Origin of the sequence: Pseudoalteromonas sp. M8 (assembly GCF_018141365.1) — a bacterium.
Taxonomy (GTDB): Bacteria; Pseudomonadota; Gammaproteobacteria; order Enterobacterales; family Alteromonadaceae; genus Pseudoalteromonas.
This window is the reverse complement of the sequence record NZ_CP047240.1, coordinates 4,167,844-4,390,426: the sequence shown is the minus strand read 5'-3', so window position 1 is coordinate 4,390,426 and position 222,583 is coordinate 4,167,844. Positions and strand designations below refer to the sequence as shown.

186 protein-coding genes and 4 pseudogenes (1 of these 190 cut by a window edge) are annotated in these 222,583 nt (G+C 43.1%); 139 read left to right on the top strand and 51 right to left on the bottom strand.

Translation table 11 applies throughout. The annotated features are described in order from the left end of the window. Positions 1 to 607 precede the first annotated feature (607 nt). The 4 genes from rpmH (at position 608) to yidC (ending at position 3,302) form a co-directional block, all read left to right on the top strand. A complete protein-coding gene (gene rpmH / locus GSF13_RS24500) occupies positions 608 to 742 on the top strand; it encodes a 50S ribosomal protein L34 (protein ID WP_010604159.1) in 135 nt (44 codons plus the stop codon). Positions 743 to 748: 6 nt separating this feature from the next. After that, a complete protein-coding gene (gene rnpA / locus GSF13_RS24495) occupies positions 749 to 1,183 on the top strand; it encodes a ribonuclease P protein component (protein ID WP_010376847.1) in 435 nt (144 codons plus the stop codon). A gap of 173 nt (positions 1,184 to 1,356) precedes the next feature. Continuing rightward, positions 1,357 to 1,659, top strand: coding sequence for a membrane protein insertion efficiency factor YidD (gene yidD, locus GSF13_RS24490; RefSeq protein WP_010604158.1), 303 nt, complete (start codon positions 1,357 to 1,359; stop codon positions 1,657 to 1,659). A gap of 8 nt (positions 1,660 to 1,667) precedes the next feature. Then, positions 1,668 to 3,302, top strand: a complete 1,635-nt coding sequence (gene yidC, locus GSF13_RS24485; RefSeq protein WP_010604157.1) for a membrane protein insertase YidC — start codon at positions 1,668 to 1,670, stop codon at positions 3,300 to 3,302. Between the two features lie 75 nt (positions 3,303 to 3,377). Here yidC and GSF13_RS24480 read toward each other — a convergent pair whose 3' ends face one another. Then, positions 3,378 to 3,593 (bottom strand): DUF1496 domain-containing protein, encoded by a 216-nt coding sequence (locus GSF13_RS24480; protein WP_010604156.1) that lies wholly within the window; start codon positions 3,591 to 3,593, stop codon positions 3,378 to 3,380. 228 nt (positions 3,594 to 3,821) lie between these two features. Between GSF13_RS24480 and GSF13_RS24475 the strand changes: the two genes are divergently transcribed. Genes GSF13_RS24475 through GSF13_RS24465 form a run of 3 tightly spaced genes read left to right on the top strand, consistent with a single transcriptional unit; the run spans position 3,822 to position 5,706 of the window. Next, positions 3,822 to 4,493, top strand: a complete 672-nt coding sequence (locus GSF13_RS24475; RefSeq protein ID WP_206473595.1) for a cytochrome c biogenesis protein CcdA — start codon at positions 3,822 to 3,824, stop codon at positions 4,491 to 4,493. Between the two features lie 17 nt (positions 4,494 to 4,510). Continuing rightward, positions 4,511 to 4,969, top strand: coding sequence for a TlpA disulfide reductase family protein (locus GSF13_RS24470; RefSeq protein WP_010604153.1), 459 nt, complete (start codon positions 4,511 to 4,513; stop codon positions 4,967 to 4,969). Next, complete coding sequence (locus tag GSF13_RS24465; protein WP_010604152.1) at positions 4,969 to 5,706, top strand: hypothetical protein; 738 nt, start codon at positions 4,969 to 4,971, stop codon at positions 5,704 to 5,706. The genes GSF13_RS24470 and GSF13_RS24465 overlap by 1 nt, the downstream gene beginning before the upstream one ends. 3 nt (positions 5,707 to 5,709) lie before the next feature. On the opposite strand, the gene GSF13_RS24460 is transcribed toward GSF13_RS24465, so the two are convergent. After that, positions 5,710 to 7,890, bottom strand: coding sequence for a winged helix-turn-helix domain-containing protein (locus tag GSF13_RS24460; protein ID WP_249122738.1), 2,181 nt, complete (start codon positions 7,888 to 7,890; stop codon positions 5,710 to 5,712). 211 nt (positions 7,891 to 8,101) lie between these two features. On the opposite strand from GSF13_RS24460, the gene mnmE reads away from it, so the two are divergent. The 27 genes from mnmE (at position 8,102) to GSF13_RS24325 (ending at position 34,477) form a co-directional block, all read left to right on the top strand. Continuing rightward, a complete protein-coding gene (mnmE, locus tag GSF13_RS24455; RefSeq protein ID WP_206473591.1) occupies positions 8,102 to 9,466 on the top strand; it encodes a tRNA uridine-5-carboxymethylaminomethyl(34) synthesis GTPase MnmE in 1,365 nt (454 codons plus the stop codon). A gap of 1,530 nt (positions 9,467 to 10,996) precedes the next feature. Beyond that, a complete protein-coding gene (locus GSF13_RS24450) occupies positions 10,997 to 11,248 on the top strand; it encodes an isocitrate lyase/phosphoenolpyruvate mutase family protein (protein WP_249122737.1) in 252 nt (83 codons plus the stop codon). Positions 11,249 to 11,639: 391 nt separating this feature from the next. Beyond that, entirely contained in the window at positions 11,640 to 12,077 is a 438-nt protein-coding gene (gene mioC / locus GSF13_RS24445) for an FMN-binding protein MioC (protein WP_211867382.1), read from the top strand. 423 nt (positions 12,078 to 12,500) lie between these two features. Beyond that, positions 12,501 to 14,390 (top strand): tRNA uridine-5-carboxymethylaminomethyl(34) synthesis enzyme MnmG, encoded by a 1,890-nt coding sequence (gene mnmG, locus GSF13_RS24440; protein WP_206473587.1) that lies wholly within the window; start codon positions 12,501 to 12,503, stop codon positions 14,388 to 14,390. A 15-nt stretch (positions 14,391 to 14,405) separates the two neighbouring features. Further along, entirely contained in the window at positions 14,406 to 15,026 is a 621-nt protein-coding gene (rsmG, locus tag GSF13_RS24435) for a 16S rRNA (guanine(527)-N(7))-methyltransferase RsmG (RefSeq protein ID WP_010376874.1), read from the top strand. 14 nt (positions 15,027 to 15,040) lie between these two features. Next, positions 15,041 to 15,826, top strand: a complete 786-nt coding sequence (locus tag GSF13_RS24430; protein WP_010376876.1) for a ParA family protein — start codon at positions 15,041 to 15,043, stop codon at positions 15,824 to 15,826. 15 nt (positions 15,827 to 15,841) lie between these two features. Further along, positions 15,842 to 16,780, top strand: a complete 939-nt coding sequence (locus tag GSF13_RS24425) for a ParB/RepB/Spo0J family partition protein (RefSeq protein WP_174170132.1) — start codon at positions 15,842 to 15,844, stop codon at positions 16,778 to 16,780. 289 nt (positions 16,781 to 17,069) lie between these two features. After that, positions 17,070 to 17,450 (top strand): ATP synthase subunit I, encoded by a 381-nt coding sequence (locus GSF13_RS24420; protein WP_010604145.1) that lies wholly within the window; start codon positions 17,070 to 17,072, stop codon positions 17,448 to 17,450. A gap of 15 nt (positions 17,451 to 17,465) precedes the next feature. After that, positions 17,466 to 18,323: a F0F1 ATP synthase subunit A gene (atpB, locus tag GSF13_RS24415; RefSeq protein ID WP_010604144.1), complete on the top strand. Its 858-nt coding sequence runs from the start codon at positions 17,466 to 17,468 to the stop codon at positions 18,321 to 18,323. Positions 18,324 to 18,382: 59 nt separating this feature from the next. After that, positions 18,383 to 18,616: a F0F1 ATP synthase subunit C gene (gene atpE, locus GSF13_RS24410; RefSeq protein WP_010604143.1), complete on the top strand. Its 234-nt coding sequence runs from the start codon at positions 18,383 to 18,385 to the stop codon at positions 18,614 to 18,616. 42 nt (positions 18,617 to 18,658) lie between these two features. Continuing rightward, a complete protein-coding gene (gene atpF, locus GSF13_RS24405; protein WP_010604142.1) occupies positions 18,659 to 19,129 on the top strand; it encodes a F0F1 ATP synthase subunit B in 471 nt (156 codons plus the stop codon). 16 nt (positions 19,130 to 19,145) lie between these two features. Beyond that, positions 19,146 to 19,679 carry a F0F1 ATP synthase subunit delta gene (gene atpH / locus GSF13_RS24400; protein WP_010604141.1) on the top strand — a complete coding sequence of 178 codons (534 nt, stop codon included), beginning with the start codon at positions 19,146 to 19,148 and terminating at the stop codon, positions 19,677 to 19,679. Positions 19,680 to 19,693: 14 nt separating this feature from the next. Next, the gene (atpA, locus tag GSF13_RS24395) at positions 19,694 to 21,235 is read left to right on the top strand and encodes a F0F1 ATP synthase subunit alpha (RefSeq protein ID WP_010376884.1); all 1,542 of its coding nucleotides are present in this window, start codon (positions 19,694 to 19,696) and stop codon (positions 21,233 to 21,235) included. A 52-nt stretch (positions 21,236 to 21,287) separates the two neighbouring features. After that, positions 21,288 to 22,148, top strand: coding sequence for a F0F1 ATP synthase subunit gamma (atpG, locus tag GSF13_RS24390; RefSeq protein WP_017218545.1), 861 nt, complete (start codon positions 21,288 to 21,290; stop codon positions 22,146 to 22,148). 32 nt (positions 22,149 to 22,180) lie between these two features. Next, positions 22,181 to 23,566: a F0F1 ATP synthase subunit beta gene (gene atpD / locus GSF13_RS24385; RefSeq protein WP_010604139.1), complete on the top strand. Its 1,386-nt coding sequence runs from the start codon at positions 22,181 to 22,183 to the stop codon at positions 23,564 to 23,566. A 13-nt stretch (positions 23,567 to 23,579) separates the two neighbouring features. Beyond that, positions 23,580 to 23,996 carry a F0F1 ATP synthase subunit epsilon gene (locus GSF13_RS24380; protein WP_010604138.1) on the top strand — a complete coding sequence of 139 codons (417 nt, stop codon included), beginning with the start codon at positions 23,580 to 23,582 and terminating at the stop codon, positions 23,994 to 23,996. A 700-nt stretch (positions 23,997 to 24,696) separates the two neighbouring features. Continuing rightward, a complete protein-coding gene (locus tag GSF13_RS24375; protein WP_211867380.1) occupies positions 24,697 to 26,784 on the top strand; it encodes a winged helix-turn-helix domain-containing protein in 2,088 nt (695 codons plus the stop codon). A gap of 218 nt (positions 26,785 to 27,002) precedes the next feature. Next, positions 27,003 to 27,179 (top strand): hypothetical protein, encoded by a 177-nt coding sequence (locus GSF13_RS24370; RefSeq protein ID WP_157782774.1) that lies wholly within the window; start codon positions 27,003 to 27,005, stop codon positions 27,177 to 27,179. Between the two features lie 18 nt (positions 27,180 to 27,197). After that, on the top strand, positions 27,198 to 27,710 hold the full coding sequence (locus GSF13_RS24365; RefSeq protein WP_211867378.1) for a hypothetical protein: 513 nt from the start codon (positions 27,198 to 27,200) through the stop codon (positions 27,708 to 27,710). A gap of 166 nt (positions 27,711 to 27,876) precedes the next feature. Then, positions 27,877 to 28,221, top strand: coding sequence for a hypothetical protein (locus GSF13_RS24360; RefSeq protein ID WP_211867376.1), 345 nt, complete (start codon positions 27,877 to 27,879; stop codon positions 28,219 to 28,221). Next, on the top strand, positions 28,221 to 29,465 hold the full coding sequence (locus tag GSF13_RS24355; protein ID WP_010604134.1) for an HlyD family efflux transporter periplasmic adaptor subunit: 1,245 nt from the start codon (positions 28,221 to 28,223) through the stop codon (positions 29,463 to 29,465). The genes GSF13_RS24360 and GSF13_RS24355 overlap by 1 nt, the downstream gene beginning before the upstream one ends. Next, positions 29,465 to 31,693, top strand: a complete 2,229-nt coding sequence (locus tag GSF13_RS24350; RefSeq protein WP_010604133.1) for a peptidase domain-containing ABC transporter — start codon at positions 29,465 to 29,467, stop codon at positions 31,691 to 31,693. The genes GSF13_RS24355 and GSF13_RS24350 overlap by 1 nt, the downstream gene beginning before the upstream one ends. Before the next feature lie 87 nt (positions 31,694 to 31,780). Beyond that, the gene (locus GSF13_RS24345) at positions 31,781 to 31,918 is read left to right on the top strand and encodes a hypothetical protein (RefSeq protein WP_157782772.1); all 138 of its coding nucleotides are present in this window, start codon (positions 31,781 to 31,783) and stop codon (positions 31,916 to 31,918) included. Between the two features lie 608 nt (positions 31,919 to 32,526). Next, positions 32,527 to 32,691, top strand: coding sequence for a hypothetical protein (locus GSF13_RS24340; RefSeq protein ID WP_206473578.1), 165 nt, complete (start codon positions 32,527 to 32,529; stop codon positions 32,689 to 32,691). Between the two features lie 898 nt (positions 32,692 to 33,589). After that, a complete protein-coding gene (locus GSF13_RS24335; protein ID WP_088532202.1) occupies positions 33,590 to 33,793 on the top strand; it encodes a bacteriocin-like peptide in 204 nt (67 codons plus the stop codon). Between the two features lie 14 nt (positions 33,794 to 33,807). Continuing rightward, positions 33,808 to 34,020: a hypothetical protein gene (locus GSF13_RS24330; RefSeq protein WP_088532201.1), complete on the top strand. Its 213-nt coding sequence runs from the start codon at positions 33,808 to 33,810 to the stop codon at positions 34,018 to 34,020. Positions 34,021 to 34,240: 220 nt separating this feature from the next. Beyond that, on the top strand, positions 34,241 to 34,477 hold the full coding sequence (locus GSF13_RS24325) for a hypothetical protein (RefSeq protein ID WP_211867374.1): 237 nt from the start codon (positions 34,241 to 34,243) through the stop codon (positions 34,475 to 34,477). 129 nt (positions 34,478 to 34,606) lie between these two features. Here the strand turns inward: GSF13_RS24325 and GSF13_RS24320 are convergent, their stop codons facing one another. From GSF13_RS24320 to GSF13_RS24305, 3 genes are all read right to left on the bottom strand, one after another. Then, positions 34,607 to 34,999, bottom strand: coding sequence for a hypothetical protein (locus tag GSF13_RS24320; protein ID WP_206473574.1), 393 nt, complete (start codon positions 34,997 to 34,999; stop codon positions 34,607 to 34,609). Positions 35,000 to 36,053: 1,054 nt separating this feature from the next. Further along, positions 36,054 to 36,260 carry a hypothetical protein gene (locus GSF13_RS24310; RefSeq protein ID WP_211867372.1) on the bottom strand — a complete coding sequence of 69 codons (207 nt, stop codon included), beginning with the start codon at positions 36,258 to 36,260 and terminating at the stop codon, positions 36,054 to 36,056. A 14-nt stretch (positions 36,261 to 36,274) separates the two neighbouring features. Beyond that, positions 36,275 to 36,445, bottom strand: coding sequence for a hypothetical protein (locus tag GSF13_RS24305; RefSeq protein ID WP_206473570.1), 171 nt, complete (start codon positions 36,443 to 36,445; stop codon positions 36,275 to 36,277). 1,073 nt (positions 36,446 to 37,518) lie between these two features. Between GSF13_RS24305 and GSF13_RS24300 the strand changes: the two genes are divergently transcribed. The 10 genes from GSF13_RS24300 to glmU all read left to right on the top strand — a co-directional run bounded on the left by GSF13_RS24300 (position 37,519) and on the right by glmU (position 51,952). Continuing rightward, entirely contained in the window at positions 37,519 to 38,874 is a 1,356-nt protein-coding gene (locus GSF13_RS24300; protein WP_010607032.1) for a radical SAM protein, read from the top strand. A gap of 127 nt (positions 38,875 to 39,001) precedes the next feature. Then, on the top strand, positions 39,002 to 39,220 hold the full coding sequence (locus GSF13_RS24295; RefSeq protein WP_010607031.1) for a hypothetical protein: 219 nt from the start codon (positions 39,002 to 39,004) through the stop codon (positions 39,218 to 39,220). Positions 39,221 to 39,501: 281 nt separating this feature from the next. Next, positions 39,502 to 42,438 (top strand): S8 family serine peptidase, encoded by a 2,937-nt coding sequence (locus GSF13_RS24290; RefSeq protein ID WP_211867370.1) that lies wholly within the window; start codon positions 39,502 to 39,504, stop codon positions 42,436 to 42,438. A gap of 100 nt (positions 42,439 to 42,538) precedes the next feature. Next, positions 42,539 to 43,102: a hypothetical protein gene (locus GSF13_RS24285; RefSeq protein WP_211867368.1), complete on the top strand. Its 564-nt coding sequence runs from the start codon at positions 42,539 to 42,541 to the stop codon at positions 43,100 to 43,102. A 619-nt stretch (positions 43,103 to 43,721) separates the two neighbouring features. Further along, on the top strand, positions 43,722 to 43,904 hold the full coding sequence (locus GSF13_RS24280) for a hypothetical protein (RefSeq protein WP_010607028.1): 183 nt from the start codon (positions 43,722 to 43,724) through the stop codon (positions 43,902 to 43,904). 81 nt (positions 43,905 to 43,985) lie between these two features. Then, a complete protein-coding gene (locus GSF13_RS24275) occupies positions 43,986 to 45,401 on the top strand; it encodes a radical SAM protein (RefSeq protein ID WP_100215558.1) in 1,416 nt (471 codons plus the stop codon). A gap of 39 nt (positions 45,402 to 45,440) precedes the next feature. Further along, on the top strand, positions 45,441 to 48,290 hold the full coding sequence (locus GSF13_RS24270) for an insulinase family protein (RefSeq protein WP_211867365.1): 2,850 nt from the start codon (positions 45,441 to 45,443) through the stop codon (positions 48,288 to 48,290). 44 nt (positions 48,291 to 48,334) lie between these two features. Beyond that, on the top strand, positions 48,335 to 49,261 hold the full coding sequence (locus GSF13_RS24265) for an MvdC/MvdD family ATP grasp protein (protein ID WP_206473567.1): 927 nt from the start codon (positions 48,335 to 48,337) through the stop codon (positions 49,259 to 49,261). A 78-nt stretch (positions 49,262 to 49,339) separates the two neighbouring features. Next, a complete protein-coding gene (locus GSF13_RS24260; protein ID WP_157757260.1) occupies positions 49,340 to 49,483 on the top strand; it encodes a hypothetical protein in 144 nt (47 codons plus the stop codon). 1,110 nt (positions 49,484 to 50,593) lie between these two features. Then, on the top strand, positions 50,594 to 51,952 hold the full coding sequence (glmU, locus tag GSF13_RS24255) for a bifunctional UDP-N-acetylglucosamine diphosphorylase/glucosamine-1-phosphate N-acetyltransferase GlmU (RefSeq protein ID WP_010607024.1): 1,359 nt from the start codon (positions 50,594 to 50,596) through the stop codon (positions 51,950 to 51,952). A gap of 60 nt (positions 51,953 to 52,012) precedes the next feature. On the opposite strand, the gene GSF13_RS24250 is transcribed toward glmU, so the two are convergent. Further along, positions 52,013 to 52,201, bottom strand: a complete 189-nt coding sequence (locus GSF13_RS24250) for a hypothetical protein (RefSeq protein WP_010607023.1) — start codon at positions 52,199 to 52,201, stop codon at positions 52,013 to 52,015. Between the two features lie 196 nt (positions 52,202 to 52,397). Between GSF13_RS24250 and GSF13_RS24245 the strand changes: the two genes are divergently transcribed. The 25 genes from GSF13_RS24245 to GSF13_RS24125 all read left to right on the top strand — a co-directional run bounded on the left by GSF13_RS24245 (position 52,398) and on the right by GSF13_RS24125 (position 76,045). Further along, on the top strand, positions 52,398 to 53,642 hold the full coding sequence (locus GSF13_RS24245) for an HlyD family efflux transporter periplasmic adaptor subunit (protein ID WP_010607022.1): 1,245 nt from the start codon (positions 52,398 to 52,400) through the stop codon (positions 53,640 to 53,642). Between the two features lie 18 nt (positions 53,643 to 53,660). Next, entirely contained in the window at positions 53,661 to 55,799 is a 2,139-nt protein-coding gene (locus GSF13_RS24240) for a peptidase domain-containing ABC transporter (protein ID WP_211867363.1), read from the top strand. 165 nt (positions 55,800 to 55,964) lie between these two features. Next, a complete protein-coding gene (locus GSF13_RS24235; RefSeq protein ID WP_174170145.1) occupies positions 55,965 to 57,152 on the top strand; it encodes a hypothetical protein in 1,188 nt (395 codons plus the stop codon). 181 nt (positions 57,153 to 57,333) lie between these two features. Further along, complete coding sequence (locus GSF13_RS24230; protein ID WP_248298751.1) at positions 57,334 to 58,221, top strand: histidine kinase; 888 nt, start codon at positions 57,334 to 57,336, stop codon at positions 58,219 to 58,221. Continuing rightward, a complete protein-coding gene (locus GSF13_RS24225; protein WP_010607018.1) occupies positions 58,190 to 58,978 on the top strand; it encodes a LytTR family DNA-binding domain-containing protein in 789 nt (262 codons plus the stop codon). The genes GSF13_RS24230 and GSF13_RS24225 overlap by 32 nt, the downstream gene beginning before the upstream one ends. A gap of 261 nt (positions 58,979 to 59,239) precedes the next feature. Next, positions 59,240 to 59,824, top strand: a complete 585-nt coding sequence (locus GSF13_RS24220) for a hypothetical protein (protein ID WP_211867361.1) — start codon at positions 59,240 to 59,242, stop codon at positions 59,822 to 59,824. 16 nt (positions 59,825 to 59,840) lie between these two features. Beyond that, positions 59,841 to 60,536, top strand: coding sequence for an ABC transporter ATP-binding protein (locus GSF13_RS24215; RefSeq protein ID WP_010607016.1), 696 nt, complete (start codon positions 59,841 to 59,843; stop codon positions 60,534 to 60,536). Next, positions 60,536 to 61,750: an FtsX-like permease family protein gene (locus tag GSF13_RS24210; protein ID WP_010607015.1), complete on the top strand. Its 1,215-nt coding sequence runs from the start codon at positions 60,536 to 60,538 to the stop codon at positions 61,748 to 61,750. The genes GSF13_RS24215 and GSF13_RS24210 overlap by 1 nt, the downstream gene beginning before the upstream one ends. Further along, the gene (locus GSF13_RS24205; protein WP_010607014.1) at positions 61,743 to 62,504 is read left to right on the top strand and encodes an outer membrane lipoprotein-sorting protein; all 762 of its coding nucleotides are present in this window, start codon (positions 61,743 to 61,745) and stop codon (positions 62,502 to 62,504) included. The genes GSF13_RS24210 and GSF13_RS24205 overlap by 8 nt, the downstream gene beginning before the upstream one ends. A 9-nt stretch (positions 62,505 to 62,513) precedes the next feature. Beyond that, positions 62,514 to 63,269, top strand: a complete 756-nt coding sequence (locus tag GSF13_RS24200) for a 4'-phosphopantetheinyl transferase superfamily protein (RefSeq protein ID WP_010607013.1) — start codon at positions 62,514 to 62,516, stop codon at positions 63,267 to 63,269. Between the two features lie 108 nt (positions 63,270 to 63,377). Beyond that, complete coding sequence (locus GSF13_RS24195) at positions 63,378 to 64,172, top strand: class II aldolase/adducin family protein (protein WP_010607012.1); 795 nt, start codon at positions 63,378 to 63,380, stop codon at positions 64,170 to 64,172. 1,100 nt (positions 64,173 to 65,272) lie between these two features. Next, on the top strand, positions 65,273 to 65,578 hold the full coding sequence (locus GSF13_RS24190) for a hypothetical protein (protein ID WP_174170149.1): 306 nt from the start codon (positions 65,273 to 65,275) through the stop codon (positions 65,576 to 65,578). A 33-nt stretch (positions 65,579 to 65,611) separates the two neighbouring features. Further along, the gene (locus GSF13_RS24185; protein ID WP_010607010.1) at positions 65,612 to 66,328 is read left to right on the top strand and encodes an SDR family oxidoreductase; all 717 of its coding nucleotides are present in this window, start codon (positions 65,612 to 65,614) and stop codon (positions 66,326 to 66,328) included. A 47-nt stretch (positions 66,329 to 66,375) separates the two neighbouring features. Further along, on the top strand, positions 66,376 to 66,741 hold the full coding sequence (locus GSF13_RS24180) for a phosphopantetheine-binding protein (protein ID WP_010607009.1): 366 nt from the start codon (positions 66,376 to 66,378) through the stop codon (positions 66,739 to 66,741). A gap of 12 nt (positions 66,742 to 66,753) precedes the next feature. Beyond that, positions 66,754 to 67,851 (top strand): beta-ketoacyl synthase, encoded by a 1,098-nt coding sequence (locus GSF13_RS24175; RefSeq protein ID WP_174170150.1) that lies wholly within the window; start codon positions 66,754 to 66,756, stop codon positions 67,849 to 67,851. Positions 67,852 to 67,860: 9 nt separating this feature from the next. Beyond that, positions 67,861 to 69,150: a beta-ketoacyl-[acyl-carrier-protein] synthase family protein gene (locus tag GSF13_RS24170; protein WP_039841423.1), complete on the top strand. Its 1,290-nt coding sequence runs from the start codon at positions 67,861 to 67,863 to the stop codon at positions 69,148 to 69,150. A 20-nt stretch (positions 69,151 to 69,170) separates the two neighbouring features. After that, positions 69,171 to 70,604: a class I adenylate-forming enzyme family protein gene (locus GSF13_RS24165; RefSeq protein WP_010607006.1), complete on the top strand. Its 1,434-nt coding sequence runs from the start codon at positions 69,171 to 69,173 to the stop codon at positions 70,602 to 70,604. Between the two features lie 9 nt (positions 70,605 to 70,613). After that, entirely contained in the window at positions 70,614 to 71,852 is a 1,239-nt protein-coding gene (locus GSF13_RS24160; protein ID WP_010607005.1) for an AMP-binding protein, read from the top strand. Between the two features lie 3 nt (positions 71,853 to 71,855). Beyond that, complete coding sequence (locus GSF13_RS24155) at positions 71,856 to 72,227, top strand: hypothetical protein (protein WP_010607004.1); 372 nt, start codon at positions 71,856 to 71,858, stop codon at positions 72,225 to 72,227. Positions 72,228 to 72,240: 13 nt separating this feature from the next. Next, complete coding sequence (locus GSF13_RS24150) at positions 72,241 to 72,609, top strand: hypothetical protein (RefSeq protein ID WP_174170153.1); 369 nt, start codon at positions 72,241 to 72,243, stop codon at positions 72,607 to 72,609. Beyond that, positions 72,599 to 73,210, top strand: coding sequence for an amine oxidase (locus GSF13_RS24145; protein WP_174170154.1), 612 nt, complete (start codon positions 72,599 to 72,601; stop codon positions 73,208 to 73,210). The genes GSF13_RS24150 and GSF13_RS24145 overlap by 11 nt, the downstream gene beginning before the upstream one ends. A 17-nt stretch (positions 73,211 to 73,227) precedes the next feature. Further along, positions 73,228 to 74,463, top strand: coding sequence for an ATP-grasp domain-containing protein (locus tag GSF13_RS24140; RefSeq protein ID WP_227386661.1), 1,236 nt, complete (start codon positions 73,228 to 73,230; stop codon positions 74,461 to 74,463). 26 nt (positions 74,464 to 74,489) lie between these two features. Continuing rightward, entirely contained in the window at positions 74,490 to 74,834 is a 345-nt protein-coding gene (locus GSF13_RS24135; RefSeq protein ID WP_010607000.1) for a pentapeptide repeat-containing protein, read from the top strand. 6 nt (positions 74,835 to 74,840) lie between these two features. Further along, positions 74,841 to 75,764, top strand: coding sequence for a 2-dehydropantoate 2-reductase (locus GSF13_RS24130; RefSeq protein ID WP_211867359.1), 924 nt, complete (start codon positions 74,841 to 74,843; stop codon positions 75,762 to 75,764). Between the two features lie 2 nt (positions 75,765 to 75,766). Next, entirely contained in the window at positions 75,767 to 76,045 is a 279-nt protein-coding gene (locus tag GSF13_RS24125) for a 2TM domain-containing protein (RefSeq protein WP_010606998.1), read from the top strand. 26 nt (positions 76,046 to 76,071) lie between these two features. On the opposite strand, the gene GSF13_RS24120 is transcribed toward GSF13_RS24125, so the two are convergent. Then, the gene (locus tag GSF13_RS24120; RefSeq protein ID WP_029215891.1) at positions 76,072 to 78,159 is read right to left on the bottom strand and encodes a winged helix-turn-helix domain-containing protein; all 2,088 of its coding nucleotides are present in this window, start codon (positions 78,157 to 78,159) and stop codon (positions 76,072 to 76,074) included. A gap of 425 nt (positions 78,160 to 78,584) precedes the next feature. Here GSF13_RS24120 and GSF13_RS24115 point away from each other — a divergent pair. Beyond that, positions 78,585 to 79,031, top strand: a pseudogene (locus tag GSF13_RS24115) (ATP-binding cassette domain-containing protein); the annotation flags it as partial. Positions 79,032 to 79,066: 35 nt separating this feature from the next. On the opposite strand, the gene GSF13_RS24110 reads toward GSF13_RS24115, so the two are convergent. After that, positions 79,067 to 79,255 (bottom strand): hypothetical protein, encoded by a 189-nt coding sequence (locus GSF13_RS24110; RefSeq protein WP_010606994.1) that lies wholly within the window; start codon positions 79,253 to 79,255, stop codon positions 79,067 to 79,069. Between the two features lie 233 nt (positions 79,256 to 79,488). On the opposite strand from GSF13_RS24110, the gene GSF13_RS24105 reads away from it, so the two are divergent. Further along, positions 79,489 to 80,694, top strand: coding sequence for a lanthionine synthetase C family protein (locus GSF13_RS24105; protein ID WP_174170157.1), 1,206 nt, complete (start codon positions 79,489 to 79,491; stop codon positions 80,692 to 80,694). Positions 80,695 to 80,703: 9 nt separating this feature from the next. Next, the gene (locus GSF13_RS24100) at positions 80,704 to 83,832 is read left to right on the top strand and encodes a lantibiotic dehydratase (RefSeq protein ID WP_211867357.1); all 3,129 of its coding nucleotides are present in this window, start codon (positions 80,704 to 80,706) and stop codon (positions 83,830 to 83,832) included. A 45-nt stretch (positions 83,833 to 83,877) separates the two neighbouring features. Here the strand turns inward: GSF13_RS24100 and GSF13_RS24095 are convergent, their stop codons facing one another. After that, complete coding sequence (locus tag GSF13_RS24095) at positions 83,878 to 85,443, bottom strand: NAD(P)-binding domain-containing protein (protein WP_206473556.1); 1,566 nt, start codon at positions 85,441 to 85,443, stop codon at positions 83,878 to 83,880. Positions 85,444 to 85,680: 237 nt separating this feature from the next. Here GSF13_RS24095 and GSF13_RS24090 point away from each other — a divergent pair, with 237 nt between their 5' ends. Then, positions 85,681 to 86,199, top strand: a complete 519-nt coding sequence (locus GSF13_RS24090; RefSeq protein ID WP_206473555.1) for a hypothetical protein — start codon at positions 85,681 to 85,683, stop codon at positions 86,197 to 86,199. A gap of 49 nt (positions 86,200 to 86,248) precedes the next feature. On the opposite strand, the gene GSF13_RS24085 is transcribed toward GSF13_RS24090, so the two are convergent. The 6 genes from GSF13_RS24085 to GSF13_RS24060 form a co-directional block, all read right to left on the bottom strand. Then, positions 86,249 to 86,422 (bottom strand): hypothetical protein, encoded by a 174-nt coding sequence (locus GSF13_RS24085; protein WP_017218574.1) that lies wholly within the window; start codon positions 86,420 to 86,422, stop codon positions 86,249 to 86,251. A gap of 228 nt (positions 86,423 to 86,650) precedes the next feature. After that, positions 86,651 to 89,197 carry a family 20 glycosylhydrolase gene (locus GSF13_RS24080; RefSeq protein ID WP_206473554.1) on the bottom strand — a complete coding sequence of 849 codons (2,547 nt, stop codon included), beginning with the start codon at positions 89,195 to 89,197 and terminating at the stop codon, positions 86,651 to 86,653. Then, a complete protein-coding gene (locus tag GSF13_RS24075) occupies positions 89,187 to 90,062 on the bottom strand; it encodes an ROK family protein (protein ID WP_211867355.1) in 876 nt (291 codons plus the stop codon). Before GSF13_RS24075 ends, GSF13_RS24080 begins: the two co-directional genes overlap by 11 nt. A gap of 6 nt (positions 90,063 to 90,068) precedes the next feature. After that, positions 90,069 to 91,334, bottom strand: a complete 1,266-nt coding sequence (locus GSF13_RS24070) for an MFS transporter (RefSeq protein ID WP_211867353.1) — start codon at positions 91,332 to 91,334, stop codon at positions 90,069 to 90,071. 105 nt (positions 91,335 to 91,439) lie between these two features. Continuing rightward, the gene (locus GSF13_RS24065) at positions 91,440 to 92,927 is read right to left on the bottom strand and encodes a tryptophan halogenase family protein (protein ID WP_249122736.1); all 1,488 of its coding nucleotides are present in this window, start codon (positions 92,925 to 92,927) and stop codon (positions 91,440 to 91,442) included. 58 nt (positions 92,928 to 92,985) lie between these two features. Further along, positions 92,986 to 95,640: a TonB-dependent receptor gene (locus GSF13_RS24060; RefSeq protein ID WP_211867349.1), complete on the bottom strand. Its 2,655-nt coding sequence runs from the start codon at positions 95,638 to 95,640 to the stop codon at positions 92,986 to 92,988. Positions 95,641 to 95,924: 284 nt separating this feature from the next. Between GSF13_RS24060 and GSF13_RS24055 the strand changes: the two genes are divergently transcribed. The 3 genes from GSF13_RS24055 to thpR all read left to right on the top strand — a co-directional run bounded on the left by GSF13_RS24055 (position 95,925) and on the right by thpR (position 98,224). Then, positions 95,925 to 96,791: an AraC family transcriptional regulator gene (locus GSF13_RS24055; RefSeq protein WP_010606984.1), complete on the top strand. Its 867-nt coding sequence runs from the start codon at positions 95,925 to 95,927 to the stop codon at positions 96,789 to 96,791. Positions 96,792 to 96,962: 171 nt separating this feature from the next. Continuing rightward, positions 96,963 to 97,685 carry a helix-turn-helix domain-containing protein gene (locus tag GSF13_RS24050; RefSeq protein ID WP_211867347.1) on the top strand — a complete coding sequence of 241 codons (723 nt, stop codon included), beginning with the start codon at positions 96,963 to 96,965 and terminating at the stop codon, positions 97,683 to 97,685. 20 nt (positions 97,686 to 97,705) lie between these two features. Next, positions 97,706 to 98,224, top strand: coding sequence for an RNA 2',3'-cyclic phosphodiesterase (gene thpR / locus GSF13_RS24045; protein WP_193521934.1), 519 nt, complete (start codon positions 97,706 to 97,708; stop codon positions 98,222 to 98,224). A 235-nt stretch (positions 98,225 to 98,459) separates the two neighbouring features. On the opposite strand, the gene GSF13_RS24040 is transcribed toward thpR, so the two are convergent. The 6 genes from GSF13_RS24040 to GSF13_RS24015 form a co-directional block, all read right to left on the bottom strand. Beyond that, a complete protein-coding gene (locus GSF13_RS24040; protein WP_193521935.1) occupies positions 98,460 to 98,747 on the bottom strand; it encodes a hypothetical protein in 288 nt (95 codons plus the stop codon). Between the two features lie 193 nt (positions 98,748 to 98,940). Beyond that, positions 98,941 to 99,090 carry a hypothetical protein gene (locus tag GSF13_RS24035; protein WP_206473545.1) on the bottom strand — a complete coding sequence of 50 codons (150 nt, stop codon included), beginning with the start codon at positions 99,088 to 99,090 and terminating at the stop codon, positions 98,941 to 98,943. A gap of 258 nt (positions 99,091 to 99,348) precedes the next feature. Further along, positions 99,349 to 99,957, bottom strand: a complete 609-nt coding sequence (locus GSF13_RS24030; RefSeq protein WP_249122735.1) for a hypothetical protein — start codon at positions 99,955 to 99,957, stop codon at positions 99,349 to 99,351. A gap of 11 nt (positions 99,958 to 99,968) precedes the next feature. Further along, positions 99,969 to 100,715 (bottom strand): hypothetical protein, encoded by a 747-nt coding sequence (locus GSF13_RS24025; RefSeq protein WP_211867342.1) that lies wholly within the window; start codon positions 100,713 to 100,715, stop codon positions 99,969 to 99,971. Between the two features lie 23 nt (positions 100,716 to 100,738). Beyond that, positions 100,739 to 102,025, bottom strand: a complete 1,287-nt coding sequence (locus tag GSF13_RS24020; protein ID WP_211867340.1) for a LysM peptidoglycan-binding domain-containing protein — start codon at positions 102,023 to 102,025, stop codon at positions 100,739 to 100,741. Positions 102,026 to 102,255: 230 nt separating this feature from the next. Further along, positions 102,256 to 103,119 (bottom strand): LytTR family DNA-binding domain-containing protein, encoded by an 864-nt coding sequence (locus GSF13_RS24015; protein ID WP_010606977.1) that lies wholly within the window; start codon positions 103,117 to 103,119, stop codon positions 102,256 to 102,258. Between the two features lie 167 nt (positions 103,120 to 103,286). On the opposite strand from GSF13_RS24015, the gene GSF13_RS24010 reads away from it, so the two are divergent. Both GSF13_RS24010 and GSF13_RS24005 read left to right on the top strand, forming a co-directional pair. Then, on the top strand, positions 103,287 to 104,471 hold the full coding sequence (locus GSF13_RS24010; RefSeq protein WP_249122734.1) for an acyltransferase: 1,185 nt from the start codon (positions 103,287 to 103,289) through the stop codon (positions 104,469 to 104,471). Positions 104,472 to 104,625: 154 nt separating this feature from the next. Continuing rightward, the gene (locus GSF13_RS24005; RefSeq protein WP_211867338.1) at positions 104,626 to 108,051 is read left to right on the top strand and encodes a GMC oxidoreductase; all 3,426 of its coding nucleotides are present in this window, start codon (positions 104,626 to 104,628) and stop codon (positions 108,049 to 108,051) included. A gap of 173 nt (positions 108,052 to 108,224) precedes the next feature. Here the strand turns inward: GSF13_RS24005 and GSF13_RS24000 are convergent, their stop codons facing one another. Both GSF13_RS24000 and GSF13_RS23995 read right to left on the bottom strand, forming a co-directional pair. Beyond that, entirely contained in the window at positions 108,225 to 109,550 is a 1,326-nt protein-coding gene (locus GSF13_RS24000) for an ATP-binding protein (protein ID WP_211867336.1), read from the bottom strand. Positions 109,551 to 109,561: 11 nt separating this feature from the next. After that, positions 109,562 to 110,974: a sigma-54 dependent transcriptional regulator gene (locus GSF13_RS23995; RefSeq protein WP_211867334.1), complete on the bottom strand. Its 1,413-nt coding sequence runs from the start codon at positions 110,972 to 110,974 to the stop codon at positions 109,562 to 109,564. A gap of 249 nt (positions 110,975 to 111,223) precedes the next feature. Between GSF13_RS23995 and GSF13_RS23990 the strand changes: the two genes are divergently transcribed. The 7 genes from GSF13_RS23990 (at position 111,224) to GSF13_RS23960 (ending at position 121,858) form a co-directional block, all read left to right on the top strand. After that, positions 111,224 to 112,477 carry an efflux RND transporter periplasmic adaptor subunit gene (locus GSF13_RS23990; protein ID WP_174170176.1) on the top strand — a complete coding sequence of 418 codons (1,254 nt, stop codon included), beginning with the start codon at positions 111,224 to 111,226 and terminating at the stop codon, positions 112,475 to 112,477. 10 nt (positions 112,478 to 112,487) lie between these two features. Further along, a complete protein-coding gene (locus tag GSF13_RS23985) occupies positions 112,488 to 113,195 on the top strand; it encodes an ABC transporter ATP-binding protein (protein ID WP_102057788.1) in 708 nt (235 codons plus the stop codon). 2 nt (positions 113,196 to 113,197) lie between these two features. Continuing rightward, positions 113,198 to 115,594, top strand: coding sequence for an ABC transporter permease (locus GSF13_RS23980; protein ID WP_102057787.1), 2,397 nt, complete (start codon positions 113,198 to 113,200; stop codon positions 115,592 to 115,594). A gap of 228 nt (positions 115,595 to 115,822) precedes the next feature. Then, the gene (locus tag GSF13_RS23975; RefSeq protein WP_211867332.1) at positions 115,823 to 118,237 is read left to right on the top strand and encodes an FtsX-like permease family protein; all 2,415 of its coding nucleotides are present in this window, start codon (positions 115,823 to 115,825) and stop codon (positions 118,235 to 118,237) included. A gap of 131 nt (positions 118,238 to 118,368) precedes the next feature. Next, positions 118,369 to 119,715, top strand: coding sequence for a 3-deoxy-D-manno-octulosonic acid transferase (locus GSF13_RS23970; protein ID WP_174170178.1), 1,347 nt, complete (start codon positions 118,369 to 118,371; stop codon positions 119,713 to 119,715). A gap of 2 nt (positions 119,716 to 119,717) precedes the next feature. Further along, complete coding sequence (locus GSF13_RS23965) at positions 119,718 to 120,746, top strand: glycosyltransferase family 9 protein (RefSeq protein WP_211867330.1); 1,029 nt, start codon at positions 119,718 to 119,720, stop codon at positions 120,744 to 120,746. After that, positions 120,743 to 121,858, top strand: coding sequence for a glycosyltransferase (locus GSF13_RS23960; protein WP_211867328.1), 1,116 nt, complete (start codon positions 120,743 to 120,745; stop codon positions 121,856 to 121,858). Before GSF13_RS23965 ends, GSF13_RS23960 begins: the two co-directional genes overlap by 4 nt. A 53-nt stretch (positions 121,859 to 121,911) precedes the next feature. On the opposite strand, the gene GSF13_RS23955 is transcribed toward GSF13_RS23960, so the two are convergent. After that, entirely contained in the window at positions 121,912 to 122,115 is a 204-nt protein-coding gene (locus GSF13_RS23955; RefSeq protein ID WP_249122733.1) for a transposase, read from the bottom strand. Positions 122,116 to 122,661: 546 nt separating this feature from the next. On the opposite strand from GSF13_RS23955, the gene GSF13_RS23950 reads away from it, so the two are divergent. Continuing rightward, positions 122,662 to 122,982, top strand: coding sequence for a DUF6482 family protein (locus tag GSF13_RS23950; protein ID WP_010377676.1), 321 nt, complete (start codon positions 122,662 to 122,664; stop codon positions 122,980 to 122,982). Positions 122,983 to 123,046: 64 nt separating this feature from the next. On the opposite strand, the gene GSF13_RS23945 is transcribed toward GSF13_RS23950, so the two are convergent. Then, positions 123,047 to 125,011: a PKD domain-containing protein gene (locus GSF13_RS23945; protein WP_211867326.1), complete on the bottom strand. Its 1,965-nt coding sequence runs from the start codon at positions 125,009 to 125,011 to the stop codon at positions 123,047 to 123,049. Positions 125,012 to 125,160: 149 nt separating this feature from the next. Between GSF13_RS23945 and GSF13_RS23940 the strand changes: the two genes are divergently transcribed. Together GSF13_RS23940 and glmS are read left to right on the top strand one after the other, a co-directional pair. Beyond that, complete coding sequence (locus GSF13_RS23940; RefSeq protein ID WP_010377680.1) at positions 125,161 to 125,943, top strand: DeoR family transcriptional regulator; 783 nt, start codon at positions 125,161 to 125,163, stop codon at positions 125,941 to 125,943. A gap of 10 nt (positions 125,944 to 125,953) precedes the next feature. After that, complete coding sequence (glmS, locus tag GSF13_RS23935) at positions 125,954 to 127,774, top strand: glutamine--fructose-6-phosphate transaminase (isomerizing) (protein WP_010606960.1); 1,821 nt, start codon at positions 125,954 to 125,956, stop codon at positions 127,772 to 127,774. A gap of 167 nt (positions 127,775 to 127,941) precedes the next feature. Here glmS and murF read toward each other — a convergent pair whose 3' ends face one another. From murF to GSF13_RS23920, 3 genes are all read right to left on the bottom strand, one after another. Then, positions 127,942 to 129,315 carry a UDP-N-acetylmuramoyl-tripeptide--D-alanyl-D-alanine ligase gene (gene murF / locus GSF13_RS23930; RefSeq protein WP_206473515.1) on the bottom strand — a complete coding sequence of 458 codons (1,374 nt, stop codon included), beginning with the start codon at positions 129,313 to 129,315 and terminating at the stop codon, positions 127,942 to 127,944. A gap of 17 nt (positions 129,316 to 129,332) precedes the next feature. Further along, complete coding sequence (locus GSF13_RS23925; RefSeq protein WP_206473512.1) at positions 129,333 to 129,698, bottom strand: hypothetical protein; 366 nt, start codon at positions 129,696 to 129,698, stop codon at positions 129,333 to 129,335. 847 nt (positions 129,699 to 130,545) lie between these two features. Next, on the bottom strand, positions 130,546 to 131,517 hold the full coding sequence (locus tag GSF13_RS23920) for a transposase (RefSeq protein ID WP_211867324.1): 972 nt from the start codon (positions 131,515 to 131,517) through the stop codon (positions 130,546 to 130,548). A 436-nt stretch (positions 131,518 to 131,953) separates the two neighbouring features. Between GSF13_RS23920 and GSF13_RS23915 the strand changes: the two genes are divergently transcribed. Further along, the gene (locus tag GSF13_RS23915; protein ID WP_010606956.1) at positions 131,954 to 132,850 is read left to right on the top strand and encodes a PD40 domain-containing protein; all 897 of its coding nucleotides are present in this window, start codon (positions 131,954 to 131,956) and stop codon (positions 132,848 to 132,850) included. 261 nt (positions 132,851 to 133,111) lie between these two features. On the opposite strand, the pseudogene GSF13_RS23910 reads toward GSF13_RS23915, so the two are convergent. Together GSF13_RS23910 and GSF13_RS23905 are read right to left on the bottom strand one after the other, a co-directional pair. Then, positions 133,112 to 133,291: pseudogene (locus GSF13_RS23910) on the bottom strand (ISAs1 family transposase); the annotation flags it as partial. Between the two features lie 330 nt (positions 133,292 to 133,621). After that, positions 133,622 to 134,212 (bottom strand): annotated as a pseudogene (locus GSF13_RS23905) (transposase); the annotation flags it as partial. A 408-nt stretch (positions 134,213 to 134,620) separates the two neighbouring features. Between GSF13_RS23905 and GSF13_RS23900 the strand changes: the two are divergent. Beyond that, complete coding sequence (locus tag GSF13_RS23900; RefSeq protein WP_010606954.1) at positions 134,621 to 135,007, top strand: hypothetical protein; 387 nt, start codon at positions 134,621 to 134,623, stop codon at positions 135,005 to 135,007. Between the two features lie 71 nt (positions 135,008 to 135,078). Here GSF13_RS23900 and GSF13_RS23895 read toward each other — a convergent pair whose 3' ends face one another. Beyond that, complete coding sequence (locus GSF13_RS23895) at positions 135,079 to 135,969, bottom strand: hypothetical protein (RefSeq protein WP_206473508.1); 891 nt, start codon at positions 135,967 to 135,969, stop codon at positions 135,079 to 135,081. A 411-nt stretch (positions 135,970 to 136,380) separates the two neighbouring features. Between GSF13_RS23895 and GSF13_RS23890 the strand changes: the two genes are divergently transcribed. The 5 genes from GSF13_RS23890 to GSF13_RS23870 all read left to right on the top strand — a co-directional run bounded on the left by GSF13_RS23890 (position 136,381) and on the right by GSF13_RS23870 (position 140,581). Next, entirely contained in the window at positions 136,381 to 137,553 is a 1,173-nt protein-coding gene (locus tag GSF13_RS23890; protein ID WP_206473507.1) for an RNA ligase RtcB family protein, read from the top strand. After that, entirely contained in the window at positions 137,550 to 138,194 is a 645-nt protein-coding gene (gene prfH, locus GSF13_RS23885; protein ID WP_174170191.1) for a peptide chain release factor H, read from the top strand. The genes GSF13_RS23890 and prfH overlap by 4 nt, the downstream gene beginning before the upstream one ends. Beyond that, positions 138,184 to 138,513 (top strand): phosphotyrosine protein phosphatase, encoded by a 330-nt coding sequence (locus GSF13_RS23880; RefSeq protein WP_174170192.1) that lies wholly within the window; start codon positions 138,184 to 138,186, stop codon positions 138,511 to 138,513. Before prfH ends, GSF13_RS23880 begins: the two co-directional genes overlap by 11 nt. A gap of 169 nt (positions 138,514 to 138,682) precedes the next feature. Further along, the gene (locus GSF13_RS23875) at positions 138,683 to 139,306 is read left to right on the top strand and encodes an RNA ligase family protein (protein WP_174170193.1); all 624 of its coding nucleotides are present in this window, start codon (positions 138,683 to 138,685) and stop codon (positions 139,304 to 139,306) included. 6 nt (positions 139,307 to 139,312) lie between these two features. Further along, complete coding sequence (locus GSF13_RS23870) at positions 139,313 to 140,581, top strand: AAA family ATPase (RefSeq protein WP_174170194.1); 1,269 nt, start codon at positions 139,313 to 139,315, stop codon at positions 140,579 to 140,581. Positions 140,582 to 140,610: 29 nt separating this feature from the next. Here GSF13_RS23870 and GSF13_RS23865 read toward each other — a convergent pair whose 3' ends face one another. From GSF13_RS23865 to GSF13_RS23850, 4 genes are all read right to left on the bottom strand, one after another. After that, the gene (locus tag GSF13_RS23865; RefSeq protein ID WP_130165172.1) at positions 140,611 to 140,859 is read right to left on the bottom strand and encodes a hypothetical protein; all 249 of its coding nucleotides are present in this window, start codon (positions 140,857 to 140,859) and stop codon (positions 140,611 to 140,613) included. A gap of 156 nt (positions 140,860 to 141,015) precedes the next feature. Then, positions 141,016 to 141,411 (bottom strand): hypothetical protein, encoded by a 396-nt coding sequence (locus GSF13_RS23860; protein ID WP_130165171.1) that lies wholly within the window; start codon positions 141,409 to 141,411, stop codon positions 141,016 to 141,018. Between the two features lie 180 nt (positions 141,412 to 141,591). Next, positions 141,592 to 141,891: an antibiotic biosynthesis monooxygenase gene (locus GSF13_RS23855; RefSeq protein WP_206473505.1), complete on the bottom strand. Its 300-nt coding sequence runs from the start codon at positions 141,889 to 141,891 to the stop codon at positions 141,592 to 141,594. Next, positions 141,872 to 142,102: a DUF2798 domain-containing protein gene (locus GSF13_RS23850; RefSeq protein ID WP_010606951.1), complete on the bottom strand. Its 231-nt coding sequence runs from the start codon at positions 142,100 to 142,102 to the stop codon at positions 141,872 to 141,874. Before GSF13_RS23850 ends, GSF13_RS23855 begins: the two co-directional genes overlap by 20 nt. Before the next feature lie 89 nt (positions 142,103 to 142,191). Here GSF13_RS23850 and GSF13_RS23845 point away from each other — a divergent pair, with 89 nt between their 5' ends. Continuing rightward, on the top strand, positions 142,192 to 143,049 hold the full coding sequence (locus GSF13_RS23845; protein WP_206473504.1) for a LysR family transcriptional regulator: 858 nt from the start codon (positions 142,192 to 142,194) through the stop codon (positions 143,047 to 143,049). Positions 143,050 to 143,070: 21 nt separating this feature from the next. On the opposite strand, the gene GSF13_RS23840 is transcribed toward GSF13_RS23845, so the two are convergent. Next, positions 143,071 to 143,772: an NUDIX domain-containing protein gene (locus GSF13_RS23840; RefSeq protein ID WP_010606949.1), complete on the bottom strand. Its 702-nt coding sequence runs from the start codon at positions 143,770 to 143,772 to the stop codon at positions 143,071 to 143,073. 475 nt (positions 143,773 to 144,247) lie between these two features. Between GSF13_RS23840 and GSF13_RS23835 the strand changes: the two genes are divergently transcribed. From GSF13_RS23835 to GSF13_RS23820, 4 genes are all read left to right on the top strand, one after another. Further along, a complete protein-coding gene (locus GSF13_RS23835) occupies positions 144,248 to 144,943 on the top strand; it encodes a response regulator transcription factor (RefSeq protein ID WP_174170196.1) in 696 nt (231 codons plus the stop codon). Continuing rightward, a complete protein-coding gene (locus tag GSF13_RS23830) occupies positions 144,940 to 146,319 on the top strand; it encodes a HAMP domain-containing sensor histidine kinase (RefSeq protein WP_206473503.1) in 1,380 nt (459 codons plus the stop codon). The genes GSF13_RS23835 and GSF13_RS23830 overlap by 4 nt, the downstream gene beginning before the upstream one ends. A gap of 66 nt (positions 146,320 to 146,385) precedes the next feature. Then, a complete protein-coding gene (locus GSF13_RS23825; protein ID WP_206473502.1) occupies positions 146,386 to 147,261 on the top strand; it encodes a retropepsin-like aspartic protease in 876 nt (291 codons plus the stop codon). Positions 147,262 to 147,465: 204 nt separating this feature from the next. After that, on the top strand, positions 147,466 to 148,005 hold the full coding sequence (locus GSF13_RS23820) for a carboxymuconolactone decarboxylase family protein (RefSeq protein ID WP_088532102.1): 540 nt from the start codon (positions 147,466 to 147,468) through the stop codon (positions 148,003 to 148,005). 34 nt (positions 148,006 to 148,039) lie between these two features. Here GSF13_RS23820 and GSF13_RS23815 read toward each other — a convergent pair whose 3' ends face one another. The 3 genes from GSF13_RS23815 to GSF13_RS23805 all read right to left on the bottom strand — a co-directional run bounded on the left by GSF13_RS23815 (position 148,040) and on the right by GSF13_RS23805 (position 150,792). After that, complete coding sequence (locus GSF13_RS23815; protein ID WP_174170200.1) at positions 148,040 to 148,462, bottom strand: hypothetical protein; 423 nt, start codon at positions 148,460 to 148,462, stop codon at positions 148,040 to 148,042. 11 nt (positions 148,463 to 148,473) lie between these two features. After that, a complete protein-coding gene (locus GSF13_RS23810; protein WP_174170201.1) occupies positions 148,474 to 150,270 on the bottom strand; it encodes a S8 family serine peptidase in 1,797 nt (598 codons plus the stop codon). Between the two features lie 123 nt (positions 150,271 to 150,393). Then, on the bottom strand, positions 150,394 to 150,792 hold the full coding sequence (locus GSF13_RS23805; RefSeq protein ID WP_010606936.1) for a YbaN family protein: 399 nt from the start codon (positions 150,790 to 150,792) through the stop codon (positions 150,394 to 150,396). Positions 150,793 to 151,025: 233 nt separating this feature from the next. On the opposite strand from GSF13_RS23805, the gene GSF13_RS23800 reads away from it, so the two are divergent. The 6 genes and pseudogenes from GSF13_RS23800 to asnB all read left to right on the top strand — a co-directional run bounded on the left by GSF13_RS23800 (position 151,026) and on the right by asnB (position 157,468). Further along, complete coding sequence (locus tag GSF13_RS23800; RefSeq protein ID WP_010606935.1) at positions 151,026 to 152,273, top strand: Zn-dependent hydrolase; 1,248 nt, start codon at positions 151,026 to 151,028, stop codon at positions 152,271 to 152,273. 142 nt (positions 152,274 to 152,415) lie between these two features. Beyond that, positions 152,416 to 152,847, top strand: a complete 432-nt coding sequence (locus tag GSF13_RS23795; RefSeq protein ID WP_206473500.1) for a hypothetical protein — start codon at positions 152,416 to 152,418, stop codon at positions 152,845 to 152,847. Then, the gene (locus GSF13_RS23790) at positions 152,844 to 154,265 is read left to right on the top strand and encodes a sodium:solute symporter family protein (protein ID WP_206473499.1); all 1,422 of its coding nucleotides are present in this window, start codon (positions 152,844 to 152,846) and stop codon (positions 154,263 to 154,265) included. The genes GSF13_RS23795 and GSF13_RS23790 overlap by 4 nt, the downstream gene beginning before the upstream one ends. A gap of 267 nt (positions 154,266 to 154,532) precedes the next feature. Next, positions 154,533 to 154,631 (top strand): annotated as a pseudogene (locus tag GSF13_RS24870) (hypothetical protein); the annotation flags it as partial. Between the two features lie 62 nt (positions 154,632 to 154,693). Beyond that, entirely contained in the window at positions 154,694 to 155,443 is a 750-nt protein-coding gene (locus GSF13_RS23785) for an aspartate carbamoyltransferase (protein ID WP_249122732.1), read from the top strand. Positions 155,444 to 155,452: 9 nt separating this feature from the next. Further along, positions 155,453 to 157,468: an asparagine synthase (glutamine-hydrolyzing) gene (gene asnB / locus GSF13_RS23780; RefSeq protein ID WP_211867322.1), complete on the top strand. Its 2,016-nt coding sequence runs from the start codon at positions 155,453 to 155,455 to the stop codon at positions 157,466 to 157,468. Positions 157,469 to 157,570: 102 nt separating this feature from the next. Here the strand turns inward: asnB and GSF13_RS23775 are convergent, their stop codons facing one another. Then, the gene (locus GSF13_RS23775; RefSeq protein WP_174170206.1) at positions 157,571 to 158,866 is read right to left on the bottom strand and encodes a porin; all 1,296 of its coding nucleotides are present in this window, start codon (positions 158,864 to 158,866) and stop codon (positions 157,571 to 157,573) included. 267 nt (positions 158,867 to 159,133) lie between these two features. Here GSF13_RS23775 and GSF13_RS23770 point away from each other — a divergent pair, with 267 nt between their 5' ends. The 6 genes from GSF13_RS23770 (at position 159,134) to GSF13_RS23745 (ending at position 168,026) form a co-directional block, all read left to right on the top strand. Next, the gene (locus GSF13_RS23770; RefSeq protein WP_174170207.1) at positions 159,134 to 161,092 is read left to right on the top strand and encodes a methyl-accepting chemotaxis protein; all 1,959 of its coding nucleotides are present in this window, start codon (positions 159,134 to 159,136) and stop codon (positions 161,090 to 161,092) included. A 161-nt stretch (positions 161,093 to 161,253) separates the two neighbouring features. Next, positions 161,254 to 162,105 carry a D-hexose-6-phosphate mutarotase gene (locus GSF13_RS23765; RefSeq protein WP_174170208.1) on the top strand — a complete coding sequence of 284 codons (852 nt, stop codon included), beginning with the start codon at positions 161,254 to 161,256 and terminating at the stop codon, positions 162,103 to 162,105. Positions 162,106 to 162,166: 61 nt separating this feature from the next. Continuing rightward, on the top strand, positions 162,167 to 163,516 hold the full coding sequence (locus tag GSF13_RS23760) for a sigma-54 dependent transcriptional regulator (protein WP_211867320.1): 1,350 nt from the start codon (positions 162,167 to 162,169) through the stop codon (positions 163,514 to 163,516). Continuing rightward, a complete protein-coding gene (locus GSF13_RS23755) occupies positions 163,494 to 164,765 on the top strand; it encodes an ATP-binding protein (protein WP_211867318.1) in 1,272 nt (423 codons plus the stop codon). Before GSF13_RS23760 ends, GSF13_RS23755 begins: the two co-directional genes overlap by 23 nt. Positions 164,766 to 164,823: 58 nt before the next feature. Beyond that, the gene (locus GSF13_RS23750; RefSeq protein WP_174170211.1) at positions 164,824 to 165,060 is read left to right on the top strand and encodes a hypothetical protein; all 237 of its coding nucleotides are present in this window, start codon (positions 164,824 to 164,826) and stop codon (positions 165,058 to 165,060) included. 152 nt (positions 165,061 to 165,212) lie between these two features. After that, on the top strand, positions 165,213 to 168,026 hold the full coding sequence (locus tag GSF13_RS23745) for a hypothetical protein (RefSeq protein ID WP_211867316.1): 2,814 nt from the start codon (positions 165,213 to 165,215) through the stop codon (positions 168,024 to 168,026). A 77-nt stretch (positions 168,027 to 168,103) separates the two neighbouring features. On the opposite strand, the gene GSF13_RS23740 is transcribed toward GSF13_RS23745, so the two are convergent. Continuing rightward, entirely contained in the window at positions 168,104 to 169,906 is a 1,803-nt protein-coding gene (locus GSF13_RS23740; RefSeq protein WP_174170213.1) for a PKD domain-containing protein, read from the bottom strand. Between the two features lie 463 nt (positions 169,907 to 170,369). Here GSF13_RS23740 and GSF13_RS23735 point away from each other — a divergent pair, with 463 nt between their 5' ends. Further along, positions 170,370 to 170,984: a PQ-loop repeat-containing protein gene (locus tag GSF13_RS23735; protein ID WP_102057758.1), complete on the top strand. Its 615-nt coding sequence runs from the start codon at positions 170,370 to 170,372 to the stop codon at positions 170,982 to 170,984. Positions 170,985 to 171,072: 88 nt separating this feature from the next. Here the strand turns inward: GSF13_RS23735 and GSF13_RS23730 are convergent, their stop codons facing one another. Continuing rightward, a complete protein-coding gene (locus GSF13_RS23730; protein ID WP_211867314.1) occupies positions 171,073 to 173,577 on the bottom strand; it encodes a zinc-dependent metalloprotease in 2,505 nt (834 codons plus the stop codon). Between the two features lie 263 nt (positions 173,578 to 173,840). On the opposite strand from GSF13_RS23730, the gene GSF13_RS23725 reads away from it, so the two are divergent. The 7 genes from GSF13_RS23725 (at position 173,841) to GSF13_RS23695 (ending at position 187,336) form a co-directional block, all read left to right on the top strand. Next, a complete protein-coding gene (locus GSF13_RS23725) occupies positions 173,841 to 175,082 on the top strand; it encodes an HlyD family efflux transporter periplasmic adaptor subunit (protein WP_211867312.1) in 1,242 nt (413 codons plus the stop codon). 10 nt (positions 175,083 to 175,092) lie between these two features. Continuing rightward, a complete protein-coding gene (locus GSF13_RS23720; protein ID WP_010606919.1) occupies positions 175,093 to 175,797 on the top strand; it encodes an ABC transporter ATP-binding protein in 705 nt (234 codons plus the stop codon). Between the two features lie 10 nt (positions 175,798 to 175,807). Then, positions 175,808 to 178,192, top strand: a complete 2,385-nt coding sequence (locus GSF13_RS23715; protein ID WP_211867310.1) for an ABC transporter permease — start codon at positions 175,808 to 175,810, stop codon at positions 178,190 to 178,192. Positions 178,193 to 178,194: 2 nt separating this feature from the next. Next, positions 178,195 to 180,570: an ABC transporter permease gene (locus GSF13_RS23710; RefSeq protein ID WP_211867308.1), complete on the top strand. Its 2,376-nt coding sequence runs from the start codon at positions 178,195 to 178,197 to the stop codon at positions 180,568 to 180,570. Between the two features lie 243 nt (positions 180,571 to 180,813). Then, entirely contained in the window at positions 180,814 to 181,980 is a 1,167-nt protein-coding gene (locus GSF13_RS23705) for an efflux RND transporter periplasmic adaptor subunit (RefSeq protein WP_010606916.1), read from the top strand. Positions 181,981 to 181,995: 15 nt separating this feature from the next. Further along, complete coding sequence (locus tag GSF13_RS23700) at positions 181,996 to 185,148, top strand: efflux RND transporter permease subunit (RefSeq protein WP_174170218.1); 3,153 nt, start codon at positions 181,996 to 181,998, stop codon at positions 185,146 to 185,148. 130 nt (positions 185,149 to 185,278) lie between these two features. Next, entirely contained in the window at positions 185,279 to 187,336 is a 2,058-nt protein-coding gene (locus tag GSF13_RS23695) for a S9 family peptidase (protein ID WP_174170219.1), read from the top strand. 252 nt (positions 187,337 to 187,588) lie between these two features. On the opposite strand, the gene GSF13_RS23690 is transcribed toward GSF13_RS23695, so the two are convergent. Further along, entirely contained in the window at positions 187,589 to 188,062 is a 474-nt protein-coding gene (locus GSF13_RS23690; RefSeq protein WP_010376518.1) for a Dps family protein, read from the bottom strand. Between the two features lie 403 nt (positions 188,063 to 188,465). On the opposite strand from GSF13_RS23690, the gene GSF13_RS23685 reads away from it, so the two are divergent. Then, positions 188,466 to 188,675 carry a hypothetical protein gene (locus GSF13_RS23685; protein ID WP_010376516.1) on the top strand — a complete coding sequence of 70 codons (210 nt, stop codon included), beginning with the start codon at positions 188,466 to 188,468 and terminating at the stop codon, positions 188,673 to 188,675. Here GSF13_RS23685 and GSF13_RS23680 read toward each other — a convergent pair. Both GSF13_RS23680 and GSF13_RS23675 read right to left on the bottom strand, forming a co-directional pair. Further along, on the bottom strand, positions 188,672 to 189,313 hold the full coding sequence (locus tag GSF13_RS23680) for an alpha/beta fold hydrolase (protein ID WP_174170220.1): 642 nt from the start codon (positions 189,311 to 189,313) through the stop codon (positions 188,672 to 188,674). The two genes, GSF13_RS23685 and GSF13_RS23680, sit on opposite strands and share 4 nt — an antisense overlap. A gap of 104 nt (positions 189,314 to 189,417) precedes the next feature. Next, the gene (locus tag GSF13_RS23675) at positions 189,418 to 190,578 is read right to left on the bottom strand and encodes a porin (RefSeq protein ID WP_211867306.1); all 1,161 of its coding nucleotides are present in this window, start codon (positions 190,576 to 190,578) and stop codon (positions 189,418 to 189,420) included. Positions 190,579 to 190,662: 84 nt separating this feature from the next. On the opposite strand from GSF13_RS23675, the gene GSF13_RS23670 reads away from it, so the two are divergent. From GSF13_RS23670 to ylqF, 5 genes are all read left to right on the top strand, one after another. Next, positions 190,663 to 192,546: a methyl-accepting chemotaxis protein gene (locus GSF13_RS23670; RefSeq protein WP_102057745.1), complete on the top strand. Its 1,884-nt coding sequence runs from the start codon at positions 190,663 to 190,665 to the stop codon at positions 192,544 to 192,546. 454 nt (positions 192,547 to 193,000) lie between these two features. Beyond that, positions 193,001 to 193,780: a Fic family protein gene (locus tag GSF13_RS23665; RefSeq protein WP_211867304.1), complete on the top strand. Its 780-nt coding sequence runs from the start codon at positions 193,001 to 193,003 to the stop codon at positions 193,778 to 193,780. A 207-nt stretch (positions 193,781 to 193,987) separates the two neighbouring features. Next, positions 193,988 to 194,506 (top strand): hypothetical protein, encoded by a 519-nt coding sequence (locus GSF13_RS23660; protein WP_211867302.1) that lies wholly within the window; start codon positions 193,988 to 193,990, stop codon positions 194,504 to 194,506. A 39-nt stretch (positions 194,507 to 194,545) separates the two neighbouring features. After that, entirely contained in the window at positions 194,546 to 195,946 is a 1,401-nt protein-coding gene (locus GSF13_RS23655) for a hypothetical protein (protein WP_174170227.1), read from the top strand. 685 nt (positions 195,947 to 196,631) lie between these two features. Further along, positions 196,632 to 197,576, top strand: a complete 945-nt coding sequence (gene ylqF, locus GSF13_RS23650; protein ID WP_039493363.1) for a ribosome biogenesis GTPase YlqF — start codon at positions 196,632 to 196,634, stop codon at positions 197,574 to 197,576. Here ylqF and GSF13_RS23645 read toward each other — a convergent pair. Beyond that, entirely contained in the window at positions 197,573 to 198,982 is a 1,410-nt protein-coding gene (locus GSF13_RS23645; RefSeq protein WP_174170228.1) for a sensor domain-containing diguanylate cyclase, read from the bottom strand. The genes ylqF and GSF13_RS23645 overlap by 4 nt on opposite strands. Positions 198,983 to 200,633: 1,651 nt before the next feature. Here GSF13_RS23645 and GSF13_RS23640 point away from each other — a divergent pair. The 6 genes from GSF13_RS23640 to GSF13_RS23615 are packed head-to-tail and all read left to right on the top strand — an operon-like array spanning position 200,634 to position 207,244. Beyond that, complete coding sequence (locus GSF13_RS23640; protein ID WP_174170292.1) at positions 200,634 to 201,863, top strand: porin; 1,230 nt, start codon at positions 200,634 to 200,636, stop codon at positions 201,861 to 201,863. Positions 201,864 to 201,875: 12 nt separating this feature from the next. Beyond that, a complete protein-coding gene (locus tag GSF13_RS23635; RefSeq protein WP_211867300.1) occupies positions 201,876 to 202,838 on the top strand; it encodes a tripartite tricarboxylate transporter substrate-binding protein in 963 nt (320 codons plus the stop codon). A 60-nt stretch (positions 202,839 to 202,898) separates the two neighbouring features. After that, the gene (locus GSF13_RS23630; RefSeq protein WP_211867298.1) at positions 202,899 to 203,375 is read left to right on the top strand and encodes a tripartite tricarboxylate transporter TctB family protein; all 477 of its coding nucleotides are present in this window, start codon (positions 202,899 to 202,901) and stop codon (positions 203,373 to 203,375) included. Between the two features lie 3 nt (positions 203,376 to 203,378). Beyond that, positions 203,379 to 204,887, top strand: coding sequence for a tripartite tricarboxylate transporter permease (locus GSF13_RS23625; protein ID WP_211867296.1), 1,509 nt, complete (start codon positions 203,379 to 203,381; stop codon positions 204,885 to 204,887). A 21-nt stretch (positions 204,888 to 204,908) separates the two neighbouring features. After that, positions 204,909 to 206,537 carry a sensor histidine kinase gene (locus GSF13_RS23620; protein WP_174170231.1) on the top strand — a complete coding sequence of 543 codons (1,629 nt, stop codon included), beginning with the start codon at positions 204,909 to 204,911 and terminating at the stop codon, positions 206,535 to 206,537. A gap of 2 nt (positions 206,538 to 206,539) precedes the next feature. Next, positions 206,540 to 207,244, top strand: coding sequence for a response regulator (locus GSF13_RS23615; RefSeq protein WP_069021687.1), 705 nt, complete (start codon positions 206,540 to 206,542; stop codon positions 207,242 to 207,244). On the opposite strand, the gene GSF13_RS23610 is transcribed toward GSF13_RS23615, so the two are convergent. From GSF13_RS23610 to GSF13_RS23600, 3 genes are all read right to left on the bottom strand, one after another. Then, positions 207,241 to 208,530 carry a DUF3472 domain-containing protein gene (locus GSF13_RS23610; RefSeq protein ID WP_206473470.1) on the bottom strand — a complete coding sequence of 430 codons (1,290 nt, stop codon included), beginning with the start codon at positions 208,528 to 208,530 and terminating at the stop codon, positions 207,241 to 207,243. The genes GSF13_RS23615 and GSF13_RS23610 overlap by 4 nt on opposite strands. Before the next feature lie 38 nt (positions 208,531 to 208,568). Continuing rightward, the gene (locus tag GSF13_RS23605) at positions 208,569 to 211,418 is read right to left on the bottom strand and encodes a TonB-dependent receptor (RefSeq protein WP_211867294.1); all 2,850 of its coding nucleotides are present in this window, start codon (positions 211,416 to 211,418) and stop codon (positions 208,569 to 208,571) included. 103 nt (positions 211,419 to 211,521) lie between these two features. Then, positions 211,522 to 212,892 (bottom strand): Gfo/Idh/MocA family oxidoreductase, encoded by a 1,371-nt coding sequence (locus tag GSF13_RS23600; protein WP_010606892.1) that lies wholly within the window; start codon positions 212,890 to 212,892, stop codon positions 211,522 to 211,524. A gap of 255 nt (positions 212,893 to 213,147) precedes the next feature. On the opposite strand from GSF13_RS23600, the gene agaR reads away from it, so the two are divergent. The 7 genes from agaR to GSF13_RS23565 all read left to right on the top strand — a co-directional run bounded on the left by agaR (position 213,148) and on the right by GSF13_RS23565 (position 221,328). After that, positions 213,148 to 213,918, top strand: coding sequence for a transcriptional repressor AgaR (gene agaR, locus GSF13_RS23595; protein WP_102057735.1), 771 nt, complete (start codon positions 213,148 to 213,150; stop codon positions 213,916 to 213,918). A gap of 11 nt (positions 213,919 to 213,929) precedes the next feature. Further along, complete coding sequence (locus GSF13_RS23590; RefSeq protein WP_211867292.1) at positions 213,930 to 215,219, top strand: D-tagatose-bisphosphate aldolase, class II, non-catalytic subunit; 1,290 nt, start codon at positions 213,930 to 213,932, stop codon at positions 215,217 to 215,219. After that, entirely contained in the window at positions 215,216 to 216,283 is a 1,068-nt protein-coding gene (locus tag GSF13_RS23585; protein ID WP_249122731.1) for an SIS domain-containing protein, read from the top strand. The genes GSF13_RS23590 and GSF13_RS23585 overlap by 4 nt, the downstream gene beginning before the upstream one ends. A gap of 46 nt (positions 216,284 to 216,329) precedes the next feature. Then, positions 216,330 to 217,238: an ROK family protein gene (locus tag GSF13_RS23580; RefSeq protein ID WP_174170236.1), complete on the top strand. Its 909-nt coding sequence runs from the start codon at positions 216,330 to 216,332 to the stop codon at positions 217,236 to 217,238. Further along, positions 217,231 to 218,382 (top strand): N-acetylglucosamine-6-phosphate deacetylase, encoded by a 1,152-nt coding sequence (gene nagA, locus GSF13_RS23575; RefSeq protein ID WP_174170237.1) that lies wholly within the window; start codon positions 217,231 to 217,233, stop codon positions 218,380 to 218,382. The genes GSF13_RS23580 and nagA overlap by 8 nt, the downstream gene beginning before the upstream one ends. A gap of 224 nt (positions 218,383 to 218,606) precedes the next feature. Further along, a complete protein-coding gene (fusA, locus tag GSF13_RS23570) occupies positions 218,607 to 220,694 on the top strand; it encodes an elongation factor G (RefSeq protein WP_174170238.1) in 2,088 nt (695 codons plus the stop codon). A 244-nt stretch (positions 220,695 to 220,938) separates the two neighbouring features. Further along, positions 220,939 to 221,328 (top strand): hypothetical protein, encoded by a 390-nt coding sequence (locus tag GSF13_RS23565; protein WP_174170239.1) that lies wholly within the window; start codon positions 220,939 to 220,941, stop codon positions 221,326 to 221,328. Between the two features lie 47 nt (positions 221,329 to 221,375). On the opposite strand, the gene hemB is transcribed toward GSF13_RS23565, so the two are convergent. Together hemB and GSF13_RS23555 are read right to left on the bottom strand one after the other, a co-directional pair. Then, on the bottom strand, positions 221,376 to 222,386 hold the full coding sequence (gene hemB, locus GSF13_RS23560) for a porphobilinogen synthase (protein ID WP_174170240.1): 1,011 nt from the start codon (positions 222,384 to 222,386) through the stop codon (positions 221,376 to 221,378). A 1-nt stretch (position 222,387) separates the two neighbouring features. Continuing rightward, positions 222,388 to 222,583 carry the 3' portion of a diguanylate cyclase gene (locus GSF13_RS23555; protein ID WP_211867290.1) on the bottom strand. The gene runs 1,643 nt beyond the window's last position, so only the last 196 of its 1,839 coding nucleotides appear in the window; the start codon falls outside the window, past its right edge; it ends in the stop codon at positions 222,388 to 222,390.

The window sequence follows — 222,583 nt, the reverse complement described above, 5'->3', positions numbered from 1 at the left end:
TCTGAACTCCAATAGGTTTTGATTCCCGGGAATAAGAAATAGAGCATTCAGATCTAAAAAATCAGATCTAAATGAAAGGATCGCCGGAAATACTTAGTTTTTATTACAAAATCACTGGTGGAAGCGGGGTATTATGAAGTGATCTTATCCACAAGTTCAATATTGACATTTAGAAAAAGCAAGATCTCACCCTAGCAAAAAAATAAACACATGAAATTTAAAGGTTTTTATTTTTTACCCACAAGTAAGATCATAGCAAAAAACTCACCCGATCTCACCCCAAAATTAAGATCAAATTTAGTTTTCCAGAGCTTTTCCTATTCTTACTAAATGCTATAATGCCGCCCATCGGATCAGATCTATGCAGATCGATTTCGTATTGATCCTACTTTATGTAGATCGTCTATGTTTGCTCGATAGCTTTGCCAAGTTTTGTCTATATATAAGGATAAAGAAATTCTACTGTGGATTATTTAGCCACAGAGAACAGATTTTGATTGACTTTAGACGCGCCCAGCTTTAATATCTCGCGCTCGCAATGGCACCTGTGCCAGGATCGCGACCTGCATAGGATGTTTTAACTTTTAACCGATCGGATGGAATTGTTATGAAAAGAACTTTTCAACCTAGCGTACTTAAGCGCAAGCGCTCTCACGGTTTCCGTGCTCGCATGGCGACTAAGAACGGTCGTAAAGTATTAGCACGTCGTCGTGCTAAAGGCCGTAAAGTACTTTCTGCTTAATATTTAGTGGAAGACTTTAGCTTTAGCAGGGAGTTACGTCTGTTAACTCCCTCGCATTACTCCCGCATATTTCAAGAGCCAGCTCGCGCAGCTACGCCTTATTTTACTCTACTTGCAAAACCAAATGATGTTGGTCATCCAAGACTCGGCTTAACTGTAGCTAAAAAACGCTGCAAAAAAGCATGTCAACGAAACCGTATCAAACGACTTGCTAGAGAAAGCTTTCGATTAAATCGTCATAAACTTGATAACATCGATATTGTGTTGATGGTCAAAACCGGTGTTGACGAGCAATCTAATGAAGAGCTAACTAAACAGCTCACTAAGATGTGGCGCAAAATAAATGAACGTTGTAAGCCAGGTGCACCCAAACCACCTTTTAAGCCAAAACCTCAACACAAGCGTTCAAAAAATCCTCAAGCTAACGCGAAAAAGCAATAATCTGCTTTAGCCTTTCCTTTTTACGGCGCATTTACCCTTGCTAGCATAGTAATTTTACGCCAATTAAGGTAAGGTTAGCTCACCTTTTAATCAGCTATATCAATGGAAAAATAGTCTGTTTTTGCCTACTTAGGTTGAAGCAGTAAATTGAGGAAATTGATATCTACAAAGCCATGAATTCAACTTCAGGGCGTAGCAAGATCAGAAATCAGTTCAAAGCAGTTTGTTCGCTTCCCAAGCACCTGCTTATATTGCTGATCCGCGGTTATCAACAATGGATTAGCCCCCTACTCGGGCCTCATTGTCGTTTTAACCCGACCTGTTCTAGTTATGCAATTCAAGCAATTAATTTACATGGAATTGCAAAAGGGAGTTGGTTAGCGGTTAAACGCATATTAAAATGTCACCCTTTGAGCGCAGGTGGAGATGATCCTGTACCTGTGAAGTCGACTAAAGTTAAACAACACGAGAAATAAGAGCTGTTATGGAATCGCAACGCACGTTTTTATTTATCGGTTTGTTGCTGGTTTCGTTCCTACTGTTCCAAGAGTGGACACAAGAACAAAACCCGCCACAAGCTGATACCAGTGCCGTCACACAACAAGTGGCGAACTCAACCCCAACAGAAGAGCAAGCTGATGTACCAGCATCAAGCCAATCCGATGTCCCAGTTGTAGCAACTCAGGCAACACGTTCTGTCATTAGTATCACTACCGATGTACTTTCGGTAAAAATTGATACTAAAGGCGGTGACATCGTTGAAGCCAGCTTACTACAACACGCAGAAACCCATGGCAGCGACACGCCTTTCATGTTACTTGGTGAGTTTGAAGGCAAACAGTATGTTTCACAGAGTGGTTTAATTGGTTTAAACGGCCCTGACGCGAACAAAGCTGGTCGCCCAGTCTATGAGTCGGCACAACAGCAATATGAGCTCAATGGCGATACATTACGTGTACCACTGACTTTTACTGATGAGAAAGGTGTACAGTACACAAAAACTTATGTATTTAAAGCAGGTAAGTATGACGTTGACTTAGAATACCAAGTTAACAACACCACCTCATCACCTGTTCAAGTACAACTATACACACAAATCAAACGTACACGCCAAGATAAAGGCAGCATGGTTGATCAGACCTACTTAGGCGCAGCCTATGGTACCGCTGAAGAACCTTATGAGAAATACAGCTTCTCTGATATGGCGGATGCGAACCTGAATAAAAATACCCAAGGCGGCTACGTTGCTTTCCTACAGCACTACTTCGTCAGTGCATGGGTGCCAGATCAGCAAACCAATAATACGATTTATACCGCGCTTAGAAATGGTAATGGTATTGTTGGTATGAAGAGCGAGCCAACCAATGTTCAAGCAAATAGCACGGCAACTATCCATGCGGTGTACTACATGGGTCCTAAAGACACAGAAGCGCTTGAAGCAATTCAAGAAGACCTAGATCTCACTGTAGACTACGGCTGGTTATGGTTTATTTCACAACCTTTACTGACTCTGCTTAAGTTCCTTTACGGTATTTTAGGTAACTGGGGTCTGGCGATTATTGCTATCACTTTGATTGTGAAAACGGCGTTATACCCACTAACTAAAGCGCAATATACCTCAATGGCTAAAATGCGCATGCTACAGCCTAAGATGCAGGCACTAAAAGAGCGTTATGGCGATGACCGCCAGAAGTTCGGCCAAGCGATGATGGAAATGTACCGTAAGGAAAAAGTGAACCCAATGGGTGGCTGTTTCCCACTACTACTACAAATGCCAATCTTCCTAGCCTTGTTCTACGTATTCCTTGAATCAACGGAACTACGTCATGCTGAGTTTATGTTGTGGCTAACGGATCTATCATCAATGGACCCGTACTACGTACTACCAGTGCTATTTGGCGCAAGTATGTTCCTAACCCAAAAACTACAGCCAATGACAGTTACAGACCCAATGCAACAAAAGATGATGACTTACATGCCAGTCGTGTTCTCAATCTTCTTTATTTGGTTCCCATCAGGTCTGGTACTTTACTGGTTGGTTTCAAACCTTATCTCTATCGCTCAGATGCTTATCATCTACCGTGGCATGGAGAAAAAAGGCATGAAAGTACGCGGTTAACGCTCGTACACCTTGAATAAAAAACGCCAGCTTCACAGCTGGCGTTTTTTATTTGCGTATCATATGAAGTTGTCGTTATTGATCAATCCACTGGAGCTCACCATTTGGACCGCCGTCAACACAGACTTTCCATTTGTTATTTTGCTTTTCTACCGATCCCTTAGAATATGCCTGATCGGCAAAATAACAATATTTTGTAGGGTCGTAGTCTGGTTTTACATTCTCACCACTTAGTGCAGAACCAGATACCGCAAATGCTGCAGATACAACCGCTAGTGTTAGTCTATTCATAATATCTCCCTTTACGCATAATTTTAAGTTACCTAAACTAGGTAACTTACCTTATCTTATAAACACAACGAGCAACAAGCACTTTTTCTTTTAAACTCATAACAATTAAAATATCAAATAAAAGCAAACGCTTGATAAAATTTGATAGCGATTTTATGACGATTTGATAGGTCAAATCTGGGCTATCCGTCATGCTCTTTTGCAGTTAAAAAATGCAAAGAGAAGACGATGCTTGAATCTACGTTACTACAGGCACTCTCCAGTGCCGAAACTGATTGGTGGTTAGTGCCTATTGCACTCTTAGTAGGTGTACTCACCAGCTTCACGCCCTGCGTATATCCCATACTTCCCATAACTGTTGCGACTCTTAGCCAACAACGCCATATTCGCCTTGCCCCTATTTTGTATGCGCTAGGCTTTGCAGCTGTGTACGCCGCGCTTGGATTTATTGCAGCACTAACGGGTAGCTTTTTTGGCCAAGTAGCAACAAACCCTTGGGTGCTGCTTATTTTTGCTAATCTATTACTCTACTTTGCTGCGGTATCAAAAGGCTTAATCTCGCTGCCACGCTTGCCAAATACGATTGCAACAGGCTCACCAGCACCTCTTCTAATGGGCATGGCCAGCGCTCTTGTTGCGGCTCCTTGTACGTCTCCAATTCTAGGCGGCTTATTGCTCTTCGTTGCTAATGCCCAGCAACCTCTATTAGGAGGCGCGCTGCTGTTTAGTTTTGCGCTCGGTATGAGCACCCTATTACTGCTAGCAGGGCTAAGCACGCGCTTTTTGCATACATTACCAAGATCTGGAGCTTGGCTAAATCACATCACTACAGCAACCGCACTTATCTTAGTCGCGATGGCGCAATATTTTCTTATTCAAGCTGGCAAAAGTTGGCTATAAAACGCAAAGGAACCACCATGAAAAAAATCATTTTTTCTTCACTCTTTATGTTACTCAGCACAATGTCTGCAGCAAAGGACTATCCCGTACTGACCGCCAATACGCTTGCAAACAATACCGTAACCAGTCAAGGCAAAGTCACTTACTTGAAGTTTTGGGCAACGTGGTGCTCCTACTGTGTGGAAGAAATGCCACTGCTTGAGCAAAGCTTTCAGCAAGCCAATAACCACTATCAGGTTATCGCCGTCAATATTGGCTTCAATCAGTCGAAAAAACGCGTGCAAACTTACCTTGATAAACATGATTACCAGTTTCCAACGGTATTTGATGGTAGTGGCAAGATAACTCAGCAGTTTCAAGTGTTAGGCACGCCACAACACATCCTCATTGATGAAAACGGCAAAGAAATCTATCGCAGCGCATTGTTTACAGATGAGCTGCAACAACATCTGAGCACACTCCAAGGAGCAAACTAATGTCATCAATTAAAGCCTTACTTATGTTCGCCGCTGTGTGTTTCAGCGTGTTTGCGCACGCCAACACGCAAGAGTATGTGTTTATTAATATTTGGGATGAGTATGTACAACCCACGACTCTACCAACGCCACTAGCACCAAGGAGATTGCTACAGCCCGATATCAATATTGATGAGGCAAGCTTAGCGCAATTTAAAACGGCCTATCCAAGCTATGCTGAGTTAGCTATTGATAAGCAAAACCAGTTGATGCAACGGTTTGCAGTAAGGCAAACACCTGCTCGTGTTGTCGTTAAAGACGACAAAGTTATCAAACGAGAGTTGTTGACGACTAACAGTGCACCAAGCACAGAGAAAGAAACACAGATCCCATTGCAAACACTCACCGGTGCGCCATTTTCGATAGCGACGATAAACAGCCAATACAGAGTGTTATTTTTCAGCGATAGCTTGTGTCCGTTTCAGCATATTCCTGCCTGTGAAATGAGAATAAAGCAAAACAATCAACTCGCTGACTCGAGTGCGTATCCGGTCGTTACTGTGATTAAGCCCTTTTATGTGGAAGAACAAAGTGCTCGAGACTACCAACAACGCTTTGAGGTCAAACACGATATTGTGTTCGATCACCACAACGAAGTATTTAGCCAGTTTGAGATTAGAGAGCTACCTTACTGGGTGGTACAAGACAAACACGGTGAAGTCGTTTATCGCGGTAATCAGCCACCCAACATAGACTAGAGCCTAATTTATCGTCCATTTACTCTGACAATAGACGCTGTAAGGGGCATCGATAAGCTCAGCAATAAAGCGCTTATCGATGCTGCTTTGCTGGCGTATTTGCAGCAACTGTTGCTGTAATAATTGGCTGTTTTCGAGTCCGGCCAATTTATCTGAAAAGCGCTTTTGCAGCGCTTCTTCATTTAACATATCAGCCGCAACAACACCGTAAAGCAACAAAAGATGTGAATTGGTATGTTGATGTGCAGTAATGATCTCAAGCGCTTGTTGAGGCTCGTTTCTCAAAAGGTGGATATACATTTGCGTATAGAGCGCATAGGTCTCAACTTCTTGTAGCTGTAACGTTTGATAGTCTTGCATTGCTTCAATCGTCAACGGCTCTGCTAATTCGAGCTTGCCCGCTTTGATCCAGGTCCAACCCAGTAACAATTTAACGTTGGCACGCGTCACCGAAGAAATATAATCGCTTTCTAACAGCATTTGATATTGCGTAATTGCACTTTGCATTGCATCCGTATCACCCGTTTGCAATGCGATATCCATATGCGCCATGCCAATCAGTAATTGCTGTTGCTCATAGCTTGGAATAAAACGCGGCTCGCCGTTAATGTCTTTTAAATACCGTAGCGCCTTTTCTCCCTGATGTAGCTGAATATAGTAGAATCCTAGGTAAGTGAGTATTTGCTTTTCTAAATAGTGATATCCATTTTTCTGAGCTAAAGCGAGGGCTTTTAATAAACTAGGTTCACTTTCAACCACTGGCACTAAGTAATTTTGACCATAAGCAAACAAAGCTTTTATTAGATTCATGGTCTGCTCTGTTTGCTCATAATAGGCAATGGCTTGCGCGAGTACAGGTTTACTCTTCTCTAAGTTCAGTAACGTTTTTTCAGCGGGACCAGCCGCTGGTGGATTGGCAAGATAGAAACTCCGCTGTGCTTCGCTATAGGCAAACGATCGACTGCCTATCAAAACATGCGCTGAACTCATCGCTTGCTGGTATTCATCCCAACGTTGTAACACCCAAAAAGCATCTGCTTTGAGTTGATATGCCATCGCAATCAACTCAACTTGCTGGCTTTGCTCAGCAGCATCGAGGGCAAGCTGAGCTTGCTGCAACGCTTGCTGATGTAAGCCTTGTGCCTTGAAAAACTCTCCGTAATAGAGGTGGTAGCGAGCACGAGTCGCGATTGAAGCTGTACTTAGTGAAATCTGTTCGAATCGACGGGTGGCAGAATCAATATCACCGAGCTGCCAACAAATTTGCGCAAGCTCCAACTGACTTTCTAGATGTTCTGGCATTTGTGCCACAGCCGCCTCAAAATATGCCTTTGCTAGTTGAGGTCCCTGTTCATTTAATGCTTGTACACCGCGGTAATAGTCATTCATTGCTAGATTTAAGGATGATTTTTTGGCGGTTTTAGTGTCAACACCTAGCGCTAACTGCGCAATAACCTCTGTTGCAATCGCTTCAAAGCTCTCATCTAACTGTTCAACAATTATCTCGCTTTGCTTATCTCCATAAGTAACACTGAGTAAAAAACGCTGTTGTATCGGCTTTAGTGAAAGCGTGAGCTGATTAATCGCACTATCCTCTGCAAGCTCAGGATATTGGCTTCGTGGTACTAATTGATAATGAGACTGTAAATGTTGTCTCAATGCTGCTTCAAGCGCATAACCCCACCACGCATTGGCTTGCACACCCGTCTCATTCACCATAGGCACAATGATTAACGAGTCTTGCTCAGCTTGTACACGAGTGACAACGGGTGCTGAGCTAGAAACGAGGTAAACACTCGCTGCGACTCCACTTAACGCAATAGCGCCAACGACAAGCATCGCTTTCATTGTTGTAGTGAGTTTGAATGTGGTAAATGTGCGGCTCTCAACAGGACAAATCCACTGATAACCTTGCTGTGGTATGGTTTTAATAAAAGTGGGGTGCTGGGCGTTATCTTTGAGGGCTTGTCTTAGCTCAGTGATACTTTGTGTTAGTGCAGCTTCTCTAAACTCACCGTGTTGCCACAACGTGCTGAGCAATGTTTCACGTGTAACAATCTGATTTGGATGGGCTAAAAAATAAGCCAACAACTGCGCGACTCTCGGCCTCAGTGGCACTTGCTCAGCATCACGATATAAACACGAGACATTTGGATCGAAGCGGAATTGAAGAAAATGCAGCACAGCGTTAGTTTCCCTTATACAACCTTTGCTAGTAAGAACAGTAAAAACTGTGACCATAATTATACCTGACAAAAGCGCATAACCGTATCATTAAGGTCATCAACCACCCAAAACACAATGAGCATACTCAGATATTACCCACCAGCTATACCTGAGATATATCAATTGCTGTACAATTATGTCTATTAACCAGACAGTCTAAAGAGTCATCATGATCGCACAAGACACCATAGCAGCACAGGCTACCGCACCGGGTCGCGGTGGCGTTGGTATTATTCGAGTTTCAGGGTGTAAAGCCCGAGCAGTTGCCGAGCAAATCTTAGGTAAATGCCCAAAAACTCGCTATGCCGAATACCTGCCATTCAATACCCTAGCAGGTGAACAACTAGACCAAGGTATTGCATTGTTCTTCCAAGGGCCGAACTCATTCACCGGTGAAGATGTCCTTGAGTTACAAGGCCACGGTGGCCCCGTGGTACTTGATATGCTGTTAAAGGAAATCAGCCAAATTGAGCAAGTGCGCTTGGCAAAGCCTGGTGAGTTCTCAGAACGTGCTTTTATGAACGACAAGCTAGACTTAACGCAAGCAGAAGCTATCGCAGACTTGATCAACGCCACCAGCGAGCAAGCTGCAAAGAGTGCGCTACATTCACTACAAGGTGACTTTTCTAAACATATCAATACGTTGGTTGAGAAAGTAATTCATCTGCGCATGTACGTAGAAGCCGCAATAGACTTCCCTGACGAAGAAATCGATTTTCTTTCCGATGGTAAAGTCTCGGGTGACCTAGAAGCCATTATTCAGCAACTCGCGGAAGTGCGTAAGCAAGCCAAGCAAGGCAGCATCATGCGTGAAGGCATGCGCGTGGTGATTGCAGGCCGCCCTAACGCCGGAAAATCTTCACTACTCAATGCCTTAGCAGGCCGTGAAGCCGCGATTGTTACAGACATCGCAGGTACCACAAGAGACGTACTACGTGAACATATTCATATTGATGGCATGCCGCTTCATATTATCGACACGGCAGGACTTCGTGATAGTCCAGACAAAGTAGAACAAATAGGTATTGAGCGTGCTTGGGAAGAGATCCGCGGTGCCGATCACGTACTATTTATGGTGGATGGCACCGAAACCCACGAAACCGATCCTGCGAAGATCTGGCCTGATTTTATCGAGCAATTACCACAAGGCATGGAAATTACCGTGATCCGCAATAAAGTCGATTTAAGCGGTGAAGCGGTTGGCGCAACAACGAGTGATGGCCATACTCTTATTCGCCTAAGTGCCAAAGATATTCAAGGCATTGATTTATTGAGGGAACACCTAAAAGCCTGTATTGGATTTACTGGTGCAACTGAAGGTGGCTTTATGGCTCGCCGTCGTCACTTAGACGCCCTAGAGCACGCTGCTGAGCATCTAGAAATAGGTCAGACTCAGCTAGAAATGCATATTGCCGGTGAAATTTTGGCAGAAGAGCTGCGCCTTACCCAGCAATACCTCAATGAGATCACCGGTGAATTCACCTCCGACGACTTGCTTGGCAAGATCTTTAGCTCATTTTGTATTGGGAAGTAATAAGTCAAACAAGCTATAACCAACAAGTAGTTGATCTCTTACCACTATTAAACCTTGATTGGTGCACTTATTATCTGAATTCAGGGCCATTTCGTACTATATGATTGAAGCATTTCGCTTCAATCATATAATTTAAATTATATAAAATGTGAATATCATGAAAATATTTGTCCGAAGTTGTTCAAACTGCAAAACTGAAATTTCAATGGTAATAAGGATGAAGTTAATTTCTGAGAAGTTCATTTATTGTCCCAGCTGCGGTTTTACACTTCAACCAAGTATATTATGGACTGTAGTCATCTGTTTTTTGCTTTCTTTCTTGTTTAAAACCACATTTCACTCTGTTATCGCTGACAAATTTGGTTCAACAGCCGCAATCTTAATTATCCTTATGTTAGTATATATTTTTAATCGATTACTCGAACCTTTTTCTGATTTAAAGGCCATAGATAAAAACGAACTTCTATGATTTTCATTTCTTTAATCCTAGAGCCTATTAACCTTTGACCATAAATCACCCAAGAAAATGGTGATATTTGGATATACATCAATCTATACCCTCATTGCCCACCTTGCTGCTTCCTTTTCTTGGCAGCTTAACTTTTCAAGTTGGTTTCTAAAATCATTACTGTCATACCCCTTATCAACTGTTATAACTTCAGCTAGAGTGACTGTGAAATCAAGCTATTAGCATGAGTTACTTCGTCGCTCCTGAATATTGACGTTTTAATGCTTAGACTAGCCGAATTCAATCAATCCAGACTGGGCATTAATTTTATCGACAATTCTGTTATTACGTAGCGCTTTTCGCTGCTAATAACTAATATTAAATCTAGGCATAAAAAAGCCGCAGTTGGGCTAGAATTTTACGGCAGCTTTGGCCTACCTGCGCTTTTGCCCTGCAATATACACATCATAACGCGTTGCTAAGTGTCCTCGATAACCCCTATCTACAAAACAGCTGTATCGCCTTTTATCTGTGACGTTTTCTACTATTCTTAACGTTTCTCATAACGTGTCGCCGTCATAGGGGCTGCCATGCATTGCATGAAAGCAAACTACAAACTGCTCTTTCAATATTGTCGCGATACTCAACTCATATGGCTTTGCGCTTTTTCCCTTGGCGATACATTGAACACCTGGCTCATGCAGGTTATAGAGTTTGTTTTTACTCGTTTTTCTGCTTTAACAGCCGCTTGTGTTGTTGTAGGGCATGGATAAACTCCCAACTTGGCTGCTCGGTGCTTTTCCTCAAGATACCTTTCATCACCCGTCTGAGATAGTTTCCCAGTGTTTTCATCATGCGTTTAAATTGTTTAGCATGGGCACAGCGCTACTTTTTGCGCGGTCTTAGGCCAATTCGTTCATAACTTTGCCTAAGCCGAATACTGGCTTGCTTAGCGAAACCAACCAGTTTGCCACGGCATTTTTCTAGTAGTTTACTGTCCGTTGGATGGGCAATATTTTTCTCCATGACAATCTGTCTATGACTACTTCTCGTAAATTATTCCCGGTTTAACCAACACCACGATGATAAAACGCCTAACAGCCCTGCTTTCAATTCCAGTCAATGTGATGCTGTTGCCCGGATTTAGTGATCAACAGGCGTTAGCAGAGTTAGGAGTCAAACGTATCTCATCGGGTAACGCTCTCAGCGATCATCTGATAGCACTACAAGAATCAGCCACCAGAAGGCTGCTCGAAGAACATACTGTAGACTTCTTATTTGAGCAATCAGTCCGCACAACTTGGCTGTCAAACCAAATAAATCACAAGATCTGATCGCTTTTTTAGATTCTTTTATTATATGGATCTAACTATATAGATCTAAAAGACTGGATCGACTTCCAGCTTTTAGATCGTTATCCACAACACCTCATCCACAACCTCAAAATTTGTTCAAAAACAGCGGAGATCTTACCGTTTCAAGCATGCGCCTTAGCTTATAAAAGTATTTTTAGGCTCAGCTATCCCATAGATTATCCACAAATAAATCACCGAGTTAAACTTAGGAATATTTTATTTTATGCCTTTATTTCATATAGATAAGTAAAAACACTAAAAATTACACACTATTTGTGCAAATATTTTTATCCAATAACCTCAAAGCCCTCTTTACATATTCACGTTAAACGCTAAGATGGCGCGCAATACGACTTAGGTAAGGGTAACAATGCAAACTTTAGATCTTATTGTAGGCAGCCAAATGGGATCAGCAGAATACGTTGCTGAACAGCTAATGGAATCGCTTGAATCTCAAGGTTATACCGTGAATTTGCATGAAAAACCCGAGCTTGAAGCTTGTCAGCAAGCACTTTGGCTGGTGGTGACATCAACTTATGGGGCCGGTGACTATCCAGAAAACTTATTACCTTTTATATCAGCATTAAAAGCGAGCTCGGATCTAAGCCAGTTACGCTTTGCGGTAGTGGGAATTGGTGATTCAAGTTATGACACCTTTAATCATGCAGCTATTAATCTTGCTGATCTACTTAAAGAAAAAGGTGCAACACAGCTGTTAGACATAGAAAAGATCGATGTTTTACACCCAGATCTACCAGAAGATACCGCTATTGCTTGGTTACCTAAGTTTGTTGAATGTGCCGCTTAACGGCGCGACACTGAAATACACAGAAGTTATTCACAAATTCAGTCTATTTTAGATCGTATTGTGGATAACCTATGATCTAACTGCTGATCTACGCTTACTTATCCATTGGATAAAATAATTCAGATCTAGCCCTGTGAATAAAGTGGCAAGTTGATCAAAGGTTTTAAGCCCATTGATCCGATCTAATTCACACCAATTGATCTTAGTTAAGCAGTTGGATCTAAACAGGAATACAAAACTATTCACAGATCAAAGGATCAGTAGTAGTAAGATCAATAAAGATCTTTAAAAAGATCCTTATATATTTTAAGTGATCTCTTTTTTTGCGTTGTGCAAAGTTTAACCATTTCACTTCTGGTTAATTCTAGGTAGAATACGCATCCTTTCTAAATTTGCTCGGTTGTTTTAAGTAGGATCCCGTAAATGATTTATCATGAACATTTTGATGTCATCGTTGTTGGTGGTGGACACGCAGGCACTGAAGCTGCACTTGCAGCTGCACGTATGGGTATGAATACCTTATTGTTAACACACAATATGGATACCTTAGGCCAAATGTCGTGTAACCCAGCTATTGGTGGGATTGGTAAAGGTCATTTGGTTAAAGAGATCGATGCGCTTGGTGGTGCAATGGCCAAAGCAATCGATAAAGGTGGGATCCAATTTCGAACGCTTAATTCATCGAAAGGCCCTGCGGTACGAGCGACTCGTGCTCAGGCAGATCGCGCATTGTATAAAGCGGCGATCCAAGACATTTTGCAACATCAAGAAAACTTAAAGATCTTCCAACAATCTTGTGATGATCTGATTGTTGAAAGTGATCAGGTCAAAGGTGTCGTAACTCAAATGGGTTTACGCTTTAGCGCTTCTTCAGTGGTGCTAACGGTTGGTACTTTCTTGGGTGGCCAGATCCATATTGGTTTAGAAAACTTCAAAGGCGGCCGTGCTGGCGATCCTCCTTCTATCGCTTTGGCTGAGCGTTTACGTGAAATGCCTTTTAGAGTTGATCGACTAAAAACGGGTACACCACCACGTATCGATGCAAGAACGGTTGATTTTTCAGTGATGCAAGAGCAACCAGGCGATACCCCTACTCCGGTTTTCTCGTTTATGGGCAAAGTGTCTGATCATCCAAAACAGATCCCTTGTTATATCACCTATACCAATGAAAAAACCCATGATGTGATCCGTAATAACTTACATCGCTCGCCGATGTATGCTGGCGTGATTGAGGGGATTGGTCCGCGTTACTGTCCTTCCATCGAAGATAAAATTGTGCGTTTTGCTGATAAAGAAAAGCATCAGATCTTCGTAGAACCTGAAGGCTTAACGTCATACGAGCTGTATCCAAATGGTATTTCCACCAGCTTACCATTTGATATCCAACTGGAGATCGTGCGTTCTATTAAAGGCTTTGAGAATGCGCATATTTGTCGTCCTGGTTATGCAATTGAGTACGACTTCTTCGATCCTAGAGACCTAAAGCAATCATTAGAAACTAAGTTTATCAATGGCTTATTCTTTGCAGGTCAAATAAACGGTACAACCGGTTATGAAGAAGCTGGGGCCCAAGGTTTGATTGCGGGTATGAACGCAGCTCTTCAAGTTCAAGGCCGTGAAGCATGGACACCGCGCCGTGATGAAGCTTATGCCGGTGTGTTGATTGACGACTTAGCAACGCTTGGTACAAAAGAACCTTATCGTATGTTTACCTCTCGTGCTGAATACCGTTTGTTACTACGTGAAGACAATGCGGATTTACGTCTAACGGAAAAAGGTCGCGAATTAGGTTTAGTTGACGATGAACGCTGGGCTGCATACAACGACAAGCTTGAAGTTATGGAACAAGAAGCACAGCGTCTGCGCAATACTTGGATCCATAAAGATCACCCTGCACTTGAAGCGGTAAATGGATTATTGAAAAAACCACTGGTACGCGAAGCCAGTCTTGAAGATCTGATCCGCCGTCCAGAGGTTAATTATCACGACCTGATGGCAATCGAAGGATTAGGATCTGAGTTTGATAATATTCCAGCCCTTGAACAGGTTGAGATCCAAACTAAGTACGCCGGTTACATTGCGCGTCAACAAGATGAGATTAATAAACAGCTTCGTCATGAAGAGGCATTACTGCCTGCCGAGTTTGATTATAGCCTGGTAAGCGGCCTGTCAAATGAGGTTGTGGCAAAGCTGAGTGATGCTCGTCCACAAACGATTGGCCAAGCTTCACGTATTTCTGGTATCACCCCTGCTGCTATTTCGCTATTATTAGTGTATCTGAAAAAGCAAGGGCTATTACGTAAGTCGGCGTAATAGCAGTGGAACACTGTGTTACTAGAACAATTGAATGAATTACTCGCTGATACCTCTATCGAGCTCAGCGAACAACAAAAGCAGCAGTTGGTCGAATATGTCCAGCTGCTGGATAAATGGAACAAAGCCTACAACCTCACTTCCGTTCGTGACCCAAAAGAAATGATGGTAAAACACATCATGGATTCTTTGGTTGTTGCGCCACACTTAACGGGCAGTAACTATATTGATGTTGGCACCGGACCGGGTTTACCGGGTATGGTTTTAGCGATAGCTAGACCGGACATCAATTTTGTTCTTCTTGATAGCCTTGGTAAAAGAGTTCGATTTTTAATGCAGGTAAAACATGGGCTTGGCATTGAGAATGTTACCCCAGTGCAGTCTCGAGTTGAAGAATATCAGCCAAGTGTTAAATTAGACGGTGTACTCAGCCGTGCTTTTGCATCACTACAAGATATGATCCAGTGGTGTTCACATTTAATCGATAACCAAGGTGTATTCTTAGCACTAAAGGGTCAATACCCTGCGGATGAGCTAGAACAACTACCAAACGGCGTGAGTTTATCGCAAGATATTAGTTTAGTGGTGCCCAAGCTTGAAGGTGAGCGCCATTTAATCATTCTTTCTAAAGATTAATTGTCGAGGACAATGTGGCAAGAGTCATTGCAATAGCAAACCAAAAAGGTGGTGTTGGTAAAACAACCACTGCGGTGAATTTAGCCGCGTCCATGGCGGCGACTAAACGTAAAGTTCTGTTGATCGATCTCGATCCTCAAGGCAATGCAACCATGGGCAGTGGTGTTGATAAATACGCCGATGTCGCAACGGTTTATGATCTATTGATCGAAGAAGCGCCAATGGATCAAGTGATCACCACAGAAACCAGTGGTGAGTATCATTTGATCGCAGCCAATGGGGATGTAACCGCGGCAGAAGTCAAACTGATGGAGTTGTTTGCGCGCGAAGTGAGACTACGCAACGCCCTTGAGACGATAAAAGATAAATATGAGTATATATTCATCGACTGTCCACCTTCATTAAATATGCTAACGGTAAATGCCATGGCTGCCGCCGATGCGGTTTTAGTTCCGATGCAGTGTGAATATTATGCACTGGAGGGATTAACAGCTTTAATGGACACCATTACCCAACTCGGTAAGTTGGTGAATCCAGGATTGCAAATTGAAGGCATTTTGCGCACTATGTACGACCCGCGTAATCGTCTAGCTAACGACGTATCTGAGCAGTTAAAACAACACTTTGGCGATAAAGTGTACCGGACTGTGATCCCTCGTAATGTGCGATTAGCGGAGGCGCCAAGTTTTGGAGCGCCTGCGATGTATTATGATAGAGCATCAAGCGGTGCGAAAGCTTATCTAGCGCTAGCGGGTGAAATGCTAAGACGCAAAGAAAAGCAAGCAGCTGCGGTTGCCTAAGAGGATAAAAAGAACATGTCGGTTAAAAAACGTGGTTTAGGCCGAGGGTTGGATGCCCTACTCAGCTCAGCTAAACCTAATCCAAGTGCTGCGGCACCTGTGCCTAATCAACAAGAAGCGGTTGCAACAGTCAGTGAAGCACCTGCCGAATCGGTGGTTGAACAAGAGTTACAACGATTACCTATTGAGTGGCTAAAGCCGGGTAAATATCAGCCGCGTAAAGATATGTCTGAACAGGCACTTGAGGAACTGGCGAGTTCGATCCGTTCACAGGGGATTTTACAGCCTATTGTGGTGCGTAAAGTTACCACGCAAAGCTTTGAAATTATTGCCGGTGAGAGACGTTGGCGTGCGGCACAACTGGCAAAGCAAGATACCGTTCCTTGTTTAATCAAAGATGTGCCGGATGAAGCGGCTGTTGCTATTGCCCTTATTGAAAACATTCAGCGTGAAGACCTCAATGCGATGGAAGAAGCAATTGCTCTAGATCGATTGCTTAATGAATTTGAACTCACGCATCAGCAGGTTGCTGATGCGGTGGGTAAATCGCGTACAACGGTCACCAATTTACTTCGTCTCAACAATCTCAACGATGATGTAAAAATCTTGTTGGAACATGGCGACATAGAAATGGGTCATGCTCGTTGTTTACTTGCCCTAACTGGTGAAGCGCAATCTGAAGCAGCAAGAACTGCTGTGGCCAAAGGATTAACCGTAAGAGAAACCGAAAAACTGGTTCGCACCATTTTAGAGCCTGTTGAGAAAAAAGAAGCGAAGCAAAAAGATCCTGATGTGAAGCTGCTTGAACAGCAATTGCAGGAAAACTTAGGCGCAAAAGTTGAGATCAACTATAACCAAAAAGGCAAAGGTAAACTGGTTATTTCCTATGCTAGTTTGGATGAGCTTGATGGTATTTTGGGGCGTATTAACTCTGAAATGAGTGAAGCTGAATAACGGTAAACTTAACTAATTGACTAATACGTGAATGCGGTGCTTTATTTTGCGCCGCTATTTCCTCACCGATATGCTGCGAAATAGCGAGAATACTAAGAACTTTGATGGAAAAATAGCCACTCTTGTACAGGCTTTAATTTAAGCCTTCCTCCCTAACAAATTTTGACCTATTTGGCGTCCAAAAAACGTCACATTTCGCCTCGTCAAGTTGCAAATTAAGCAGAAACAAGTATAATTTCGCCAGTTTTCATACCCTGATAAAATTTAACGTCATTAAGGTTAATATAAAGTGACTCATTCGTTAGCCCGTCCATACAGGCGAGCCGCATTACAAGGTGTTTTGATTCAGGGTATCGTAGCATTAGTCGCTGCAGTAATCGTTTTTATAGGTTGGGGAGTACAAGCCGGAGTTTCAGCATTAGCTGGCGGCGCTGTGTTGGTACTCCCTAATTTTGTATTTGCTGCTTACGCCTTTCGATTTATGGGTGCAAGCAAAGCAAATCAAGTATATTCCTCGATAAAACGAGGAAATGGATTAAAATTTTTGCTAACTGTTGTGCTCTTTGCACTGATTTTTAAGCATTTTTCAGTAATGATGCTGCCTTTCTTTGGCGCGTATATGCTCGTGATGCTGACACAATGGTTGGTCCTGATTTTTTTTAATCATTAACTTTTGGGATAAAACATGGCTGCAGAAGAAGTTACTATATCGAGCCATATTCAGCACCACTTGACCAATGCCAAGATGTGCTCGACCGATGCCGGTCTTGCCTTCAATAAAGCATGTGCGGACAGTGGTTTCTGGGCATGGAATATAGATACCCTCGCATGGTCAATCGGTTTAGGTCTTATTTTCTTATGGATCTTCCGAAGTGCCGCTAAAAAATCCACTATAGGCGTTCCTGGTAAGTTCCAGTGCTTTATCGAGATGATCGTTGAATTCGTTGGTAACAACGTACGTGATACGTATCATGGCAAAAGCGCACTGATCGCTCCTTTAGCCCTAACTATCTTTGTTTGGGTGTTCTTAATGAACTTAATGGACTTAATTCCTGTTGATTTCTTACCTGCTTTTGCCGGCTTTGTTGGTGAGCAAGCGTTTGGTATGGATTCACACGATGTGTACATGAAAATTGTACCAACCACTGACGTGAACATGACCGCAGCACTAGCTATCGGTGTGTTTATTTTGATGATCGGTTATTCAATCAAAATCAAAGGTATCGGTGGCTTTATTGCTGAGCTAACACTTCATCCGTTTAGTACTAAGAACAAGATTGGTATGTTGTTCTTGATTCCGTGTAACTTGTTACTTGAAACCATTGCTCTTGTTGCAAAGCCATTCTCATTGGCACTGCGTTTGTTCGGTAACTTATACGCGGGTGAATTGATTTTCATCTTGATCGGTACGATTGGTTTAATGCAGTTACCACTGCACTTTATTTGGGCGGTATTCCATATTTTGGTCATCGTATTGCAAGCGTTCGTATTTATGATGCTGACAATCGTATACCTAAGCATGGCAAGCTCAGACAACCACTAACAGATTTTTTAAAAAATTAACTTTAACTTTAATTTACAATTGAAACTTTGGAGAAAAAAATGGAACTAGTATTAGGCCTTAAGTTTATCGCTGTTGCTCTACTAATCGGCTTTGGTGCAATCGGTACAGCTATCGGTTTCGGTAACATGGGTGGTAAATTCCTTGAAGCTTGTGCTCGTCAACCTGAGCTTGCGCCTTCACTACAGGTTAAAATGTTCATCCTTGCTGGTCTAATCGATGCTGTAGCAATGATCGGTGTTGGTATCGCAATGGTAATCCTGTTCGTACTTTAATTCTAATTTTTGAACAGTTTACTATTTTAAGGAGGAGTGGTTGTGGATATTAACCTCACTCTAATCGGTGAATTAATTGCGTTTACGGTATTCGTACTTTTCTGTATGAAATATGTATGGCCACCGCTAAATGATGCAATTGAAGCTCGCCAGAAGAAAATTGAAGATGGTTTAGCGGCATCTGATGAAGCTGAGAAAGAACTTGGGCGCGTACGTGCACAAGGTGCTGAACAGTTGAAAGAAGCGAAAGCACAAGCGGCTGAAATCATCGAACAAGCTAAGAAGCGTGCTGCGCTAATTGTTGACGAAGAGACTACTCGTGGTCAGCAAGAGCGTGAAAAAATCATTGCTCAGGGACACTCTGAAATTGAGTCTGAGCGCAACCGTGTGAAAGAAGAGCTGCGTTCACAAGTCGCTGCACTTTCTATCGCAGGTGCTGAGAAGATTTTAGAGCGTGAAATCAATCAAGCCACACACAGTGACATCGTTGAAAAACTTGTCGCTGAGCTTTAAGTAGGAGGGTATGAGCATGTCTGAATTGACTACTATCGCTCGCCCATACGCTAAAGCAGCTTTTGAACTTGCCGTTGAAAAAGGCACAGTTGAAGCTTGGAATGAAATGCTGTTCTTCGCTGGTCAAGTTACCAGCGACGAACAGGTTCAGGCGCTACTTGGTAGCATCGCTACTGAATCACAGCAGTCTGAAATCATTATCAAGTTATGTGCTGAGCAACTCAACGAACAAGGTCAAAATCTTATCAAGCTGATGGCCGAAAATGAGCGTTTAGCCGCCATCCCAGCTGTTGCAGAATTGTTTGCAGAATTAAAAGCAGACTATGACAAAGAAATCGAAGTAGATGTGGTTTCAGCAACAGTGCTTGCAGATGATACGCAAGCAAAATTGGTCGCGGCACTTGAGAAACGTTTCGCACGCAAAGTTAAGCTGAATTGTAGCATCGACGAAGCCATTGTAAGTGGCCTAGTGATTAAAGCCGGTGACACCGTAATCGACGGTTCTGTTCGCGGCAAGTTAGATCGTCTTGCGACGTCGCTACAATCGTAATTGGGAAAAAGAGCATGCAACTTAATTCCACAGAAATTTCTGCACTGATCAAGCAACGCATTGAGCAGTTTGAAGTTGTAAGTGAAGCGCGTAACGAAGGTACTATCGTATCTGTTACCGACGGTATCATCCGTATCCACGGTCTTGCTGACTGTATGCAGGGTGAGATGATCGAGCTTCCTGGCAACCGTTATGCTATCGCACTAAACCTTGAGCGTGACTCAGTAGGTGCTGTAGTAATGGGTCCATACGCTGACCTTAAAGAAGGCGTAAAAGTTAAATCAACTGGTCGTATCCTTGAAGTACCAGTAGGCCGTGGTCTACTAGGTCGTGTTGTTAACACGCTAGGTGAGCCAATCGACGGTAAAGGCGCTGTTGATAACGATGGTTTTGAACCAGTTGAAAAAATCGCACCTGGCGTAATCGAGCGTCAATCAGTAGATGAGCCAGTACAAACTGGTTATAAGTCTATCGATGCGATGATCCCAGTTGGTCGTGGTCAGCGTGAGCTTGTGATCGGTGACCGTCAGACTGGTAAAACAGCACTAGCAATCGATGCTATCATCAACCAAAAAGACACAGGCGTTAAGTGTGTGTACGTAGCGGTTGGTCAAAAAGCGTCAACAATTGCTAACGTAGTACGTAAACTAGAAGAGCACGGTGCGCTTGCAAACACTATCGTAGTAGTTGCTTCTGCATCAGAATCTGCAGCGCTACAATTCCTAGCGCCGTTCTCTGGTTGTACTATGGGTGAATACTTCCGTGACCGCGGTGAAGATGCACTAATCGTATATGATGATTTGTCTAAGCAAGCTGTTGCTTACCGTCAAATCTCACTACTACTTAAGCGTCCACCAGGCCGTGAAGCATACCCTGGTGACGTTTTCTATCTTCACTCACGTCTTCTAGAGCGTGCGTCTCGTGTAAACGCTGACTACGTTGAGAAGTTCACAAATGGTGAAGTGAAAGGTAAAACAGGTTCATTGACGGCATTGCCAATCATTGAAACTCAAGGTGGTGACGTTTCTGCATTCGTACCTACCAACGTTATCTCAATCACTGACGGTCAGATCTTCTTAGAAACTGACTTGTTCAACGCAGGTATCCGTCCAGCGGTTAACGCTGGTATCTCGGTATCTCGTGTAGGTGGTGCAGCTCAAACTAAGATTGTTAAGAAACTAGGTGGTGGTATCCGTCTAGCGCTAGCTCAGTACCGTGAACTAGCGGCGTTCTCTCAGTTCGCTTCTGACCTTGATGATGCAACACGTGCACAGCTTGAACACGGTGAGCGTGTAACAGAGCTAATGAAGCAGAAACAGTACGCACCGATGTCTGTTGCTGATATGTCATTATCGCTATTTGCAGTAGAGAAAGGCTTCCTAAAAGATATCGAAATCAACAAGATCCTTGATTTCGAAGCAAGCCTAATCGCGTTTGCTAAGAGCGAGTACGCAGAGCTAATGGCTCAAATCAATGAAACTGGTAACTACAACGCCGAGATCGAAGCGCAGCTTAAAGAGCTTCTTGAGAAGTTCAAGTCTACGCAAACTTGGTAATGTGTTATTAAGGTGAGTAGGTAACTACTCACCGAGATTCGGAGAGAGAGTCATGGCCAGCGGAAAAGAGATAAAAAGCAAGATCGGGAGTATCAAGAATACTCAAAAGATCACCAGCGCAATGGAGATGGTTGCCGCTTCTAAAATGAAGAAGGCACAAGAACGCGTAGCGTCTAGTCGTCCATACGCTGAAAACTTACGCAAAGTGATCGGTCGTGTTGCTCAGGCTAATCTTGATTTCCATCACCCGTTCCTAGAAGAACGTGATGTGAAACGAGTTGGTTATATCGTTATCTCTACAGACCGTGGTCTTTGTGGTGGCTTAAACTCAAACGAGTTTAAGCGTGTAGCGAAAGACGTGAAAGCGTGGAAAGAAAAGGGTGTTGAGGCGTCGTTCGCAACACTAGGTAGCAAAGCTGCTGGTTTCTTTAAACGTTTTGGTGGTTCGCTTGAAGCCAAAAAGGCAGGGCTGGGAGATACACCTTCAATACAGGACGTAATTGGTCCTGTAAAAGTAATGCTAGATGCATACGAAGAAGGCAAAATTGACCGCTTATTCGTTGTGTACAACAAGTTTGTCAACACAATGAAACAAGAGCCTGTTATCGATCAGTTATTACCTTTGCCAAAAGCTGAAGAAGAAGTATCAGCTCACGCTTGGGATTACTTATATGAGCCAAGCCCAGAGGCGATTTTAGAGACACTTATTGTGCGCTTTATTGAGTCTCAGGTTTACCAAGGCGTAGTTGAGAATGCTGCCTCTGAGCAAGCTGCCCGTATGGTTGCGATGAAAGCCGCAACTGATAACGCAGGTGGCCTGATTGATGAGCTACAGCTGGTATACAACAAGGCACGTCAAGCCGCAATCACACAAGAAATCAGTGAGATTGTGAGCGGTTCGGCTGCCGTGTAACGCTTCGGCAAAGTTTAATAAGAGGAATAGACATGAGTTTAGGTAAGGTCGTCCAAATTATCGGCGCCGTTGTGGACATCGAGTTTCCACAAGACAACGTGCCAGCCGTATATGACGCACTAAAAGTTACAGAAGGCGACTTAGCTGGTTTGACACTAGAAGTGCAACAGCAGCTAGGTGGCGGTGTGGTACGTGGTATCGCACTAGGTAGTACTGACGGTCTACGTCGTGGTACTCCAGTACAAGGTACAGCTGAGCCAATTAAGGTTCCAGTTGGTACAGCAACACTTGGTCGTATCATGAACGTACTTGGTGACGCGATTGATGAAGCGGGTCCTATCGGTGAAGAAGAGCGTTGGTCTATTCACCGTGCAGCACCATCATACGAAGATCAGAGCAACTCTGTTGAACTTCTAGAGACTGGTATCAAGGTTATCGACCTTGTATGTCCATTCGCTAAAGGTGGTAAAGTTGGTCTATTCGGTGGTGCGGGTGTAGGTAAAACCGTAAACATGATGGAACTTATCCGTAACATCGCAATCGAGCACAGCGGTTACTCAGTATTCGCAGGTGTTGGTGAGCGTACTCGTGAGGGTAATGACTTCTACCATGAGATGAATGACTCAAACGTACTAGACAAAGTATCACTAGTATATGGTCAGATGAACGAGCCACCGGGTAACCGTCTACGTGTTGCACTAACTGGTCTAACAATGGCTGAGAAGTTCCGTGACGAAGGTCGTGACGTACTATTCTTCGTAGATAACATCTACCGTTATACACTAGCAGGTACTGAAGTATCAGCACTTCTAGGTCGTATGCCTTCAGCAGTAGGTTACCAGCCTACACTAGCTGAAGAAATGGGTGTTCTACAGGAGCGTATCGCATCAACTAAGACAGGTTCAATCACTTCAATCCAAGCGGTATACGTACCTGCGGATGACTTGACTGACCCATCTCCAGCAACCACGTTTGCTCACTTAGATGCGACAGTAGTACTTTCTCGTGATATCGCGTCTCTAGGTATCTACCCTGCGGTAGACCCTCTAGATTCAACTTCACGTCAGCTTGACCCACAAGTTATCGGTCAAGAGCACTACGACACTGCACGTGGCGTTCAAACAGTTTTACAGCGTTATAAAGAGCTGAAAGACATCATCGCAATTCTAGGTATGGACGAGCTATCTGACGAAGATAAGCAAGTTGTATCTCGTGCACGTAAGATCCAGCGTTTCCTATCTCAGCCGTTCTTCGTTGCTGAGGTATTTACAGGTGCACCTGGTAAATACGTATCTCTTAAAGACACAATCTCTGGCTTTAAGGGCATCCTAAACGGTGATTTCGATGATATGCCTGAGCAGGCATTCTACATGGTTGGCTCAATCGACGAAGCAGTTGATAAAGCTAAAAACATGTAATTAGGAGGTTGTTATGGCAATGACAGTACACCTTGATGTAGTAAGTGCAGAGCAGAGCTTGTTCTCTGGCGCTGTGACTACTATCCAAGTGACAGGTAGTGAAGGCGAGCTTGGTATTCATCCAGGCCACGCGCCACTACTGACTGGCCTAAAACCTGGTATGGTACGTTTGGTTAAAGCGGATAGCTCAGAAGAAGTTATCTACGTTGCAGGCGGTACGCTTGAAGTTCAACCACAAACAGTAACTGTTCTAGCGGACGTTGCTATTCGTGCGGAAGAGCTTGACGAGCAAGCTGCTGAAGAAGCTAAACGTGAAGCGCAAGCGCAAATGGCTTCTGGTACTAGCGGTGAGTTGGATTACCAACAAGCTGCAGTACAACTAGAAGAAGCCCTTGCTCAACTACGCGTTATTCGCCAGCTGCGCAAATAAGCAACCACCTATCTGGTTATTGGAAACCCACGCATCGCGTGGGTTTTTTTATGCGTACAGGTAAAGAGCTAAGGGCTTGCTATCTAGCTATTAGAGCCATTGCATTAAATTTTAGGGCGGATATACCATGCCATTTAAATCAATTAAATGGCTTAATTTTGCCTTGCGGTACGTAGATACTGAGGTAGTAGTCGGGTGTGAGAGCGGATCTGCTAAGTTATTTCTTCACACTATTTCTAGCTGACAACGTGTAAAGCTTTATAGACATTCCCATACTAGGAAGATTTGTTATGCATGCATCGATGCAAATAGGTATCGAGAGTTGTTCAAGCATTGAACAGCATCACTTGCTTCTTTTTATATAGAATGGGCTGTAACTTTCTGTTTTTATATTCTATTTTTTATTGGTACTCTGAACTTTGAAATATCCAGGAAAAATAACATTTTTTACATGATAAAAAAGAAATAATGGTTCGATATTGTCTTTTGTATTTGTAATGGGTATAAGTGAGCGTATTTCCTTGAACTTATTGTTTTTAACGTTAAGTTTTAGGTTAAATGTGGTTGGTAAAGTTATATTTTATGCTACTTTAATTGTTCGTATTTATTGAAAAATAACTTTGTTATCTTAGAATAGGTATTGTCTTCTCGATAATGGAAACTCGCAGGCTTCATGGATGAGGTAAAGCACGGAAAAGTGATGAAAGAAGTAAATTTCACTAGAACAGTCCAATTTGTTAAGTTTGCTCAATGGACTTTAGATCCCAAAAAGCAAACAATCACTGATGGTGACGAAAGTAGAGAATTAGAGCCACTGCTTTATAAGATTCTTTGCTATTTGTTACTTAACATCGATCAAATTATAACTAGACAAGACTTAATTGATGACGTTTGGTGTCAGCATTATGTTGATGATAACGCAATAAATAGAGCGATCTCTGAACTCAGAAAACTGCTAAAGTCAGAAAAGTTCAAAGGCGTTATTATTAAGACTCACTACCGTAAAGGTTATAGCTTAGCGGTAGATAGAGAAATTGTTCTTTTTGAAGATGGCGGCCAATCTAGTAATCCAGAAGTAACCCCACCACCCACTAAAAAATCTAAAAAAAATTACTCCACAATACTAATTGGCTTAATGCTTCTTGTTGTAGCAATCACGCTATCAATGCTTTATTTCCTCCCCGCTAAAAAAAATGAGAATCAAGCGCTCAGCGCTTTTAAAGAGCATTCATTTGATAGTTTTGAGGAGCGAGCTATCACTTGGCAAGAGGCATATTACAGTTATTTAATATTGCACCCTGACAGCAATTATTATGCTTATTTGTCGGAATCTGACACGAGTAAATCTATTGTTGTTCGTTCGATGAAACACGATGATGCAAAGAAATTTACTTTTCCTGACAGCAGTGTAGAGCCTTTAGGTTTTTCTACTTCTCTTTCGCACCTATTCTACAGAGAGAACACTGCAGATGGTGCTTGTGCCATATGGCGTATTGATTATTTGAAGGAAACTGATGCGCAAAAAGTAATGGGATGTGATAAGCAAATTCGCAACCTATTAGAAGTTGATAATCGTTATCTACTCTACGACAAGCTAGGCTTTCGTGAAAAGAGCCATACTGCTGCACTTTATATTTTCGATAGAAAAAGAGAGCTTGAGTTTAGAATATCTTCTCCAAACGCAAGTTCATTTGGCGATCAATTACTGCATTATGACTCCAGTAACGGACGAGTGTATTTCAAACGGATGCAAAGTGAGTTTACAGAAGTTTTTTATACCGATGTTGAAGGCAGTAACCTAGTCCAGGTAGCAACCATTACAGGAGTCGTAAACAACTTTACGATTGTTGATAACCAGTTATATTGGTTTGATTTACTGTCCCAAAGTGTCAAAGCATTTGACATCGATCAGGGAGTTGAAGTTGAGAACATCAAAAATAACTCATCAGTCGAGTATAGGAATATTTGGCGTGTAGCAAAAGATAAATATTTGGCGCAACAAAAAGACTTTGAAGTGGTAACTACACTGTATTCAAAAGATCTTGTCAAGCAGCTGGATATTACAGGGGCCAGAGATGCCGCTGCATTGGAAAATATGGATCAATTTGTTGTTATTTCCAATGTTGATCATCTTAATGAGCATTTACTTAGTTTTTTAGACAAGCAAGGCCGTGTTATTCGCCAAGTACAGTTAGATGAGTTTGCTTATCGGGTTAAGGTGAATAAGAGTAAATCATTGATTTATATAAGGTTAGATAAAGATATCAAGGTGTTTGACCTCACTGGTAAGTTAGTCAATGAATTCTCATTTGATGAGAAAGTGGTTGAGATTGAAGCGTCTAATGATTCTCAGATAGCTGTAGTGGTACAAAAGGGCAAGATAAATAGAGCGCTTCTTATAGACAGTATGACTGGAAAGCAACGTCTACTGCCGATAAGAGATGTTCTTTGGTTTACCTGCTTTACAGAGTCAAAGTGTATTACGCAGAATTTTTTCAGAGAGGTACGGCTATACGATCTCGAAGAGGGAGCATTTACTGGACAAAGCACCTACGTTGAACCATTTTTCCCCAATTTTACATTATTTGGAGCAGAGTTAATTTACTTTGACGGTAAAAAGCTAATGGAGTTTGACCCCGAAGCTTTATCGCAAAATGAACTAAAGTCCTACGATCCTAGTGAACAAGGAAATCTGTTAAATATGAGGCTAATCGATAATGATGGCAGTTATCTAACTTTTGCTATCACACGTAAGCAAAATGCAATCACGGTCTTTGAGACCAAATAAAAAAGCCCGAGAGCATGGCGGTGCCTCGGGCTGGTACATATGCGAGAAATGCAGATGTAATAAGGAAAACTTAGTCTAGGGGATCTAATTTATCCAGTCAAACTTATTGAGATACTTATCCTAATATTCAAATTAGCTTTCCTAAGGTTTTGCTAATAGCAAGTTTTTGATTTATCGCTATGCTAGACCTTGCTCTACAATAAAACGGAATAAAAAAAATGAAACTTTCAATTAAAAAAAAGCAACTAAAGCAACTAACTAAGTCACAAGCATCTAGCGTTAATGGTGCTGGTACTAATGAAATAGTAAAGGAGCTATTGACCTACAGCGTGATGTGTAATCAGGACAGCATGGCCTGTGGTATGGACGATAAAACCACAAAGCATTTTATGTAAGCTAAAAGGGTCGCTCGATTGATGCGTGCTGTTTGGCTTTTAACCAATGTTATACTTATTAAAGAGTTAACTTTTATCCCTCAGCCAGTGGAATACATTTTGGCCGGAGGGGGAGTGAAGTCAATACGCAATCAAATTGAACAAGGACCCGTTCATAAGGAAGAGGTACTATTTGAGTACCTCTCGACTGATAGCCATTTTAAGCCTTTCTTTTCACACTCCAGCGGAATCATACAGTACGCGCTTAAAGATACGCCTCAACTCACTACTGGCAAGAGAATACTCAAGATCACACCCAATGCAAGTTACGGGTACATGATATTTGAACAGTCCAATACGTACCCTGACATCTCTGTAGATTATTTTATTTGTACAGATGATGAAAGTACTGGTTTTGCGGTTCAGTTTTATCACACTCGATCGAATATATTTTTTTGGAAATCAAGTGAAGATGAAATAAACATGCACTCAAGCTTAAGTGGAAAACCGGTTTATTTAGCGCTTACACCATGTAATACGTCTGCCGACTAGCCTTCAAAACAACCCTAATATTATCAAATAATATCCATATCCTTTCATAATGCTTTGATTCAACTTGTTGTTAGTTATGGTTATTTTTATTTTTTTTGCTTGTTTGAAATGTAAGTGAACTATAGGCATTATCAAACCACTTTATTAGTTTGAATAGGCACTAAAAATGACGTTAGAAGAATACTTTAATAATTACTACGAACTAATATGTAATGGTGAGTTAGATAACTTAGCGCAATTTTATTGTAGTAACTCTCCACTTATTGAAGCAAATTATCAGCAGTTTTCTGGTATGAGACAGCAATTTAAGTTCAAACTTTCATTACAAGGTGTAGAGCTTATCTCAAAGCAACCTGACCTATTAATTGTGCGAGATAGCTTAAGGTTTGAAGCGACAATTGAAGGTAATGAAGTTGTTCAGGTATCAAGCAACGTTCACATGATGACGCGTGATAACGACGAATGGAGAATTTTTAACTCTGCAGCGTTGCCTGACAATAAGGTGGAATAATGTCTGACTTATTCAGAAAAGAAGCGTTATTACATCAAGGGCATAAACTAGATGGTGAAGTTACCCTCGCGACTCATATGTCATTCAACTGGATACTAGGTGTAATTGTACTTATCGTAGTTATAGGTTGCGCTTATTTATTCCTAGGAGAGTACCACAGAAAAGAAGTGGTTTCTGGTTACCTGAGACCAACTCAGGGGGTTAGCAAAATTTATCCGCTCGGCACAGGGGTAGTTGATAGGGTTCTGGTAGAAGAAGGTCAGTCTGTTAAGAAAGGTGAAGTGCTCGCAACGATTCGTATGGAGCGGGTACTGACTTCTGGTGCAGACATGAATGCCGCGATTGTCACTGAGTTGGAAAAGCAAAAGCAGCTATTGCAAGAAAATCTTGCGAATCAAATAAAATTGAGAGATATGAATCAGGATAAACTTGAGTCTCAGATCGCAAGTTTATCAATTCAGCTAGAAAAGGCTAAAAACCAGTTACGACTGCTATCCGAGCGAGTAGCGCTTAGCGATGAACGAGTCAAAAATACAGAAGCACTTATCACAAAGGGGTTTGCCTCAGGTAATGACTTAAAGACTCAAAAAGACAACTTATTAGCAATTACTCAGCAGCAAGAAGAGCTGTTGTCGCGGCTATCCAGTCAAAGAGAACAGATGAGTCAACTTCAATATGAGCTAGCGCAGTTACCTATAGATCATCGAGAAAAACAAGTAAGCCTTCAGTCACAACTCGCAAGTATCAACCAACAAATCAGACAAGCACAAGGCCAGCAGAGCTACAATATACTGAGCCAAATGGATGGCAAAGTTAGCAATCTACTTGTTAAACCGGGGATGGTTGCAAATGGACAAACTCCCATAATGACTGTCTTGCCGCATAATGCGGAGTTGGAGGCTATTTTGTTTGTGCCAACGAGAGCTTATGGCTTTGTAAAACCCGAGCAGCTTACTCGGATCCGTTACCAAGCATTTCCATATCAGCGCTTTGGCATATATGAAGGGCATATTAATACAGTTTCTAAATCAATTTTATTACCTAATGAAGCAAATGCCCCTGTATCTTTGCGAGAACCGGTATATCAAGTAGTTGTAAGTCTTAAATCTCAGTCTGCTAATGCCTATGGCGCGACAGTTCCGCTCCAAGCTGGAATGTTACTAGAAGCCGACATTATGGTTGATAGTCGCTCATTATTTGAGTGGTTATTTGAACCAATTTACAGCATCAAAGGAGCGTTGTAATGGAAAATCCTATGCATTTATTGAGATTTAGTGGCAATAAGCGTCTACCTGTGATCTTGCAAACTGAAGCCGCTGAATGTGGTTTAGCTAGCTTAGCTATGGTAGCGGCATACCATGGTCATAAAACCGATCTTACTTCGCTTAGACGTGAACACGAAATATCGCTCAAAGGAGCAAATTTAGAAGAGTTGATGCAGATTGCTGATAAGTTAAAGTTTAGCACAAGAGCACTACGGCTAGACTTAGAGCATCTACCTAAGCTCAAGACCCCCTGCATTTTACATTGGGATATGAACCACTTTGTGGTATTAAAAAAAGTTTCAAGTCGCGGAGTCGAAATACATGACCCTGGAGTTGGTTTACGAAAATATACATTAAGCGAGTTTTCTAAGCATTTTACTGGTGTTGCTTTAGAGCTAAATCCAACAGAGGAGTTTCGCTCTGAGGATACGAGAGTAAACTTGAAGTTATCTGACTTTTGGAGCAAGGTGACTGGGATGAAATCAACACTTGGTAAAGTGTTTATTTTATCGGTATTACTCCAGGCGTTCGCGATTGCAAGTCCTTACTATATGCAGTTAGTTGTCGACGAAGTTGTGCTCAGCTACGACAAGAACTTACTCGCGATATTGGCGATAGGCTTTGGCCTTCTTATGCTAATTGAAATGATAACTGGTGCCGTTCGGAGTGTTTTGCTATTACACTTTGGAAACTTGATGAGTATACAGCTTGGCTCCAACCTGTTTTATCATTTAATACGCTTACCTTTAAAGTACTTTGAAAAGCGCCATATTGGTGATGTGGTTTCGCGTTTTGGCTCATTACAACAAGTGAAAGACCTACTAACTCAGGGAGTAATTGAAGTTATCATCGATGGTATTATGGCAATTGCCACACTAGTGATGATTTTTATTTACAGCCCCAAATTGAGCTTCGTAGTGCTAGTTGCCATTGTGTTATATGCCATTTTCAGAATTGCAATGTACCGACCATTGAGGCAAATGTCGGAAGAAGTCATTGTGAATTCTGCAAAAGAGCAATCTAACTTCATGGAAACCATTCGCGGAATACAAACGATAAAGCTATTTGGTCGTGAAGTACAAAGACAAAGTGTTTGGCATAATAAATATGCGGATAGTCTGAACGCAGGTATACGCGTTGGACATTTAAATATCGGGTATGAAGCAGTAAATAAAGTTATTTTTGGCGTTGAAAACGTACTGGTTATCTATTTTGCTGCTTTATTAGTGATGGATGGCGACCTAACGGTAGGGATGTTATTTGCCTTTATGGCATATAAAAGACAGTTCGTAGAAAAAATGGCAGGTCTTGTTGAGAAAGCCATTGAATTTAAAATGCTGAACCTGCACTTCAATCGCTTAGGTGATATTACACTCACAGATAAAGAACAAGATATTGAGCGAAAAATATCAGGCTCTCCATTAACGGGAAAGATTGAGCTACAAAATATTGCCTATAAATATAATCAAAAAGACGCACCTATTTTTAAATCACTTAATTTGCAAATTGAAGCTGGTGAATCTGTTGCAATAATAGGCCCTTCTGGTTGTGGTAAAACAACGCTCGCAAAAATTATGCTTGGACTTTTTGAGCCTGATGATGGAAAGGTATTGGTTGATAATCAAGATATTCGTCAATTAGGTTTAGGTAGCTATCGCTCTCAAATAGCCGGAGTTATGCAAGATGATCAGCTACTATCTGGATCAATAGCCGATAACATCTCATTTTTTGATCCGCAGTTAGATATGAAGCAAGTAGAGTGGGCTGCTCAGGTTGCAGCTATAGATAAAGATATTGCTAATATGACTATGGGTTATAACACGCTGGTTGGTGACATGGGAGCTGCACTATCTGGTGGTCAAATTCAGCGCCTACTATTAGCTCGTGCGTTATATCGCAAACCTAAAATTTTATTTATGGATGAGGCTACGAGTAATCTTGATACCAAGCTTGAATATGCAGTTAATACTGCAGTTAAGTCTTTAGATATAACTCGTATCATTATCGCTCACCGCCCTGAAACCATAGCCAGTGCTGATCGTGTGATCGAGCTTCGATATGGTGAAGCTGTTGAGGTGGATAAGGATATTTATGAGGCTAGGAAAATGCCTATGGGTGAATCAACACAAGCACCTGTGTGTAAGTTAAATATTGAAAATGAGCCTTATACAGATACTTCTGCTGGTGGAGAATTTGTTCTGAGCTAGTAAACGATTTCGAGTAATCACTCTCACTCGGGAGCTTGAGGTAATAAGGAAAATAAAATGAACAAAACTAATCAAAAGGTACGAGAAATGATTGAATTAACATATCAATTAGAAAAAATTTATGGCGGCAGTACTTCCCTGCCTACAACAGCGCCAAGGTATCAAGGGCCGTTTTATCCTTCAGACCCATGCTTAGGGCCTATCGATATCACGACTTATTTTTAAGATGAAACTAAAAACCCCTTTTATGGGGTTTTATTTACTATTGATGAACTTTTGGAGTTTGAAATGTTGATAGTGGTATCAGCGATTATGTATGTTTTAGTTGTGTCATATTTTAATTGGGAGGTTTCTTTTTTTAGTGATGATTTTAATTTCTGGTTGTTGTTTTTAGATGTTTCTCTTTATTCGTTTTGTTATGCTGTTTCTTTTTTTGTTTTGAAGTTTTTGTTTAATGAAAAAAAATTGGGTTGACTGTTTTATAAGTTGTTAAGCTTTTAATGGTTGTGATTTTATTTTGCTATTAGATTTCCAATGTCTTTGTTGTCTTTTTATTTTTTCTTAATGTTTACAATAATAAAATTACGGTTCTTATGCTTTTTTGTGTTTTTTAATGGTTTTATTTGTTAAGTAGAGGTGTTAAAGGTTATGTATTTATTATATTTCTACTTCTTGTTGTTTTATAAGGTTTTATTTTTCAACCCTATGTTTGACTGTCGTTTTATTTTAAATTAAATTTTGTTGCAGGGTAATTTTTTGATTTGCTCTTATATCGAAATGCTACTTAGGTTTCATGGTGGCGAAATAATTTAAAATTTAAAAGTGAGATGAAAATGAAAGAAATTAATAAAAAACAAATTCAGGAAGTTAATGGTGGTTACTGGAATTTTGTAGTTGGATACTTAGGTGGGAAAGCGATCGATGCTTTCATCGACTATTCAAAAAATCCGACTCCTGTTCTAGTTCGTGAAAACGATGGTTCAGATCCATTGCTATAAAAATATCTTTTTATTTGTCATGTCCATGTTTTATGGACGTGACAATTTTTTAATTTTTCTAGCCGTGGCTTTAAAAAATTTATTGATTATTTAGCTATTTATGTTCTTAGCTTTCTTATTCAGTGTTGAAGTTGTATTGGTTAATAATTGGCTTTTCTGTTGGACCGTAAATTTTCACTCATACAATGAAAAAATAAATAGCACCTGAGCAAGCGTTCTATACATTGAATGCCATCGTAGATCGTTGGGAAATTTTAGAACTCCCAGTCATAACTAAGCGCTCACCTATTTACTTTTACCTTAATATTTCCCCACGAGTTTTCAGTAACTGATATTAAATATCTTATTATTCCTACAATTCCTTAGCTGTTTCGGAGGTTCCTCGATCCTGTTTGCAACTCAGGTTTTACTTTAAAATGACTTAAACCTCATTGGCTGCCCGATGTATGACTCTATCTTAAATTTTAATAGATATAAGATACAACTCACCATATTTATGTCACCTTATTTTCGTTTACCTCAAATTTCTATATCAGACACTTTGTCTATGAATTTTTAATATTCCGACAGTGTGTCACTGTAATAAAGGTCATCGTGAAAAATTCCAAAAGTTGAATATCTAGAGTTTCAAAGAGTTCTTAGGAGATTTTTCTAACCCTTTATAGTACGGCTGGTATCTTATTACTGATTTTTTATTATTTAAATGTTACCAATTTACAGTTTTAACCTATGTTTATGTTTTTAAAGGTTAAATTATATTTTTATAATTTGACTTGTTTATTTTTTATGTCTAAAGTTCGATTTGAGTTGAATATTTAATTCTCTCCTTTTTAAGGGCTACCTGCTTTGGCGGAATTGGTAGCTGGAAATTTAAGTTTTAATTAATGCGAGAAGAAAGATGAAAGAAATTAATAAAAATCAGATCATTGAAGTTAAAGGTGCTGGGTTTGCTGAGGCTGCATGTGTTACTGGCTTTGGTGCCTTAGGTACTCTTGGTGGCTTTATTGGCGGTGGTATCTCAGGCCCAGTTGGTATGGCCGGCGGAGCTATGTGGGGATTCAATATCGGTGTAACTTTTGGCACTGCTGTTTGTCTTAAATAATAGGGAAAATGATAATGTTAGAAATTAAACTTAACGAGTGTAAAGAAGTTTCAGGCGGCGACTGCATGGGTAGATTTGCTACTGGTGGCGCGCTTCTTGGTGGTGCTGTTGGTGGTGCTGCTGGATTCTTTGGCGGTTTTGGTTTTGGAGCTGGTCCAGGTGTTGTTGGTGGTAGCACGCTAGGCGGTTCATTTGGCATGATCGTCGGTGCTTATGCTTGCTACTAAAAAGCTGAGTGTTGGGGCTTAATAAGCCCCAACGTTTATAAATTTATGTAGGGGTAGAAATTTGAGCTTTTTCTTGTGTAATTTATTAATAACATTAACAATTTTCTTAATACCAATTTTGAGGCTTTCAGTTTCGGATAGTAGTATCATCAATTACTCTGTTCAATTGTTTCTTTTCATTTTTATATTCTTGTTTGTATTTTATAGGGGGAGAGTCCCTATGAAAGTAAAAAATAAGGAGCTATATTGTTATACATTTCCTTTTGTTAGGAAGTTTAAGTGTAGAGAAATAAAATCTTTAGATGTTTCTGATAGAAAAGTTAATATAGAATTTAAAGGTGCGGTTGCAGATATTTATGTTGATTACTTTTTTGGTATTAAAAGTGAAGTTAAAAATAGTGAGTTGGATAATGCCTTAGTTGAAAAAGGGTTTTTTGTGACTATTAGTTTTAGTTGAACTTTTTATATTGGTTGTGGGTGGAGGTTTTTTTATTCAATAATTGTAAAAAATAACGATTACCTCTTTGGAACTATGATATCGCTCTAGCTGGCTATTTATCTTAGCAGGCATAATATTTTCATACATCTACTTAGATCGCTTCAACTCCTCATTAATTTTTCTTGGCGACACATTCAACACCCGGCCCATGTAGGCTATAGAGTTTGTTTTTACTCGTTTTTCTTGCTTTAACAGCCGATCGGCCTGTTGTAGAGTATGGATAAACTCCTGACTTGGCTGCCCGGTGATTTTCCTCAAGATGTCTTTCATCACCCGTATGAGATAGTTTTTCTGTTTTTTCATCATGCGTTTAAATTGCTTAGCATGGGCATAGCCCGCTACTTTTTGCGCGGTCCTAGGGCCAATTCGTTCATAACTTTGCCTAAGCCGAATACCGGCTTGCTTAGCGAAACCAACCAGTTTATCACGGCATTTTTCTAGTAGTTTACTGTCCGTTGGGTGGGCTATATTTTTCTCCATGACGGTGCTGTCTACAACCACCTTTCGTAAGCTTACAGGCTTGATGGTATTACTTTTAAGACCAGTATCAACAGTTAACGAAAGCTCAATTCAACCCCATCTTCGCCAATTCGCTTGCGAAAGTGTGTCATTGAACTTGGGCAGCAAGGCGCTCATGAGTGAAAAATTGCATGCCACAAAAATATTGCCAATACGGGTTTTCGCACCACATGACCACCGTGTTTTCGTCAGACAATTTGTGAATTTGTTTCAGGTATTCGAGGCCCGCTAGAAGGGGGACAGGCTTGGCGTCAGCGCCTTTATCGCCATAGCGCTGTTTAAATCCGCTCTCTAAGCGCTGCTAATCAATGAGTTTTGCCAGCTCATGATGCGATGAAACGATATCAAGAAGCTTGAATTAAAACGGGTGTTTTTGTGGTGTGTGCCTAGTTGATTCTGGTGTCATTTTTACACTTAAATTGCGATGTTTTGGTTGTGTGATTCAAAAAATCTGCAATTTGAGGGTAGTAAGATCGTTTAGATCTTCAAGTAATTCAATTGGTTTAAGGATGAACATAATAAAACTTTCATAATCTCGCTGTGAGGTCGTATGGGTACATTATCAGTCCAACAAGTTTGAAAATTATAAATGGAAAGTGCGTAGTTGGAATTGATCATTATAAAGTTAGAGGTTCACCCTTCTTCGTCATTTATTTTTGATATAGCTACTTTTAGGATATAGATAGAAACAACCATGCAAAAAATAAAAAATGCAGGAAACTTATCCATCATAGGCAAATAAAATAACGAGACCATGATGTAAATTATCCATTCTGCGATCTTAAAATGCACAATGCGGTTCATAAATATTGAATTTATAATGAGAAAGCTTGATATGAAGCTAAGTAATGCTAGGATGCTGGCAGCATCTAATTTAAGATGAAATAAAAAAGGGATTAATATAAGTAATAATATAGATAATGAAAATTTATATGGCTTTTCTAGGATGTTATTCATTCTATTCTCTCTACTACGTTATCTAGAAAAATGAGGCTGAATTCAGCCTCATCAAAGGTTATTCCATATGATACAGATCATATGCAATCATACCAAGGCCCAAAACAAGACCAACATGACCACCAATCAGTATACCTCTGGCTAGATTTCTACCTGCGATTCTTCCGAACGCTCTTGCATAACGGTAGCTCGAGCCACCATTCACTTCTTGAATACTTTGAATACTTTGAATACTTTGAATGCTTTGAATGCTTAATTCTTGCATTTTTAATTCCTTAATTAATAGAAAATTGTACGATATGCAGAGTAAACCGCAAGAGAGCCGCCGATAGTACCCAGACTAATTCCAGTTACTTTAAAAGCAAAACCAACCATTGGAGGAATTATAAACGCTACCCCACCATTTACCTCTGCCATTTCTGCTGCATTTAGCTCAATCATGTTTTCCATTTCATTACCTTTTATTGATATTATAATTAGTCATCACTTCCGCCAAAGAAGATGACTTGTTCTAGAGGGAGTTCAGCTCGCCTCTGAAAATTATAAAAACAATAAAAAATCAAATTTTAAGAAATTAAATGAAAGTAATAAATTCATTGGTTTAGAGGAAAAAATATCAAAAAGTAATATTCTATAAGCATCTAGTAAGATGTTGTTTAGCAATCTGTGTCGTTTCATTAGAATAAACAAAAAAGAGGAATGGCGCATAAGCAAAGAGTTTTATTTAGACACTGGACAAGATTAAGAACCTGTCTTCATGTAAGGTTTTGATTTTTAGGATGTTCTTGAGGTAGACAGACTATTTATGCAAGTTGATACATTGTTAGAACGCTTCTCTAGCATTGATTACTTGAGGTGAGAGCATATTTTTTAACAAAACTAACTCTAGAAGAGTTTCTCTCTGAATTCGTCGTCAAGCCTAGCACCTAATGTTGCTGACTTTCTATGTACCAATGGTGGAGAATTTCTTCTTGTTGCATTATTTGCGCATCTTCAGGGACGGGGATAGATAAAAGTGTGTATCAATTCTTGTTGTTTGCCCATCAATTGCAACTAAGTCAGCAAGCTCTGGCCATTTCTGTTTGGTTTCTTTAGTAATTTATCAGCGCTTAATGCATAAGTAATATGCACTTATTCACGGCTGCACCCATTATTTTGTTGCTTGCTTTCTGACAAATCGCTTTTACTCAATGCATTGTTGAAAGATGATGTGATCCCACCGTGGGATTACCTGTAAGCAGTTTGCTTTTTAACCGCTTCATCAGAGGTCGTATACCATCATCTGAATTCGAGTGCTTAATCTCTCAAGCGTTAACCTGCTTCATTATTACTTAATGAAAACAGAGCTAAAAATCCCGCTAATTTTTATCAAACTCTTATTTTTTGAGAAGCTATTTTTATCTTTTTGTTTTTAAACAATAAATTTATTTATTGTAATTTGCCTTACAAATTTTTGACTGACATGATTGGACCTAAGTTTGAGACGCTATGACATTTGGCGTGTTTGAAATGGGGCATAAGGCATGACAAATACATTAGAAAACGCTGGTGTGAAGGTTCGAGAGTATGATCGGAGCACCTATGCTGTGTGGGAAATTACCTTAAAGTGTAACTTAGCCTGTAGTCATTGTGGTTCTCGTGCGGGTGATAAACGAGCTGATGAGCTGTCGACTACGGAAGCGTTTGATTTAATCAAACAGATGGCTGATCTAGGCGTAAAGGAAGTGACCTTAATAGGTGGCGAAGCTTATCTACGTCCTGATTGGTTGATGATTGCGTCAGAAATAAAAAATAAAGGTATGAGAGTCACCATGACGACTGGAGGTTACGGCATTTCCAGAGGAACCGCAAAGCGCATGGCTCAAGCGGGCATTGAAGCAGTCTCAGTTTCTATTGATGGTCTTGAAGATGAGCATAACAGTATTCGTGGCAAGTCTGATTCGTGGAGCCAATGCTTCACCACATTATCTCAATTTAAAGATTTGGGAGTACATACTGGAGTAAATACTACAGTAACAAGAAAAAGCGCAAAGGACCTTCCTTTATTGTACGAAAAATTAATTGATGTCGGCGTCAAAAACTGGCGAATCCAATTGGCCGTGCCAATGGGGAATGCGGCTGATAATAATGAGATGTTGATGCAGCCTTATGAATTACTCGATCTGTATCCATTATTGGGGTTGCTGTCAGTTCGTGGCAGAAAAGACGATCTCATAATTCAACCTGGTAATAATGTTGGTTATTTTGGTCCTTATGAACGTTTGCTTAGAGGGACTTTTATGCAAGAGAGTAAGTACTCGTTTTATACCGGTTGCGTTGCGGGACAAGGAGCTATCGGCATTGAAGCTGATGGTAAGATCAAGGGATGTCCATCATTGCCGAGCGAAGAATATACAGGGGGTAACATCAGGGAACGTACATTGAAGGATATTTATGAAAATGCACCAGAACTGAATTTTAATAGTCAAGAAATGGACGATGCGTCGATTGCACATTTGTGGGGTAATTGTAAGGGATGTAAATACGCGAAACTGTGCCGAGCTGGTTGCAATTGGACTGCTCATGTATTTTTTGGAAAGCGAGGAAATAATCCTTATTGCCATCATCGAGCATTAACTTTAGCCGCCAGCGGTTTACGTGAGCGCTTTCAGCAGCGCGTTGCGGCTTCAGGTATCCCGTTTGATCACGGTGTATTTGAAATCTATGAAGAATCAATCTCCGCGACATCTAATGACAACGTAAATCGCTTCACTATTCAGGGTATAAATTTTCCTCCTTCTTGGTTGGCGACAGACTCTAATCTGAGAGAGCGATTAAATAGCGAGAAATTAAATGCAATTCATCAATACAGAGCGTTAGGTTTAGCTAAAGCTGTGTGAGTGAATAAAAGTCTGTGGCGGCAGACTTCTAGGTGTAAATGATAGAGGCACCAAAACTTAGCGGTTTACCGCAAAGTATACTCTCGAGAGTACAAGCTCTATCAATAAATGTAATAAGGAAAATAAAATGAGAAATAAAAACTACGATATGCAAGAGCTGAATAATGCAGCCGAGTTACTTGAGTTAGTCGAAGGTGGCACACTGCATGATAATGGCTTAACACCTGTTCCTTGGGATTTTCCTCGTGTTATTCCAGACCCTATTGACCCAGTAAAGCCTCCGTTTCAAATGTCTTACGGTATCTGGATCCCACCATATGATTTAGCTAAGTACTCTTTGAAATAAGCAATGCTTAAGGGGCGGAAGAGATTTCTTTTGCCTCTTTGTTACCTCATACCCCAACTGTTTACTAGGGTCACAAATTTTCATCAGCAATAGCATTAGGCTTTCTTAACTAGTTGATAGTGCTCTGGACAAATCGTGCACTCTTAATCACAGCGACTACTTAACAAGCGACTGTTCAATAAGCGTCTCTCAATTATTAGCTGAATACTTCATATGGTGGAATAGGAAATAGAATAAACCCTTCAATACTTTGAAAAAGATAATAAAAAAAGGAATAGAAGATGAAATTTAGTAAACTTGCACAAAGTTTATTATTGGCACTTTTGCCCGTAGGGCACATATATGCATCTGGAGCCGATGAGAATACAACACCTATTGTTGTGAGCTACACTCAGGGAAATTTACCCTCAGCATTTGTTGCGCGGTCAACGCTGTTATCTTCAGATGGTATCCGTACTTATGCTTCTCTCACCGTTACCCAGAATGAACTTGACTCTCTACTTGTAGAATCACTTAATCAAGGTGGTTTACTGCGGATTGAGGGAAATCATAGGTATCATTTCCCTCAATTACTTTCTCATAATGCGGGTGATAAATCGCAAAATCAGCTTAACTGGCAACAGTTAACAAAGCTTTCTAAACTGGAGGTTCAGACCGTTGGTACAACGAAAGTGTGTCTGATCGATTCAGGTGTTCAACTTAATCATTCCCAATTGAGCTCACAGTTATTTTCAGGGCTGAGTAGTGAGTATGCAGGCTTCTGGTATCAAGATGCGATTGGGCACGGAACTCACCTCGCTGGACTACTTACCGATCCTGTTTTTGCGAACGGTGAAATATCCGTTGAAGTACGAAAATTACTACGGTCGGCTAATGGTGAGAATTCTATTATCCGCGATTCAGACCTAATTAGTGCCATAGAGCAATGTGCAAATTCAGGTGCTCAAGTGATTAATATGTCGCTTAGTAGTCCATACTTTTCATCTGCTACTCGAGATGTGATCGATAGACTTGCCTATGACAGAGACATTATTTTTGTTGCTGCTGCGGGAAATCACGGGATACCTCAATCAGATAAAGGTGACTACCTAGCGTTTCCAGCGGCTTATCGAAATGTGATCGCCGTTGGCGCGATCGATGAAAATACGGATCTTGCATATTTTTCCGCTGAGAATGCCAGTATTGATCTAGTTGCGCCCGGTGTGAATATTCGTTCGACAATGACGAATCGTAATCGAGTGACTGCGGTGAGCAATAAGGTAGGAAATAAACTGCACTTTGTTCAGATTGATAATGGTACTCAGGACTTTCCAAATGAATTGAGCTTAGTGGAAAATTGCTTGGTAGCGCTGCCTAAAACGCTATTGGATGAGCATGATACACAATATGCTCTATCCCCTGAAAGCAAGCAGTGGTTAAAAGATGCTACAGACACATGCGCTGATGCTAACGGTAGTGGGATAGTATTTACTTATGATGTTGGTATTGCAGATACTACCATTAGCAAGATCGATTTTAGTACAAGCTTCCCGACTCTACTTATTCCAAACTTGACGTTAACACACGGAAGTTCAGAGACATTCGATTTACAGGTTGATGTAAATCAGTCTGAGTATGCTGTTTTATCCGGCACATCACAAGCAGCAGCCATTGTAAGTGCTGGTATAGCCAAGCTCAAATCAGCTAACCCTAATGTGGATAGAGAAACGCTAATTCAAGCGTTATTTGGCAGTGCCGAAGACCTGGGACAACAGGGCAGAGATGGTAAATTTGGTTTTGGATTAGTCGACTTTTATAAAGCAAACCAAGTATTAAATGGCGAGATTGAGTTACCGGAGCAAGGTGTAAATCACTGTCCTGCTTCTTGGTATAGTAATCGCGCGTATACACAAGGGGAGCGTGTTGCTTTTGGCCGCTTTGTTTATGAAGCGAGCTATTGGTCAAAAAATCAAAACCCTTTATTCTCCGATGGTGATTATGAAGCGTGGAGCTATATCGGTGAGTGCGATAAAACTCAACCTAGTTATACCGCAGACTTCGATAGTGACTATGCCAGTTCTGGTTACCAGTTATCAGAAATAGAACGAATCACAGTGGTTTATTCATGTGAAAGCTACACACTAGCTTGTGGTGGAGGTAATTCTGGTGGCGGATTTGGTGGCTTCATTAGCTGGGGTTATGGTGGTGGTTCAGGTTTTTCTGACGGCGGAGGCGGAGGAGGCGGCTCATCATCAAGTAATCAAAATAGTCAAAAAGAGAAAGAAGCTAAACAATTTAAAGAAGATGCAGGCGATATTACTAACGTTGTCGCGCAATTCCAGTTGAAGCTAAAGCAAATATTAAATGGCCTAGACCCAAATAGTTCAGCCTATAAACAAGTCAATGGAATGCTTCAAAACTTAGGTAAACTCGCCGATAGGCTCAACAGTGGCGTACAAGGCTTTAGTCACGCTTGGAATGGTGAGGGTCAAGAAGCGTTAGCTGAGGCACTTGCATTTGTGGTTGCCGTTAAAACTGGTAAAACGATCGATGCTGTTGGTCGAATGTTAGGTAAAAACCCTGTAGTTGCTGTTGGCAAGGCTGCAGTCTCTGTTGGGTTCAGCTACGCGGCTGGTAACAGTGTTGAAACAGCTGTTGAAAATTTTGTTTACGATACGTATGTCAAGGATGCGATGACTGCTGCTAGCTACTATCAAAAAGTCGTGAATAAAGGAAATGAAATACTCAATGACATGCGCTGCGGTTATCAGCGGGTAACTAGACCCGATATGTTATGTCGAGAGCATCTGAGAAGCATCGATCTGCTTGATAACACGTACATTGTTATGCTTGATCTAGATAACAATGGTGTTCGCTGGCAGTCCGCGCAAGCAGACAGAGAGATTTCCTTAGGTCAAAGTGACGGAATGTTATTCATAGACTTTAACGGAAGCGGCGAGCTCGACAGTGTTAATGAAGTGCATTTTGGTCATGCAGATACTCAGTTGGATACTTTATTGCTATTAGATAGCAATCGCGACTTGAAGATAGACGCATTAGATAGCAATTTTGACCGTCTAATGGTTTGGCAAGATCTTAACGCGGATGGTCGAGTCAATTCGGATGAATCTATCTCTGCCGCTAGTTTAGGGTTGGTAATCCATTTAGAAACTCCAAGCTTACAATTTACAGCGACAACTCATAGCGGTCCGATAGGACTAATTAAGAGTAAGCAGTAATCGGCAAGCAGCCATGGAATGCTAGTTATTTTGTGGCTGCATATTTTCCATAGTTTGCAGTAATATCAACTTAAAAATAGCAGTAAAGGGAACATCAATCGTGGACGATCACATACAAACCTCTCCCCGAGGGGAGTCTACACTGGTAGATGAAGTAAACACTACGCAATTTTACTTTTCAATTAAAGTATCTCGTCTATTATTTGCATTAGCCGTTTTTTTCGGCATATCAGCTTGGATGTCGGAGGGGGTATACTCACCGCAGAGCGCAGCGTCGGCGTTTAAGTCTGAACTTCTCAGTAACCCTAAAATACTTTTTTGGTTTAGCTTATACTGTGTCACTTTTATGGTCTCGGCTGGATTTTACTTGTTGGTTACGATTCAAAATAAGTTGGTTTTAGATGTCAAGAATTGCACGATTGTGATTTCTTATCTGTTTTTGCGAGACAAAACGATCGATTTTGAAAGCCTTGATAGCTTATTGGTGTTTCAAGATGAACATGAGCCATCTTTATTTGGCTTACATTGCCAGGACAAAGACCAACGCAGGGATAAATATCTAAGTAAGGGTATATGTTGGAGACTAGCAGAATCGCAATTGGCAGCATTTCTTCAAGTGATTAAAAAACACCGATTAGATCTCGGAGTTTCGCCTTGGGATTGAAGTGTACCAAACATAGTAAGCATCACTCTTACGAGATTATTCATAAACTTTTCCAAACTCCTTTCGCATCACACGACTGTTGATCTTAGTAGGTCATACTTTTGAATGGCCATCATCATTTTATCTCTCTAGGCCGTACGCTCATGTTATAGACACTGAATGATTAATGGGGGCTCATCAACTGTCTCTCATCTGTCAAAGTGTTTAGTTTGATTTTTACATTAGCTGAATATCAATATCAAACCAATAATATACTCTTATTTGGCCATAATGTTGGTGCTTAAGATTATGATAATTATAGTTAAGTTGTTTTTTTCCTTTGTTTGATTTAAAACTTTTTTAGCAACAATATTGAGCCATACCGAATTGAAGAGATGTGTTATTTACCTTTCACACTTTGCAACTTTAAGTCGGTCTGGCAGGTGGCTGTACTCAACTCTACTTCTCCACTTTGTCTGAAAATCGATTACCAAAAAAAGCGAGATAGTATCAATCTCAGCGCCACAAAAGGACAGTGGTTCTGTGTTGGTTGGAAGATCTAGCGATGCCTTCCATTTGAAGCTTCAAACTTGGTAATCAAACTACATGTTATTTTTTAAAAATAAATTAGGATAATAAAATGAAAGACTTACATCAAAATATGCAAGATGTTACCGAAGCAAAAGAACTACTTGTAAAAGTAGAAGGTGGTCTATCACCTATCAAATTCCCTGGTGATGACAAATTACCACCTTGTGACTGGTGGGTTTGCCCTCAGCCGTTATACGGCGTAATCATCGATCCTCCATTTGAAAAGTTCTAAGAACGTTTCGAATAGATCGTGATTGTGTTGGTGGCGCGTTATGCGCCACCAATAAGACTTGAGCTACTAGGGGTTAAAAATATGTCAGTCAATATGGATAGTGCAGGAATAAAAATAAAAAAAGAAGCACGCCAAACTTATGCAGTATGGGAAATTACGTTGAAATGTAATTTAGCGTGTAGTCATTGTGGCTCGCGAGCAGGAGACAGCAGAGTAAATGAACTCTCCACAACAGAAGCATTAGATTTGGTCCATCAAATGGCTGACCTAGGCATTAAGGAAGTTTCACTGATTGGTGGTGAAGCCTTTATGCGCCCAGACTGGTTGATGATAGCTGCTGAAATTACCCGCTTGGGTATGAAAGCATCAATGACAACTGGCGGCTTTGGTATTTCTGAAGGAACAGCTAAACGTATGAAGCAGGCTGGTATTTCAACAGTTTCTGTTTCTATTGATGGATTAGAAAAAGAACATGATTTGCTCCGAGGAAAAGTTGGAGCTTGGAAGCAATGCTTCCTGACAATTGAACGATTGACCAACGTAGGAATTAATGTTGGTTGTAATACTCAGATAAATCGTTATTCGGCAAAGCAACTGCCTTTGCTTTACCAGAAACTTGTAGATGTGGGGGCTAGAGCATGGCAATTGCAGCTAACAGTACCTATGGGTAATGCTGCAGATAATGATGAAATGCTATTACAGCCGAATGAATTACTTGACGTTTTCCCTCTAATTAACTTTCTATCTGTTAGAGGTAGGCGTGATGGCTTAGCTGTGCAAGCAGGCAATAACATTGGTTATTTTGGACCTTATGAACGTCAGCTTCGAGATAATAAATCCACTCATTCTGAATGGGCTTTTTATAGAGGTTGTGGAGCCGGCCAGAATACACTCGGTATAGAAGCTGATGGGAGCATTAAGGGCTGTCCTTCATTACCAACAAATGCATACACTGGCGGTAACATTAGAGAGCGTTCACTACGCGATATCTATGAAAATACTGATGAGCTTAGATTCAACGATATTAATAAACCTGAAGATGCGACCAAACACCTTTGGGGAGAGTGTGCAACCTGCGAATTTGCAAAGGTTTGTCGTGGCGGTTGTAACTGGACCTCTCATGTATTCTTTGGCAAGCGTGGAAATAACCCATATTGCCACCACCGAGCTGTAAAGATGGCAGTAAGAGGTAAACAAGAAAGGTTTTTCATTCGAGAAAAAGCGTCTGGAGACCCATTTGATCATGGGGTATTTGATTTAGTTGTTGAAGATTTCAAGCCTTTGGATCCACAGGATACTTCTGTATTCAGCTTAGCACAGGCGCAATTTCCTGAAAATTGGCTTGAAGCGGACCCCAATTTGGTCAGGCGTTTGTTTACTGAAAGGGGCCTTGTTATGAAGCAATACGTTGACTCAGGTATTGTACCTAAAGAGGAATCTCCTTGGTTCGATAAAACCCAACGAGAAGCACTGATGTCTAGCGCTGTGCCAGCCTAAGTAATTATAACACCGATAAATTTTAGAGGTATGTGAGTTATGTTTAACAACAGATTGTCTTTAGTCGCTTTGGCATTACTTTCTCTTAATGCTACAGCACAAAAAAATACTACGATAACGCAACTGACTTCTGCTGTACCATCTGATATTGCACAGTCTCAATTTATCAAAAGTGTGCAAGATGACAGAAGTTATGATGAGCTCGTATTGGAAAATGGCCTACGAGTTGTGGTTGTCTCAGACCCCAGTATTTCAGAAGCTGCTGTAAGTCTGACGGTTGGTGTTGGCCAATATCATGACCCTGAATCTTATCAAGGGCTGGCGCACTTTCTGGAACATATGATCTTTCAGGGATCTAAGGCTTACCCTAAGCCAAATGCATTGAAGGATTTTATTAGCAAGCATGGCGGACAATATAATGCCGCCACTGAATTGCAAATGACGAGTTACTTCTTTAGTTTACCGCAAGATAAATTTGATACTGCATTGACGATGCTTAGTGATGCAATCGTTAATCCTCTTTTTGATAAAGAAAATATTGATAATGAAATCAATGCAGTAGATCAAGAGTGGCAACGATTGAGGCAACAAGATAGCTTCGTGATTAACCGTACGGCCGCCGTAACCGTTAATCCAGAGCATCCAATTAGAAAGTTCGGTGCAGGCAATAAAGCTTCATTAAAGAGTAAATCAAATAAGAATGACCTCTATGCAGCGATGGCTAACTTTTACAAGCAGTATTACTCTGCAAACTTAATGACAGTGACGCTAGTGGGAGGGGAGTCGACTGGCGAATTAAAATCGTTAGCAAAAAAGCACTTTGCAAAAATAAAAAACTTACAGGTTGAACCCCCAATTATTTCAACACCGGTATTTACAGAAGCTACACTAGGCCAAGAAATCAAGCTCCAAACCAAAGTTGCTACCGATCTATTACTATTACAGTTTCCATTGTCTTCAAACTTTGCTAATTGGCAATTTAAGCCAAATGCGTACATTCAAATGTTATTGGCTTCTCAAGAACCGGGGTCCTTGGCTGCTACGCTGACTGAGCAAGGGTTAATTGAAATGATGCTACCTATGTTGATACCCAATAGCTACGGCCTTGAGGGTACTGCGCTGGTACAATTTATGTTGACTGAAAAAGGCAAGATGCATCAGGAAAAAATAGTCGCAGCATTTTTTGATTACGTTGAACTCATTAAGGAAACTGGGATAACTGAAGGATATGCCGCTGAGCTAAAACAAATGCTTAGTGGTCAATTTGAGAGCTACCAAAAGCCTCCCGCGCTTCATTTGGCAATGCAGTTTAGTCGTATGATGCAAACTGTACCTGCTCGCGATATCCTTCATTTTGATACTTATTTTAAAGGTTTTAATTCAGCAGTCATTCGCGAAAGTTTATCTAATCTCACCTTAGAGAAAGCCAGAATATGGCACATTAGCAACGATGAAAAAACGGGCACTTCTTTGCAATATGCACAAGGTAGCTACCATGTTGCTCCTTTGTCCGATTCGGCGAAAAAAAGTTATGCAGATTCAGGGTTGAACTTTAAGTTGCATTCGCCTTCTGTAGAAGAAGAGGTTGCTACACAGCTTGTTAAGCAAAGTAACGAGCTACCTAGCCAAGTTGTTGCATCAAAGGGTATTAGTGCTTGGTTGAAAAATAGTGAACATTTTACACAGCGTCAGGGCGTTTTAGGTATATCCATTGAAAGTGCAGTACTTAATCAAGATGTGAAAAATCACACAATGCTGAACTTGTTAAATGTGATGATGATAAGAGAGCTGCAAAGGTTGGGGACTCGTGCTCAACAAAGGCATCAGATAAACCTGATGGCGATGCAGAATGCGCAAGGAAATTTAGCGATCACTCTCTCAGGGAAAACAGGAAAGCAAGATTATTATGCTGAGCAGCTTTTTAAAGAAATTACCGGCATGGAAATTTCGGAATCTAGACTTGAAGCTGCGAAAAAGTTGTATTTAGAATCTTTAGAAAATCTAGATAAATTGCCGCTTGCGTACCAGTCGGAACTGCATTTTGGTCGACAAGTTAAGACTGAAGCGATGTTGTGGACAACAGAGCAGGTTATCGCACAACTTAAGCAAGTTAATACCAAGGAATTAGCTAGTTTTCACAATAAGTTAGTAAGTAACACTTACATCGATATATTTGCATTTGGTGGTTATGACCAAGCTGATGTGCAAAGTCTTGCGTATAAAGTAAGAGAAACTTTTGGTCCAACATCCCAGACCCAAAAGTCACAGATTACGACCAAATATGCTCCTCAAAAAGGTTATATGACGAATGATAAACAGCGCTCTTCACTGGATAACGTTTATTATAGAGAGAGTTATATTTACGCCGAAAAATCCGCGCCCACGTATGCTGCGCTTATGGTGTTGAACCAGTTTTTTAATAGCTCAATATTCAATACTTTGAGAACTGAAAAGCAAATGGCTTATGCGGTAGGGAGTAAAGCGTTTAAGGTACATGATTATCCTGCTTTCAGTTTATTTATTGAAAGTGCAAATACCTCGTTACCAAAGATTAAGTCCGAGTTTGATAATTTCATTATGTCATTTTATCAAGGACTTGAAAAAATGGATGAGAAGGAGTTTGAGGTTGTTAAAGATGGATTGCTTGTCAGTTTAGAAAAGCAGCCTGAAAATGTATTTATTGAATCTCAGCGTTACTTCGAAGATTGGTTGAGTGGTAGGCTCGATTTTAGTTCTCGAGATGAGCTGATACATTATCTGAAGCGTGTGAATAAGTCACAAATTATTCAAGCCTATCAGCAATTATTAATTGACTATCAGGGTGAAGTGCAATTGCTTCAAATTAAAGGCCCGAATTCTAATAGTGAATACTTTGAATTTGAAGAATAAATTCTGCGGTAACGCAGGTCAGTATTGCGAGGCTTAGAGTAAAAATGGCAATTATTGTTATGGGACAAGTTGAAGATGGTCATACCCAGCATATGTTTCAACAGTTAAAGCGCTGTCGAGATGAGGTATACCATTTTCAATCACATGATTTTCCGTCAAAGTGTCAGTTGAGTTTTGATTTCGTAGATAATAAACATTCGATAAGCCTTGCCTGTGGAACACAGATTTCTCTTGATGATATTGAGGCTGTGTACTGGCGAAATTTTTCTGGGGTGAGTGATGAATCGACACGTGAGAATGTGGGCAGTTTGGATAGCTTAGCAGCACAGGACAGCATGGCTACTATCCGCACTTGGATGCAGTTAAACAATAGTACTCGCTGGTTTAATAGCTGGGCGGCATATCAATATCATTTGGAGAAACCGAGGCAGTTGGCCAGAGTAAAAGAGCTCGGCTGCCTGGTGCCTAGTACTTATATTGGTAATGAGCTTCAAGCGATCCAAGCGGCATATAAGGCTTTTGATAAAGCGATATTCAAACCAGTTTATGGCGGTGCATATACGGAATGGCTAACTGCTCAGCATATTGACCCAGAGCATGCTCTCGTTGCTCTGCAAAAGTCACCTATCACTGTGCAAGAGTATATTGAAGGCACAAATGTACGTACATTTGTGGTTGATGGCAGAGTTGCTTCAGTTGCAATTGACAGCAACAGTGTTGATTTTAGAGAAGATGATCTTGCAAGTATGCGATTGGTCAATACGCCTTTAAGTATAAAGAGCCAAGCGATCGCCGTAACGAAAGCGTTGCAACTTAACTGGACCGCGATTGACTGGAGACGAACGGCGACTGGTGAGTACTATTTCCTTGAAGCTAATCCCTCACCGATGTTTCTCGGTGTAGAAGAGCGCACTGAAGTGCCAATCACAAAATGGCTGATAGATGCGATGACAGAAAGTAAAAATAAATAATTTTAACTGTTTTGGTATAAATCGGGTGGCGGCCCTCTCGTATCAAAACTTACTTGTAGATGTAATAAGGAGAAAACTATGCATCCATTTTCATTAAATAAAGCGCAGCAAAAGAAAGTAAACGGTGGTTTACCTATTAAAGATCTGAAGAAAGAGACGCAGCCTGCTGGTTGTGTTGAAGGTGGCGGTATCATTCCACCTGATTTCTTTAAAGATATGTAATTAAAAAAGAGCCAGAGTGTACGCTTTGGCTCTTTTTTATACTTTTTAAGTAAGCGGTCTTTAAAACTATTATTTTTTGGATTTTTAAATGAAACCGTAGTTAGCGTGACTAAAAATGGTAAAGTTTATATAAATCAATGAATTATTGTTATGGCGCAGCAAAATAAAAACCCAAGTCATTCTACAAGTGGAAATTCTGGTGATTGAGACCGTGACCAAGACCAGCAATCATCTGACGACAAATCCCTAGGAGATGCTCATGATGATGGCTATGGCGGTGATCAGGAGTGTTATACAGCTTATACAAACTCTGGTGATGGTGAAGTTGAGCAAGTAACCTGTATGTAATAGCTAATGATAACAACAAGGGCAGCGATAGTTTTGCTGTCTTTATAACACGAGGGGTTAGATATTGAACTCGAGTTATTTGTTAAAGATTCTATTTTCTGTGGTCTCTTTTAATGTTTTCTACTTACTTTTTACTCTTTTCTTTGAAAGAGACTTTGACTTTTATGTCTCAATTTTTGGCAGTTTTGGTATTCTATTCTCGATATTTGTTTTTTCATCCGAAGATGAGTGAGTTAATTGTTTTTAACGAACCTGAGATTTACAAAAACTAAAATTGCCGTTGAGTTGTGAAGTTTATCTTATCCGGCAATGTATTAGCTCTATGCTTTTGGTAACTCTACCTACGAAACCGTTGTATAGCTATTTTTGAGCTCTTTCATTATCTTCAGTGTTTCCGTCAGCTTAGTTGTCATGCATATCATGGGATCACTATAATTGGCGCACAGTGTTTGAGATTCATCTATATGTGGCTGGTGTAGGTTGATGAGCTGTTCGCTGCCCATTGAAAGGAACGCTCTCGATACCGGATAAAAAGCTGTGTGCGGATAAACACTCTCATTATCAATAGTTTCTTTTTCAGCCGGATACTCTCTTACGTTTCTGAACAATCCCCGCTACAATATTGCAAAATTTGTACTGAGTAAGTACTTATCTGCCTGCTAATTTTAGGTATCGCGATGCACATAGAAGTGATGGCGTTAAAGGCGTAAGTATAGAAAAGTACACCTGTTTAACTGACACAAGAAAAAGGATCCTGTGTTCATGCCATTAAATACAATTATTCTGGCTGCGGGTAAAGGTACCCGCATGCGCTCAAAACTGCCAAAAGTACTTCACCCTATTGCAGGAAAGCCAATGGTGCAGCATGTCATCGATAATGCGGTGTCTCTTGGGGCGCAATCGACCAATTTAGTATTCGGACATGGTGCGCAGCAATTAAAAACTGCTTTGGCACATAACGAAGTAAATTGGGTTCATCAAGCTGAGCAATTAGGTACTGGTCACGCGGTTGCGGTTGCGAAAGAGCATATTGGAGATGAAGATAAAGTTTTAATCCTCTATGGTGATGTTCCACTGACAAAAAAGAGCACGTTACAGCGTTTACTAAATGTGACGCCAGATAATGGCCTTGCTGTACTCACTGTTGATTTAGCAAATCCAACGGGCTACGGCCGTATGTTACGTGAAAACGGCAAATTAGTTGGTATTGTGGAGCAAAAAGACGCGTCTGCTGAGCAACTTGCTATTACCGAAATCAATACAGGCATAATGGCGGCAAATGGTGGGCTACTAAAGAAATGGCTTGGACAGTTATCTAATAATAATGCACAAGGTGAATACTATCTCACTGACATCGTTGCTATGGCGCACAGTGAAGGGATAGAGATTACTTCTGCACAGCCTGATGACGAAATGGAAGTTGAAGGTGCGAACAACCGTGTGCAGCTTGCTGCTTTAGAGCGTGCCTATCAGGCTTGGCAAGCAGAAGCTTTGATGGTTAACGGTGCAAGTCTAGCGGATCCTGCTCGTATTGATGTCCGTGGTCAAGTAACGACCGGCGAAGATGTTCAGATTGATGTTAACGTGATATTTGAAGGTCATGTTGAAATTGGCGATGATGTCGTCATTGGCCCAAACTGCGTACTTAAAAACTGTAAAATCGGTAATGGTGTTGTAATTAAAGCCAATACCCTTATCGAAGATGCACTGGTCGCTGATAAATGCACTTTAGGTCCATTTGCTCGCCTGCGTCCTGGGGCGATAATGGAAGAAGACTCTCATATTGGTAACTTTGTAGAGATGAAGAAGTCGCGCCTAGGTAAAGGATCAAAAGCTAATCACTTAACTTACCTCGGTGATGCCGAAATAGGTGAAAAAGTGAATATTGGTGCTGGTACCATTACTTGTAATTACGACGGCGTTAATAAGTCAAAAACCATCATTGGAGACAATGCTTTTATCGGCTCAAATTCATCACTAGTTGCACCTGTTGAGATCGGTAGCACGGCAACGATTGGTGCGGGCTCTGTTATTACGTCAACTGTAAAAGATGAGCAGCTAGCAGTAGCGCGTGGAAAGCAGCGCAACTTAGATGGCTGGCAACGCCCAATTAAAAAATAATTAGTTCATAAAGAGAAGTAGTTGCTGTAAGACTACTTCTCTAAGGGCTTTATAAATAGATTAGCCATAAGGATTGAGCTGAATCACGCAGATATAACCACATTTAGCTGAGTCACCATAGTCTGTTTCTCGTAGATGTGTATATAAGTGTCCACCAGCACCATTTACTTGTGGTGTCATTTTTAAAGGGATGGCTTTTTCGTTTACGTTAAGTGACTTCATAGCCTTTTTATTTAGTTTTAGCTTCATTTGTAAATTTCCTTTTTTTGTTGTGAGAGTATGTTTATACAAATGTTTTTTAATGTCAATAGCTTGTTTTTTGAACTTGTGTGAAGACTGGTGTAGCTTAACTACACAGCTCTATTTCATTCCTTTCTGTTACCGCCCGTGGTACATTGTATTTTCAATAAAAAAATATTAACAATAATATTACCCAATAAGTGCTATGGAAAATTTATTTCGCCGTGAGGTGTTTGAGCATAAGCAGCATCGCTTAGAGGGCACAATTAGCTTAATCCAACCACCTGTATTTAAAACACTGGGGTTACTCATTTTAACGGTTGTGATTTTAAGCATCGTGTTTCTATCAAGTGGTAGCTATACCAGAAAGGAAAGAGTATCTGGCGTTATTGAACCCAGTGGTGGGCTACTGCGCGTTGCTGCAATGCAACAAGGTGTGGTGTCCGAAGTGTTGGTCAAAGAAGGGGAGCAGGTCGCTGCAGGACAACCTTTACTGCGTATTGCATCCGCAAAACATAGCACCGAAGCCACTGAGTTAAATCAAGCATTATTGAATCAATATCGCTTTCAACAAAAGAACTTACTACAGCAGATAGAGCAACTGCGTGGACAGTACCAACTTGATATAGAAGAGCTGCAGCAACAAGAAACCACCGCAAGAGAAAAGCTAAAAGAGCTTGAGAGCCAAGCGGCCACGTTCCAAGAGCGGCTGCTACTCAATCAAGATTTGGTATCACAAATTGCAACCTTAAAAGGCACTGGGTATATTTCTGAACTTGAATTACAGCGCCAAAAAGACACTTTGCTTTCACTAAAGCAGCAAGCTTCTTCAATTCGCTCAGAGCGTATAGCGCTAGAATCGCAGCTTAAAAACATCAAAAATCAATTAGCTAAATTGCCAATTGAACACCAAAACCGAATTTCTCAGCTGCAATCACAACAAGCCGATCTACTGATCCAAATCTCGTCCATTGAGCAGGAACGACTTGGTGAAGTCCGTGCTACCCAATCAGGTATAGTCACAGGATTGCTTGCTAAGCTTGGTAAAAATGTTTCCATGGGGCAGCATTTACTGACCCTTATCCCAGAGCATAGTGATATGCAAGCTATTGTTTATATACCAACTTCAGCTTTTGGTTTTATCAAAGAAGGTCAGGAAACTAAATTGCGCTATCATGCGTTTCCCTACGAAAAGTTTGGTATTTACAAAGGGAAAATTGTGGAGCTTAGTAACAGCGTTATTTTGCCCGAAGAAACCAATATGCCTGGTATTATTCAAGAGCCCGCTTATCGAGTCGTGGTTGAGTTAGACGAACAAGCTGTCAAAGCATATGGTAAAGACACCGCTTTGCGGGCTGGTATGACTTTGGATGCCGATATTGTGGTCGAAGAAAGGTCCTTGTTGCGCTGGTTATTTGACCCAGTATTTAGCATTAAAGGTCAGTTATAAGAAGTAAAAAGGGTTGATATGGAAATGGAACACGAAGGCGCGGCCAGCAAGTTAGAGTTTTGGTCACGGAAATCTTTACCTGTGATCATTCAATCGGAGGCTGCTGAGTGTGGTCTTGCGAGCCTTGCTATGGTTGCTGGATATCACGGTTACCATACTGACTTAACGCGTCTGAGACAGCGCTTTAGTATTTCAATCGAGGGCTGTACGCTGCTCGATATTATGCACTTTGCTGAAAAACTTCATTTAACCTCAAGACCACTTCGGATTGAACTTGAAGATCTTGATGCACTGCAAACTCCGGCTATTTTACATTGGAACATGAATCACTTTGTGGTACTGAAAAAGGCCAACGAAAAACGTATTGTGATCCATGATCCAGCCAGTGGTGAAAAAACCTATACGATGGAAGAGGCTTCTAAACACTTTACAGGAGTGGCACTGGAGCTGACTCCGACAAAGGAGTTCGAAAAGAAAGAGCAAAAAGCGAGTCTTAGATTTGCTGACTTCTGGAGCCGTATCACTGGCTTAAAACGTTCGTTACTGCTTATTTTTATGCTTTCTATTTTGCTGCAAGTGTTTACGCTTGCTGCACCATATTATATCCAATTGGTGATAGACGATGTCATACTAACCGGGGATACCTCATTACTTACTGTGCTTGCGGTTGGATTCTTTTTAGTACTATTGTTTGAGATAGCCACCAATGCACTGCGGGGCTTTACGTTACTGCATTTTGGCAATCAAATGAATATTCAGTTGGGAGCTAATCTCTTTCACCATTTAGTACGTCTACCCATTACCTATTTTGAAAAGCGCCATATGGGGGATGTTGTTTCACGGTTTGGCTCTCTTCAGCAAGTAAAGCAGCTACTTACAACAGGAGTAATCGAAGCCATCATTGACGGTTTAATGGCGATAATCACTCTAGCGATGATCTTCTTCTATAGCCCCATGCTATCTGCCGTCGTAGTTATCGCCGTTATTGCTTACGCGATTATCCGAATTGCTATGTATAAACCATTTCGCAATATCAGTGAGCAGGAAATTATGGCGCGCGCTGAAGAAAACTCCAACTTTATGGAAACGGTACGCGGAATTCAGACGATTAAATTGTTTGGTTCAGAGGTTAAGCGAGAAGGGCAGTGGCAAAATCGCTACGCTAGTGCGATTAACCACAATATCCGCTTGGGCAATTTTAAAATTGGTTATGACGCGATTAACCGAGCACTGTTTGGTGTTGAGAATATCATCGTCGTTTATTTAGCTGCACATCTCGTTATTGCTGGTGGATTTAGCACAGGGATGCTGTTTGCTTTTATGTCTTACAAGCGTCAATTTATGGATAAAACCGCTAACCTAATCGAGAAACTCATAGAGTTTAAAATGCTGGGCTTACATTTTGACCGCATTGCCGATATTGCTTTAACAGACAAAGAAGAGTTGCAACCTGATCAATATCGTAAACTGAATATTGAAGGCAAAATAGAGGTGAAGAATGTTTCCTTTGCGTATTCTGATGCAACACCAAATGTTATTGAAAAACTAAACTTAACAATCAATGCGGGTGAGTCAGTAGCAATCACAGGGCCTTCCGGTTGTGGTAAGTCGACGTTACTTAAGTTAATGCTGGGGCTAAATAAACCATCCAGTGGTGACGTTTTGGTGGATGGCATATCTCTTAGCCAAGTTGGTGCAAGACAGTATCGTCAGCAGATAGCTGCGGTGATGCAAGACGATGAGCTCCTATCCGGTACTGTGGCTGATAATATTGCCTTTTTTGATTCACCAATCAATATGGAAAAAGTGGTGCATTGTGCTCAATTAGCAGCTATCCATGATGATATTAGCGATATGCCAATGGGCTATGACAGCCTGATTGGTGATATGGGGTCGAGCTTATCCGGCGGTCAAAAGCAGCGGATCATCTTGGCGCGTGCTCTGTATAAAGACCCTAAGATTCTGTTTATGGATGAAGCAACAAGCCACCTTGATACGGGGCTGGAAGAAGATATCAATGAAGCGGTATCGCGGTTGAAAATTACCCGTGTGATCATTGCGCACCGTAAAGAAACTATCGCCTCGGCTGACAGAGAAATTAAGCTCAAAAAGCCAGAAAAGATGGACTCGGAAATGGAAACGTCTGCGTCGGAATAGGCCGTGAGAGAAAGCTGGTACCAAGCTTGCTCCCGTTTTCTGAAGCTTAGTGTTCTTCAACCGTTTATCACGCTAGTTCACCATTTATCTGAGCATTCTTCCGTTTGTCGTTTGGTCTCCAATTGATGGTAGCAAGCCGTATGCTACTCACATCTGGAGGGCATAATGCAAAAACGAATCAACCACTATTTATTATCAACCATTCTCACCTTGTTAAGTTACTCAGCGAATGCAACGGTTGAGTTTGATACAACTTTGCGAATGAACATACAAGATCTTAGTGCCAGTAACGGTCAAATCTTTGATGAGAAAGACACGACTTCCTGGTTTACTGCTCTCGATGTTAGTTCAGAGTTTAATGGGATTAGAGTTGCGGCCACTGCAAACTGGATGAAAATAGCAGGGGGGTCTGAGCTCAATGTTGAAGTTTCTGAGGCTTACTACGATTTCACGTTAGGTGATTGGTTTGCGTCAGTCGGCAAGAAAAAATTGGATTGGGATGTTGGCTATGGTTTTCGGCCTCTAGACATGTTTTCTCCTACTGATTCTCTTGCAGTTTATACTGCTGTGCCACCTGGTGCGTGGATGGTAGTGGGAGACTATTTCACCGAAACTGGTAGCGTAAGCCTTGTGTGTAACGAAACTACTCCAGATTATCTAGAAAAAGGGGTGAAAGTGGCAGCAAGCGCTGGCTGTGGCGGGCGCTATTATCGATACTTCGAGAGTTTTGAAGCTCAGGCCGTTGCACATTATGATGAAAAGTTAGGCGTGAGAGTTGGCGGTAGTGCTGTTACTGTTATTGGGGATAGCATGGAAATTCATAGCTCATTACTTTGGCAGCAAAGGCATAGAATGCCGATTTTTGACCCGCGCATATTGCAATCAGACAGCTTTATTCCTTCAGTTCAAACACAATGGCAGCGTGGTAGTCTTCAAGCCCTGATGGGTATCAATTACAGTTTTCGTTTTGGGATGACTCTGATTGCTGAGTATTGGTACGATGGTCGCTCACCGAGTAATACGCAGTGGCGTGACTTAATTAGGGCTGCAGATGGTAATATAGAAAGTCATCAGTTACACGTAATGCGAGGGCATTTTGCGACCCAAAATTTGTTCAGAGATAACTTGCTGCTGCACCTGAGGACGTCATCGACAACTTGGCAACCTACATTAACTTGGGTTGTAAACCCTAGTGATAACAGTATGTTGATTGATGGTAAGCTATGCTATAGTGGCTTCAAAAATAGCCCACTATGTGGTGGTATTAGGCAGTATGTGGGTGGTAATGAATCCATCTATGAGCAGCTTAGCTTTGACAAGACATGGTACTTTTCTACGGAACTAAAATTTTAATATGGGTCAAACAGTGGACTCACCGTTTAGTGGTGATAATTGGAAGAAAAATGTTCAGTTGGCATTTGTATGTACACTAATCGGAATTACGATTTACGCAATAGGGTGGGCTAAGTACTCGGTAATCTCGGTGCTGATATCACTCGGGGTTGGTTTTACAATCCGATTATCAAGATTTTGGTTGGCTACAAATTACTCAAGCATGAAGTTGGCTACACAATATGCAGCCGCACTGATTTTATCATTTTTAGTCTGGGGCTTAACACCTATTCTATTAAGTGTACTAAAGAGCTCTGGTGGTTATGTTGATGACCTGCAGCAGTACTTAGGGATTTTTGTTGTTGGTGGTTTCATTATGGTTGTGGTTAGTTTCATTTACTATCGCAGTGAACAAACCGCGCAATTAAGACGCTCTCTATATCAGTTCGAACTAGATCAAGTACAAAAAGATAAGCTATTACTAGAAACCCAGCTTAGATTACTTCAATCTCAGATTGAGCCGCATTTTCTTTTTAACACACTTGCGAATATCCAAGCGTTGATTGCGGTTGACGCGAAGCAAGCGAGCAAAATGCTTTCAGCATTAACTGCTTTGTTGAGGCAGAGCCTTGACCGGACTCGTACGGAGTGGCTGACACTTGGGCATGAACTCAGATTTAATAAAGCTTACTTGGCCATACAAAAAATTAGACTAGGCGAACGTCTCCATATTGAGTACGATGTCACTGATAAAATCACAGATGACATTTTGTTTCCGCCGATGTTGTTACAACCGATCATGGAAAATGCAGTAACACACGGTATAGAGCAGATTAAATCAGGTGGTATGCTGAAGCTAATAATAAAGCGTGCCGAGCAGAATGTGATTATTATTGTGTCGAACGATTGCAATATCGGGGGCAGTAAAAGAAAGGGCACGAATGTTGGCCTGAAAAATGTGCAACAACGAATGGAACAGCTTTACGGGGACCAAGCAAAACTGGTTTATGACGATAGCCAAGCGGGACAGGTTTGCGTAACTTTGGAGGTACCTATTAATGTCTCAACTCATAAAAGCAGTGATCGCTGACGATGAGCCTATTTTAAGAGCTCATTTGAAAATGATGCTGAAAGAAGCGTGGCCAGAGCTGAATATTGTCGGTCAAGCTGCTGATGGTGAAGAAGCATTAACACTCGTTGGTGCTTTTTCACCTCAAGTTGTGTTTTTGGACATTAACATGCCTGGCATAGATGGATTAGAGGTCTCGCGGCAACTGTGCGAACAGGTACAGCCACCGTATGTCGTTTTTATTACGGCTTATGATGAGCACGCGGTGGTGGCTTTTGAAAACCAAGCCATTGATTATCTGTTAAAGCCCATCGAAGAGTCTCGCTTAGAACGGACTGTCGAGCGTCTACAAAAACTATTAAGTCAACAATCTCCCTATTTAAATCAAAAAGCTCAGCTCAGTGAGATTTTTGAAGAGTTGCTAGAATCCACTCAGTCAGCCGCGATAGGCAGTTACCTAAAATGGATCAAGGTCAACAAAAATAATGAACTCCATGTTGTTAATACCTCGGATATTGAGTATTTCATTGCTGATAATAAATACACAGAAGTTCACACTGCAACAGACACTTATTTGATCAAAACAGCAATTACAGCGCTGGAAAATGCGCTAAATCCAGAAATGTTTTGGCGTATTCATCGAAATTGTATTGTTAAAGTTGAAAATATTCAAAAAGTTACTAAAGATGAACTCGGTCATGTTTACGTAGATTTAAAAGATAGCAGCGAAAGGTTAGTAGTCAGCCGAAAGTATCAATCGCTTTTTAAGCAGATGTAATATCCCTTCAGGCGCTAAGAACTAAGATTTTTAGTATCTCGTATCTACACATGTGCTCCACTAATGGCTCTATTATAAAGACAACAAGTTAACTCATTCCTTGTTCACACCTTAGGTTAATTCAACGCTTAAACCACACGTCACTTTATCTTTGATATTTACCGTTTATCCCACTTAAGCGCAGGTTATCACCTCGTTTACCACTGAATGTTTGATTTTCTTATGATGCTTACATTAACAGAAAAATGAAGGGTAATAGTGATGACAAGCAAATCAATCATAACAATCGCAATAACAGCAATGGGCTTATTAAGCTTAAATGTCGAAGCTGAAAATATCATACCTGAGCAGGTAATCGAAGCCTACCAAGCGGGGCTACAAGGCTCGAAAGAACAAAATCAATTCGCTTTTAATGCACTAAAAGAAATTAACGAAAAAGCACCAAATCCAGTTGTTCTGGCGATGCTAGGTAGCACAGAGACAACACAAGCTCGTTATACCAACAAGCCATGGCAGAAAATGCAATATGCTGAAAAGGGGATGGCGAAATTGTCCAAAGCAATCAAGCAGGTTAAGTCTTTACCTTATTCATTGCAGGCACGAGTCAATGTAACTGCTGGTTGTACTTTTGCTCAGGTTCCAAAAATGATGAATCGCGCAGAGCATGGAAGTTACTTACTGAACAAAGTAATCAGTGAAAGTGAGCAGTTTAAACAGTTAGAGCCTGCTTTACAGGTTAGTGCGTACCGTTGTGCAGCATCTGCAGCTGAGAAGTTGGATGATGCTGAGCAAGCAAAATTGATGGCGGAGCTGGCACAAAAGCTCCTGTTAGCTAGCACCAAATAACAACGAGGATGCTTCTATGCTGCGTTTTGAAAACATTCGAAAATCTTATACGACATGTGATGTAACTGTCGATGCACTTAAGGGGGTTTCTGCGCATATTCATGCTGGCGAAACCGTTTCTTTGTGCGGCCCGTCTGGTAGTGGCAAATCTACGCTACTCAATATCTGTGGATTACTTGATGAGCAGTATCAAGGAGATATATGGATTAATGATCATCCTATACCGAAGAAAAAAAGCTTGCTGACGCAGATTCGAAGAGAAAAGCTGGGCTTTATTTTTCAGCGCTACAACTTAATTCCTGTGATGTCAGTGCTCGAGAACATTGAATATCCGTTGTTGATGTTAAACCTTAATAAACAGCAAAGAATGGATAGGGTTGTCGAAATTGTTCATAAAGTTGGCTTGAAAGATCATATATCTAAACGTCCTGACCAGCTTTCTGGTGGTCAACAACAACGTGTCGCAATCGCACGAGCACTGGTGAAAAAGCCACAGTTAGTGATAGCTGACGAACCCACTGCTAATTTGGACACACCAACTGCAAACATGGTGATGGATCTAATGCGTGATCTAGGTAATGACATGGGCACGACATTTATCGTTGCTACTCATGATCACCGGATGACGGATCGCTGCCATCGAGTATTAAACCTTGCTGATGGGCACATCACAGAACAGTTGCAACAAGTAGACAACAGGAGAGCAGGGTAATGCGTTGGGTTGTATTTGCATTTTTTAACGTACTAAGAAACGGACGACGTTCACTGTTCACAATTTTGGTTGCTGCGGTAGCGGTGGCCGCTATTTTAACCACCAGTGGATTTGCGCTGTTTACTTACCAATCTTTGGCTGAGAAAGCAGCAAGAGATGAAGGTAACTTTATTATCACCCATAAAAAATTGCTGGAAGAAGAAGATATGCCGTTGCAGTACGGTTTGTCAGACACTGAGTTACTGCAAAATCAACTATTAGAAGATGAAAGGGTAAAGAATGTTCTACCTAGAATCAATTTTAATGGCCTGGTTTCAAATGGTGAAAAAAGTTCTATTTTCATTGGGTTGGGTGTTGAACCAGAAGAGTTCATGGTTAAAGGACCATTCTTAACCATGGTATCTGGTCAGGCTTTATCGAGTTTTAGTGACCTAGAAGCCGAGTCGCAAATTGTGCTAGGTAAAGACTTAGCTCGGAGTTTAAAAGTGGCTGTTGGTGATTATGTGACGCTAATGTCGACGACCACGGATGGCGCGTTAAATGCCTTAGACTTTCAAGTTCGAGGGATTTATACAACAGGTGTGCCGGACTTAGATAAGCGCCAGCTATACATTAAACTTAGTGACGCCCAATCTTTACTCTACACCGATAAGGTTAGCTCGCTTTCTGTTTACTTATTTGACTTGGATAATACTCGAAGTACTGTCGCGCAATACGAGCCAAGAGATCCATCTTTGGCCTTTGTCCCTTGGTGGGAAAGAGCTTTTTACTATCAATCAGTTAAAGATTTATATAACCGAATCTTTGGCCTATTGGGTGGAATTATGGTGTTACTGGTGTTCTTTTCCATCTCAAACACAATGGCGATGACTGTGACTGAGCGCACTAGGGAAATAGGGACGGTAGCAGCAATGGGATCTTACCAATGGGAAATCATCAGGAACTTCATTCTTGAGTCCAGCATCATTGGTTTCTTAGGCGCAACAATCGGCATTGCTATCTCGACCATTGTTGCTTGGGGTCTCGTTTATCTGGGGTTAGAAATGCCACCACCACCAGGAAGTAACCAAGGGTATCCACTTACTATTACGTTTTCATGGGAAATTGCGTTGAGTGTAATGTTAATAATGATTTTAGTTTGTGTATTAGCGGCATTCAAAGCGGCATACAAAGGTAGCGCGAAACCAATAACGGAGGCATTGAACCATGTTTAATAAACTTACCAAAACTTTACTACCTGCAGCGATATTAGCGTTTGCTTCATTTAGTGTTGGTGCTTCACAGCTTACTAAAGCAGATGCACAAGCTACATTATTAAAAGTAGATGCATTTAGAAGTGAGTCAGCGTCAGTGAAGGTGTCTGCCACCGTAAAAGCTTTTGATGACGATATCCTTAAGCATACAAAACAATACGATGTGTATTCATCGTCATCAAAACGTGCGTTGGTGGTTTTTAAATCTGACTCTGAAAAGGGCCAAAAGGTACTGATGAAAGGAAGCGACTACTGGATGTTTATGCCCAAAAGTCGCCGCCCAATTCGAATCACCCCGATGCAAAAACTGCTTGGTGAAGCATCATTAGGTGATATTGCAACTTTGAGTTGGAGTGAAGAGTATCAAGTTAAAAGCGTTGCACAAGTTGAAGGTGTTATTAAGCTTGAACTACAGGCTAATTCAACCAAACTAAGCTATCAAAATATCCTACTGGAAATTGATCAAAAAGATTATTTTCCTAAAAAAGCAGAACTTTATTTGCGCTCAGGTAAACATGCCAAAACGGCATTTTTTGAACGTGGGATCCGCGATGACAAAGTCAAAGTTGTAGCAATGACTTTACAAGACAAAGTGCAGAAAGGACAAAAAACCGTTATTGCATATGATGAAGTACAACAGATTGAAGTACCAGATAAATTATTTAATCCACAGATACTCATCCGTAGCGATTTAGACCTGTTACTTACCGAATAGGAGCAGGGTGTGGAACTGTCGTTAAAGAAAAACCAAATTGATATGTGGCAGACATCTGTCAGCCTATTTCAAAGTAACAATGCGATTGACGAGTTAACCGGATTGCTGACTGACGAGGATATTGCACACATTGAACTGATACGGAGATATTCTGAAAAGCAAGTAAAGATTGTGTCGAGAGCTTTTTTACGTGCTGTGCTAGCTAAGTATACTGGACAGTCTCCTAAGTCAATTCAATTTGCAAGAGGGTTACATGGTAAACCCAAATTGGCAAATGCAGATATGCAGTTTGAATTTAACCTTTCCCATAGCGATGACTTATTGGCCTGTGCCGTGAGTCTAGATCAACCTGTTGGGATTGATGTCGAGCGGATCAGGTACAAGCGAAACCTAAAGCATCTAGGCAAGTCGGTATTTTCGCCTTCTGAGCAATGTGAGTTTGAACAGTTATCGGAGCAGCACCAAGAGTTATACTTTTTTGATCGCTGGACATTAAAAGAGTCGTTGATTAAAGCGACAGGCAAAGGCTTAACGACCAAATTAAGCAAAGTATCATTTGGTAAACGTGATGCAATTGCCAGCTTCAGTGTCAGTGGTCAGCAGTTGGTGGAAGTATCAGGGGAGTATGCTAGCTGGTTGTGGCCTATTTCAACAGAGCATCGTCTTGCGGTTACTATGCTCGCTCGAGCGAGCATAGCAGAACCTGTGACTTTTAGAAGTTTTAACTTTTTGCCCAAGCGTGTCGCTGCGTCTGCAGCGGCGTAGACATAAAGTAATTTTATTATAAAAGCCCGCGTATGTTACCTAGGTTCAAGCGACATTTGGCGCCAAACTCAAAGTTAGGTGTACACACGCAGAAGAAATGGAGTATATATGAAGGTAATTAGTGATAACGCTTTAGTTATGAACTCAACTGAAAAAGTCGCGTCGTTCAAGCATGATACCTCCGTTGAGAGTATTAGAACTGACAGAAAGGAAAAACTGGCGGGGGCATTTCGCTTATTTGGTAAATATGGGTTCGATGAGGGAGTTGCGGGACACATTACCGTTCGTGATCCGAAATACCTTGATCACTTCTGGGTAAACCCGTTAGGAAAAAGTTTTAATCAAATTCAGGTTTCTGATTTGTTACTGGTGAATCATCAAGGCAAAGTTGTGGAAGGGGAAGGATTACTCAATGGCGCGGCGTTTACGATTCACGCGCATATACATCAAGCACGCAAGGATGTCATCGCTGCTGCTCATGCCCACTCTACTTACGGTAAAGCTTTTTCTTGCCTCGGAAGGGAATTACTACCAACTACTCAAGACGCATGTGCATTTTTCAATGACCATAGTCTCTTAAAGCAGTTTGGAGGAGTAGTTCTTGATAAATCGGAGGGGGAATTAATTGTACAGGCTTTGGGGCGAAATAAAGCCATAATCTTGCAAAACCATGGCTTGCTGACTGTTGGGCGAAGTGTCGAGTCAGCGTGTTGGTGGTATATAGCAATGGAGCGTGCTTGCCAAACTCAGCTGTTAGTTGAAGCGATAGGAAAACCTAAGTTAATTCCAGACCATGTGGCGAAAGAAACTCATAAACACATAGGGCGTGAGCGTACTGGTTGGTTTAACTTCCTTTCACTTTATGAGCACATAGTTAAAGAGCAAGCCGACTTATTGAGATAGGCCAATAATTGGTTTCTCTCGTTTTGATTGCATGTTTTGTGGTGCCCAACCAGGGATGAGAGCATCAAATCCGTTGCAGATAGGGGAATTCGTCGATTGACTTTATGGTTTACACTTTTGATAGCAGCTTGGTATTACCCCAAACACTTTTATGGTAAAAAATAGCTTATCGTTGGCTACAACGTTTCGCAGTTTTGAATCATTTGTTGCTTAAAAATTCTAATTTGCACACTAATCAGCTTAGCTATGTGGTCTATTTTTCGGTGAGGAAATTTTAGCGATATCACAGCTATTGCATAAGGTATCTACATCTTTTCATGCAAGGCAAAAATTTCGTTACTTAGCTGTTCTAAATCAAGAGCTTTTAGCATCGTTAGCGTCAAGTATTGGCGCTAACAGCGTTGAGTTCACTTTCTTTATATCACACTATTGATGCGTAAATTCGTTTTGTTATCCCTAAAACACTCTAGCTAGATCTAGGCTAGGGATTATTTAAGGTGTATTTCAAAACATGAGTTAGCTCATTCTTTATCTAAACTTCAGGTTGGTTTCGTAATGGCTGTTGTTACATAGCATGGTACTTTCAGTATTTGCTCTGTAACAACAGCTTAACTGATCTTATTAAACGTAAGTTGTGAAGATTAGTAGAGATAAAAGTTAGCTTCTATTTCATTGGAAATTCAAAAACCACCATGAATATCTGAAATGGGTTTGTACAGATCTAAGGATGTCAGAAATTACTTGTTTTTGATGGCTGTAAAATTATTTCGATCTCTGAAAGCAGCTCATAAAAGTGCTCTCCTTCCATCAATTTCACATGGTTACCTTTACTTACAAAGTCAAAGTGATGGTATTGAGCTAGAAATCATACCGTGTAACTCAAAATACCCAATAAGAACCTGCTGAATTTCTGAGTGAATATTTATAACTTATTGTTTTTGATGCTTAATTAAATTGGAAGATTTATGAAAGCTTTCCCAAAAGACTTTTGTGCTCAAGTTATCAAAAATGGCTCCATCGACAGCGAGGCGGGAAAATATTAACTCACCTTGTTCAACAAAATTTATGAATTACAAATTTTAAATAAGGATGCATGGGCTATGTTTTTCACGAAAGTAACTACCAGATTAAAGAGCACACTTCTTATCAGCGCAACAGTAATGTCGTTGGCTCCTCAAGCAAACCAAACATCATTAACTAAAGAGCAAATCTTGAACGAGCAACTTCGTGAGCAAAATATGGCCATGGAATATAAAGCACAGCTTCAAGAAGACCTCTCAAAATATGAAACTCAAGAATCATGTAATCCTCATCCAAGATGCAAGATAAGACCAGCTACATCAGTGGAAGATAGCGTTGGCAACAACTACGACTTAAACCGAATTCTCAATAATCGTAATAACTAATAACGATAAATAATCAAAGCTAAGGAAAAAACAATGAAAGCACTAGTCATTGGTGGAACATCTGCGATTGGACAGGGGATCATTAATAAGTTGGCGGAAAACGGATATGAAGTTCTTTTTACTTACAACAGTAATGAAGACAAGGCAAAGCTAGTTGCTGAGTTCAATTCTGAGTTAATTAAATACTGTAGGTTAAATCTTGCCGATAGCGCTGCGGTCACAGAATTCATCTGCACGATGAAGCAAGACATCGGCCCGAATGTACTCGTTAACGTCGCGGGCATCACCAATGACTCTCTGTCCTTTGGTGATATCAATGAAAACTTGACCAAGGTACACACAGTGAACTTTCTATCTCCAGCAACTATTGCAGCAAAAGCGGCAGAAGTGATGATGGAAAAGCGCAGCGGCCATATTGTGAATATCAGCTCTGTAGCGGCAAAGACTCCAAAAACAGGTAATGGCGCATATGGTAGCGCGAAGACGGCACTTGAGCGTTTCACTGCATCACTATCTGTAGAAGTAGCAAGATTCAAAGTAAGAACCATCAATATTGCACCAGCCTTTGTGAACACGCCGATGTTTACTCAGTTCGCAAACGGTAAAGAGCGAGAAGTTATCAGAACCTTACCACTAAGAGAAATTTTAGAAGTTGATGATGTAGCAAATGCTGTATTGGCATTTGTAACTGGAAACATCAAAACCACGGGGGTGACTTTGCCACTAACCAATGGCGCACCTGTTCTCTAAAAATAAATATTAACAATTAAATCAATAATATTATTAAGGATACAAAAATGAACCAAACAGAAATCGCAACAATCGCAGCAAACATTCTTTATCTAGATGACGTCAGTGAAATTGAATTTGATCGTTCATTGTTTGGCGATTATTCAATGTCTTCTCTTGATTACGTTGACTTCGCTTTTGAATTAAAAGGCGAATCTGGAAAGGAATTTGATCCAGACGAATTATGGCCAATCAACACCATGATGGATAACCCAGAATACTACCAAGGTGGCCAATGGACTGAACAAGGCCGTGAGGAACTAAACAAGGTATTCGCTGGTTTCACCGAAGTAGAAGGTGGCAATCCATCACCTGAGTCTTTGTACAACTTATTCAGTGTTAACTTCATTCAGCATCGCATTAATGCACTTTAATGAGGTGATTTTATGTCTGCAGTTTATGTAAAAGCAGCAGGTATTCAAACTGAACATTTTGACCAGTTAGCAGCTCTGGACGCGATAGTAAACCGCGGCCAGGAGCGCGTCGAAAGTGCAGAGAGAAATATCTATAAGCCATTGAATAGAAAGCTATCTAAAGGTGAAGTTGCTGTCATCGCGCGTGAAGACCGCTCAATACTAAACGACCTGTCGACGCTAATTTTAAACTCGATTGGTGACTTGCTCGAGTACACCTCGCAGGACAAGCTTAACGATGCTGAGCAAACCCCACTCTATGCGGGTACAGATGGCGTGTCTGAGTACAACTTTGCTGCGTTGTATAAGATTATCGAGAAGCATGGTGGAGTAGAAGGCGCGCTAAAAAATCTTGGCGAGCTTAGCAAAATGAGTAACCCAATCAATATGATGCGCTTTTTATCAACCAACCCGTTGTATCACGCATCGAAGCGATTGAAGCTACGAGGAGGTGGTTACCCGATACGCGGGATGTCGCTATCGGGACTGCAAGCACTGGAGGATGCGTTCTCAGATATCAAGCACGACAGACAGGCTCAAGGTGTGGTCGTGGGAGCTGGAAGTATGCGTAACTTCGATACTCTACTGGTGTTTGACAAACTAGGTTTGCTGAGTAAAGACGAAAAAGAAAGTGAAATTGAACCTTCTTTTGGTGCGGCAACCCTGTATCTAAGTAACGACCAAACAGATGCATATGCGGAGGTTTTGGCAGTAGAAAGTCGCTACAGTCCATCTCCTTTCCCTAGCCCCAAAGCTTGGCATGCCTTGATGAAGTCTGTGAAAGTTAAAGGGTTGAATGTGGATGTAATTGTGACTTATTGCAACGGCGTAAAAACCAACAATGAAAACGAACTTGCTGCAATTGGTGATACTTTCCCTGAAGTAACCCAAAAAAATTATAAGTCGGTTTTTGGTTACACCAGCAAGGCTAACAACATTTTGGATCTTTCAGCTGTTCTGGTTGATGAGAGTATCCCTGAAGGTGCAACTGTATTAATTAACGGTGCTGGCTTTAGTGTTGGGATTGGTTTAATTGTCATCAAAAAACTAAAAAACATAAAAGTATCATAAAGAAAGGGTATGAAAATGAGTCAGCAGGATAACGTTTGTATCAGCGCATATGGCGCCATAACCCCGCTTGGCCAGACACTGGATGAGATTAGCCATAGTTTACAAAACGGAATAACGGGGATCCGTGAAGTTAAAAAGTTTGATACTTCGACGTTTAAAACAAAGTGGGCTGGATTACCAGAATATGGTAACGAGACAATTCACTGGCCAAAAAAGCCTGGTCAGTCAAATCGTCCAGGAGAGTTAATCTATGCAGAAAAGGCCGTTAAGCAGCTAGCTTCAGAATTTAACCCATTAGAGAAGTACAGCCCAGATCGTATTGGTTGTGTCATAGGCGTTGATGAACCTGGTGTTGATCCAGAACGCACAACACACTTTACAGAAAAACTAGGTCCAGAAAAGAGTAAAAAGCGTGACGAATATATCCCTGAAGGCACTGAATTTTATCGAATTTCAGAGATGATGGACCTCGATGTTACTTCAGTACTTAAAGTGATTCACAAGCACATACCATTTAGTGGTTACACGCGTTGTCATGTGGGACTTTGTTCTGCCTCATTACAAGCGTTGGGGATGGCTCGGCAAGCAATCTTAGATGGAAAAGCTGATGCGATGATCGTTGGTGGTGTTTCCGCGAAAGTCACCCCGTTTAACCTCGCCCAGTTAGAAGCTGTAGGTGCTGTGTGTACAGATCCTCTGCTAGAAGGGGCTGCGCGTTGTCGCCCATTTGATGTCAGACGCTCAGGTTTTATGCCAGCAGAAGGTTCAATTCTATTTATCTTAGAGCGGGAAGATGCAATTGAGTCGAGAGAAGGTACTAAGTACTGCCGTCTAAAGGGTTATGGGGCAAGCTTAGCTTCACAGCACGTTGTTGCGCCGCACACAGAAGGCCGAGAAATGCAGCTATGTATGGAGCGTGCTCTTGCTGAGTCACAGTTGCCACTTGACTCTTTCAGCTTCATCAATGCTCATGGAACGTCAACCAAATTAAACGATTACCATGAAACTCAGGTGTTAGAGGGGATTTTTGGCGAAGGAAAAGTGCCACCAGTGACCTCCACTAAGTCCTTGCATGGGCATTTAATTGCATCAGCTGGTGCAATGGAGGTGTTAGGTGTGATGGCATCATTCCGCGATGGCTTTATTCCAGCAGTTGCCAACCTTGAGCAGCAAGACCCTACGATTAAAGTGTCGATAGTAAAAGAAACCATACATCAGCCAATCATTAACGTGCTGAAGAACTCTTTCGGCATGGGCGGACTGGCTGCATCAATGGTATTACAGAACCCTTCTGTCTAGTAACAGTGGAGATTTAGGCAATGCGCTTCATTGACTTTTTACATCCAACGGCAAGTTGGGTCGCTCGATATAAAAATGAAAAGGTAGATGCTGAGTACGTATCGAATCTACTAGCAACCGTAGGCATGGGTCCTTTGGGTGAGTTAGACAGGGAAAAGTTACATGTTTTTTGCGTATTTAGCCCTGTTCAGGCGTTGTTATCATACTTTGTCGGTTCGTATTTAGGCTTAACCTGTGCAGTGGTTTCTCCGCGCAGCTTGAATAAGCTACTTAATGGATTCGACAACAGAAAGTTGGGCACCATTATTACGCCACTGGGTCGAAAAACTCCAGCGCTACCCGAAGGTACTGAATCCTTATCTTTAAACTTTACAACGCCAAAACTGGTGGGGGGGGCGCTGAATCCAACAATACAAAAAGCACGATTTATTTTTTGCACCTCTGGCTCTACGGGTAAAGCAAAACGAGTTGTGCATTGTGAAAGTAGTTTGATCAACAACGCGAAGATTGTAAGTGAATACTTGCACCTTAGAGAAGATGATATTTCTTATTGTGTTTTTCCAATGCAATACATGTATGGGCTTTCGACTTCCCTCTGTGCACTACATAGCAATAGCGTTATCGAATATGGCGAATTTGTCAGTCCGTCTTTGGTTGCCAGTTACGTTAAAAATAACCCTGTGACGGTATTGCCAATTTTAGGGGAGTGGAGCCAAGAGCTGAGTCAGGTTTGGAAGCAGGGCTTTTCGCCAGAGCGGCTGATCATACTGAATGCTTCAGACCGCCTCTTACAGTCGCAAGCTGAAGAAGTAATGCCCTGGGCAACAGAGTTTTGGAATAACCTTGGGCAAACAGAATCCGCACCTAGAATTTTCGCGCTGGAGTTAACGCAATTTCCTAATTTAGCCGCCGTTTGTCATAACAACACTGTGTCTGTGGGTTATCCCGTTGACGCGGCAATAGAGGTCAAGTTAGTAAACAAAAGTCCTGTTACAGGTATCGGAAATCTTTTTTATAAGACGCCTTTCAAAATGCTGGGGTATTTGCAGGATGATGGCTCTATGCAGTCGACGGATATCTTTTCGGACAGTGGCGATTTGTTTACACAAGATAGCGCAGGGCGGTGGCATTGGATAACACGAAGTAGCCACACCATTAAAGTGAATGGCGAGCTTGTGCCTTTGACATCGGTTACGAATCAAATACTTAACTATAAGCAAGTTTCTGGTGTCGGGTATATCACAAATAAAAAAGGCGAACTGTGCACCTATATTGAATCTTCTTGTATTGATGACGCGCTGCGCATTGAGTTGAGCTCATTGCTGGCTAGCACGCTCAGAGGAAAGCGCTCAAAAGTCGCGCTAGTTCCTAAGTTGCCGAGAACGGAAAATGGCAAATTAGATCTTTCTGAGTTACGCCAAAGCAATTTGGAAAATATAAATATTAATCAATAGGTTATTTAAATGAACGACGTAACTAAAGCAGTAGAATTGCAACATACCGCTTTTGATAGAAAGCGTATCCAAGCAATTGTAAAAAAATATTGGGCGATGAACTTACCTGATGAAAAAGTCCCACGCATCTCGGACTATGAGTCATTCGTGGCCAATGTGCCAGAAATGGGAAAGGAAAAATACATAGAGCTTTCAGAAAAGGCTTTTGAAAATCACAAAGATGCACCTTTGATCATCGGTGGTTCTAGCGGGACATCAGGTCAAAGCAAATTAGTCGTAGAGAAAACCAGTACGCCAGGCTCAAGACCAAGTGAAGAGGATATTCAACTGATCACAGAACTTCGAATGGCAGGAGTCATGGGGCCAGGGGATGTTGCAGCAAACCTCTTCATGGTAGGTATGTATTCAATTTTGCACCACGGATTTAATCGCATTATAGAAGCGTGTTACGCATCAATTTTGCCGCTTGGTATATTGAGCCCTGACCAAACTGAGTCACAGTTAAAGTTCATGAAGCAATATAAAGTCAATGTTCTTACCGGTACGCCAGGGACGCTTATCCAAGTTGCTCATGCTGTTAAAGAAACTGGTGTGCAATTGAGCATTGAACGCATTCTATACACTGGAGAGCGATTAGGAGAGGCAAAAGCCAAAGTACTAAGAGAGGTCTTCCCTGGAGTGCGCATTATCGGCTTTTATGGCTTATCAGAATGTGGATTTATGGCAATAGAAGAAGGTGATGAGCGTTACAAAGTCAGACAACATGCTTACTTCCTAGAAATCAATCAAGCAGGACGGCTACTTGTTACCTGTCTGAATGAGGAGACACCTGTACCTTTCTTGCGTTTTGATACCGGGGATGCAGTATCGCTTACAGCTCGAGGAGAACAGGTCATTATGGCGGGTATTGACCGCTCTGATACGAGTTTCAATTTTGTCGGTAATCTAGTTGATGTCAAGACGCTACGAAGTATTGCAGCAAGCACTATTTGTGAGCCGGATATAATAATTGAGGTGTTATTAGATACTAATAACGCGGGTCAGGATCTGCTGACGATTCGAGTATTACATGACCAGTTAGATGCTCAGCAATGCCAGAAAATCGAACATGCTTTGCTGGGTTATGAAGAAATAAAAGAAGCAATCGATAAGCGTACCGGAGTGGTTAACGTTCGTTTTGATAAACCTGAAACGGCAAGTCTGACAGGGCGCAATAAGCACAGACAGATATTAGATGCGAGAGCGTAAGCCATGAATAGTCAATTTCTAGATATTTGCCGGATTGAACAAGTTGAAAATGGGGTGGCTCAGGGTCGATTAGTACTCAGTAACTATTGCGGAACTTTGGCTGTGGATCCATTGTTTTTAGCACTGGAAGGTATCCATCAAGCAGCAGTCAGAGTGGGAAAAAAGGTGATTGAAGGTGCCAGTAGCCGTGAAATTCGCGTTTTACCAGTAAACATTAACCAATTTCAGCAGCTTGGTGAGTTTGTTTTGCAGGACTACCAATTTAGTTGTGAAGCTGCACCGTTTGGGCCATCCGCACGAGTCAAAATATCTGTTTATGAGGCACCAGACAAACCCGTGGTTGCAGAGTCCCAAATCACAGTGGCCAAAATTTAGCGAGGATAAAATTATGCATAACAATCAAATGTTGTTTACTAACATCCGTTGGCAATCTGACTTTGTGTTTGAGTTTATTTTAGATGCAAATCACTACCTCTTTGCAGAGCATTTTCCTGGTTTTCCAGTTGTGCCAGCATCCTTAATCATGGAAATGGTCTATACACAGTTAGCTAAAAAGCTCAAAAAAGAAGGGTGTAAACTTTTGATAAATAACGCTAAATTTTTAAGCCCAATGTTGCCAGCACCAAACTATCGTTGTGAGCTGAAAAATAAGTCAGGTGCGACTTACATGTTCACCATTTCGGATAGTACAGGTAAAGCTTACAACAAAGGGATTATTTCTTTAATCACTGATTCGGAGGTGGAATATGCTGCGTAAGATTCTTTTAGGGGTTGGTCCATGGGTCGTATTCAGTTTGGTACTACGGTTTGGCACGATGGAGCTTATCAATGTTGCGTGGATCGCATTTTTCGTTCTCCACACTTATTTTGGCCGTCATTATCTCAAAGCCGGCAACCCTTTATCTTGGGTTTCATCACTATTGTTTTTGATTTTGTTTGCTAATGGTATTTTTGGTTGGTCTTACTGGGCACTTCAGTATGGCGCGCAAATCTGTTACGGCGTTTTTGCCATTACGGCATTAGTGACCGTAATGGTGAACAAACCATTTACGTTAACGCACTCAAAGCTTGTCACGCAACAAGAATTCTGGGGGCATCCAATCTTCTTGAAAACAAACCAGCATGTGTCACTGTTCTGGGCCGCTAGCTTTGCATTGAATGGCGTAGTGATGATGTTTGAAGTTTACTATCCGTGGGCATCGCTAATCACAACCTACTTAGTGCTGACATCCGCTATCGTTTTTAGTGATCTTTACCCAATTCGTGTACGAGAAAAGGCGATGGCAATGCGAGCTAAAATGGAAGCAGAAGCGCAACAACAGGCAAAAATGAAAGCATCGGCGCAATCAGTCGCATAAAAAGTAGAGAGAATAAAATGATGAACAAACAAGTATTAATGCTGGCTCGCGGTGAGTATGAAAGCTTTCTAAAGCTAGATGGCTCTACCATATTCGACAATCTGCCTTGCCAGGGGGTGATTCTTGCGGACCGAGGTAACGCTAAAACTTATCCAAAGCTAACGGACAAATTTAAAGTAGAAGTTGTTCGTTGGTCTGAAGAAGAAAAGCTTAAAGAGCAGGTCGTTGCACTACATAAAGAGTATCAATTCACCGCGGTAGCAACCTTGGATGAGTCTAATGTTGGCCTAGCAGCTGAGCTGCGTGAGCTACTGGGAATTGAAGGGCTGCAGCATGAGCAAGGTCTTTGGTTTAGAGACAAAGTCACGATGAAGCAACGCTTGAAAAATACCACCGTGAAGTATCCGCAATTTGCTTGCTGCACTGACATTGAGCAAATAAGAACCATGCTATCTACATTCGGTAAGTTGGTGATAAAGCCTAAAGATGGTTTTGGTAGCAAAGAGGTTATATTTGTTTCTATACCACAAGAGCTGGAGGTATGGATTGAAAAAAACCAACAGCATCTAGGACACTTTGAGGCGGAAGAGTTTATTGAGGGGCAGCTATACCATATCAACGCCATGATAGTGAATGGTGAAACAAAATTAACAGCCCCTGCTGCTTATTTACCAGGTATGAGCAACATTGACTTTACGGCGGGCACTCCATTTATCAGTGTAATTGAAGAAGATACCGAGCTAAAACAAAGGCTGATTGCATTCTCTGATGAAGTAAATAGAGCGTTTGAAATCAAAAATGGCATTACGCATCTGGAATGCTTTGTGTCGCCTAACGGCGAACTCACTTTCTGTGAAATCGGTCTACGACCAGGTGGTGGAGGTATCGTCTGGATGATTGAGTTGCAATACGGTGTGAATTATGCCGAGGCTGTTTTGGCTATCGAAGCGGGCTGCACGGAGGTTTTGCCTTCGATTAATGAACATAATCCAGCTGTATCTGGATTGATAGGAATTCGCTCGAATATTTCGGGATTTGTTAAAGAGTGTTTGCCATTGGGTGCAATGACCGACTCTCGAATCAAGCTCAAGCAATCTTTTGTAAAGCCAGGCGCTTTTAAAGCGGCTTCGACTCATTGCACTGACTTCTTAAGCCTGTTTATTTTTGACTCTGAGAATACTGAGTCATTCCACGGAATGTGGCGCGATATTCAGCAGAAGTACCAACAAAATTTATCATTTACCACTATTTAAGAATCAACAGAAATAAGGAAAAAACCATGAACACTATCAACTTAAGTAACTGTGAGCACACTATGGAGCTTCTTAACGTAAATATGCAAGAAAGCTCTCTCGAGGAAGTGGATGCGTCAGAATCTACGCTTAATCAAGTGAACTTCAGTGAGTCGAAACTTGAAAAGGTGAAGTTTGATAAATCTGAATTTGACGGCGTCTCTTGTCAAGAAGCAAATATGGTATCAATTAACTTATTTAATACTACTCTGACCCGCAGCAACTTACACAACTTGAAAATTTCAAGCTGTAACTATGAAGGTATGACAATTGAGGGTATTGAAGTCTTCAAATTGTTGCAAGCATATCAAAAGCAAAACTCTGCTGCGTAAACAATCATGAATGTTCTCATCGTAGGTTGTGGTGGGATAGGTGGTTACTTCGGTGCTAGGCTGGTAGAAGCTGGCACCGAGGTTACTTTCCTTACTCGTGCTAATACTGCGGCTAAGTTACGCAGTGGTGGGTTACACCTAAAAAGCGCCAGAGGAGATGTTAACACGCCAGTTAACGTGGTAACTGCTGATGAGCTCAATCAAAGTTATGATCTGGTTTTACTTACTTGTAAATCTTACGATCTAGAGCAGTGTTTACAACATTGCGCAGCGGCGATTAACGTATCTACGTTTATATTGCCTATGCTTAATGGCTTTGGTCACTATGCAAAAATACAAGCTGCTTTTCCAGATGCCAAGTTGTTATATGGTTATTGTAATATCAGCGCTGCACGGCATGTAGATGGTTACATTCAACATTATAACTCCATCCATGAGATGACACTGGGTGTCGCTGACGGTAGTGAACTTAGTGACAGGTTAGAAGTAATAATTGCTCAGCTAAAGACCGCTCACTTTAATTTACGAGTGAGTAAGCATATTAAGCTAGAGATGTGGGAAAAGTTTGTCTTTATAAACGCACTAGCTGGAGTGACCTGTTTATTGAGAGGCACTGTTGGTGAGATTTTGCAAACTCGAAATGGTCAGTCTGTAGCAATGCAAATTTTAGAAGAGTGTCAGCAAGTAGCTAAAGCGTATGGTTATGCAGTTCGTCCAAGGGCAAACAAGATGACGAGAGATGCATTTGCTCAGGCAAACTCTCCGTTATCGGCATCAATGCTTAAAGATATTCAAAATTACTCTACCATTGAGTTAAATCTGATCGCTGAATTGTGTGATTTTGCAGAGAAAAAATCAATTTCTATACCTTTTATGCAAGCGGTGTACAGCCACTTACAAGTGTACCAGAACAAATTGAAGGAATGTTAGCCATGAATAATGAAGCGAGCAGTTATAAAGCTGCAATAGAGCAGGTAGGTAGAATTAAGTCATTTTACCAGTTTGCTCTGAAAGGGTTAGTACTGTGTGTATTGTTGGTGCTACTTAATGCAGTTATCAATCATGAATATATGTGGAGCCTTTGGGTTCTTGCTGGTTGGTCGATATTGTTCGTACTACGCTGGATTAGCTGTTTTGGCTTCTCCTCTTTTTTTGACCGAGATTGGGAGAAAAAACAGATAGATAAACGGCTTTCAAAGATGAATAAGTGAGGTGCTTGGTGTACGTAGCTCCGATATTATTTAGCTTCAATTAGCTCTATAATATCGGTACTACCTAAGGTGTATCGATCAAAAATACAGGTTGAATCACTACAATTTATGCGTTTTGGGTTGCTCTTAAGTTCTAAGGTTTTAACAAGGTGGTAACTTGGAGCGTTTTGCCATATTTTTAGCTCTGTATCATGAATTAACAATATATAATCTGATGTGACTGCCCATCGTCCTGAAGAGTAGGTTTCAAATTCTTCAATAAGCAGCTTCTTCTCCCTTGTGTATGGATTATAGCGCCAAAGTCCTGGCTTCCTAAACTGAGTAAGATAAATATCATTTTTAAAAAAGTGCCCCGTATAGCCAGATACGCCAAGTAGTTCTTTCTGATCTGTATCCAACTTGAGTGATTCCAGATACCAGCTTTCGTTGACTTCTTTGCTAAACAGAACCTTATTGATGTCTTTTGAGTACGTAAAGTTCTCAAGGTTAGGGAGGTCTTCTTTTAATATCGTAATTTCATTTGTTTGTTTGTCGATTCTGAATAATTTGCCAGGGGTCGTTGCGAGAATGCAGTCACCTGCATCAGCCAGAGTGCTTATATGCTCGAGTTCAGGAGAGTCTGAAACCAGAACGTTCGTCTTTCCTGTACTATGCCATATCCCATTTCGATTTGAGCGATTGCTTATATAATAGAAACTACCATCGTCTTGAGGTGCTGTAGGAGTGTGCTCGTAGTAATCTATTTTGTCTCGTTCTTCCAAAGCCAATGTGTTTAAATCAAGATAAGACAGTTCTGAGAGGAATAGATTGCCTTTACTCATGATGACAGAGTCACCGATCGCTTCTGCCATATAAAGTTGAAATGGTAATTCATCAAGTGCCGAAAACTTTTGCTTGGCAATAGAGTAAGAAAGTAATTTACCATCTTTAGTGAAAATAAGTTCATCGTCAGATCGCCAACTAATTTTGTCGATTAAAAAGGGCTTTGAAAATAGTTTTCTTGTTTCGCCTGTTTGGATATTCATTACCCAAATGCTAGAACGTTCCCAGAATAAGTCTCTGACAAACGCAATGTAATTACCATTTGGGCTAATTGCTGTGCCATAATCACCTCTCCCTGTTGTAGGAGGGGAGGTAAAGTTCCTGATCAGACCTGTGGTAAGATCATGTTTGACGATTACGAATGGACTGGAGAGTTGATCACCTTTTGCGTAGAAAAGTGAGTTACCGTCTTTAGCAAACGTCACTGACATGAGGTAGCCCCCTTCAGCACATGAATCGAGGAGCTTCTTCTCCTCCATAATCAGTTCATTTCCTGCCACACGTGTGATAAACAGTTGGCATTGTTTGCCCTGGTGCTCGACAAAAGCGAAAGACAAGCCATCTCTAGAAAATGCAAAAGACGTTAAACGCTGGTTGTTTCCCAACTCAACAAGTTGTTTCTCACCTGTGGATAGCTGTTTGACCATCAAGGTATATTGAGATTCTTGCTCATTTAAATACACCAATAGACTTTTATCCGGCGAGATAGCAAAATCATATTCAATTCCGCGATCAAAAGTTAACGTCTTTTGTGAAAAGCTTGGAGTAACAAAATTCGCTGAAAAGCTTGGAGCCAAAAACAGCACGGCGGTAAATGCTGTGATTAAACTAATGCTAATCAGCTGCTTTTTATGGTTTAGCAATTGTAATAAAGAGGAGTTCTTCTGTTCTGATGAGATGGCTTTGGGTTGCGCAAGCCCTTGCGCCTTATTGTTCTCAGGGTGTGGTTTTAGCTTGGAAGCACTTCCTGTCTCTAGTTGTTTCTCAGCATATTGCTGGGTGGTATATCTACTCACCTGTTCAAAGGCATTAAAACGATAGCCTTTTTTGGGGACGGTAGAAATGTACTTAAGATTGGGGTCACCGCAGTTAATCAGCTTCCTAAGTTCAGAAATAACAGACGCGATAGTGTTTGTATCACGATATTGAGTACCCCATACTTCCATCAATAAAGTATCATAATCTACAGTTTGCCCGTTAGCCTCCAGCAACGCTTTCAAGCATGCATTGTGGCGAGCAGCTAAGCGGAATATTTCTCCGGTTTTCAGTATTAGCTCATTATTAGAAGCCACGAAAGTCCAATGAGGGGTGCTGTATATGTGCATGACTACGTCTAAATCCCCGCTACCCAATCCTGATTTAACTATTTATAATATTTGTGCGTTAAACTCAACGGCATGTTGTGATGGATGTTAGTATCGATATTGGTTACGTAAATGTCAATATATTGGTTGAAAATTCAGTGAAGGTTAATATTAAGGTGACTTTATTTGGGTTTTTTTTAACAATAACGTGGTTGTGTGATGCTGTTTTTATTTTGGGTTATTTCATTAGTGAGTTTATCTTAACTTACTTATTCTTATTATCTTTTTTATTTTTTCACTGCTGATTTAGATTGTTCCGAAAAATAAAATGGAACATATTAGCTTCTGCAGTGAAATCTGTCGATTTTTCACGCGGTGAGCTGTCAGGAAACAGATTTAAAGGCATTTGTGGATTAGCCAAATTGATGCAAGACGATGAGCTCCTATCCGGTACTGTGGCTGATAATATTGCCTTTTTTGATTCACCAATCAATATGGAAAAAGTAGTGCATTGTGCTCAATTAGCAGCTATCCATGATGATATTAGCGATATGCCAATGGGCTATGACAGCCTGATTGGTGATATGGGGTCGAGCTTATCCGGTGGTCAAAAGCAGCGGATCATCTTGGCGCGTGCTCTGTATAAAGACCCTAAGATTCTGTTTATGGATGAAGCAACAAGCCACCTTGATACGGGGCTGGAAGAAGATATCAATGAAGCGGTATCGCGGTTGAAAATTACCCGTGTGATCATTGCGCACCGTAAAGAAACTATCGCCTCGGCTGACAGAGAAATTAAGCTCAAAAAGCCGATGCATAGTGAGGGTGAGGAGCAAACGTCAACATCTGATTCAGAATAAATAAAGCGAGCACAGAGCTCGCTTGATATGTATCTTTATGGGATCTGACAGGTGTGCTCACGGCAAGAGCGGTTACGACCTGTCCAACAGTCACCGTAGCGATCAGTGAATAAGGCTGCTGCAGGAGATTTACCACCAGCAATCTGAGGTGTCATATTCGCTGGAATAGATTTGCTGTCGTTGGAAAGCGCTTTTATACACTTTTTGTTTAGTGCTAATTTCATTTGTTGTTCCTTACTTTTGCGGTTAATAACAATCCTTTATTTCAATCCTTTTAACCCCCCAAACTCAAAGGGCGTACAAAAAAACTAGTTCTAGTTAGGGTGAATGTCAATTCTTTGTTTGTTTTGTGTTTATCTGTATTTCTTGTGTGTCAAAGTTTGAGTTTGACTGAACAAAAGGTTAACTTACCTGTAGTGAAGACAAAATTAAAAACAGAATTTGAACAAGGATAAGTATGCTAATGCCATTAGATATAGAAAAAAAAGAACTCATCCTGGCTATGGTAGAAAAGCTGGCTAAGCAGGTAGAGTCAGACCTAGAAATGCTAGACCGTAATGGTTTGCTCAGTGGTCTTGCTGGGCACTTATTGTTTTTATTTCGAGCGGCGAACTTTAATGATGCTTGGGTCGATGAGGAAAAATTTCATCTGGCGCTAGATAAGCTCCAAAACGAATTGGCGGAACAAACCCCGGAACTGAGTTCAGGGTTAGCTGGGCAGGCGTGGGTGCTTGAATATTTTAACCAGTATGACGACGAAGATTATGACCCTGAGCTGCTGGAGGAGATAGATCACTTCTTTGCAACGGCACTTGATTTTACTCCTTGGACGGGAGAAATTGAAATGGTGCTCGGCCTAGCTGGTTATTCACCCTATATCTCACGTCGCGCAAAGAGAACTAAACAAAGCACATTATTTGATCGGTTAGTGACGGGTTATGAATCGGTTGCTGTAGAGTTGAGTGATCAGCAGATCGCTTGGTCTCAGCCAAAACAATCCGTATATCGTTTCGATAAAGAAGATACGGAAAGTCATGAGTTTAATTTGGGACTAGCGCATGGCGTACCTGGCATTATTGCCGCACTTCTTCCCGCGCTTCAGGATCAAAAGGTAAAATTGCGCGCGCAGAAGCTAGTTATCGCGGGTTGTGATTGGCTGCTTGAACAACAAAGTCATGCAGAGGATAAGAAGGCGTGCTTTGGCTCATGTGCAGGCGACGAGCACCATTCTCGGTTAGGTTGGTGCTATGGTGACTTAACTATTGCGTTGACACTTGCAAGAGCTGGGCATGCGCTTGATAAGCCAAGGTATGTTGAGCAGGCATTGGAAATCGCGTTGTTCAACGTCGATAGAGATGCAACACAAGGCCATATTAACGATGCCGGACTTTGTCATGGATTTTTTGGGTTAGTCACCATTTATCAACTGCTCAACCAAATCATGCCTCATCCTAAGTTACAGCAGGCCGCCTTAACTTGGCTAGATTATGGCTTAAATCAGTACCAAGAGCGTGGATTAGAGGCCTTATATTCATATAACGGTCTGGAAAAGGCACATCAGGAAGATCATAGCTTTTTAATGGGTTATTCTGGTATTGGCCTTGCTTTAATTGGCGTGTTAGATGACAACCTAGATTGGGTTGATTGTTTGCTAATGAGTTAAGGAGTGACTATGTCAGCTAAAATATCAACAGATTCCTTTTTTGTATTAAGGACACCAAAGCTGCCGATTGAAACCTTGTTCAATCAACAAGATACTAATGCTATGCTGAGTGCCTGGCTCGCCACACCTGGTGTGGTGGAAGCCCTTTATGTCGCAAGTCCTTCGTTGCTCGAACGCTTAGAACAGTGGCGCGAAAAGCCAAACTCTAAACAAGGTAAAAAAGTTGCTTTAGCACTGCTGAGATATTTAATTCGGATGTCATCTCGTCCTACACCTTTTGGTCTTTTTTCGGGGATCCATACGGGTAAAATTGGCTCAGAAACTCGACTTGTGAGTGATAACGTAGAGCATGATTCCCGCAAAACTCGTTTAGATATGTTTCTATTGTCAGCTGTTCGCTCTCATTTAGCCGAAACGGAAGCAAAATCGGATAGTTTGTCCTATTTACCAAATCCTTCCCATTACTTCATAGCAGATCAGTGTCGTTATATAGAAACTTACCTCTCTGATGACTCGATGCAATATCGCCTAAGTGCAGTCGATAGTGATGAATACTTCATCACTATGTTGGAGCTTGCGAAGCAAAAGCTCAGCTTTTCTCAGTTAATTGAGCAATTTTGTCACCGCTATAACGAAGCTGAATATGATGAAGTTAGCGCCTATCTAGAAGAGCTCATTAGCGAAGGGGTGTTAATTCCTGATATTCCGTTACCTCTTACCGGTGATAGCCCCGACATCGCGCTACTTAAAGCACTGAAAACCATCGCGCCAGCAGAGATTTATACTAAGGTGGAGCAAGCAGTTAATGACCTTGCTATTATGGATGAAAAGGGACATGCAACGCCTGAAGAATATCAAACCATTTTTAATTACCTCTCTGAATTACCAGTAAAAGTTCAAGAAAACAAACTGTTTCAATCGGATACTTATCGCGCGTTTTTGCATTGCGAAATGTCACGACAAGAAGTTGCGAGAGTGAACAAGCAGCTGCAATTGATTGCGAGTTTGAATCGCAGCACTAAGCAGAATCCACTTGAAAATTTTATTTCTAAGTTTAACGCGCGATTTGAAGGACAATTTGTGCCTTTGGACATGGTATTGGATGATGAATCGGGTATCAGTGTCTCAACAGAAACTGGTTATGATGCCCCTCTTGTGGGTGGTTTGCAGTTGGGTCGAGCGAATAGCGGTCAATCTAGTTCCCCTGAATATACTGAACTGGATCACATTATTGAGCAGGCAGTTACATTGCCAAGCAATTTAGGTACAAGCTGTGTGGCTCTTACCAGTAGTGAGTTGAAACAAAGAGTTAAGGATAAAGTAGAACTTAACTTGCCACGTTCAATGGCTGTAATGTTGAGTTTATTTGAGGACGAAAAGTCTAATCCCGTATTTAAGTTCAACGGTTGTTACGGGCCGTCTGCGGCCAATCTTTTGGGTCGCTTCTGTCACCTTGATGAAACATTAAAAGAATCGGTTATTCATCATTTAGAGCAAGAACATAGTCACAGTGAAGACGTTATCTTCGCTGAAATTGTACATATGCCTGAAGGAAGACCCGGTAACGTAATTGCGAGGCCACATTTACGACAATACGAAATCGTCTTCATGGCGGACAGTTCACTTGACCCTGAATACCAGATCCCGCTAAGTGATTTATACGTTTGGGTCGAAAGCCAGCAGGTTAAACTCTGGAGTAAGCGGTTAGATAAGCGCATTATTCCTCGCTTATCCAGTGCGCATAACTTCTCTGCCAGAAGCTTGAGTGCTTATAAATTCCTTTGTATGTTGCAACATCAAGAAAGTGAAACGCCCAAGTTTTCACTGCCCTCGAGCCTAAGAAACGCAACCTATGTCCCACGTATCATGTTAGATAACCTGATTCTGCATGAGAAAACATGGCGTATTGAGCGCAAAGAGCTTGAGGCGTTGCTGGTTAATCAGAGCATCGAAGAAAATAAGCTTCAACAACTCAAAGATAAGTATTTGTTAGACGATTGGGTGAGCTTTGCTGCAGGTGATAATGTGCTAACTTTGAGTTTGAGCCAAAGTGCGATGGTAGAAGTTTTGTTGATGGAAACCAAAGGCCGTCATACGGTTGAGCTCAGTGAAGTGTTGGCATCTCAATTTGCACCACGAGTAACAGATCCACAGGGTCGTCATTATACTAATGAAATCATTGTTCCTTTACTTAATGAGAGTGCAGCTTCTCACACGCACTACATTGAAAAACCGTTAGAAAATATTACGGCTACACCAATCTCTCGGCGTTTTAGTGCTGGTTCCGAGTGGCTTAGCTTAAAAATATATTCAGGTAATACTATTGTTGAGCAGCTGCTTTATGAGCAGTTATTGCCGCTTATTGAGGAAAATAGCGCATTATTCGATAAGTGGTTCTTTATTCGCTATGGCGATCCTGACTGGCATCTACGCTTACGCTTCCAAGGCAAGCCAGAAGTACTTTGTGGAGAGCTATTGCCGAAACTTAATCAGCTGTTGTCACCTATGATAGAGAGCTCTCAGCTACATAAAGTTGAATTAATGACTTATGAGCGAGAGGTTGAGCGTTACGGCGGTCCGCAGTCTATGGCTTTGATTGAAAGCTTATTTATGTTTGACAGTGAGCTTATTGCAAAAAGTTGCCAGCTTGTCGCAGAGTTTGGTGAAGATGTCCGTTGGCGCGTCGCGTTAGCTTTTACTAATCGACTGCTAACGTTATTTAGCTATGATGCTGAACAAAAGCTATCGCTAATCTCTTCATTGCGCGCAGGGTTTGGTAAAGAATTTAATGAGAGTAGTGCGCTGAGAAAGCAGCTCGGCAATCGTTATCGCGACCATCAAACACAGCTCGATGATGACTTTGCGAAGCTTAATATTTCGAACCTAGCGCAATGTGATGAGGCTCAGCAAGCTATACTTGCACTGTTAGAAGGTTGGCAAATGCAGGCTGAGCCAGTGGTGAAGGAAATTCTGACGTTAGAAAAGTCAGGTTCGCTTAACCTGAGTACACAATCATTGCTGGGCTCTCTTTTACACATGCATAACAACCGTATGTTTAAAGCCTATGGTCGAGAGCAAGAATTTGTTATTCATGATATGTTGAGACGAAAATACTTTTCTGAATCTAAAGCCTTGTAGAGTATGAAAAGGTTGGCTTGATTGCCAACCTTTTTCATTTATGAGCTATGCTGATGCTTTATTTTGCATTTTTTCACCAGCAAGCTGTGGCAGTACTCGCTCAATGAATTGTTGAAGTGGTTTAACGTGCGCTTCTATGTCAGTCCAATCCGCTTCTAAGTCCTCAATAATATGATGAGTTTCTATCACCTCACCTTGATGGCAAAGTTCAATGATGGGGTGTAAGAATTTACTTAATTCCGCGTCAGTCGCGTTGTCTTTATGCACCCGAACCTGGTTGAACGGGTCACCTTCAATTGGCGCACCAAAGTCCAATGCTATCTGCAAATGATAGTGATCACCTAGGTGAGCATGGAGGTATGGGCTCGGTAGGTGCTTGTAATACTGCGCCATACCGGTCTCAGATACTGTGACGGCATCCACCATAAAGCCATGTTGCTGCCATAGCGCGCTAGTCTCATTGATACGGCTGAGGATTGCGCTGCTAATTGCTTCTGGTGTGCCAAGGTGTTGGTCGCATGCAAGCGCGGTATCGTGATGTTTTTGCTTTAACATCTCGACTAAAGCGCGGCTATTGTATCTAAAACCATGAATAAAGCCTGAAGTTGACTTACGATATTTGGTGGATTGAGTGAGCGTGCCTGCAAAGTAAAGACCTTTCACATTAATGGATTCAAAGCTGCAATCTAGAGACGGGAAGCGGCCCTCAATCATTAAATCGGGTTTTGCGCTATCGGCAAAAATGCTGCTATCCATGGCAAACCCTGTACAACAAATGATCTCGTCATACTCTATGGTTTCTTGCTCTCCATTTGCGTGGGCATAACTAAAGTGCACGATAAAGCGGTCGTCTTGTTTCTCAATTAACTTAATGTCGGCGTCTAAGATAGCATTTTGAGATTTAAGCTGATAAGTATCTAAAATATTATTGTTTACGGCACGTAGGTCGCCAACATAGTGCGTCTTCCATGCCATGTCTAAAGGATTTGGACTACAAACATGGATTAGACTTGTAGCAGGAATAAGGTGATCAGCCGTTTCGAAAGCGGAGTTTCCTTTACCGAGAATAAGTACGCGCTTGTTTGCAAACGGGGCCAAATCAATATTTAAGTCAGAGTATTGCGTCACTAACTCAATTCCCTCGATCTTTGGAATATAAGGTTTAGGGACGCCTGTACTAACGATAACGCGAGACGCTTCATATTGATCATTACTTGTTGTAGTTACTACAAAGTGCCCAGCAATTTTTTCGATGGACTTAACATGCTGGTTATAAGCAACATTTAGCTGATTTTGGTCGACATAATGATTGAGATATTTGACTAAATTATCTGCACTTGGGAAAAAGTTTTGGTCAAAGCTTGAAAAGTTTAGGCTGTAGTCATCAGTTAAAATTGAGTTCCAGTCGTGTCGTAAGTTGAACTCAGGGTTTGTCGAACCAGTATATACTTTATTAATTGAAATCAGTTTTCGGTGAATTGGGAATGTTTCGAAAAAACATCCTGCGCGCTGACCTGACTCCAACATAAGGTAGGACAAGCCATTTTGTTTTAGATGATAAGCAGTTTGGACCCCCGCAGGGCCTGCGCCAATAATAAGATAATCAAGCATGTTTGTTGTTCCTTGTTGGTGTTGGTGCTGCAACAACTACTCTAGACAGGGTAAGGTTCCCCGCTTTCCCTATTGCAGTTATGATATTAATTTGTTGTGTAATTGTTGTTTTAAAATGTGTATTAATTGTGTATTTGCAATGTTTTTTTACCAATGGTGGGATGACTGGTTCACCTTAAGTACGCAACTTGTGCATGAAGATTTATACTGATTGAGACACAATCAACGGAAATAAAAATGATGAAAAAATTCGGGCTCGCCATATTGGTGGTATTCAGCACGCTATCTTGGGCTAATGAAAAATTAAATGAAGAACTCTCGGTGTTTACACCTTATCTCGGTACTTGGCAATCGGACTTTGATGTAGCTACAGATAAGCCAAAGATGCAGGATGTGAGTCACTGGGAGCGGGCTTTAAATGGCACGGCTGTTCGTACCTTACATTCAATCAACGATGGCATGTACGGCGGAGAGTCATTAATTTTCTGGGATAAAAGTAAAAACAGTCTAGTGTTTTACTATTTTACGACGGCAGGGTTTTACACCCAAGGAACGATGGAAGTCCTGAGCCAGACCGAGTTTGTGGCATACGAAGATGTCATTAATAACAAAGATGGCATTACAAAGGTGAAATCAACCAGTAAATTTGAGAGTGGTCAATTTACGGTGTCGACACAATATTTGAAAAACGGCGAGTGGACTCAACCTGAGTCGCGTGTTTACACGAAAAGTGAGAAAGAGGTTAAATTTAAGTAAGCCTTAAAGTGCCTCCAATGAGGCACTGAACTGTGATATTTACTCTTGATTAGTAAATATCAGGGCAAGTGTGGCGACCACACGTATTGGCAACACAATGCGTTAGCCTGTCTTGGCTGAAGCGAAGCGCGCCGCCTGCAACTTGTGGAGTCATTACTGCAGGTACTGTTTGTTTGTCAGCAGATAGGGCTTTGATTTTCTTTTTGTTTAACGATAATTTCATTTCAGTATTCCTTCTAAACTAGATGCTCAGATTGAGCTACAAAAGTGGATTAACGCGAACTAATTTGTTTCGATTTTTTCGAACAAAAAAGAAACACAATTGCCAAGCTAAAACATATTGCTTACTTTTTCAACATTTTGCTTTCGAATGATTATATGATGGGATATTTGGCAACAATGAAAACGCCAAGTACCTAATAAAGTACTCAGCGTTAAAAACCAGTTAGGCCTACTTTTTGTCTAAACTTAGCGATCTTCCCTTGCGCTCGGAGCCTAACCGAGCTGCCCTAAGTGCAAGTACGTTGCTTAGTGAGGTATTGAAGGGCACCCAGTTGCCGTTTTCAAGCTGTGCTTCGATAACAAAACCCGGAATGGCGGTAAAAGCGTCGAGCTTTGCTCCAGATAGCTGTTTTGCGGCGACGACGGGAATGCGAAATTCAATTCCGGCTTGTGCTAATTTAGGTAGCTCTTGATGGCCCAAAATAGCCACGAATCGTTGCCAATCAGCCTCACGTTGCGCCTGTAACTTTGCAGTAAAATATCCGCTAGACTGGCTGTATATACGACCGGCTTGGTAGGGTAATTCCCACTCGGCATGGTGCCATGCACGCTCTGCAAGGGCCAATAGCCGTGGATAAAGCATGTATTCGGCTTGTGCATCACTGCGCAGCATTTCACTCCATAAGTGCCCTTGGAGCCCGGCAAACTTAACCCCTTTGTTTAGTGATGAGTCGCTGTCGTTGGCTATGTAGGCGTGGTTATTGGTATTTTTCCAGATCTCTGCATGTGCAGGAAGGTTGTCTGGCATAAATTCAAACATCTTCTTGCTTTCGATAGCACGGCTTGCCCAGTGATTACCACGCTCTTCTGGGTGAGATTGATATGGAAAGTCAAAGTAGGTTACATCAGGGCTAGACAAGACCACCTGCCAGCCCTGATTGGCGAAGCGATGCGCGACCGCGTGCCCGTTTTCGCTTAATGTCGCCCAAGCATTGCTCTGTACGTTTGCTGGCATATTTGCAGCACGTACATCACCTAAACCGTCGCTCCACCCTGCAACCTGTATTCCTTTTTTATCTAGTAACTTTGCGATCCGTTCAATGAAGTAACCGTTAAAGTTGGTAAAATCTTTCACGCTTGCCTGCAATTTTTCACAAGCCGGCGACTCTAGCCAAGCACCTGCGGTTTCATCTGCACCTATATGGTAAGTGTTGAGTGGTACACCTGCACGGTCATGCAGTACTTTTACTTCGCTTAATACTTTGTCGATAAAGGTATAAGTGTTTGCAATACAGACATTTAGCGTGTTGTCGTTATAATGTTGAATGGAGCTGTAACGCGTCTTGTCAGCAGCTTCTACTAATCGATATTGCTGCGCATCCTCTGGTTTGCCTTGTGCCATCAGCTTTTTATATCGCGCCTCCATGGCGATGATTGCAGCGCGTGAGTGACCAGGCATATCTAATGAGGGTAACACCTCGATATGATGCGCCTTGGCATAGCGCAGGATCTCAATATAATCCTCTGCAGAGTAAAAGCCATTCACTTGCGCGTTTTTATCATTCCCAGCGCCTAATTGCGGCAATAGGCAGCGAGTTTCGGTCAAATCAAAGCAGCGATAAGCGCCGACAGAGGTGAGTTCGTCAAGACCGTCGATGGCTAAGCGCCAGCCTTCATCATCCGCTAAATGAAGGTGCAGTTTATTTAGCTTATACGCCGCCATCTGTTCAATGGTTTGTAAAATAAAGGTTTTGGAGCGGAAGTTGCGGGCAACATCGACGTGTAAGCCACGAAAGTCGTACCTTGGTGTATCATTAATATCCACTATGGGAATACTTAAATCATTAATATCCAACAGCCCTGCAAGGCTTTGTAGCGCATAAAATGCAGCGGCGCTGTTATTGGCTTGGATTGAGATATTATTTTCGGCGACCGTCAGTTGATAATGTGGACTTGATTGCTTATTTGGCTTTACAGCGACATTAACTACAAGTCCGTCCTTGGTGCTTTTTACCCCGAGGGTATTGAGTCGCTGTTGTGCCATGGCGATAGCCTCAGCTGAAACGCCCGAAAGTTGCAGATTAATACCGGCTGCTAGATTGAGTCGTTTATCGGACAGCACAGCCAGTTGTTTAGGTTTAGGTATTAGCCCAATTGCAGCATCAAGTGTTGGCTTCACTTGATGTTGATATAAGTATTCGCTGCCCATCCACGGCGTGTCATCTTTACTGCTGGTTTGCAGCTGGTTGAGCGTATCAAATGGCGTCAGATAAGGTTGTAGCTCAAGTCCTGTGTCGTTATCGCGCTGGGTTTGCGTGCTTTTGATCACTTGTGGGGTGAGCTTAAGCTGCGCGTCCGTTACAACATAATTTGGCATAAATTCCGAGCGCGTAACCTGAGAGTCCTTGGTATAAAAGCGCACGGTAGTGGGAGCACTTGAAAACCCACTAAACCCTGCTGCAGGCGTGATTTTGTGAATATCACCATTGATATGGGTGATGGCAAAGTTATCGCCCTCGACATGGTAAATCGGCATCAGTTGGCTAAAAAAGATAGCAAAGTCATTATTTGCTTTGGTATTTTCTTTAGCTACGCTAAAACTCAGCTCTGAGTAATAGCACTTTTGTTGTGCCTTGGGGCAGGTGCTTGGCTTGCTATCAAGCAAGGTGTACTTTACATCAAGATTTTGACCTAACCAGTTTACTGCGGTTTGGTCGAGCGCATAAAGGGGTGACGACACCCCAAAAAGTAGGGCCATAAGCCTATTAAACTTCATTGGCTAGTTCCTTGTTATCATGGTTAATTTTATTGTGTTGAAACAATCCGTATGCCCCTAAAAGTGGCGCGTGATTTAAGGTGCTTGGAATGACACGAACGGATTGATATAAAGCATTGCCAAGCAATTGCTGCATCTTTGCTTCAAGTGCAGCGTTAAAATAGTCATATGAATGCGTCACGGAGCCGCCAAGTACAATGACATCTGGATTCAGCACCATGACTATTTGCGCGAGTGCATGACCAACGTGACCGCCAAAAGTCTCAAATTGTTGTAGTGCAAATGAGTCGCCACTGCGTGCTTGTTCGGCCAACCACCTCCCTTCAATTCCTTGTCTCCCAAAGAACTGTCCTGAAGCATAATCTTCAATAATTCCATCAAGATAGCTTAAATTTCCTAGCTCTCCTGCAGCACTATGGTTACCCGTATATAAATTACCGTTAAACACAAAACCGGCACCAATGCCTGTGCCAAGGCATACGCCAATTAGGTTGTTGGCATGGTGGCCACCATATAAGTATTCACCAAATGCAAAGCAGTTTGCGTCATTATGGACAACAACGGGCAATGAAAAGTGGCGTTCTAACAACCGTTTCAGAGGCACATTTTGCCAATGAGGAATATTTTGTGTTGTCAGCACGGTGCCGCTGCACACATCCAGTGTGCTTGGTACGCCAATCGAAATACCAGTTGTTTCGGTCGTTAGGTTTTCTTCGATTAAACGGATAACAAAGGCATTAACTTGGTCTAAGTTGGCCTGACTAGGCACTGCATACTGGCGTACCTGCTCGACCTGAGTGTGCGCAACCGAAGCCACAAGCGCTTTGGTGCCACCCAAGTCAATACATAACAAAGAGTGATTCATCGTAATTTAACTATTTTCATTTAGAGGTTGAGACAGCGTCTTTTGACTATTGCCAAAAGTTCTATTTTTAATCAAAGGATTAGCCCATACACCAACACTCAGAATATAGCTAAGTGGCAGTAGTAACAGCAGGGCTGCAAGTTGTAAGTTGTTACTCAATTCGGCCGCAAAACCTATGATTGGAGACATAAAAGCACCGCCAATGATCCCGGTACATAAAATCCCTGTGATTGCGCCATGGCCGGTTTTGAATGAATTTAATGCCAGAGCAAAGATGACCGACCACATAATGGAGAGGAAAAATCCCACAATTGGAAAAGCAATAAGCGCCACCGTAGTGCTACCGAATAACGCACTTAGGAGCGCGATAGCGGCGCCAGAGCTGAATAAAATCAAAAGCTTTTGCGCATCAATGAGTTTAAGTAGTGCCAGTCCAAGTAAACAGCCTAAGGTTAGGCATAACCAGAATTCGCTCACCACTTTTGCGCCTTCGATGGTTGGGTCTAAGCCATGATATTGCTGCAAAAAGACGGAAATAAGGTTAGCGACACCTTGTTCTAGCGCAACATAAGCGGCGATGGCGGCAAAAAATTTCAGTACGGTTTTATCTTTAAAAAAACCGATACTTTGTGACCAGCTCAGCTGCTGCTTTTTCTGCTCCGGTACCGCGTTAAATGGCGTAAATTGCGAGAGTAATAGCATCACGACGCTTAGGATAGCGAATACCGCATAGATACTTAGCCAGGTTTTATCTGCTGGGATAACACCAGACAGCGCTCCGCCAAATCCCTCTGCGGTGGTGACTTGAGACTGTAGTTTGCTATAAACCAGAGGCGCGAGTGTTGCGGCAGCACCAAACATCAACTGCGCAAACACTGAAAGTACGGCAAAGTGTTCTGAACCACCGCTAGCGCGTAATAGTGGATTGATAGCCACTTGCAGTAGTGCCATGGCACAGCCGAGCATAAACAACGCAACCATGGCAATGGCAAACGTTGGCATTAGCACAAAGGTCGTTGCGCCAATTGCAGCAAGGGTAAATGCGAGCTGCATAACGGTTTTTTCTCCAAAACGCTGAACTAGCAGTCCCGCTGGAATAGACATCACACCGTAAGCGATAAAAAAGGCGAACGGGAAAAACCCCGCAAGCGTTAGACCTATGCTGTAACTTTCTATTAATGCTGGAAAAATCGCGCCTAAAATATTGGTGATAAAGGACACCGTAAAAAAGGTTGCCAATACTAAGGCAATCACTAGGTAGCTTTTTTTCATGTTGTATTTCCACCTTCATTAGGAGCGGGTGATGGCGTGGCGATCTCGCTTGTGGGCAGACAAACAAAAAGATCAAGGGGAATCTCACCACCACCCGCAATTGGTTTATGCACGGAACGCTTGTGCTCGCTGTAATTGTTCCAGTGCTGTTGTATGGGCAGTAAAATGCTCATCACTAAGCTTCGTAAGATAGGCCTTGGCCGCCTGTTCGATATGCTGTGGCGCTTGTTCAAAGGGCATTTGGCAGGCGCTATCGCGATGATCCATGCCGCCAAGTAAGCAATACCAACTGGGACGAATATAGGGTGAGTGCATCCTGTGTTGGTTGAGCCAAGCATCAAAATCACCACCGCTACGCCAGTGTGTGAGCAGCTCATCGAGCTCGTTTAAGCTCAGAGCTGCGACTTTTGCATCTTGCCAATACGGTGAATCTGCGCGTTTGCTGGTGGCGTAATGTGCCAGTACATACTCTTTAATACCGAGCACCAGATCCGACAGTTGTTGATTGATGGCTAGTGTCTCGAGCTGTTGCGAAAGCAGCTTATTCAATAACTCAATGCTATAACCTGTGACCATCAGCGCGGTGGCTTCGAGTGGTTCAATAAAGCTCTGCGCGAGGCCAATAGCAAACACATTGCCTTCAATACTGCGCGCCATCATGCCCACTTTCATGGTGAGATGTTTGGCTTGTCCTTTATCGAGTTGCGCGGCTTGACGCAGTTGAGCCTCAGCCTCTTCGGGAGTGGTATGTGCGCTGCTGTACACGTAACCATATCCGGTTCTGCCTTGTAGCGGGATCTGCCAGCGCCAGCCGCACGGCATCGCGATAGCAGAAGTGCTTGAAGGTAGCGGGTTTATTTTAGCGCCGGCAATCGCGACAGCAGAATCATTGAGTAACTGATCTGCAAAGGAAATAAAGGGTACTTCGAGCGTTTTCTCTATCAGCAGGGCGTTAAACCCTGAGGCATCGACGTAAAAATCGCTTTTCACCTGCTCACCCGACTCAAGTGTCAGTGCAATAATTTCTTTGGCATGATGCTGTACGCTACTCACCGTACTTTGAATATGCTTTACGCCTCGCGCTAGGCTAAATGCCCTTAACCAATCCGCAAGTTTTTGCGCATCAAAGTGATAGCCGTATTCAAGCGCCCTTGGTAATGGACGCTGTGGCAGAGGTGCTTGTTGCTTGTCGGCCAGCACTGCAGCTAAGAAGTAATGTTCGGGTTTATCTATATATTCGCTACCACGACGTCTGGCATTGGCGTTGACAAAGTAGACTTCCGCTGTTTTTACATCCATTTCAGAGAAGAAGGGATGGAAATAGCCGCCATTGTCGCCATTCCAGTTATCAAAATAGATCCCGGTTTTATAGCTTGCTTGGCATGCGGGCATCCAATCGCGCTCTTTCACACCAAGGCTTTGCATAAAAAGCTGCAAATGTGGCGTTGAGCCTTCGCCAACGCCAATTCTGCCAATACTCGATGACTCAATCACCGTGACCGATAAATTGGGTTGATGCTTAGCAAGGTAGGCTGCGCACATCCAACCGGCGGTACCGCCACCAAGGATGGTGAGTGACTGTATTGTTTTCATAGGCAAATGAGTTTTCATAGGCAAATGACCCCAGCCGCAAGCGACTGGGGCTCCGAGGTTAGAACTTATAGCTGACGCCAAGGTAATAACGCGTACCAAATTCAATGGTGTTCTGCGTTAAGTTGTAGTTGGTGTCGTAAGATTGAATAACCTCATTGGTCAGGTTTACACCCTCTAAGCTGACATCCAGATTTTCCATTGCATGCCACACCAAAGATGCATCCCATTGTTGGTAGCTATCGTTGCGCACCGCTTGTGCTGCACCGACGCCAATCCATTCACTACGCCAGTTATAAGCGATACGTGCACTGAACTGCTCGTTTTCGAAAAATAGCGAGCCGTTAAATGAGTTTTCAGATACTCCCGGCACCATTTCTTTTGCATTATCTGGTGTGGTGGTTTCACTATCCACGTAGGTGTAGTTAGTAATAAAGCCAAAGCCATTATCAAAGCTATGTTGAAGCTGCAGTTCTATCCCTGTTACGTCACCGTCTCCGTTACTACGTGGGCGTGTGACTCGGCATTGATCATACTTAGAAGGGTCGGTACCGCATCCGTCTACATATTCAATCGCTTCAGTAGAAAAGACAACGTTGTCAATTTTCTTCACAAAAACGGCTGCTGAGAACAAGGAAGCTTCGGTAAAGTAATATTCGACGCTAATATCTGCTTGATCTGCTTCATAAGGTTTAAGGTTCGGGTTACCACCGGTGGCAGAACCAAAGTTGGCATCAATCGCTAGACCTGGTTTTAAGTCGTTATAATTAACTCGAGACATAACGCTGGAGGCGGCCGCACGGATGATAATATCGTCGCTGTAGTCATAAGCGAAGTTGATGCTCGGTAGCCAGTTGTCGTAGTCAACCGTTTCATCGAACACCGTGTTATCAACATAGCCGCTGGACTGTTGTTCTGTATCCACATAGCGTAAGCCGATATTACCGCGGAAGTTTTCACCGCTGAATTCACTTTGCACATAGATAGCGAGCATATCTTCTTCGACATTGTAGGTTTTACCAAAATCTTGCTGCTCAATTAATTCACCCGCCTCATACTTACCAGTGATAAAATCCCACCACTTATCTTCATCGAGCTTGGCGTATGAGTTAAGAATATGTCCGCCTGTTTGCGAATGAAGATTGGTAAAAATACCATCACTCCAGTTAGCTAAGCTATTACCATCAGGGACAAAACCAACAACATCCGCTGGATTTCTTTGTATTGCGATACGTGCAAATTCGTTTTTATTAACCTTCACACCTGCTTTGATGTTCTTGAAGTAATCATGCTCTAGCATCCATTTGATATCGGCTTGCGCATAACTTACCTCATGTTCTTGAATCGTAGTTTGGAAGTTTGATTCATGAGCAAATTTGAGCTGTGAGGCATCGGTTGGGTCTAGCGAATCAAACCAAATTTGATAAGGGCCTGTGGCATCGTAAGTAAAGCCGCCGTCAGTACTATTTTGACCATTAGGGAAGGCTGGATCGCCAATTTTTCCACCCTCATCCGTTGCCGGGATCCACCAACTTGAGGAACCAAACTGTGTACCACCATCAGATGTAGATCGACCAATAACACCGCTTACCTCGAAAGTATCACCGACGTATTTACCACTGAAGTTTAAGACATCGACTTCCATGTTTACGGCGTTACGAACAGTAGGGTTGTATATAATGTTCGCGTAAGCTGGCAAAATACGTGCGCGTTGTGTACCGCCTGCAGCGTTGTTTTGTACATCAACAGCACCTGCACCACGGGCACTTACGGTAAGGAAGTTATGGTTTACATGTGGGTTGTCAAACTCAAAGCGAAAGTAGTCTACCGCAAATTCGGTGTTATCGCTTGGTGCAAATTGCGCCGTGAGTTGCGCGCTGGTGCGCTCGCGCTCAGCTCTAAATGCTTGTGAGCCGATTGCCCAAGCGCCCACTGTAGATGCTTGTCCCGTATCTTGATCCGCCGCAAAATATTCATAGTAGCCACCAATGGACTCAATAACGTGACGGCCTGAAGTCAGGTTCTCAACAGAGTATGCTGCGAGCACACCAAATTTTTCATCGTCACTTTTCCAGCTACCTAAAAATGAGCCACTTATATCATTTTCATCATACAAAGTAGAGCGGCCCATTTCTGCTGACACCATGTAAGTGTGTGCATCTAAGTCCAGTGGTTTACGCGTGACAAGATTCACTGTACCACCCAGCGCACCTTCTTCAAGGTTTGCTTCAGGCGTTTTGTAGACGTTCACTGCCGAAACTTGCTCTGCTGATAACAGCTCCATGTTAAAAGTACGCGTCGATGGACCCAAATCATACCAATCGGTACTGGCGACCGATTGGCCATTTAATAAAATACGCGATTGCTCGGGCGCGGTACCACGGATAGTAACACCACTTACTTCACCATATTGGCGGTCGACCGTGACCCCAGAAATACGCTGTAGCGCATCACCAATGTTTTTGTCGGGAAACTTACCAATATCTTCCGAGGTGATAGCATCAACAATACCATCTGCAAAGCGCTTGGTGTTCATTGAAGCTTCAAGCGAGCGGCGAATGCCTCTTACTTCAATTACTTCGACTTTTTCAGTTGCGCTTTGTTCTTCGGCTAATGCTGATGGTGCAGCGGTGAGTAAAAGTGGTGATAAGGTACTTGCTGTCACGATGGCGGCAAGTTTATTCAATTTAAATTGCTTCAACTTAGTTGTTTTCATTGTTCTGCCCATTGTTCCTATTTGTTGTTGGCAGAAGCTAGGGTATCGCCTTGGGTGTTTTTTAAGCGGTATATTTCTATCTACTAATGATACTTTTCACGCTTAAATGAGAGTAATTTGACAAAAATACTTCACTGCACTTCAGGCTGTCGCTATATTTCGATAGATTAATATTGGTTGGTGATTGAATTTGCATGATATGCAACGAGGTGTAACGAGTAGTTGTTTTAAAGTTTATAACATGTCGATTTTAAATAAGTTTATTAATGTAAAAGGAAATTGCTATGCGCGCGATGTACGAGAAAGTACTACCATCTCCTGGATGTTCATGGCGTTATTGCCTGTATCAATTGCCCGAAATTCCCTTTAATTGGCACTATCATCCGGAATATGAGATCTGTTTGACGCTCAACAGTGTCGGTGTATGTCACGTGGGTGATCATATCGCCCCTTACGAAGACTTAGATTTGGTTATCCTAGGCCCTGACTTACCACATACTTGGCAGTCAAAACCGAATCCGGATCACTCCGCTCACGTTGTCCATGTTGCACAAATACCTGCGCACTGGTTGGAATCTTTAGTGGCTCAGCATCCTGAATTACACGGCTTATCTGAATTGTTAAATGCAGCGCGCCGTGGCGTCAAATTTCCAGTGGAAGTTGCACGGCAAGCGAAAAAGTGGTTTGAGCAAATCGCGGATGCCGAGCCGTTAATGCGCTTTGTGCTTTTGCTTGAAATGTTAACGCGGATGACGACATCGAACTATCAACATTTAGCCAGTAACGGCTTTCGCTTTGACGCCCGCCATGATCCCGCGAAAGACAAGTTCGACCGGGTTATTGCCTATATCTATGATAATTACACCGACAAATTAAGCGCCGATGAGCTTGCACAGCAAGTGCACATGAGCACCAATCACTTTCACCGTTTCTTTAAAAAGCGCACGGAGCGAACTGTGACGGAATTTATCAATCAGCTGCGTATTGCCAAGGCCTGTAAACTATTAATTAGCTCTGCCTCTCCCATTAGTGTGATATCGGATCAATGTGGTTTTAATAATATTTCTAATTTTAATCGTCGTTTTCAAGCATTGAAGGCGTGTACGCCCAGTGAGTTTCGTGCACGGCTGCACCAAAAGGCATTGTATTGATCTGGACGTGAACCTGTTTATTGTGCTTTTTAATCAAAACTTCAATTCAAACAGTGAATATTTCGTAATGCTATGATATTCATGCTTATTCCTAAATATTCAACTTGGTATTTATCAAAGAATTGCCAAGAATGTGCCGGGTCGCAACAACAATAAACGAGGATGACGGTGATGACACTAGGACACTTTATTAAACAGATCCGCACACAAAAAGGCTTAAGTCAACCCCAGTTAGCGGAGCAAATGTGTGTTGAGCAAAGCTATTTATCTAAACTAGAAAACGACAAATCCGTGCCTTCTAACGAGGTATTTAGAAAGTTACTGACGGCGCTGAATTTATCCTTAGATGAGTGTATGCAAACCCTTTCAACACAAGGAAAGCGTGAAGAACTAAGCCAAATACCGGATATCGAATATTGGTATAAGCAGCATCAACAATCAAAACAAAAGCAATATAAGCAACTTGCGATATTAGCTATTTTGCTAGTGTCTCTCGGTGTTGGGTTATTTTGGAGTGGCTACAAACAGATATTTTTTAGTGAAAAACTGTTTGAATATGAATCTCAGGGGGTATTGCAAGCTGGTGAACCCGTCGAACTATATAGAAAATGGCGCTTTCTCCTTGTCCCTCATAGTAGGAATAGCGATATTGAATTTGTGGAGCAAGTTAAGCTTGCCATGGCGAAACGTTTAGACAAAAAAACGGTATTTTTTTCAGACTATAAAGGGAGCGCTTATACCGAATCGGTAACCGATGGTAGAAGGCATTATCGTTTTCAAGGCCCTAAATTTAGTGAGCGTGTAGAAAACGCCTGGCTGCAATTTGTTGGCTTATTGTGTCTCTCCGCTGGGGTTATGCTAACTTTAGTAGGTAAGCGGTTAGTTAAACCTTAGATTATCAATATAGGTGTAAGATGCAAAAACGATTATTTTTTGGTATTGGCATGGATGACGACACTCGAGCGCATATTGGCCAATGGCTGGTGGATAGTGTGAGCGCGAGTAAAGCCAATACTCAGCCGAATAATTGGCATCTTACACTGGCGTTTCTTGCTATGGTGGAGGAGTCACAAGTAGCTGAGCTTTGTGATTTTGCTAGTAGTTTATCGGTGCCTAAATTTACACTCACCTTTGGTGACTATGGCTACTGGCAGCACAATGGCATTTTTTACTTAAAGCCCGAACAAAAACCACAAGCTTTGCTTGATTTAGCCAATCCATTGCGTGCTTTTGGAGAAAAATGCGACCTCTATCACAACCCGCATCCATTCTCACCACATATCACGCTATTTCGAAATTGTAAGCCAGAACCGACTATCGATAAGCCAATTGCACCTTTCTCACTCACGGTAAAGAAGTTCTACTTATACCACTCTCACCGCAATGAAAATGGCCTGATTTATGAGCCAATAGCGTCTTTCTTCTTGAGCTGAAATGTCTATTTTGAATGCTTTTTCCAAATAGAATAGAGTGTACTGCTAAGTAAACAGCTAAATAGCAAGACAAAGATATAATTTGGCACGCCGTTATAAAGATATAACGAGAGGTTAGTTGCTAATAATAGTAATAATGCAATGTACTTCATTCAGTTTAGTTCCTATATTCTTCAAAGCTTTAATGAGAACTAATGTTTGATACATCCCCTGTTATGCCCGTTTGTAGCAGGCCTTAGCTTTTCTTAGAGTAAAAGGGTTCGAGTAGATAACAGGCTAATCCATAGGCGCAGCCGAATCCGATAGCAACAATTGGTAGCATTTGTATTTCACTAGCACCAAGCCAACTGCCAAAAATAAACACCAATGACACAACAGAAACTAGGCATATTGTTATCTTTGCGAGCACAATTAAAATATGCTGTTTCAAAGGTAAGTCGCACTTTTCCTTCCATCTCTCTTGCAGTACTACGTAAATAAAAACGAAAAACACAGGCAACAGAAACTCAATAAACTCAAACATGATTTCGTGTCCTACTAAGTAGGTCAGCTCCAGAACACGGAGCTGACCGATAGGTTAAGCGTATTTATTGTAAAGCTTCTTCGCTAATCCACCCAAAGCTGCGCCAACTAGAAAGGCAGCAACAAATCCAGCGCCATTAACTTGGGCTGTTTCCATTGTAGTTAATTCTTTCATTTTTCTATTTCCTTTTTATTTATTCTGATAACCAACCGGCTACTGCACCTATAGCTCCCCCTACAATTCGACGGCCATAACGGCGAGCGATGTATCCTGCTGGAAGTGCAATAAAAATAGGTATACCGCCATTTGTTTGTGCTGTTTCTGCTACAGTAAGCTCTCGCATAATATTGTCCTTAAGTTAATATAAATTTCAAATCGTTTCCTGTCGCTAAGTATAGAAGCATCGATATTAATCGAGTCGACTCCCGCCAGAGACTCACTCAATAAATCAACATATCCTAGATGCGACTTGGTCAAGTTAGCATAAAAACTCGCAAGTTCAAAAACCAAGAAAATAAAATTTATTCAATAATATTAGTGGATTATGTTTGTTTGTTATAGGGTGATAACAACTCGGTTTGCAAATCGTTATAATTGCTTGTCAACTATGTAGCCAACGCTTTAGCTTTTTAACCAAAGTTTCGAACCAAGTCAGTTGATAGCGTTTGTATTTCTCGCACTTGAGGAATAGCTTTTTGGTGGCTTCGTTTCGTGCTGGGCTAATATGTAGACGGCTACACTCTTTACTTGCGCTGTACCAATCTTGTGCACTGACGGCTTTAATCAAATTAGGAAAGGCCAAAAATAACTTACTGGTACCAAGGTTATAAGCCATATCCAACAGCGCAATCTTAGCGGGTGTTGGTAATAGCTGATAAGGGATGCTGCCAGTTTCTTGTTTGGCGAGAAAATGAATGAGGTACTGTTCAAACTCTTTGATTTGCTCTACAAGGTATTTTTTAGATGCCTTTGGTGGCAAGGTAAGCTCGGTATATTGCGCATACCAAGAAGCTTTATAGCCGCTGGGTTTTCCCTTAATGTTACGGTATTCATCGCGCTTTTGTTGTAGGGTGGCAGAGCGTTTGGAGCGCCTATCTCGCATCGGTAATTGGCAAAATTGTTCAACACTTTGCATATGAAAACCAACACCAATCGTCGGATTGGCATTCACATCTAGGTACAAATGTAGTACCTCGCCCTCAAATTGCAATAGATGCTGTATTACTCTTTGGTAGAATTTATCTGCGTCGTTGAACAACTAGGTACCTCAGTGATCACTGCTTTTTCGTTCGTGGTATAGCACTGTTTTAGTATAGAACAGTAGCAGGCCTCTGCCTTAAAAACCGACTTATGGGCATCAATTTTGTCCCATAATCCACGATTAAAATTGCTTTTTGGCATGGTAAAAATGTTGAAAGTGTCGCCATCTGCCAGCAATATCTTCTGTGGTGCACTGGAAACATACCAACCAAACTTTTTTAGATAATTGATATTTGATTCTTCGTCTTGAGCATCACTAAGCGCTGCTTGATAGGCGTTAAGGTTACAACAAGCGTCCATCAGTTCGGTAACATCAAAGTAATTTTCGCCATCAAACTCGTACTTAATGTAGTGGATTATGGCAGGTCCGGTTCCTGAATTGCGAATATCGACTCTAATCGTTGCTTGAGTGGAGTCTAAATCAAAGTTGCTATAGCTGAATTGTAGCCATGGCCAGGTTTCAGTTTTTAGCTGCTTTTCGGCTGCGGAAACTTGCTCCTGAGCAGCCTTTGCTTGCAGGTAGGTGGCGTAAAACGACGCTGCGGAAATAAACATCGCACACAGGGCTAAAATGGTGTTCATTTTAGAGCGGGAGAGTTTAAATGTCCCTCTCGCTTGTCTTGAATTATGTGGAGATGGGTTTAGGCGCTCAGTGCGTTTCTCTTCGGTCAAATCTTCAGAGTGTGAGTTATTATTATGTTCTGACATATTTATCCAACTGATATTACGCCCTAGGGCGACAGAAATACGAGTAACGTATCGCCAATTTTAAGTCTATCTGTCGAAAGCTGATTCCATTGCTTTAGCTTAGCGACACTGACATTAAATTGTTTCGCAATGCGCCATAAACTATCGCCGTGTTTGATCTGATAGTCCAGTTGTTTGTCTGCCAAAATGGGCAAAATTAGCTTTTTTCCTGCACGAATACGGTCACTCTTTAACTGATTAAAGGCTTTTAATTCGGCGACAGTTAGCGAGTAGTGCTGTGCAATGGTGCTAAGAGAGTCTCCACGTCGGATAGTATAATGTTGCCATGTATCCGCGGGCATTTTTGGTAAGTGTGTGAGCATGGTTTGCCACTCTGACACGCGCGCTGTGGGGACTACAATATGCTCAGGGCCGCCGAGTAATGCAGGAAAACGTGCATAGCCTGGATTTAATACCTCGACTTCTTTCCAACCTTTAAGATCAGATAAAATAGCTTGTTGTTCGAGTTTAATAACGCTGATTAACGAACGATTAGGGATCTTAGGAAACTTCATTAAGTCATGCTTTAGCAGTTGTGATGCCGCAAGTAGCTTTGGTACGTAGTGACTTGTTTGGCGCGGTAGCTTCAAATGGAAAAAGTCAGTTGGTTTACCTGCTTTTTTATTTCGTTCAATGGCTGCAAGCACTCTACCTTCACCTGTGTTATAGGCGGCAATGGCATGATACCAATCACCATCAAAACGTTTGTGGAGGTATTGCAAAAAGTCCAATGCGACACGGGTCGAGTCTACGATATCTTGGCGGCCGTCATACCAAGCGTTGATCTTGGCATCATAATGTTTTGCAATCAGCGGTGTGAGTTGCCACAAACCCGAAGCATGCTTGTGAGAGTAGGCCTGGGTATTAAAGTCGCTTTCAATTAGCGGCATCAATGCAAGCTCTATTGGCATATCGCGCTTTTCGACTTCTTCTACTAAGTAATAAAGTAGCGGCGCTGCACGTTCACTGATGGTATCCATATAGTTTGGATGCCTGAGATACCAATCAATCCGTTGTTTTACACGCTTATCGTCGGAATCGGCAAAGCTGAGCTGATCTTTAATGCGGAGCCATAAATCATCAGTTGCGAGCGGATCATACGATGCTTTAACTACGGTTTCAGCTTCGTTTTTAACTGTTTCTCTTGGCTTATTTACACCAGTTTGCACGGAGTTATCTGGCGTTGGTTCATCCTGTTGAGGTTGCTGTATTTGGCTACAGCCATTTAGGAGCAGGATTGCTGCGAGTAATGGAGTGATGAGGTTTTTCATAGAGCCTTTTTTATTATCCTTTTATTATGCAGTCCAATGAGGCATCTGAACCGCATAAGATTGTATATAAATTCGGTGCAAATGCAAAAATAGGCACCTTACCTGTTGCGGCTGTGTAGTGTAGAGCGATGAAATGGATACAAAATGAACTTTAGCGTTACAGCATTTATCATTGATTAATGGGATTAACGCAATAACACGCGATTGCTCACTGATCGTGTATTGCCCATTTATTCAAGGCCTAGTTGGTGCTTAAATTGTGTTTTATAGGTTCGCGAGAGCGTTAATACTTTCCCACTTTGCAATGCGATTTCACTGTCACCGCTGGCGAGCGGCGTAATACTTACCACTTTAGACACATTAATAGCAAAAGAGCGATGAATACGCACGAAGCCAACGGGGTCTAAGCGCTGACATAAAGTAGCAAGCGTCGAGCGTAGCGGATAAATGCGGCCATTTACGTGTAGGTTGACGTAATTTCCAGACGACTGTAACCACTCAACCTCTTCAACTTTAACGATAAATTCTTTACCAAGCTTACGTACCAATAAGTGATGAATAGGTTTGTGGAGTGTTTCACCTTCATCGCTTTCTTGTTTTATCGGAGATGCTTCACCAAGCATATGGGAGACACTAAATTGATAACCTTTTATGAGTGCAATAAAGAACACCAAACTCCATGCATCTTTTTGATATTCATAGATAAGTTCAAACCAAGAAAGGTGAAAGTTGTAATCTAGTTGCAAACTAAAATAAATCGTTTCACGTAATAACACCATGATGCCAACATGGCCAAAACAAAATAACAGTGAGGCCATAAAAAAGCTAAAAGCGACGTTAACAGGTTTATGCCACTGCCAAGGAAATGCGTTTAAATACCAAGATATGACGGGAATTAAGGCTAAGCTGGCAGCTGCACTGGTATATTCCCACACGAAAGGTTCCCACAGCGCAAAATCGAGCTGCGCATCTCGGTTGGCATCCATGATCAGAGTAATGGCATTTAAGGTGCTATTAATCGCCAGAAAGAGGGCGAGTAATGCCATTGCCATCAAAGGGTGGTATTGCTGAATAAAGGTACGTGAAAACATCATGGTTTGAGTTTTTCTTTTACTCTAGCAACTGGACGCAAAGCGGTCACTTATTTTATCCCTCTATTCCACGGTTTATCCCTAGCTATTGTTATTTAAGCAAAATTCGTTTGTTTGTACGCTGTATTGGCGCACTGTAGGGGTAAGTTTACTTTCAAAAAGAAAATAACATGGATCATTTAAATCGGCGAGTAGAGCTAGACTGGCTGCGTGTTATTGCATTTACAATACTCATTTTTTATCACACCGCTATGTTATATGTACCTAACTGGGGTTTTCACTACAAAAGTGCTTATACTTCGGTTTGGCTAGAATATCTGATGTTACTGATCTCACCATGGCGCATGTTGCTTATCTGGTTTATCTCGGGAGTTGCGCTTAGGTATATTTTTGATAAACAAGGTGCATGCACAGCAATGCTCTTTCGTACTCCTTTGCTATTGCTCCCACTATTATTTGGCATATGGGTTGTTGTGCCCGTACAACTGTACGCAGAAATGCAGCAAAATGCTGGATTAACGCTCGGGTATGTTGATTTTTACAAACAGTTTATTGATTTTAACAGCCCTTTATTTAGTCAATATCAAAGCGGTATTTGGCCCCATGTCGATGTCAATCACTTGTGGTATTTGCGAGAATTATGGCGTTTTACTTTGCTCCTTGCTGTACTGCATATCTTCTTTAATTCTAAGCTTCAAGTAATGCTCCGGCATTGTATCACTTTGCGCTGGTTAACTTATCTACTAAGCGTGCTGGCTTTTGCAAGCTTACTCTGGGCTCAGTTGGCATTGGAAGGTGATAGCAAAAGAGAATTTCAGGGGTTTGTTTTTCTGCTCGCAGGTTATCTGCTTGCTAAGCATAATCGGTTTTGGGCTTGGCTTGCTCGACAAGGTAAAGTGCTGCTGTGGGTTTGTGCCGTCAACGCCATGATTATTTTGCTTTTATATCATTTTTACTGGTTGCAGCAAGACACGCGCACTACCTTCATTACTTGGGGTGGGAGTTTTGTGTTGGTGTTACAGCGTGTGTGCGCAGTGTTGTTGATATTAGCATTAGCGGCGCGTTATCTTAACCGTCCTCATCCACTGCTTACGGGGCTCAATAAAGCGGTGTTTCCCATTTATCTCTGGCATCAAAGCGTGATTATTGCCTTGGCGCTCTGGCTGAGCCGTTATCAACTCGGTGGTGTGCCTGAGAGCCTGTTGGTGATCACAGGAACACTGCTATTTTCTGGATTGTTGTTTTGGCTGGTGCCAAAGCTGGGCTCCCTTGGGTTGATGGTGGGGTATCGCGCAGCCTTGCTGACAAACAATAAAATTCTTTGGGGGTGGGGTGTTTGTTATTGTTGCCGCTGATCCTCCGGATTATTTAACCAGTGTACTGCACCATTGTGCAATAAATGCTCTACTCTTATTGCTAGGGTCAGTATGCCTCCGATGGAGGATACTTCACGGATAGCATCGCCACGGGCAAGGTGGTGAGCGAAAATAAGAAGAGGGAATCAAGCAAATGAAACCAATTTCTTCACCTCTGGCGGCAATTCAGCCGCATTACGATGTACTTGTTATTGGTAGTGGTTATGGTGGCTCTATCGCTGCGTCACGCATGGCGAGAGCCGGAAAATCAGTCTGCCTACTTGAGCGAGGGCGCGAGTTTTTAACGGGAGAATTTCCGGATACCGAGTTGGAGGCCGCTGGTGAGTTGCAGTTTAATAGCCAAACAGGGCACAAGGGCTCTCATTTGGGATTATTTGATATTCATATGCACCGTGAACAGAATGTCGTCGTCGGTTGTGGCTTAGGTGGTACCTCTCTTATCAATGCCAATGTTGCTTTGCCCCCAGTAGATGCAGTACTGAGAGATCCAGTATGGCCACACGCGATTAGAGATGATGAGGATGGTTTGTTGGAAGAGGGATTCTCGCGAGCTCGAGAGATGCTGAAGCCTGCCTTATACCCTGAACATTACCCAACTTTGAATAAACTTAAGGCTCACCAGCAGTCGGCAAATGCATTAGAAGCCCCCTTTAATAAAGTACCAATAAATGTATGTTTTGCGACCCCAGAAGGTGGCATCAACCATGTGGGTGTTGAGCAGCAAGCATGTAATAACTGCGGAGACTGTGTGTCTGGTTGTAATTTCAATGCCAAAAATACCACCCGAATGAATTACTTACCGGATGCTTGGAATCATGGCGCAGAAATTTATTGTCAGGCCAGTGTGCGCTACCTTGAGAAAATCGACTCTGGTTGGCGGGTGTTTTACCAAGACATGGGAACCGGCGCAGAATGCTTTTCTGCAGCACCGTTATTTGTTGAGGCGGATATTGTGCTCTTGGCCGCTGGCACGCTGGGTAGTAATGAAATTTTATTGCGTAGCCAAAGTCGCGGTTTGGCTATCTCTTCGCAACTTGGTCAGCATTTTACCGGTAATGGCGATATGTTGGGTTTTGGCTATAACTGCGATAGCGAAATCGGTGGTGTTGGGGTTGGCAATCTAGAACCAGAAGGCAAAGCGCCTACAGGACCTTGTATCACCAGTGCAATCGATCTCCGTGAAGCGAGCGAACGCGCGCAACAAATGATTATTGAAGAGGGTAGTTTACCTGGCGCCATGGCAGGAGTGTTACCAACTGCGCTTGCAAGTGCAGCGGGTGTAGTTGGACTCGACACGGATCATGGTTTTTATGACGCTTTGGAGGAGCAAGCGAGAGTATGGCAAAGCCAATGGCGAGGCGCTTATCATGGTGCGGTAAAACATACTCAGACCTACTTAGTAATGAGCCATGACGATAGCCAAGGTGTCATAACTTTAGAGCAAGACAAGTTGAACATCCGTTGGCCTGAGTTAGGAGCTCAGCCTAATTTTCATCATGCGAGTGAAAAGCTGCTTCAAGCGACAGCAGCGCTCGGTGGCACCTATGTTAAAAACCCAATTTGGTCACCGTGGTTGAATAATCGCTTGGTTACAGTTCATCCTTTAGGTGGCTGTCGGCTTGCTGAGACGGGTTCCGAAGGGGTGGTAAATCATAAAGGGCAAGTGTTTACCGGAGAGAGTGATGCTTGCTACGACTCACTCTATGTGTCAGATGGTGCCATCATTCCAACGTCGCTTGCGGTCAATCCGTTGCTTACGATAAGTGCATTGACGGAGCGCTGCTGTGCACTTATCGCCAAGGACCGTGATTGGCAAATTGACTATCAGTTGCCGTCAAGCCGTTCCCGTACTGCTGAACCGACCACAACGGGGTTGGCGTTTACAGAGCGAATGCAGGGCTATTTTAGCCGCGTGGTAGAGCCAAGCACTACCTCTTTACAAACCTACTTGGCTGCTTATCAGCAGGGCCAAGAAACAAACCAAACGCTGTCTTTTGTATTGACGGTCACCTCGACGGATCTAGAGGTGATGTTGACCGACCCACAACATAAAGCGCATATTTCGGGTCGCGTTGAGTGTAATCTGCTTTCTGATAAACCACTGATCGTTCGCAATGGTGAGTTTCGTTTGTTTGAGCGTCAGGCCTTTCCTCCAAATACTCGGAAGATGATCTATAAAATGAATTTAATGGCGGAGGATGGCAAGCAGTACTTCTTTAATGCCTTTAAGTTAATCAAAGACGACCCTCACTCTCTCGATCTTTGGGATGATACTACAACCTTATTTGTTGATATTCATGAAGGAAAAGATACTCAAGGGGCCGTATGTGGTCACGGTATTATGAAGATAGCGCCGATTGATTTTGTGACGCAGCTTGCCACTATTCGTGTAAGTCATGCCGAGAGTAAAGCGGCTCGCTTAAAAGCCATCGCGCGCTTTGGGCAATTTTTTGCGGGCACACTATATCAGAGTTACGGCAGTATTTTTTACCAAGAAAAAACGCACAGTAGTGAATTGGTGCGCAAAAAACGGCCGCTAAGGGCTCCAACACCTGAAGTATACTTGTTTGATACAGCTGATCATGTGCAGCTATCGCTGACTCGTTATCGTGGCGGTGACAAGGGCCCGGTTATGTTAGTGCATGGGCTGGGAGTTGCTTCGAGTATCTTTTCCACCGATATGATAGATACCAACTTAGTCGAGTACCTAGTCGCTAACCAATATGACGTGTGGCTATTGGATTATCGAGTCAGTATTTTGTTGCCTGCTGCCGCAAAGCAATCAAATGGCGATCAGGTAGCGAAATACGATTACCCTGCTGCAGTGAACAAGATCCGAACCATCACGGGAGCAGATAGTATCCAGGCGGTGGTGCATTGTTATGGTGCTACGACCTTCTTTATGTCTATGCTTAGCGGCCTTTCAGGGGTTCGAAGTGTTGTTGCATCACAAATTGCGGCGGACGTGGTGGTGCCGATGGCAACGAAAATGAAGACAGGTTTACATCTCCCCTCATTTTTAGAAAGGCTGGGCGTAGACTCGCTAACGGCGCGAGTACCACAGCAGAGCAATGGGCTTGCCTCTTTGTATGATAAGGCGTTAGGCTTGTACGCGCTCGCTGAAGCACAGGGGCGATGCAACAATGACAGCTGCCATCGCGTGACTTTTATGTACGCCTCCTTATACCGTCATGACCAGTTAACCGATTTGCTGCATGAGCATATTGATGAACTATTTGCCGAAGCCAATATTCAAACCCTCGAGCACCTTGCTGCAATTTGCCGAGCAGGAAAACTGGTCGATGCAGATGGCAAGGACGTTTACATGCCACACATCAACCGGTTAAACATACCGACGCTATTTATTAGCGGGGCAGATAACGAATGTTATTTACCCGAGAGCACGAAAAAAACCTATGAACGTCTTTGTCTTGCCTTTGGTGAGGCTAAGTTTACGCGTAAAGTGATCCCCAATTACGCGCATATAGATTGTATTTTTGGGCGTCAGGCTGATGTAGATGTTTTTCCTCATATTCTCAATCATTTAGAGCGATATTAGCCGTGGTTTTACGATTGTGGCTAACTATGACTGCCAATTTAAGTACTACACACTTTTGGATAGTTTTACCTTAGCTTTAATGTAGCACTAAATGACAACGAAGGATCTCAAATAACAAGGGCTCCCATATTACCAAACGAATATGTTTTGCTTCACCTAGATTGCGTTGATTACTAACCAAATACGCATCTGAAGCATGCGCCTTGTTCGCGCCTAAGATAAATTAAGTCGCCGCCATGATTAATCATAATTTGTCTTGAGAGGCTTAAGCCGATCCCCGAGCCTTGTTGTTTAGTGGTAAAAAACGGCACGAAAATCATGTCAATGACATGTTCTGCGATGCCGGGCCCATTATCGCTTATTTCTATATAGTGCTGACCTGCGTTATTTGCTCCGGTCTTTAATACCACTTGGCGGGTGTTTCGCAGCTCTTCTTCATTGCGCTGCTGCACCGCTTCTATGGCATTTTTGGTTAAGTTAATAAGTACTTGCTCAATTTGAGCCGTGTCTAACATCACCAGTTGGGAGTGGCTAATATCAAGCTGTAAGTCTATGTTCGCTTGATGACAGCTTTGTTGATGCAACTGATAGATGCCCTCTACCAGCGGCGCTAGCTGGACAGGTTGCAGCGCTGGGCTGGGTAAATTACTCACCGTTCTAAAACGAGCGATAAAAGCGCCCAGATACTCAGTGCGTTTTGCCAGTGTCTGCAACGCTAAGGTTAGGTCTTGTTTATCTTCTTCATCGTCAAAACTCAATGTGTCGGGCATGAGTCCCTCACAGGTTTGTGCAATGGATGACAGAGGTGTAATAGAGTTAGCTACCTCGTGCGTAAGCACTTTGGTGAGGCGTTTATAGGCTTGCTGCTCTTTGTTTTGTAAAGCATCACGAATGGATTGTAAGGTGACAATTTTACGAATTTGCCCTTGGATCTGCGCTGATGTTATTTGTATAGACAAGTTATCTTGTTGCTCGCCATATTGCCAATTTGCTATCGTTTTCAAGCTCTTATCGCATTCATTAACCAGTGGTGCGATATCTTCTAAATCTTTGCTGTGATTAATGTGTTTACCGAGTAGGCGGGTTACCGCTGGGTTTGATTCAATAACCTTCCCCTCGCTGTCGAACACCAAAACCGCTAAGTCGATATGCACTAGCAAGGTTTGTAAAAAGTGAGCTTGCTGCTCGGCGCTCAACCGCGCGCTTTGGATCCGCGTTTTGATCTCTTCTAAGTGTTGCCGCATTGGGTGATGTTGGCTTAGTCCCAAGGAGCTATCGCCATTGGCTAAAGACTTAAGTACAAAACCCATGTGCTTGTTTTGCTTGTTAAATTGAAAGTATAAGGTTGAAATAAACGTGATGGTAATAAGGGTGATCAACAGCCAAGTTGCCGAAAAGCCACCTTGTATATACAAATATAGCGAGAGCCCACTGGAAATTACTAGACCAATGATAGTAAAGAAAAAAACAAGGATGGGATGGTGAGCAACGCGTGTCATTTCTTTTCTTCCTACAAATCGTACTTTTCTAAGCGACGATACATTGCCCCTCGGGTTAACCCGAGCGCTTTGGCTGCGTTTGAGACATTGCCTTGATAATGCTTGAGCGCTGCACGCACCGTACGTTGTTCAATTTCTTCAAGGTTGAAAGTGCCTTCAAAAGTGAGTGTATTGGTGTCCGAGGTATCTTCCATACTTGCTTGTGCCGCCGTGGGATTAGTGCCAATCACGGTACTGATATCCAAAAACTCGGTTTCACTTAAGATCACCGCACGTTCGATAGCATGTGCGAGCTCTCTGACATTACCGGGCCACGGGTAGGTTTGTAGACATTGCATGTCGCTGCTATTTACCTCAAGCTGCCTTTTATACTTGTGGCAAAAGTGTTCAAGGTAGTAGTTTACGAGCAGTGGAATATCATCGACACGCTCGCGAAGCGGTGGCAGACGGATCTCTATGGTATTGATCCGATATAATAAATCTTGCCTAAAACGACCTTCATCAACCGCTTGTTGCAGATTATCGTTGGTGGCACAGATAAGCCGTATGTCCACTGAAATAGGCTTATTGCCGCCTACAGGAGTGACTTGTCGATTTTGTAGCGCTGCAAGTAGCGTTGTTTGTTGGCCCATCGGCAGGTTGCCCAATTCGTCCAAAAACAAGCTCCCCTCGTGTGCGAGTTCAAAGCGACCGACCTTATCGCTTTTCGCATCGGTAAACGCCCCTTTTTTATGACCAAACAATTCGCTTTCAAACAAACTTTCGGAGATAGCACCCATGTCTAGGCTGATAAAGGTATTGTCGCGACGCATACTCGCCTGATGAATGGCGTGGGCGGCAAGCTCTTTGCCCGTGCCACTTTCGCCGGTGATCAAAATGTTGGCATCGGTGAGTGCCGTGCGTTCGATGGTACTAAATACCTTTTGCATGGCCGAGCTTTGGCCTAAAAAAGCAAATTGATGGCTACCACTGGATTGATTGAGTGCCTGATTTAACCCTTGCGTCTGACGAGTGAGCTTACCAACCTGCTGTTTGTCTTTGGCATGAGCAAATGCGGCAGCAACCGCACCCAGTAGTTGGTCATTTTGCCAAGGCTTAGCGATAAAGTCGGCGGCGCCTGCTTTTATCGCGTCAACGGCAAGCTGAATGTCACCATAGGCAGTCATTAACAACACCACGATGCTTGGGTCTTGTTCGACAATTTTCTTTAACCAATAAAAGCCCTCTTTGCCACTAATAGCATCTTGGCTAAAGTTCATATCAAGCAAGATCACATCTATTTGCTGCGATGCAATCTGCGCTTCTATATCAAAGGGGTTATCTGTGGTGATGATGGTTTGGTAATGCTTTTTTAGCAAAAGCTTTGCTGCAATTAATATATCGCTGTTGTCGTCGACAATTAATATGGTGCCTTCCTGCTTCATATCCTGATCGCTTTATTTTTCTTTTAGCGTACCGCAATCGTTTAGATCTCGTCTACGAAAAGTGTTCATTTATGGACACTTTGTGATTTTTGATGTGTTCTATTTCCGGACACTTATTATTCTTAGAATATAATGGTAGATACCTAAAGTTTTGTAATTACTAATAAAATTAAGCTTGGCATGGTGTTTGATATTAGTCATACATATTCGATAAAACGATTTAACCGACTAACAACAAGAGGCGTGATTATGGATAAGAAAATAGAGCGTTCAGGATTGCAAAAACATCTTAAGAAAGCGGTGGCAGGTGGTGTACTACTGAGCATTGCAGCAGCGGCACTGGCATTCAATAACACAGCCTCTTCAGGTCGTAGTCAAAATCTCGCACTGAGTAGCCTTACGGTGAGTACCGTAAGCAAAGGGGCGTTTGTGGACGCGCTAAGCTTGCGTGGTCAAGTCGTACCAAAAACCACGATTTACCTAGACACCATCGCGGGTGGTCAAGTAGAAGAGCGTTTGGTGGAGCAGGGTGAGTTTGTTGAGGCGGGTCAGCCATTAGTGAGATTGAGCAATACCAGTTTACAGCTAGACGTGATGAGTCGCGAAGCACAAGTAACAGAGCAGCTTAACTTCCTAAGAAACACCCAAATGACCATGGAAACCAGTCGCCTTAATTTACGCCGTGACTTGCTGGAAATTGACTTACAAATTAGCCATTTGGAACGTCGTTATAAGCAATCCAGGCCACTCGTTGAAAAAGGTGTGCTGGCAACTGACAGATTGTCTGAAATCGAAGACGATTTACAGTATTACAAGGCCCGAAAGGAGCTGACGTTAGAGCGCCAAGCGCAGGAAAATTCAATTCGTAAAGTGCAAGTAGAACAGCTAGAAGACAGTGCTGAGATGTTACAGAAGAACTTGCAATTTGCCCGTCAAAATCTCGAAAACCTACTGATCAAAGCGCCGGTATCGGGTTACTTGAGTGAGCTGGATGTTGAAATCGGTGAGTCAAAGAGTAAAGGGGCACGGTTAGGCCAAATTGACATTCCGAATGAATACAAGTTGGTTGTCCGCCTTGATGAGTTTTATTTAAATCAAGTACAACCGGATATGGCAGTGAATGTGATGTTAGACAGTGGCTTAGTCAGTGCCAAGGTGAGCAAAATTGATAGCCGTGTAACGCAATCACAATTTCAGGTAGAAGTGGCGTTACCAAGCGGCCAAAGCGACATTAAACGCGGCCAAAGCATAGATGTCGAACTGATGCTTGGCGGCAACAAAGAAAATGCCTTATTGCTAAAACGCGGTGCCTTTTTTACAAGCTCTGGCGGTAATTGGGTATACGTGTTGGCAAGTGATGGCAAAACCGCCGAGCGTCGTGACATTCGCTTAGGTAAAAAGAATCAAGATTATTACGAAGTGTTAGATGGTTTATCACAAGGTGAGCAAGTGATCACCTCAAGCTATAGCAACTTCGACAAAGCGCAACAACTCAATTTCTAAGGATATAACAATGATAAAACTAACTAACCTAAACCGTGTATTTTGTACTCAAGACGTTGAAACGACTGCGCTAAACGATATTAACCTAACTGTTAATGAAGGTGAGTTTGTCGCCATCATGGGCCCGTCTGGGTGTGGTAAGTCTACTTTATTGTCCATCCTAGGGATGTTGGATTCACCGTCATCTGGGCAGTTTGAGTTTGCGGGCACGGACATTGCGGGCTATAGCGAAAAGCAGCTCTCACAGCTACGTAAAGCGTCTATTGGTTTTGTATTTCAAAGCTTTAACCTGATTGATGAGCTGACTGTGTTTGAAAATGTCGAGCTACCGCTGCAATACCAAAATATCTCAAAAAGTGAACGTAAGCAGCGTGTAGAGCAGATTTTAAAACGCGTTGCCATCGACCACCGCGCTGATCACCTACCACAGCAACTTTCTGGTGGTCAGCAGCAGCGTGTGGCGGTTGCAAGAGCGCTGGTTATTAACCCTAAACTTATCTTAGCGGATGAGCCAACGGGTAACTTGGACTCCAAAAACGGCGAAGAAGTCATGGCGATGTTACGCGAGCTAAACCGCGAAGGCACAACCGTGATCATGGTAACGCACTCAGAAAAAGAGGGGTCATACGCGGATAGACTTGTACGCCTTCTCGATGGCCAAGTGATGTTAGACAAAGCCAACACGGTGGTGCAACCACAAAAATCAGAGGTGGCATAACGATGATAGTGAATTATCTAATAACAGCATTGCGTGCTTTTAAGCAGCAAAAACAGCATTTTATTTTAAATGTACTTGGGCTTAGTGTGGGCTTAGCCGCGGCAATTTTGGTCGCACTGTTTGCAAAAAATGAACTATCTTACGATAGCCAGCAACCTCATGCTGAGCGTGTGTATCGAATTGCACAAGACTATTCGCAATTAGGGCTTGGGGTCGTTCCTATTTTTAATTACATCAATGGCACTCGAGCACTTGAATATAGCCAAGTTGAAGAGGTTTTTGCGCTGACGATGGTGGAGTTTACTCGCGAAGCTGAAGTAGATGTGACAGTAAAAAATCAAGGTTTTAAACTGAATGACCTTTATGGCGCAACTGCAAATATCGAGAATTTTATCGATATGGAGACGGTGGCAGGTAGTCTAAGTCGCGCCATGAGTGTACCGAATAGCATTGCATTGAGTAGTTCAGAAGCTCAGCGTATTTTTGGTCGCACAAACGTGGTTGGCGAGACTCTACAGCATAAAAACGGCCAATATACGGTAGGTGCAGTATTTACAGATTTACCTGAAAACACGCATTTTGGCTTTAAAAACCTAGTGTCTGTAGAGCATGATCCAGTCAATACGGATATAACTTCTAGTTATGTTTATTTAAGATTGGCGCCGCAAACAGATGTTATTGCTTTGGAAAGCATACTGACTGAGAAATATTATTTCGGTGATTTTAAGGGTCGCTTATCGCTGCAATTACACCCCTTAACGGAGCTTCACTTTACTGCAAAGTCGCCGTTTGAAATGAAAGTGGGTGGTGCGAAACAAGTGGTGATGATCTGTGTTGGTTTAAGCGTGCTGCTGATCCTTATCGCTGGCTTTAACTTTATTAATATGACGGTTGCACAGTCGACCAAACGTGCAAAAGAAGTGGGTGTACGCAAGGCACTTGGTGCCAGCAAGTCGCAATTAGTTGCACAGTTTTTATCTGAGTCTGTACTCGTGTCATTGCTTGCAATGACAATAGCCTGTGTTTTGGTCGAGCTACTATTGCCAAGTTTCAACAATCTAGTTGGCCGTGAATTAAGTATTGATTATGCATCTATGTTTAGTGTCGTAGTAGTCGCGGTTGCCGTCATCGTGGGTTTGTTGGCGGGTCTCTATCCTGCATTTTTTATCTCATCTTTTAGTGCTAAACGCGTACTAAGCGGAGATTTACAGCGTGGGAGTACCGCGATTTGGGTGCGCAAAAGTCTTTTAACTGTACAAGCAGCACTTGCGGTTGGGTTAATTATTGCTTCGATAACGCTACAGTACCAGTTGGCACATTTGCAAAATTTACCGCTTGGTTACGAAACCACACAGCGTTTGGTGGTCTCAGAAGTGCCCGTTAAAGCGGCTTTTACAAAAGCGCCAACGTCATTAGTTAAACAGTTCGCGGCGATTGAGGGCGTTGAACATATCAGTGTGATAGATACGCAGCTGACTCGCTCGATTAATAACACCCTAGTACCAACGTGGCCAAATGGTGAACAGTCGCAATCCTTAACGCCAGTTATTGGCACAAGCTACGAGGTAGTCAAAGGGCTGGGGTTAACGCTACTTGCAGGTCGAGACTTTAGCCGAGAGTTTGCCGGTGATTGGTCAAATCGAGTTAACGGCGTAACCACAATAGGCACCATTATTACCGAGTCGGTCGCTAAGCAAGCTGGCTACAGTAATGTTGCAGATATTATTGGCAAAACTATCAAAGATACTGGCCGCAACGTAGAGATGCGAGTGGTTGGCGTCGTCGCTGACGTCAAAGTGGGGAATGCACAAGAAGCGAGTTCTAATATTATGTTTTTATTGGGGTTTACTTATTTTAATCCAACATCTGAAGTAATCTTAACGATTAACCCGCAGTATTTAGCACAGATTCGACAAGACTTGATTAGTGTGTTGGCAAAAACCGCAAACGTGTATGAACCAGAGATAAATCTACTTTCAGACAGTTATAGGGCGGTACTTAGTGGTGATGAGCGTATCTCTAAGGTAGTACTTATCTTCACCGCGCTAGCTGTATTCTTAACCTGTTTAGGCACTTTTGGATTAGCATCCTTTGCAACGGTTCGCCGTCAAAAAGAAGTAGCTGTACGCAAAGTCTTGGGGGCATCACGGCTAAGCATTGTGAATATCTTAGCAAAAGAGTTCCTGATTTTGGTGGGAGTCAGTATCGCCATTGCTTATCCGGTAACTTATTGGCTCGTTGGTGATTGGCTTGCAAACTTTAATGACCGCATTGAGCAAGCAATGTGGGTTTATGGCGCAGCAGCCTTGGTGGTTGCCGGTATCACTTGGTTGACTGTGGCGACCCTTGCCTTTAAAGCCGCGAGTACGCGTCCGTCGCTGATCTTGCGATATGAGTAAATTAAATTGGTAATCACTCAAGAAATTGCGGCCTAATTTAGGCCGCTTTCATCATTTATTCTTTGGTGTTTTCATCGCCAATATCGGCACGACCATTTCTGCTTTTGAATGGTGTGAATATACTGCTACAAGCAGTCATTTTTTAAAAGTGAGTCACAATCGAAAGTGGAAAAATCAAGTGACTTTGTACTGGATATCTTTATAAAAAATAACTAAAAAGGATCTTCTATGCTCACTTCATATTTGAGTACGGCAATTCGGGTAAGTAAAAAACAAAAGCTACACACACTGCTCAATGTCATCGGTTTCAGCATTGGAATTGCTGCTGCAATTATCGTGGCTTTATTTGCTCAAAGTCAGTTGATTGTTGATAAACATCAGCCTGATGCAAATAATGTTTATCGAGTACATTTAGATTTGCGTTCTGTGGGTGTGGGCGTGCGCGGTGCGATTGACCCTAGAATGCCGCTGCTGATGCAAAAGCACAGTCAAATAAAGGAACTGTTGATTATTAGTCGGATTGAATCGTTACAATATAGTGGCGAACCAATGGCGGATATCGTGAAGGTTAAAGATCAGCGCTTTAAGCTCAAAAAGGCGTATGTTGCGACGCCAAATTTGGCTGAGTTTGTGAATATCTCTGTATTACATGGAGACTTAACTCAGGCTCTTTCTCAGCCCAATCTTATCGCCCTTAGCCAGACAGAATCAAAGCGCTTGTTTGGCGACACAGATGTTATCGGCAGGCAACTTGAATACGATGGGGGAAGCTATGAAGTGGCTGCTGTTTTTGCGGATTTAGAAGCAAATACACACTTTGATTTTGATGTGCTGATGTACTTACCCAAATTGCAGCGCGGTCCTTTTAGTAGTCATGTGTATTTAAAGTTGCAGCCAGAAGCAGATCCTAACGCGTTAGCGCAAGAGATGACGCGCGAGATGCAAAAAAGAGCTAAAAACCCGAACTTCAAAGACATCCAGTTTCAGTTTATTCCATTGACCCAGTTGCATTTTCACACCAATGGCACCGTAGAGATGAAGCAAGGCGGGTCTTATTTGGCACTGCAAGTGAGCGTTGTGCTGAGTACTTTACTTGTGATCATAGCCAGCGCTAATTTTATTAACTTCAATATTGCCAGTGCTGCAAAGCGTGCTAAAGAAGTCGGCATACGTAAAGCGCTAGGTGCCAGTAAGTCGCAACTCGTCACACAATTCCTGTCAGAATCGTTACTGATTGTGCTGTTTTCAGGGTTTTTAGGGGTTGTAATCGTTGAGTTGGCATTGCCGCACTTTAATCAGTTAATCGCGCAGCCCCTGACATTGGTATACAACTCTCTATTTATGCTCGGTCTTGTAATTACATTGACTGTGGTTGGTTTATTTTCTGGGCTATATCCAGCTTTATTTATCTCGTCATTTGGCGCGAAAAAAGTGTTAAGTGGCGATTTTAGTCGAGGGCGTTCATCAGCAAGGATCCGCAAAATAACCTTATGCTTACAAGGTGCGATTGGCGTAGGGCTGATAGCAGCTATCAGCATGCTCTATCAACAAATGATGCTGGTAAAACAGTTGGATGTAGGTTACGAAAAAGCACAGCGAATTATCATTCGAGAATTGCCCTCAGAGCTGATTTATCAGCAACAAGGAAACGCATTGCTTGATGAGTTAGGCCAGATCTCAGGTGTGGCTGGTTGGACATTGAGCGATACCAATTATGCAACCGCCATTAACGGTGGGATGCATTACACTTGGCCAAATGGCGAAACCTATGACGGCATGTTAGCAGTAATCAATACGGGTTATGACGTGATTGATGTACTCGGGTTAAAGCTGATTACTGGGCGAGGCTTTAGTCGCGATTACACTGGAGATTGGTATCGTGAACAGCAAAATGGAGAAGCGCATGTCGCTATCCTGATAACCAAGAAAATGGCTCATTTAGCGGGATATGAGAAGCTTGATGAGGTAATCGGCGTCACTGTTACCGTACCAAGGCGAAAGTTGACAGCCAAGGTTGTGGGCGTAGTTGAGGATATCAGAATTGGTTCCGTGAATAATGCAGTACAACCTACTTCATTGATGCTTGGTCATGTTGATGGTGAAACTGCAAATGTGGTATTAAAAATCGCTGAAGGCATTGATCCAGATAACGTGATCACTGAAATTGAACAAGTCCTTGCTGCACATCTCAATCGTCGTGATATAGAAGTTCAGTCTCTCAATGATGAGTTCTTGGCGGCCCACAAGAATGAACTTTATACGCTTACCATGCTATCTATCTTTAGTCCTTTAGCTATATTGCTGACCTTACTCGGAACATTTGGGTTAGCGTCATTTACTACCTTGCGTAAAGAAAAGGAATTAGCTATCCGTAAAGTGTTAGGCGCTACACGTCTTGGGTTAATTAGCTTGGTTGCTAAAGAGTATTTGTGGTTATCTGCATTGAGTATGGTACTTGCGGTCCCGCTGACGTATTGGCTAGTTGGTGAGTGGCTTAATCGCTTTAATGAGCGGATAAATCAATCTATATGGATTTATGGAATCGCAGGCCTACTTGTGATCTTGCTTACTTGGCTTACCGTTGTGCTCGTTACCTACAAGGTTGCAAGCCGGCGCCCCTCATCAGCGCTGCGCTACGAGTAGCTGATAGCAATTTGGCTTAATATTTAAATAGGCCACTTAATAAAGCAAATTGGTATGACTCGCTGTCAATTTAGTGTCAAAAACCATAGTTACACTGGGGTTAATTCAGGCTTGAATAACAAGGTGTAGCTATGGCTAAGGTTAAGACAACCTCTCGTCTTCGTAGAAGATCAGCTAATTCACTTTGGATTGGTGTTTATAACAGTATCCTGTTGTTGTGTTTACCTTTGATTGCGCTGATCTTATTAAAAAAATGGCTACGTAAACCGGGTTATAAAAGGCACTTTTTACAGCGCTTAGGTGTCTACGATTGTAAGCGTTTACCCGCCTGTATTCATTTACATGGCGTCTCCGTTGGTGAATGTGCCGCCATTGCTAAACTTATTCCTGAGCTGCGTAAACAGCATCCTCATTTACCCATTGTTTTTACTTGTACCACGGTTGCGGGTTCCAACTATATTGAGCGCAACTGGGGGGAGCAAGTCATTCATACTTATTTGCCACTGGACTTTCAATTGACGGTTGGTGCGTTCTTGACGCATTTTAATCCGGTATTGACCATGTCGGTTGAGATGGAGTGGTGGCCGAACCTTATTCGCCAGTCGCGCAACCAAGGCAGTCGAGTGATGCTGGTAAATGCTCGCATGACCGACAGATCAAAAAATCGTTATGCCAACATGTTAGGTCTTTTTACCTTTATGGTGTCCAAGGTGCATAAAATTCTGCCGCAAAGTGAGCTAAGTTATCAAGCTTTTCGCGAGTTGGGTGTACCACCAGAAAAACTGATGATGTGCGGTAATATCAAGTACGATTGGCCAGAGCTTAAACATGCCGACCCAACGCAAAAACCCTCTCAGTTGACATGGATTGCGGGGAGCACGCATGACACTGAAGAAATAGCGGTGGTCGCAGCGCACAAACAGTTGTTACAGCAAAATCCAGCAGCTCAGCTAATTATCGCACCGCGTCATCCTGAAAGATTTGATGAGGTATGGCAGCAGCTGCAAGCAAGCGGGCTGAGCTGTCAGCGTTACTCGCACGCGCCAACACTAACGGCAAATACGCAAGTGTATCTGCTCGATACGATGGGCAAACTATTTGCGTTTTATCGTGATGCCCACGTTGCCTTTATCGGTGGCTCGTTAGTTAAGCTCGGTGGTCATAATCCTGCCGAAGCCATTGTCCAAGGGGCTGCCGTCGTAATGGGAAGTAGTCGACGAAATTGTGAAGATATATGTGCGCCGCTGAGTCAAGCTGGTGCACTTGTTGAGGGTAACGAACCACAGCAAATAGCTAAAGAAGTCATCGGCTTTTGGCAAAATAGTGCTGCAACAGTACAACAAATACAGGCTGGGCAAGCTGCTATCGCAAAGCATAATGGCGCACTACACAAAACCACATTGCAAGTTTTATATCAGTTAAAACAAGCGCAACGGCCAGTCCATAGTACCCGATTACATCCAATGGTGATCAGATAACAATGCAATACAACAATATCCTTATTGTCCGACTCAGTGCCATTGGTGACATCGTGATGGCGTCAGGTCTTATTTCTGCACTAAAGGCACGTTACCCAGAAGCAAAACTGAGCTGGTTAGCAGAGCCTGCTGGCGCGACCTTGCTACAACAAAATCCATTGCTAGATGAGGTGATCCTGTGGCCTCGTAATGAATGGCAAAAAGTGCGAAAAGCAAAAGGGATCATAGCGCTACTTAAGCTAGTTAATAGCTTTAAAAAGCAGTTGGCTAGTCGACAATTTGACTTAGTGCTCGACGCCCAAGGACTCCTTAAAAGTGGCGTGCTAGCTTGGCTAAGTGGCGCTCAATATAAGGTTGGGATCAATAGTCGCGAGGGCAGTCAGTGGCTTATGAATAAGGTAGTGACCTCGCCTTGGTCTGCTGATATCAGCTCGGAATACAGAGCTGCAGCGAAATTTTTTGGTGCGCCAGAAACGGCATTTCAATACTCGCTTATTGCCTCGAAAGAGACACAACAACACACAAAAGCACTGCTATTGGAGCATACTCAAGGTCAACCTTATGTGGTGTTTTGTCCGTTTACAACGAGAGCACAGAAACACTGGGTAGATGGGCATTGGCGTGAGTTGTATAAACAAGTAAATCAGTCTATTTGTGCGCATATTATTATATTGGGTGGACCAAGTGATATCGCTCATAGCGAGCGCTTAGAAAAACAGATGCCGGGGATCATTAATCTAACTGGGAAAACGACATTGCTTGAGTGCAGCGAGATCATTCGGGGAGCAAAAGGTGTGATTGGCGTTGATACAGGGCTAACTCACATGGCGATGGCGCATCATACCCCGGTTATTGCATTGTTTGGTTCAACCTTACCGTATGAAAACACCTTTAATCCAAATGGTCGCGTGTTGAGCGATAAACTTGCTTGCTCACCATGCAAACGCCGGCCAACCTGTGAGGCTCGTTTTGATTGTATGGTGGGGCTCACGCCACAAAGAGTGTCGAGCGCACTAGGAGAAGTGCTATGAAAGTTCTGCATATTGAAGCGGGTCGTCACTTATATGGCGGCGCACAGCAAGTGGTGTATTTAACCCAAGCGTTACAGCAAAAGGGCATTGAGAACGTACTGGTTTGCCCGCCTAATAGTGAAATGATTGCAGCCGTTGATAAGCAAGTTGTTGTGGAGCCTGTGAAAATGGCAGGCGATCTCGATGTCATGCAATGTTTGCGTTTACGAAAGACTATTGCCCATCATCGGCCTGATTGTGTTCATATTCACAGCCGTCGAGGGGTTGATACTTGGGGATTACTTGCCGCTAAGTTGCTTAATGTTCCTGTTATTTTATCGAGACGAGTCGACAACACCGAGCCACGCTGGTGGTCAAAATTAAAGTACCCAGCCTACGATAAAGTTATCGCTATCTCAGAGGGGATCCGCCAAGTATTACTCTCACAAGGTGTTGCCTCTGAGCAAGTAAAGTTAGTCCACAGTGCCGTCGATACCGAGCGCTTTGCACCAAATAGTGCGGAGCGGCAATGGCTGCTTGATGAGTTTGAACTACCACAAAATGCCTTGGTTGTGGCTAATTTTGCGCAACTGATAGAGCGCAAAGGGCAGGATGTGATTATGCGTGCAGCCAAACAACTCATTGCTGAGCATCCTAATTTACGTGTATTACTGTTTGGCCGAGGGCCAAAGCTGCAACAGTATCAAGCGCGTATAGATGAGCTGGGGCTGCAAAAAATTGTCCAGCTGGTGGGATTTCGACAAGACGTAGCGCGTATTTTACCGGCGGTTGATATTGTTGCACATCCAGCATCGATGGAAGGGCTAGGCGTAGCGTTATTACAAAGTAGCGCATCTGGCGTGCCTGTCGTGGGCTTTACTGCCGGTGGCATTCCCGAAGCGGTTGCGCACAATGAAACCGGACTACTTGCTCCGATTGGTAATCAAGCTCAGTTTACTCAAGATCTTAATCGCTTATTGCAGGACCCGATTTTACGAGATCAAATGGGCCGTAAGGGTCGCGCTAAAATGTGCAGTGAATTTGCCATTGAGGTGATGGCGGAAGGTAACTTGTCGGTGTATCTAAGCGTGTTAACTGAGTTGGGAAGAGACCCTTTAACTAGCCAATCATAAAAAGTGTGAGTTCCAATAAGGGTAATCACCAATGCGGCTTACTAGCTTGGTTCTTAGTGGGTTTGCAGCAATATGCTGGGCAATGGTATGCCTGTCTTCTGTGGTTCTGAGCTGATGATAGTAATACGCGCTTTGCCAAATTCTGTGTTTAGCAGGTAAGCTGTTCCGCCTTTTAATTCTCCTACAATCTTACCAAGTTGCGTATTTCCAAGTTGCGTATTTCCAAGTGTTAGTAAGCCATGAAAGTGATCTGGCATTAATACCAATTGAATTAATTCTCTAATCAATTTGAAGGGTGAAATAGCATATTAGCTTCGTTAAAAATTTCTCATTTAGAACAACTAAATAGCAAAATTTTTGCCTTGCTACTAAAGCTATTTCCCCGCTTCAAGATAGATCATTTACTTAATACAACTGGTATAACACCCATGTTTGCCAGCGGCACTCAAACTTTTTTCATTATGTGAGATAGATTGGAAAAACAATCGTGCCAGCCGATAATCCGTAAAATAGAGCGTGCGTTTATGGCAGTTAAACGTAATGAAGTATTCCGCGTACGGGATTGATATCCTGCCTTTTCTCAGGTTATTCCAGCTCATGTGCATGCCTTGCAATTGAGAGATAAGTTTTAAAGATAAGTCCTTCGATTAAATCTATCGAGGTACACCTCGACCTACGTGATGGATGGTAGGTCGTGATTTATCACGACAACAGGTTTGCGACAACACATTCACGACTATCAAGGTGAACCAAACACGCACAAGGGCCGTTTAATTATTAATCGGTTAAACGAGGAGAGCATTATGCTTGCTGCCACACTAAAAGAAAAAATCGCTAATAAAGAACTCCATGCCATCGTGCTTAGCTACGCGGATTCAAATCACTATCTTGCGGGTGGTCAAGATGCTGATGGGAACTTGCATATCTTAATGCATGCCGAGGGCAAACTAACGCCGTTTAACTCGCTGCGAGAGGCCGAGACAAAGCTGGCGGAACTCGGTGCAACTCAAGCCTATCTCAGAGTTGAGTCTGCCTATGATGAAATTGGTCCTGAGGACGCTTCGGGAACGCATATCAGCAATATGGAGATCCGTCACTTAGCTCCATCCGACATAACCGTTTAAATAAAAAGGCTTAAGCGCCCGCAGGTGAGCGCTTAAGCCTTAAAAGTTATCGAGTAGAGAGACCTTATTCTACTGAAAGTGTCATTGTTTTAGTTGCAACGGAAGCGGACTTTTCATCAACAACACTTAAACTTACTTGGTAGTCGCCTGGTGCAACAGGAGTGAATTGTAGGTTCGAGTTATGAGCTGCGGTACTGTCAATCACTTCGCCTGACGGAGCAACCACCTTCCAAAAATAGGTCAAATTGCTTGCGTTGCTGTCGCTATCCATAACCGTTGGAGTTATCCAAAGCGCTGTATCTTTTTTAGGTGCACCTTGATAATCCAGCGACGTAATTATTGGAGCGCTATTTTGAACTGCACTTACTTTGATGAATGCTGCAACTACTAGTTCAACCTTGCCATCAGACACGATGCATTTCAGCACATAGTTGCCAGCTTCATCGAAGGTAATAGACGCGCGATTATCAGCATTATTGACTACTGCAGTGCTATTCTCAGGCTTCGTTTCAAGCGACCAGCGATAAGTGATCGGATCGCCGTCTTTATCTTCTGCGGATACCAAAAAGACTTTGGTTTCCCCTTCCGTAGCTGTAGATATTTGTGGGCTCATAGACGCTGTGGGTCCATAATTTTCAGGGTGACTCTTTATCACGCCACTGGCGGTTTGGCTTAGCTCACCGTTACTTACCTCCACAAAATAACGATAACTCCCCTCTCCGTGAGGCGTAAAGGTCACCGTGTCGGTATCTTCATTCGTAATGGAATAGGTCAAACCGGCGTCAAATGGCTCAAACGTCCAAATAAAGGAAAGTGTTCTGCCGCTTGTATCTCTACTTCGCTTGGCGCTAAGCTCGATGGTTTCATTGATTTTGGTTGACTCTGGCACATCGACGAATACAAGCGGTTTGTTTGCTGCGCCTAATTTGGCCGTTAAGGTATGGGTTGCTTCACTTAAACGGCCCTGTTTGTCTTTAAGGCTAAAGCGGATTTTATATTGCCCTGCCTTATCTAATTGAAGCGAGGTGAGAAATCCATTTGGTGTTGCCATTGCGGCTTGGCTGCCGCTCGGTTTGCTGTCAAAACTCCAAAGCGGTGTTACAGCGCCTTGATACTGACTACCATCGCTTTTCAGTTCAACAAAAGTCATTGAGCTTAATGTAACCTCTGAAGGCGCTGAAATAACCGCTTTAAGAGCTGGCTGGTTATCTACAACGATGACTTTTTCCGATTTGCTATGCGATGATTTACCATCATAAACGGTTAAAGTAATGGTGTATTCACCCGCAAATTTAGAGGCGAAAGAGGCAACGTTATTGTTAGGGCTTACTAATGTATATTCATCAACATTAGCAGGTGCAGTGACTTGCCATTTATAACTGAGATTATCGCCGTCTGAGTCTGAACTGTTGCTCGCATCTAACCGTAGATGCTCGTTGATGGCAATTTCCTGTTTTGTGAGTGTGAAATCAGCGACAGGAGGCGTGTTCACACTTGGTGTGGTTTTTTCTTTTACACGGATCTCAAACTGTGTTGTCGATTCGTTACTACCTGACTTGATTGTTAGCCCTACAATGTAGCTACCTGCAACATCAGCGGTAAAGTGCGCTTGCTTAGCATTGGGGTTAGATAACTGAGCGTTACTGCCTTGAGGTTTGGCTTGCCACTGCCATGTTATTTCGGCATTTTCAGGGATCGTACTTCCCGTAGTGCTAAGCTGAATGACGTTGCCAGTCTCCCCAAAGGCACTTGCCTGAATTTTAGCGACTGGCTTAGTCGTGGTATCCGTTCCAGAATCTGTATTATCGTTATTTGAATCTGTGTTGCCGTTATTTGAATCTGTGTTGCCGTTATTTGAATCTGTGTTGCCGTTATTTGAATTCGTGTTGCCGTTATTTGAATTCGTGTTGCCATTATTTCCATTTTTGCCGCTATCTTGATTGACTGGTGTAGTGTCACCGCCTGAACCGCCGCATCCTGCTAGTAATAGTGAACAACAAAGCATTGATGTTATTAAGTTTTTGTTCATTTAATTATCCTTTTAAGTACCTCAATTCGGAAATGTATCCTGATGTTCATAATATTTCCAGTTAAAATTTGTTCAGTGCAAAATTTAACTTGTTTAGGTTTTGAAGTTTCGACTATAATCGCCTTAAATTTCGAAACGAAACTTATTTGATGACTAAACGAAACACTCAACAGCGCAGACATACCATTCTTTCATGGGTGAATGAATACGGTGAAGTAAGCGTAGAATCACTCGCCGCTGAGTTTGAAACGTCAGAAGTTACGATTCGTAAGGATTTAACGGCACTAGAAAAAAGCGGCCTGTTACTACGCCGCTATGGCGGTGCGATAGCTCTTCCTAAGGAGATCACCGCATCAGGTAAAGACGAGCAAGACTCGGTACGTAAAACGGCCATTGCCAAAGCGGCCGCCGAGCTGATTAAAGATCACAATCGCATCATTATCGATAGCGGCAGAACCACTGAAACCCTAATTCCGGAGCTTGCACAAAAGCGCGGCTTAGTCGTGATGACCAATGCGATGAATATCGCTAATCGATTGTTATCACTGGAGAATGAGCCAACCTTATTGATGACCGGCGGGACATGGGATCCGCACTCAGAATCCTTTCAAGGGCAAGTAGCAGAGCAAGTACTGCAATCCTATGACTTTGATCAGCTTTTTATTGGTGCCGATGGCATTGATGTAGAGCGCGGCACAACCACATTCAACGAATTAATTGGGCTGAGCCGTGTGATGGCAAAGTCAGCCCGTGAAGTGATTGTGATGGTCGAATCCGACAAGATTGGCCGTAAAATTCCAAATTTAGAAATACCTTGGGCACAGATCACCACTTTGATCACCGACAACAACTTGGCCGATGACCTCCGCCAAGCGATCGAAGCGCGTGGTATACAACTTATCTGTGCTGAACTACACACAACGTGCAAATAATGGAGAGATTATGTGTGGAATCGTAGGCGCTGTTGCTGAGCGTCCAGTAAACAAAATTCTTATCGAAGGCCTAAAACGCCTTGAATACCGTGGTTATGACTCTGCAGGTGTCGCTCTTTGCGAAGGCGGCGCACTCAACAGCGTGAAAGCCGTAGGTAAAGTGGTGAACCTAGAGTCAGCCCTTGAAAATGCCGAAGTAAAAGGTACTACCGGTATCGCGCACACGCGCTGGGCAACACACGGCGGCGTAACAGAAGCTAACGCGCACCCGCATATTTCTAACAGCGAAATTGCGCTGGTACACAACGGTATTATTGAAAACCACGAAGGTTTGCGCGCGGCATTAAAAGAAGACGGTTACGAGTTTTTATCTGACACCGACACCGAAGTGATGGTGCACCTGATCCATCAACTCAGACAGCAACACACTACATTACTCGCTGCCGTGCAAGCAGCGGTAAAACAGCTTGAAGGTGCATACGGTACGGTATTATTTGATAAAGCCAATCAAGATGAAATCATCGTGGCACGTTCAGGCAGCCCATTGGTTATTGGCCTTGGCCTTGGTGAAAACTTTATTGCCTCTGATCAGCTTGCGCTATTACCTGTAACCCGCAGCTTTATCTTCCTAGAAGAAGGCGATGTAGCACGCATTACTCGTGAAACGGTAGAAATCTTCGACATTAACGGCAATTCTGTAGAGCGCGAAGTGGTTGAGTCTAACATCACGCAAGATGTGTCGGGCAAAGGCGAATACCGCCACTACATGCTAAAAGAAATCTACGAGCAGCCAATGGCCGTACGTAACACACTTGAAGGCCGTTTAGATAACGATCGCGTTAGTATCGATGCATTTGGCGATAAAGCGAACGAAATTTTTAAAGATGTAAAACACGTACAGATCATCGCATGTGGTACGTCTTACCACTCAGGCATGGTGGCACGCTACTGGCTGGAGCAATTTGCAGGCGTAAGCTGTAACGTTGAAATCGCCTCAGAATTTCGCTACCGCGACTCATTCGTTCACGAAAACAGCCTACTGGTAACCATTTCACAATCGGGCGAAACCGCAGACACGCTCGCGGCACTGCGTCTTGCCAAAGAGCAAGGCTATATGGCGTCGATGACCATCTGTAACGTACCTGGCTCATCGCTAGTACGTGAGTCAGATCTTGCCTTTATGACCAAAGCAGGCGCTGAAATTGGTGTCGCATCAACCAAAGCATTTACGACTCAATTAGTTGGCTTATTGATGCTAACGGCATCGATCGCGCAGGAAAAAGGCCGTGACCAAAGTGCAATCGTCAACGCCATTAAAACTCTGCCAACCAAGCTTGAAGAAACGCTAACGATGGCCGATGGCATCGAGCTTCTTGCAGAAGAATTTGCCGACAAACATCACTCGCTATTCCTAGGCCGTGGTTCACAATACCCAATCGCAATGGAAGGTGCACTTAAGCTTAAAGAAATCTCCTACATCCACGCCGAAGCTTATGCGGCAGGCGAGCTAAAACACGGCCCGCTCGCGCTTATCGACGCAGATATGCCAATTATCGTCGTTGCACCAAACAACGAACTGCTTGAAAAGCTTAAATCAAACGTTGAAGAAGTGCGCGCACGCGGCGGTATCATCTATGTATTCGCGGACAAAGACTCAAACTTTGCCTCAGACGACACCATGCGAGTAATGAACGTCAACCACGTAGAAAACATCATCGCCCCAGTGGTTTACACCATCCCACTACAGCTACTTTCATATTATGTAGCCGTAATCAAAGGCACCGATGTTGACCAACCGAGAAATCTCGCAAAGAGTGTAACGGTAGAATAAGAAAAGGCGCGCAAGCGCCTCATGTTGTAACTTAGGAATAAAGTTTCATACTAAGTAATAAAAGTATACATACTTAAATGATCGCAAAGTTGATAGTAGCCGGCTTTGCGATTTTTATAATGTAATTTATTATACCCATACTAATTTACTTATTTGAGAGTTTTTCATTAACTAAAGAGATCAATACTTCCTTTTTCTAGAGAATCAACGATTATATCTAGTGACATATCTCTTGATGCTTGTACCATAATCACATCATCGCCTGAAACCTCAGAGAGCAAGAAATTAGCAGCCAAGTTGGCATTTTCAAAGTGCTTCCAATGTTTTAGCTGGGCTGTTTCTCCAATGAATCTAGCATGCTCGCCAATGGTAATTAAAACATCTATACCAATTTCAGAAATAACTTCACCTATATGTCTGTGAGCTTCCTCGCTGAATTTTCCTAATTCCAGCATATCCCCAATAACAGCCATTGTTCTAGCCCCTTTTGCTCTGACATCAGCCAAAGTGTATAAAGAGGCTTTGATTGAGTCTGGTGCTGCATTATATGTGTTATCTAGTAAAACTGCTCCACATAGTGCTCTAGAAAACACACCTCGTCTTTCTGGAGTTGAATAAGAAGAGAGTCGATCAGCAATCACTTCTTGTCTAATTCCTAAAGCTGATGCAACAGCAAAAGCAGCTCCTGCGTTGTAAGCGTGATGCTTTCCAATGCTTCCCATTATTGATATAGGAACACCATTAATACGAAACACAGGGTTTCCTTTAGAGGTCAAGTGAATATCAGATATTCTAAAGTCTGAGCCTTCAGATTCCCCAAAGGATAATATTTTACACTTTGTAAGCTTTTTAAATTTTTCGAAATACTTATCATCGGCATTTAATATTAAGAGACCGTCAGCATCTATACCCTCTAATATTTCTATTTTTGCTTTTGCTATTTCTTCAATAGAACCTAAATGTTCAATATGAGACATTCCAATGTTAGTGATGACACCAATGGTCGGTCTAGTAATTTTTGAAAGATAATTTATTTGGTTTTTTCCTCTCATTCCTAGCTCAACAACAGAACATTCATGACTTCTATTTAGCTTGCTTAACTCAATCGGAACGCCAAGTTGGTTATTAAAGTTTTTACGGCCTTTATGTGTGTTAAATTCACTTGATAATATGTGTGCGATCATATCCTTAGTACTTGTTTTACCTACACTTCCAGTAACTGCTATTAGAGGGATATTTAACCTTCCCCGCCATATTTTGCCAAGCTGGCCCATAGCATCGACAGTCGAAGGGACTACAAACTGAGGAATATCTACATGTTTCACTTCCCTTTCCACAACTGCGCCAATAGCGCCATTCTTTTTAGCTTCGGATAAAAAGTCGTGACCATCAAATTTTTTTCCTTCTAAAGCGATAAAAAGGTTTCCAGGTAAAACTTCATTAGATATTTGAGTATACCCGGTGACATAATCTAATGAAGATATTGGTTTCGTTGGCCTTCCACCAATTGCTACGGAAGCCTCTATTAAAGGTAAGATCATAATTTAATTTCCTTATGTTACTGAAAGAATAGTCGAATCACATTTGCTATAGTTGCTAGAGCTCCTAAGGCTGAAATGCGTAAAGCTGTTTTTTGAATTTTTAATGTGGTTTGAAGCTCTTTTTCTTTATTTTTAGCCTCTTTATCTATTTCGCGACTAATCCACTTCGTTGCATATTCAACAGTCGGTTTGAATGTTGTTGTGAGCTTTGTTTCTGGGTTAATCAGTGTTGTGGGATTAGGAATCTCTATGAGAGATTTCGGTTTTGCATTTATCACCAAAAGTCTAACTTGTTCTACCCCCAGAACTTGCAAGCTCTCGTCCCACTGTCTTTCTGACTTTCTTTGGCCTTCTTCGTGCCAATCAGACATCAATTTGGTCATAATTCTCCTTAAAATCTTAAGTCTTAGATTTACTAATCTATAATATATATCGAAAATGTTAACAGTGTAAATATTCTTGGTTTGTGGTTTCTATATAAAAGATAATTATGCGTAAGGTAAAATATGCTGATGCAATTTAATCAAGGCTCGATGCAACCAAATGTTGCAGAACCAAGTAGGATCGATTGGTCGAAAAGAGACAAGAAATTTGTTAGGTAACTAATTAATTTAATGAATAAATCTGAAAATCAATTAGATACAGCGTGATATACAGTCACTTGGTTCGCAACCCACGCAAGCATTCCATTGTCTCAGATCAAAAAATACATGAGTTACTTTTTTGTAAATTATTTTTTAATAAATGTTGTGAAACTATAGGAGAATATCAACGCCGTCGTATCGCTGTGGCATGTATTCGTTGTATTGCAAAACATCAAAGGGGCAGCAGCACTGACACCCACGATTATTTACTCACGATGGTTATGGCAGTTTCGACTTAGAATTATACAAGATTGTTCATTATGTGTATCAAAAGCGCTTCTAAAATAAGGTAGTTGTTGGTGTTTGCTCATTTTTCGACACTAAAACTAGTGTATCACGCACGACAAGGGGGCAGCAGCACTGAGGGGCAGCAGCACTGACACCCACGATTATTTGCTTACCATGGTTATGGCAGTTTCGACTTAGAATTATACAAGATTGTTCATTATGTGTATCAAAAGCGCTTCTAAAATAAGGTAGTTGTTGGTGTTTGCTCATTTTTCGACACTAAAACTAGTGTATCACGCACGACAAGGGCGCTGTAATTTGCACAGCTTGAGGGGGTATCGCTAAAGGCGTTATTTGGTTAAGCCAGCAAACGTGCACAATTTGCTAGATTTGTGCGCCGTCGTTTTTTAAGGGTTCCACAATAAGCTGTGAGTACTTGTTCTCGACCCACCGCGCCGTGGAAAACCCGAGAAAATTGTGTAGTGAGCTTCATCCAGTTATCAGGTTCGATGTTTAGTCGAGACAGAATAGGTTGAGACTCAAAGATGGCACCGCTTTTGTCGGTGCGAATACATTGACCGGTAAGCTCAACTAATTCTATATAAAACTTGAGTTCAAAAGGCAGCCCTTTTGGCATATGTTTTCGGGGGCTTCCTGCAAACCGTAATAGGCTTTTTGGTTGTTTCCCTTGCCTTGCATGGTCGATACGCTTTTTGATACTGGTAAAGTCAGAGGTTTCAAGTGTTGGGGCTAATTTAGCTCGAATAGGGTTTAAGTCAACGTATGCCATACAAGCGGTTAATGCTGCTTCGTCCAACAAGGGCTGAGATTTAAATCGTCCTTCCCAGAACCGGCCTGTACACTCATCCTCTTTATTTGCTCTACGGGCAATATCCTCGTTGAGTACCCGCATAAACCAACTAATATCAGCCAGTCTTTGTCTGTATTTGGAAGTATATTCACTGAGTATCAACTGCTCCGACTCGCTTAGAGGCTCTTCCTCGATAAACTTCCAAGTTACCCAATTACCTTTAAACAGCTTGTGCCAGCGTATTACAACGGCTTTATCTGATAAGCGCTTGGCCTTTTTATCATCAACGTGCAGAACAAGGTGAGTGTGGTTACTCATCACCGCATAAGCACAGACGTCAATACAGAAGGCAGCTGCCAACATCAGGAGCTTTTCTTCAACCCAGTCACGGCGATGTTCATAGGATTTTCCGGTCAATTTATCTTCACCGCATAAAAACGCGCGCCTCACGCAACGGGAGATACAGTGGTAGTATTTGGTGTCGGTTAAGCTGATTTGATTTTTACGGGCAGTAGCCATCCTTTGTTTTCCTCAATCCTTTGAGTGCAGAATTAGAGCGTAGACGACTTTTAAAAAAGGCACAAATTAGTGGTGGGTGTCTTTGGTTTACTTGTTCAACTTCTACAGGCTTATATGCCCTCAAAATCAAGATACTAAAGGCGCATTCAGCGCCTTTTTTATAACGGTTCAAATTAATCCGTCTTAAAAATCTCATAACTCATTTCCCCTTATGGGTTTCTGAAGTTTGCATTCTAAAAGCCAAAGCAGAAAACTTATTTATTAAATACAATTTCTTACTAGATATTTTTCTATTTATTTAAATCGTAAGTTTGTGGTACTACGCACTTAAAAAGACAGTATGAGTAACAATCAGGCACAATTCATCAAGACGTCAGGTTTTTTGTATTTGAACTGCTAATGTCAGTGGTTCTTAAATCACCATTAAGGACAAACCATGAAGTCGAATTTAGCTTTACTCACCCTATTATTTTTAAATCTCAGCGGTTGCTCTATGAATCATGCTGAAGATAAAACCAATGTAAAAGAAAGTATGTATTTTGGTGAGCAGCCACCGGGTTTAGTGCCGAAGATCTTTGAGCCTAAAATAGTTTCACCAAACGGGGAGTTTGAAAGCGGTACATTCACGCCAGATATGCAGTCTTTTTACTTCACCAAAGCGATAGGCGAAGACAAAAAGCGAGGTTTCTTTGTTATCCATAAAGAAAATAATCAGTGGGGAAAGGCGTCAGAAACAGATCTACATTGGCCGCAGTTTTCTTATGATGGTAACAAAATGTTTATCGGTAAAATGTATCGAGAGCGCGAAGGGGGTGGTTGGTCTGAGCCTAAAAGCCCAGGCGCGTTCATAGAACATATGGCTCATGGACGATCGGTTTCTGCAAGTGGCACTTATTACTTTACCGGATATAAAAAGCGAGGTGTTGTTGGCGCTTTGTATTACTCTCGACTTATCAACGGGCAGTATGAAGAGCCGATAAAGCTAAGAGACGATATGAATCAAGGAGAGTATATTGCTGGTTCTATGATAGCGCCTGATGAGTCATATTTGATTTGGAGTGTGCAACGAGCAGAGGGTTTTGGCCAATCTGATCTCTATATTAGTTTTAAAGAGCAAGATGGTACTTGGTCGAAGGTTATAAATATGGGGACAGCAATTAATACAGAAAAACAGGAAAGCTCCCCTCAATTATCACCTGATGGAAAATATTTTTTCTTTAATCGAGGTGATTGGCATGTGAATGGAAGCGGCAAACGTGTTTATGAAGGAAAACAATATTGGGTTGATATTCAACTGATAAAAAACTTAAAACTAAAAAGTGAGTTTACTTAATTATCTTATGTTTACAAACAAAGGCGCGTTTGGCGTCTTTTGACTAATATCTATAGGACACGTAACTGTTCAACGAGTATGCTTATTTACGAGTTACATGGTAAGCAACCAAGCTACAAACTGTTTTGCTTCAACAGCATTGCTAAGGCTTACTTTTCTGAAATCAGCATGATCTTTATAAACAACATTTTGTTTGTTTACAGAGATCGATGAAATCGGTGGGGTGGCTTCTATGTCAGGGGCGGAGCATACTTTGATTACTTATAAGCCAAAGAACACCTGTGCCCTAAATTTGTCGTTCCAGCCAGCTGTTTTCAATTTGCTGCGTTGACTCGGTAAGCCGCATTCACACTGCTTGAGCATATTCATTACAAAGCGCCTGAATAGGGCCATATTTTCCACCGCACCATCGAGACAAATTCTTGATGAATCCTCTTTAAAGGGGGTTATAAAGACACCCATAATTATTTGTCATCAAAGCTGCACTATCCATACACAACCTAATACGATTTGCATTGGCTTAACCGAAAAACGAAAATGATTTCTGTCCAGCAAACAATACTGACAGCCACTACTATTTGCTTACCATGGTTATGGCAGTTTCGACTTAGCTTTGTACAAGGTTGTTCATTATTCGTATCAAAAGCGCTTCTAAAATAAGGTAGTTGTTGGTGTTTGCTCATTTTTCGACACTAAAACTAGTGTATCACGCACGACAAGGGCGCTGTAATTTGCACAGCTTGAGGGGTTATCGCTAAAGGTGTTATTTGGTTAAGCTAGCAAGCGTTCACAATTTGCTAGATTTGTGCGCCGTCGTTTTTTAAGGGTTCCACAATAAGCTGTGAGTACTTGCTCTCGACCCACCGCGCCGTGGAAAACCCGAGAAAATTGTGTAGTGAGCTTCATCCAGTTATCAGGTTCGATGTTTAGTCGAGACAGAATAGGTTGAGACTCAAAGATGGCACCGCTTTTGTCGGTGCGAATACATTGACCGGTAAGCTCAACTAATTCTATATAAAACTTGAGTTCAAAAGGCAGCCCTTTTGGCATATGTTTTCGGGGGCTTCCTGCAAACCGTAATAGGCTTTTTGGTTGTTTCCCTTGCCTTGCATGGTCGATACGCTTTTTGATACTGGTAAAGTCAGAGGTTTCAGGTGTTGGGGCTAATTTAGCTCGAATAGGGTTTAAGTCAACGTATGTCATACAAGCAGCTAATGCTGCTTCGTCCAGCAAGGGCTGAGATTTAAATCGTCCTTCCCAGAACCGGCCTGTACACTCATCCTCTTTATTTGCTCTACGGGCAATATCCTCGTTGAGTACCCGCATAAACCAACTTATATCAGCCAGTCTTTGTCTGTATTTGGTAACATATTCACTGAGTATCAACAGAGGAGCAGCACTGACATCCACAGTTATCTGCTCACCATGGTTATGACAGTTTCGGCTTAGCATTGCACTAAATTGTTCATTATTCGTATCAAAAGCGCTTCTAAAATAAGGTAGCTGTTGGTGTTTACGTATTTCTCGACACTAAAACTAGTGTATCGCGCCCGGCAACGAGGAATACTGCGTCCCAGGCTATTAATGTGGTAACGGTGTCTGCGTGTGCTTGTTCAAATTGAATCTTAAACTAACTACGCGACGTGTTAAAAAATATTTAAACTTGTTTTGTTTTATTTAAATTTGTTATGTGTTAGGTTTGCAATGCCTTAGATTTCAAGGGCTTTTCTAATAAATGAACTTAATAAATGTATAAAGGAATAATATACAATGAAAGTATTGAACAAAGTTTTTGGTGCAACCGTTTTAGCGTTAGGTGTATCTGCAGGGTCGGCTTCTGCTGCTGAAGTAAAAATCACAGAAGTAGATTATGGTAGTGTGATCATCCAAACTGCTGATGTTGTGTTAAACCACAGCCAAGCAGGCACTTTCTCTATGAATGTGAGCGAAAACCATTTAACTGTAAATGCTCAAGACTCTAATGGACGTAAGTTCCGCTGCGTAATGAATGGCACTGTAAGCTACAGCGATCCTACTATTCTTGAAAGAGTAACGAACATCGCAGCGACAATCTCTGAAGGCGACAGAGTACAATTTGAGGTGCAAAAAAATGTATTACCTCAAGTTTGTCATGTTAAAAAAATGCTAAGCTTCTAAGCTTTGCTATTTCGCAATGGAAAGTGTGCGCACCTTCCATTGCTTTAAGTACTTCTATTTAGCTAGCTTGACTACGCAGTGATAAAAGCTTGGGCAAGATCATGGTGACCATCTCTTTCTAAGCAATCGATAACTTGTTGTTCTACTTGAGTAACTAAGTTACTGCGCTTTAGTTCGATAAAGGCATCGGTAAAACTGTCTTTATATTCTTCCCAACCGCCACAATATGCATTGGCTTCACCGAAAATGGACTTAAATTGATAGGTGATAAGAAAATACTCCCCCGATTCTTGCCATTCTGTTGTGGATTCAGTTACTTGACGACCATTCGCTTTCTTCACAAATAAGCGAAACAGTTCAGGTTTGAGAAAGTAGCCGTAGTGGCAGGTATCTAAACACGCAGTATAGTCGTTTTCGGTTAGCTGACTTAAATCGAGTTCTGGGTCTTTAAGTAACTTTTCTAAACAATTCGCGCCATATTCACACTTATCAAGGCGACAAATAATTTCGCACATCAGTGCAAAGTAGTCTGTGACAGACATTTTGCCTGCTTTGCGCAGCTCCACAAAAGAAGGGGCTACGGTGCGCTCAAAAAACTCAATGTCGAACTCTGAGCGATTCGCCGTCATTTCCATCAAAAAGTAGTCGGCGAATGGAAAATCAATGCCAAGTTCGAGGCAATGAAGACAGGCCGTTTCGATATCACCTGGGTGGTGATGATCAACTAATTCTCCCATACAAATATCGAGCTCTACCGCACTTAACTCATCACCCATCAAGTCGGCATACTGAATGACTTGTGCTTTCGTGAGTGCTGCGGTGACATCCAAATAACTTTCAAACAGGGCTTCCGATAAGGTTTCTACCTTTGCCTTATCTTGTTGAGACAAAGCTTGTTTTAAGGTGTCGAGGCGAGTTGGAGTGTCCTCGTTGTACCAATCTCCAAAATAGAATTGCGTCATATTTGTTTTCCTTAATCGATAATAGTCGCAGGAGTAAGTGATTAAGTGCTTGTTGCTGAATATCTAGCTGCTATCCTTGCATTGTTTAGGTTAATATCACAAGTTGCAATTCTTATCATTCAGCGCACAGGCAATCCAAGGTTGCATTGTGTTCCCAAACTGTTTACACTTGCCGCGATTCTAACCATTCATTCACTGTAGAGGAGAAAAAACATGACACAAACAACTTTATCCTTTGCAGGTCTTTCTCTGTAATTCGCGAGCGCGAATAAATATTTCCTAGCTTGCGAAAGCTGTATTTAGCGATTCTATGTTGCCTATGTAACCTAACATTTGATTGCTATAACTAAGCCATTCTAGACCTGCCAATACACAATTATTTTTAAACCTCATTGAAAGGTATTGGTAACTATGGGCAGATCCGTCCAACAAATTTCTGATCGCGTGTGTCTATTTGCATCTCAAGACACTTGGATTGAAGGCGCTGCGATCCAACAACTTACAAAAACCGCTGAACTAGCCAGTATGCATCGCGTTGCTGGTATGCCTGACTTGCACCCGGGGCGTGGTTATCCAATCGGCGCGGCATTTTTTAGCCTAGACCGGCTGTATCCCGCGTTAGTCGGAAACGATATTGGCTGTGGTATGGCGCTGTGGCAGACCACCACAAAGGTTGCCAAAGTTAATTTGGATAAGTTTGCTAAACGGCTAGAAGATATCGAGCAACCGCTCGATGCCAGTTGGCAAGAGACGATTCAAGCTGAAATGACACATCGTGATATTTCAGCTGGATTATTTGAAAGTGCACTGGGTACGATTGGCGGCGGTAATCATTTCGCCGAGTTTCAAGCGGTGGAACGTGTTTACAATGAAGCCGCGTTTACTGCGCTTGGCCTTGATAAAAAGTATTTACAGCTGCTGGTTCACTCCGGCTCGCGTGGGCTTGGGCAAGCCATTTTAGTCGACCATATTGCGCGTTTTAATCATGATGGCTTAGTGGCTGATGCGGGCTCGGAGAGTGAAAGCGCACGCTATTTGGCACGCCATGATGAAGCGGTGCGCTGGGCTGAGTTAAACCGCTTTTTGATTGCAAAAAGATTTCTCGCAGCCATTCGTAGCGATGGCGAATGTACGCTAGATGTTAATCACAACCTCGTGTGTCCAAAAGTTATTGATGGCCGCGCAGGTTGGCTGCACCGTAAAGGTGCGACCCCAAGTGACAAAGGTGCAGTCGTGATCCCCGGCTCACGAGGAGACTATAGCTATTTGGTTCAACCTGTAAACAATGCGCCTGCGTTAACTGCCAGTTTATATTCTTTGGCTCATGGTGCTGGTCGAAAGTGGAAGCGAGGTGACTGCCAAAGCCGCTTGAGTCACAAATATAAACGCGAAGACCTTTATCGCACAGCATTGGGGAGTCGTGTGATCTGTGGCAATAAGGAGTTGCTGTACGATGAAGCGCCGCAGGCTTATAAAAAGTGTGAAACCATTGTCAGTGATTTGGTTGACGCTGGATTGATAGAAGTGATCGCCATATTGCGTCCGGTGCTGACATTTAAAACCAACGGGAGTTGTTCGTCATGATCTTGTTGCAACTTTCAGCCGGTCAAGGCCCAGCAGAGTGCGGGAAAGCCGTTGCATTGGCGCTCAACTTAGTCGATAAACAAGCTAAAGCAATAGGCGCAGAATGTACTGTGTTAGCGCAAGAAATGCATGAACACAAAGGCTGCATGAAATCCGTATTGCTACAGCTTTCGAGTGACGCAAAAGCGCTTGCCGAGTATTGGCATGGCCCGCAGTTGTGGGTGTGCCAGAGCCCATTTCGTGCCAAACATAAACGGAAAAATTGGTTCTTTAGCGGAAGCATGGCCGAGATAGATGAAGTCACAATGGCATCCGATATTCGCTATCAAACTTGTCGCGCGTCAGGAGCTGGTGGGCAGCATGTTAATACCACAGACTCAGCGGTACGAGCGACGCATATAGCATCAGGATTGAGTGTGCGAGTGGAGAGTGAGCGTAGTCAGCACGCCAATAAGCGCGTTGCAAAGGCGTTATTGCTACAGAAATTGGCCGCGCAGGCAGATGCTGAGGAAATGGCTCGTGATAAAGCAAGGTGGCAGCAACATCAGGCGCTACAACGCGGTAATCCTAAAAATACTTTTAAAGGAAACCAGTTCAGCCCAAGGGTGCCGTTTAATATAGGAGCTCTGCATGACAACTAATGTGTTATTCATCTGTAGTCGCAACCAATGGCGCAGTCCAACCGCTGAGCGTATCTGGAAAAATCATCCGGGTATTAGCGTGAGATCGGCAGGCACAAGCCCAAGAGCACGTCGCAGCGTAAATGCGAGTGATATTGAGTGGGCCGATACTATTTTAGTCATGGAAGAAAAACATAAATCGCGGCTGCGTGCACAATACGCCAATCTATTGCGCTATAAAAATGTTCAAGTATTGGATATTCCTGACGAATATCAATTTATGGATGACGAGCTAGTGACGCTATTACAAGACAGTGTCGCGAGTATTTTAGTGGTTTAACCCAGCCCATTTGGGGTGTTAATAAGATTGTAGGGAAGAGGATAGAGCAATGTAATTCCATCGGGAACAAGCAATTGAGAACACAATAAGTCGTTTTGTTGCGATTAATTGCTGATTTTGCGGCCAAGTACCAACTTGGCTTTTTAATTTTAAAAATGGAGCAACTAAGATGAGAATTAAATATCCTCGAACTCCGCACTTGGTGTGGTCAAAAGGGATCACAAGTGATGATGTAAGGTGTGCCAACACGGAGCACTTTAAAAACAAACAAGTAGTCGTGACCGAGAAAATGGATGGTGAAAATACCACTTTGTATGCTGATTATATGCATGCACGATCACTCGACAGTCGTTATCATCCATCTCGCTCTTGGGTAAAAGCACTACAGGCTCAAATAGGTCTAAAGATTCCAAAAGGATGGCGTATCTGTGGTGAAAACTTGTATGCAAAGCACGCCATTCATTATCAGAAGTTGCCTAGCTACTTCCTCGCTTTTTCTGTGTGGAACGCGAGTAACGAGTGTTTAAGTTGGGATGATAGCCAAGCTATTTTTAATGAGCTTGGTCTGCATAATCCAAAGGTGCTCTATCGTGGGGCATGGTGCGAAAAAACCATCAAAAGTATTGTTGTAGATACAAACTTACAAGAAGGCTATGTGGTCAGAGTGGCTGATGCCTTCCATTATGATGAGTTTGCTAATTGTGTTGCCAAATGGGTGCGCTCAGATCATATTGTGTCGGATAAGCATTGGATGCATAGCGTTATTACACCAAACAAACTCATGGAGGAGTAACACTGTATGTTAGCGAAGAAAAAAGTAGCGGATTGGTTGCCTTTGCTTGCAGAGCAACATCAGCCTGATTTTACAGAGTGCTTAACCATGTTGGGGGAAACCTTTCCCCTGTTGCACGAACTTGAAGCAACACCACAAGATACTATTTGGCATGAGGAAGGTAATGTTGCCATTCATACCAATATGGTATTGGAAGCACTTTATGCATTGCTGCAGAGTTCTGCCTCTCATATAAAGGGGGAGCGAAGGCAGGTGCTGATACTCTCTGCGCTGTTGCATGATATTGCCAAGCCTGTCGTGACCAGAGCGAAGGAGATTGATGGTCAACGGCGGATTGTTGCACCGCGGCATGAGGCGATCGGGATGAGTTACCTAGCAAGTAGACTCGTTGACTTACCGTTGCCAATGCAGACTATTCAAACGATTTTGGCATTAGTCGGTTTTCATCAAATGCCCAAATTATTGGTAGTTAAAAACAAAGGCTTCAGTGAATATCTTAATTTAGCGCTAAATGCTGATCTCGAGATGCTCTACTGGCTCGAAGTTGCAGATATGCGAGGTCGTATCTGCCCAGATCAGGATATGCAAATTGAACTGCTGAGCTTGTTTAAAATGTTTGCTCAAGAATATAAGCTTTGGTCGATTGCAGATCCGGCTGAATCACTACTTGCTAATATATCGCGATACCCAACTGTTGAAGAACAGTGCTTCATTGCTGCTTATACAGTTAGGCAAATGGCTTTTGGCGAAATCACAGTTCCTGAAGAAGCTCCTATCAAATTTTACCAACAGGCAAAGCACTATGGTCATTTTTATATCATGTGTGGAGCTAGTGGGAGCGGTAAATCCAGTTGGATAGCAAAGCATCTTCAAGGATTTACACTGGTCTCTTTGGATGAACTAAGAGGCGAGATTAATGGTCGTTCCACGAGTCAAAAAAACCGTGGTCAGGTTCTACAAGCCGCCAAACAAAAGCTGAAAAAAGCATTAGCAGCAAAGGAAAATGTTGTGTGGGATGCGACAAACCTGCGAAAAGATTTTCGTAAGATACTTTGCGATTTAGGGTGTGACTACGGTGCGCTCGTGACGTTAGTTGTATTTCAACAAGGTGAAGTACAACTTCGGCAAAATAACCGAGCAAGAGCACGAGTCGTCCCAGATGAAGTGATAGCCCAGCAGCTGAAAAGGTTGGAGTGGCCATCGGTGACAGAAGCGCATCGGATACAGGTGATTGGCGAACAAGGGCAAGTGCTTTGGCAAAAGGGGGCGTTTTAGCCACCGTTCAGTGAGATTAGCTTTACTTGTCAGCTAATTTTGATAGCTGACAAGTAGCCAATATAGAAGTGTGAATAGTGGCAGAGCGCTATCCTACGAGCTATGCTAATTTTATCTTGCTCAAGAACAGTTCTTTTGTCGGACTGCTCCTGAACATCATCCAAAATTTCGAAGCCTAAAACGTTCCCTTTCTTTGCATTTAACAATCGTTGCACCAGTTTATATTCTTGTGTTGTATAGCCTAGCCAAGGAGCAACTGCACTAGTGTTGTTGGTCATACTCCCTCATACCACTTTTACCAATATCAATGAGAGTATTAAGGTTATATGTATAAATTTTAAGCGCTTTTATATAAAACTTATATACCTTAAAGAAATGACGGTAGACCCACTGTCAGACATAGCTATACTTCACTCTCGATACGCCAAATACAATTATTTTGTGTGGTGGTTTTTAGGATTTTGTTTGTGGAATATAGGGCGGAGGCGCGGAAATACACACATAGATACTTTTAGAATGAGCACAGGTGCGCTCAATATTAATGCGTTTAAGACTATAAATATTAATCCATCATAAGCTTTTTGCGGCAGCAGCATATGGATACTGAGGAATTTATCCGCTAAGAGAATCAATAACCATGATAAAAAGGTGGCTAGAAAATGGTCTAATTTTAGGAAGTAGGCAATAGGGAAAGTTGCAAAAAATATCATCAGGTAGCCGTAGTTTAGGTTGGTGCTGAGTGTGTTACAAAGCCACAGGGTCACGGCTAACAAGGAAATAGTAGATGTGTGCAAAAAGTGTGATTTTATTCCCTGACTTCCAGTAGCCATTTACGTTCCTTAGTGACTGTGGTGGTGTATATTTGTTCAGCAATTACATCCGAACTTGTTCGATAACGCAACGGCTTTTTCAATAACTCCACTGTGCTGCAAAGTGCCTCGCTAACGTAGCGCTTTAAAACGCTTCTATCATTGCTTGTGAAGAAGCGCTTAACTTGTTAAAAGTGCAAATTAAAGCGGTTTGATGGCAATAATATCAACCGCTTTTGCCAGCCATCCTTGATACAGTGTAAATACCTGTTTGGTGTAGGCTTGCTGGTGATGAAAATCAAACGCGGCATGGTCGACAAAGCGTTCGACTAAGGTAAGCTGGGTGCGGTTTTCACTTTCATAAAGTTCAAAGCGTAAACATCCGACCTCTGCTCGAGTGGCTGGCAAGATCTCTTGGATTGCGTTAATACAATCTTGATAGTGCTCGGTTTTAGGCGTGATATGGGCGATAAAGTTGACGTTATTGTGGCTGTTGGCCATGATATTTCTCCATAATGCGTTTAGTAACGGCGGTAACTGGGGCTGATAAAACATAGGCGGCGATGAATGAGGCCGGCCAAGCATTGGCAAAGGCATGCGCCCATCGCGTGGTAAAGTCCGCCACTAATCCCAAATTGATGTACGTAACCCATCCAGACACCATAAACGACAGGCACAATGACAGCAGTAATGTAAAAATGAGTTTTTGCATGTTTCCTCCTCTGGCTGTTGATATGATTGTAGGGAATTGCCAGCCGATCAGAATGGCAAAAATGGAAAGCTAAGATTGCGGAGATAACTATGCTAGATGACTTACGACTCTTTGTTGAGGTAAGCCGCCGAGGAAGTTTTGCCAAGGCGGCAGAAGACCTTGGCATAGGCGCGCCGACCTTATCTAAGCGGATGTTAGCGCTGGAAGACAAACTTGGTTATCCGCTCTTACTGCGCAGCGCCAGAGGACTTACATTAACGAATCATGGTCAGGCAGTGGTGGATAACATGGCGGAGTCTTTGCTCGCCTTGCAAGCGCAAAGTGAGGCGCTATCAACACTAGAAGCGTCCACTTTCCACCTGTTATGCCCGCAAAACCTAATGATTGGTCCTTTGTATAATGCGCTGCAATCGTTTCAGGCCCAGTATCCAGAGATCCAATTGCATGTGGAGCCTGCCAATAGTGTGGCCTTACTCAGCCAAAAGCGGTTTGATTTAACCGTGCGAGTCGGGGAGCTGGATGATTCAAGCGTCTATCAAAAACGGCTGGGGCAAATCGCGGTAAGGGTGGTGGTCGCCAAGGAAATTGCGACTACACAAACCCTGTTTTTGCCCTTTAAAGCATCGCAACTGCCCGCAACCGATGCGTGGCGAGCACTGTTGGCGCAGTTTAGTCACGTCTCTTATGTGGGTGATATTACCTTAGTGCGTAAATTGGTAGGCTCGGCTAACGGTGCTGGCGTATTGCCGATGACAGAAATTGCAGCGTTGGCAGCGCAATCTCAAACCGCATTTAGCTATATCGGTGACTACCAATTTATTCGCAGCATCTACGCACTTTGGCCAAATCAACGAACTCCACCGACTTACACCAGAGACTTTATTGAGTTACTGCAAATGCGGTGTCAGGAGCTTGATTATCTGCAAGGGGCAGTGATAGCTCTGTAATAAACACCGCACAATCGCATTTTATCCTAAGCTCAGATTGCGCTCAAAATGCACGATATCGACATCAGGCTTTAGCTTATAGAGCTGTGCTAACCGTCCGCCTGACTTGACCTTTTCATCCAGTGCTTCAAACATGTTTGAGGCTTCAATTCGTCTTACCAAGCTCTTGCGCTGAATGGGTTTGGCGATAATGGCTTCGATGGCGGTTTTGAGTTGTCCAATGGTAAATTGATCTGGCAAACAATAAACCGGGATCATGGAATATAACGCCTTTTGCTGCAGCCTTGCCTTGGCCTTTTCAATAATATGCTTATGATCAAAAGCCACAGCAAGATCTGGGATCTCGCTAAGATCCACCCATCTCACATCATCTACCGAGTCAATTTGGGTTGCCACTTGCTGAGGTGAAATCAAGGCGTAATAAACCAAGGTGACACTAAAGCCTCGCGGATCACGGTTGATCCCAGAAAACGCCTGAAGTTGTTCAAGGTATTGTGGGGCAACACTGGTTTTCTCTTTGATCTTACGCAGCGCGCTCATATCCGTGTTGTCATCCAGCTCAACATCAACAAACCCTCCAGGTAATCCCCAGCGGCCTTTGAACGGCGCATGGGCGCGTTTGGTGAGGAGGACTTTTAAGCTACCTTGCCAAATTGTAAATAACACACTGTCTACTGAAAAAAGAGGCGGGTGAAACTGGGATAAATTGTGTTCTGAGCTCATTGATTTTTTAGTTAATGTCTTTTGGACACAATAAACGATTGTTTAGGTTAAAGCAAAACAAAGGTTTCAATGTTAATAAGTGGAGTATATTGTCTCTGTGACTCTATCTTGGTGCTTGATCAAAATTTGTGTTGTGATGAGTTTGTGTCTTTATGACACTATTAATTTTGAGTTGCAAAGGTTGCTATTTTGAGCTTGTAAGTAATGTAAAAGTCCTTTTATTTTAAATGGTTATAGTAGCTGGAAGGGATGGAAGCGGATGTTGTTTTATTATGCGATAGTTAAAAGCGGTATCAGTAGAGGTAAGTATGACGTTCCTTAACGAGTAAGGCTGTGGCATAGTAAAGTCACTTAAATTATTAGCTGAAAGATCACCCTGCAATGTGGCTACAAATATCCCTCGTCATGCGGAGGTGCTGTGGTTATAAAGCGGCTTTAAGAATCTCAGCATTAACTCGTTAAATTAATCTCAACAATGTCTGACCAATATACTGTTTTATATGTAGAAGATGACCCAAGTAGTGCTGAGATATTACGTTTATATCTGGCACAAGCGGATATGCAGGTTGTCCATTTCGATAACGCCCCAGATGCCCACCGAGCCCTACAAAACCTAACATTTCAACTCGCTATTTTAGATGTCATGCTACCCGGAGGTGATGGCCGTGAGTTACTTAAAGAAGCCGTTGCACGCAACATTCCTACCATTATGGTGACCGCCAAAGTGTCTGAAACCGACCGTCTTGAGGGGTTTGAGCTAGGTGCGGATGATTATGTATGTAAGCCTTATAGCCCACGAGAAGTGATCTCACGAGCAAAGGCACTATGTAAACGTAGCTATCGTGGTCAGCAGAGTGCCGCTTTGTTGTTTGATGGCTTAAGTATCAATCTTGAGAGCAAATCCGTAACGGTAACACAACAAACACCAGCGTTAACGGCTGTGGAGTTCGAGTTATTACTGACCATGGCCAAGCAGCCGCAACAAGTATTTAGCCGCGCGCAATTAATTGAACAAGTATGGGGAAGTGATGCGCCTATTACGGATCGGGCAGTCGATACTCATTTGGCTAACTTGCGTAAAAAACTAGGTGACAGTAAGGCTGAGCCCAAGTTTATCGCCACTCGTTACGGGCAAGGCTATCAATTTATCGCGCGTAAGGTGTCTTCATGAAGCTAAAAACCAAATTTACCTTACTCGTGGCGCTTTGTACCTTTGCGCTACTCGGAAGCTTTTATCAACTATCTAAAAACTCAGCCGAGCGCACTTTTTTAGCATTTAATAAGCAAAGTGCGGTAACGTTTGGTCATTCATTGCTTGATGATGACTTAGTGGAAGAAGCATTGACTGGTAAAACCTTTGCGAGCCCAGAAGCGACGTTAACGTTTTTAGCATCAACCTTTCCTGAGCAGCTATTTATTTGGCGAGATGCTAACTCAACAGCGGATGTAAAGATCCTCAACCCCGATCTCACCATAGACTATGAGCAGGTCAAATCCGGTCATCAATTTTCAATTCATCATCCCGGTGTTGCGGCGTTTGTGGTGCAATTTAATGAGGCGCAATATGTGTTATCACCACAGGGTGAGTTGTTTTGGTTGCCTGAGGTATTGCTAGATAGGTCGTTTGAAAAGGAAGCGCTGCAGCAAGCGATGTTGGATGATTTTATGCTTACTTTGGTCATCTTATCGATTATTGCTGCATTACTTGCTTGGTTGGGGTCGTGGTACTTTTTGTCGCCACTTAAACAGCTCAAACGTAGCTTCAAGGCGATAGAGTCGGGCGAGTTAGACACCCGCTTAGCGCTAAAACGCCATGATGAAGTAGGTGAAATCATCAATAGTTTTAATAATCTTGCGGCTTGGCTACAAGGTTTGCATCAGCAGTATAAACAAATGAATTCCGACTTATCTCATGAACTTAGAACACCACTTAACGGCATTCGTTCGCGCTTGGAGGCGATGGAAGACGGTATAGTGCCAATGGATAAGGCTCAGTTAGCGGTGATAACCCAAGACCTTCACAACGTTAACCGTATTATCGACGACCTGTGTTTGTTGTCATTAACCGAGTCAAAGCAGCTGACCTTGTCATCAACACGAGTAAATCTCTCTGAGCTGTTAACATCGACCTTAGTGCGTTACCAAGCACAGGCCGAAGCGCGAGGCGTGAAATTGGACGCAGATATTCAAGAAGGTGTGACCGTGACGCTTGATGCCGGAAGAGTCAGACAGATAGTGGTGAACTTATTAGATAATGCCTTTAAATATGGTGCTGATGGTGGCGTTGTGACGTTAAAGCTCAGTTATCAAGATAATGAACTGGTGATTACGGTTGCTGACTGCGGCCAAGGTATGTCGCCTAATCAACTCGAACAGGTGTTTGAGCGCTTTTATCGTGCGCAGGGGTCGCGCCACGATACATCCAGTTTGGGGCTCGGCTTACCAATTTGCCGTCAACTTGCCGAGTTGATGGGCGCGACATTGACCGCGACCAGTACTGAAAATCAAGGCGCAAGCTTTTCACTTCGGTTTTCTCGACTAACTTGATAATTGCTTGACAATTGCTCGGCATAGTTAGCTCAACAACGACATCAACAGTTTGAGAGCAAAAATATGAGAGCAATTATTTTATCAGCATTGGCATGTACCACCGTTGGTTGTGGGATCACCGCGTCTACCGCGCCACAATCACTCACTTTACCGATGAAGTACACCGAGAAAGGTCATGCCTATGTGATGGCAACGATTAACCATACGGTTACCCATCCTATGATTTTAGATAGTGCTGCGAATGTTGGTATTTTACCGGTTAATCTGAAAGCAGCACTTGCCTTGCCAGAAGATAAGCTAAGCAAAATGGACGTACAAGGCGCAAGTGGTAGCTCAGAGCTAGTATTGGCAACGATAGACCACACCAGCGTCGGCCACTTAGCAGCAGAGTCGCTTCCATATGTATTTAAAGATATGACCCGCTTAGATGTGGAAGGCGTCTTGCCAGGAATTTTGGGGCATGGATATATGTCGCAATATTGTAATGTGTTTGATTTTAATAATAATGAGCTGAGTTTGTATCAAGGGGTTTGCCCAAGTAGCGTGACACAAGGCTTGGAGAGTGAAAGTTTTAAAATAGATAACAATTTCATCAAGCTGACAGCAAGTTTTAATGGCGAAGAGGTAGACGCCGTGCTTGATACCGGCGCTCCAACCAACTACATCAACTCACACCTGGCCAATAAACTAACATTAACGCTGGGCGAAAAAGACATCAGCCGAGGGTTAAACGACCAAGCGACTAAAAAGGTGGCCATAGAATCACTGCGTTTTAGCTTAGGTGACAAGGAAATCATCAATACCGAAAGTCACTTATCGGATATGCCTGTGTTTGAGGTGCTTGGATATAAAGATGAGCCGTTTATCCTGCTGGGTTTAAGTAATTTCAACGACGATAAGCTCATTATCGACTACGCTGAGAACAAAATTTACTTTTGATCCCAACGCTGCTGGCTTGACGCTCGACCAGTCAGTAGCTAATTAAATTTCATATTAATTTAGACAGTTATGGTGTTTACTATAGCGAATAGTTATTTGAATGATCATTCAAGTAAAGTTAGTCTAGCATCCAATGAGTAGTTAACCTGAGGTTAGTTAGAGCTCAGGTTATACCAATACAAAATGCATCAAGAGGAGCAACTGATGACTGACTTTACAATCCATACCGTAGAATCTGCACCGCAAAAAGGTAAACCATTACTTGAGAAGTCCCAGCAAGCATTTGGACGTATTCCGAACCTTCATGGTGTAATGGCGGAATCACCAGAGCATCTGCATGGTTATCAAGTGTTACATGAGGCTTTTTTAAATAGCTCGTTCAATAACGATGAAAAAACTGTGGTGTGGCAAGCGATTAATGTAGAGCATGAATGTCACTACTGTGTACCGGCTCATTCTGCTATCGCAAAATCAATGAAAGTAAGTGATGAATTGGTCAAAGCACTGCGTGAGCAAGCACCGCTGGGCGATGAGAAACTAGAAGTGCTGCGTGCCACAACACTTGAAATGCTGCGTGAGCGTGGCAAACTGAGTGATGCACAAACGAAAGCGTTTTTTGCAGCAGGTTATACTAAACAAAATTTGCTGGAAATCATCTTAGCACTAAGTCAAAAAGTGATGAGTAACTACGTGAATCATATCGCACATACTCCACTGGATGATGCTTTTAAAGCGTTTAGCTAATTAGTAGAGAGGCATTTAGCCTCTCTACTAGGTATTACTCGCTTTCTAATCCGTCAAGCTGTAAGCCTATCTGAGTGCTCAATACTCCTGCTTGTACACGTAAATATGCATTCAAAGTTGTGAGGTCAGTGTGTGCGTCAGCGTGGCGATAGATAGCTCGGTTACCACGAGCGTAGCTTAAAATTAGATTATTGTCGCTAGCGAAAGTATTGGCGTTAATCATCGTAAGGTGTTCAACGATAATCTCACCGGTTACGGTATACACCTCCCCAGTTACTGGTGATTGTAGTTTCAACCCTTTAACCAGTGTGGTGTTGTTTTCTTCAAGTGAAACAAATGATTGATTGTTGATGTTTATTTCAGCACCGTGTGGCGCCTCAGTTAATTCTATCAACACATTGTCGGTCGCAAGAGCTTGGCCACTAAGTAGTATGACTGATAAAAAGAGTGCTTTCATAATGGTTCTCCTTAGTTATGACCAATAAAACGAATTTGCCAAGAGGTAAGCTGGCCATCTTGCGCATTATTTCTGTGTACAGCACGAATGTCCGGTGCGCCACTTACTGGATCAAAGATAAAGGCTTCGTCCTCACTTTGTGTATCAATTAACCGAATGGTCCATTGGCCTTGCGCAGGTTCGCCATAGAAGTGATGCGATAGCATTTGCATATCATTAAAGCCGTTGCGTCCAGAAATAGTTCCTGTTCTTGGCGTCATTAATACGCTGCGAGTACCTGATGGAGAAATAAGCTCAATTGCAACGTCACGGGTACTGGTATGCTCACCGGTTACACGGATCTGTACGGCTTCTACGGTGACATCGTTGTCAATTTGTACCGAACTTTCTGCGCCAGCAAGGCTACCGTCAGGAATGGTGACATTAGCATTAACTTGCTGCCAAGGTGTGATAGTGAAATTACCTCTATCTTCATTATAGAAACGAGCCATATTTACTGCAGCATCAACATCAATTGCACCAAAGCCGTAGAAGCCATGGTAGTTATAACCTGCAGCATTGCGCTGCCATGTGGGGATCGCATCATATTGTTGTGCTTCTCCAGCCGCATTATTAAAGGTCAATGTAACGCCAGGATTGTCCGCATCAATTTTACGCGCTGTAGAGGCTAAGATATGTCTCACATCGCGCCAAGTTAATGCCGGGTTTGCTGACATGATAAGTGCAATTGCCCCTGTCGTGTTTGGTGCAGCGGAAGAAGTGCCATTCATCGTTGCATTATAATCACAATTAGGATCCAGTGGATGGCTTCCATGTAAGGTGTTACGCAGATTGGTCGGGTTGCTTCCCCAGTCACAGCCACTGATGTCCGTAGAGATTATAGCGGGAGTGGTTGAGCCGTACTCACCGCCAGGCGCACTGACAAAGACGCTTGAACCAACCGTAGAGTATGACGAGCGTTTACCGTCAGCATTATAAGCAGACACAACCAAATTCCAATAGCTGGTATCAATACGCTCTAAGTTAACATCTTGCATTGGTAAGCCATGGTTACGATTTGCAAACCATAGATACCCAGGCCCTAAACCACTGGCATTAAAGCTTTGAGCTTGGTAACCATTACCTGCAGATTTTACGAAAATTGCACCGCGGCCGCTGTGACTTGTAGTCGTGATCTCTTCTTGAGCATCTTCATAGGTCTGTAGCCATGGAGAGAAGTCGTAGTTAAATGTTTGCGGTGATGAAAGGGTTCGGCCATAGCTTTGGTTAAATACTCTAGGAAAATCAAAAGAAGCTTTGTTGAAACCATCAGAATACATGCCGTGAGACTGTAACCAATTTTCCATACTTCCGTTTTTAAGATAGTTAAAGCCAACGAGCCCGGCTCTAGGTGCGACACCACGACCGCCAATGCCATTAAATGCACTGGCAGCAATGATACCTGCGACACCTGTACCGTGACCATCGCCGCTGTTGGCTGGTTTTAAATCAGCAGAATTCGTAAGGAAATCCCATGAGCCTGGTTTTACATTGTTTATAAGATCAGGGTGAGTAAGCTCAACACCACCGTCGATGACTGCGGTGGTTACGCCTGTTCCCATAATACCAAGCGCATGAGTAAGGCTAAGGTTTAGATCTTCTCCTGCAACACCACCCCGCTCAGAAAAAGCATTTTGCCCTGTATTTTTCAAATGCCATTGTTGGTTGACAAGGGGATCACCTGGAAATAATGGGTATTCTTGTTGGGCACTAGCAGTGCCATGAAGTATGCCTAGCAAAGTAGCTAGATAAGTTATTTTTATTTTCATGGTATCTCAGTTTTTATTGTTTCTTTTACAAGAACAAACTGTATACCCTAAAAAGGGACTTAATGTAAATAGTGGGTTATATATGTATTTTTGTTGTTTTTATTTTGTTTGTTATAAGTGGGACTACTTTGTGCTTACAGGAATTATGGAGGGACGCGTTAGAATATAGCTGAGCACTCCGGCTTCGGTTATAGCGACAGACCACACCACCCACACAGGTGCGCCACTAAAGCTCAGAGCCAGTAAGCCAACACTCATGCCAACCGCCGCGCCAATCTTGCCTTTAATGGGGATCACCTGATGTTGTCGCCATGCAAGCAGACTCGGGCCAAATTTGGGGTGGGTAAGCAGCCAGTTTTCTAACTTAGGAGAAGAGCGGGTAAAGCAAGCAAGGGCAAGAATAAAAAAGATGGTGGTAGGCATAACAGGCAGTGCCATGCCGATAAAGCCGAGACCAACAAATACGATGCCAGCAACATGCAGCCAAAAACAACGATTGAATAGGGGGATTTTCTTACGCATAGGCATCCTCATATTTCGGGAGTGCTGAACTGGCAGCGCATCACGGTGACCTGAGCCAACATTGTTAACCAGAAGCCAATTATTAAAAGCATATCACAGCGGCTGAAATTCGCGAATTTTCAACTAAGCTAAAGCAAAGAGATTATCAGTCGGACGTCAGTGTTTGAAATAGCGAATCTGATCTCAGGTTAAGTACAGGGAAGTGGTGCGACTGAAACGTTGAGGAGCAAAGTATGCAAGTAAATTTAGAACGTCTAAAGTCTACCTTATTTGCGCTCGCGGAGTTCGGCTATAACCATGAAGATAAGGGAATTTATCGCCAAGGTTTTAGCAATGAGGATTTTGCAGCGCGTAAATGGCTGATGGAATGCGCACAAAGCGAAGGATTTGTGAGTCGTATGGATGGCGCTGGCAATGTGATTATTGAAATGACCAGTCCGGATATCGCAGCGAAACCCGCAGTGATCATCGGCTCTCATCTCGACAGTGTACCAGCAGGTGGCATGTTTGATGGAACTTTGGGCGTCATTGCGGGGTTTGAGTGTATTCGTATTTTAAAAGAGCACAATGTGCAATTGGATAGGCCGATTTGGGTCATCGGTACCAGTGAAGAAGAAGGGCGCTTTGGCGGCATGATCGGGGCACAAGCGCTCACCGGGAAGTTAACGCCTCACCAATTACTCACAAGTCATGATGCGGATGGCTGTATGCTTAGTGATGCCATGCGCGCGCAAGGGTTAGACCCTATGGATGCACTGAATGCGAGGCTAGAACCTGAGCAAATAAATAGTTTTTTTGAATTACATATAGAGCAAGGGCCCGTGCTTGATCAAAAAGGCATTCAAATTGGTGTGGTGGAAGGGATTTCGGGAGTATTTAAATGGATGGTTAAATTAATTGGAAAGGCCGACCACGCAGGCACAGCCCCCATGGAGATGCGCAGCGACGCCTTTATGGGGTTGGCTGACTTTGCCTACCAGTTAGACCGCATTATTGCAGAGGATGGCACAGATACCACGAGGATCACCGTCGGTAAGGCAGAATTAAAGCCGGGTTTTGCACATACGATTGCTGGAGAGGTGGATTTCACCATCGTCGCGCGTGATATGGACGAAACGGTGATGGAGAACCTTGAAATTGCCTGTCGTAAAGCGCTTTCAGCCATCGCTCGAAAACACCATTTAATGTTTGAATACGAGCAGGTGAGTTGGTTGTCTCCAATGAAGTGCACACCTGAGATGGTGGAATTTATTAGTCAACAAGCAGAGGCCTTGTCACTGAATTATCAAATCATGCCAAGTGGTGCTGGTCACGATAGCCAGTTTTTTTCAGAAGTGTGTCCCACGGGGCTGATATTTATTCCATCACTCAACGGCGTTAGCCATGCGCCAGACGAATGGAGTCATTGGCATGATGTTGAAGCTGGGAGTAATTTACTGCTGCAATGTGTTCAAAAAAGAGCAATAAAAACAAAAGAATAAATGTAAGGCTGGGGTGAAATTGGGTGAGGCTTTACTAGACAAATTTGATCCTTGGGCTAGTCTTTGTTACTACTAGAATAATGTGGATAGCAAAACTTGCGGCGAATTCGGACTTGGATAACCGCAGTTAGGGATTATGAGGATGTGGATCGCCCGAGTAGTAACCTTGGTCTTACTTGCTGCGAGCTTTAGTGGGCTTGCCGCCTCGCTGAGGGTGAGCGATGAGGTCGTGACTGCTGGGTTTATTACGCTACACATTGAGCGTACAGGTCCGCCTCTACAACAACCAACACAGCTATCCATTCAACATCTTTCGGAACCTTACTCCCTCTCCCTTTCGCTTCAGCCGACTCAACAAGCGGTAACCATTAGTGGCTTGGCTGATGGTGATTATCTCGCAACCTTAGGTAGTCCCTCTGCTAACTCGGCACAAACGTCGGTCTCATTTTCAGTCAAACATCATCAGTTAACGCTGGCGCTTGCGCTGTTTGTACTGGGCTTGTGCTTATTTGTGCTACTTGTAGGGATGATTATGGTGGGTAATAAGCAAACGCACGATAAGGAAAGCGTATGATAAATGCTTCATTGGCGCTCGGTCTTGCCCTAGCGTTTGCTTTGCTATGGGTATTTTTTGGCTGGTGGATTGGCAGGCGCGTGCAGTCACATAATGAATTTGCGCTGGCCGGTAGAAATGTTGGGTTGGCCTTTGCTTGTGCCACTGCGATGGCAACTTGGGTCACCAGTAATACCACTTTAGTTGCGCCACAGCTCACTTATCAGTTTGGTATTTGGGGCATGATAGGCTACGCCTGTGCCGCATTCGGATTGTTGCTATTTGCGCCGCTAAGCCAACGCATCAAAACTTTACTACCCCACGGCTACACCAGTGGCGACTTCATGCGGTTGCGGTTTGGGCGTTTCTCTTGGTGGGTCTTTTTGCTGATCTCTTTCGTGTATGCCATGAGCTGGCTCGTTAGTCTAGGCATGGCCGGTGGCATTTTGCTACACACCCTAAGTGGCTTAGATTATCACCTTGGTATGTCGATTATTCTGCTGATGTGTGTGGTCTACACGCTCTTTGGCGGTCTAAAAGCGGTGATCGCCACGGACTTTCTACAGGCCATTATTATTTTGGCAGGTGTCGTCGGAATTGCCATTGTCGTGGCGATGAATGTTGGGCTTGAACCAATTCACCAAAAACTCAGTAGCGACCACCCCAAGCTACTCGACCTGCTTTTTCCTGCCGCTGTGATGTTTTTATTCAACAATATCTTTTTTGGTTTAGGAGAAATTTTTCACAGCAACGTATGGTGGTCAAGGGCGTTTGCATTTAAAGGTGGGGTGGGCAAAAAGGCGTATTTTATCGCAGGACTACTGTGGCTACCGATCCCCATCGTAACTGGGTTTATTGCGCTGGCAGCGCCGAGTTTAGGTTTGTATCCCGCTAGTGCCGATATGGTGGGACCCTTGGTTGCAAGCCAAGTGCTCGGCTATACCGGCTCGATCATTCTGTTCATTGTGGTGTTCTCAGCGCTAGCATCGAGCTTGGACTCTTTGCTCGCCGCAACGTCAGATCTCATCAATCAAGATATTTACCTGCAATACATCAAACCAAAGGCGAGCGATAGCGAACGCTTAAAAAGTGCTAAGTGGATCATTGTCATCTTAGGTGTAGTAACTTGGCTTTTGTGTTTACCAAAAATCGCCACGCTGGGTGCCTTGTTGAACTTCGCTGGTGCCTTCGTCGCCAGCACCATTTGGCCTATCGTATTTGGTTTGTACTTTGCGCGAATGACGGGAAATAGCGCTGGTTGGGCTATGTTGCTTGGCACGGTATCAGGTTTGATTGGGTATTTTTATATTGGTTTTTATGTCGCTGCATTAGTTTCTTGTGCGGTGTCGTTATTAATTTGTGTGATTGCTTGGCGTTTTAGTCAGCAATCATTCCATTGGCAAGCGTTGGGCACACGAAGCAAAGTGGAGGATGTATGATCTCATTGGGCGCATTTTCTAGTTTAATTTGGCTGGCCATAGTGCTCAGTTGTTTATGTCCTGTTGTCCTTGTCGTTATGTTCCTTATTGATTTTAAAAAGAGGCAGTTATGGTAAGTGCGCAGCAAGTAGAGTTTAATCGAGCGCAGCCGGATGTTTACGGGATGCACATCCCAAAGCATTACTCAGAGCGATACAAGAAGACGGGGACAGGCTGCATTGTTTGGAGAATAAGCACATTATCAGTGTCGACCACCTTGACCGAGACGTGCTGATCCAGCTATTCCGCCTCGCCGCGAAATATGAAAGTAACCCTGCAAGGTTCAGCTCGCCGCTTAGTGGCAAAATTTTGATCAGTGCGTTTTATGAACCCAGCACTCGCACCCGTCTGTCGTTTGAAAGTGCATGGCACCGCTTGGGGGCGATATTATGTCGATCACCGATCGCTCCTCAACGGGCATTGCGAAAGGGGAGTCGCTGCAAGATGTCGCCGAGATGTTCAATAATTATGGCGATTGTGTCGTTTTACGTGACACCTCTGTGGAGTCTATTGAAGAGATGATCCACAGCCTACGCATTCCAATTATCAACGCAGGTAATGGCATTGATGAGCACCCAACACAAGCGATGTCTGATCTATACACTATCTTCAAATGGCGGCCGTCGTTATTACTCCCTGACAGCGAAGCCTTTAGTCCTATAAAAATTGGTGTGATTGGCGTGCCGAGTCAAATGCGTACGGTGCGTAGCCTGCTGAAAATGTTTACACATTTTCCGCGCATTGTGGACGAAATATTCCTGCTCTACGACGAGAGTGTCGAGGAAGCGGTGTCGAGCGAGCAATTAGCCCAGCTAGAGGAAGCGGGGGTCAAGGTGTCTATCGGCCATGACTTGAACGCCGTTTTACCTGAGCTTGATGTGGTGTATATCAATTCCATTGCATGGGTTGGTGAAAGCTTCGAAACCTATGGAAAGTCGTTTAAATTGAGCGCAGATTCCCCCTTTAAGCCCGATGCGATAGTGCTTCATCCTCTGGCTCGGGGTGAAGAGCTGTGTACCAGTTTAGATGCCACGCCACACAATTGGTATTTTAGTCAGGCACGTGGTGCCGTCTTTTTACGCCAAGCCTTATTGACCTGTATGGTGCAGCGCGCCAGTACTGTGATGGATGTGATTTAGGGAGATATTATGTGCGGAATTGCTGGTATTTTTTCAACGCAAGCGCAAACACAAATAGATAATCAATTATTAGTAAACATGGCAGCCATTCAACATCATCGTGGCCCCGACGGTTTTGGCTATAAACAAATGGCTGGCGTGGGATTTAGTCACGCCAGACTGTCGATAATCGACCTCGACGAGCAGCGAGGGCGGCAGCCCTTTATTAGTTCTGACAAGCGTCTAATGTTGGCTCACAACGGTGAGTTTTACGATTACGCGCGGATCCGAGCTGAGCTGGTAGCAAAAGGGGCAAGGTTCCAAAGTAAAAGCGACTCAGAAATTGCTATGCACTTATATCAGCAGCTTGGTCTCGATGAGATGCTGACGCATCTGCGCGGTGAGTTCGCTTTTGCGTTGTATGACCAACAAACCGATACACTACACTTAGTGAGAGACCGCTTTGGTATTAAACCTTTGTACTACACCCAAACAGAAGACGAAATTGTGTTTGGCTCAGAACTGAAGGTGCTGTTTGCCAACCCTAAAGTTAAGCGCCGATTCTCAAGTGAAGGCCTATTTCATCAACTGATCCAAGTCATGGTGCCCGGCAGCACGGCATTTGCGAATGTACATCAAATCAAACCTGGACATGTTGTTAGCATCACCAGAAGCGAACAAGGTTTTAGCATTGAAGATAGACCTTATTGGGATGTTAACTTTCCGAAGGCGCAAGCGTATTTAAATAGCAAAGATGAAGCATACTACATTGATGGCGTGCGCAAACAGCTCCTAGAAGCGGTGCAGTTGAGACTCACGGCGGACGTTCCGGTAGGTTGTTACTTAAGTGGTGGCATAGACTCATGCGCTATTTTGGGTTTGTCTTCGGCTGCGGCACAGGCACCAATTAAGGCCTTTACCATTGGTTTTGATAGCGCAGAGTACGACGAAACGCCGATTGCAAAGCAAATGGCGCAAGCCACCAACGCCGATCATCATATTATGTCGTTAAGCGGTGACGAGCTATATGGCCATTTCGAGCGAACTTTATGGCATACCGAAAGAACCATTTATAACACGCTTGGTGTTGCGAAATACTTGATGAGTCAGCAAGTTAACGAGTCTAATTATAAAGTTGTGATGACCGGAGAAGGCTCCGATGAGCTTTTTGCGGGTTATCCAGCATTTAGAAAAGACCTGTTTTTATATGGCTTAGATGAACTTGATGACACCGAAAAAGCCCAGTGGCAAACCATGCTGGAAGACAGCAATAAGTTGTTTAAGGGGGCTATGCTTTCCCGTGAGCAATACGATAGTGCAGCATTAGATGAGGTGGTTGGTTTCACACCAAGTTGTTTGCAGCCTTGGCTGTCATGCAGTCACTTTGCCCATCAACTCGTTGCCGCCGAACACAGAGAAATACTCACGGGTTATGACGCAGGCAAAGCGATTGCCGAGACTTTAGATGATGCCATGTTAGAGTCCCGCCATCCACTCGACAAAGCCCAGTATGTGTGGATTAAAACCATGCTTGAGGGGCAAATATTAACTTGGGGTGGAGATAGGGTCGACATGGCCAATTCGATGGAGGCAAGGCCTGCCTTTTTGGATCATCACCTCGCTGAGTTTGCCTTTACCATTCCCCCGCAATATCGCATTAAAGATCGTAAAGAAAAGTACGTGTTACGTGAAGCGATGAAAGGACTGCTGCCAGAAGTGCTGTATGAACGAGAAAAGTTTGCTTTTATGGCACCACCGGCGCACTCGGATAAGAAAAAATGGGCGGCAATGCGCGTGCTGGCCGATAAATACTTATCTAGACAAGCTGTAGAAGCCGCTGGTTTATTAGACTTTGAAGCGGTAAATGCGCTATTTGAGTTACATGAATCGCCAGACGCAGATGATTCACTCAAAGTGCAACTAGATGCCGTGATCAATCACTTGCTTGGTGTGCAAATACTGCACAAACAATTTATCGCCGCAGACTTACCTCAATTTGCCGCCGCTGAAGCGGAGCGCCTTGGTTGGAGGGCAACCACAGAGTAAAGGCTGATCTTATTGGTATTTCAGAAAGTAAGGTAATAAAAAGGCGATGCGCCAACAAGCGCATCGCCTTTTTGATTTAATACCTAAGATTAATCCCTTAGATTAAAAGTAATAACCGAAGTTAATGTTGAAGCGACGCTCGCTTTCGTCACTATCGCCTGCGATTGAACCACCAATAAACGGCTGGTTCTTTGCGTGAACTAAATCAACATAGGTGAAGAATGCACCCGCAGCGAGTGACACACCTGTGACATTCATCCAAGTGTCTTCAGTGTTATCGGATTTGTCGTAAATAATACCGAAGTCGTTATAAAATTGCAGATCGGTAATTGGACCGAACTCAACTGGCAGGTTGTACGCTACATTAAAGTTCGACATGGTGGCTTCTGCTGCGATGGAATCATAAAATGCATAAGCACCTACTGCCATACGGTTTACATCATCAATATCGTAATGGTATTCACCGTGTTGTAACTGTAAGTTCCAAGGGCCAATGTTGCTATTTAAATGTAGTGCCCACGCGTTGTAATCACCTGCTCGGTCATTACCGTCGTGAAGGCCTCCGGCAAGACCAGAGACGCCAATTTCAGTTGTGCCACCGTTGTGTTCAATATGATACGCGTAACGACCAACAAAGGTGTTGTATTCGCCGATTGGTTGCGTTGGGTCGTCATAAACGCCATCGCCCGCTTTACGGAAACCTACCACGTCATAAGAGTAGCGATCGCTGCGGTCATCCACGTAACCGTCCACACCACCTAGCTCATCATTTTTGAAAAAACCAAGATCAAGCTGCCAGTTGTCCGCCACTTTACGTTTAAATACCACCCCCATGTCGTGGTCGTCTTCAAGACCAATATAATAGGTAGTGTTAAAGAACCAGTTGTGTGAATTGTAAGGTGAGTTACCAAAAGGTACTTTAGTCATACCAACCTGAGCTTGCCAATGGTCGGCAAAGTCATAGTCTAGGTAAGCGTATTTTACCGCAGTCATATAGTCGAAAAAGCGGATTTCAGCATTTAAGCCAAAGCCTCCGACATTGCCAGAGAAGTTCAATCTGAAAATATCGAAGTCAAAATCGCCGCCACGGTTCTTGTTGTCATCGTCATAAGACGTATGGCTGTAGTTTGTTCTGATCGCGCCGCCGACTTTGATGGCCGGTTTTGTTTCAGCTGCTGCAACTTGAGTTTTAGTTTCAGCTTTTGCTTCGGCTTTTTCAGCCTTTGCGATTTTTTCCTGTTGTGCTCGCGCCTGCTCTTTTTGTTCTAGCTGCGTGAGTTTCTTCTGAAGTTCAGCCAATTGGCGCTTTAACGCGTCAATTTCTGAGTTTTCGGCAAGCACTGAATTAGAGCAAAGTGCTAGACCTAATCCGAGTGAGATGGTTGAAAGTTTTAACATAGTTGTCCCGTTGTTAAATGGTTGAGCGCAAAACCTCTTACAAATTGTAGACCACCAAAGCTATCATTGCAGAAAGCAAATAAATTTTATGGCCCTTGATTGAATTATCCATAGTAACACTGTGGCCTATCCGACCTCAAAGTTACCCAACATTTAACCATACCTAAGATGAATATAAGACGAACAAGTGATCACATTTGTATGTCATTCTTGCCCAATAGCCTATCCCTCACTATATTTTTACTATCTGTGAAACGGTGTTTATTCATGAATATATCGCAAAAATTAAAGCTGTCTTTCGCAACGGCAATCGCGCTTCCTTTGTTAATCATCGCGGGGCTTATTATCAGTCAAACTAGGCAGCAGGGAATAGAGACCTTCTCGGAGCTCAGTGATCGAGAGGCGCTACAGGTTGAGAATGGCATACAGATGTTTTTTGATGAAATTGCAAAAAACGTAGACTATTTGGCAACCCATGCACAAGTCTTGAGCGCGCAGCAAGACGTGAAAACTTATATGGATTCAACCAGCACCACTCGACTTAATTCCAAAGTAGGAAGTAAAACAGAGCAAGCAGCATATTCGTTATTTGAGCACTTTGGTAACACGCACCCCGGCATTGCCTATATCTACATGGGGAATCAGCAAGGTGGTTATATTCAATGGCCTCTAGGTGAAGTGAATGCAAACTACGATCCTAGACAGCGTCCTTGGTATCAAACAGGGCAATCGGGAAATGGTGAGACGATCCGCACTAGCGCCTATTATTGGGCGCCGGATGATATGGTGATTGTGTCGACGGTAAAAGCGGTTACTGCCAATGGTCAAACCGTGGGTGTTCAAGGTATGGATGTGTCACTGCAAGGGTTGACCAAAATCATCCGCAATATCAAATTGGGCGAGACCGGCTATTTAATGCTAGTGGAAGACACTGGAAATGTGTTGGTCGATGCCAAGTTCTCCGAACATAGATTTAAAAAGCTGGCAGACATTGCGAACGGCCGCTATCGTGAATTGGCTCAAAATAAAGATGGGCTATTTGAGCTCGAAATTAACGGGCAAGACTACTTTGCCAACATCTATACAGCACCCAAATTAGGCTGGAAGTTTATTGGTTTAGTTGAAAAAAGTGAGGTAATGGCTGCAGCCAATGCGATGACGCTGACGATATTGATTCTAAGTGCTGTCCTGATCACCGTATTTTTGTTGCTAGCAAGTTATATTTCTAAGTTGATTTCAGCGCCCATTGTAGAAGTGAGTGACGGTTTAACTGAAATTTCGCAAGGCGGTGGTGATTTAACGCAGCGTTTAGACATTAAAGCTCAGGATGAAACGGGCAAACTGGCGACGAGTTTTAATTTGTTTTTAAATCTCATTGCTGAGTTGGTGACGCAAATCAACGAGTGTGCGCAGCAAGTTAATGAAACCTCACGACAAACCGCTTCGCAGTCTGATCAGCTCACCGGCGCTACCAGTCAACAACAGCAAGCGCTTGAAATGGCTGCTACTGCTATTAATGAGATGGCGGCAACCGCAAATGAAGTGGCGGCAAGCTGCGCCAATGCGGCTGAGCTTGCAGGACAAACTCAGCAAGCATCTGAGTTGGGCCAAAGGGTGATAACAGAGTCTGTCGAGAGCGTCACAACATTATCTGAAGTGATCAATAAGGCAACCGCAGATATCATGCAGCTCGACACCGAAAGCGAAAATATTATGTCGATACTCAGCGTGATCCGAGGCATAGCAGAACAAACCAATCTTTTAGCGTTAAATGCGGCAATAGAGGCGGCACGCGCAGGTGAACATGGCCGTGGCTTTGCCGTTGTGGCCGATGAAGTACGCGCGTTGTCGCAGCGTACCTCTGAATCGACGGAAGAAATTGCCTCTCAGCTTGATAAGCTTAGAAAAATGACGGAAATGGTGTCGGGAGAAATGAAGCGCAGCCTAACGCGTACGGAGCAAACGGTTGAACTGACAAACTCAGCGCAACAACAATTTAGTGAAATTACCCAAGCGATTGTCAATATTAGCGACCTTAACACGCAAATCGCCACCGCAGCTGAAGAGCAGCAACATGTTGCTGAAGACATTAATCGCAACGTGGTGGAAATTAAAAATGCTGCGGATAGCGTGAGTGATATCGCTGTGAATACCAATCAAAATGGCGTGAGATTACATTCATTGTCGAGCACACTCACAGAGCTGGTGGGCAAATTTAAAGTATAGCTTTAGCCCAATCCTCAAGTTCCATAAATCGTGAGAGCAACGCTCTCACGGTGCTACCGCATTGGTATAATTGAATAACTTTCAAATTGGATGGATAACAGTTTACTCGTAGTATTTAAGTGGTAAGGTAGGCATATCATTGAGTTGACGTAGGAATCACCATGGAATTATCACCTTCAGTTTCAATCGAGCGCACTGAGTCCGGACTAGAGTATATTTGGGTCGACAGTGCATTTTGCCAAGCGAAGATCTTTTTACAGGGCGCGCAACTTACCGAGTTTACACCAGCAGGAAAAGGCAATTTAATTTGGGTTTCTGAGGCGGAAGATTACCTTGAAGGTAAACCAGTACGCGGTGGTATTCCAATCTGTTGGCCTTGGTTTGGCGTACATAGCAAAGCGGATTGGCCAATTCATGGGGTTGCTCGCAAGCTACTTTGGCGTGCGCACAGCGTTGAAGAAAAAAGCGATGAAATTACCGTTAAACTCACACTACCGATGACCTTAGTTGAAGCGCAATACTGGCCACACACGTCACAATTAGAGGTCGAGTTTGTGTTATCAGACAAGCTTGAAGTGCGACTGACCAATATCAATACTGGTGATGCGCCATTTACGTTAACGCAAGCCTTACATACGTATTTCCCAACGCCAGAAGTCGGTAATACCACGGTAGACGGGTTACAAGGAGCGAAATATATCGAATTTGGTGAAGGTCCATTTGAGCAAACCGAAGTAGTTAGCTTTGCCCGCGAAACCGATATGGTGTACACCCAAGCAAGCCCGGTGCAAACCATCAACACGCCTGCGGGCATTATTGAAGTAAAACGTGAAAACTCAACTTCTTGTGTGCTTTGGAACCCATGGATTGAAAAGTCACAGCGTTTAAGCAACTTTAATGATGACGAATACCACAAGATGTTGTGCTTAGAAGCTTGTAACGTAATGGACGATGCCGTGCAACTTGCACCAGGTGAAAGCCATACCTTAAGTACAATCATCCGTTGGTTATAATTTTATATTCGCGGAGCACACTATGCTCCGCTGAAACCCTATAACAATAAAAATTCCCCCTATGGAAAAGCCCACAATACTGGTTATCGACGATAACGCCGAAGTACGCCTCAGCGCCGTATTCTTTTTAGAAGATCAAGGTTTCAATGTAATTGAGGCGGCAACCCTTGAACTTGCCAAGCCACTGCTCACCGCTAAGCAAGTGTCATTAGCCTTGCTCGATATGAACTTCTCCCGAGATACCACCTCAGGCAATGAAGGGCTGGACTTTTTGCGCTGGCTACGTGACTCCAATCTTAATGTGCCTGTGATCTGTATTACCGGTTGGGGAAATGTCGCGTTAGCGGTGTCTGCAATGCAGCTTGGTGCGAGCGACTTTATCGAAAAGCCATGGGACAATCAGCAGCTGCTGCAAGCCGTGCAGCAACAACTCAAAATATCATTAAAGCAAGCGAATATCGTAGCAAAACACAGCGAGCGCGGCGCGTTTCAATGGCGCTCTCAGGCGATGCAATCTTTATATAAGCAGCTTGCTAAAGTAGCAAAAACCGACGCTCGGGTGCTGCTTACCGGTCCAAGTGGCGCGGGGAAAAGTCATTTAGCTCAGTGGTTACACCAACAATCTAATCGTTCAGCAGGACCTTGGGTTGAGGTGAATATGGGCGCGGTGCCAGAATCATTATTCGAAAGTGAGATGTTTGGTCATAGCAAAGGGGCGTTTACAGATGCAAAGCAGCATCGTGTTGGTCGTTTTGCAATGGCAAAGCAGGGCACATTATTTTTGGATGAAGTTGCGACTATTCCACTTCCTTTACAAGCAAAATTACTGCGGGTGCTGGAAAATGGCAGTTATGAAGTTGTGGGTAGCAGTCAGACGCAACAAGCGGATTGTCGACTTATTTGCGCAACCAACACCAATCTTGACGACTTAGTGAAAGCCGGTGAGTTCCGAGAAGACTTGTTATATCGCATCAATACAATTGTGATTGAAGTGCCGAGGCTCGCCGAGCGTTTTGGTGATATCGTGCCGTTGGCTGAGTATTTTGTCGCTAAATTCTGTGCGCAGTATGGTGAGCCAATTCGTGAACTTAGCCCTGCGGTTGAAACTGCGTTGATTGAACACGCTTGGCCCGGCAATGTGCGTGAGTTAAGTCACGTCATGGAGCGTGCCGTGTTAATGGCGGAGGGCTTGCAGATTGAGCTCAGTGATTGCCAACTACGCTTTACCGCCGCACCGAAAGTGACCAGTGATATGCCAAGCAAGACCTTGCAACAAGTGGAGCAGGAAATGGTGGAGCAAGCGATGCAACGCGCTCAAGGCAATGTCGCTGAAGCCGCTAAAATACTTGGGCTCACGGCCTCTTCTCTTTATCGGCGTTTGGAAAAATATGGCCTTAAAACATCTGGCTAGCGCTGAGTGGCGGCTTGGGGCCTACTGTACGCTGTTAACCATTAGCTGTACGGTTTTACTGACTTTGCTGCTTCTGCAATTACAGCTAGAGATAACGTGGGTAGCTGCCGTATCGGTGAGTGTGTTGGGGCTGTTGGGCGGGTTACAAAAAATACTGTTGTCTCACCTTAAACGCATTGCCATGCGTGCTAATTGGCAGCTAGAAGCGATTGCACAAAGTGATTTTACGCAAACTATTAAGCCACATTATACAGCGGGCGTGGTAGCCGAATTTGAACAGCGCTTACTGGCCTTAAGTGCACAGCTACACAGTCAAAAGCGCCGCTATCATAGTCAGCAGTTTATCATTTATCAGCTAATAGACAGCCTTAATACGCCTATTATGATGTTTGACGAAAAACTCAAACTTGCCTATGCCAATGGTGCATTTGAGTCGCTTTATCATCGCCCTTGGTTAGAGTGTAAGGGAATAAGCGCGGCTCAGTTTGGGCTGGTGCAACAAGATAATCACTGGCATTTTGCAGATACAGCGCAGCAATCTCGGTGGCAACTACAAAGTAGTGAATTCTTTCAAGAGGGTAAGCAGTTTTCTTTACTTGTCGCACTCGATATTACTAAGGCATTACGTAAAAAGGAGCTGGCTGCTTGGCAACACTTAATCCGAGTAATAAGTCATGAGATCCATAACAGTTTGACGCCCGTAAGCTCCCTAGCGCAAACCTTATTAGCAAGAGCTAAGGACGAAAAAGAGCAGCATGCGCTAAGCGTAATAGGTCAGCGTTGCCAGCATTTACAACAATTTGTGAGCCAATACGCCAAAGTTACGCAAACCCCAAGGCTAGATCGGGAGTCAGTCTCTATCATGCTGTTATTGTCTTCTGTTGCTGCGTTATTTGAGGATACCGACATCCAAGTAAATTGCACTGTGAATACGCTCAATCTCGATAAAGCCTTAATTGAGCAAGTGTTGATTAACTTAGTTAAAAATGCCATTGAGGCCAGTGGTGAAAATGCCAAGTTGACGCTACATGCTTATTATCAGCAGCAACAAGCGGTGATTGATGTGCAAGACAATGGCCCGGGCTTTGCCAACCTAGATAACATGCTTACTCCTTTCTATTCCACCAAAGAAGGCGGGCAGGGAATAGGTTTAACCTTTAGCCGCACCATTGTAGAGTTACACGATGGACAACTGAGTTGTCACAACACAGACTCAGGAGGATTAATAAAAATCACTTTGCCTTATTGATAATAATTATCATTAGCATATAATTAAAGTTCCTTCAAAACCTTGGCAAGGAGCTACCATGTTAGTCACTTATCTGTTGGCCAGCTGCTTTATCTTTATGGCGTATAGCTACTCCAAATCATTCAAACCACACGCGCACACCAAGGCAAAACTGGCGGTGTTATTGAGCGCGGGTTTAATCGCCGCGGCAAAGTGGCAGGCGGGGTTGAGTTCAACCGTAGTATTTTTTGTGTTTGCAGTGTCTCTAGGGGTACTTAGCTTGTTTATCACCCTTGCACAGCCACAAAAGCACTGAAAAATTACGCGCATATAGAGCAACGCAGATCTTGCTTGCCTCAAAATAGACATTTTAAGGTGAAACGTGCGCAAGAAATTGTTACTAAAAAGCACACTTTTTCTTTACATCTCTTGTTAAGCTAGCGCAACTGGATTTATTTAGGAAAAGTAATGCGAGCGCTACTGATAATTTTTGTTGCTTTTACGAGCTTTGGTTTACAGGCTAAGTGGCAAACCATCAAAACCGAAAACTTCAATGTGCATTATCCTCAAGCGCTTCAGCAATGGGCGTATTCTGCAGCAAATGAGCTGGAAGTGGTGCGAGATAAAGTGCTGGCACAACAAGGTAGAGCCTTGAGTGAACGTGCTGATGTGATTATTTACGATCCAGAAAATACGGCCAATGGCTTTGCATTACCCAGCACAGATAAACCAATGATGGCACTGCAAGCAACGCCGCCTCAAGCTGATTCCGTCATCGCAAATAACACCAGTTGGCAGCAGTTGCTCATTTTGCACGAATATATTCATCTCGTTCACCTATCACAACCTAGCCGTAATCAATGGCGACAACATCTCAGAGATTGGCACGATATTACCGACTTGCTCGATGCGGTATTACCGCGTTGGGTCAGCGAAGGCTATGCGACCTTGCTGGAGTCTAGATTAACGGGACGAGGACGTTTATACGATAATTACAGTGAGAGCATTGTGCGCTATTACGCGCAGCAAGGCGCATTACCGACCTATAGCGCTTTAGATAATGGCGACAAGTCTTACCTTTCCAACTCCATGGCATACTTAGTAGGCGTACGTTTTCTAGCATGGCTTGAGGATAATTATGGCGCACAGACGTTAGATGCCGTGTGGACAAGAGTGCAAGCGGTGGAATCTCGCAGTTTTGAAACCGCATTTAGTGGTGCTTTTGGAGCGCCAGCCAGCCAGTTATATCGTCGCTTTATTGTTGAATATAGCTATCAGGCCATGCAGCAGGAGCAGGCCTTGGTTCCGACACAGAGTGAGCTTTGGCAGCGGTTCGCATATGCTGCTCGAGATATCGCATTCTCTCCAGATGGCAGTCAGTTTTTGGTGGTAGAGCAAAATCGTAAACGCCAAGTCACACTCAATATCTACGAAAACAAAGAAAATGTAGAAGCCATTGAGCAATTTAATAAGCGCAATGAAGCAATACTAAATGCCGATCCTAAAGATATTGTGGATATCGCACCCGAAGTCTTTCCAAAAAAGCGACTTGCGCAGCTTGATGCTCACAATTTTGCTGGTATCTATTACCCCCAATGGCTGAATGACAGCCATATTTACTTCGTTGCAAAAACGCCAGCTGCAGACGATACCTTTATCAATGATTTGTTTGTCTGGAAAGTTGGTACTGGAAAGCCGAAGCAACTAACCGAAGGCGCGGGTATTCGTCGCTTTAGTATTGTTGATGCTAATACCATTATTGCGGAGGTGTCTCGTTTGGGTTACTCACAGCTAGTGACCATAGAGTTGGACTCAGGCAAGCAAACGCCAATTACCACAAGCAAGCTTGGGGATGTCCATGACTTTCCTGTGCTCTCTAATAAAAAGACGACATTAGCCTATGTGCATGTTACTCCTAACAAACGCTGGCAACTTGTTGTTAAAGATCTTAGCCATGATACAACTAAAATTGTTTATTTACCTAAGTCACATCAATACCTTTCGGGGTTAACTTGGTCTCATGATGATGACAAGCTGTACTTTATTTCTGGAGTCGCAGGCCATTTAGCGGTGATGCGTTATGACGTGGCGAGTAAAATACTTGAGACCTTACCTGCAAGTGCTAAACCGCTTGAGCAAATTATTACCCATTCACAGCTGTTACTGGTGAGCTATGCGACCCCTGAGGGGGTCAAGGTTAACAAAATAGTTGCTCCGGCTTGGCGCACCGTGAGTGTGTTGGAACAAGTGGATGAGGCGGAACAAAAAGAGCAGCATCCCCATCAATTACCTGCGGCTAAGATAGATCAAACCGCGCTGCCCAGTTCTGATTATTCTGTGTTCGAACAGTCTTATTCTGTCGCCTTATCAGGCGCATTAAATAGCGCCTCTTTTGATAGTTTGGGCGTGGCATTAAAAGGGCAGGATGTGCTGCGCCAACTTGCTTGGCAGCTTGGAGCCGAGAAAAGCATCAATAATGGTGCGTTGATGGGCGCATTTGCCCAACTTGAATATCGTCATGAAAACTGGAAAACGACGTTTGATGCTGGATATCAAGAGCTAGAAGCGGATAAGCAGTCTCGCTCGCCACAAGTAAAGACCCAGAATAAAAGCAGCTTTAAGCAATTTGCCTTGTCATCTAGCTATCGTTTTGGTGAAGCATTGAATTTCCTCGCTCCCGAATTGGGCGTTATTCGTGTGCAACATGGTGAAAAAGCATGGAGCGGCGGGCGTTACGGCTTTAACGGTCGTGCAATGTGGGATACGCAGCAGCATGGTGTAGCACTGCAAGTCTCTGCAGCTCAGTGGCTAGGTGAATTAGATGGTTTTGATTATCAGCTGAGCTTGTTTGCTAAAGCATGGCAAATTCCATTCTATGCATCGGTCGATAGCCGCTACAGCAGCGAATTGCCTCTATCTGTGGGCGGTGGAGCGCTTACCAGCACTAGTATTAGTAACAGTTTACACGCTGTCAGCGAACCTATGTTGCCGCATCTATTTGCAACGGGAAGCCGCTATTTAGGCTATGAATTTGCAACTTCATGGCAGCAGGGCAAACCTAAGTTATTTTATAAGCAGCATCAGTTAGATGGAGAAGTGATTGGGCAAAATTACGGTATTAAGATGCGCTTACCTTTGACTCGAGTGATATTAGATAAGGCCGCTGATTTTGCTCCTGCCGGATTAACCGATCTACAGTTTAGTGCTGGAGTTGGTCGTATAGAGGGGCGTAATATGACCAATGAAAACCGTGTTTGGTTTAGTGTTTGGTATGAGTTGTAGGTAATCGTTGCGGACTGCTATCAAACAATGTGCGGGGCGAGCACGCACATTGTTTGGTGTGTTATAAAGTGCTGAGATTAATTATGGTTCGCTATAATCTGCAAGCCGGAGTAAGCATTATACCCGCGGATCATCACCCAATAACGACCTGCACCTTCATTTAGGGTACAAGATTCGCTGTTACCATAACGGTAAGGGCGACAAGTCCAATTGCTGGTTGTTGGTTCTGCACCTTTAAGTACGTACATATCAGCATCACCAGTGCCACCACTTGTATTGAATGTCACTGTATTCGTGCCTGCAGGGGCATCATAATAGAAGAAGGTTTCACTGCCGCTAGCACCAGCAAGCCCTGTTTTGGCTACTCCCTTGATAAGCTTTTGCTCTTCACCTGGCAGCGTCACGGTGACTTGTTGTGTTGTTGACGCAGTGTCACCATTACTATCTGTCACGGTGAGTTCTACGGTATAGCTGCCAGAGTTTGTGAAGCTATATGACGTTTGCGCGCCTGAAGCGGATGCGCCATCACCAAACTGCCAGCTGTGCTGTGTAATAGAACCATTTGGTGAACTAGAGCCTGAACCATCGAAGCTGCAGCTTAGGTCATTACAGCTGTAAGTAAATAATGCAACGGGCAATGGATCGGTAGTGCCGTTATCGCCAACAGGAATTTGGCCACCAAAGTGACTAGAAACCTGAGGCCAAATTAAGCTGATTTTAGCGCCTTTATTGGTACAGCCACCTAAGTGGTGTAGCGCAACAACATTATTGGTTGAGGCTGCAAGTACAGGCGAGCCTGACGAGCCGCCAATAGTGTCGCAGTAATAGCCTATATCTGTACCCGTACCTCGACCATTCGCCGTTGCTTGGTTAACAGAGCACAGTCCATTGGTGTCTTGATCAGACTCAATCGACAGCTCTTTAGGATTACCTGAACCATGTTGAGGAATGTAAATACGCTCGCCCTGCGATGGATTACGCACGTCTAAGCCAAAATAACCAAACGGCTGGGCCTTAGCGAAATCATTGATGGTAAACAGCGTATAATCTAGTGTGTAATCTGTTTTAAGGAAGTCTTTACCTGTGACCTTAACCACAGTCTCGCGCTGGCTGCCGTTACAGCTCGTACTTTGATAGTTAAACCATACCTCAGTATTCGCCAGCTCTGATGCTGATCCCACACAGTGATTATTGGTAAACATGCGGTTATCTGCACCAACACGCCAACCCGTACATAAACCACTGCCGTTCATGAGCAGTCTGGCGACTGGACGCGAGCGCTCGAATTCCACCGGGTGCGATTGCGCCCAGCACTGCACGTCTTTGCGTTCCATTGCGCCACAAGTTGACATGGGCGTCACATCGGTCAAGCCCTCAACAGTTGCTTGCCCTTCAGTACCATGATAGTAAAAATCGACTTCGGGTGTTTTGCCTGCATTACCTTGGCCTGGAGTATATTCAATGATGACTTTATCAGCAGAGACTGACATAGCAGAAAACTGTTTAACGCCGTCATCGCCGAGGCTTGGATCAACTGTTGCTGCGCGGAGGTTTGCTTGGGTGTATTCATAGCGCTCGCCACTATCCTCCGAGCGAACAACGAGTTTACCGCCGTTTGCAAGGGTGAGGTTTTTAAAGTGTAGTTTGATGTAGCTTGCATCTGGGTGTGAAACTGTTTGCACAATAGTTTGTGTAGACGTTGAAGTGCTTGTAGCACTGTTTTGAGTAATAAGTGGAAGGTTTAGATCGTACTTTTTACCAATCATTGCTTTGCTAGCTTTGCTGGTATATTCCATCATCTGAGCTTCCGTTAGTGGCGCTTGTGCCATCGCGATACCTGATGCTAAACCTAATGCTGTGACAAGAATGTGTCGTTTCATTGTTATTCCTTTTGAGTGTGCGGTTATCCAACTTGAGATAAAAAGTTGGGCGTCGTTCAATACCGAACCAAGCCTTGGGTGCACTGTAGAGCACGACCAGTTGGTGGTATGTTTTTTGAACATCCACACACCAAAATAGAAACAATAATTCGTTTTGTAAAGTTTTATATATATTATTTTAACATAAGTTTTACTTTGTTAATTCCATGCCGGCTGATAGTTAGATGTTTTCATGCCGCCGCACTTCTAAGCCTTCTAAAGTGTACTTATTTTTATACGGTTGTATTTGAGCCTTGCCAAGGGGTGGGAAATAGATTCTATAGGTTATGTTGTATTTTTATGTTTAGTTCTTAAAATGCGCGCCTTCAAAAATAAAAACCTTAAAAATCATAATTTTACAAAGTGTTTTTAAGGGTTTTACAGCACTTTAACTTAGCAACAATTTAGACATTTGGAGTTGGCATTGAGCGAATATTTACCGATCGTTTCTTCTTTCGTTTTGGTTTTAAGCTTTGTTCCTTTGATTAGGAAGATCCGTAAAAATCGCAGTGTATCAGGTGTCTCACTGTTAATGATGAGTTTTGGTGTTGCACAAAGCTCTTACTTTATTGCCTACAACGTTTTCTTTGAACGTTTTTTTATGGTGTTGCCTTTTGTTGTTACAGGTTCTTTAAGTGCACTTATTTTATATTATTTTATTCGCTACAACGCAAGCTCGAAACAGTGTAATCAATTAGCACTCTTGCTTGCTTTGTCGACGTTGCCATTTGGGCTTTTATTGGCAAAGGACATTGAAGCTGCAGCGTTGCTAAATGCGTTAACTTACTTAGGGCTAGTGATGAGCTCAATTCGCGTTATGCCGCAGACCTATAAAACAATTAAAAGCGGTGATGTGTCTAACTTAAGCGCTAGGTATTTCTCACTGCAGTTTTTAGCCGGAGGAATTGGCTTGGCTGCTGAACTGAGCTTAGGTCATGTTAGCGTAGCTCACGTGTTGATGTTTGTGATGATTTTACTGACTAATGCCGCACAATTAGGCTGTATTCAGTACTATCGCTCTAAACCCGCTTTAGCTTAGTGATATAAACAGACAAAACAAGGGCTAGCAAATTGCTAGCCCTTAACGTTTTCGCTCATTTCACTCGCGTAATACAAAAATTTTCGAATTACGCTTCTAACGCTTTTGTGATCATACGATCAATATACGCTTTATGTGCCTTAGTTGCCTGATCGGCACCCCAAGCTGTGCTCTTATCCAAAATACTCTGCAGTTGGAATAGTGCAGCGGCTTTTGCCAAATTGTCGTATTTGCTCGCTTTGCTCAATCCTGCAACATTAATTAAGCGAGAAACGTACTCAATTTGTAGGTTCTGGCTTAAGGTAGTTGCATTCTTATCAGCAACGAAAATAGCGGCAGTCAGGTCGTTCATCACCTCGTTTAGGCTGTATTCGTTACCATAGTACGTAGAGTCGCTGATACGTTGTAATACATTCGCGTGTAGTACTTGGTCTAGTACCGACTTTTGCATGCCAAGTACCATCTTATGGACTTTAGGATCTTCGTTCTTACCATAATGGTTAAAGCCACGGCGCTGCGCTTGCATGTAGTTGTAAAGAGGCTGCATATTTTCAAGCACGGTCGGTGCGAAAACCATTTCCTTAAGCGCGGTCATAGCCGCTTTTTGGCGCGCAAGTGGTACTGGTGTAAATGGTTTTGTTTCACCTTCTGTGCCTACTACGCTGCGCTCAACGTATACACCGCCAATTTGGCGTGAAATCACAGTTGCTTGAGCACGGTATTGACCAAACAGCATATTCGCAGAGGTTAATAACTGTTGGTTAGACTGACCTTCAACACGCGCTTTGTCTTTTAGTTCGGTGAATAAATGGTTGACCAGAGTCATGCGGTCAACCCCGTATGTCACCGGATCGGATGATAAGTCGCCAATCATCACGCGAGGATCAATATGACGCCCCGGCGCACGCATATCGTCGGCATCGTTGCCAAAAGCTAAGCCATGTTCGCCAGAACGAGATAAGATCTTTTCAAGGCGCTGTTGCTCTTGGGTGTCATCGTTAAGTGCTGTGCTGTAACCAAATTCTATCGCCCAATCATCGTACGGACCTGGTTTGGTTTGGAAGATATCACCTTGGTCAACGCCTAGAGGGGCAATGTTAGCTGGCGCGTAGTCCATCACAGAGCCGGTTACGATACCTTGTGTTTTTGACTTGTCGTGTACTTCTTTAGGACCCCACAAAATAGAAGACTTCATGTTGTGGTTTAGGCCTAAGGTGTGTCCTACTTCATGAAGAACCAACTGTACTAAGCCCTGTCGTAGCATTTCTTTGCGTTCGATGTCAGCACCTGTTGCAAGGCTTGCCGTCATCAATTGGCCCTGCATTTCATGTCCAAGCGAACAGTGTAGTGTATCGCTTGATGCTTCAGCACCATGGCTCATTTGACCTTGAGAGTAGAGTGAGTCATACATCCAGCGGTTACGCATAAATACATACTCTAGCATGATGTCGGAACCAAGAATTTGGCCAGTAAGCGGGTTGGCAGTTGCTGGACCATAGCCGCCAAACGGTGGGCGAGGTGAAGAAGTCCAGCGCAGTACATTGTAGTTGATATCACCCGCATCCCAAGTGGCATCGTCAGGTTGTACTTTTACAACAATGGCATTCTTAAAGCCGATTTTCTCAAACGCACTATTCCATCCTAGTACACCATCACGAACCGTGTCACGCCATTCGACTGGTGTGGTGTTTTCAATCCACCACACGATAGGTTCAACAGGTTCAGAAAGCGCCGCGCTTGGATCTTTCTTCACTAAGTTCCAACGCTTAATAACGTCTTTATACGGCGCCCAATCTGGTGAAGTTTGCACGTCAAACTGATTGGTGAAGTAACCGATACGTGCATCATCGTAGCGAGGTTGGTAGTCATTGTCTGGCAGTGCGACAAAACTATGTTGTACTTTTAGCGAGACAAAACGTGAGTCTGTCACTGCATTTGAACCTGCAACTTTTGGGTCTGGGTTACTAAAGACATAATCAACAACAATATCTAAGTTGTTGCTATATGGACGGTGCTTAACGATTCGAGATTTCTTCTCGTCTAATTTGCCAAGGGCAAAGCGCTTGCTTGCGTTCTTGTCATCTGCACGTTTCCAAGGAGATACTTTATGTAGTGACTCACTTAAAAATAGCTTATTTGCTTTGAATAAAATTTTACCGTCTTCAGCTTTTTCAATTTCGATACTGGCGAGTACGGCTTCACTGATGTTGGCATCGCTCGCGTTCGCAATAGCTGAGTTTTCATCAAAGATAAAACGCGGCGTTTTGCTGATAATATCAATGCGGTTAAAGTGTTTTCTAAACTCAATCAGTTTCGTTTCTCGGTAGTTACCTCGAAAATGGCCGACATCGGTAACGCCATCAACAGTATGCGCGAAGTATAAGAATGGAGTATCAAGTTGCGTCTCATTGAGTTGCATTAGGTATTCTCCGCTTTCTTTATCCTGATAAAGCGGAAACAGGCCATCAATACTGGTTTTATTTTCGACTAGTGAAGCGATTGTTTTTTCTTCTTCTTTTTTGTCTTTTTTTGCAAAGCTTGGGGCGCTTGCGAAGGTGAGCGCGAGGGCAATGCTTAATGCAGTTTTCTTCATAATGTTGACTCGAAATTGTAAAAATCTGAGTGTACCCAAAACATCAGAGCCTGTCAGAAACTCAAGGTAAAATGAATGTAACAAAAGATAAACGACATATTGGCAAACAAAGTTAAGATCTCTTTCCAATTCCGAAAAGCTGTGTTCGATTTCGAAATATCAGCCGGTTTTGATATCTGGAATTAATTTAACTTATTGAAATGTTAGTTTATTTTTATTTGGCATGGTTCTCGCTAACAGTCGACAGTCAGTGAGGAGGGAACATGGATCTAGTCAAACCGGCAAAACCAAAAAAAACCAAACATTACATCGTTGCTATCTGTTTAATGGTGGTGATAATTGTTTATTTACTGTGGCAACAGTGGGCGTCTCATTCTAGTGTGATGCGTGCTGAAATACTGGTAGCGGAGGTCAAACAAGGTCCGCTTACGTTGTCAGTAGATAGCTTTGGAGAATTACGTAGTGCTGAGCAGTTTTTATTAAACGCCCAAAGTGCGGCTATTGTTAAGGTGATCCATCACAAAGCAGGCGCAATTATTCGTAAAGGGGATGCGATAGCCGAGCTTGTGAGCCCTGATCTCGTGTTGCAAGTTCAGCAAGCCAAACAAGCTTTGCGTCAGTCGCGGGCAATAAAAGAGCAGCTGCTACTCACTCAACAAAGGGAGCTGTTAAACGAACAAACACAGCTGATGCAAAAACAAGGCGCGCTTAAAACCTTAGTATTGCGCCACCGCGCGGAGCAAAACCTTGCACTACAAGGCATTATTTCCGCGCTGAACTTTGCCCAAACTGAAACCAGTTTGAGTACCTTGCAGCATGAAATTAGCATGCTAGAACAGCAAGCTAAACAGTTGCAAGCACTACATGGCTCGGCGCTTATTCTTGCTAACGAGGAAATCAATATTCGTGAACAAGAACTCAATAACTTACTAGAAAAACAACAACAACTGGAGATTAAAGCCAGCACTTCAGGGATCATTGAGCGCATGCCTCTGGCGCTTGGGCAACGAGTCAATGTTGGTGACGAATTAGCATTGATTGGCTCTAACCAGTCGTTGATGGCGGTATTGTCTGTGCCACAATCCCAAGTGCGCTGGGTTGAAACTGGGCAAGACGTGATGGTGAACATGCAGGCCAACAAAGTAAAAGGCAAAGTGCTCCGAGTTGACCCCGTGGTGGCAAACAATAGCGTGGAAGTAGAGGTGAGTTTACCAAATACCTTACCGAAGCAGGCGCGAGCGCAGCTGAGTATCTCTGCCAGCATCGCCATTAAGCATCTTGCCAATGCCACCTATGTTCAGCGCCCTGCCAATGCCAAAGACAATCAAACGCAGACCTTATTTGCACTGACTAGTGATGACACCGCAAAGCCGCTAGAAATCACCTTTGGTGCTTCAACGGGGAAATATATTGTTATAGATTCTGGCGTTGAAGCCGGGAAACGATTAATCATTTCTGATCTAGCCTATCTTGCCAGTCTAGATGAGACAATCTTATTAAAGTAGGAATATCAAAATGATAGTGCTTAAAAATATCAATAAAGTGTTCGAAACCGAAGAACTACAAACACACGCACTGAGAAATATTTCACTGGAAATTGCAAAAGGCGATTTTATTTCGATCTCTGGCCCATCAGGATGCGGTAAATCTACTTTGCTATCCATCATCGGTTTAATTGACCAAGCAACAAGTGGTAGCTATACGATTGGTGCTCATGATGTGACAACTCTGACGCTTGATCAGGCCGCTGAGCTTCGCAATGAGCATATTGGGTTTGTCTTTCAGGCTTTTAATCTCATTGATGAAATTTCGGTATTCGATAACGTCGCTTTACCCCTAAAGTATCGTCCTGAGAAGTTGAGTAAGGCTGAAGTAAAGCTCCGAGTCGAGTCTTGTTTACAAAAGGTTGGACTGTCGCATCGCGTTCAACATAAGCCAAATCAGTTATCAGGCGGGCAGCAGCAGCGTGTCGCGATTGCTCGTGCTTTGGTGACCGAACCAAGCATTCTACTGGTGGACGAACCGACGGGTAACTTAGATTCGAAAAGTGGCGATCAGGTGATGCAATTAATCGCTGAATTGCATCAGCAAGGCACCACAGTTTGTATGGTGACGCACGATCCACGTTATGCCGATATGGCTCCAAGGCAGGTGAAATTGTTCGATGGTGAGCTGTTAGGCACCGTCGCTTCTGCTCAACCTGTTAGTCAACGAGCATAGAGAGGGCACCATGCAAGTGTTCAACTTAGGCCGTGCAAATATTTATCATGTTAGTGTGGTGACTACGCTGAGCTGTGTATTCGTTGTGATGCTGGTCGCAATGGGGATGTTACATAGCCTGTATTTTTCACCTTTAACATATCCAGATTCAAAACGTATTGTGAAGCTTGAATACCCGATGTTTGATGAAAATGGTAACGAGAGCAGCGAAGCCTTTAATTACCCATCATTGATGCATTTATACGAGCATAAACCTGCCGCAATGGAGCAGCTGGCGATGGTGCATTATGCTGAGCAATTGCTTACTTCGGATGCCGATGCGCCACAAGTTGAATCAGCTTATGTCTCGCCAGAGTGGTTTAGTATTTTTGATATGCCGCTTGCGATGGGGCGGGTTATTACTGAATCTGTAGATGAGAGCAGCCCTGTCGCAGTGCTGAGCTTTCAAGCTTGGCAAAGTCACTTCAATGGTGATCCTGATATTTTAAATAAAACGCTGCGACTGGATGGGCGAGAGTTTACGATTGTCGGAGTTGCTGCAGAGCCGTTTTATGAACCTAACTTAAAAAAGCTGACACACAACACTGCGGTATGGTTACCTTGGCAATACAACCTAACTTCAGAGGAAGCTAAACCTTACTGGTGGAACCGATATGCGCTTAACTTGATGGTAGGTAAGCTGGCTACAGGGGTGGAGCATGAACAAGTCAGCCTCTCGCTATCGAACGAAATGAACACACTTTGGCGCAGCAAAGTGAGCGACAGTGAGTATTTTGCGAAGTGGTATATTGGCATTCGCGCGGTGTCGTTGAAATCAATTATGCTCGGTAAGTCTCCCTTATTGTTATTTGGAATGTTTGTGGTATCGCTTGGTTTACTTGGTATCGCGCTATTAAATATCAGTAACTTATACCTTGCAAGACTCAGTCAGATCCAGCGCACGCTGGCAATTCAAGCGGTGGTGGGAGCAAAAATAAGAGATATTGCGCTGATGCAGTGGTTACCGCTGCTAGCACTTTGCTTAGTATCACTCGTGGTTGCAATTGGAGCGTCTTATGTTATCTGCCAGTGGCTACAAAAAGAACTAGTGGGGCTGTTGCCGCAAGCGCAGCTGATAGCGTTAACCTGGCAAAGTATACTTGCACTGGGATTGGTCGCTTTATTGACGAGCTGGTTATTGTTGTTCGCAGGAATGTCTGCAATACGCTTTCGTCACTTAACGCACATGCTAAAACAAAGCGGTAAGGGGAATGCCGTTGTTGTGAGTGCGCGAGTGCAACGGTTCATGGCGGTGAGTCAGTTAAGTATTTCTATTATCTTGCTCTTCTTCTGCTTCAATGTCGGCGTTGCTGCCTTATCTCATCTCAAAAATGCTTATGCGGTAGATCTCAAGAATAAATACGAAGTGACGTTTTATGCCCCTGATACTATGCCAAGAGATGAATACACAGAGGTAATGCGTCAAGCCAGTGAAGTCCTTGCGAATACCGCAGAAGTAATCGCGGTGAGTCGAAGCCGTTCACCGATCGGACAAGGCGTTGGCACTTGGTCATTGCAAGAAGTCGAGACGCTCGAACGCGTGCATCCGGTTGGCCGAGTTGTGGATAGTGGTTATCTTGAGTTTTTTTCTTTGCCGTTACTACAAGGTCAGTTTTTCGATAGTGAAGCGGTGCGCCGCGGTGAGCAGCAGTTAATTATCAATAAAACCTTTGCAGAGCAACTAGGTGGAGAGGAAAAGGCGCTAGGCAAGCGCTTGAGTTTTAACATTACAGACGAAGATGCGGCGTTTGAAATTATTGGTGTCGTTGCTGATTTAGCCGTGCCTGGCGAACCCGTACTGCCCCATGTGTATCGAGCAGTACAAGGAAGTAATACGGTGTTAATTAAGACTCAGCAGCCTGTCACTAAATCCCATTTTGCAGCGCTGCTGATGCAAGTTCATCCAGCATTGAAAATCTTTAGTTTTAAATCACTTACTGCGCAGCGTGAGCAATACCTGTTGACTGATACCTTGGTTACCTATGGAGCACTGTTTATCTTCGCGTTGGCGTTGTTGCTCGTGATTATTGGCCTATTTGGTGTCTTTCGTTATAGCCAATCACTTAAGCTTTCTTATTACGGCACGAAAATGGTGCTGGGTGCTAAGCATAGCGATCTCACTCGAGAGGATCTTACTACCCACTTTAAGCACATAAGTATAGCGTTAATGATCTCCCTAACAGGGTGTTTATTATTGTCGCCATACTTTCAGCAAACATTTAATGTGGCAGAGTTTTCGATTGCGGCTGTGGGGATAGTGTTGGTGTCGAGTTCGTGTTTGTACTTTTCACTACAGCAAATACTGCGCAGGCCACTCAACGCATTAATCAACCCATCTGAATTAGTGAAGGGATAAGCATGACATTAGGGCATAAGCTATTGAGGCGATTGAGGTATAGGCTTAGGCTAAGTCTGATGTTGGTCATGTTATTGAGCGGCGCTTTCGCCGCTATGATGATGAGTATTGGCTTATCATGGCAAGCTTATCAGTCGCTACCTTATCCGCAAAGTAATAAACTCGTTTGGCTGCAAGGGGATATGTTAGATGAACATGACAAGACGATCATGGAAAATGCTATCTCCACGCCTGTTGCGTGGCAGCTAGCTCAAGATCAGCAATTGTTTGATAAAGCCTCCGCAGTATTGTATAGCCACAGCTTATTACGTGGTTCAGTGGTTGAGCCAAGGATTGAGACAACTTACGTCAGTGATGATTTTTTTTCGCTCTTTAATATTGCTTTAAAAGAAGGGGGGTGGTTTTCCCAAAGTAATGAGCTTGGTACAGCACCTAACGAAGTCGTTGTGACAGAGTGCTTTGTGCAGCAATATTTTCCTGATGAAAATATTATAGAGCAGAGCATTCAGCTAGATGATCGTCGTTATATCGTGGTGGGAGTGGTCGCGTGCGATGAGTCTGAACCGCAGTTATATCAATCTAACCGGATGAGTGAGGTATTTTTGCCATTCACACTTATGATGGGTGACCGTATTACGGGTATGGACCACTTGGCGGTAAGAAGCGACTTATTTCTTGTGGGTCGCATAAAACACGAAAATGCGCAGCTGCAATTAACGCTTTTGCAGGCGCAGTTTCAAACTGCATTTGAGCAAGCTCAATTAGAACAAGGGATATCTGGTCGTGCGACGCTCAGATTTTCGTTGTCACCACTTGCTGATAAATTAAAAGGGCAGCTAAGAACAACGACGCAATGGTTAGCATTTGCAGGCGTTGGGCTGCTTGTCATCACCTTAGTGAATGCATTTTCGCTTTACTTGCTAGACTTTAAAGCCAAACAAAACCAGCTGGCACTGGCGATTGTACTCGGTGCTAAGCGCGGCAATCTACAACTCGAACAGTGGCGTTATATTGCCTTGATTTTTTTGTTTGCGTCATCGCTTGCGATAGGGATAGCGAATGCTGGCGTTTGGCTAATGCAGTTTTGGTCGAAGGAGACCCTAGCCCATGCAGTTTGGCTCAAACTACCTTGGTGGAGCTTTTTATTGGTAGGTGCTTTTGCTCAACTCTGTGCACTGGTGTTTGTAAAACTGGCAATGTCTCAGGTGTCATTTAAGGATATTCGTAGTCAACTAAGTGGCTCAGGGAAGGGGCAGGTCAAACAATTGCCTAAGTCAATGAGTCAAGCCTTACTCGGATTGCAAATCGGTGTGGGCATAGTCACAATGAGCTTTGCGTTTTGGCTATTGAGCTACTTTGGCGGGCAGCTAAATACCTCAAGTGGTTTTAACTCAAATAACCTTTATTTTGTTGAGTTACAGCAAAGTAACTACGACCGCAGCTCAGATGCTATTCAAGCAAGATATAATCAAGCGATGATAAACTTGTCGGCGCTTAGACAGCACCCAAGCGTCGAGAGTGCTGCTCTGGCTGGCGTATTACCCCACGAATTTGTATTTCTGGAGCCGCTAAGCTTAGTTGATGATGGCAGCGACTCAGTCGTCGCTTATTTACAGCTCAGCGGGCCAAATTACTTTATCACCTCAGGCCTAAGGTTTATTGCTGGTGGCGGATTCTCTGAGGATGACCTAGCTATCAATAGTTCAGGGAAAAAAGTGGTGCTCAATCAGCTTTTAGCACAGCGCCTTGGCGTAACAGCAGCAGATATCGGCATGACCATCTACGACAGAAATCAGCGCCCCATTACCCTTGTGGGTATTGTCGAAAATACCTTTAGCCATACGTCTCAAGCACAAGCCTTAGCTTATCTACCTTTTAATTTTATTAGTGGAAATATTCTGGTGCGAGCCAAAGCAGGAGAGAAATTAGACTTGCATACGGTTACCGCCTTGTACAAACAACAAAACCCAAGCCAATCTATTTTAAAGCTCGTCGATATCAAATCGCGGATGCAGCAACTCAATAAAACAGCCATGCTGAGCTTTTTAGCTGGGCTGGTGATCGCACTGATGATGTTAATACAGGTAGTGGCAGGTATGTATGGTTTGCTCGGCTACCTCGCCATATTGAGTACGCCAGTCTTCTATATCAAGCGTTTAGTCGGTGCTAAGGTACGTGATGTTCTTATTGAGCAGTGTTGGAGTCGGGCTTCTCTCGTGTTAGTCGCAGTTGTTATTGCAGTTTTCTTGTCTTTAGTCGTGGCGAGTACGTTTGGTATTTTGAGTCCACTGCTTGGGATCTATCTGTTGTTCGCTATCGTATTGGTAGGCAGTATAGTTCTAGTGCTTGAGCTTCATCATGTCACTAAGCAGATCTAGGGTGAAAAATGTGACAAAAAGCCGAAAAAACTGTTATATAAATCACAAAAATCGTACTTAAAAAGGTCTTTTCAAATCAATGGTTTTGGTACTTAATTGTTTGAAATAACTTTATAATTTTTGCTGTTTTTCGATAGTTATAAAAAGTTGTTCTAAAGGTGTAACAGATTCTTACAAATGTCACATCCGAGAACGCGCTAAACTTGGTACTATACGGTCAGGAAATTATCAATAGGTACTGTCATGCAAGCTAAAACTTTAAAATGGATTCTACCCTTTACCGTGCTTATAGTGGGTGTTGTCGGATTTATGTTCGTCAATGCCGTTGCTAAGAGTGAACCTGAGAAGCAAGAAGTCGATTCTCGTCCTGTTGTTGAAGTTGAAACACTCGCTGCGCAAGATCACCAAGTTGTGATCCAAAGCTATGGCGAAGTAAAACCGCTAGAAAGTACACAACTTTCTATTCAAGTATCGGGCGAAGTTGAATACTGGCACCCTAACTTTGTTGAAGGCGGTGTGGTACAAAAAGGCGAAGTGTTACTGCGTATTGAGCAAGATAACTACGAAGCCGCGTTACTACAAGCAGAAGCAGAACTTGCCAGAGCTCAGGCGCAGCTTATCGAAGAGCAAGCACAAGCTGATGTAGCTGCTGATGAAGCGAGAAGATTTCCAAATAAAAAGCATACCGACCTATTTTTACGTAAACCGCAGGTCATGAGTGCCAAAGCCTCTGTAAAATCGGCAAAAGCTGCACTGCAGCGTGCAAAGCGAGACCTAGAAAACTGCGAAGTTATCGCGCCTTATAACGCACTAGTGGTGAAAAAAGACGTTGGTCTTGGCCAGTTCGTTTCTATGGGTAGTTCAGTTGGTACGGTCAATAATATCGAAACGGCGGAAGTGATTATTCCTATCGCGGGTTTTGATTCTGTGTTCTTACCTGAGCGAGTGTCAGGGCTTGCCGCTACGGTTTATCAGCGTGGTGTGAATGCCTTCACTCGTGAAGCTGAGATTGATAGAGATTTAGGTACTGTTGACCAACAAACGCGTATGAACAACCTGGTGGTACGTATCAATGACCCGTATGGTCTCACAACGCGCCAGCCAGCGATAAAATACGGCACGTATGTACAAGTTAGCTTTGCGGGTAAAACGTTAAAACAAATCTATCGTCTACCACAAGATATCGTGAATAATCAGTCGGTTTGGTTACTTAATCAAGATAACCAGCTTGAGCCACGTAAAGTGCAAGTTATTCGTGAAGAGGGTGAGTTCTTCTTAATCGGCGATGGCATCACAAGTCGCGATAAAGTGGTCATGACACCACCTGAATATCCACAAAAAGGCATGGAAGTTAAAGTTGCTGGCACGGACTCCTCATCAAAGCCTAGTAGTCAGCCGGAAAAGCTGTAACAGCAAGGAGCGACCATGAGTGATATAGAAAAAACATCGCAGCGCGGTATTATCGCTTATTTTGCGAATAATACGGTAGCGGCGAACTTGTTGATGGTCTTCATACTGATAATGGGTTTTATCAGTTATATGACTATCCAAAGACAAATGTTTCCAAACTTTGAAATCAATTATGTGACGGTGTCAGCTGTGTATCCTGGCGCGTCTCCTCAAGAAATTGAAGAGGGGATTTTGATCAAAATTGAAGAAGCATTAAAAGACGTTACAGAAATCAAAAAAGGGGTTTACCGTGCCGCTAGAGGTAGCGGTAGTGCGCAACTTGAAATCTATAAAGATGAAGACTTAACGGAAGTAGAAGATAAAATTCGCTCGCGTGTGAATAGTATCGCGACTTTCCCAGCATCCATGGAGCCTGTGCAGGTTCAGCTTATAGAATTTCGTCAAGACGTGGTGAACGTCGCACTGGCTGGTAATCTACCGTTGAATGCACTCAAGCCAATCGCCAAAGAGATCGAAGATGAATTACTCGAAATTCCAACGATTTCATTGGTTGACCGTTCAACCCCAAACTATGAGATTGGTATTGAAGTTGATCCAGATGCTCTGCGCCGTTACAACCTAACGATTAGTGATGTAAGTAGCGCAATTAGACGTTATTCAACCAACATTTCAGCAGGTCAAATCAGAACTGAATCAGGCATCATTGCAGTGCGTGTTGAAAACCAAATGTACCGCGGTAATGAGTTTAGAAACATCCCTGTTAAGGTCGGTGATAACGGCGCCAAAATTTATCTTCAAGACATCGCAGAAATTAAAGACGGGCTAACTGAAGGTGAATATTACTTCCGTTTGAATGGTGAAAATGCGGTATTTCTGTCGGTTAAAGCGACCAAAGACCAAAATATGATCCCAATCGCGAAAGCGGTACATAAATATATCGAAGAGAAAAATGCTAAGTTACCCGCAGGCTTAAGATTAGAACCAATCGTTGATATGACGTACTACCTGAACGCTCGACTCGAGATGATGAAGAGCAATATGTTACAGGGTGCGTTACTCGTCGCAATCATGCTGACTATTTTCCTACGCTTCAAATTAGCGCTCTGGGTAATGATTGGCTTGCCGGTGTGTTTCCTTGGTGCATTCCTATTTATGCCAGCTCTTGGGATCAGTATTAATATCGTATCGCTATTTGCCTTTATTATGGTACTTGGGATCGTGGTGGATGACGCCATTGTCATAGGGGAGTCCGCCTACTCCGAAATTGAACGCAAAGGCCACAGCGTTAAGAATGTGGTGATTGGTGCTAAGCGTGTTGCAACACCAGCAACCTTCGGCGTATTAACAACCATTGCTGTGTTTGCACCTATGTTGTTCTCATCTGGTCCTGAAAGTGCATTCTTTAAGTCAATCTCGGGCGTTATTATTCTGTGCTTGGTATTCAGTTTGATTGAATCCAAATGGATTTTGCCAGCGCACATTGCTCATACTAAGATTAAACCACTGCGTCCAAACAGTCGTCGTGCTGCATTTAACAAGAAGTTCTTCGCATTTGTAAACGGACCATACAGACGCTTTATTCAGCGCTGTGTTGATTGGCGCTGGACCGTATTATTAACTTTTGTGGCGATGCTGGTATTTAGCTTTAGCTTAGTGACTTCGAATTTAGTGCGCTTTATTCCATTCCCGAAAGTGCCAGAGGATTATCCAAAGATCGAAATTACCATGAACGACAATGTCTCGGACGAGCAAACCATTGCGGCAATGCAGTCTATTGAGTTAATGGTGCGCAATGTCGATAAAGAGATTGCCCAAGAGTTCGGTCAAGGTATGGTTAAGGATGTATATTCTTGGAACCAAAGCCGCGCTAAGGGCTCAGTGTTATCGACGTTAGTTGACGAAGAGCTAAGACCATTTACGGCTTTTGAACTTGCACGCCGTTGGCGCGAGGCAATGCCAGAGATCACCGCAGTGAAATCAATCATCGTGTATGACAGTGTTGGCGATCAAAGTGGTGGTGAGGGCGAATTTGGCTATCGCTTGCTAGGTTCTGACATCGAGACCCTCAACGCGGCGGGTAGGCAGCTTATTTCAATGTTGCAGCAGCAACCTGGACTATTTGATATCAGCTCAAGTATTGACCCTGCGAGTAAAGAAATGCAGATCGCGCTTAAGCCAGTGGCTTATGAGCTTGGCTTGCAACTTGCTGATGTTGCGATTCAGGTTGGCAATAGCTTCTACGGTGGCGAAGCACAGCGTGTTATTCGTGATGGCGAAGAGATCAAAGTGATGGTGCGTTATCCTGAACTAGATCGTAAAGCTTTGGCTTCACTTAAGCGTACTATCATCACAACGCCAAAAGGTAAAGAAGTGATGCTAGGCGATGTCGTAGAGTTTACCGAGAAGCCGGGTATCAATTATATTCGTCGTGAAGATGGCTTTAGAACGGTATATGTATACGGTAGCATCGATGAAGAGCTGATTGAGCCAGATGCCGTGGTTAAGAATATCGAAGAAAATATCTTACCAGAGCTACTAAAACAGTTCCCAGGCGTCAAAACTAAGCTAGGTGGTAGTGTGGAAGAGCGCCAAGCGCAAACCAGTGAGCAGATCTTATTCTTTGCCGCTGGTATGTTGATGGTTTATATCCTATTGGCTGTACCGCTGAAGAGTTACGCACAACCGCTTATCGTGATGTCGGTAATTCCGTTTAGCTTAGTTGGCGCGCTATGGGGTCACTTAGTGTTTGGCTTGGATATGAGTACTATGTCTATGTTTGGACTAGTAGCCGCTGCAGGGGTTGTGATCAACGACTCCTTGGTAATGACGGACTATATCAACCAAGCACGTGCCGAGGGCGTTAAGCTTAAAGAGGCGGTTATTGAAGCGGGTTGTGCGCGCTTTAGGGCAATCACGCTAACCTCTATCACGACGTTTGCCGGTGTCATGCCAATCATCTTTGAAACGAGTCTACAAGCAAGGTTTGTTATTCCGATGGCGGTATCTCTTGGTTTTGCAGTGCTATTCGCAACGCTTATCACGCTGGTGTTAGTGCCGGCCTTATATATCATCTTAACGGATGTGCAGGGTGCGGGTTCACGCTTAAAAGCGAAGATCAGACGCAAGCCTAAATCTGACGATAACCAACTAGAGAAAGCAGAAGCTTAGAAACTCTCGTTTCCACTCAATAATATAAAGGCCGCGCAGTGATGCTCGGCCTTTTTCTTTGCGCGCTGGTATGGCTCTTGAATCATGATACACTGGCGAAAAATAACGAATTTAGGATGACAACTTGGTGATGGAAAAAACTAAACCGCTAGCCAAAAAGCAGCCGAAATCCTTGCTGCACCATAATCATGAGCGTATCGACAACTACTACTGGATGCGTGATGACGAGCGTAAAAATGCTGATGTGTTGGCACACCTCAAAGCAGAGAATGATTACTGTGAAGCGCAAATGGCGCCTCACCAAGCACTGCAAACCCAGCTGTTTGAAGAAATGAAAGGTCGTATCGTAAAAGACGATAGCTCAGTGCCCGCAAAAGATGGCAACTATTGGTATGTGAGTGAAGTGAGTGGTGATGAGGAATATGCTAAGTATTATCGTGCATCACAAGAAGATTTGTCGGATAAAAAACTGCTGTTAGACATTAATCAGTTAGCCGCTGGCAACGAGTTTTATGACATCGGTGATATTACTGTAAGCCCAGACGAGCAACTGCTTGCCTATAGTGAAGATACCGACGGGCGTCGAATTTATACCATCAAGTTTCTTGATTTAAACACCAATACGCTACTACAAGACGTGCTGTATAACACGGAAGGTCAGGTAATTTGGGCGAACGACAATAAAACCGTATTTTATGTCAAAAAAGACGAACAAACGTTGCTCGGCTTCCAAGTGTATCGCCATGTGTTGGGAACGCCACAAAGCGATGATATTTTGGTGTTTGAAGAGCAAGATCGCCAATTTTATATGGGATTGGGTAAAAGTCGTGACGAAAGCGCTATTTATATCTATCTCGCAGCAACGGAAACGAGCGATCAGTTAATACTGGATGCAAACGATCCTTGCGGTGAGTTTAGCACTCTTATTCCAAGAGAAATTGGCCATGAATATGGTCTTGAAAAAATGGGAGAGTTCTTTTACATCCTTAGTAATAAGAACGCTAAAAACTTCCGTTTAATGCGTGCAACAGCGGCAACCGTTGGTGATGTCGAGCAATGGGAAGAGTTGGTTGCCCATCGCGACCATGTACTATTAGAAGGCTTGGAGCTGTTCCATAGTCACTTTGTGCTGACTGAGCGTGAACAAGGGCAGATCCGTTTTGTTGTCCATGATTATCAAGGGCAGAGCTATCACCTTGGATTTGATGATGCTTGTTATTTTGCTACGGTAGGAAATAACCCTGAGCCAAGTTCAAGTAATATTCGTATCCACTACTCGAGTATGACAACTCCTAGCTCAGTGTACGATTGTGATTTAACCACTGGTAAGAAGACGCTGAAAAAGCAACAGCAAGTGTTAGGTGATTTTAAACCTGAATATTATCACTCTGAACGTTTGCATATAACCGCAAGAGATGGTGTTAAAGTCCCTGTGTCTTTGGTGTATCGAAAAGATAAGTTTAATCAAGACGGTAGCAATCCACTATTGCAGTATGGCTATGGTTCTTATGGTATTACTATCGACCCTAACTTCTCTAGTCAAATTCTAAGCCTGTTAGATAGAGGGTTTGTATACGCGATTGCGCATATTCGAGGTTCTGAGATGCTTGGTCGTGAATGGTATGAGCAAGGCAAAAAAGCGCATAAGCAAAATACCTTTAACGACTTTATTGATGTTACCAAGGCTTTGGTTGAGCAGGGCTACGGCCATAAAGACAAAGTGTTTGCATCAGGCGGGAGTGCAGGCGGCCTGTTAATGGGTGCAATTGCAAACCAAGCTCCAGAGCTGTATTTAGGGTTAGGCTGCCATGTGCCTTTCTTGGATGTGTTAACTACCATGTTGGATGAGTCAATCCCATTGACAACCAATGAGTATGATGAATGGGGTAATCCGAATAATGAAGCGGACTACCAGAATATTTTAGCGTATTCGCCGTATGACAATATTGAAGCCAAAGCCTATCCAAATATTCTAGTCACCACAGGTCTGCACGACTCGCAAGTGCAGTATTGGGAGCCAATGAAGTGGGTTGCTAAGCTTAGAGAATATAAAACGGATGATAACGTGCTGATCTTTAAAACCGACTTGGAAGCAGGTCACGGTGGTGCCTCAGGCCGATTTAAAAGCTTACATGAAAGAGCACTAGAAATGGCATTCTTTATCAGCTTATTGAATGGTAGGTCGTAGCTCTAACTCGACAACAGCGAGATAAAAGATCGCGAGGTAAACTCGCTCCTACCAGAGGAAAACCTAGGTAGGAGCTGGCTCTGCTTGTAGGTCGTAGCTTTAGCTCGACTTGTACACCCTAGCTCTAACTCGACAACAGCGAGATAAAAGATCGCGAGGTGAATTCGCTCCTACCAGAGGAGAATCAAGGTAGGAGCTGGCTCGCTTGTAGGTCGTAGCTTTTAGCTCGACTTGTACACCCTAGCCTTAATCTTAGTTTAAATATGCTTTAAGCATCCACACCAGCTTCTCTTGCTCTTTGATGTAGTCGCTCATTAGCGCAGCTGTCCCTTCATCTTCGGCTTCGCCCGCCTGCGCTAGAATCTCACGCTGCATAGAAATAAGCGTTGTGTAGCCATCAAGCAGGGTTTCTAGTGCTTGCGTACCATTGCTGATCCCTTTTGCTTCTTGAATTTTGCTGGTTTCCAAATAATCAGAAAACGCATGCAATGGGTTGCCTTCAATTGTCAAAATACGCTCTGCGATTTCATCGACTTTCTCAAGTAATAGCGTATAAATTTCTTCAAATTTTAGGTGTAGTTCAAAAAACTCACGACCTTTGATATTCCAGTGAAAACCACGGGCATTCATATATTGAATTTGGTAGCTGCTTAGTAGCGTATTAAGTGACGTTACTAGCGCTTGGCTCTTTGCTTTGTCTAAACCGATAGAATTAATGTTTGTCATGCGATGCTCCTTGTTGATTCACAGTCAGTATGGCGCAACCTTAGGTGATTGCCCAATGAATAAAATCAAAGTGTTTAATCGGAAAAATCAATTAATAAAATAAAAACATATTAAATATTAATACAATATAACGTTGGGATGAGCGTGGTAAAAAACAAGATGAAACCCCAAAAAGCGCTCAACAATAACAAGGTGACATGAATACTTGGCGGGAATAAAGCTTGCCAACTTTTCCCAAAACCTTACCAGAGCGCGTAGTTTTTGATCTAAGACAAGTGTTTAATCTCGTTCGTATTTTGGCGGTTTTAAACTTGATTTAGGTCAAAATATCGCCGCATCATAAGCGCATAATCATTTCGTCAAGACACAAAAAACGCGGTGTCTACTACTGGAGGAAATGAGTATGAAAGGCAAAACAAAATCAGAACATAAAATGGAACTCGTCGTCGTTGTTATCGCTTTAGTGGCTTTTGTTGTTGGGCTCGTAGGTCACTTAGCTGGCGCAAGCATCGCAAACTCAGATACCTTTGGCTATATTGCAGCGCCAGTACCGTTATTAGTTGGCTTGATCGCAGTGATTGCTTACAAAGTAGCTGCAAGCGCAGAGCACTAAGGCCTCCCTAACAGCTCGCAGATATAGTCCATTACCGCACGGGAATATATTAAGCTGGTATGGCTGAGATGAAATACTTTGTGCTCGGCCATGCCACTGAGCTTGGTTTCTTCTAACAGCACAGTGCCATCCGACTGGCTACCTTTTTGTAGCAGTGGCATTAGTCCAATGGGTAAGTCACCGGCAATACTGTAAAGCTTGGCGTCGAAAGGCCAATCTTGATTGTTAGATAATAAAAACTCCACACTGTTTTTTAACAGTAGCTCCAGTCCTTTGTCGTGCATATGCTTGGCAATGGCACTGCCTTTATGTGGTGTCCCCAAGGTCACCACTTTTTTTACTTGCTTGCTCGCGGCAGAACCTCGTTCTAAATATGCTCTTGCAACTAAGCCCCCCATGGAGTGGCAAACGAGGGCGGCGGGACAGTCGCCAACAAAAGTATCAATAGCGGCGCAGATCTCATCAATATCTGGTGTTAATGTGTTATAGCTTAAATTGAGAATACGGTAGCCCGATTTACCTAAGCGAGCGCTAAGCGGCCGCATCACAAAACCAGACATGTACAAGCCGTGTAGCACCACAATGCTCTCGATTTTGGCGCTCGCGGTAATATTGAGTGAAATAGGAGCGTGGTTCATACCGCCTCTTTAAACTTGAATACTTCTAAGCCTTGCGCGAGTGTACCACCCCCACTTGAATACTTGATGTATAAATCAATCCAAATTAGAAATTATTATTCTAACTAATCAAATTGCCACTCTTGCTTGTAATCGTACCTAAAGCCAATGGAGATGGAGTCCATATCGATTTGGTTGTCGAAGGACTTGTTCAAATACTCCAAGTGCACTCTGAGGGGCGGTGTTGGTAGCCACTCAAGTGTAACATTGTAGCCATCGAAGCTTTGATTAAGCGGATCATGACTGCCGTAACCGTCATCAAAATCAAAATATCCGGTTTTGAGTTTATAGTGTTTTGCGAGTTGATAGGCCAACGAAAGATCAAAGGTGTGGCCTTGTCGAGAATCAAGAGCTTCCACGCGTTGATAGTCTTTGTCCTGATATGCCATAGCAGCGTAAAAGCGGGAGGTAAATTGGTAAGCCAGCGCACCAGACCAAAGTTGGTTTTCGCCAATATGTTGCTCGTTATCGTACACATCGTTTTGTTGATAAGTAATCGCTGCGTGTAAACCTGCGTTATCGTAACTTAACCCAGTGTTGAATAAATCCGTTTGATTATCGCCCTTATCACCATTAAATTGGCCTGCGGCGATAAACGTCATTGGCCCCAATTCGTAGCGGTAAGTGACTAAATTATCAACGAAAAAAATACTCTCTGGATCGTAAGCAAATGGGCTGCTGGCGTGATTAAAAATATCAACGTATTCGGCAATAAACAGATACTGTGCAGGCCTTTGTTTGCCAATGCCAAATCGACCATACGGTGTACCTAGCGCAGTATAAGCACGGCGTGACTTGCCAAAATTTCCTTCATTGGCGAGATCGATGCCCCATTCACCATGAAGTTCGGCCTGCCAGCCCGGCATAAATTCATGAGTTACTTTAATCCCTGCGTGGGATAAGGCGTCACGAACATCCCAGTTACTTGCGTCATCTTGATTGATTACGCCAAATGTCGGGCGTATTGTGGCATAGGTTTTGAGCGTGGTTGAGGGCTCGCTAGGTGGTTTTACCGGGTCACTTTGTGGTGTTGATTTTGCCATTGGAGCTGCGGCCTTTAGTTCGCTATTTTGCGTCATAAACCGAGCTTTAAGCTCAGCTAATTGCCGCTCAAGATTTTCAATGTCGGCCATGGTGACAGGTCGATCGGTTGCCAAAGTTGCTGAAGAAGTCAGTAAACAGGCTAGGCCAATCAGTGCGGTTGAATTGCTCAAAGTAAAATTCATGGTTTTTACATCGCTCAGTTGCCAATAATCGAATTATAGACAACACTTTTGATATTCGAGCACTTTTTATTCAGGCTGTTGAATATGAAGATCCGCACTAAGTTCTCTGTGACTTCTGCCATAGTGATCTTATTGATCATCACGACGACGACGCTTTCTACTTACTGGTTTGTTAGCGATTCGGTGAAAACCAAAACCCATGCCTATGTAACAGATAGCACGCAATTGCTGGCTGTGAGCATAGAGAATTGGCTGGCTGGTAAAGCAACGCAAATTAATGTGATAAAAAGTCAGTTAGAGCAAAACTTTAGCGATGATAACTTTCAACAAGCACTGAATACACCAGTGTTTAAAAAGGAGTTTCTGCTGGCTTTTGGTACTTTGGCTAATGAGGAAGGGCTCAGGTCGAACAACCCCGCTCGCAAAAATCCTCCGGGCGTCGATTTTAGAGAGCGAGCTTGGTATCAGCTTGGTAAAAACCAAAATAAAACCGTTTATACCAGTCCATATACGGACGCGGCGACAGGTGAATTATTGCTGTCGGTGGTATCTCCCATTGTAGTGAACGGTAATTTTAAAGGGGTAATTGGGGGAGATTTAAGCCTAAAAACCATCGCTAATAGTGTCAATCAGGTTAACTTTGATAACACGGGCTATGCCTTTTTGGTCGACAAGTCTGGTAATGTAATTTCTCATCAACATGCCGAATTTAACGGCAAAAAATTGCAACAGGTATATCCAGCTTTACGCTTAGATAGCGTAGATAAGTTGCAAGAAGTGGATACCAAAGAAGGCAAAAGGTTGTTTTACTTACATTCGCTTGATAACACCTTTGGTACGGACTGGTATTTGGCGGTATTAATCGATAAATCAAAAGCCTACAAAACACTGACTGAAATTACAATAAACTCCCTGATCATTGCTATTTTAGCCGTGGCTATTGGAGTATTCTGCGTACGGACGTTAGCAATTCACTTACTCCAACCATTACGGGATTTGGAATCTGCAATCACCGGCATGGCAAGTGGGGGCGGTGACTTAACTCAGCGCTTAAAAATTGTTAACGAAGACGAGTGCGGCACGGTAGCGCGACAATTTAATTTGTTCTTGGGCTTTTTGCATGGGTTAGTAAGTAATGTAAAAGAACGTGCAGACGACGTGGTGATAAGCAGTGATGCCGCCAAAGAGCTGTCGACGCATTCTTCACAGAAACTTGATCAACAAGTTAGCCTAATTGAAAACCTCGCTACCGCGATGAATGAAATGAGTACTACCTCGACCGAAATCGCAGGTAACGCGCAGCAAGCCGCAAGCTCTATCACCTCTGTAAATGAAAAGACCTCCGAAGGGCAAGAAATATTCTTTAAAGCGCGAAGCCAAATTAATGCTTTGGCTGACGATATTACTGCATCGTACGAGTTGAGTACGCAACTTGCAGAATACAGCCAAAATATTGAGAATATTCTTTCGGTCATCAATGGCATTGCTGAACAAACCAATCTACTGGCACTTAATGCTGCAATTGAAGCCGCACGTGCCGGAGAGCAAGGTCGTGGTTTTGCGGTTGTGGCCGATGAAGTGCGTTCTCTAGCATCAAAAACACAGGAATCCACCACCGAAATTAAATCCATGATCGACCAGATCCAAGCTTCGTCCATTCAAGTTCAGCAATCTATGGGAAGTAGCAGAGATAAAACCCAGCAATGTGTGTCACAAACCGAGCAAGCGACACATATGCTAGAAGAAATCTCAGAGGCAGTAAAAGAGCTTATGGATCGCAATATTCAAATCGCAACAGCCATAGAAGAGCAAAGTGTGGTGATTGAAGAAATCAATAAAAATACAATACATATCAACGATATTAGTGTCGAAGTCGGCAGCTTTTCTGACAAACAATACAGCGCCAGCGAAGAACTCGCTAAAAACGCCCATGAACAAGAAGCGCTGCTGTCTAAGTTTACGTTGTGAGTTCTTGAGTTTGAACAATCCACTCAACTTTTGAGTGGATTATTACTTAATTGTGGCGTTGGTATTCCTACTATAAGTCTTTTCCTATCAATCCATCAGTATTCTGTTCTAATTACATTATAAAGTTAATTAAATGTTAGTTGTTTGGGGGGAGCAAAGCTAGATCCAAGTGTTACTTGAGTAATAACTCAAAAAATAAATTATAATTGACATATGTTAAAAGCATGATGATGTACCTTTATTGGGTCCTTTAGCAGTAAAGTAATTACAAAATGGTGGTATTTAATGCAACTAGGTCTACGCAAGATCGATCATAATTATAAGAACTTTATTTACAGATATGTATCTTCGAGTTTCTGTGTTAGACAATTAAAAAATATACTACCAATGGAGTTGGTTTTACATGATTATTATAGTTATTCATTAAAAAATAAAAATTGAAAATATATTGAGATTGAGAGGGAAGTTCTATAAAACTATTGATTTTGGTTTGAGGGAAAGGGAGCTTGAGGAAAGTGATATTTATTTAATTAATAAAAGCCTCAGTTTAGAGCTTCCAGGCTATAGGACTCATAAGTCATGGGTTGGTAGGAGTGAAAATGATAAAATTTATATACCACCTGCACCCAGTAAAATTAAAAGTTTAATTAACGATACGATAAAAAAATTTAACAAGGAAAGAGTTGGAAATAATTTAACTTGCAACCTTTTTTTATATTTTAGAGTTGTAGCTATACACCCATTTATTGACGCGAATGGAAGGACCGCTCGCTCTTTATTTCTAAGCTTAGTCGAAGAAAAGTATAGCTTATATTGTCCTAGACTTCATCTTTCAAAGAAAACTGAAGAAATGTACAACGAACTATATTTTAAATCTCTTTCATCCTATGAGAGTTTTGCTAACTCTCCAGAGTTAAGAACACTATTAGAAATGGGAAAGGAGTTGACCAATTACTTTAACAATGAAAAGGAATCCTTGGTTTTTAATGTGGTGCGAGATTATAGGGTGACGGATGAAGAAAGGTTTTATAACTTATTTAATGTTCTGGTTGATAAAGGGGTTTTTATAGAAAGTGTAGAGGGAGTAAAAGATGATTTTTATATTAACCTTAAGAAAAAAGGTGTTGTTGAAGTCTTGCCAATATTTGGAAGAGTCGGTAACGTTATAATTTCAAAGCATATTTTCAATTACCACAATAAGTTACATGAAAAGTTAATAAAAGGAATGAAATGAATATAAAAAAGAGTTTGATCTTTAGTCTGATGGGGGGCTGTTTTATTAAATGTTGATATCGATGCTTACGAACTATCAAATAGTAACTCGCTATCAGTCGGCTTTAAAAGTGCGTATGCTATTGAGAGGATACAAGTAAATGGCGTTGCTATTCCGAAGAGCCGATTTCGGCATTCTGTTAGTAATTTAAGTCGTACATTTGAAACTTTGGGTGATCGTTATGGGTACGATAACTCTAGCTCTGAGCAAAGAGAAAAAGAAGCAAGAGCATTTGATGCTGAGGTTATATGGCTCTGTGGTAATTATGCAGATCAAAAACCAGACTCTTGTGATCCATTGTTAAAACCAACAATATCAGTCGACGGTTGTAGCTCAGAAATAGGTTCTATTGATATACTTAATAGCTGGGATGGAGTTTTTAGAGATAGCTGCAACGGCCATGATAAGTGTTACTCTACTCTTGATTCAGGACAAAAGAATTGTGACGATCAATTTCACGCAGATATGGCTGCGACATGTAAAGTAAAATGGGAAAAGTCTGCGAAGGGAAAAAAAGGTATAGAGTTTAATTATAGATGTAATAAAACAGCGACGCTTTTTGCTAGAGGAGTAAAGGGTTTTGGGAAGTCCTATTATAACTCGGTCCAAGAAGAATCTGCATGTTATGAATGGCACGATAATTTACAAATTTTCAAACCTATAATTCACAAATATTTTAAAAGCTAACTCACGGCCCTATTTTTGGGGCTATCTAGGAACGAGAAAATGAATCACTTATCAAAAAATATTTTTTTAATAGGTTTATTTTTTTCACCATTCTCCTTTTCTTCTAATTGTAATTACTTTTATTTTGATGGGTTTGGTGGAAATGTTGAGAGGCCCTATGTTTATTACGAAAGGGATTGGTTCAACGATATTGATATTGAGTCAGATGAAGTTGAGATCACAAAATCTTTAGTTGTTGATGCTGTGGTAAAGGTAATATCAGGGGAAGCTAGTCACCACAATATTGTAACTGGGTGGGACTTTAATACTCTAGAATTAGCCTTGATTTATGATGTTGGTGATGATTATGTAGAAAGTTTGGCTGCTTTAGGTTATCGAGTTTCAAAATCATCTCTTACTATCTTGCTGGAGAATAAAGGTGATGAAGCATTTATAGATTTATTGAAAAAACACTATGATGGTAATAAGCATGAGTTGTTAATATACATCTCAGGGAGAAGTTTTTCTTTGACCAATTACTTGTTGTCGAAGAAGAGGTTTGAATTAATAAAAAAGTTGCAAGATGAATTAAATGTTGATGCCAGTTCAAATTCCTTGCGAGGGGATATGATTAACTTGGATGGCTATAGTATAAGTGAAAGGTTGGTGATTTCTGATTTTATAGATTTGCGCGTTTATGGCGAGGTTTTTAATAGAAAGGAATTGCAACGAAAAGATAGATTGAAAAAGATAAAGTTAGCTTTTGATAATTATAAACATTATAACTTTTATAATAGGTGTAGGTATCAAGATGTAGACTTTACAAAGGCAAAGTTTATAGGTGCAGTAGGGTTTGGTGAGCTTAAAGAAAAAATAAAAGGTCTTGACTTAGATGGTTCGTTAAAGTTATTTCAAGGTCAGCCTATTTATCAAGATTATGTAAGTTATCTTTTTTCAATAGATAATATAGATGATAAGCCGTCAGTATTCTTAGATGATTTTAAGAGAGTCCCTTCTGAAGAGTTGTATGGTTATGTTAATGATCAAGAGCATGCATACTATTCAAGGAATGGGATAAGTGTTAATGAGTTCTATTTTCTACATAGAAATGGGTCTTGGAAAGAGCAAAAACAATTGTTTAACATAACTAGAGTTGCTGGTTATTTGTCAGAAAATAAATGGCTTATCTCTCGCTTGTCAAAAAATAAATTAGATTCCCTAAGTGGTTTATATCTTTATGGTAAGAATTTTAGTTTCTATTATTTACAAGGTGAGACTGATGTAGAGGAATTTAAAAAGGCTGTAACCGTTTTCGGTGCTCCAAAGTCTGAGTTTGGTATCAATATTTTGGAGTGGTACTCGGTAAAGTCGATGCAGAATAAAAAGTATGAAAAAATTAAGAACTACGTTAAAAATAATTATAGTTATGTTGTTAGGATTCAAAAAGAAATAAATTTATGAATGATAAATTTAATCATGACAATATATTAACTTTTCTATTTCTTTTCGTTAGCTTGCCACTTTTAGAATTTGTCAATTTAGCCTATAATGGTACGTACTTTTCATTGTCATCTTTTTTGTACTTATTAATGGTGGACCTAGTCGCAAAGTCAACTCCACTTGCTTTTTCCAAATTGATGTTGAGTTTTAAAGGTATAAGGTTGATTCGTGAAATAGTAAGAAACTACTTGTACGGCAGTATTATGCTGATTTTTAGTATGTATGTTTGGATTATATACTTTTCGGAATCAAACTTGGCAGTTCTTATCTTGGTAACACCTTATGTCATTTTAATTACAGTCCCTGCACTGATTATGAGCTGTATACTCACCCGATGTATTAGAAAAAATCAGAGGGCTGAAGGGCAGCCCTAATGGGGAACATACGTTAGCAAAATGATTGGGTGAATATGGATGAGGCGGCTTTGAATCGTCGTACTAACAAAGCCATTAACCCAATCCTGTCAATTTATAGTAGAATAACCAACTTAGTGATGAGGTACTGCTGCTGTATTAAAAGCGTTTAGTACCCTATGTTGTATCCTTTACTTATCTCTTGCTTCGTACGAATGGCGCTATGGTAGGTGTGAGCTTGGCAAGGTGTTCAACATATGAGCTTTTAAAGTTAATTAATACAGGTGGTTATAATGGCAATACAGTGGTTCCCAGGGCATATGAATAAAGCGCGCAATGAGATCAAAGAGATCATGCCGCAGATGGATGTCATTATTGAAGTGCTGGATGCTCGTATTCCATACAGTAGCGAAAACCCGATGGTAGGGCAGTTACGTGGTGACAAGCCTGTTATCAAAATCATGAACAAAGCGGACCTTGCCGATCCTGAACTGACCAAGCAGTGGATGGAGTATTTTGAACGTGAGAGCGGTGTAAAAGCGCTGGCGTTTGGTCATGATAAGGCGAATGAAGTACAGCGTATTAATGCGCTTTGCAAAAAGCTTGCACCTCATAAAGTGGGTCAAGATAAGCAGCTAAAAGCCATGATCATGGGTATTCCAAATGTGGGTAAATCGACACTTATCAATACACTTGCTGGCAGAATTGTTGCAAAAACAGGTAATGAACCAGCGGTAACTAAAGCGCAACAGCGTATTAAGCTTGAAGACGGCATTATGCTTTACGATACGCCGGGTATGTTGTGGCCAAAGGTTGAGAACGAAAACTCGGGCTATCGTTTGGCGGCAACGGGTGCTATTCGCGATACGGCTATCAATTATGAAGAAGTGGCGAGTTACACCGCTGAATATCTGCTAGGTGCATATCCAGAGCTTTTAAAAGCACGTTACAAGCTCGACGAATTACCGGACTGTGATTGGACATTTATCGAGATGGCTGGCCGCAAGCGTGGTTGTGTAAAGGGCGGCAATCAGGTCGATACGCATAAGATGTCGGAGATTTTAATCAACGAACTGCGCGATGCTGTTATCGGACAGATCACGATGGAAACGCCGGAAATGCGAGAGTCGGAAGAAGAAATGGTTGCTGAGTTACGAGCACAAGCTGAGGCTAAAAAGGCCGCGCGTGAAGACGAAAAACGTCAGCGCCGCGCAAGAGCGCGTAAGAATCGCCGCTAAGCGGCGAATTTGGTTTGATTCCGGCCTTGTTTGGCACGATAGAGCGCGGCATCGGCGCGCTTTATAAAACCATCTTCTGATTCATCAATATGGTATTGTGCAACGCCAATACTGACTGTCACTTTGACCTCACATTCCGCCTGCTCTAGAGCAACATGGATCTTCTCAGCAATCGCAATTCCTTGTTCTAACGTCGCTTTGGGTAGCAATACCATAAATTCTTCACCTCCCCAGCGGCACAACAAACCGTTGTTTTCTATCTGGCGTTTACATACGTTCGAGAAGCATTGCAGCACTCTGTCGCCTACCACATGGCCATGTTGATCGTTCACTTGTTTAAAGTGGTCAATGTCCATCATCAACATTACTACAGGGGTTGATTGGGTACGCGCTTTCGCTAAATGATGCTGAAGCTGTGGCTCGAAGGCTTGACGATTAAAGGTATCGGTGAGTTTGTCGTACTTCGCCATTTTTTCTAAGCGTTTTTGATAATGGTTAAACGTCAACTGCGCTACGGCCAATATTAATAAGGTGACTAGGCTCCCTACCCATAAATTGGTTGTGAGTATGTCGCTTATTCCACTGGATTTATCTATTGTTTGCTCAACAATTAAATACCAGCCTATAGAGTCCAAATAGCGCGAATGGACAAACTCGGCATGGTCGTCGGTTTCCAACCGAAATTGATATTCGGATTGATTGAGCAGCGCCGTTGCTTGGGTTGGAAAACGATCATGAATACTGGTGCCTGATAGGGTCTGATCGTTAAAAAATAATAGCCTGCCTTTGTGGTCAATAAAGTACAGTTTGCGTGCGTAGCTGGCTTCGTATTGTTCGATTAAATTATGTAAATCAGCCAATAAGATGCCAACCCCAACAACGCCAATTACATCGTTGTTTTGCCTTATTTTATGATTGACGTAAACAATGGCTTCGTTGTTATCTCTTGGGTCTATATCAACATTGAGCGCATAGTCAGCATCGCTGTGCAAGCTTTCTCGGTACCAATCGTTTTGTTTGGCGCGAATGTCTAATTGCTGGGTGTTACCATCAAAGTGGTAATAAATGAGGCTCTTGTCATCCACTAAAAAGCTTGTTTTTGCGTGATGTAAAGCTCGAGTATCTTCTAAGTAGGTGAAAATAAGCGCAGGGTCTTGCTGTGAAGACGTTAGCCAGCGTTTAATAAAGACGTTATTTGCCATTTGCTGAGAAACAATAATTGGAGCTTGAAGCCGTTTTTGTATATCTAAATCAATCAGATGGCTGGTGAGTGGCAGAGCATCATCGCTCACCCCTTTATACAACGATTGTTTAGCATGCTCGATACTTATCCAGCTGGTGAAAATAAACCCTACCAGCAGCAGCAGACTTAACAACATGTTATAACGGTAGCGTCGAGCGTTCATATTATTGTTATTTTTGGAAAAATAGAATGATACGGATTCTAGTAAAAGAAAACGATTACACGACATTACAGCTGAACAAACGCTGATAGAAAATGTAGGCATAAAAAAAGCCCTGAGCAGGGCCTTTTGATTCATATCTACCGTCACCGATATGAGCAATGTAGCAAGTAAAAAGTGGTTGCCAGTGATACACATCAAGGGGCGTTGTAGCACATCACCGACAACACGATTCAGGGTCGAATCAGCAAGAGCATGTTCTCTTGTTGATATTGATTATCAATTAGATTAGCCGTTAGGTCAATACCTTTTTGAAAATAATTCTCATTAATATTTGTACGGCTGTTTTTCGGTAAGTGCTGAAAATAGATATAATACCAGTTGTATTAAGTAAATGATCTATCTTGAAGCAGGGAAATAGCTTTAGTAGCAAGGCAAAAATTTTGCTATTTAGTTGTTCTAAATGAGAAATTTTTAACGAAGCTAATATGCTATTTCACCCTTCAAATTGATTAGAGAATTAATTCAATTGGTATAAATTTTAGGCATAAAAAAAGCCCTGAGCAGGGCTTTTTACGTTCATATCTACCGTCACCGATATGAGCAATGTAGCAAGTAAATTGTGAGAATAAACTTAGTCAGGTTTAGGGGCGACTGAGTTAAGTTCATTCAAGCCATTAACGTTGGCCAGCCGTGTTTCAGGGTCGAGAAACAAACTAGAGTACTAATGCCAATCTCAAGGTAGTGAGTACATCAGGTAGACAGGGCTTTACAACTATCAACCTTACTAACTGAGTTGGCGAAACAACACGTTGCCGTCTTGTTGATAGTGATTATCAGTTAGATTTAACAATGAGTCAATACTTTTTTGAAAATAATTCTCATTAATATTAGTGTGGCTGTTTTTCTAGGAAATACCGAAGTGAAAATAAATTTTGGGCATAAAAAAAGCCCTGAGCAGGGCTTTTTGATTTCATATCTACCGTCACCGATATGAGCAATGTAGCAAGTAAAAAGTGGAGTTAGCGTCTAAATACGAGGAGCAATGCAAGTGCCTGCTAACGTCCTTGGTAGTTGTGGATACCAGCCTTGTTTCGGGTCAAGAAACTATTGTGATAACAAGTTGAGCCGTCACTCTCGCCTTGTTGATAGTGATTATCAATTAGATTTGAAGGGCTGTCAACGTTCTTTTTGAAAATAATTCTTATTTAGATCTAAGTGATTGGAATTACACCAAATTTAAATTTATTGAGTGTATTGTTTTATTAATGTGATGGTTTTTGGTGTGTTGTGTGTCTTATTTCTGCTTATTCTAGGGGCAAAGTATTATTCTATATTGAGCTTTGTAGGCTCACCGTTTCCAGAGCTTCAGAGAAAAGCTAGGTTAATTCATCATCCACATCTTAGATATTTTGATTAACGCAGTAGTCATACTTTCGCTTCACTCGTTATTTATTTCCACACTACTTTGGGTTTTGTGCATATTGCTCATGATTTTTATGCACAAAACGCGTTTTACTCAACTTAATCAACTTATTTCCGCAATCTATGGTTAATTGAGGGTTAACAATAAGCTCGTACTTGATAGCAGGTTGTAGTCGCTAGTCACAATACGTTTAAGACAAATGAGTACAGAGCAATGAGAACAACAATAATGAAGCCAGTTGCAGCAATGTCATTAATTGCAGTAACTGCTTGCCCCGTTTTGGCACAACAAGATGAAGCACTAGCCAGCAAGGTTGCAAAGCTAGAAGCGCAATTAAAGGAATTACAGTCCAATAAATCACTGAACCTTGAGTTTGGTGGGCGTGTACAACTCGATTTTAACCATTTTAGTGGTGCATACAGCGCCGATAATGAGGGTAATGCCGCCAGCGACTTTTTTCCGCGCCGGATCCGCACCTATGTAGAGAGTGAGCAAGGCGACTGGGAACACAAGTTACTACTCGATTTTGCTGAAGGCGATGCCGAGATAGTCACTGTAAGAGTGCGTTATACCGGCTGGAACAACGGCCCGCGCTTTCAGTTTGGTAAATTAAGAGAAGATATCACCCTGAATGCGCTCACCAGCAGCAAACACATCAATACCATAGAGCGCAGCTCTATCGCTGATACGTTTTCTCCTTACTTTCGATGGGGCGCATCAGCTTATCAATATTTTAAAGATTCCGGTTTTCGCTATGCGTTAGGGGTATATAAAAACGACGCCTTTGGTGCATCTGGGCGTGACCAAGATGACCGTCTGGCACTTGCCTATTCGGGGCGTTTGACTTGGTCGCAACACACTCCCGGTAAAACCCTGCATTTAGGTGGTTGGGGTTCGTACCGTGATATGGGCGGTGCTACGCTGGGTAATCGCCTTGCTCGCGGTGAAGTACGCGAAGCCAAAGTGCGCCTCGTGGATTATGCTGCAGGCGGTGATGTCGTTGCCCTTGATAGCATGTCACAAGCCGGGTTAGAACTCGCTTATCAACATAATGCCTTTATGCTTGAGGCCGAATATGCCACACGCAACTTAGATACCCTCGACCCTACTTCTGCATTAGATGGGGGAGATATTTCGGGTTATCACTTGTCTTTGAGCTATTTCCTGACCGGTGAACACAAACAATATTCCGCAAGCTCTGCGGTATTTAAGCAGCCTAAAGGGGTAAAAAATGCGTGGGAGTTGGTTGCACGTATTTCCAGCATGGATGCTGAAAACGCCAACCAAGGCACGCAAGTCGACGCCTACACACTGGGCGGTACCTATTACCATTCCAGCAGCTTAAAGTTCATGGCTAACCTTGTCTATGCGGATGTTTCAGGCGCTGGAAGTACCGCGTTGGTTGGTGACGAAGATTCAGGATTTGGCTTTGCTGCACGCTTGCAGTATCTATTTTAACGGGAGCAGGTTATGAAGTTTGCATTAAAGCATCTCAAGTTAGCAATGGCTGGCGTGGCGATGATGTCTACTCAGGTATTAGCGGATACCCACTTTTTAATTCCCGGTGGTCCAGGTGGTGGCTGGGATACCACGGCTCGAGCTGTGGGCGAGGCGTTAGTGAAATCAGGGCTTGAGTCCAATGCATCGTTTCAGAATATGTCAGGCGGTGGTGGCGGCCGTGCTATTGCTTATTTGATTGAATCGGGCAATAAAAAAGGCGATATGTTGATGGTTAATTCAACGCCAATCGTGCTGCGCGCGTTGTCGGGTAAGATCCCCTATAGTTATCGTGATTTAACGCCCGTTGCCAGCGTAATTGCCGATTATGGTGCATTCGTGGTGCGTGATGATTCGCCTTTTAAGAGCTGGCAGGAGGTGATTGCTCGTCTAGAAGTAAACCCGGGCTCTGTGACCGTTGCGGGTGGTTCTGCTCGCGGCAGTATGGATCATCTCGTTGCAGCACAAGCTGTAAAAGCAGCAGGCGTTGATGGTCGTAAGCTGCGTTACATTCCTTACGATGCCGGTGGCAAAGCTAAGGCCGGTTTATTGTCTGGCGAGGTGAAGATGCTCTCGACCGGATTAAGTGAAGCGCTCGACATGGCAAAAAGTGGTCAGGCGCGCATTCTTGCTGTTACTGCGCCAGAGCCTATCGCGGACTATCCAGAGATCCCAACCCTGAAGTCTTTAGGCTATGACATGGAATTTGTTAACTGGCGTGGTTTTTTTGCGGCTCCGGATTTCCCTCAAGCAAAACTCGACGAATATACCGTGAGATTACAAAAACTGGTGCAAAGCAAAGAGTGGGAAGCGGTGCGCGCACGCAACGGTTGGTTGAATCTATTTAAGCCACAGCACGAGTTTATTGAGGCGCTAGAGGCACAAGAAGCACAGCTGAAAGTGGTGATGGAAGAATTGGGTTTCGTTAGACGCTGATTAAATTAAATAGGTGGTTGCAGTGAGGTTACTGCATCACCTAAAAGTGGGTAATTCACTATGTTAAACCGAGAATTGTTAGGCCCAGTGCTGTTTTTAATTCTGTTTTCACTCTATGCGGTATCTGCTTGGCAGATCCCGATTATGCCTTTTGAAGAGTACGAGGCGGTAAACTCAGCAACTTTGCCTAAGGTATACGCGCTGATTGGCATTGTTGTTTGTCTTTTGTCGATTGCCGCAACACTGTTTAAAGGCGTCCCTGCACCTGATACACGTGAAAAAGCAGAGACTACCTCCAAGGCAACCATAGCCCAATGTGCAGCACTGATTGTATTGATGCTTATCTACAGCAGTGTGCTTGAAGAACTCGGGTTTATTGTTTCGACCATTTTGTTTTTAGGCTGTGGCTTTTTAATTATGGGTGAGCGACGTAAGCAAATTTTGTTATTGGCGTCAGTACCTGTGGTTATCGTGTTTTGGGCCATTATGACGCAGCTACTTGGGATCTATCTGGTTCCAGGTGATTTTTGGAGTTAAGCCATGTTAGACGGTATTTTAGTTGGCCTGTCCACGGCCTTTATGTGGCAAAACTTACTGTACGTAATTGTTGGCTGCTTTGTCGGTACGTTTATCGGCATGTTGCCCGGCTTAGGGCCAATCACGGCGATTGCGTTGATGATCCCTATCACTTACAACATCGGTGCCGACTCCGGTATGATCTTAATGGCGGGCGTATATTACGGCGCTATTTTTGGTGGCTCGACTTCCTCTATTTTGATTAACGCTCCCGGTGTAGCTGGTACTGTGGCATCGTCATTTGACGGCTATCCAATGGCAAAACGAGGACATGCGGGTAAGGCTTTGGCTATTGCCGCTTATGCTTCATTTACTGGCGGAACGATTGGTGCGTTGATGCTCATGATAGCCGCACCACTACTTGCAAAAGTGAGCTTAAGCTTTCAGTCTCCAGACTATGTGATGTTGATGTTTTTGGGCTTGACTGCGATTGCTGCTTTTTCTGCAAAAGGGCAATTTTTAAAAGCCATGATGATGACTGTATTTGGCTTGATGTTGTCGACGGTGGGAATAGACCCTTCATCTGGAACTGAGCGTTTTACCTTTGGTCAGGCAGACTTGCTAGACGGCGTAAGCTTTTTGTTGGTCGCAATGGCAACCTTTGCATTGTCTGAGGCGTTGATCAACGTGATCCGTCCTGAAAAAGCTAATCAAGGTTCGAATGATGATGACACCCCCGTTATTGGCTCAACAAAATTATCAGGCGCTGAAGTGAAAGAAATGGCGCCAGTTGTGGGGCGCTCTTCGATTTTAGGGTTTATCATTGGCGTATTGCCGGGGGCTGGCGCAACGATTGCGAGTTTTATGGCTTATGCAACGGAGCGAAATTTGGCACCAAAAGCCATTCGTGAGCGTTTTGGGCGTGGTGAAATCCGCGGCTTAGCGGCACCTGAGTCGGCAAACAATGCTGCTTGTACTGGGTCATTTGTGCCCTTGTTAACGCTTGGGATCCCGGGGTCTGGCACCACTGCGATTATGTTAGGGGCGCTGATTGCTTATGGTATTCAGCCGGGTCCTACGTTAATGCAGGATAATCCTACGGTGTTTTGGTCGGTAATTGTAAGCATGTATTTTGGCAACATTGTGCTGCTGATTTTAAATTTGCCACTGATCCCTTATTTTGCAAAGGCTTTGACTCTGCCACGCTCGGTCCTCACGGTGATGATTTTATTCTTTAGCTTGATTGGCGTTTATCTGGTGTCATTTAATACCTTCGATTTGTTTATGATGGTAGGTTTTGCCTTGGTGGCGGTGGTGCTGAGATTATTGAGTTTCCCGATGGCACCTTTGCTCCTTGGGTTTATTCTTGGCGATATGATCGAACGCAATTACCGCCGCGCCATGATGATTTCGGATGGCTCTATTAGCTTTATTTGGGAGAGGCCACTAACTTTAGGCATATTTGCGCTTGCCATGTTAGTGTTGTTGATCCCATTAAAAGAGTACTTCCAGCAACGAAAAGTTGCGCAGTAACCCAGCAGTGAGGAAATAGGTGTGTCGCAATCACAAAAATTAGCACGCAGACCAAAACGCTTAGAAACGCGACTGATCACTTGGGTTGTGGGCTTGTGTGTGATCCAAGCATGCTTATTTACCGCGCTGGTGTATCAGGTTATTACGCAAAGCTTACATCAGGAAGTGGGAGAAAAAGCCTTGGCTTTGGCTAAGGCGGTGGCGGTTCGTGAAGATGTTATGACGGCACTCATAGCAGATAGGGATAGCTCACAGATCCAACGCCTCAATACTAATGTTGAGCTGCTGCGCCAGGCAACTGGCGCAGATTTTATCGTCATTGGTGACACCGAAACGCGACGTATCGCCCACCCAGATGAGCAAAAAATTGGTCGCACTATGGTCGGAGGGGATAGTCAAGCCGCACTGTCAGGAGAGAGTTATATCTCGACTGCACAGGGCAGTTTAGGTGAGTCTATTCGCGGTAAAGTGCCTGTGTATTCTCCCGCTGGTGAGGTGATTGGTTTAGTCTCGGTAGGCTTTTTAGTGCAATCCGTCGAGTCGTTGGTGTTGCAGCGCAGCATTGCCGTTTTTGTTGGAGCAGCAGCGGTGTTACTGCTCAGTGTCATTGCCGCAATTTGGATTGGTCGACGTGTCCGCCAAGCCATTTTTGGCCTGCAACCAGATGAAATCGGGCGCTTATTTGCAGAGCAAGAGGCGATACTGAATACCGTACGGACGGGGATTATCGCGCTTGACCCTGATGGCAGCGTGCGTCGTTTGAATCAACGTGCGTGCGAAATTCTCGAAAAGCCTCGCGGCTTGAGTAAGCAAGGTTTGCACCTGAGCGATCTGTTGCCAGAGCATAGCGACTTCTTGTTGCATAATCCCAATCGCCCTTTAGTTGGTTTTGAGCTATTTGTTGCTGACAAGCGTTTGGTGTTATCGCGGTTTGCGCTGCAAGTGCAAGGTCAACACGAAGGTATTTTACTGAGTATGCGACCCTCCGATGAACTAGAGTATGTGTCAAAGCAGCTCACTAAAGTACAGGCTTTTGCAGAACTGTTGAGAGTGCAAACGCACGACTATTCAAACAAGTTAAATACCATTGGCGCGCTTATCCAAATGGCACAATATGACAAAGCGATTGAGCTGATAGGTCAAGAAAGCCAAGGCTCACAAGCGCAAATTGAAAACCTCCTCACCTATATACAAGAGCCAGTGATCGCGGGCTTATTACTCGGTAAATACCATAAAGCGCGAGAGCATAATGTGGCACTAGAGGTGAGTTCCGACAGTGCGCTGTGCGCTATCCATCAAAAAGAGATGTTGGAACGAATAGTTTCAATATTAGGTAATCTCATCGATAATGCCATCGAAGCGGCGAGAACGACGGCACAGTTACGGCCTGCCAAAGTGGTCGTAACAGTGGATGAAACAGTTCAGGATATTATCTTTGATGTTGAAGATAGCGGCACTGGACTGATTGGTAATGTCGAAGAGGCGTTTACGCCGCAGTTTAGTACTAAGTCCGGCGACCAACATGGTGTTGGCTTATATCTCGTAAAAACAAATCTTGATTCCTGCCACGGAACCTTAGAGGTTGGGGAGTCTGAATTACTTGGTGCAAGGATCACGGTCTTTATTCCCAAGCAAGTAAAAGAGCAATAACAATGACTTATTCTGTGGTGATCATCGAAGATGAAGTAGCTGTGGCACAATTATTAGCGCAATACCTAGTGACACCAGCAACACCAAGTAGCGCAAGGCAAGGGCAATATCGGGTGGTGGCCAGTAGCGACAATGTTTCTACCGCGACGGTACTGTTGAGTGCGATACAAGCCGACTTAATTTTATTGGATATTTATCTACCCGATGGTAACGGTCTTGAGTTTTTAAAGATGCTACGCGAGCAAGGCTGTAAAAGCGAAGTGATGCTGATCACCGCAGCAAAAGAAGTGGCGACGCTAGAAAAAGCGATCCGTCTGGGAGTCTGTGATTTTTTAGTTAAACCGCTGATCTTGGAACGGCTCGACCTCGCACTCGCCCGCTTTGAAGCACGTCAGCAGTGTTTGGATGGTGCCAATGAAGTGACGCAATCTATGGTCGACACCTTATTTGGTAGTGAACAGGCGAGCGTACAAAGTACGGCTAGACTACCTAAAGGCGTTGACCCACTTACTTTGGAAAAAATTCGTACGGCATTTCAAAGTCAGCCCAAGCAGGTGTTTACAGCAACCCAAATGGGAGAATTGGTGGGGGTGAGCCGCTCAACCGCTCGGCGCTATTTAGAGTTTTTGGTTAGTATAGAAGAAGTAAAAGCCGACCAAAGCTACGGTAGCATTGGCCGACCAGAGAGAAGCTATCATTTAAATTAAGGGTGTGCCTGTAGTGACTGCCATGGGATCACCGGCGCATCATTGCTGCTAGGGCGAGTGAATTCGCTGAGATAAGGTGTGGGTCCCGTGAAGAAACCGGTGTTACGTAAGTAAAAACGGTTTTGCTCCTCACCACCTTGATAATCCAAACGCGACCCTTTTCTGGCGGTGGCGTCATAAGTGAATTTAGCCTGATTTAACTCAACCCAGTTACCTTGGGTGTCACGCAAAAACTGGCGATTATAAAATGCCTTACGCTCAAACTGTCCAGCTTCGGGTAAAAAGTTTTCCAAAAAGCTATGCGGTCTTGCAACATAGGTGTTGGTTTCAGGGCGGCTAAAGGCTGCGATTAGCTTCCATTGGCCGGTTTCCGGCGCATAAAAATAGCCGCGATATTCAGTATGGCCTTCATAAGTCGTACTGGGCTCGATATTGACTAAAAAGCGATATGTCGTATCTGGCTGCCAGTTATAACGTAAATAGCTTTGTCCTCCAGAACCTTCATTGCCAAATTCACCGACGTAAACGCCGTCGCCTTTAGCGAGTAATTTGATTTTAAGATTGTCAGGAATCGTGCTCGGATCATCCGTTTGATATGGGCTCCAAACCGAAAACAGCACGCGGCGCTCGCTGGGTGAGTTTACCTGAATACCAAAGTAACCTTCGCCAAAACCATTCGCCATAAAATACGAACCTTGTGGATCATAGCCAGATGGCACCGTCACTTCGTTGTAAAACCAGTTATAGTCCTTTTTGTCAGGTACGGTATAGGAAAGGTGTACTGAAGGGCCGCGACGACCCCAGTAAAAGTCTTCTTTGACATAGTTAGGTGCAGGGGTCATGGCCTCGCCATCGAGACTGAGCCCGGTAATGGCGGGGAAGGTACTGTTTCGCCCTTTGGCTAATGTGTCACCGGCTATTTGGACCGTTTGATAGCCAACTTGTGTCACAGCAAAGTCACCGACTTTAACCTTAGTCGGGCTTTGTCTATCGAGGTTAAGCGTCACTTGTTTATTGTTATGCGTTACCAGCAATGTACTTGGTGCACTTGGTTTCTCAAGGTGTAAATAGAGGGTATAGGTGCCAACGTTATTGGCATAAAAATAGTGATTAAATCTAAGCTGCTTATCCTGCCATGGGGCAATTCCTGCTTGAGTTATATATTGCTTGCTGGCGTCAATATCGTTGTTGACCCAAGCGTTGCCGTAACTGCTGATATAAGCCTCTTGCGCTGAGGTAAATAGCGAGGCGCACAGCAGTATCGGTGTCATTATTGTATTCTTCATCTTAAGTTCCTTGAATGGGGCGCGTTGCCCCATGTTGATTAGAAAGAAGTGTTAATGCCTAAACTGATACTGCGGCCGTAACGGCTCAAGTGGCTCACTTGCTCTTGGGTTTTAATGTATGACCATTGACGCTCATTGGTGAGGTTGGTCACGTTTAGGTCAATTCGTGTCTTTGCCGTAAGATTATAGCTGGCACTGAAATCAAACTGACCATAATCCGCTGCCCATTCCGGGCCGCCCCATGCATCTGGATACTTCAGATAATCATCTCGCCAGTTGTAAGCGATACGCGCTTGGTAGTCATCCTTTTCATAATAGATAACTGCATTGTAAGAATGCTCAGACATTCCAGCGAACGGTAGCTCATCTTTTTCGGGGTCGTCGTATTTACTATCCGTAAATGTATAGTTGATTTGCATACCTAGGCCATCAAAAGGTGCCGGTAGCAATTCCTCAAACGACTGTTGATAAGCAATTTCGAAACCTTTGATCTCTGCCCCCGCTTCCGAACGTGGAGATACTTGGGTAAATTCCGGACCGTCAACTTCAACGCCGTCTTTTATGAATTTACCCACTTTTATCGTACCGACACGCCCCTGAGCGATAACAGATTTAATGTCTTTGTAATAGGTTGCAAAGGTGAGCGCACCATAATCAGAGAAGTACCACTCTAGTCCCAAATCAAGTTGGTCTGCTCTAAGTGGTTTGATCCCAGGGTTGGCAAGATTAAGCTCAAACTTACTGAAATTAATTGAGCTATATGGGGTTAGAAAATCGATGCTAGGTCTGGTGATAACTTTAGCCACGCTGGTTCTAAATAACAGTGAGTCTGTTATTTCTAACTTAAAGTTCATGCTAGGCAGTACATCAGTGTAGTCATCTTCTACGTAAGAATCGGAGTAATAATCGGCAATATCCCCTTCTATACGATAGATAATATCGCCATCTTCGTCTTCTTCTACGTTGTATACCAGACTTGGGTAATCAAAAACGTAGCCATCAGAGGTGATCTCGGTTTTGATTGCTCTTACGCCTAGGTTTAGGTTGTAAGGCATTTCCGACAGCTCGCCGACTAGGTTGGTCTCTAAATAAAGTGCAAACGTTGACTCAGAAAGCTCGTAGGAATCTTTAGGGCTCTTGGTGGCTCTAATTTTTTCATCTGCGGCTTGGGCATTGATGGATTGATAAAATGTATAGAGTTTGTCGTAGTCAAAGCTTGCCCACGGCGCAGGATGCATGCCCGGCTCACCATCTAGGAAGTTATCAAAGTTGGCGGGTACAAGTACATCTGCGGGTAGTCTAAATAAGTTAAGACCACCGAGCTTTTCCACACTTGAGTTATCAAAGCTGTCGTAATCTGAGTTTTTAAAATAAGCCCCACCATTACTAAACATTGACGGATCATCTGATTTACTTACGTCTCTGCCTTTAGTTTGCTTTCCGTAATGAAAACCAAACTTGATGTCTTTGACAAATTCCCATTCAGGAATAAATGTCCCTTCAAGCCTTAACTCTTCAACATCGCTTATCACTTCCGTGCCATAGTTGTAGCTGTAGTGAGCTCCAAAGGGTTGATCGGCATTAAGTGCTGGTGACATGGTCACATCTGGCAGGAGGTTGTCGCCTGTTTGATCTATAGTGATAGTATCCACAAAGCCACGTGCCACGATGTAGCGGTTGTCGCCATCATTGATCCGCTCGGCACGCGACTTAGACACGTCAAATTCAAGCGTTAGATCGCTGGTAGCATACCACTTGAAGTTAAGACCGGCCTGCCAAGTGTCGGTATTGCGAGGCTCAGAGACATTTAGTAGCTCAGCCATCGCGCCGTCGACTAACTCAATGTAGTTGACGTTGCCATCTTCATTAAATTTTAATTCACCTACCGCTGGGATCCCCGGTGTCCAAGGTTCATCATAGGTGACGAAAGAGATTTGATATTTTTCACCGTCGGTTTTGTAGCTTGAGTATAAGCTATCAAAGGTGACATCAATATCATTCGTTGGACGCCATTGTAACGCTAGGCTCGCACCAATGCGCTCACGTTTATCTTGCCAGTTCGAGTAGCGCACATATCCTGGGATCATTGATGGGTGTACTTTCTCGCCCTCATCTAGCTCGCCATTTCGGTTACTGTCAACAGGGACTCGCACGTCAGTATTTTCTTCTGGATCGTAAAACCCTTGTCCTTCATAGGAGTCTTCGCGTTGTGTTCGCTCGGAATAAACGGCGGTAAATAGGGCGCCAAAGGTATTGTCAAAAAAGGTATCACTAATTAGGAAGGAGGCTTGAGGGTTGGTATCGCCGGTACGTTCTTCGTAAATGGCTTTGGCACTTCCGGCGAGGGTAAAGCCATCCATATCTAACGGTCGGCGGGTTTTTATATTGATGACCGAACCAATCCCCCCTTCTTGTGTTTGTGCTTGTGGTGACTTGTATACTTCTAATGCTTGAACCATTTCAGGCGCAATTAAATCGAAGTTAAAGTCACGGCTTGTGTGTTCAGATGCCATTCTACGACCATTGATGGTGGTAACGTTAAAGTCCCCGCCAAGGCCCCGCACTGTGACGTTTTGTCCTTCACCTGCGTTACGGGTAATGGCGATACCTGTCATTCGTTGTAGCGCTTCAGCTAGGTTTTGATCTGGGAACTTGCCAATGTCTTCGGCAACGATGGCATCCATTACGCCGACGGCGTTTTTCTTGAGAAAGAGTGACTCTTTGATACTGGAACGTACGCCACGTACTTCAATTTTCTCGACTTGTTGCTTGGCTTTATCTTGCTCGTCAGATCCGCTGTTTTGTTCTGTTTCCTGTGCGTGCGCGTATTGGGACAGGGCACAGCTCACGGCCAATCCCACAGCACACAGTTTTAGAGTGTGTTTCATCTTGTTGTCCTGTTGAGTGTTGTTATTATTGCGCCCGCTTTACGGGCGCTTATTCAGGCATTGTTAGTACTTGCTATAGATAGCGTATTTAACCTCTGGTTAGTTATGTGACAATGCCTAGTGGTGCTGCAGTGCGCCATGTGCCCCTAGTGAAATCCGGGAAGTCCTTGCTATTACTTCTGTCTGCAACTGAGTCCATTGAAAGAGGGAAGACCGCTGACCAAGCAGCTGCGTCGTAAACATCCTGATCTAGCGGCTCGCCATTACGAAGGCAGTAAATAATGCGCCAGAACATTAAGAAATCCATGCCACCATGGCCGCCGTTGCGCTCTGCTTCAGCCCCCATTTTTTGCCAAAGTGGATGGTCATATTTACCGTACCAATCATTCATGTCGTAATCCCACTCGTGAAAGCTCTTACTCCCGCCGTTTTCAAGCGCGATGCGGTTGGGGAATCCTGCAAATACGCCGTTAGTACCTTGAATTAAATTATGGCGGGAGTAAGGGCGTGGGGTAGTGGTATCGTGCTGTACCATAATCGAACGACCTTTGATGGTTTTAATGATGCTGGTGTTCATATCTCCAGCAATATAGTTCAGTTGGTTTCGTTCATGATTTGCTGGAAATTCACGTTTAGCATAGGCTGCACGACCAAGCGCTGGTGAACTCATGGAGGAGATATAGTCGAAGCGATCGCCACGGTTGATATTCATATATTGAGAAACCGGGCCTAGACCATGGGTTGGGTAGAGGTTACCGTTACGTTTGGTATGCCAATGTGTGCGCCATGAGCCAGTTTTATGCTCAATTTCTTTCATTTGCCAACGAAGTTCATGGATATAAGCTGCTTCACCGTGCAGTAACTCACCGAATAGCCCTTGGCGAACCATGTTTAATACCATCAGCTCGTCGCGACCATAGCAAACGTTTTCCAACATCATGCAGTTCTTTTGCGTGCGCTCTGCGGTATTTACCAATTGCCACGCTTCTTCTATGGTTACTGCTGCTGGCACTTCGACCAAAGCGTGTTTGCCACTTTCCATTGTGTCTACCGCCATAGGCGTATGCCATTTCCAAGGCGTAGAGATGATCACAATATCAATGTCATCGCGCGCCAACATGCGGCGATAGTCCATATCACTCTTGCCGTAAGTCGCAGGTTTTGGTAAACCCTTGTCGACAACAATTTTAACGGCTCTATCGACGACTGCTTGGTGCGTATCGCAGATGGCCTTGATCTCGACACCGTCAAGATGGCAAAAGTGCTTTACCGCGCCAACACCACGTTGACCTACACCAATAAAGCCCACTCGCACGACATCCAGTTTCGGTACGACTAGACCTTGAACTGAATTTCCTTGTGGCTTTGGTGTAAGCGGCGTCTTATTATTGTTACTCGCGCAGCCAACCACTGCGCTTGTTGCTGCGATAGCAGCCATTGATTGAAGAAATCGCCGGCGGTTTAGATCACCCATAATAACCTCTTAGTTGTTCACTCTTGTTGTTAAAAACGAAATGTTATTTTTTGGTTATTATTACGGCAGTTTTATTTTGAACGCAAGAAAAATATCTTTCATATTCTTTCGATTTGTTTTCAATGCGTTTCTAATTTAACTTTAAATCCTTATAAAACATTTGTTTATGTTTATTTTTGTTTAAAGTTAAAAAAATGAATTGAAAGCAAATGAAAGCTGTGTAGACTAAATTCAACCAAAACGAAAGGAGGTGTCATGCTGAACACCATCGAAAGACGCCACGAAATCGTTCAACTCGTTGGTCAAACGGAACGAGTAGAAGTATCTGAGCTGGCAGAACAATTTGGTGTATCAACCGTGACGATCAGAAATGATCTCAATGCCCTGCATGAAAAAGGTTTGTTGGTTCGCTCTCATGGTGGTGCCGTTGCGAGTTCTAGGTTAACCAAAGAGCTCACCATAACGGAAAAGCACGATCATCATCACCAAGTGAAAGTCGAGCTTGCAAAGTTGGTGGCGGGCCTTATAGGCAATGATGAGTCTATAATTCTGGATTCAGGTACCACCACTGAAGAGGTTGCGAAGCAACTTACCGAGCATCAACAGCTAGTGGTGATGACCAATGGGCTTAACGTGGCGCAAGCGCTCGTTGCAGCTGATGGCGTTGAAGTGTTGATGACCGGTGGTTCACTGCGTAAAAAGTCACTGTCGTTTTATGGCAGCCATGCAGAAGATCAGCTAAAGCAATATCACTTTGACCGTCTGGTGCTCGGTGTTGATGGGTTCTCTGTTGATGTTGGTGTAACAACACACTTTGAACCGGAAGCTGCGCTTAACCGCGAGATGTGTAAGGTTGCAAAGCAAGTCATAGTGGTGACGGACTCCAGTAAATTCGATCGTAAAGGTGTGCATCGCATTATCGCCTGCGAAGAAATTGACGTTTTGGTTACGGACAGTGGTATTCCAGCTGATGTTCATCAGCAATTGGTTGCCGCCGGAATTGAGGTACATTTAATAACGTCTTAAGAGGTGATCATATGCGGCGTTTTCAAGCCCTAATCGAAGCCAATAAATCAGGGAAAAACTCAGGCATTTATGCCATTTGCTCAGCTCACCCTTGGGTGCTAGAAGCGTCGATAAGATATGCCAAGCAGGAAAATACGCTGCTATTAATTGAAGCCACGGCCAATCAGGTTAATCAATTTGGCGGTTACACCGGGATGCGTCCCGCGGATTTTATTGCCAAAGTCGAAGAGATGGCCGACGAACTTGGTTTTGATAAGCAGTTACTGATTTTTGGCGGTGATCATTTGGGACCAGTCTGTTGGACGAGTGAAAATAGCCAAGCCGCAATGGCCAAAGCGTGTGACTTAGTCGCTGAATACGTGAAGGCTGGTTTTAAGAAAATTCACTTAGATGCCAGCATGCCCTGTGCTGACGACCCTGACGTGTTAAGCGATGATATTGTAGCTAATCGCGCTGCCTTGTTGTGTCAAACAGCGGAAGCAGCCGCGATTGCGACGTTTGGTCGTAGTGATATTGTTTATGTGATTGGTACTGAAGTTCCCCCTCCTGGTGGCGCTGATGAACAGATTGACAGTCTACAACCGACCAGCCAAGTTGCTGTGCAAGAAACCCTAGCTTGCCATCGTGAACTCTTTGCAAATAAAGGATTAGCGGATGCTTGGCAACGCGTGGTTGCAATGGTGGTGCAGCCGGGTGTTGAGTTTGATAACACCCAAGTTTTTGACTACAAATCGAATGAAGCGAGTGCATTAAAAGATTTTATTCGTACCGTTGACCGTATCGCTTTCGAAGCGCATTCGACAGATTATCAAACTGCAGGCGCTTATCAGTCGTTGGTTGCTGACCACTTTGCCATTTTGAAAGTCGGGCCTGAATTGACCTTTGCGCTGCGCGAAGGATTATTCGCGCTTCACCATATTGAAAAGCAATTACTACCCTATGTTCATAGTCAGTTTGTTGAGGTGGTGGACGAGGTCATGCTGGCAGAGCCTACGAGTTGGCAGCGTTTTTATCACGGCGAATCACAGCAACTCCGTTTCTTGCGTCAATTTAGCTTTAGCGACCGTATTCGCTATTACTGGCATCAAGATGCGGTGCAAAAGGCGTTAGCAACTATGCTCGAAAACCTAGCGCAGCAGACCTTATCATTGCCGCTTATCAGCCAATATTTTCCAGAGCTATATCAACAAGTACGCCGTGGTGAAATAGCAAGGGATGCCAAAGCGTTAGTGATTGCCAAAATTCAACGTGTTGTGGCTCGCTATTCAAATGCGTGTTTTGCCATGGAGAAAGCGTCATGAACACTTTGCTAGGACACGAAATTGCGCAATTAAAAACACGAAATGCCTATTGGACAGCAAAAGAGATCACCCAGCAGCCACAGATGTGGCAAGAAACCGCTCAATTAGTCGCGAGCATAAAGCCTAAGCTTTTGGTGGAGTTAGCTCCTCTTCTAGATGACCCTGATACTCAGGTTATTTTGACGGGGGCGGGTACATCCGCTTATATCGGTGACGCTATCGCCACTCATCTTAATGCACACATGCGCCAAAGTGTGCGGGCAGTGAGCACAACTGATTTAGTTGCTGCACCAAGGCAATACCTAGCGACGGATAAACCTTGTTTATTAGTATCTTTTGCTCGCTCTGGCAACAGTCCAGAAAGTGTGGCGGCCGTAGAGTTGGTAACACAGCTGGTTAGTAACAGCCAGCACCTTTTTATCACCTGCAACCGTGATGGAAAGTTGCATCAAGCAGCGCTGCAGACAAGCAATGCAACAAGTATATTGCTACCGGAACCTACGCTTGACCAAAGTTTTGCAATGACGAGTAGCTATTCGTCAATGATGGTTGCAGCGCTACAACTTTTTGCAGTGGATGACGGCTCCGTGGATAAGTTGATCAATGCAGCGCAAAGCATGTTAGCTGCGGCAGAGCAGCAAAATATCCGTGCATTTGCACAACAACCATTTGAGCGTTTGGTGTACCTAGGCTCTGGCTGTTTGTTGGGATTTGCAAAGGAAGCTGCGTTAAAAATGCTTGAGTTATCGGCAGGCCAAGTAATGAGCGTGAGCGAGTCACCGCTTGGGTTCCGTCATGGTCCAAAATCACTTATCAATAGCAAAACTGTCGTGGTATGTTTTATCTCAAGTGATGGTTATACCAGCTTGTACGATCAGGATTTAGTTGCTGAATTGCAGCGTGACGGTACAGCCATGACGGTGCATTCACTTTGTCCTAAAGTGCCACCACTAGAAGATGTGTGGCAAGGGTTACTGTATATGTTGTTTGCACAGCAGTTAAGTTTCTATAAAGCGCTGAATCTCGGTATTTCACCGGACAATCCTTGCCCGTCGGGGAAGTGAATAGAGTCGTGCAGGGCGTAGTCATTCATCCATTTGGGAGTGAAGTATGATTTATGGAGTGGATGTTGGCGGGAGCAAAATTGAAATTGCGGTGTTTGATGAAAAGCTACAACGCATAGAGTCTTGGCGTGTGGCGACACCAAAGCACAGTTATGAGGCGTTTTTGGCGCAAATCGTCACTTTGGTGCAGCAAGCCGATGACAAATATGGTTGTAAAGGACAGGTTGGTATTGGTATGCCGGGGATAGTAAATGCGCAGCAGCGCGTGCTATCAGCAAATGTCCCTTGCGCCAATGGTAAAGAAGTTAAGGCTGATCTCGTTGCAAAACTGGAACGGCCCATCGCGGTCGAAAATGACTGCCGTTGCTTTGCGTTATCAGAGGCCAGTCTTGGAGCCGGTAAACAATATCAAAAGGTCTTTGGGGCAATAATAGGCACCGGTGCTGGAGGCGGGTTTTGCATTGATGGTGCGTTGTATAAAAGTGCCCAAGGGATCGCCGGTGAATATGGCCACCATCCGCTTTCTGCGGTGTTACAGCAAAAATATCACCTGCCTATTTTAGCGTGTGGCTGTGGGTTGCAAGGGTGTTTAGAGCGCTATGTCGCAGGACCAGGGCTTGCCGGTTTGTATCAACATTTCACTACGCGGAAGCGTTCCTCAGAACAAGTTATCACAGCGATGCGGGCTGGAGAAAGTGAAGCAATCCATGCGTTTAATTGCTATATGGATCTGTTGGGCTCGGCGTTTGCAAATTTAATCAAAGCATATGACCCTGAAGTTATCGTGCTTGGCGGTGGCATGTCGCTTATCGATGAACTTGTAGAGGCGCTCCCAAAAGCCATCGAACCTCATGTATTTTCAGCGGTGTCAGTGCCAGATATTGTTAGAGCCAAGCATGGTGATGCAAGTGGTGCATTAGGCGCGGCCCTATTAGGGAGCAAAGTGCATGCTTGAACAGCTTCGTTATATTCGGCCCCATCGTATCTATACCCCTACCAGCGTCCTTGAAGCGCACGTTGCGGTAATAAAAGGTGAGCGTTTTCACGCGATTATTCCAGCGGCGGAAGCGCCTGATAATACCGAATGTTATTCTAATTTAGATATGTGGCCTGGGTTAATTGATTTACATATTCATGGCCGCGAGGGCTGTGATGTTATTGATGGCAAACTCTCCAGTATAGAAACTATTAGCACTTCGTTGCTCAAACATGGCGTCACTGGCTTTTTGGCAACCACGGTGACGACTACATGGCCACAAACTATTGCAGCGATGAAGGTTATTGGAGCCGCCTATAAGCAAAAGATGCCGGGCGCTCAGGTGTTGGGCGGATACAGTGAGGGCTTATTTTTTAGTGAAAAACACAAAGGTGCCCATAACGAAGCTTTCTTTAAGCCGTTAGACGAAGCCTTAATTGATGAAATGATTAGCGCGGCTGATGGTGCGCTTAAAGCAGTGGCGCTTGCACCAGAAAAGGCTAATGGCGTAAAGATGACACAGTACCTAAGTAAACATGGGGTGCGAGTGATGCTAGGTCATTGTGATGCGGATTTTGCGCAAACCAATGCCGCTTTGGCACATGGTGCCTGCGGCGGGGTCCACGTGTTTAACGGCATGCGTGGCATTCATCACCGTGAACCGGGCTGTGCTGGTGCGTTGTTACTTGATAGCCAAGCCTTGGTGGAAGTGATTGCCGACGGTATTCATTTGCACCCTGCGATTTTACAGTTGATCTACCGCCTAAAAGGTCAGCATAAGGTGGCCTTGATCAGTGATTGTATTAATGCTGGTGGCCTTAAAGATGGTGAATATCAATTGGGTGAAATGCCAGTTGTGGTCAAGGATGGCGTGGCGAAAACTCACAGCGGCAGTTTGGCCGGCAGTACACTAACACTTGAAAAAGCAGTGAAGAATTTAGCAGAATTGGCCAATATTCCGCTTCTAGAAGCCATCAATATGGCAAGTTTAGTACCCGCGACTTATTTAAATATGGACAATGAACTTGGTAGCATTGAAGTGGGTAAAATAGCGCATTTTTCTTTGCTAGATGATGCCTTCCAAGTCCAGCATGCCAACTTGTTCGGAAAGCAGATATTTTAAACAAAAACCCAAGCTCACCGCCCTGAAATTGACAAAATACAACGGAATTTTCTTAAATACAGCGGCCTAGCAGTAAGCGATACGGTAAAAATAGGTCACAAAGTTTCGCATTAGAAACTTTTTCGCGAATTGATTGCATTTTAGACGACTTCAAGGATGATGTTCGCTACAAGAGGTGATATACTCCCGCCGAATAATTTTTCTACTTTAAATAGAGTAAAACAATGGCAGATTTATCGAAATACAGAAACATTGGTATTTTCGCGCACGTTGATGCGGGTAAAACTACCACCACTGAGCGTATTCTAAAGCTTACTGGTAAAATCCACAAAACTGGTGAAGTACACGACGGTGAGTCTACTACTGACTTCATGGAGCAGGAAGCTGAGCGTGGTATTACAATCCAATCAGCGGCGGTAACTTGTGAGTGGAAAGGCCACCGTTTAAACGTTATCGATACTCCTGGACACGTTGACTTCACAGTAGAAGTATACCGTTCACTTAAAGTACTTGACGGTGGTATCGGTGTATTCTGTGGTTCTGGTGGTGTTGAGCCACAATCAGAAACTAACTGGCGTTATGCGAACGAATCAGAAGTTGCACGTGTAATCTTCGTAAACAAACTAGACCGTATGGGTGCAGACTTCTACCGCGTAGTTGGTCAGGTTGAGAAAGTACTTGGTGCTAACCCACTAGTGATGACGCTTCCAATCGGTATCGAAGACCAGTTCTGTGGTGTTGTAGACGTACTTGAGAAGAAAGCATACGTTTGGGATGACACAGGTCTTCCTGAAAACTACGAAGTACAAGACGTTCCAGCTGACATGGTAGACAAAGTTGAAGAATACCATGAGATGCTAGTTGAGTCTGCTGTTGAGCAAGACGACGACCTAATGGAAGCGTACATGGAAGGTGAAGTACCTTCTATCGAGCAAATCAAAGCGTGTATCCGTAAAGGTACTCGTGATCTAGCGTTCTTCCCAACTTTCTGTGGTTCAGCGTTCAAAAACAAAGGTATGCAACTTGTACTTGACGCTGTTGTAGATTACCTACCTTCTCCTACAGAAGTTGATCCTCAGCCACTAACAGATCCTGAAACAGGTGAGCCTACTGGTGAAGTAGCAACTGTTGACGCTGATGCGCCACTTAAAGCGCTTGCGTTCAAAATCATGGACGACCGTTTCGGTGCGCTTACGTTCATCCGTATCTACGCTGGTCGCATGAAGAAAGGTGACACTATCCTTAACTCTGCAACTGGTAAAACAGAGCGTATCGGCCGTATGGTTGAGATGCAAGCGGACGAGCGTACTGAACTTACTGAAGCACAAGCGGGTGACATCATCGCTGTTGTTGGTATGAAGAACGTTCAAACAGGTCACACGCTATGTGATCCTAAGCACGAGTGTACACTTGAAGCGATGATCTTCCCTGATCCAGTAATCTCAATCGCTGTTGCACCTAAAGATAAAGGTGGTAACGAGAAGATGGGTATCGCGATCGGTAAGATGGTTGCAGAAGATCCTTCATTCCAAGTTGAGACTGATGAAGATTCAGGTGAAACTATCCTTAAAGGTATGGGTGAGCTTCACCTAGACATTAAGGTAGATATCCTTAAGCGTACATACGGTGTAGACCTAATCGTTGGTCAGCCTCAGGTTGCTTACCGTGAAACTATCACACAAGAAGTTGAAGATAGCTACACGCATAAGAAACAGTCTGGTGGTTCTGGTCAGTTCGGTAAGATTGACTACCGTATCAAGCCTGGTGAAGTTGGTTCTGGCTTTACGTTCAAGTCTACAGTTGTTGGTGGTAACGTTCCTAAGGAATTCTGGCCAGCAGTTGAGAAAGGCTTCAAGTCAATGATGGACGAAGGTGTACTAGCAGGCTTCCCAGTACTAGACGTTGAAGTTGAGCTATTCGACGGTGGTTTCCACGCAGTTGACTCGTCAGCAATCGCGTTCGAAATCGCTGCTAAAGGCGCATTCCGTCAGTCTATCCCTAAAGCGGGTGCACAACTTCTTGAGCCAATCATGAAAGTTGACGTGTTCACGCCAGAAGACAACGTAGGTGACGTAATCGGTGACCTTAACCGTCGTCGCGGTATGATCAAAGACCAAGAAGCTGGCGCAATGGGCGTTCGTATCAAGGGTGAAGTACCACTATCTGAAATGTTCGGATATATCGGTCACCTACGTACTATCACGTCTGGTCGTGGTCAGTTCTCAATGGAATTCTCACACTATGCACCATGTCCAGCAAACGTTGCTGACGCGGTAATCGCAGCTGAGAAAGAGAAAAAAGCAGCTAAGTAATTAACTACTTATTTTGCATAAAAAGGTCGCCTTTGGCGGCCTTTTTTATTTTTAAACTCAATGATTTACTGCGTTAATATCCTGTCTAAAAGTCGTCACGATTATTTCATGTTTTATTAATTTTAAAGTTCTTGCTTTAGGAACATTGGCACTTTATCATTAGCTTTTCTTCAATAAATTGGGTCACGTTATTGCGTCGAGGGCTCAAATTTGATTGTGGTTGGGTAAATAAAGGAGATACTCAATGAGAACCCTAGAGTTGGAAATAAACTGGCTTTTCTACGTGTTTACTTTGTCGTTGATCTGGCTTGGTAATGAGCTGTTTTCTATCTTGGCTATTCCCTCATCATTGTTGCAAATAGTTACATTAATTTTACTGTTGTTTACTCTAACAACATTGGCACTATCATTAACTGGAAAGCGTTTTCTTCATATAGATAAAGCGGGAGTTAGCTATAACTTTTTTGGTAAGACTCATTATATCCATGCGGAACATATTCAGGCGATTAGGTTACGCTCCTTAGGTGTTTTAAGTATCCCAGAAGTGTATCTTGATGACGGTCGTGTCATTCGCTTCTTTAGTTGGAAAATGAATAGTGATGAGCTTTTAAAAGCAGAAAGCTTGATTAGGTAAGTTGAAGCTGTGCAGGTGAAAATTTCACCTGCTCCAAATAATGACGCTTACTTCTCGTTAAGCCAAATAGCAGCTTGCTTTGCAAAGTAAGTCAAAATACCATCTGCACCAGCACGCTTAAAGGCGAGTAAAGATTCTAGTACGACAGGTTTTTCAGCCAACCAACCATTGTCAATTGCAGCCTTATGCATCGCATATTCACCACTGACTTGATAAGCGAATGTTGGCACCCCAAACTCATCTTTAACGCGTCTGACGACATCTAGATATGGCATGCCAGGTTTTACCATCACCATATCGGCACCTTCTTGTAAATCCAAAGCCACTTCACGTAATGCTTCGTCAGAATTAGCAGGATCCATTTGGTAGGTTTTTTTGTCTGCACCTTTAAGGTTGCCCGCAGAGCCAATTGCGTCACGGAAAGGGCCATAGTAGCTTGAAGCGTACTTGGCAGAGTAGGCCATAATACGAGTATGGATAAAGCCACACTCTTCAAGTGCTTCACGTACAGCGCCAATTCGGCCATCCATCATATCCGATGGTGCAACAACGTCGGCACCGGCTTCTGCATGAGAAAGCGCTTGCTTGACCAGTACTTCTACGGTTTCTTCATTCATGACATAACCGTGTTCATCCAAGATACCGTCTTGGCCGTGCACTGTGAATGGGTCTAGTGCAACGTCAGTGATCACACCGAGCTCGGGACATGCTGCTTTGATTGCACGAATGGCTTTTTGTGCAATTCCTTCTGGATTGTATGCCTCTTCAGCGAGCAATGTTTTTTGCTCTGCTGGTGTTACCGGGAACAAGGCGATAGCAGGAATACCTAGCTCTACTAATAGTTTGGCTTCCTCAACTAATAGATCAATAGATAAGCGCTCAATACCTGGCATAGATGGGATCGCTTCACGTTTAGACTCACCATCAAGCACGAACACTGGATAGATTAAATCGTTAACCGTTAGCGTACTTTCGCTCATTAGACGTCTTGAAAAATCATCGCGGCGCATTCTACGCATACGAGTAAGGGGGAAAAGATCGAGTCCTGATTGAGCCACGTTAGTTCTCCTGGTTAGGTTTGAAAGTAACAACGCGATTACGGCCTTGTTGTTTTGCTTGATACAAGGCTTTGTCTGCATTGTCCGTATAAAGTTGTGGGTTATGCGGATCGCAAACCACAGCGCTGTATATACCAGCGCTAGTGGTCATATTTAATGTGTTTTCCCCAAGTTTGATATTGAGCTCTTGGGTTGCG

Coding starts and splice junctions, on each gene's coding strand:
- rpmH (WP_010604159.1), top strand. CDS start 608: ATGAAAAGAACTTTTCAACCTAGCGTACTTAAGCGCAAGCGCTCTCAC.
- yidD (WP_010604158.1), top strand. CDS start 1,357: ATGAATTCAACTTCAGGGCGTAGCAAGATCAGAAATCAGTTCAAAGCA.
- yidC (WP_010604157.1), top strand. CDS start 1,668: ATGGAATCGCAACGCACGTTTTTATTTATCGGTTTGTTGCTGGTTTCG.
- GSF13_RS24480 (WP_010604156.1), bottom strand. CDS start 3,593: ATGAATAGACTAACACTAGCGGTTGTATCTGCAGCATTTGCGGTATCT.
- GSF13_RS24475 (WP_206473595.1), top strand. CDS start 3,822: ATGCTTGAATCTACGTTACTACAGGCACTCTCCAGTGCCGAAACTGAT.
- GSF13_RS24470 (WP_010604153.1), top strand. CDS start 4,511: ATGAAAAAAATCATTTTTTCTTCACTCTTTATGTTACTCAGCACAATG.
- GSF13_RS24465 (WP_010604152.1), top strand. CDS start 4,969: ATGTCATCAATTAAAGCCTTACTTATGTTCGCCGCTGTGTGTTTCAGC.
- mnmE (WP_206473591.1), top strand. CDS start 8,102: ATGATCGCACAAGACACCATAGCAGCACAGGCTACCGCACCGGGTCGC.
- GSF13_RS24450 (WP_249122737.1), top strand. CDS start 10,997: ATGATAAAACGCCTAACAGCCCTGCTTTCAATTCCAGTCAATGTGATG.
- mioC (WP_211867382.1), top strand. CDS start 11,640: ATGCAAACTTTAGATCTTATTGTAGGCAGCCAAATGGGATCAGCAGAA.
- mnmG (WP_206473587.1), top strand. CDS start 12,501: ATGATTTATCATGAACATTTTGATGTCATCGTTGTTGGTGGTGGACAC.
- GSF13_RS24425 (WP_174170132.1), top strand. CDS start 15,842: ATGTCGGTTAAAAAACGTGGTTTAGGCCGAGGGTTGGATGCCCTACTC.
- atpB (WP_010604144.1), top strand. CDS start 17,466: ATGGCTGCAGAAGAAGTTACTATATCGAGCCATATTCAGCACCACTTG.
- atpE (WP_010604143.1), top strand. CDS start 18,383: ATGGAACTAGTATTAGGCCTTAAGTTTATCGCTGTTGCTCTACTAATC.
- atpH (WP_010604141.1), top strand. CDS start 19,146: ATGTCTGAATTGACTACTATCGCTCGCCCATACGCTAAAGCAGCTTTT.
- atpA (WP_010376884.1), top strand. CDS start 19,694: ATGCAACTTAATTCCACAGAAATTTCTGCACTGATCAAGCAACGCATT.
- atpG (WP_017218545.1), top strand. CDS start 21,288: ATGGCCAGCGGAAAAGAGATAAAAAGCAAGATCGGGAGTATCAAGAAT.
- atpD (WP_010604139.1), top strand. CDS start 22,181: ATGAGTTTAGGTAAGGTCGTCCAAATTATCGGCGCCGTTGTGGACATC.
- GSF13_RS24380 (WP_010604138.1), top strand. CDS start 23,580: ATGGCAATGACAGTACACCTTGATGTAGTAAGTGCAGAGCAGAGCTTG.
- GSF13_RS24375 (WP_211867380.1), top strand. CDS start 24,697: ATGAAAGAAGTAAATTTCACTAGAACAGTCCAATTTGTTAAGTTTGCT.
- GSF13_RS24370 (WP_157782774.1), top strand. CDS start 27,003: ATGAAACTTTCAATTAAAAAAAAGCAACTAAAGCAACTAACTAAGTCA.
- GSF13_RS24360 (WP_211867376.1), top strand. CDS start 27,877: ATGACGTTAGAAGAATACTTTAATAATTACTACGAACTAATATGTAAT.
- GSF13_RS24355 (WP_010604134.1), top strand. CDS start 28,221: ATGTCTGACTTATTCAGAAAAGAAGCGTTATTACATCAAGGGCATAAA.
- GSF13_RS24350 (WP_010604133.1), top strand. CDS start 29,465: ATGGAAAATCCTATGCATTTATTGAGATTTAGTGGCAATAAGCGTCTA.
- GSF13_RS24345 (WP_157782772.1), top strand. CDS start 31,781: ATGATTGAATTAACATATCAATTAGAAAAAATTTATGGCGGCAGTACT.
- GSF13_RS24340 (WP_206473578.1), top strand. CDS start 32,527: ATGAAAGAAATTAATAAAAAACAAATTCAGGAAGTTAATGGTGGTTAC.
- GSF13_RS24335 (WP_088532202.1), top strand. CDS start 33,590: ATGAAAGAAATTAATAAAAATCAGATCATTGAAGTTAAAGGTGCTGGG.
- GSF13_RS24330 (WP_088532201.1), top strand. CDS start 33,808: ATGTTAGAAATTAAACTTAACGAGTGTAAAGAAGTTTCAGGCGGCGAC.
- GSF13_RS24325 (WP_211867374.1), top strand. CDS start 34,241: ATGAAAGTAAAAAATAAGGAGCTATATTGTTATACATTTCCTTTTGTT.
- GSF13_RS24320 (WP_206473574.1), bottom strand. CDS start 34,999: ATGGAGAAAAATATAGCCCACCCAACGGACAGTAAACTACTAGAAAAA.
- GSF13_RS24310 (WP_211867372.1), bottom strand. CDS start 36,260: ATGCAAGAATTAAGCATTCAAAGCATTCAAAGTATTCAAAGTATTCAA.
- GSF13_RS24305 (WP_206473570.1), bottom strand. CDS start 36,445: ATGGAAAACATGATTGAGCTAAATGCAGCAGAAATGGCAGAGGTAAAT.
- GSF13_RS24300 (WP_010607032.1), top strand. CDS start 37,519: ATGACAAATACATTAGAAAACGCTGGTGTGAAGGTTCGAGAGTATGAT.
- GSF13_RS24295 (WP_010607031.1), top strand. CDS start 39,002: ATGAGAAATAAAAACTACGATATGCAAGAGCTGAATAATGCAGCCGAG.
- GSF13_RS24290 (WP_211867370.1), top strand. CDS start 39,502: ATGAAATTTAGTAAACTTGCACAAAGTTTATTATTGGCACTTTTGCCC.
- GSF13_RS24280 (WP_010607028.1), top strand. CDS start 43,722: ATGAAAGACTTACATCAAAATATGCAAGATGTTACCGAAGCAAAAGAA.
- GSF13_RS24275 (WP_100215558.1), top strand. CDS start 43,986: ATGTCAGTCAATATGGATAGTGCAGGAATAAAAATAAAAAAAGAAGCA.
- GSF13_RS24270 (WP_211867365.1), top strand. CDS start 45,441: ATGTTTAACAACAGATTGTCTTTAGTCGCTTTGGCATTACTTTCTCTT.
- GSF13_RS24265 (WP_206473567.1), top strand. CDS start 48,335: ATGGCAATTATTGTTATGGGACAAGTTGAAGATGGTCATACCCAGCAT.
- GSF13_RS24260 (WP_157757260.1), top strand. CDS start 49,340: ATGCATCCATTTTCATTAAATAAAGCGCAGCAAAAGAAAGTAAACGGT.
- glmU (WP_010607024.1), top strand. CDS start 50,594: ATGCCATTAAATACAATTATTCTGGCTGCGGGTAAAGGTACCCGCATG.
- GSF13_RS24250 (WP_010607023.1), bottom strand. CDS start 52,201: ATGAAGCTAAAACTAAATAAAAAGGCTATGAAGTCACTTAACGTAAAC.
- GSF13_RS24245 (WP_010607022.1), top strand. CDS start 52,398: ATGGAAAATTTATTTCGCCGTGAGGTGTTTGAGCATAAGCAGCATCGC.
- GSF13_RS24240 (WP_211867363.1), top strand. CDS start 53,661: ATGGAAATGGAACACGAAGGCGCGGCCAGCAAGTTAGAGTTTTGGTCA.
- GSF13_RS24235 (WP_174170145.1), top strand. CDS start 55,965: ATGCAAAAACGAATCAACCACTATTTATTATCAACCATTCTCACCTTG.
- GSF13_RS24225 (WP_010607018.1), top strand. CDS start 58,190: ATGTCTCAACTCATAAAAGCAGTGATCGCTGACGATGAGCCTATTTTA.
- GSF13_RS24220 (WP_211867361.1), top strand. CDS start 59,240: ATGACAAGCAAATCAATCATAACAATCGCAATAACAGCAATGGGCTTA.
- GSF13_RS24215 (WP_010607016.1), top strand. CDS start 59,841: ATGCTGCGTTTTGAAAACATTCGAAAATCTTATACGACATGTGATGTA.
- GSF13_RS24210 (WP_010607015.1), top strand. CDS start 60,536: ATGCGTTGGGTTGTATTTGCATTTTTTAACGTACTAAGAAACGGACGA.
- GSF13_RS24205 (WP_010607014.1), top strand. CDS start 61,743: ATGTTTAATAAACTTACCAAAACTTTACTACCTGCAGCGATATTAGCG.
- GSF13_RS24195 (WP_010607012.1), top strand. CDS start 63,378: ATGAAGGTAATTAGTGATAACGCTTTAGTTATGAACTCAACTGAAAAA.
- GSF13_RS24190 (WP_174170149.1), top strand. CDS start 65,273: ATGTTTTTCACGAAAGTAACTACCAGATTAAAGAGCACACTTCTTATC.
- GSF13_RS24185 (WP_010607010.1), top strand. CDS start 65,612: ATGAAAGCACTAGTCATTGGTGGAACATCTGCGATTGGACAGGGGATC.
- GSF13_RS24180 (WP_010607009.1), top strand. CDS start 66,376: ATGAACCAAACAGAAATCGCAACAATCGCAGCAAACATTCTTTATCTA.
- GSF13_RS24175 (WP_174170150.1), top strand. CDS start 66,754: ATGTCTGCAGTTTATGTAAAAGCAGCAGGTATTCAAACTGAACATTTT.
- GSF13_RS24170 (WP_039841423.1), top strand. CDS start 67,861: ATGAAAATGAGTCAGCAGGATAACGTTTGTATCAGCGCATATGGCGCC.
- GSF13_RS24165 (WP_010607006.1), top strand. CDS start 69,171: ATGCGCTTCATTGACTTTTTACATCCAACGGCAAGTTGGGTCGCTCGA.
- GSF13_RS24160 (WP_010607005.1), top strand. CDS start 70,614: ATGAACGACGTAACTAAAGCAGTAGAATTGCAACATACCGCTTTTGAT.
- GSF13_RS24155 (WP_010607004.1), top strand. CDS start 71,856: ATGAATAGTCAATTTCTAGATATTTGCCGGATTGAACAAGTTGAAAAT.
- GSF13_RS24150 (WP_174170153.1), top strand. CDS start 72,241: ATGCATAACAATCAAATGTTGTTTACTAACATCCGTTGGCAATCTGAC.
- GSF13_RS24145 (WP_174170154.1), top strand. CDS start 72,599: ATGCTGCGTAAGATTCTTTTAGGGGTTGGTCCATGGGTCGTATTCAGT.
- GSF13_RS24140 (WP_227386661.1), top strand. CDS start 73,228: ATGATGAACAAACAAGTATTAATGCTGGCTCGCGGTGAGTATGAAAGC.
- GSF13_RS24135 (WP_010607000.1), top strand. CDS start 74,490: ATGAACACTATCAACTTAAGTAACTGTGAGCACACTATGGAGCTTCTT.
- GSF13_RS24130 (WP_211867359.1), top strand. CDS start 74,841: ATGAATGTTCTCATCGTAGGTTGTGGTGGGATAGGTGGTTACTTCGGT.
- GSF13_RS24125 (WP_010606998.1), top strand. CDS start 75,767: ATGAATAATGAAGCGAGCAGTTATAAAGCTGCAATAGAGCAGGTAGGT.
- GSF13_RS24110 (WP_010606994.1), bottom strand. CDS start 79,255: ATGAAATTAGCACTAAACAAAAAGTGTATAAAAGCGCTTTCCAACGAC.
- GSF13_RS24105 (WP_174170157.1), top strand. CDS start 79,489: ATGCTAATGCCATTAGATATAGAAAAAAAAGAACTCATCCTGGCTATG.
- GSF13_RS24100 (WP_211867357.1), top strand. CDS start 80,704: ATGTCAGCTAAAATATCAACAGATTCCTTTTTTGTATTAAGGACACCA.
- GSF13_RS24095 (WP_206473556.1), bottom strand. CDS start 85,443: ATGCTTGATTATCTTATTATTGGCGCAGGCCCTGCGGGGGTCCAAACT.
- GSF13_RS24090 (WP_206473555.1), top strand. CDS start 85,681: ATGATGAAAAAATTCGGGCTCGCCATATTGGTGGTATTCAGCACGCTA.
- GSF13_RS24085 (WP_017218574.1), bottom strand. CDS start 86,422: ATGAAATTATCGTTAAACAAAAAGAAAATCAAAGCCCTATCTGCTGAC.
- GSF13_RS24080 (WP_206473554.1), bottom strand. CDS start 89,197: ATGAAGTTTAATAGGCTTATGGCCCTACTTTTTGGGGTGTCGTCACCC.
- GSF13_RS24075 (WP_211867355.1), bottom strand. CDS start 90,062: ATGAATCACTCTTTGTTATGTATTGACTTGGGTGGCACCAAAGCGCTT.
- GSF13_RS24070 (WP_211867353.1), bottom strand. CDS start 91,334: ATGAAAAAAAGCTACCTAGTGATTGCCTTAGTATTGGCAACCTTTTTT.
- GSF13_RS24065 (WP_249122736.1), bottom strand. CDS start 92,927: ATGAAAACAATACAGTCACTCACCATCCTTGGTGGCGGTACCGCCGGT.
- GSF13_RS24060 (WP_211867349.1), bottom strand. CDS start 95,640: ATGAAAACAACTAAGTTGAAGCAATTTAAATTGAATAAACTTGCCGCC.
- GSF13_RS24055 (WP_010606984.1), top strand. CDS start 95,925: ATGCGCGCGATGTACGAGAAAGTACTACCATCTCCTGGATGTTCATGG.
- GSF13_RS24050 (WP_211867347.1), top strand. CDS start 96,963: ATGACACTAGGACACTTTATTAAACAGATCCGCACACAAAAAGGCTTA.
- thpR (WP_193521934.1), top strand. CDS start 97,706: ATGCAAAAACGATTATTTTTTGGTATTGGCATGGATGACGACACTCGA.
- GSF13_RS24040 (WP_193521935.1), bottom strand. CDS start 98,747: ATGTTTGAGTTTATTGAGTTTCTGTTGCCTGTGTTTTTCGTTTTTATT.
- GSF13_RS24035 (WP_206473545.1), bottom strand. CDS start 99,090: ATGCGAGAGCTTACTGTAGCAGAAACAGCACAAACAAATGGCGGTATA.
- GSF13_RS24025 (WP_211867342.1), bottom strand. CDS start 100,715: ATGTCAGAACATAATAATAACTCACACTCTGAAGATTTGACCGAAGAG.
- GSF13_RS24020 (WP_211867340.1), bottom strand. CDS start 102,025: ATGAAAAACCTCATCACTCCATTACTCGCAGCAATCCTGCTCCTAAAT.
- GSF13_RS24015 (WP_010606977.1), bottom strand. CDS start 103,119: ATGATGTTTTCACGTACCTTTATTCAGCAATACCACCCTTTGATGGCA.
- GSF13_RS24010 (WP_249122734.1), top strand. CDS start 103,287: ATGGATCATTTAAATCGGCGAGTAGAGCTAGACTGGCTGCGTGTTATT.
- GSF13_RS24005 (WP_211867338.1), top strand. CDS start 104,626: ATGAAACCAATTTCTTCACCTCTGGCGGCAATTCAGCCGCATTACGAT.
- GSF13_RS24000 (WP_211867336.1), bottom strand. CDS start 109,550: ATGACACGCGTTGCTCACCATCCCATCCTTGTTTTTTTCTTTACTATC.
- GSF13_RS23995 (WP_211867334.1), bottom strand. CDS start 110,974: ATGAAGCAGGAAGGCACCATATTAATTGTCGACGACAACAGCGATATA.
- GSF13_RS23990 (WP_174170176.1), top strand. CDS start 111,224: ATGGATAAGAAAATAGAGCGTTCAGGATTGCAAAAACATCTTAAGAAA.
- GSF13_RS23985 (WP_102057788.1), top strand. CDS start 112,488: ATGATAAAACTAACTAACCTAAACCGTGTATTTTGTACTCAAGACGTT.
- GSF13_RS23980 (WP_102057787.1), top strand. CDS start 113,198: ATGATAGTGAATTATCTAATAACAGCATTGCGTGCTTTTAAGCAGCAA.
- GSF13_RS23975 (WP_211867332.1), top strand. CDS start 115,823: ATGCTCACTTCATATTTGAGTACGGCAATTCGGGTAAGTAAAAAACAA.
- GSF13_RS23970 (WP_174170178.1), top strand. CDS start 118,369: ATGGCTAAGGTTAAGACAACCTCTCGTCTTCGTAGAAGATCAGCTAAT.
- GSF13_RS23965 (WP_211867330.1), top strand. CDS start 119,718: ATGCAATACAACAATATCCTTATTGTCCGACTCAGTGCCATTGGTGAC.
- GSF13_RS23960 (WP_211867328.1), top strand. CDS start 120,743: ATGAAAGTTCTGCATATTGAAGCGGGTCGTCACTTATATGGCGGCGCA.
- GSF13_RS23955 (WP_249122733.1), bottom strand. CDS start 122,115: ATGCCAGATCACTTTCATGGCTTACTAACACTTGGAAATACGCAACTT.
- GSF13_RS23950 (WP_010377676.1), top strand. CDS start 122,662: ATGCTTGCTGCCACACTAAAAGAAAAAATCGCTAATAAAGAACTCCAT.
- GSF13_RS23945 (WP_211867326.1), bottom strand. CDS start 125,011: ATGAACAAAAACTTAATAACATCAATGCTTTGTTGTTCACTATTACTA.
- GSF13_RS23940 (WP_010377680.1), top strand. CDS start 125,161: ATGACTAAACGAAACACTCAACAGCGCAGACATACCATTCTTTCATGG.
- glmS (WP_010606960.1), top strand. CDS start 125,954: ATGTGTGGAATCGTAGGCGCTGTTGCTGAGCGTCCAGTAAACAAAATT.
- murF (WP_206473515.1), bottom strand. CDS start 129,315: ATGATCTTACCTTTAATAGAGGCTTCCGTAGCAATTGGTGGAAGGCCA.
- GSF13_RS23925 (WP_206473512.1), bottom strand. CDS start 129,698: ATGACCAAATTGATGTCTGATTGGCACGAAGAAGGCCAAAGAAAGTCA.
- GSF13_RS23920 (WP_211867324.1), bottom strand. CDS start 131,517: ATGGCTACTGCCCGTAAAAATCAAATCAGCTTAACCGACACCAAATAC.
- GSF13_RS23915 (WP_010606956.1), top strand. CDS start 131,954: ATGAAGTCGAATTTAGCTTTACTCACCCTATTATTTTTAAATCTCAGC.
- GSF13_RS23900 (WP_010606954.1), top strand. CDS start 134,621: ATGAAAGTATTGAACAAAGTTTTTGGTGCAACCGTTTTAGCGTTAGGT.
- GSF13_RS23895 (WP_206473508.1), bottom strand. CDS start 135,969: ATGACGCAATTCTATTTTGGAGATTGGTACAACGAGGACACTCCAACT.
- GSF13_RS23890 (WP_206473507.1), top strand. CDS start 136,381: ATGGGCAGATCCGTCCAACAAATTTCTGATCGCGTGTGTCTATTTGCA.
- prfH (WP_174170191.1), top strand. CDS start 137,550: ATGATCTTGTTGCAACTTTCAGCCGGTCAAGGCCCAGCAGAGTGCGGG.
- GSF13_RS23880 (WP_174170192.1), top strand. CDS start 138,184: ATGACAACTAATGTGTTATTCATCTGTAGTCGCAACCAATGGCGCAGT.
- GSF13_RS23875 (WP_174170193.1), top strand. CDS start 138,683: ATGAGAATTAAATATCCTCGAACTCCGCACTTGGTGTGGTCAAAAGGG.
- GSF13_RS23870 (WP_174170194.1), top strand. CDS start 139,313: ATGTTAGCGAAGAAAAAAGTAGCGGATTGGTTGCCTTTGCTTGCAGAG.
- GSF13_RS23865 (WP_130165172.1), bottom strand. CDS start 140,859: ATGACCAACAACACTAGTGCAGTTGCTCCTTGGCTAGGCTATACAACA.
- GSF13_RS23860 (WP_130165171.1), bottom strand. CDS start 141,411: ATGGCTACTGGAAGTCAGGGAATAAAATCACACTTTTTGCACACATCT.
- GSF13_RS23855 (WP_206473505.1), bottom strand. CDS start 141,891: ATGGCCAACAGCCACAATAACGTCAACTTTATCGCCCATATCACGCCT.
- GSF13_RS23850 (WP_010606951.1), bottom strand. CDS start 142,102: ATGCAAAAACTCATTTTTACATTACTGCTGTCATTGTGCCTGTCGTTT.
- GSF13_RS23845 (WP_206473504.1), top strand. CDS start 142,192: ATGCTAGATGACTTACGACTCTTTGTTGAGGTAAGCCGCCGAGGAAGT.
- GSF13_RS23840 (WP_010606949.1), bottom strand. CDS start 143,772: ATGAGCTCAGAACACAATTTATCCCAGTTTCACCCGCCTCTTTTTTCA.
- GSF13_RS23835 (WP_174170196.1), top strand. CDS start 144,248: ATGTCTGACCAATATACTGTTTTATATGTAGAAGATGACCCAAGTAGT.
- GSF13_RS23830 (WP_206473503.1), top strand. CDS start 144,940: ATGAAGCTAAAAACCAAATTTACCTTACTCGTGGCGCTTTGTACCTTT.
- GSF13_RS23825 (WP_206473502.1), top strand. CDS start 146,386: ATGAGAGCAATTATTTTATCAGCATTGGCATGTACCACCGTTGGTTGT.
- GSF13_RS23820 (WP_088532102.1), top strand. CDS start 147,466: ATGACTGACTTTACAATCCATACCGTAGAATCTGCACCGCAAAAAGGT.
- GSF13_RS23815 (WP_174170200.1), bottom strand. CDS start 148,462: ATGAAAGCACTCTTTTTATCAGTCATACTACTTAGTGGCCAAGCTCTT.
- GSF13_RS23810 (WP_174170201.1), bottom strand. CDS start 150,270: ATGAAAATAAAAATAACTTATCTAGCTACTTTGCTAGGCATACTTCAT.
- GSF13_RS23805 (WP_010606936.1), bottom strand. CDS start 150,792: ATGCGTAAGAAAATCCCCCTATTCAATCGTTGTTTTTGGCTGCATGTT.
- GSF13_RS23800 (WP_010606935.1), top strand. CDS start 151,026: ATGCAAGTAAATTTAGAACGTCTAAAGTCTACCTTATTTGCGCTCGCG.
- GSF13_RS23795 (WP_206473500.1), top strand. CDS start 152,416: ATGTGGATCGCCCGAGTAGTAACCTTGGTCTTACTTGCTGCGAGCTTT.
- GSF13_RS23790 (WP_206473499.1), top strand. CDS start 152,844: ATGATAAATGCTTCATTGGCGCTCGGTCTTGCCCTAGCGTTTGCTTTG.
- GSF13_RS23785 (WP_249122732.1), top strand. CDS start 154,694: ATGTCGATCACCGATCGCTCCTCAACGGGCATTGCGAAAGGGGAGTCG.
- asnB (WP_211867322.1), top strand. CDS start 155,453: ATGTGCGGAATTGCTGGTATTTTTTCAACGCAAGCGCAAACACAAATA.
- GSF13_RS23775 (WP_174170206.1), bottom strand. CDS start 158,866: ATGTTAAAACTTTCAACCATCTCACTCGGATTAGGTCTAGCACTTTGC.
- GSF13_RS23770 (WP_174170207.1), top strand. CDS start 159,134: ATGAATATATCGCAAAAATTAAAGCTGTCTTTCGCAACGGCAATCGCG.
- GSF13_RS23765 (WP_174170208.1), top strand. CDS start 161,254: ATGGAATTATCACCTTCAGTTTCAATCGAGCGCACTGAGTCCGGACTA.
- GSF13_RS23760 (WP_211867320.1), top strand. CDS start 162,167: ATGGAAAAGCCCACAATACTGGTTATCGACGATAACGCCGAAGTACGC.
- GSF13_RS23755 (WP_211867318.1), top strand. CDS start 163,494: ATGGCCTTAAAACATCTGGCTAGCGCTGAGTGGCGGCTTGGGGCCTAC.
- GSF13_RS23750 (WP_174170211.1), top strand. CDS start 164,824: ATGTTAGTCACTTATCTGTTGGCCAGCTGCTTTATCTTTATGGCGTAT.
- GSF13_RS23745 (WP_211867316.1), top strand. CDS start 165,213: ATGCGAGCGCTACTGATAATTTTTGTTGCTTTTACGAGCTTTGGTTTA.
- GSF13_RS23740 (WP_174170213.1), bottom strand. CDS start 169,906: ATGAAACGACACATTCTTGTCACAGCATTAGGTTTAGCATCAGGTATC.
- GSF13_RS23730 (WP_211867314.1), bottom strand. CDS start 173,577: ATGAAGAAAACTGCATTAAGCATTGCCCTCGCGCTCACCTTCGCAAGC.
- GSF13_RS23725 (WP_211867312.1), top strand. CDS start 173,841: ATGGATCTAGTCAAACCGGCAAAACCAAAAAAAACCAAACATTACATC.
- GSF13_RS23720 (WP_010606919.1), top strand. CDS start 175,093: ATGATAGTGCTTAAAAATATCAATAAAGTGTTCGAAACCGAAGAACTA.
- GSF13_RS23715 (WP_211867310.1), top strand. CDS start 175,808: ATGCAAGTGTTCAACTTAGGCCGTGCAAATATTTATCATGTTAGTGTG.
- GSF13_RS23710 (WP_211867308.1), top strand. CDS start 178,195: ATGACATTAGGGCATAAGCTATTGAGGCGATTGAGGTATAGGCTTAGG.
- GSF13_RS23705 (WP_010606916.1), top strand. CDS start 180,814: ATGCAAGCTAAAACTTTAAAATGGATTCTACCCTTTACCGTGCTTATA.
- GSF13_RS23700 (WP_174170218.1), top strand. CDS start 181,996: ATGAGTGATATAGAAAAAACATCGCAGCGCGGTATTATCGCTTATTTT.
- GSF13_RS23695 (WP_174170219.1), top strand. CDS start 185,279: ATGGAAAAAACTAAACCGCTAGCCAAAAAGCAGCCGAAATCCTTGCTG.
- GSF13_RS23690 (WP_010376518.1), bottom strand. CDS start 188,062: ATGACAAACATTAATTCTATCGGTTTAGACAAAGCAAAGAGCCAAGCG.
- GSF13_RS23685 (WP_010376516.1), top strand. CDS start 188,466: ATGAAAGGCAAAACAAAATCAGAACATAAAATGGAACTCGTCGTCGTT.
- GSF13_RS23680 (WP_174170220.1), bottom strand. CDS start 189,313: ATGAACCACGCTCCTATTTCACTCAATATTACCGCGAGCGCCAAAATC.
- GSF13_RS23675 (WP_211867306.1), bottom strand. CDS start 190,578: ATGAATTTTACTTTGAGCAATTCAACCGCACTGATTGGCCTAGCCTGT.
- GSF13_RS23670 (WP_102057745.1), top strand. CDS start 190,663: ATGAAGATCCGCACTAAGTTCTCTGTGACTTCTGCCATAGTGATCTTA.
- GSF13_RS23655 (WP_174170227.1), top strand. CDS start 194,546: ATGAATCACTTATCAAAAAATATTTTTTTAATAGGTTTATTTTTTTCA.
- ylqF (WP_039493363.1), top strand. CDS start 196,632: ATGGCAATACAGTGGTTCCCAGGGCATATGAATAAAGCGCGCAATGAG.
- GSF13_RS23645 (WP_174170228.1), bottom strand. CDS start 198,982: ATGAACGCTCGACGCTACCGTTATAACATGTTGTTAAGTCTGCTGCTG.
- GSF13_RS23640 (WP_174170292.1), top strand. CDS start 200,634: ATGAAGCCAGTTGCAGCAATGTCATTAATTGCAGTAACTGCTTGCCCC.
- GSF13_RS23635 (WP_211867300.1), top strand. CDS start 201,876: ATGAAGTTTGCATTAAAGCATCTCAAGTTAGCAATGGCTGGCGTGGCG.
- GSF13_RS23630 (WP_211867298.1), top strand. CDS start 202,899: ATGTTAAACCGAGAATTGTTAGGCCCAGTGCTGTTTTTAATTCTGTTT.
- GSF13_RS23625 (WP_211867296.1), top strand. CDS start 203,379: ATGTTAGACGGTATTTTAGTTGGCCTGTCCACGGCCTTTATGTGGCAA.
- GSF13_RS23615 (WP_069021687.1), top strand. CDS start 206,540: ATGACTTATTCTGTGGTGATCATCGAAGATGAAGTAGCTGTGGCACAA.
- GSF13_RS23610 (WP_206473470.1), bottom strand. CDS start 208,530: ATGAAGAATACAATAATGACACCGATACTGCTGTGCGCCTCGCTATTT.
- GSF13_RS23605 (WP_211867294.1), bottom strand. CDS start 211,418: ATGAAACACACTCTAAAACTGTGTGCTGTGGGATTGGCCGTGAGCTGT.
- GSF13_RS23600 (WP_010606892.1), bottom strand. CDS start 212,892: ATGGGTGATCTAAACCGCCGGCGATTTCTTCAATCAATGGCTGCTATC.
- agaR (WP_102057735.1), top strand. CDS start 213,148: ATGCTGAACACCATCGAAAGACGCCACGAAATCGTTCAACTCGTTGGT.
- GSF13_RS23590 (WP_211867292.1), top strand. CDS start 213,930: ATGCGGCGTTTTCAAGCCCTAATCGAAGCCAATAAATCAGGGAAAAAC.
- GSF13_RS23585 (WP_249122731.1), top strand. CDS start 215,216: ATGAACACTTTGCTAGGACACGAAATTGCGCAATTAAAAACACGAAAT.
- GSF13_RS23580 (WP_174170236.1), top strand. CDS start 216,330: ATGATTTATGGAGTGGATGTTGGCGGGAGCAAAATTGAAATTGCGGTG.
- nagA (WP_174170237.1), top strand. CDS start 217,231: ATGCTTGAACAGCTTCGTTATATTCGGCCCCATCGTATCTATACCCCT.
- fusA (WP_174170238.1), top strand. CDS start 218,607: ATGGCAGATTTATCGAAATACAGAAACATTGGTATTTTCGCGCACGTT.
- GSF13_RS23565 (WP_174170239.1), top strand. CDS start 220,939: ATGAGAACCCTAGAGTTGGAAATAAACTGGCTTTTCTACGTGTTTACT.